This window comes from Nocardiopsis gilva YIM 90087, from assembly GCF_002263495.1.
Lineage (GTDB): Bacteria > Actinomycetota > Actinomycetes > Streptosporangiales > Streptosporangiaceae > Nocardiopsis_C > Nocardiopsis_C gilva.
Map to the genome: position 1 here is coordinate 1,185,032 of NZ_CP022753.1, position 230,686 is coordinate 1,415,717.

Annotated in this window: 199 protein-coding genes, 4 tRNA genes and 3 pseudogenes (2 of these 206 cut by a window edge); 124 read left to right on the forward strand and 82 right to left on the reverse strand. The window is 70.0% G+C overall.

Annotated elements, in window-relative coordinates:
• Window positions 1-41 carry the 5' end (the start) of a hypothetical protein gene (locus CDO52_RS05675; RefSeq protein ID WP_026126328.1) on the reverse strand. The gene continues 604 nt to the left of window position 1, outside the view, so only the first 41 of its 645 coding nucleotides appear in the window; it begins with the start codon at window positions 39-41; the stop codon falls past the left edge of the window.
• A gap of 101 nt (window positions 42-142) precedes the next feature.
• Window positions 143-406 (reverse strand): WhiB family transcriptional regulator, encoded by a 264-nt coding sequence (locus CDO52_RS05680; RefSeq protein WP_094932233.1) that lies wholly within the window; start codon window positions 404-406, stop codon window positions 143-145.
• Window positions 407-1,547: 1,141 nt separating this feature from the next.
• Here CDO52_RS05680 and ectB point away from each other — a divergent pair.
• The 10 genes from ectB to CDO52_RS05730 all read left to right on the forward strand — a co-directional run bounded on the left by ectB (window position 1,548) and on the right by CDO52_RS05730 (window position 10,671).
• Window positions 1,548-2,813 carry a diaminobutyrate--2-oxoglutarate transaminase gene (gene ectB / locus CDO52_RS05685; protein ID WP_017621329.1) on the forward strand — a complete coding sequence of 422 codons (1,266 nt, stop codon included), beginning with the start codon at window positions 1,548-1,550 and terminating at the stop codon, window positions 2,811-2,813.
• Between the two features lie 127 nt (window positions 2,814-2,940).
• Window positions 2,941-3,366: an ectoine synthase gene (locus tag CDO52_RS05690; protein ID WP_017621330.1), complete on the forward strand. Its 426-nt coding sequence runs from the start codon at window positions 2,941-2,943 to the stop codon at window positions 3,364-3,366.
• 192 nt (window positions 3,367-3,558) lie between these two features.
• Complete coding sequence (gene thpD, locus CDO52_RS05695; protein ID WP_033302056.1) at window positions 3,559-4,467, forward strand: ectoine hydroxylase; 909 nt, start codon at window positions 3,559-3,561, stop codon at window positions 4,465-4,467.
• A 294-nt stretch (window positions 4,468-4,761) separates the two neighbouring features.
• A complete protein-coding gene (gene ehuB / locus CDO52_RS05700; RefSeq protein ID WP_232524391.1) occupies window positions 4,762-5,664 on the forward strand; it encodes an ectoine/hydroxyectoine ABC transporter substrate-binding protein EhuB in 903 nt (300 codons plus the stop codon).
• 16 nt (window positions 5,665-5,680) lie between these two features.
• Entirely contained in the window at window positions 5,681-6,409 is a 729-nt protein-coding gene (gene ehuC, locus CDO52_RS05705) for an ectoine/hydroxyectoine ABC transporter permease subunit EhuC (RefSeq protein ID WP_017621333.1), read from the forward strand.
• Window positions 6,409-7,059, forward strand: a complete 651-nt coding sequence (gene ehuD, locus CDO52_RS05710) for an ectoine/hydroxyectoine ABC transporter permease subunit EhuD (protein WP_017621334.1) — start codon at window positions 6,409-6,411, stop codon at window positions 7,057-7,059. Before ehuC ends, ehuD begins: the two co-directional genes overlap by 1 nt.
• Window positions 7,046-7,933 (forward strand): ectoine/hydroxyectoine ABC transporter ATP-binding protein EhuA, encoded by an 888-nt coding sequence (gene ehuA, locus CDO52_RS05715; protein ID WP_017621335.1) that lies wholly within the window; start codon window positions 7,046-7,048, stop codon window positions 7,931-7,933. The genes ehuD and ehuA overlap by 14 nt, the downstream gene beginning before the upstream one ends.
• Before the next feature lie 87 nt (window positions 7,934-8,020).
• Window positions 8,021-8,488, forward strand: a complete 468-nt coding sequence (locus CDO52_RS05720; RefSeq protein WP_017621336.1) for a flavodoxin family protein — start codon at window positions 8,021-8,023, stop codon at window positions 8,486-8,488.
• A 235-nt stretch (window positions 8,489-8,723) separates the two neighbouring features.
• Window positions 8,724-9,539: a CPBP family intramembrane glutamic endopeptidase gene (locus CDO52_RS05725; protein ID WP_094932234.1), complete on the forward strand. Its 816-nt coding sequence runs from the start codon at window positions 8,724-8,726 to the stop codon at window positions 9,537-9,539.
• 238 nt (window positions 9,540-9,777) lie between these two features.
• A complete protein-coding gene (locus tag CDO52_RS05730; protein WP_017621338.1) occupies window positions 9,778-10,671 on the forward strand; it encodes a CPBP family intramembrane glutamic endopeptidase in 894 nt (297 codons plus the stop codon).
• An 86-nt stretch (window positions 10,672-10,757) separates the two neighbouring features.
• Here the strand turns inward: CDO52_RS05730 and CDO52_RS05735 are convergent, their stop codons facing one another.
• A complete protein-coding gene (locus CDO52_RS05735; RefSeq protein WP_017621339.1) occupies window positions 10,758-11,024 on the reverse strand; it encodes a hypothetical protein in 267 nt (88 codons plus the stop codon).
• 107 nt (window positions 11,025-11,131) lie between these two features.
• Here CDO52_RS05735 and CDO52_RS05740 point away from each other — a divergent pair, with 107 nt between their 5' ends.
• The 4 genes from CDO52_RS05740 (at window position 11,132) to CDO52_RS05755 (ending at window position 15,823) form a co-directional block, all read left to right on the forward strand.
• The gene (locus CDO52_RS05740) at window positions 11,132-11,815 is read left to right on the forward strand and encodes a GOLPH3/VPS74 family protein (protein ID WP_017621340.1); all 684 of its coding nucleotides are present in this window, start codon (window positions 11,132-11,134) and stop codon (window positions 11,813-11,815) included.
• Between the two features lie 370 nt (window positions 11,816-12,185).
• The gene (locus tag CDO52_RS05745; RefSeq protein WP_094932803.1) at window positions 12,186-14,252 is read left to right on the forward strand and encodes an RNA degradosome polyphosphate kinase; all 2,067 of its coding nucleotides are present in this window, start codon (window positions 12,186-12,188) and stop codon (window positions 14,250-14,252) included.
• A complete protein-coding gene (locus CDO52_RS05750) occupies window positions 14,245-15,303 on the forward strand; it encodes an NUDIX hydrolase (protein ID WP_026126332.1) in 1,059 nt (352 codons plus the stop codon). The genes CDO52_RS05745 and CDO52_RS05750 overlap by 8 nt, the downstream gene beginning before the upstream one ends.
• Window positions 15,304-15,385: 82 nt before the next feature.
• Window positions 15,386-15,823: an SRPBCC family protein gene (locus tag CDO52_RS05755; RefSeq protein ID WP_017621341.1), complete on the forward strand. Its 438-nt coding sequence runs from the start codon at window positions 15,386-15,388 to the stop codon at window positions 15,821-15,823.
• Window positions 15,824-16,156: 333 nt separating this feature from the next.
• On the opposite strand, the gene CDO52_RS05760 is transcribed toward CDO52_RS05755, so the two are convergent.
• The 6 genes from CDO52_RS05760 to CDO52_RS05785 form a co-directional block, all read right to left on the reverse strand.
• Window positions 16,157-16,705 carry a hypothetical protein gene (locus CDO52_RS05760; RefSeq protein ID WP_157745442.1) on the reverse strand — a complete coding sequence of 183 codons (549 nt, stop codon included), beginning with the start codon at window positions 16,703-16,705 and terminating at the stop codon, window positions 16,157-16,159.
• Between the two features lie 170 nt (window positions 16,706-16,875).
• Window positions 16,876-18,309 carry a S1 family peptidase gene (locus tag CDO52_RS05765; RefSeq protein WP_152471867.1) on the reverse strand — a complete coding sequence of 478 codons (1,434 nt, stop codon included), beginning with the start codon at window positions 18,307-18,309 and terminating at the stop codon, window positions 16,876-16,878.
• Window positions 18,310-18,531: 222 nt separating this feature from the next.
• Entirely contained in the window at window positions 18,532-19,665 is a 1,134-nt protein-coding gene (locus CDO52_RS05770) for an ABC transporter ATP-binding protein (RefSeq protein WP_094932237.1), read from the reverse strand.
• Complete coding sequence (locus CDO52_RS05775; RefSeq protein WP_094932238.1) at window positions 19,662-20,564, reverse strand: ABC transporter permease; 903 nt, start codon at window positions 20,562-20,564, stop codon at window positions 19,662-19,664. Before CDO52_RS05775 ends, CDO52_RS05770 begins: the two co-directional genes overlap by 4 nt.
• Window positions 20,542-21,357 (reverse strand): molybdate ABC transporter substrate-binding protein, encoded by an 816-nt coding sequence (gene modA / locus CDO52_RS05780; protein WP_017621347.1) that lies wholly within the window; start codon window positions 21,355-21,357, stop codon window positions 20,542-20,544. The genes CDO52_RS05775 and modA overlap by 23 nt, the downstream gene beginning before the upstream one ends.
• A complete protein-coding gene (locus tag CDO52_RS05785) occupies window positions 21,350-21,778 on the reverse strand; it encodes a TOBE domain-containing protein (RefSeq protein WP_017621348.1) in 429 nt (142 codons plus the stop codon). The genes modA and CDO52_RS05785 overlap by 8 nt, the downstream gene beginning before the upstream one ends.
• 256 nt (window positions 21,779-22,034) lie before the next feature.
• On the opposite strand from CDO52_RS05785, the gene CDO52_RS05790 reads away from it, so the two are divergent.
• The 4 genes from CDO52_RS05790 (at window position 22,035) to CDO52_RS05805 (ending at window position 26,068) form a co-directional block, all read left to right on the forward strand.
• Window positions 22,035-23,429: a sensor histidine kinase gene (locus CDO52_RS05790; protein WP_094932239.1), complete on the forward strand. Its 1,395-nt coding sequence runs from the start codon at window positions 22,035-22,037 to the stop codon at window positions 23,427-23,429.
• Window positions 23,430-23,435: 6 nt separating this feature from the next.
• Window positions 23,436-24,089 carry a response regulator transcription factor gene (locus tag CDO52_RS05795; protein ID WP_017621351.1) on the forward strand — a complete coding sequence of 218 codons (654 nt, stop codon included), beginning with the start codon at window positions 23,436-23,438 and terminating at the stop codon, window positions 24,087-24,089.
• A gap of 79 nt (window positions 24,090-24,168) precedes the next feature.
• On the forward strand, window positions 24,169-25,155 hold the full coding sequence (locus CDO52_RS05800) for a DUF4097 family beta strand repeat-containing protein (protein WP_017621352.1): 987 nt from the start codon (window positions 24,169-24,171) through the stop codon (window positions 25,153-25,155).
• A 202-nt stretch (window positions 25,156-25,357) separates the two neighbouring features.
• Entirely contained in the window at window positions 25,358-26,068 is a 711-nt protein-coding gene (locus CDO52_RS05805) for a M50 family metallopeptidase (RefSeq protein ID WP_017621353.1), read from the forward strand.
• Between the two features lie 27 nt (window positions 26,069-26,095).
• Here CDO52_RS05805 and CDO52_RS05810 read toward each other — a convergent pair whose 3' ends face one another.
• Window positions 26,096-26,458, reverse strand: a complete 363-nt coding sequence (locus tag CDO52_RS05810; protein WP_026126335.1) for an STAS domain-containing protein — start codon at window positions 26,456-26,458, stop codon at window positions 26,096-26,098.
• A gap of 520 nt (window positions 26,459-26,978) precedes the next feature.
• Between CDO52_RS05810 and CDO52_RS05815 the strand changes: the two genes are divergently transcribed.
• The gene (locus tag CDO52_RS05815) at window positions 26,979-27,818 is read left to right on the forward strand and encodes a TauD/TfdA dioxygenase family protein (RefSeq protein WP_017621355.1); all 840 of its coding nucleotides are present in this window, start codon (window positions 26,979-26,981) and stop codon (window positions 27,816-27,818) included.
• A 126-nt stretch (window positions 27,819-27,944) separates the two neighbouring features.
• Here the strand turns inward: CDO52_RS05815 and CDO52_RS05820 are convergent, their stop codons facing one another.
• The 3 genes from CDO52_RS05820 to paaK all read right to left on the reverse strand — a co-directional run bounded on the left by CDO52_RS05820 (window position 27,945) and on the right by paaK (window position 32,574).
• Entirely contained in the window at window positions 27,945-30,251 is a 2,307-nt protein-coding gene (locus tag CDO52_RS05820) for a hypothetical protein (protein ID WP_017621356.1), read from the reverse strand.
• A 219-nt stretch (window positions 30,252-30,470) separates the two neighbouring features.
• A complete protein-coding gene (locus CDO52_RS05825) occupies window positions 30,471-31,013 on the reverse strand; it encodes a TetR/AcrR family transcriptional regulator (protein WP_017621357.1) in 543 nt (180 codons plus the stop codon).
• A 199-nt stretch (window positions 31,014-31,212) separates the two neighbouring features.
• A complete protein-coding gene (gene paaK / locus CDO52_RS05830; protein WP_094932804.1) occupies window positions 31,213-32,574 on the reverse strand; it encodes a phenylacetate--CoA ligase PaaK in 1,362 nt (453 codons plus the stop codon).
• A 208-nt stretch (window positions 32,575-32,782) separates the two neighbouring features.
• Here paaK and paaN point away from each other — a divergent pair, with 208 nt between their 5' ends.
• The 10 genes from paaN to CDO52_RS05880 all read left to right on the forward strand — a co-directional run bounded on the left by paaN (window position 32,783) and on the right by CDO52_RS05880 (window position 41,537).
• A complete protein-coding gene (gene paaN, locus CDO52_RS05835) occupies window positions 32,783-34,465 on the forward strand; it encodes a phenylacetic acid degradation protein PaaN (RefSeq protein WP_017621359.1) in 1,683 nt (560 codons plus the stop codon).
• Window positions 34,466-34,638: 173 nt separating this feature from the next.
• Window positions 34,639-35,613, forward strand: a complete 975-nt coding sequence (gene paaA, locus CDO52_RS05840; RefSeq protein ID WP_094932240.1) for a 1,2-phenylacetyl-CoA epoxidase subunit PaaA — start codon at window positions 34,639-34,641, stop codon at window positions 35,611-35,613.
• Between the two features lie 47 nt (window positions 35,614-35,660).
• Window positions 35,661-35,942 (forward strand): 1,2-phenylacetyl-CoA epoxidase subunit PaaB, encoded by a 282-nt coding sequence (gene paaB / locus CDO52_RS05845; protein ID WP_026126337.1) that lies wholly within the window; start codon window positions 35,661-35,663, stop codon window positions 35,940-35,942.
• A complete protein-coding gene (paaC, locus tag CDO52_RS05850) occupies window positions 35,939-36,751 on the forward strand; it encodes a 1,2-phenylacetyl-CoA epoxidase subunit PaaC (protein WP_017621362.1) in 813 nt (270 codons plus the stop codon). The genes paaB and paaC overlap by 4 nt, the downstream gene beginning before the upstream one ends.
• Window positions 36,752-36,855: 104 nt before the next feature.
• Window positions 36,856-37,332 (forward strand): 1,2-phenylacetyl-CoA epoxidase subunit PaaD, encoded by a 477-nt coding sequence (gene paaD, locus CDO52_RS05855; protein ID WP_026126338.1) that lies wholly within the window; start codon window positions 36,856-36,858, stop codon window positions 37,330-37,332.
• Between the two features lie 57 nt (window positions 37,333-37,389).
• On the forward strand, window positions 37,390-38,508 hold the full coding sequence (gene paaE, locus CDO52_RS05860; RefSeq protein ID WP_017621364.1) for a 1,2-phenylacetyl-CoA epoxidase subunit PaaE: 1,119 nt from the start codon (window positions 37,390-37,392) through the stop codon (window positions 38,506-38,508).
• A 201-nt stretch (window positions 38,509-38,709) separates the two neighbouring features.
• Window positions 38,710-38,907 (forward strand): hypothetical protein, encoded by a 198-nt coding sequence (locus CDO52_RS05865; RefSeq protein ID WP_017621365.1) that lies wholly within the window; start codon window positions 38,710-38,712, stop codon window positions 38,905-38,907.
• A 67-nt stretch (window positions 38,908-38,974) separates the two neighbouring features.
• A complete protein-coding gene (locus CDO52_RS05870) occupies window positions 38,975-39,154 on the forward strand; it encodes a hypothetical protein (protein WP_017621366.1) in 180 nt (59 codons plus the stop codon).
• A 223-nt stretch (window positions 39,155-39,377) separates the two neighbouring features.
• Window positions 39,378-39,626, forward strand: a complete 249-nt coding sequence (locus CDO52_RS05875; protein ID WP_017621367.1) for a hypothetical protein — start codon at window positions 39,378-39,380, stop codon at window positions 39,624-39,626.
• Between the two features lie 321 nt (window positions 39,627-39,947).
• On the forward strand, window positions 39,948-41,537 hold the full coding sequence (locus tag CDO52_RS05880; RefSeq protein WP_157745445.1) for an alpha/beta fold hydrolase: 1,590 nt from the start codon (window positions 39,948-39,950) through the stop codon (window positions 41,535-41,537).
• Between the two features lie 134 nt (window positions 41,538-41,671).
• Here CDO52_RS05880 and CDO52_RS05885 read toward each other — a convergent pair whose 3' ends face one another.
• From CDO52_RS05885 to CDO52_RS05895, 3 genes are all read right to left on the reverse strand, one after another.
• Window positions 41,672-42,133, reverse strand: coding sequence for a hypothetical protein (locus tag CDO52_RS05885; RefSeq protein ID WP_017621370.1), 462 nt, complete (start codon window positions 42,131-42,133; stop codon window positions 41,672-41,674).
• Between the two features lie 152 nt (window positions 42,134-42,285).
• On the reverse strand, window positions 42,286-42,876 hold the full coding sequence (locus tag CDO52_RS05890; protein ID WP_017621371.1) for a DUF6069 family protein: 591 nt from the start codon (window positions 42,874-42,876) through the stop codon (window positions 42,286-42,288).
• Window positions 42,877-43,048: 172 nt separating this feature from the next.
• Window positions 43,049-44,362: an aminotransferase class I/II-fold pyridoxal phosphate-dependent enzyme gene (locus tag CDO52_RS05895; RefSeq protein ID WP_094932242.1), complete on the reverse strand. Its 1,314-nt coding sequence runs from the start codon at window positions 44,360-44,362 to the stop codon at window positions 43,049-43,051.
• Window positions 44,363-44,796: 434 nt separating this feature from the next.
• Here CDO52_RS05895 and CDO52_RS05900 point away from each other — a divergent pair, with 434 nt between their 5' ends.
• Window positions 44,797-46,428, forward strand: a complete 1,632-nt coding sequence (locus CDO52_RS05900; RefSeq protein WP_017621373.1) for a glycine/sarcosine N-methyltransferase — start codon at window positions 44,797-44,799, stop codon at window positions 46,426-46,428.
• 184 nt (window positions 46,429-46,612) lie between these two features.
• Here CDO52_RS05900 and CDO52_RS05905 read toward each other — a convergent pair whose 3' ends face one another.
• A complete protein-coding gene (locus tag CDO52_RS05905) occupies window positions 46,613-47,563 on the reverse strand; it encodes a bifunctional helix-turn-helix transcriptional regulator/GNAT family N-acetyltransferase (RefSeq protein WP_017621374.1) in 951 nt (316 codons plus the stop codon).
• A 132-nt stretch (window positions 47,564-47,695) separates the two neighbouring features.
• Window positions 47,696-48,649 (reverse strand): HpcH/HpaI aldolase/citrate lyase family protein, encoded by a 954-nt coding sequence (locus CDO52_RS05910; RefSeq protein WP_017621375.1) that lies wholly within the window; start codon window positions 48,647-48,649, stop codon window positions 47,696-47,698.
• A 154-nt stretch (window positions 48,650-48,803) separates the two neighbouring features.
• Here CDO52_RS05910 and CDO52_RS05915 point away from each other — a divergent pair, with 154 nt between their 5' ends.
• From CDO52_RS05915 to CDO52_RS05930, 4 genes are all read left to right on the forward strand, one after another.
• Entirely contained in the window at window positions 48,804-51,140 is a 2,337-nt protein-coding gene (locus tag CDO52_RS05915) for a molybdopterin-dependent oxidoreductase (protein WP_017621376.1), read from the forward strand.
• Window positions 51,141-52,022: 882 nt separating this feature from the next.
• Window positions 52,023-53,009 (forward strand): FecCD family ABC transporter permease, encoded by a 987-nt coding sequence (locus CDO52_RS05920; RefSeq protein WP_051060932.1) that lies wholly within the window; start codon window positions 52,023-52,025, stop codon window positions 53,007-53,009.
• Window positions 53,006-54,103, forward strand: coding sequence for a FecCD family ABC transporter permease (locus CDO52_RS05925; RefSeq protein ID WP_094932243.1), 1,098 nt, complete (start codon window positions 53,006-53,008; stop codon window positions 54,101-54,103). The genes CDO52_RS05920 and CDO52_RS05925 overlap by 4 nt, the downstream gene beginning before the upstream one ends.
• A 46-nt stretch (window positions 54,104-54,149) precedes the next feature.
• Window positions 54,150-55,052 carry an ABC transporter ATP-binding protein gene (locus CDO52_RS05930; protein WP_033302125.1) on the forward strand — a complete coding sequence of 301 codons (903 nt, stop codon included), beginning with the start codon at window positions 54,150-54,152 and terminating at the stop codon, window positions 55,050-55,052.
• Window positions 55,053-55,115: 63 nt separating this feature from the next.
• On the opposite strand, the gene CDO52_RS05935 is transcribed toward CDO52_RS05930, so the two are convergent.
• The 3 genes from CDO52_RS05935 to CDO52_RS05945 form a co-directional block, all read right to left on the reverse strand.
• Window positions 55,116-56,651 (reverse strand): CYTH and CHAD domain-containing protein, encoded by a 1,536-nt coding sequence (locus CDO52_RS05935; RefSeq protein WP_094932244.1) that lies wholly within the window; start codon window positions 56,649-56,651, stop codon window positions 55,116-55,118.
• 147 nt (window positions 56,652-56,798) lie between these two features.
• The gene (locus tag CDO52_RS05940) at window positions 56,799-57,887 is read right to left on the reverse strand and encodes a hypothetical protein (RefSeq protein WP_017621380.1); all 1,089 of its coding nucleotides are present in this window, start codon (window positions 57,885-57,887) and stop codon (window positions 56,799-56,801) included.
• 75 nt (window positions 57,888-57,962) lie between these two features.
• The gene (locus tag CDO52_RS05945) at window positions 57,963-60,053 is read right to left on the reverse strand and encodes a HelD family protein (RefSeq protein ID WP_094932245.1); all 2,091 of its coding nucleotides are present in this window, start codon (window positions 60,051-60,053) and stop codon (window positions 57,963-57,965) included.
• A 403-nt stretch (window positions 60,054-60,456) separates the two neighbouring features.
• Between CDO52_RS05945 and CDO52_RS05950 the strand changes: the two genes are divergently transcribed.
• The 10 genes from CDO52_RS05950 to CDO52_RS05995 all read left to right on the forward strand — a co-directional run bounded on the left by CDO52_RS05950 (window position 60,457) and on the right by CDO52_RS05995 (window position 70,099).
• A complete protein-coding gene (locus CDO52_RS05950; RefSeq protein ID WP_017621382.1) occupies window positions 60,457-60,822 on the forward strand; it encodes a hypothetical protein in 366 nt (121 codons plus the stop codon).
• Window positions 60,815-61,237: a hypothetical protein gene (locus tag CDO52_RS05955; RefSeq protein WP_017621383.1), complete on the forward strand. Its 423-nt coding sequence runs from the start codon at window positions 60,815-60,817 to the stop codon at window positions 61,235-61,237. Before CDO52_RS05950 ends, CDO52_RS05955 begins: the two co-directional genes overlap by 8 nt.
• A gap of 72 nt (window positions 61,238-61,309) precedes the next feature.
• A complete protein-coding gene (locus CDO52_RS05960) occupies window positions 61,310-62,188 on the forward strand; it encodes a sulfurtransferase (RefSeq protein ID WP_017621384.1) in 879 nt (292 codons plus the stop codon).
• A gap of 175 nt (window positions 62,189-62,363) precedes the next feature.
• Window positions 62,364-62,975 (forward strand): DUF4178 domain-containing protein, encoded by a 612-nt coding sequence (locus CDO52_RS05965; protein WP_017621385.1) that lies wholly within the window; start codon window positions 62,364-62,366, stop codon window positions 62,973-62,975.
• A gap of 8 nt (window positions 62,976-62,983) precedes the next feature.
• On the forward strand, window positions 62,984-63,565 hold the full coding sequence (locus CDO52_RS05970) for a DUF2617 family protein (RefSeq protein WP_017621386.1): 582 nt from the start codon (window positions 62,984-62,986) through the stop codon (window positions 63,563-63,565).
• A gap of 9 nt (window positions 63,566-63,574) precedes the next feature.
• Window positions 63,575-63,817, forward strand: coding sequence for a hypothetical protein (locus CDO52_RS05975; protein WP_017621387.1), 243 nt, complete (start codon window positions 63,575-63,577; stop codon window positions 63,815-63,817).
• A 136-nt stretch (window positions 63,818-63,953) separates the two neighbouring features.
• A complete protein-coding gene (locus tag CDO52_RS05980; protein ID WP_017621388.1) occupies window positions 63,954-64,373 on the forward strand; it encodes a DUF350 domain-containing protein in 420 nt (139 codons plus the stop codon).
• Window positions 64,374-64,758: 385 nt separating this feature from the next.
• The gene (locus CDO52_RS05985; protein WP_152471870.1) at window positions 64,759-66,285 is read left to right on the forward strand and encodes a polyamine aminopropyltransferase; all 1,527 of its coding nucleotides are present in this window, start codon (window positions 64,759-64,761) and stop codon (window positions 66,283-66,285) included.
• Window positions 66,286-66,453: 168 nt separating this feature from the next.
• Window positions 66,454-68,223 carry a S1C family serine protease gene (locus CDO52_RS05990; protein WP_094932246.1) on the forward strand — a complete coding sequence of 590 codons (1,770 nt, stop codon included), beginning with the start codon at window positions 66,454-66,456 and terminating at the stop codon, window positions 68,221-68,223.
• A 565-nt stretch (window positions 68,224-68,788) separates the two neighbouring features.
• Complete coding sequence (locus tag CDO52_RS05995) at window positions 68,789-70,099, forward strand: glycosyltransferase (RefSeq protein WP_094932247.1); 1,311 nt, start codon at window positions 68,789-68,791, stop codon at window positions 70,097-70,099.
• A gap of 99 nt (window positions 70,100-70,198) precedes the next feature.
• On the opposite strand, the gene CDO52_RS06000 is transcribed toward CDO52_RS05995, so the two are convergent.
• The 6 genes from CDO52_RS06000 to lysX form a co-directional block, all read right to left on the reverse strand.
• Window positions 70,199-71,176: a DMT family transporter gene (locus tag CDO52_RS06000; protein ID WP_033302139.1), complete on the reverse strand. Its 978-nt coding sequence runs from the start codon at window positions 71,174-71,176 to the stop codon at window positions 70,199-70,201.
• A gap of 346 nt (window positions 71,177-71,522) precedes the next feature.
• The gene (locus CDO52_RS06005) at window positions 71,523-73,010 is read right to left on the reverse strand and encodes a sensor histidine kinase (RefSeq protein ID WP_017621393.1); all 1,488 of its coding nucleotides are present in this window, start codon (window positions 73,008-73,010) and stop codon (window positions 71,523-71,525) included.
• Window positions 73,010-73,714: a response regulator transcription factor gene (locus CDO52_RS06010; RefSeq protein WP_017621394.1), complete on the reverse strand. Its 705-nt coding sequence runs from the start codon at window positions 73,712-73,714 to the stop codon at window positions 73,010-73,012. Before CDO52_RS06010 ends, CDO52_RS06005 begins: the two co-directional genes overlap by 1 nt.
• Window positions 73,715-73,929: 215 nt before the next feature.
• A complete protein-coding gene (locus CDO52_RS06015) occupies window positions 73,930-74,142 on the reverse strand; it encodes a hypothetical protein (protein WP_152471872.1) in 213 nt (70 codons plus the stop codon).
• 100 nt (window positions 74,143-74,242) lie between these two features.
• The gene (locus tag CDO52_RS06020; protein WP_094932248.1) at window positions 74,243-74,974 is read right to left on the reverse strand and encodes a DUF998 domain-containing protein; all 732 of its coding nucleotides are present in this window, start codon (window positions 74,972-74,974) and stop codon (window positions 74,243-74,245) included.
• The gene (gene lysX, locus CDO52_RS06025) at window positions 74,971-78,399 is read right to left on the reverse strand and encodes a bifunctional lysylphosphatidylglycerol synthetase/lysine--tRNA ligase LysX (RefSeq protein ID WP_017621397.1); all 3,429 of its coding nucleotides are present in this window, start codon (window positions 78,397-78,399) and stop codon (window positions 74,971-74,973) included. Before lysX ends, CDO52_RS06020 begins: the two co-directional genes overlap by 4 nt.
• A 331-nt stretch (window positions 78,400-78,730) precedes the next feature.
• On the opposite strand from lysX, the gene CDO52_RS06030 reads away from it, so the two are divergent.
• The 3 genes from CDO52_RS06030 to CDO52_RS06040 all read left to right on the forward strand — a co-directional run bounded on the left by CDO52_RS06030 (window position 78,731) and on the right by CDO52_RS06040 (window position 81,551).
• Window positions 78,731-79,639 (forward strand): universal stress protein, encoded by a 909-nt coding sequence (locus CDO52_RS06030; protein ID WP_094932249.1) that lies wholly within the window; start codon window positions 78,731-78,733, stop codon window positions 79,637-79,639.
• A gap of 63 nt (window positions 79,640-79,702) precedes the next feature.
• On the forward strand, window positions 79,703-80,851 hold the full coding sequence (locus CDO52_RS06035) for an anhydro-N-acetylmuramic acid kinase (protein ID WP_094932250.1): 1,149 nt from the start codon (window positions 79,703-79,705) through the stop codon (window positions 80,849-80,851).
• Between the two features lie 115 nt (window positions 80,852-80,966).
• Window positions 80,967-81,551, forward strand: coding sequence for a sigma-70 family RNA polymerase sigma factor (locus CDO52_RS06040; protein ID WP_269769176.1), 585 nt, complete (start codon window positions 80,967-80,969; stop codon window positions 81,549-81,551).
• Window positions 81,552-81,588: 37 nt separating this feature from the next.
• Here CDO52_RS06040 and CDO52_RS06045 read toward each other — a convergent pair whose 3' ends face one another.
• From CDO52_RS06045 to CDO52_RS06055, 3 genes are all read right to left on the reverse strand, one after another.
• On the reverse strand, window positions 81,589-83,028 hold the full coding sequence (locus CDO52_RS06045) for an NADH-quinone oxidoreductase subunit NuoF family protein (protein WP_232524392.1): 1,440 nt from the start codon (window positions 83,026-83,028) through the stop codon (window positions 81,589-81,591).
• A 41-nt stretch (window positions 83,029-83,069) separates the two neighbouring features.
• Entirely contained in the window at window positions 83,070-84,524 is a 1,455-nt protein-coding gene (gene iscB / locus CDO52_RS06050; protein ID WP_017621403.1) for an RNA-guided endonuclease IscB, read from the reverse strand.
• A 237-nt stretch (window positions 84,525-84,761) separates the two neighbouring features.
• Window positions 84,762-85,610, reverse strand: a complete 849-nt coding sequence (locus CDO52_RS06055; RefSeq protein ID WP_017621404.1) for a hypothetical protein — start codon at window positions 85,608-85,610, stop codon at window positions 84,762-84,764.
• Window positions 85,611-86,116: 506 nt separating this feature from the next.
• On the opposite strand from CDO52_RS06055, the gene CDO52_RS06060 reads away from it, so the two are divergent.
• The 4 genes from CDO52_RS06060 (at window position 86,117) to CDO52_RS06075 (ending at window position 90,841) form a co-directional block, all read left to right on the forward strand.
• Window positions 86,117-86,680, forward strand: a complete 564-nt coding sequence (locus tag CDO52_RS06060; RefSeq protein WP_017621405.1) for a hypothetical protein — start codon at window positions 86,117-86,119, stop codon at window positions 86,678-86,680.
• 38 nt (window positions 86,681-86,718) lie between these two features.
• Window positions 86,719-87,369: a DUF4142 domain-containing protein gene (locus CDO52_RS06065; RefSeq protein WP_017621406.1), complete on the forward strand. Its 651-nt coding sequence runs from the start codon at window positions 86,719-86,721 to the stop codon at window positions 87,367-87,369.
• Window positions 87,370-87,494: 125 nt separating this feature from the next.
• Window positions 87,495-88,655 (forward strand): DUF1996 domain-containing protein, encoded by a 1,161-nt coding sequence (locus tag CDO52_RS06070; protein ID WP_017621407.1) that lies wholly within the window; start codon window positions 87,495-87,497, stop codon window positions 88,653-88,655.
• A gap of 371 nt (window positions 88,656-89,026) precedes the next feature.
• Window positions 89,027-90,841 (forward strand): phosphoenolpyruvate carboxykinase (GTP), encoded by a 1,815-nt coding sequence (locus tag CDO52_RS06075; protein WP_017621408.1) that lies wholly within the window; start codon window positions 89,027-89,029, stop codon window positions 90,839-90,841.
• Between the two features lie 85 nt (window positions 90,842-90,926).
• Here the strand turns inward: CDO52_RS06075 and CDO52_RS06080 are convergent, their stop codons facing one another.
• The gene (locus CDO52_RS06080; protein WP_017621409.1) at window positions 90,927-91,388 is read right to left on the reverse strand and encodes a MarR family winged helix-turn-helix transcriptional regulator; all 462 of its coding nucleotides are present in this window, start codon (window positions 91,386-91,388) and stop codon (window positions 90,927-90,929) included.
• 324 nt (window positions 91,389-91,712) lie between these two features.
• Window positions 91,713-92,366 carry a DJ-1/PfpI family protein gene (locus CDO52_RS06085; RefSeq protein WP_033302143.1) on the reverse strand — a complete coding sequence of 218 codons (654 nt, stop codon included), beginning with the start codon at window positions 92,364-92,366 and terminating at the stop codon, window positions 91,713-91,715.
• 215 nt (window positions 92,367-92,581) lie between these two features.
• Between CDO52_RS06085 and CDO52_RS06090 the strand changes: the two genes are divergently transcribed.
• On the forward strand, window positions 92,582-93,397 hold the full coding sequence (locus CDO52_RS06090) for a putative protein N(5)-glutamine methyltransferase (RefSeq protein WP_017621411.1): 816 nt from the start codon (window positions 92,582-92,584) through the stop codon (window positions 93,395-93,397).
• Window positions 93,398-93,428: 31 nt separating this feature from the next.
• On the opposite strand, the gene CDO52_RS06095 is transcribed toward CDO52_RS06090, so the two are convergent.
• Window positions 93,429-94,250, reverse strand: coding sequence for an oxygenase MpaB family protein (locus CDO52_RS06095; protein ID WP_017621412.1), 822 nt, complete (start codon window positions 94,248-94,250; stop codon window positions 93,429-93,431).
• Between the two features lie 316 nt (window positions 94,251-94,566).
• Between CDO52_RS06095 and CDO52_RS06100 the strand changes: the two genes are divergently transcribed.
• From CDO52_RS06100 to CDO52_RS06130, 7 genes are all read left to right on the forward strand, one after another.
• Window positions 94,567-96,339 carry an ABC transporter family substrate-binding protein gene (locus tag CDO52_RS06100; protein ID WP_017621413.1) on the forward strand — a complete coding sequence of 591 codons (1,773 nt, stop codon included), beginning with the start codon at window positions 94,567-94,569 and terminating at the stop codon, window positions 96,337-96,339.
• Window positions 96,340-96,451: 112 nt separating this feature from the next.
• Window positions 96,452-97,462 (forward strand): ABC transporter permease, encoded by a 1,011-nt coding sequence (locus tag CDO52_RS06105; protein WP_017621414.1) that lies wholly within the window; start codon window positions 96,452-96,454, stop codon window positions 97,460-97,462.
• Window positions 97,455-98,450, forward strand: a complete 996-nt coding sequence (locus tag CDO52_RS06110; RefSeq protein ID WP_083920119.1) for an ABC transporter permease — start codon at window positions 97,455-97,457, stop codon at window positions 98,448-98,450. Before CDO52_RS06105 ends, CDO52_RS06110 begins: the two co-directional genes overlap by 8 nt.
• Before the next feature lie 14 nt (window positions 98,451-98,464).
• Window positions 98,465-100,699 (forward strand): ABC transporter ATP-binding protein, encoded by a 2,235-nt coding sequence (locus CDO52_RS06115; protein ID WP_232524478.1) that lies wholly within the window; start codon window positions 98,465-98,467, stop codon window positions 100,697-100,699.
• A gap of 95 nt (window positions 100,700-100,794) precedes the next feature.
• Window positions 100,795-101,619: a MerR family transcriptional regulator gene (locus CDO52_RS06120; protein ID WP_017621417.1), complete on the forward strand. Its 825-nt coding sequence runs from the start codon at window positions 100,795-100,797 to the stop codon at window positions 101,617-101,619.
• Between the two features lie 173 nt (window positions 101,620-101,792).
• Window positions 101,793-102,647: an SAM-dependent methyltransferase gene (locus tag CDO52_RS06125; protein ID WP_094932251.1), complete on the forward strand. Its 855-nt coding sequence runs from the start codon at window positions 101,793-101,795 to the stop codon at window positions 102,645-102,647.
• A gap of 193 nt (window positions 102,648-102,840) precedes the next feature.
• Window positions 102,841-103,704 carry an SAM-dependent methyltransferase gene (locus tag CDO52_RS06130; RefSeq protein ID WP_094932805.1) on the forward strand — a complete coding sequence of 288 codons (864 nt, stop codon included), beginning with the start codon at window positions 102,841-102,843 and terminating at the stop codon, window positions 103,702-103,704.
• Window positions 103,705-103,822: 118 nt separating this feature from the next.
• On the opposite strand, the gene CDO52_RS06135 is transcribed toward CDO52_RS06130, so the two are convergent.
• Window positions 103,823-104,539 (reverse strand): peptidoglycan recognition protein family protein, encoded by a 717-nt coding sequence (locus CDO52_RS06135; protein ID WP_017620000.1) that lies wholly within the window; start codon window positions 104,537-104,539, stop codon window positions 103,823-103,825.
• Between the two features lie 162 nt (window positions 104,540-104,701).
• A complete protein-coding gene (locus tag CDO52_RS06140) occupies window positions 104,702-105,469 on the reverse strand; it encodes an enoyl-CoA hydratase/isomerase family protein (RefSeq protein WP_094932806.1) in 768 nt (255 codons plus the stop codon).
• Window positions 105,470-105,903: 434 nt separating this feature from the next.
• Here CDO52_RS06140 and CDO52_RS27215 point away from each other — a divergent pair, with 434 nt between their 5' ends.
• Window positions 105,904-106,596: a hypothetical protein gene (locus CDO52_RS27215; protein ID WP_157745448.1), complete on the forward strand. Its 693-nt coding sequence runs from the start codon at window positions 105,904-105,906 to the stop codon at window positions 106,594-106,596.
• 28 nt (window positions 106,597-106,624) lie between these two features.
• Here the strand turns inward: CDO52_RS27215 and CDO52_RS06150 are convergent, their stop codons facing one another.
• Complete coding sequence (locus tag CDO52_RS06150; protein ID WP_017619997.1) at window positions 106,625-107,398, reverse strand: bestrophin-like domain; 774 nt, start codon at window positions 107,396-107,398, stop codon at window positions 106,625-106,627.
• Between the two features lie 613 nt (window positions 107,399-108,011).
• Here CDO52_RS06150 and CDO52_RS06155 point away from each other — a divergent pair.
• Window positions 108,012-108,803: a hypothetical protein gene (locus CDO52_RS06155; protein WP_152471738.1), complete on the forward strand. Its 792-nt coding sequence runs from the start codon at window positions 108,012-108,014 to the stop codon at window positions 108,801-108,803.
• A gap of 88 nt (window positions 108,804-108,891) precedes the next feature.
• Here CDO52_RS06155 and CDO52_RS06160 read toward each other — a convergent pair whose 3' ends face one another.
• Entirely contained in the window at window positions 108,892-109,317 is a 426-nt protein-coding gene (locus CDO52_RS06160) for an Hsp20/alpha crystallin family protein (RefSeq protein ID WP_026126039.1), read from the reverse strand.
• A gap of 590 nt (window positions 109,318-109,907) precedes the next feature.
• Complete coding sequence (locus tag CDO52_RS06165) at window positions 109,908-111,611, reverse strand: formate--tetrahydrofolate ligase (protein ID WP_094932252.1); 1,704 nt, start codon at window positions 111,609-111,611, stop codon at window positions 109,908-109,910.
• A gap of 217 nt (window positions 111,612-111,828) precedes the next feature.
• Between CDO52_RS06165 and CDO52_RS06170 the strand changes: the two genes are divergently transcribed.
• Window positions 111,829-112,257 carry an AAA family ATPase gene (locus CDO52_RS06170; RefSeq protein WP_017619992.1) on the forward strand — a complete coding sequence of 143 codons (429 nt, stop codon included), beginning with the start codon at window positions 111,829-111,831 and terminating at the stop codon, window positions 112,255-112,257.
• Window positions 112,258-112,302: 45 nt separating this feature from the next.
• Here the strand turns inward: CDO52_RS06170 and CDO52_RS06175 are convergent, their stop codons facing one another.
• A complete protein-coding gene (locus CDO52_RS06175; protein ID WP_017619991.1) occupies window positions 112,303-113,418 on the reverse strand; it encodes a helix-turn-helix transcriptional regulator in 1,116 nt (371 codons plus the stop codon).
• 177 nt (window positions 113,419-113,595) lie between these two features.
• Here CDO52_RS06175 and CDO52_RS06180 point away from each other — a divergent pair, with 177 nt between their 5' ends.
• Window positions 113,596-113,949: a RidA family protein gene (locus tag CDO52_RS06180; RefSeq protein WP_017619990.1), complete on the forward strand. Its 354-nt coding sequence runs from the start codon at window positions 113,596-113,598 to the stop codon at window positions 113,947-113,949.
• 150 nt (window positions 113,950-114,099) lie between these two features.
• Here the strand turns inward: CDO52_RS06180 and CDO52_RS06185 are convergent, their stop codons facing one another.
• The gene (locus tag CDO52_RS06185) at window positions 114,100-115,149 is read right to left on the reverse strand and encodes a transposase (protein WP_157745451.1); all 1,050 of its coding nucleotides are present in this window, start codon (window positions 115,147-115,149) and stop codon (window positions 114,100-114,102) included.
• Between the two features lie 86 nt (window positions 115,150-115,235).
• A pseudogene (locus CDO52_RS29400) lies at window positions 115,236-115,493 on the reverse strand (transposase family protein); the annotation flags it as partial.
• Between the two features lie 276 nt (window positions 115,494-115,769).
• Between CDO52_RS29400 and CDO52_RS06195 the strand changes: the two are divergent.
• From CDO52_RS06195 to CDO52_RS27225, 3 genes and pseudogenes are all read left to right on the forward strand, one after another.
• Window positions 115,770-116,324 carry a dihydrofolate reductase family protein gene (locus tag CDO52_RS06195; protein WP_017619988.1) on the forward strand — a complete coding sequence of 185 codons (555 nt, stop codon included), beginning with the start codon at window positions 115,770-115,772 and terminating at the stop codon, window positions 116,322-116,324.
• A gap of 56 nt (window positions 116,325-116,380) precedes the next feature.
• Window positions 116,381-117,077: pseudogene (locus tag CDO52_RS28570) on the forward strand (IS3 family transposase); the annotation flags it as partial.
• A gap of 58 nt (window positions 117,078-117,135) precedes the next feature.
• Window positions 117,136-117,951, forward strand: coding sequence for a tyrosine-type recombinase/integrase (locus CDO52_RS27225; protein WP_232524393.1), 816 nt, complete (start codon window positions 117,136-117,138; stop codon window positions 117,949-117,951).
• 101 nt (window positions 117,952-118,052) lie between these two features.
• On the opposite strand, the gene CDO52_RS06215 is transcribed toward CDO52_RS27225, so the two are convergent.
• Window positions 118,053-118,128 (reverse strand) — tRNA-Arg (locus CDO52_RS06215).
• 304 nt (window positions 118,129-118,432) lie between these two features.
• On the opposite strand from CDO52_RS06215, the gene CDO52_RS06220 reads away from it, so the two are divergent.
• Entirely contained in the window at window positions 118,433-119,593 is a 1,161-nt protein-coding gene (locus CDO52_RS06220; RefSeq protein ID WP_394296727.1) for a D-alanyl-D-alanine carboxypeptidase family protein, read from the forward strand.
• Window positions 119,594-119,612: 19 nt separating this feature from the next.
• Here the strand turns inward: CDO52_RS06220 and CDO52_RS06225 are convergent, their stop codons facing one another.
• The 4 genes from CDO52_RS06225 to CDO52_RS06240 all read right to left on the reverse strand — a co-directional run bounded on the left by CDO52_RS06225 (window position 119,613) and on the right by CDO52_RS06240 (window position 122,255).
• A complete protein-coding gene (locus CDO52_RS06225) occupies window positions 119,613-120,017 on the reverse strand; it encodes an MscL family protein (RefSeq protein ID WP_017619986.1) in 405 nt (134 codons plus the stop codon).
• A gap of 210 nt (window positions 120,018-120,227) precedes the next feature.
• Window positions 120,228-120,869 carry an SAF domain-containing protein gene (locus CDO52_RS06230; protein ID WP_017619985.1) on the reverse strand — a complete coding sequence of 214 codons (642 nt, stop codon included), beginning with the start codon at window positions 120,867-120,869 and terminating at the stop codon, window positions 120,228-120,230.
• Between the two features lie 294 nt (window positions 120,870-121,163).
• Window positions 121,164-121,535: an FmdB family zinc ribbon protein gene (locus CDO52_RS06235; RefSeq protein ID WP_083919973.1), complete on the reverse strand. Its 372-nt coding sequence runs from the start codon at window positions 121,533-121,535 to the stop codon at window positions 121,164-121,166.
• 168 nt (window positions 121,536-121,703) lie between these two features.
• Entirely contained in the window at window positions 121,704-122,255 is a 552-nt protein-coding gene (locus CDO52_RS06240) for a 5-formyltetrahydrofolate cyclo-ligase (protein ID WP_017619982.1), read from the reverse strand.
• Between the two features lie 189 nt (window positions 122,256-122,444).
• On the opposite strand from CDO52_RS06240, the gene galU reads away from it, so the two are divergent.
• From galU to CDO52_RS06295, 11 genes are all read left to right on the forward strand, one after another.
• On the forward strand, window positions 122,445-123,362 hold the full coding sequence (gene galU, locus CDO52_RS06245) for a UTP--glucose-1-phosphate uridylyltransferase GalU (protein WP_026126035.1): 918 nt from the start codon (window positions 122,445-122,447) through the stop codon (window positions 123,360-123,362).
• A 63-nt stretch (window positions 123,363-123,425) separates the two neighbouring features.
• Window positions 123,426-124,664, forward strand: a complete 1,239-nt coding sequence (gene glp / locus CDO52_RS06250) for a molybdotransferase-like divisome protein Glp (RefSeq protein WP_017619980.1) — start codon at window positions 123,426-123,428, stop codon at window positions 124,662-124,664.
• Between the two features lie 139 nt (window positions 124,665-124,803).
• A complete protein-coding gene (moaC, locus tag CDO52_RS06255; RefSeq protein WP_026126034.1) occupies window positions 124,804-125,307 on the forward strand; it encodes a cyclic pyranopterin monophosphate synthase MoaC in 504 nt (167 codons plus the stop codon).
• A complete protein-coding gene (locus tag CDO52_RS06260; protein ID WP_094932255.1) occupies window positions 125,304-125,963 on the forward strand; it encodes a molybdopterin-binding protein in 660 nt (219 codons plus the stop codon). The genes moaC and CDO52_RS06260 overlap by 4 nt, the downstream gene beginning before the upstream one ends.
• Before the next feature lie 66 nt (window positions 125,964-126,029).
• The gene (locus CDO52_RS06265; RefSeq protein ID WP_017619977.1) at window positions 126,030-126,671 is read left to right on the forward strand and encodes a GNAT family N-acetyltransferase; all 642 of its coding nucleotides are present in this window, start codon (window positions 126,030-126,032) and stop codon (window positions 126,669-126,671) included.
• 410 nt (window positions 126,672-127,081) lie between these two features.
• Complete coding sequence (sepX, locus tag CDO52_RS06270) at window positions 127,082-127,741, forward strand: divisome protein SepX/GlpR (protein ID WP_026126033.1); 660 nt, start codon at window positions 127,082-127,084, stop codon at window positions 127,739-127,741.
• Between the two features lie 64 nt (window positions 127,742-127,805).
• Window positions 127,806-127,879, forward strand: a tRNA-Ala gene (locus CDO52_RS06275).
• A 247-nt stretch (window positions 127,880-128,126) separates the two neighbouring features.
• The gene (locus CDO52_RS06280) at window positions 128,127-131,513 is read left to right on the forward strand and encodes a UvrD-helicase domain-containing protein (protein WP_017619976.1); all 3,387 of its coding nucleotides are present in this window, start codon (window positions 128,127-128,129) and stop codon (window positions 131,511-131,513) included.
• A 662-nt stretch (window positions 131,514-132,175) separates the two neighbouring features.
• A complete protein-coding gene (locus tag CDO52_RS06285; protein ID WP_017619975.1) occupies window positions 132,176-132,415 on the forward strand; it encodes a hypothetical protein in 240 nt (79 codons plus the stop codon).
• 174 nt (window positions 132,416-132,589) lie between these two features.
• Window positions 132,590-134,515, forward strand: a complete 1,926-nt coding sequence (locus CDO52_RS06290) for an endonuclease/exonuclease/phosphatase family protein (RefSeq protein ID WP_198345832.1) — start codon at window positions 132,590-132,592, stop codon at window positions 134,513-134,515.
• 540 nt (window positions 134,516-135,055) lie between these two features.
• A complete protein-coding gene (locus tag CDO52_RS06295) occupies window positions 135,056-135,613 on the forward strand; it encodes a hypothetical protein (protein ID WP_094932256.1) in 558 nt (185 codons plus the stop codon).
• Window positions 135,614-135,685: 72 nt separating this feature from the next.
• Here the strand turns inward: CDO52_RS06295 and CDO52_RS06300 are convergent, their stop codons facing one another.
• Window positions 135,686-136,003, reverse strand: coding sequence for a sec-independent translocase (locus CDO52_RS06300; RefSeq protein WP_017619971.1), 318 nt, complete (start codon window positions 136,001-136,003; stop codon window positions 135,686-135,688).
• A 48-nt stretch (window positions 136,004-136,051) separates the two neighbouring features.
• The gene (locus CDO52_RS06305) at window positions 136,052-136,837 is read right to left on the reverse strand and encodes a phosphatase PAP2 family protein (RefSeq protein WP_086003453.1); all 786 of its coding nucleotides are present in this window, start codon (window positions 136,835-136,837) and stop codon (window positions 136,052-136,054) included.
• Window positions 136,838-136,989: 152 nt separating this feature from the next.
• On the opposite strand from CDO52_RS06305, the gene CDO52_RS06310 reads away from it, so the two are divergent.
• Window positions 136,990-137,832 carry an ion transporter gene (locus tag CDO52_RS06310; protein WP_017619969.1) on the forward strand — a complete coding sequence of 281 codons (843 nt, stop codon included), beginning with the start codon at window positions 136,990-136,992 and terminating at the stop codon, window positions 137,830-137,832.
• Between the two features lie 117 nt (window positions 137,833-137,949).
• On the opposite strand, the gene CDO52_RS06315 is transcribed toward CDO52_RS06310, so the two are convergent.
• Both CDO52_RS06315 and CDO52_RS06320 read right to left on the reverse strand, forming a co-directional pair.
• Window positions 137,950-138,153: a cold-shock protein gene (locus CDO52_RS06315; protein WP_017619968.1), complete on the reverse strand. Its 204-nt coding sequence runs from the start codon at window positions 138,151-138,153 to the stop codon at window positions 137,950-137,952.
• Between the two features lie 313 nt (window positions 138,154-138,466).
• Complete coding sequence (locus CDO52_RS06320; protein WP_026126032.1) at window positions 138,467-140,101, reverse strand: dolichyl-phosphate-mannose--protein mannosyltransferase; 1,635 nt, start codon at window positions 140,099-140,101, stop codon at window positions 138,467-138,469.
• Window positions 140,102-140,198: 97 nt separating this feature from the next.
• On the opposite strand from CDO52_RS06320, the gene rsmI reads away from it, so the two are divergent.
• Window positions 140,199-141,071 (forward strand): 16S rRNA (cytidine(1402)-2'-O)-methyltransferase, encoded by an 873-nt coding sequence (rsmI, locus tag CDO52_RS06325; RefSeq protein WP_017619966.1) that lies wholly within the window; start codon window positions 140,199-140,201, stop codon window positions 141,069-141,071.
• 157 nt (window positions 141,072-141,228) lie between these two features.
• Here the strand turns inward: rsmI and secD are convergent, their stop codons facing one another.
• Together secD and CDO52_RS06335 are read right to left on the reverse strand one after the other, a co-directional pair.
• Window positions 141,229-143,898 (reverse strand): protein translocase subunit SecD, encoded by a 2,670-nt coding sequence (gene secD / locus CDO52_RS06330; RefSeq protein WP_017619965.1) that lies wholly within the window; start codon window positions 143,896-143,898, stop codon window positions 141,229-141,231.
• A gap of 78 nt (window positions 143,899-143,976) precedes the next feature.
• The gene (locus CDO52_RS06335) at window positions 143,977-144,477 is read right to left on the reverse strand and encodes a hypothetical protein (protein WP_017619964.1); all 501 of its coding nucleotides are present in this window, start codon (window positions 144,475-144,477) and stop codon (window positions 143,977-143,979) included.
• Between the two features lie 249 nt (window positions 144,478-144,726).
• Between CDO52_RS06335 and metG the strand changes: the two genes are divergently transcribed.
• Both metG and CDO52_RS06345 read left to right on the forward strand, forming a co-directional pair.
• On the forward strand, window positions 144,727-146,544 hold the full coding sequence (gene metG / locus CDO52_RS06340; protein WP_017619963.1) for a methionine--tRNA ligase: 1,818 nt from the start codon (window positions 144,727-144,729) through the stop codon (window positions 146,542-146,544).
• Between the two features lie 126 nt (window positions 146,545-146,670).
• Window positions 146,671-147,594: a TatD family hydrolase gene (locus tag CDO52_RS06345; RefSeq protein WP_017619962.1), complete on the forward strand. Its 924-nt coding sequence runs from the start codon at window positions 146,671-146,673 to the stop codon at window positions 147,592-147,594.
• A 100-nt stretch (window positions 147,595-147,694) separates the two neighbouring features.
• Here CDO52_RS06345 and CDO52_RS06350 read toward each other — a convergent pair.
• Window positions 147,695-148,796: pseudogene (locus tag CDO52_RS06350) on the reverse strand (CaiB/BaiF CoA transferase family protein).
• A 178-nt stretch (window positions 148,797-148,974) separates the two neighbouring features.
• Here CDO52_RS06350 and rsmA point away from each other — a divergent pair.
• On the forward strand, window positions 148,975-149,805 hold the full coding sequence (gene rsmA / locus CDO52_RS06355) for a 16S rRNA (adenine(1518)-N(6)/adenine(1519)-N(6))-dimethyltransferase RsmA (protein ID WP_232524395.1): 831 nt from the start codon (window positions 148,975-148,977) through the stop codon (window positions 149,803-149,805).
• An 88-nt stretch (window positions 149,806-149,893) separates the two neighbouring features.
• Here rsmA and CDO52_RS06360 read toward each other — a convergent pair whose 3' ends face one another.
• Window positions 149,894-151,876 (reverse strand): serine/threonine-protein kinase, encoded by a 1,983-nt coding sequence (locus CDO52_RS06360; protein ID WP_033300979.1) that lies wholly within the window; start codon window positions 151,874-151,876, stop codon window positions 149,894-149,896.
• Window positions 151,877-152,149: 273 nt separating this feature from the next.
• On the opposite strand from CDO52_RS06360, the gene CDO52_RS06365 reads away from it, so the two are divergent.
• Window positions 152,150-153,073: a 4-(cytidine 5'-diphospho)-2-C-methyl-D-erythritol kinase gene (locus tag CDO52_RS06365; RefSeq protein WP_017619959.1), complete on the forward strand. Its 924-nt coding sequence runs from the start codon at window positions 152,150-152,152 to the stop codon at window positions 153,071-153,073.
• Window positions 153,074-153,129: 56 nt separating this feature from the next.
• On the opposite strand, the gene soxR is transcribed toward CDO52_RS06365, so the two are convergent.
• Entirely contained in the window at window positions 153,130-153,591 is a 462-nt protein-coding gene (gene soxR / locus CDO52_RS06370) for a redox-sensitive transcriptional activator SoxR (RefSeq protein ID WP_094932259.1), read from the reverse strand.
• A gap of 75 nt (window positions 153,592-153,666) precedes the next feature.
• Between soxR and CDO52_RS06375 the strand changes: the two genes are divergently transcribed.
• From CDO52_RS06375 to CDO52_RS06385, 3 genes are all read left to right on the forward strand, one after another.
• Window positions 153,667-154,368 (forward strand): thiamine pyrophosphate-dependent enzyme, encoded by a 702-nt coding sequence (locus CDO52_RS06375; protein ID WP_017619957.1) that lies wholly within the window; start codon window positions 153,667-153,669, stop codon window positions 154,366-154,368.
• Window positions 154,369-154,442: 74 nt separating this feature from the next.
• Complete coding sequence (locus CDO52_RS06380) at window positions 154,443-155,342, forward strand: transketolase family protein (RefSeq protein ID WP_026126028.1); 900 nt, start codon at window positions 154,443-154,445, stop codon at window positions 155,340-155,342.
• A gap of 340 nt (window positions 155,343-155,682) precedes the next feature.
• Complete coding sequence (locus CDO52_RS06385; RefSeq protein ID WP_094932260.1) at window positions 155,683-157,467, forward strand: ABC-F family ATP-binding cassette domain-containing protein; 1,785 nt, start codon at window positions 155,683-155,685, stop codon at window positions 157,465-157,467.
• Window positions 157,468-157,568: 101 nt separating this feature from the next.
• On the opposite strand, the gene CDO52_RS06390 is transcribed toward CDO52_RS06385, so the two are convergent.
• From CDO52_RS06390 to CDO52_RS06400, 3 genes are all read right to left on the reverse strand, one after another.
• Window positions 157,569-158,537 carry a GDSL-type esterase/lipase family protein gene (locus CDO52_RS06390; protein WP_017619954.1) on the reverse strand — a complete coding sequence of 323 codons (969 nt, stop codon included), beginning with the start codon at window positions 158,535-158,537 and terminating at the stop codon, window positions 157,569-157,571.
• 89 nt (window positions 158,538-158,626) lie between these two features.
• Window positions 158,627-159,136, reverse strand: a complete 510-nt coding sequence (locus tag CDO52_RS06395) for a MarR family winged helix-turn-helix transcriptional regulator (protein ID WP_017619953.1) — start codon at window positions 159,134-159,136, stop codon at window positions 158,627-158,629.
• Between the two features lie 69 nt (window positions 159,137-159,205).
• Window positions 159,206-159,820, reverse strand: coding sequence for a TetR/AcrR family transcriptional regulator (locus tag CDO52_RS06400; protein ID WP_033300971.1), 615 nt, complete (start codon window positions 159,818-159,820; stop codon window positions 159,206-159,208).
• A 453-nt stretch (window positions 159,821-160,273) separates the two neighbouring features.
• On the opposite strand from CDO52_RS06400, the gene CDO52_RS06405 reads away from it, so the two are divergent.
• The 11 genes from CDO52_RS06405 to CDO52_RS06460 all read left to right on the forward strand — a co-directional run bounded on the left by CDO52_RS06405 (window position 160,274) and on the right by CDO52_RS06460 (window position 172,324).
• Window positions 160,274-160,345, forward strand: a tRNA-Gln gene (locus tag CDO52_RS06405).
• Between the two features lie 341 nt (window positions 160,346-160,686).
• A complete protein-coding gene (gene glmU, locus CDO52_RS06410; protein ID WP_017619951.1) occupies window positions 160,687-162,138 on the forward strand; it encodes a bifunctional UDP-N-acetylglucosamine diphosphorylase/glucosamine-1-phosphate N-acetyltransferase GlmU in 1,452 nt (483 codons plus the stop codon).
• A gap of 31 nt (window positions 162,139-162,169) precedes the next feature.
• Window positions 162,170-163,141 carry a ribose-phosphate diphosphokinase gene (locus tag CDO52_RS06415; RefSeq protein ID WP_017619950.1) on the forward strand — a complete coding sequence of 324 codons (972 nt, stop codon included), beginning with the start codon at window positions 162,170-162,172 and terminating at the stop codon, window positions 163,139-163,141.
• A 244-nt stretch (window positions 163,142-163,385) separates the two neighbouring features.
• Window positions 163,386-164,027, forward strand: a complete 642-nt coding sequence (locus tag CDO52_RS06420) for a 50S ribosomal protein L25/general stress protein Ctc (RefSeq protein WP_017619949.1) — start codon at window positions 163,386-163,388, stop codon at window positions 164,025-164,027.
• A 77-nt stretch (window positions 164,028-164,104) separates the two neighbouring features.
• A complete protein-coding gene (gene pth, locus CDO52_RS06425; RefSeq protein ID WP_017619948.1) occupies window positions 164,105-164,734 on the forward strand; it encodes an aminoacyl-tRNA hydrolase in 630 nt (209 codons plus the stop codon).
• Between the two features lie 322 nt (window positions 164,735-165,056).
• The gene (locus CDO52_RS06430; RefSeq protein ID WP_033300965.1) at window positions 165,057-166,523 is read left to right on the forward strand and encodes a sugar transferase; all 1,467 of its coding nucleotides are present in this window, start codon (window positions 165,057-165,059) and stop codon (window positions 166,521-166,523) included.
• A gap of 5 nt (window positions 166,524-166,528) precedes the next feature.
• Window positions 166,529-167,320 carry a 3'(2'),5'-bisphosphate nucleotidase CysQ gene (locus CDO52_RS06435; protein WP_094932261.1) on the forward strand — a complete coding sequence of 264 codons (792 nt, stop codon included), beginning with the start codon at window positions 166,529-166,531 and terminating at the stop codon, window positions 167,318-167,320.
• Window positions 167,321-167,369: 49 nt separating this feature from the next.
• Window positions 167,370-168,302: a sulfate adenylyltransferase subunit CysD gene (gene cysD / locus CDO52_RS06440; protein WP_017619945.1), complete on the forward strand. Its 933-nt coding sequence runs from the start codon at window positions 167,370-167,372 to the stop codon at window positions 168,300-168,302.
• 174 nt (window positions 168,303-168,476) lie between these two features.
• Window positions 168,477-169,745, forward strand: coding sequence for a sulfate adenylyltransferase subunit CysN (gene cysN, locus CDO52_RS06445; RefSeq protein ID WP_017619944.1), 1,269 nt, complete (start codon window positions 168,477-168,479; stop codon window positions 169,743-169,745).
• Between the two features lie 124 nt (window positions 169,746-169,869).
• A complete protein-coding gene (locus tag CDO52_RS06450; protein ID WP_033300969.1) occupies window positions 169,870-170,760 on the forward strand; it encodes a sulfotransferase in 891 nt (296 codons plus the stop codon).
• Window positions 170,761-171,088: 328 nt separating this feature from the next.
• Window positions 171,089-172,324 carry a glycoside hydrolase family 26 protein gene (locus CDO52_RS06460; protein WP_232524396.1) on the forward strand — a complete coding sequence of 412 codons (1,236 nt, stop codon included), beginning with the start codon at window positions 171,089-171,091 and terminating at the stop codon, window positions 172,322-172,324.
• A 70-nt stretch (window positions 172,325-172,394) separates the two neighbouring features.
• Here the strand turns inward: CDO52_RS06460 and CDO52_RS06465 are convergent, their stop codons facing one another.
• The 8 genes from CDO52_RS06465 to mfd all read right to left on the reverse strand — a co-directional run bounded on the left by CDO52_RS06465 (window position 172,395) and on the right by mfd (window position 185,169).
• Window positions 172,395-173,885, reverse strand: a complete 1,491-nt coding sequence (locus CDO52_RS06465) for a glycosyltransferase (RefSeq protein ID WP_017619941.1) — start codon at window positions 173,883-173,885, stop codon at window positions 172,395-172,397.
• Window positions 173,882-174,343 carry a glycosyltransferase family 28 protein gene (locus CDO52_RS06470; RefSeq protein WP_017619940.1) on the reverse strand — a complete coding sequence of 154 codons (462 nt, stop codon included), beginning with the start codon at window positions 174,341-174,343 and terminating at the stop codon, window positions 173,882-173,884. Before CDO52_RS06470 ends, CDO52_RS06465 begins: the two co-directional genes overlap by 4 nt.
• A gap of 46 nt (window positions 174,344-174,389) precedes the next feature.
• On the reverse strand, window positions 174,390-175,988 hold the full coding sequence (locus CDO52_RS06475) for a lipopolysaccharide biosynthesis protein (protein ID WP_232524397.1): 1,599 nt from the start codon (window positions 175,986-175,988) through the stop codon (window positions 174,390-174,392).
• On the reverse strand, window positions 175,985-176,860 hold the full coding sequence (locus CDO52_RS06480; protein ID WP_017619938.1) for a sulfotransferase domain-containing protein: 876 nt from the start codon (window positions 176,858-176,860) through the stop codon (window positions 175,985-175,987). Before CDO52_RS06480 ends, CDO52_RS06475 begins: the two co-directional genes overlap by 4 nt.
• 202 nt (window positions 176,861-177,062) lie before the next feature.
• Window positions 177,063-178,313, reverse strand: coding sequence for a phosphotransferase (locus CDO52_RS06485; RefSeq protein WP_026126024.1), 1,251 nt, complete (start codon window positions 178,311-178,313; stop codon window positions 177,063-177,065).
• Window positions 178,310-179,638 carry an O-antigen ligase family protein gene (locus tag CDO52_RS06490; protein WP_332459806.1) on the reverse strand — a complete coding sequence of 443 codons (1,329 nt, stop codon included), beginning with the start codon at window positions 179,636-179,638 and terminating at the stop codon, window positions 178,310-178,312. Before CDO52_RS06490 ends, CDO52_RS06485 begins: the two co-directional genes overlap by 4 nt.
• Before the next feature lie 71 nt (window positions 179,639-179,709).
• Entirely contained in the window at window positions 179,710-181,335 is a 1,626-nt protein-coding gene (locus CDO52_RS06495; protein ID WP_017619935.1) for a Wzz/FepE/Etk N-terminal domain-containing protein, read from the reverse strand.
• A gap of 231 nt (window positions 181,336-181,566) precedes the next feature.
• Window positions 181,567-185,169: a transcription-repair coupling factor gene (gene mfd / locus CDO52_RS06500; protein WP_094932263.1), complete on the reverse strand. Its 3,603-nt coding sequence runs from the start codon at window positions 185,167-185,169 to the stop codon at window positions 181,567-181,569.
• A gap of 337 nt (window positions 185,170-185,506) precedes the next feature.
• Between mfd and cysC the strand changes: the two genes are divergently transcribed.
• Both cysC and mazG read left to right on the forward strand, forming a co-directional pair.
• Window positions 185,507-187,078 (forward strand): adenylyl-sulfate kinase, encoded by a 1,572-nt coding sequence (gene cysC / locus CDO52_RS06505; protein ID WP_017619933.1) that lies wholly within the window; start codon window positions 185,507-185,509, stop codon window positions 187,076-187,078.
• 25 nt (window positions 187,079-187,103) lie between these two features.
• The gene (mazG, locus tag CDO52_RS06510) at window positions 187,104-187,868 is read left to right on the forward strand and encodes a nucleoside triphosphate pyrophosphohydrolase (protein WP_017619932.1); all 765 of its coding nucleotides are present in this window, start codon (window positions 187,104-187,106) and stop codon (window positions 187,866-187,868) included.
• On the opposite strand, the gene CDO52_RS06515 is transcribed toward mazG, so the two are convergent.
• On the reverse strand, window positions 187,816-189,360 hold the full coding sequence (locus tag CDO52_RS06515; RefSeq protein WP_017619931.1) for an FtsW/RodA/SpoVE family cell cycle protein: 1,545 nt from the start codon (window positions 189,358-189,360) through the stop codon (window positions 187,816-187,818). The two genes, mazG and CDO52_RS06515, sit on opposite strands and share 53 nt — an antisense overlap.
• Window positions 189,361-189,617: 257 nt before the next feature.
• On the opposite strand from CDO52_RS06515, the gene CDO52_RS06520 reads away from it, so the two are divergent.
• Window positions 189,618-189,818 (forward strand): hypothetical protein, encoded by a 201-nt coding sequence (locus CDO52_RS06520; RefSeq protein ID WP_017619930.1) that lies wholly within the window; start codon window positions 189,618-189,620, stop codon window positions 189,816-189,818.
• Window positions 189,819-189,955: 137 nt separating this feature from the next.
• On the opposite strand, the gene CDO52_RS06530 is transcribed toward CDO52_RS06520, so the two are convergent.
• Window positions 189,956-191,239: an FAD-dependent monooxygenase gene (locus tag CDO52_RS06530; protein ID WP_017619928.1), complete on the reverse strand. Its 1,284-nt coding sequence runs from the start codon at window positions 191,237-191,239 to the stop codon at window positions 189,956-189,958.
• Between the two features lie 167 nt (window positions 191,240-191,406).
• On the opposite strand from CDO52_RS06530, the gene CDO52_RS06535 reads away from it, so the two are divergent.
• Window positions 191,407-191,943 (forward strand): TetR/AcrR family transcriptional regulator, encoded by a 537-nt coding sequence (locus CDO52_RS06535; RefSeq protein WP_017619927.1) that lies wholly within the window; start codon window positions 191,407-191,409, stop codon window positions 191,941-191,943.
• Window positions 191,944-192,166: 223 nt separating this feature from the next.
• Window positions 192,167-193,450 (forward strand): phosphopyruvate hydratase, encoded by a 1,284-nt coding sequence (eno, locus tag CDO52_RS06540; protein WP_017619926.1) that lies wholly within the window; start codon window positions 192,167-192,169, stop codon window positions 193,448-193,450.
• A 178-nt stretch (window positions 193,451-193,628) separates the two neighbouring features.
• On the opposite strand, the gene CDO52_RS28575 is transcribed toward eno, so the two are convergent.
• Window positions 193,629-193,985 carry a hypothetical protein gene (locus tag CDO52_RS28575; protein ID WP_094932264.1) on the reverse strand — a complete coding sequence of 119 codons (357 nt, stop codon included), beginning with the start codon at window positions 193,983-193,985 and terminating at the stop codon, window positions 193,629-193,631.
• On the opposite strand from CDO52_RS28575, the gene CDO52_RS28580 reads away from it, so the two are divergent.
• The 5 genes from CDO52_RS28580 to CDO52_RS06570 all read left to right on the forward strand — a co-directional run bounded on the left by CDO52_RS28580 (window position 193,984) and on the right by CDO52_RS06570 (window position 198,028).
• The gene (locus CDO52_RS28580; protein ID WP_017619924.1) at window positions 193,984-194,418 is read left to right on the forward strand and encodes an FtsB family cell division protein; all 435 of its coding nucleotides are present in this window, start codon (window positions 193,984-193,986) and stop codon (window positions 194,416-194,418) included. The genes CDO52_RS28575 and CDO52_RS28580 overlap by 2 nt on opposite strands.
• A gap of 88 nt (window positions 194,419-194,506) precedes the next feature.
• Complete coding sequence (locus CDO52_RS06555) at window positions 194,507-195,070, forward strand: DUF501 domain-containing protein (protein ID WP_017619923.1); 564 nt, start codon at window positions 194,507-194,509, stop codon at window positions 195,068-195,070.
• The gene (locus CDO52_RS06560) at window positions 195,067-196,059 is read left to right on the forward strand and encodes a Ppx/GppA phosphatase family protein (protein WP_017619922.1); all 993 of its coding nucleotides are present in this window, start codon (window positions 195,067-195,069) and stop codon (window positions 196,057-196,059) included. Before CDO52_RS06555 ends, CDO52_RS06560 begins: the two co-directional genes overlap by 4 nt.
• 358 nt (window positions 196,060-196,417) lie before the next feature.
• Entirely contained in the window at window positions 196,418-197,797 is a 1,380-nt protein-coding gene (locus CDO52_RS06565; protein ID WP_017619921.1) for an NAD(P)/FAD-dependent oxidoreductase, read from the forward strand.
• A gap of 157 nt (window positions 197,798-197,954) precedes the next feature.
• Window positions 197,955-198,028 (forward strand) — tRNA-Leu (locus CDO52_RS06570).
• A gap of 106 nt (window positions 198,029-198,134) precedes the next feature.
• On the opposite strand, the gene CDO52_RS06575 is transcribed toward CDO52_RS06570, so the two are convergent.
• Entirely contained in the window at window positions 198,135-199,910 is a 1,776-nt protein-coding gene (locus tag CDO52_RS06575; RefSeq protein WP_193373686.1) for a PucR family transcriptional regulator, read from the reverse strand.
• 141 nt (window positions 199,911-200,051) lie between these two features.
• On the opposite strand from CDO52_RS06575, the gene pruA reads away from it, so the two are divergent.
• The 3 genes from pruA (at window position 200,052) to CDO52_RS06590 (ending at window position 203,856) form a co-directional block, all read left to right on the forward strand.
• Window positions 200,052-201,677 carry an L-glutamate gamma-semialdehyde dehydrogenase gene (pruA, locus tag CDO52_RS06580; protein ID WP_017619919.1) on the forward strand — a complete coding sequence of 542 codons (1,626 nt, stop codon included), beginning with the start codon at window positions 200,052-200,054 and terminating at the stop codon, window positions 201,675-201,677.
• A gap of 113 nt (window positions 201,678-201,790) precedes the next feature.
• Entirely contained in the window at window positions 201,791-202,717 is a 927-nt protein-coding gene (locus CDO52_RS06585) for a proline dehydrogenase family protein (protein WP_026126022.1), read from the forward strand.
• Window positions 202,718-202,968: 251 nt separating this feature from the next.
• Window positions 202,969-203,856, forward strand: coding sequence for a Bax inhibitor-1/YccA family protein (locus CDO52_RS06590; RefSeq protein WP_017619917.1), 888 nt, complete (start codon window positions 202,969-202,971; stop codon window positions 203,854-203,856).
• Between the two features lie 108 nt (window positions 203,857-203,964).
• Here the strand turns inward: CDO52_RS06590 and CDO52_RS06595 are convergent, their stop codons facing one another.
• The 3 genes from CDO52_RS06595 to CDO52_RS06605 all read right to left on the reverse strand — a co-directional run bounded on the left by CDO52_RS06595 (window position 203,965) and on the right by CDO52_RS06605 (window position 206,892).
• Window positions 203,965-204,210 (reverse strand): DUF4287 domain-containing protein, encoded by a 246-nt coding sequence (locus CDO52_RS06595; protein ID WP_017619916.1) that lies wholly within the window; start codon window positions 204,208-204,210, stop codon window positions 203,965-203,967.
• A gap of 253 nt (window positions 204,211-204,463) precedes the next feature.
• A complete protein-coding gene (locus CDO52_RS06600) occupies window positions 204,464-205,687 on the reverse strand; it encodes an acetyl-CoA C-acetyltransferase (protein WP_017619915.1) in 1,224 nt (407 codons plus the stop codon).
• 140 nt (window positions 205,688-205,827) lie between these two features.
• Window positions 205,828-206,892 carry an SGNH/GDSL hydrolase family protein gene (locus CDO52_RS06605; RefSeq protein WP_017619914.1) on the reverse strand — a complete coding sequence of 355 codons (1,065 nt, stop codon included), beginning with the start codon at window positions 206,890-206,892 and terminating at the stop codon, window positions 205,828-205,830.
• Window positions 206,893-207,355: 463 nt separating this feature from the next.
• Here CDO52_RS06605 and CDO52_RS06610 point away from each other — a divergent pair, with 463 nt between their 5' ends.
• The 3 genes from CDO52_RS06610 to CDO52_RS06620 all read left to right on the forward strand — a co-directional run bounded on the left by CDO52_RS06610 (window position 207,356) and on the right by CDO52_RS06620 (window position 210,830).
• The gene (locus CDO52_RS06610; protein ID WP_017619913.1) at window positions 207,356-208,723 is read left to right on the forward strand and encodes a cystathionine beta-synthase; all 1,368 of its coding nucleotides are present in this window, start codon (window positions 207,356-207,358) and stop codon (window positions 208,721-208,723) included.
• A gap of 183 nt (window positions 208,724-208,906) precedes the next feature.
• Window positions 208,907-209,542, forward strand: coding sequence for an acyltransferase (locus CDO52_RS06615; RefSeq protein ID WP_232524398.1), 636 nt, complete (start codon window positions 208,907-208,909; stop codon window positions 209,540-209,542).
• Window positions 209,543-209,684: 142 nt separating this feature from the next.
• Window positions 209,685-210,830 carry a cystathionine gamma-synthase gene (locus CDO52_RS06620; protein WP_017619911.1) on the forward strand — a complete coding sequence of 382 codons (1,146 nt, stop codon included), beginning with the start codon at window positions 209,685-209,687 and terminating at the stop codon, window positions 210,828-210,830.
• 96 nt (window positions 210,831-210,926) lie between these two features.
• Here CDO52_RS06620 and CDO52_RS06625 read toward each other — a convergent pair whose 3' ends face one another.
• Window positions 210,927-211,379 (reverse strand): DUF6292 family protein, encoded by a 453-nt coding sequence (locus CDO52_RS06625; RefSeq protein WP_017619910.1) that lies wholly within the window; start codon window positions 211,377-211,379, stop codon window positions 210,927-210,929.
• A gap of 47 nt (window positions 211,380-211,426) precedes the next feature.
• Window positions 211,427-211,735 carry a hypothetical protein gene (locus CDO52_RS06630; RefSeq protein ID WP_232524399.1) on the reverse strand — a complete coding sequence of 103 codons (309 nt, stop codon included), beginning with the start codon at window positions 211,733-211,735 and terminating at the stop codon, window positions 211,427-211,429.
• 258 nt (window positions 211,736-211,993) lie between these two features.
• Between CDO52_RS06630 and CDO52_RS06635 the strand changes: the two genes are divergently transcribed.
• A complete protein-coding gene (locus CDO52_RS06635) occupies window positions 211,994-212,800 on the forward strand; it encodes a GntR family transcriptional regulator (RefSeq protein ID WP_017619908.1) in 807 nt (268 codons plus the stop codon).
• Window positions 212,801-213,024: 224 nt separating this feature from the next.
• Complete coding sequence (locus CDO52_RS06640; protein WP_017619907.1) at window positions 213,025-213,579, forward strand: UTRA domain-containing protein; 555 nt, start codon at window positions 213,025-213,027, stop codon at window positions 213,577-213,579.
• A 925-nt stretch (window positions 213,580-214,504) separates the two neighbouring features.
• Here CDO52_RS06640 and CDO52_RS06645 read toward each other — a convergent pair.
• Window positions 214,505-216,322 (reverse strand): vWA domain-containing protein, encoded by a 1,818-nt coding sequence (locus CDO52_RS06645; protein WP_094932808.1) that lies wholly within the window; start codon window positions 216,320-216,322, stop codon window positions 214,505-214,507.
• A gap of 27 nt (window positions 216,323-216,349) precedes the next feature.
• Window positions 216,350-217,786, reverse strand: coding sequence for a sigma 54-interacting transcriptional regulator (locus CDO52_RS06650; protein WP_094932267.1), 1,437 nt, complete (start codon window positions 217,784-217,786; stop codon window positions 216,350-216,352).
• A 252-nt stretch (window positions 217,787-218,038) separates the two neighbouring features.
• Between CDO52_RS06650 and CDO52_RS06655 the strand changes: the two genes are divergently transcribed.
• Window positions 218,039-219,199: an FIST signal transduction protein gene (locus CDO52_RS06655; protein WP_017619903.1), complete on the forward strand. Its 1,161-nt coding sequence runs from the start codon at window positions 218,039-218,041 to the stop codon at window positions 219,197-219,199.
• A gap of 148 nt (window positions 219,200-219,347) precedes the next feature.
• Window positions 219,348-220,811, forward strand: coding sequence for a hypothetical protein (locus CDO52_RS06660; RefSeq protein ID WP_033300933.1), 1,464 nt, complete (start codon window positions 219,348-219,350; stop codon window positions 220,809-220,811).
• A 38-nt stretch (window positions 220,812-220,849) separates the two neighbouring features.
• On the opposite strand, the gene CDO52_RS06665 is transcribed toward CDO52_RS06660, so the two are convergent.
• The 4 genes from CDO52_RS06665 to CDO52_RS06680 form a co-directional block, all read right to left on the reverse strand.
• Window positions 220,850-221,431 carry an RDD family protein gene (locus CDO52_RS06665; protein WP_026126021.1) on the reverse strand — a complete coding sequence of 194 codons (582 nt, stop codon included), beginning with the start codon at window positions 221,429-221,431 and terminating at the stop codon, window positions 220,850-220,852.
• A gap of 1 nt (window position 221,432) precedes the next feature.
• The gene (locus tag CDO52_RS06670) at window positions 221,433-222,110 is read right to left on the reverse strand and encodes an RDD family protein (protein ID WP_157745458.1); all 678 of its coding nucleotides are present in this window, start codon (window positions 222,108-222,110) and stop codon (window positions 221,433-221,435) included.
• Window positions 222,111-222,234: 124 nt separating this feature from the next.
• Entirely contained in the window at window positions 222,235-222,735 is a 501-nt protein-coding gene (greA, locus tag CDO52_RS06675; protein ID WP_017619899.1) for a transcription elongation factor GreA, read from the reverse strand.
• Between the two features lie 254 nt (window positions 222,736-222,989).
• Window positions 222,990-223,406, reverse strand: coding sequence for a DUF4307 domain-containing protein (locus CDO52_RS06680; protein WP_017619898.1), 417 nt, complete (start codon window positions 223,404-223,406; stop codon window positions 222,990-222,992).
• Between the two features lie 164 nt (window positions 223,407-223,570).
• On the opposite strand from CDO52_RS06680, the gene mca reads away from it, so the two are divergent.
• The 4 genes from mca (at window position 223,571) to CDO52_RS06700 (ending at window position 227,574) form a co-directional block, all read left to right on the forward strand.
• Entirely contained in the window at window positions 223,571-224,449 is an 879-nt protein-coding gene (mca, locus tag CDO52_RS06685) for a mycothiol conjugate amidase Mca (RefSeq protein WP_026126020.1), read from the forward strand.
• 4 nt (window positions 224,450-224,453) lie between these two features.
• Window positions 224,454-224,687: a hypothetical protein gene (locus CDO52_RS06690; protein WP_017619896.1), complete on the forward strand. Its 234-nt coding sequence runs from the start codon at window positions 224,454-224,456 to the stop codon at window positions 224,685-224,687.
• Window positions 224,688-224,788: 101 nt separating this feature from the next.
• Window positions 224,789-226,771, forward strand: coding sequence for a thioredoxin domain-containing protein (locus CDO52_RS06695; protein ID WP_017619895.1), 1,983 nt, complete (start codon window positions 224,789-224,791; stop codon window positions 226,769-226,771).
• A gap of 143 nt (window positions 226,772-226,914) precedes the next feature.
• Entirely contained in the window at window positions 226,915-227,574 is a 660-nt protein-coding gene (locus CDO52_RS06700) for a hypothetical protein (RefSeq protein ID WP_026126019.1), read from the forward strand.
• An 80-nt stretch (window positions 227,575-227,654) separates the two neighbouring features.
• Here CDO52_RS06700 and CDO52_RS06705 read toward each other — a convergent pair whose 3' ends face one another.
• Complete coding sequence (locus CDO52_RS06705; protein WP_017619893.1) at window positions 227,655-229,028, reverse strand: serine/threonine-protein kinase; 1,374 nt, start codon at window positions 229,026-229,028, stop codon at window positions 227,655-227,657.
• A gap of 180 nt (window positions 229,029-229,208) precedes the next feature.
• Between CDO52_RS06705 and CDO52_RS06710 the strand changes: the two genes are divergently transcribed.
• Together CDO52_RS06710 and CDO52_RS06715 are read left to right on the forward strand one after the other, a co-directional pair.
• Window positions 229,209-229,802: an RNA polymerase sigma factor gene (locus tag CDO52_RS06710; protein ID WP_017619892.1), complete on the forward strand. Its 594-nt coding sequence runs from the start codon at window positions 229,209-229,211 to the stop codon at window positions 229,800-229,802.
• Between the two features lie 133 nt (window positions 229,803-229,935).
• Window positions 229,936-230,686, forward strand: the 5' portion of a protein-coding gene (locus CDO52_RS06715; protein WP_017619891.1) for an isoprenyl transferase. It continues 11 nt past the right edge of the window; 751 of the gene's 762 nt are visible here — the first part of the coding sequence; the start codon lies at window positions 229,936-229,938; the stop codon falls past the right edge of the window.

Here is a 230,686-nt window from a genome sequence, read left to right on the forward strand (position 1 = left end):
GTGCGTATGACCCGGAGGGGGCCGCCACCTGGGGACCGCACGACTCCCGAACCTAACCGAGAACATCGGTGGCGTGAAGCCGCCGGCGGGTCGTCCACGACCCCGCCGGCGGCTTCACGCCACCTACCGCCGGAACCGCGGATCAGCTGGCGGGTGCCAGCTCGCGGCGCATGTAGCGGCGCTCCTCGGGGCTGGTCCCGCCCCACACGCCGTGCGCCTCTCCGGCGGCCAGCGCCCACCGCAGGCACTCTTGGCGAACAGTACAGCTGCGGCAGACGGCCTTGGCGAGCTCCGCGTCGTGCTGCCCCGGCCCGGTCGTGCTCACCGGGAAGAACAGCTCCGGGTCGTACTGTCGGCAGGCTCCCTGCGCGACCCAGTCTTCGCTTTCGTGGTAGAGGCGGTTCACCAGGCGCCCTCCGTTCCCTGGCTCGATGTCCGGTGGGGCGAGACGGAGCTCCACCGGCCTGTTGAGACCTCGCATGTCGAGACCCGTGCGCGTTGAGACTCCCGCGCGACGACATGCGCGAGACCGCGTAGACGAGCTTCAGCGCGCCGCGACCGATTGTAGTACTACGAAGAGTCGTACTACGCAAAGTCTGCTAAAAATTCGGCTCCCTTTCAAGGTGCCGAAGAGCTCCTTGGTCACAGTCGCATAACGTGCGCGTCACGAAAAAGACTTCGTCCCGTCGGATAATGTTTCGCGATATTCGGTCCGGCCCCCGTTGGGGTCTGATCCGCGCGCTGGTGGGTCCTTCCGCACGTCGGGTGGAGCGATCAATGCCTGTCTCGGCTCTGTCGCGACCATTCACCCGAATTTGTGTGAGGTAGCCCACCCTTAAGATTTGCTGCGCTTGCTCTATGTTTGAACGGCGATAGGCGGGATACTCGTCATGTCCCTCCCGCTCGCGGGGTCCGGAACCGGCCCGGATCGCGTTCCGAAACCGCTGGTGAGTACGGCGTCTGCGGGGGGTGAGCGGGTGCGGACTGAAGCCCCCGCGATGGCGACGGATTGTGACGGTAGGCGCTAAATAAACAAGCCCTACCCGAGGAAACGGGCTCGAAACATAGTTTCCGCAGCCACGAAAAACGCTGCTCAGGAACGTTCGCTATGTTCCTTCGACGTGCCTCATACACAGATCGACGCCGGAACCCGCGGCCGACCGGACACCGGGGATCACCCCGCAGTAGTCAGTCTCACCGTGGGTCCCGTTCGCATGCGCTCGATCTGTCGTGTCGGCGCCGATAGTGCCGCACGCGTCCCCGCGACGACAGAGGGCACTCCCGCACCGGGCGACTTCGGCTCCCGCGCCCCTTCCGCTCTTTTGGCGCGGGAGCGCGGAGCGGCCCATGCCGCACCGGTGCGGACCCTGAACTTCGACACCCAGCAGTGGCCGCAGGAGGTCCCCAAGGGACGCGTCCCCGGGGAACCCGTGCGGCTCGGCCCGCTATCCGCTACGCGACGGGCCACGACCAACCATCCGTCCTGACCACCCCGTCGTCACCGCCCCGAGCCCACGAACCTGGGGAAAGGAACCAAGGAACACACGATGGAGATCTTCGACCGCCTCGAATCCGAAGTCCGGAGCTACTGCCGTAGTTGGCCGGTCGTCTTCAACGAGGCGCGAGGCAGCTACATCTACGACGAGTCGGGGCGGCCTTACCTCGACTTCTTCGCGGGTGCCGGTTCCCTGAACTACGGGCATAACAACCCGGTCCTGAAATCCAAACTCATCGACTACCTCGCGAGCGACGGCGTCGTGCACAGCCTCGACGCCTACACCACGGCGAAGCAGGAGTTCCTGCAGACGTTCGGTGACGTCATCCTGGGCCCGCGCGGGCTCGACTACAAGGTGCAGTTCCCCGGCCCGGCCGGGAACAACGCCGTCGAGGCCGCCCTCAAGCTGGCCCGGAAGATCACCGGCCGCGAGGTCATCGTCAACTTCACCAACAGCTTCCACGGCATGACGCTGGGCGCGCTCGCCGTGACCGGCAACTCGATGAAGCGTGGCGGCGCGGGGGTGCCGCTGACGCACGTCAACACCATGCCGTACGACAACTACATGGACGGCGAGACGCCGGACTTCCTGTGGCTGCGCAGCGTCCTTGAGGACAGCGGCAGTGGCCTGGACAAGCCGGCCGCCGTCATCGTCGAGACGGTGCAGGGCGAGGGCGGCATCAACGCCGCCAGCGCCGAGTGGCTGCGCGGGCTCGCCGCCCTGTGCGAGGAGCACGGCATCCTGCTCATCGTCGACGACATCCAGATGGGCTGCGGGCGCACCGGCGGCTTCTTCAGCTTCGAAGAGGCCGGCATCAAGCCGGACATCGTCACGCTGTCCAAGTCGATCAGCGGCTACGGCATCCCGCTCGCCCTCACGCTGTTCAAGCGTGAGCTGGACGTGTGGGGCCCGGGCGAGCACAACGGGACCTTCCGTGGCCCCAACCCCGCCTTCGTCACCGGCACCGCCGCGCTCGACACGTTCTGGCGCGACGACGAGCTGCAGAAGGCCACCCTCGCCAAGGGTGAGCTCATCCGCACGCGCCTCACCGCCATCGCCGAGGAGTTCGCCGAGGCCGGGGCGCACGTGCGTGGCCGCGGCATGGCGGCCGGCCTGGCCTTCGAGCGTGAGGGCGCCGCCTCGGCGCTCAGCCGCGAGGCCTTCCAGCGCGGCCTGCTCGTCGAGACCTCCGGTCCCGAGGACGAGGTCGCCAAGCTCCTCCCCGCGCTCACCACGACCGAGGAGGAGCTGGAGCAGGGCCTGGACATCATGGCCGAGGCCGCGCGCGCCGCGGTGAAAATCTCGCAGCCCGCATAAAGCCACTGCGCAGGCGCGGCCCGAGCCGCACAATTGCAGTGGATGAACACCCGAGGGTCCCGGCGTGTCGCCGGGACCCCGCGTTCGGTCGCTCGCGGCCGAAACGAGTCATGAGGAGTACAAGAGCGTGATCGTTCGCAGCCTGAAGGACGTCGACGGCACCGACGCCGATGTCCAGACCGAGAACTGGCGCAGCCGCCGGATCATCCTTGCCAAGGAGGGCGTGGGCTTCTCGTTCCACGAGACCGTCCTGTACGCGGGGACGGAGACGAGCATGTGGTACGCGAACCACGTCGAGCTCGTGCACTGCATCGAGGGCGAGGCCGAGCTCACCAACGACGAGACCGGGGAGAAGTTCACCATCACCCCGGGCACGCTCTACCTGCTCAACGGGCACGAGAAGCACACCATTCGGCCCAAGACCGACTTCCGGGTGCTGTGCGTCTTCAACCCGCCGGTGACCGGTCGCGAGGTGCACGACGAGAACGGTGTCTACCCCCTGCTGACCGAAGAGGACGACAGCGCCAAGGAGAGCCTGGCCACGGCCGAGTAGCGCGTGGTGCGGGTGCGGGCGCGCCGACCCGCGCGCCCGCACCCGCCCTCACCCCCTCCTCCTGGTGGGAGCGAGTGTGCGGACCACCGGAATAGGGCACCCTCGTTGAGCAGGGAAGAAAAGAAAAGAGCCTGACCCGCAAGAAGCACACGATCGAGAGCGCGAAGGAGAGAGACCCCGAGGGGTATAGCCATGACTGCGTTGACGACCGACTTCGAGCAGCCGACCATGGACGACTACCCGACCCGCAAGGACGGTTTCCCGTCCCTGCTCTACCGGCGGGACGCCGTGGTCTTGGGCGAGGGAGACGGCCCAATCGACCGCGCCACGCTGGACTCCTACGACGACAAGGGCTACCTGCAGGTCGAGCAGCTGCTCACGCCCGAGGAACTGGAGAAGTACCGCGCCGAGCTGCGCCGCCTCAGTGAGGACCCGGAGCTGAGGAAGGACGAGCGCGTCATCGTCGAGCGGCAGTCCGACGAAGTCCGGTCCATCTTCGAGGTCCACAAGATCAGCGACGTCATCGCCGAACTGGTCCGTGACCCGCGCGTCGTCGGCCGCGCCCGGCAGATTCTGGGCAGCGACGTCTACGTGCACCAGAGCCGCGTCAACTCCAAGCCCGGGTTCAGCGGCAGCGACTTCTTCTGGCACTCCGACTTCGAGACCTGGCACGCCGAGGACGGGATGCCCCGGATGCGCGCGGTGAGCATCTCCATCGCGCTCACCGACAACTACGAGCACAACGGCTCGCTGATGATCATGCCGGGCTCGCACAAGACGTTCGTCTCCTGTGTCGGCGAGACCCCGGAGAACCACTACAAGGCGTCCCTGAAGCAGCAGGAGGTCGGCACGCCCGACCAGGACAGCCTGTCGATCCTCGCCGCCAAGCACGGCATCGACGTGCTCACCGGTCCCGCCGGCGGCGCCATCATGTTCGACTCCAACTGCATGCACGGTTCCAGCGGCAACATCACGCCGTTCCCGCGGTCGAACATCTTCATCGTGTTCAACAGCGTGGAGAACACCTGCGGGGAGCCCTTCGCGGCGCCCACGCCCCGCCCGCCGTTCCTCGGCGCGCGCGACTTCACTCCCGTGGTCTGATTCGGGACGGCGGCCCCGGCCGCGTTTTTGATCGTTATTGGCCGGACCCGGCCGTAACTAGTGCATAACGCGGGATTTCGCTTGTGCTGAAAGCGGCAAAGAATAAGCCGCACATTTACGCAGACAAGCGCCATGCGCGGGCCCACGGCCTGCCGACGTGACATCGGAGGTGCCCTGAGGCGACCCTGAGCACGGGCGGACCTCCGGCGTTCACGCACGTACATCCCGCACGACAGCACGGCGCTCCCTCCGGTGCAGGAGGGGGCGCCGTGCTCGTTCCTGAGGAGACACGAGATGACGACGATCAGAGGAAGCGGCATGGACCGGCGCCGCTTCCTGGCGAGAACGGGCGGGGCCGCGGTGGCCGCGCTGATGGGGCCGACGTTACTCAGCGGCTGCTCCCGCGTCGGGACCGGAAACACCTTCGACCGCGTCCGGGAGCAGGGCTACATCAACGTCGGCTTCGCCAACGAGGCCCCCTACGGCTACACCGACCTGGCCACCGGCAAGCTCACGGGGGAGTCGCCCGAGCTGGCCCGCGCGATCTTCGCCGAGCTGGGCGTCGACGACCTCCGCGGCGTCCCCGTCAGCTTCGACGGCCTGATCCCCGGGCTCATCGGCGGCCAGTTCGACATGGTCGCCGCGGGGATGGCCATCGTCCCCGACCGCTGCCGGCAGGTGGCGTTCACCAACCCCGACTACCTCAGCCGCACCGCCTTCCTGGTCCCCGAGGGTAACCCCGCCGGTATCGAGAACTTCTCGTCGATCGCCGAGAACCCCGACATCACCCTCGCGGTCATGAACGCGACCGTCGAACAGCAGATGGCCGCCCAGGCCGGAGTCCCCACCGCCCAGGTGCAGACCGCCCCCGACACCCCCAGCGCCTACGAGCTGCTGGAGACCGGACGCATCGACGCGGTCGCGCTGACCGCGATCTCGCTGCGCTGGATCCTCAAGACCCGCGGCGGACCCTTCGAGGTGACCGAGGCGTTCTTCCCGGTCGTCGACGGTCAGGAGGTCATCGGCGGCGGCGGATACGCGCTGCGCCAGGAGGACACCGACATGCTCGCGGCCTTCAACGAGAAGCTGGAGGAGTTCAAGGAGAGCGGGCGGCTGCTGGAGATCATCGAGCCGTTCGGGTTCTCCGAGGACGAGCTTCCCGGCGACCTCACGGCCCAGCAGCTGTGTTCGGCATGAACCCCGGGGAGCCGCAATGACTTTCTTCACCGACTCACTTCCGCTCTACCTCAACGGCGCCTGGTACACGCTGCTCATCACGCTCGGCGGGTGCGCGCTCGCGTTCGTGATCTCGATGGTCGTCGGCATCGTCGGCGCGATGCGCAACCCCTGGGCCCTCGCCGCCGCCACGGTCTACGTCGAGGTGTTCCGCGGCGTCGCCGCGCTCGTGCTGATGTTCTGGCTCTTCTACGCCATGCCGCTGGTCACCGGGTACCGGCTGGAACCGGTGTTCGCCGCGATCCTGGCGCTGGGCCTCAACGTGGGCGCCTACGGCGCGGAGAACGTGCGCGGCGCCATCAACGCCGTGCCCAAGGCGCAGTACGAGGCGACCATCGCGCTCAACTTCAGCGCGTTCCAGCGCATGCGCCGGTGCATCCTCCCGCAGGCGTGGGCGCAGATGCTGCCCACGTTCGGCAACCTCGCCATCGAACTGATGAAGGGCAGCGCCGTGGTCTCGCTGATCGCGGTCTCCGACATCACCTTCGTCGCCCAGCAGCTGCGCACGTTCTCCGGTGAGACGTTGCTGGCGTTCGCCAGCGCGCTGGTCATGTACTTCGTGATCGCCCAGCTGATCGTGTTCTTCGTGCGCATGGCCGAACGGCGGGCCAACCGGCGCCTCGGCCGCCTGCCCGCACCGGCCAAACCGTCGTGGGTGGCGCGGGCGCTGATAAGCGCGGGGCGTGAGAAGGAAGGGGCGGCCTGATGTTCGACTGGGGATTCGTCGGCGAGGCACTGCCCGACCTGCTCACGGGACTCCGCTACACCCTGCTGGCCACGGCGTTCGGTTACGTGCTGGCGCTGGTGCTCGGCCTGGTGGTCGCGATGACCCGCCGGGCCGCGCCGCGGCCGATCGCCGCGGTGGTCTTCTGGGTCATGGAGTTCATCCGCTCCACGCCCCTGCTGGTGCAGCTCTTCTTCATCTTCTACGTGCTGCCGGGCATCGGGATCTCGCTGAGCCCGCTGACCGCCGGTGTCATCGGGCTGGGCGTGCACTACGCGGCCTACACCGCCGAGGTCTACCGCTCCGGGATGGAGGGCGTCCCCAAGGGCCAGTGGGAGGCCGCCCGGGCGCTCAGCCTGCCGGTGCGGCGCACCTGGTCGGCGGTGGTCCTGCCGCAGGCGATCCGCAGGGTGATCCCGGCCCTGGGCAACTACCTGATCGCGATGTTCAAGGACACGCCCCTGCTGTTCGCCATCACCGTGCCCGAGATGATGTTCGAGGCCAACCGCCTCGGCGGCACGCACTTCAAGTACCTGGAGACGATCTCCGCCGTCGGCGTGCTGTTCATCATCGTCAGCGCGCTGTCCGCCGTCCTGATCCGAACCCTGGAGCGACGCTATGCCGCGGTCTGACGACAACCACACCAACCGTCCCGATGCCGAAAGCGACGCGGGTGCGGTCCCCCATGCGCGCGCCGAGAACGGGCAGAGCGGGGGAGGCGACGACCAGCCGCTGATCCGCTTCGAGAAGGTCGTCAAGCGGTATGGCGACAACGTGGTGCTCCGCGAGCTCGACTTCGCGGTCGACGCCGGGCAGCGGGTGACCCTCATCGGCCCCAGCGGGTCGGGCAAGACCACCATCCTGCGGCTGCTGATGACGCTGGAGCGCATCAACGGCGGCGTCATCTGGGTGAACGGCGATCCCCTCAGCCACATGTACAAGTCGGGGGACGGCGGCGAGCTGGTCCCGGCCACCGAGAAGTACCAGCGCGAGGTCCGCAAGAAGATCGGGATGGTCTTCCAGCAGTTCAACCTGTTCCCGAACATGAGCGTGCGGCGCAACATCACCGAGGCGCCCGTCTACAGCCTGGGGATATCCCGGGACGAGGCGGACCAGCGGGCCGAGGAGCTGCTGGAGATGGTCGGGCTGAGCGACAAGATCGACGCCCACCCCACGCGGCTGTCCGGTGGCCAGCAGCAGCGGGTGGCGATCGCGCGGGCGCTGGCGATGCGCCCGGAGATCCTGCTGCTCGACGAGGTCACCTCGGCGCTGGACCCGGAGCTGGTGGCCGGCGTGCTGGACGTGCTGCGCGAGATCGCGCGCACCACGGACATCACGATGCTCTCGGTGACCCATGAGATGGGGTTCGCCCGCGACGTCTCGCACCGGGTGCTGATGTTCGACCAGGGCCAGATCCTGGAGGAGGGGCCGCCCGAGCAGATCTTCGGCGACCCGCAGGAGGAGCGCACCAAGTCCTTCCTGCACGCGGTGCTGGAGAGCAGCTGAGCCCGGGAGGGCGGCGGACGCGGCGTGCCCGCCGCCGACGCCGCCCTCCACGCTCGGACGCCGGATGTGCCATGCCACCCTGGATGCATGGCACGCCTGCTCATCGTTCACCACACGCCGTCTCCGTCCATGCAGACCCTGCTCGAATCGGTGCTGGAGGGCGCGCGCAACGACGAGATCGAGGGCGTCGAGGTGGTGACGCGCCCGGCGCTCGGAGCCACCGTGCCCGACGTGCTCGCGGCGGACGCCGTCATCGTCGGCACCACCGCGAACATCGGCTACATGGCCGGCGCCGTCAAACATTTCTTCGACACCGTGTACTACCCCTGCCTGACCGACACGACCGGGCTGCCCTACGCCCTTTACGTACACGGCAACAACGACACCACCGGGGCCGTGCGCGCGGTGGAGGCCATCGCCAAGGGGATGTCGTGGGAGCGACACCGACCGCCGGTCTCCGTCATCGGGGAGGTGGGCCGCGACGACCGTGAGGCGTGCTGGGAGCTGGGCGCGGTCTGCGCGCTGGCGGCCCTGGAGCGGTCCGGCGAGGAATGATCGGACGAGGGGGTCACCCCCAAGGAATTGCGACATACGGTAGTCATTGCATTACTTTTAGCTTCTCTCGGGGCAGACTGATGCTCTGACCAGGGGGAGAAGCGCGTGGCAATGGCATACAGGTGGGCACTGGCGGCCGGTCTGCTGTGCGGTGCGGCGGCGCTGGCGATCGCTCTGTCCGTGCGTGACGTGCACTTCTATGACCTGACGTGGTTGGACGCCCCCGTCCCGGGCGGTGTGGCTCCCCGCGCTCACAGGCGTCGTGCTGGCCTGGGTGCTCACTGACCGCGACTACCTGCGCGACCTCGATGAGCGCACGTGGCGCGCGCTGCGCGGCCACCCGGTCGGGGCCGAGCTGACCTGGCTGATGATCTTCCTCGCCTGCTTCGTCGGCGGGGCTGCCTTCCTCGCGGTCGTGTTCGGGCGGGTGCTCGCGGGGGTGCCCTTCACCCCGGTGGTGCGCGTCATCTTCTTGTTCCTGCTGCCGATCCTGTTCGTCGACCGCGCCGGGTTCACGCTCACCGGATACGGCGCCGCCATGCCCGCGCACGTCCTGCGCGTCACCGAGCGCAAGCGCTGGCTGGGGGTGATCCCGCTGCTCGCCTGTTGCGGCGTGGCGGCCGTATCGGTGTACCCGGCGTCCCCGCCGACGCCGAAGCTGGTGGTCCTCGCGGCCGCGGTCGGGTTCATCACGGTCGCCATCCCCGAGGAGATCTTCTTCCGCAGCATGGTGCAGTCCCGGCTGGAGCGGCTGACCGGGCGCTGGCCCGGAATTCTGCTCACCTCACTGCTCTATGCCCTGACCTACGCGTTGCTGGGCACTTACAACGAGTTCAGCCCCCTGCCCGAAGGCGACATGCGCTCCGATCTCGTGCACGCGCTGCTGATCTACGGGTTCTCGGTGTGTTCTACGGATACGTCTGGGTCTGCTACCGCAACCTGTGGCTCACCGTCGTGCTGCACGGAGCACTCACCCTCGTCGTCGCGTCCCCGCACTACTCATTCTTTGACCAATGCCGCGAATGGTCACGTAACAGTGCCATTCAGGTAAAGTGCTGGTGAGGGGCCTGTACCCCGTTTTCCGATGCGCGGACGTCCCCGCTGCTCCGCGCGGCCCCAAGAGCCAGATGCCGGTGTGTCCGGCTATTCGTGTGTCACCGAAGCGGTCCGGTCGTGGCGTGCGCCCCGGGCGTGAGAGGGGAGAGATCAAACCGAGCACGGCCTCTGCGGCCCCGACGACGCCGACGAACACGAGCCGTCGAGCGCGGATCACCGAGCGCGCCATTGTCTTGGCCGGGTTTGCGATCTTCCTCACAGCCGGGATGGGCCTGCTGGTCACCGGCCACACCACCATCCCCGGCTCCGAGGACTATCGGCCGGGACCGCTGTGGACGCTGTGGGTCCCCGTCGCCGCGGTGCTCCTCCTCATCCGGGTGCTGCCGTGGCGCATCCCCGACAGTGACATGAACCAGCGGGTCCGCGAGCGGCTGGCAGGGCGCTCGTCCCGGCGCGAAATCGCCCTGCTGCTCGGCTGCATGGTCGGCTTCTACCTCGGCGACGTGGTTCTCTACCCGGTGTTCTGCCTGGTCGACGCGTCGCTGTGCGCGCTGTCCTACTACACCTCCAAGGTGTTCTTCCTGTTCATCCTGCCGATCGTGTTCATCGGCAGCTACGGCATCATGCGCCACGTCAGCGGACCCGACCTGGGCGGCCTGGCGGTGCGAGCGCGCGAACCGTGGCGCTGGGCGGGGCTGGGGGCCGTCATCGCCTACCTGGCGATGGTCTTCGCGCCATGGGCGTCGCACCCGCCCGACCTGGGAAGAGTGCCGGCGAGCTACGCGCTGCTGGTGGTGCTCGCTCTGAGCGTTGTGGGGACCTCGCTGCTGGAGGAGGTCTTCTTCCGCGCGATGCTGCAGACCCGGCTGGAGATGCGGTTCGGCCGCTGGCCCGGCATCGTTCTCGCGGCCCTGTGCTACGGGGTGACCGGCATCGTCGCCAAGAGCTACCCCGAGAACCTGTGGGTCGCACTCGGCCTGGCGATCAGCGTGCAGGGCGTGGCCGGGCTGATGTACGGCTACCTCTGGTCGCGCTATCGCAACATCTGGCTCAACTTCCTGCTGCACACCTGCGCGACCACGCTCGCCTTGATCCCACTGACGGAGAGCCTCGCCGGGCGCCCGTGATCGCGTCGGTGTCGGCGCGGACTCCGCCGCGCCGACACCGACCCCCGACATACGCCGAGGAATCGATTGGTCCACACCCTGGCGGACTACTGGTACTTACCGCAGGTGCGGCACTTTCCCGAGGAATTGCTGCTGTTGGGCGCTCCGCAGTGTCGGCACACCCAGGTATCGGTCGCACCGGGGCCGCGGCAATAAGCGCGCACAGCGATCATTCGGGAATCGGCCACCCTGTCGATATGGACCAGGTGCCGCACGTGGTGGGGGATGGATTCGGCCTCGGAACCCGGCAGCAGGACGGTCTTGGGGGTGCCATCGAGGCAGTCGGCGATCCGGGCCCACGCGCGTGGCGTCATCTGGACCTCCTTCAGCGAGAGCCCATCGTATAAAGGACGCTTCCGTCGTCGCTTAATGTCGGGGGAATAGCGCTGTTCGACCGCACCGGATCGCACACGGGGGAGCCATGACCGCATCGAATGGCACGATTCTGGCCGAGGAATTGCTGCTGATCTGCCACGATCCGGCCACCGGACGCCCACTGGCCGATTCCACCCGGGTGCAGGTGGCGCTCGCCGGGGCACTGCTCGCCGACCTCGCGCTCGCCGACCGGATCCGGATCGACGGGCGCGGCTACGTCTACGCCCAGCACCCGGCCCCGAGCGGCGACCCCGATCTGGACGCGCTGGCCCAGCGCATCGCGATGGAGCAGCGCCACCGCAAGCTCAAGTGGTGGGTGCAGAAGACCATGTCGAACAAGCTCAGAACGGGGCTGCTCTATCGGGTGGCGTACCGCGGCCTGATGCGCCACGAGCAGGACCACGTGCTGGGCATGTTCCCGTGGAACCGCTACCGCCCGGCGGACCCGGCCGCCCACGCGTGGCGGCGGGAGTCGATGCGTGCGGTGCTGGTCGGGGAGCGCGCGCCTGACCCCGCCACGGTGGTCCTGCTGGCGCTCGCGGGTGCCATGCGCGTCGACGGCAAGCTCTTCCCTGAGCTACGGGGAAACGAACGCAGGCGGTTGATGAAGACGGTCGTCGCGAACGACGGGATCGGCCAGGTCGTCCGCAATGTGATCCAGTCGATCGAGGCGTCGACGGCCGTGGTCATCGGCGCGGCCGCCACGGGCGGTGCCGCGGGAGGCAGCTGACAGCTGACGGTTGACGGTTGACGGTTGACACTGCCGCTCCGCAGCGGCCGGTGCCGCGCCTTGCTGCAGGCGCCCGGAATCACCGGCTCCCACCAGCGTTCACCAGCTCCGTCGCGCTCCCGTACCGCACGTCTCCCGCTGCTCCCCGGCCCTACTCTGAGCCCCGGTGGCCCCCGGTGCGGACGCGGGCGATTTGTACCGATCAGGGCCATATGCGAGAAGATCGGGGTGGACGTTGCAAGTGAGGTGCGCGTAACCCCGAAGAACGGGTATGGACTACGCGAAGTCGTTAGGACACGGACATAACACTGTCCGTGCGCGTTCATGCCAACAGGGGAGTTTGCGGACCGTGAGCGTGGAACCGGTGTACATGGGGCAGAGTGGCGACAACCTTCCAGCGGAACGCTACCTGGATCGTGAGGAGGGCTGGCTGCGCTTCAACCAGCGTGTGCTCGAGCTCGCCGAGGACACCGAGATCCCCCTCCTAGAGCGCGCCCGCTACCTCGCCATCTTCTCCAGCAACCTCGACGAGTTCTTCATGGTGCGGGTCGCCGGGCTCAAACGCCGCCTGGCCACCGGCATCGCCGTGGCGTCGCCCAGCGGCCACCACCCCCGCGACCTGCTAGAGCGCATCTCCGAGGTCACGCACGATCTGATGGTGCGCCACGCCCGCTGCTTCCACGGCTCGGTCCGCCCCGCCCTCGCCGAGGCGGGCATCCGCATCCTGCGCTGGGACGACCTGGAGGAGACCGACCGCCAGCGCATGCACCGGTTCTTCCGGCGGTCCATCTACCCCGTGGTGACCCCGTTCGCGGTCGACCCCGCCCATCCGTTCCCCTACGTCTCCGGGCGCTCCCTCAACCTCGCGGTCACCGTCTCCGATCCGCAGACCGGGCGCGACACCTTCGCCCGCATCAAGGTCCCCTCGGTGCTGCCGCGCTTCATCGAGGTCTACAGCGAGCACTTCGTGCCGGTCGAGGACGTCATCTCCGCGCACCTGCCGCAGCTGTTCGAGGGCATGGAAGTCAAGGAGCACCACGCCTTCCGCGTCACCCGCAACGTCGACCTCGAAGTCGACGAGGACGAGACCGACGACCTCGTCCAGTCGCTGGAGAACGAGCTGCTGCGGCGCCGCTTCGGCCCCCTGGTGCGGCTGGAGGTCGAGGAGACGATCTCCGACGACGTGCTCGACATCCTGTGCAAGGAACTCGGCGCCGAAGAGGAGGAGGTCTACCGGGTGCCCGGGCCGCTCAACCTGGCCGGGCTGGACCAGATCGCCGACCTCGACCGCCCCGAGCTCACCTTCTCGCCGATGGTGCCCGTCGAACCCCGCCGCCTGATGAACGACGACGTCCTCGCGGCGATCCGCGAGCGCGAGCTGCTGGTCCAGCACCCCTATGAGTCGTTCACGGCCACCACCGAGCGGTTCATCGCGACGGCCGCCACCGATCCCAACGTCGTGGCGATCAAGCAGACCCTCTACCGCACCAGCGGTGACTCCCCGATCGTCACCGCGCTGATCGAGGCGGCGCGCGCGGGCAAGGAGGTCACGGTGCTCGTCGAGATCAAGGCGCGGTTCGACGAGCAGAACAACATCCAGTGGGCGCGCAAGCTCGAAGACGCCGGGTGCCACGTGGTCTTCGGTGTCGTCGGCCTCAAGACGCACTGCAAGCTCTCCCTGGTCGTGCGCCGGGAGGACGACGGCTCCTTGCGCCGCTACTGCCATGTCGGTACCGGCAACTACAACCCGAAGACCGCCCGCATCTACGAGGACTTCGGGCTGTTCAGCACCGACCCCGAGGTGGGCGAGGACCTGAGCGACCTGTTCAACCAGCTGACCGGCTTCTCCCGGAAAAAGGAGTACCGGCGGCTGCTCGTCGCGCCCGGCGGGCTGCGCGAGTCGCTCATGTGGCAAATCCAGAACGAGATGAACAAGCACGCCCAGGGCGATCCCGCGCGCATCCGGATGAAGGTCAACTCGCTGGTCGACGAGGAGATCGTCGACGCCCTGTACGAGGCGTCCCGGGTGGGTGTCCCCATCGACCTGTGGGTCCGGGGCAGCTGCGTGCTGCGTCCGGGGATCCCCGGGCTGTCCGAGACGATCCGCGTCCGCAGTATCCTCGGACGGTTCCTGGAACACTCACGCGTCTTCATCTTTGAGAATGGGGGGGAACCGCAGGTCTGGATCGGAAGCGCCGACCTCATGCCGCGCAACCTCGACCGGAGGGTCGAGGCGCTCATCCGGGTGACGGATCCCGAGCACCGGATGCGCCTGGTGGGAATGTTGGATCTGGCGATGGCGGAGAGCACCTCCTCCTGGCGGATGGAGTCCGACGGCGGGTGGACGCGCGTCACCCGCGACGCCTCGGGCGAGCCGCTGCTGGATCTGCAGAACACCCTGCGCGGCGACCGTCACCTGCGGGCCGTCGATGGCTGAAAAGACCGACACCCACACCGAGACCGCCGCCGACGCGGTCGACCCGGCCGCCTATATCCCGGAGGACGCCAGTATCACCAGCGCGTTCCCGGCCCGGGACACCGCCCCGGCCGGGTACATGGAGCCCATCCGCGCCGCGGGTGCGGTCCTCTGGCGCGACGTTGACACTGGCACCCCCGACGGTCCGGGCCGCGGCAAGGAACGCCAGGTCGCCCTCATCCACCGGCCCGACCGTTTGGACTGGACCCTGCCCAAGGGCAAGGTGAAGAACGGCGAGCACCTGGTCACCGCCGCCGTCCGCGAGGTGACCGAGGAGACTGGGCTGCGCCCGGTGCTGGGCCGCCGCATCCCGCCGCAGCGCTACCTCAAGAGCGGCTGGCCCAAGCAGGTGGAATGGTGGGCCGCCACGGCGTCGGGGCCGTCGTCGTTCGCCCCGAACGAAGAGGTCGACGCGCTGGAGTGGGTGTCGATCCCCGAGGCGCGGGAGCGGCTCAGCTACGACCACGACGTGCAGGTGCTCGACAACATCGTGTCCGGTCCGCTGGAGACGTTCCCGGTGATCCTGATGCGGCACGCGTCGGCAGGAGAGAAGAAGAGCTGGGACGACAACGACCTGCTGCGCCCGCTGGACGAGGTCGGCCGCGCCGACGCGTTGGAGCTGTCCGAGGTGCTGTCCTCCTTCGGTACCCCGCGCGTGGTGAGCTCGGCTGCGGCCCGCTGTACCGAGACGCTGCTGCCCTACGCGGTGGCCCACAACGCGCCGATGCGGACCGAGCGGGCGTTCACCGTGCAGACGGTGGACAAGTCCGCCCCCGCCTACGACCGGCAGGCCGCGCACGACGCCTTCGCCGATCTCCTCAACGAGGGCGAGCCGACGGTCGTGTGCACCCACGGCGAGCTCGTCACCGAGATGATGCGCGACGCGCTGGGCCGGCTGGGCGCCCCGGTGTCCCAGCAGCTGTCGCTGCGCAAGGGCACGTTCTGGGTCGTGCACGTGTCGGCGGCGGACCGCACCCTGGCCGCGATCGAACGCCACACCGTGCGCGGCTGAGGGAACGGCGTCGCGTCCGCCGCCCGGAAGCCGATGCCGGGGTCGGGGCGGCGGCGCCGGAACGGGCTGCGAGGATGCCGTCATGGCCACAAAGAAGGTTGCACGCAGCGTCGTGATCGCCGCTCCGGCGGAGGAGATCTTCGACGTCCTCGCCTCCCCGTACCGCCACCCCGACTTCGACGGGTCCAGCACCGTCAAGGGACAGATCCACGGCCCCGACCGGCTGGAGCTGGGCGCCGAGTTCGGCATGGACATGCGTCTGGGCGTGGGGTACCGCATGACGAACCGGGTCGTGGAGTTCGTGCCCGACCGGCTGATCGCCTGGCGGCACTTGGGTGCGCACCGGTGGCGCTGGGAGCTGGAGCCGCTGGCGGACGGCACCACGCGCGTGACCGAGACCTTCGACTACTCCTACGCGATGTCCTTCGCCTACCAGTTGGCCGGGTGGCCGTCCCGCAACGCCCGCGCGATCGAGCAGACCCTGCCGCGCCTCAAGCTCCTCGTCGAGGACGCTGCCTAGATCGGTTATGGGAGTCGGGTGGAGCGGCCCTGCCCGTGCCCGGGCAGGTTTCTTCCTGCCTCCCCGGCGTTGATCTCGGCGATGTGCACCTCATACCCGCGGGTATGAGGTGCACATCGCCGAGATCAACGCCGGGAATGGTGGTGTGGCGCCGTGCCCGCACCGCCGGAGGCCTGCGGGCGCGCCGTCCCGCTCATGCGTCCGCTGCTCGCCTGCCGCCACCGGCCAGGCCGAAGATCTCCCATCAACCATCTGGAGCGGACCGAGCAGACCGGCCGCCCCGGCCGACGACGGCACCGGAACGGCCCCCGGCAGAGGGGGCCGTGTGCCGCGTCAGCCGTCGGGGGTGAACGGGCCGAACGAGTCCTCGTTGAAGACGATGAATCCGCCGGAGGCGCGGCACTCCTCGGGCAGGTCGAGGCCGGCGACGCGCGGGTCGTCGGCATCCCAGAACTCCCCGCCCGCCTCGATGGTGTCGCCCTCGACGATCGAGCCGAACGAGGGCACCTCCACCCCCCGCTTGCCGCCCTTGCGCACCGGCTCGACACCCGTGGGCCAGATGGGTATGGCCGTGGGGATCTCCTCGTCGCCGACCTCCACGAGGAGGCACCGGCCATCGGGTCGGTAGACGAGTCGTCCGCCGACGGCCATGTCCGGTCCCTCGTCCCGGTTGTGGAGCACAATGCGCGGGTCGGTTCCGGCCATGGAGATCGCGGCGCGGCCCGCGTCATCCGTCGGTTCGGAGGTGGGGGTCGGGTCGTTCGCGGAGGAGGTGCCGGAGGCCGTCGTAGCGTCGGAGGCGCCCGAGCCGCCGCAGGCCGTCACGAGCGCGACGGTCGCCATGGCGAGAAGAGCGGTGACCGCAATCCTCGGTTTCGTCATCGCCTGCATCCATCCTTTTCGGTCTTTTTGTGACGACGCGACAAGCCCCGGTCCTCCGCGTCCCGTGCGCTTTGGACGTCAATGCGCTCCCCGCGGTTCCAGGAAAACAGAAAGGGCGAGGGCGGCGGGTGTCCCACCCGCCGCCCTCAGCATTTTCGATACGGATCGGATCAGCGCTTCCACACCCGATAATTCCGGTGCTCGAACTGGCGGATGGGCGTAAAGGACGCGCGCATTGCGGTATCGCCCTGGGTTTTGATCTTTCCGAAATGGACGCCGTAGGCCGTGCCGCCGTAGTACCAGGGGCCGCCGCTGTCCCCAGGGGCGGACCCGGCGGTGTCGGTGATGACCATGTTCCTCACCGTGCTGCCGTTGGCTCTCCGGTAGCGCACGGTGGCGCAGCTCTTCCCGGAGGCCATGCCGAACTTGCAGACCTTGGTGCCTTTCGGCGGTCGTCCGCCGCGCCGGTCGACATACCGCTTGGAGTTCCAGTCGTGGTAGAAGGTGCGGGTCGCCGTCTTGCCGCCGCGCGAGTAGTAGGCGATGTCGCCCCACGTGCCCTTGTGCCACCACACCCGGGTGACGGTCGTGGAGCCCCCGTCCCTACTGTGGTTGTCGTAGTTGCGCTTCGCCTTGGACCGTCCGCAGTGCCCGGCGGTCGCGATGCGCTTGGTTCCGGTCCTCGTGTGCCGGAGGTTGAACCCGGCCGTGCAGGTCTGCAGTAGTCCGCCGCCTCGGATGTAGCGGTCCTCCGGCTCCGCGGTCGCGTCGCCGACGATCCGCATGTCGACCGGAAACCGGCCGCTCAGTGTCCGCGGGGGCGTGATCTCGGCGATGGCGGCGTCCTGGGCGGCCTGCGTGGTCGCCTGCTCGTCCAGCTCCGCCTCGACGACGATCTCGCCGGTCTCGATCTCGTAGGCCGTAATGGCGTCGGTGACGTCGGGGTGGCGGTAGACGGCGTCATGGGTGCGGTTCTGGGCCGCCGCGAGTTCGGCCTCGGAGAATCCGCGGCCGCCGACCAGCTCGACCTCGACGGGGAGGCGTTCGGCCAGCTTCACCGCCTGCTCCGGGACTTCGTCCTTGAAGCCGAACCAGGCACGGGAGCCGTCCTCGGCGCGCACCGCGCCGGAGAACTCCGCGGGGAACGACGCCTCCAGTTCCTCGGCCGCCGCGGTGAAGTCGGACTGCCAGCCGTGGCGCTCGATGGCCTCCGCGAAGCCGATCCCCTCGTCCTCGGCGAGGGACGTCAGGTCCTCAAGTTCGGCGGCGGGCAGGTCGTCGATCATGACATCGGGGGTGTCGACTGGTCCGTCGGGCCGGTCCGCCATGGCGGACGCCGCTTCTTCGGCCTGTTCGGTGAGGTAGCCGTCGACCGCTTCCTCCAGGGTGATGTCCCGCCTCGCGGCGGACCGCTTGAGGCGGTCGAGGGTCGGCCGCTCGGTCTCCGGCTGCTCGGACGCGGAGAGGACGATGGTGCCCTCCGCCGGTGCCGCGAGCGCGGGGGAGGGGGCAGCGACCAGAATCGGGGTGACCATGGCGGCCGAAACAAGGGCGGCCGCCGTTCGGTGTCTACGTGGCTGAGGCGTGGGGGATATGTTCGACACGGGTCATCCTTCGTGTGGGGGCGCCCCATGTTAAATCAAAATCCGCCTATTTATCATCGCCGGTTTGTGTGGCGATAAAATGGAAGAACCGAGTCCTCCGATTCGACCTTCCAGGTGAATCGGTATTTTCGCGGTCGCCAGATCAGGAATTGGCCGTCGACACCTGGATTCACTGGCCGGGTGCGGCCATTGTTCGGCCGCATTTCGCTGCTCCCGCGCCTATTACGCCGGGTAACACTGCACTTCGGAGGCCTTCAGGCCGACCCACAGCCGGCTCCCGACTTCCAGCCGCAATTCGGCCACGGCGGACGGCGTGATGTCCGCGCTCATCTCCAGCTCGCCGTCGAGGTGCACGCGGACCTGGTCGCCGAAGCGCTCGATGCCGTGGATGGCCAACCGCCACACGTTGCGCGGCGTGCCGACGGGACGTTCCCGGTAGAGCGCGACGGTGCGGGGTGGGAACGCGACGAACACGTCGCCCTGATGGGCGTGGCCGACCTCGATCGACGGCGGTGCGGCGGAGCCATCGGCGTGGGGCGTCGAGCGCGGCACCTCGACCCGCGTCCCTTCGGCCCGGCCCCGGTAGAGGTTGAGGCCGACCAGCCGGGCCACATACGCGGTGCGCGGGCGCTGGGCGATGTCGACGGGCGGCCCGTCCTGCACGACCGCACCGTCCTCGATCACCGTCACCCGGTCGGCGAGCACCATCGCGTCCAGCGGGTCATGCGTGACCAGCACCGCCGCACCACCGAAGTCGGCGAGGTGGGCGCGCAACCGCGACCGGACCTCCACCCGGGTGTGCGCGTCGAGCGCGGCCAGCGGCTCGTCGAGCAGCAGCAGCCGCGGCTCGGCGGCCAGCGCCCGGGCCAGGGCGACCCGCTGCGCCTGCCCCCCGGAGAGCAGCCGCGGCCGGGTGCGGGCGTAGGCGGCCAGTCCCATCCGGTCCAGCCATTCCATGGCGCGGGCACGGGCGGCGGCCCGCCCCAGGCCGCGGCAGCGCGGCCCGAACGCCACGTTGTCCACCGCACTGAGGTGCTCGAACAGCAGGTAATCCTGGAACACCATGCCGATGGGACGGCGCTCGACCGGCACCCGCGCCAGGTCCGCGCCGTCCACCCGGACCCGGCCGCCCGTCATCGGGGCCAGTCCGGCCAGCGCCCGCAGCGCCGTCGACTTCCCGGCGCCGTTGGGGCCGAGAACGGCCAGTACCTCGCCGGAGGCGGCCGTCAGTCCGACATCGAGCCGGAAGGAACCCCGCTCGACCTGAAGGTGGGCGTCCAAGGCGGGGGCTGCGGCCGCCGCCGGGGCCGCGTCCTCTGCTCGCCGCGCGGCGGTTCCCTCGCGTCCTCCGCTCACAGCGCCCTCACCCACCGGTCGCGCAGGCCGACCAGAATGGCGATGCTGACCAGCAGGAGCACGAGGCTCACCACGATGGCGGTCTCCGGGTTCCGCTGCATCTCCAGGTACACGGCGATCGGCATCGTCTGCGTGCGGCCGGGGAAGTTCCCGGCGAAGGTGATGGTCGCGCCGAACTCACCGAGGGCACGCGCCCAGCACAGCACCGCCCCCGCCAGTACGCCCGGCAGCACCATCGGCAGCGTCACCCGGCGGAAGACCGTCGCCCGCGTGGCCCCGAGCGTCGCCGCCGCCTCCTCGTAGCGCCGATCCGCGCCGCGCAGCGCCCCCTCGACGCTGATCACCAGGAACGGCATGGCCACGAACACCTGGGCCACGACCACCGCCGGAGTGGTGAACGGCATCGAGTAGCCGAACCCGTCGTAGACGAACTGGCCCACGACCCCGCGCCGCCCGAGCGCCAGGAGCAGCGCCACACCGCCGACGACGGGCGGCATCACCATCGGCACGGTCACCAGCGCCCGGACGAACCGGCGCCCCGGAAACGCGGTCCGCGCCAGCAGCCACGCCAGCGGAACACCCAGCACGAGCGCGACGCAGGTCGCGATGGTCGCCGTCGTCAGCGACAGCCCCAGCGCGGCGCGGATCTCGGGTTCGAGCAGGCGGGCGCCCAGCGTCGACCACGGCGCGCGCAGCAGCAGCCCGGCCAACGGCAGCGCCAGGAACACGAGCCCGCCCAGCGCTGGAACCACGAGGAGCCAGGGAAACCTCCCCGAACGCGCCCGCACATGGCCGCCGGGTCGGCCGTCGCCCGCGCGCCGGTCGCCGCGGTCCGCTCCCCGCCGCCGCGCGCGCCCGATGGCGGGGGCGGCTCCCTCAGGCGGTGCGGAAGCCCGCATCACTCAGCACCTTCTCACCCTCGGGGGACCGGACCAGGTCGATCCAGGAGCGTGCCAGCTCTGGTTCGGACGCATCGGACAGCGGAGCGATCGGGTAGTCGTTGACCGCCTCCTCGGCGACCGCGACGTCGACGCCTTCGACCGCGTCGCCGGCGGCGATGATGTCGGTCGCGTACACCAGGGCGGCGTCCACCTCGCCGAGCGTGACCTTGGTCAGCGCCGCCCGGACGTCCTCCTCCTCGGACGACGGGACGACCTCGACCCCGGCCGCGTCCAGTGCCGTTCGCGCCGCGGCACCGCAGGGCACCTGCTCGGCGCAGAGCGCGACCGTGACGTCGGGATCCGCGAGGTCGTCGAGGCCCTCGACACCGGCGGGGTTGCCGGGCGGCACCGCGATGCGCAGGGTGTTGCGGGCGAACACGGCGGGCGGGTCGGCGGTGCGGCCGCCGTCGACGACCTGGTCCATGGTGGCGGGGTTCGCGGAGGCGAACACGTCGGCGGGCGCGCCCGCGTCGATCTGCTGGGCGAGGGTGGAGCTGCCCGCGAAGTTGAAGTCCACTGTGGTGCCCGGGTGCGTGTCCTCGAAGCGCTGGCCCAGTTCCGTGAAGGTGTCGGTGAGGGAGGCCGCGGCGAAGACGGTGAGGGTCGCACCGCCGTCGTCCGCCGAGCCGTCGGCGCCCCCGCACGCCGCAGCGCTCGCCAGCAGCGCTCCGGCCAGCAGCGGTGCGGCGATCACCCGGTTCGCGGCGATGGCGTGGCGCGCGGCGCTCCCGATCGGGGCGGCACTAGGCATGGTGCGCCCCCTTCGAGGTGTCGCTCTCCACGACGACGTTGGTCGACTTCACGATCGCGGTGGCCACGGACCCCACCTCCAGGCCGAGATCCTCCGCGGCCTCCCGGCTCATCAGCGACACCACGCGGTGCGGCCCGGCCTGGATCTCCACCTGTGCCATCACATCGCCGAGCACGACATCGGTGACCAGTCCGTGGAACCGGTTGCGCGCGGAGGACAGCCGTCGCGCGGAGTCCTCGCCGGAGTCGGTGTCGGCGTGGGCTTCCTCTCGCATGAACGCGGCCAGCGCGGTGCCGTCGACGATGCGCTGCCCGTTCCTGTCGCGCACGGCCGCGAGGCGGCCGGAATCCACCCAGCGCCGCACGGTGTCGCCACTGACCCCGACGAGCGCGGCGACCTCGCTGATCCGAAAATTCGGCATACGCCCGATCATATGCCTTGCATCTGCGAGGGGAAATGGTGGCTTCTGCCGGACATTGCTAACTGTGAGCTTCGGTGCCTTGGCAGGAGCGACGAGGTCGGTCACCCGTCCGCCCCGGTGGGGGACGGGTGGGCCGACGGCTTCACCCGTAGTGACAGCACTACCGCTCACTGGCCTGGTGTCGTCATCGCCGTGTCGGCGCGATGACTCTAGATTGAGCAGGAAACATCCAGATCATCGCGGGAGTAGGACGAAGATGGCGGGCACGCTTGCGGCCGGTGGGCGAAAGCGCGCGGTGCGGGCCGCTGCCGAGCTCGTCTTCGCGCGGTCATGGGGTGAGCGGCTGATCGGGGTGCTGCACCTCATGGCGTCGCTCGTGCTCTCCGCGCTCTACCTGCTCCCGGCCGCCATGTTGGCGGTCGCGGCGGCCTGGATCGTGCTGCGCGCCGCCGGGCTGGTCCGCAAGATCAGCGAGCGCGTCGCCCAGGACCTGGCCGTCACACTCCCCCTCGGCGACCTGGTGATCGAGGGGCTGATCTTCCTGGTCCTCTTCCCACCGTTGGCGACGCTGATCGCCCGGCTCTCGTGCGCCATCCAGCGCCACCGGTTGGAGAGCGTCTTCGGCGTCACCGGGCCCGGTGCCCCTGTTCTCGAAATGCTGTCCACGTCCACGGGCCGGTTCCGCGTGCTGGGCTTCCTGTTCGGCCGGGACGCCTGGACGGCGGTCGTCTACAGCACCGCCGCCGGGCTCCAGGGGCTCTTCTCCGGTGGGATCACCATCGGCCTCGTCGTCTACGGCATCGCCGTGTCGATCGGCTCGTTCCTGGGGCTCGGCTACCTCGTCATCGACGGCGCCGCGGCCGACATCGCGCGGCTGGTCACCGTCATCGTCGGCGGGCTGCTGGCCGCGTTCGTCGGGTTCCTGCTGGTCCCGCTGCTCGTCGGCCTGGAGGTCGAGGTGGCGCGCCGGCTGCTGCTCGACGGCGCGGACGTGCGCGTCCGGCGGCGGCTGCTGGAGGTCCAGGACAGCCGGCTGCGGATGGTCGACGCCGCCGAGGCCGAGCGCCGCCGGATCGAGCGCGACCTGCACGACGGCGCCCAGCAGCAGCTCCTCGCCGTCACCATGACCCTGGCCCGCGCCCGCGCCCGGTTCGACCGCGATCCGGAGCAGGCCCGCTCTCTGCTGGACCAGGCGCAGGCCGAGGCCAAGGAGGTCATGGCCGAGCTGCGCGAGGTCGCCCGCGGCCTGCACCCGCGCGTGCTCACCGACCACGGGCTGGAGGCGGCGCTGCCCGTCGCCGCGGGCCGCTGCCCGGTGCCGGTCCGGGTCGACGTCGACCTGCCCGATCGGCCCTCCCGCCGGGCGGAGGGGATCGGCTACTACGTCGTCTGCGAGGCGCTGACCAACGTGGCCAAGCACGCGGCCGCGGATAACGTCGCGGTGCGCGCGGAGCGGGTCCGCGGCAACCGCCGCGACGACCTGCTTCGACTCACCGTCACCGACGACGGTGCGGGCGGCGCCGAACCCGACGCCGGAACCGGGCTGTACGGCCTGTGGGACCGGGTCAACGCCGTGGACGGCGCGCTGCGCGTGCACAGCCCCGTGGGTGAGGGCACCGTCCTCACCGCGGACATCCCATGGGAGGCATAGACAGCGATGCGGATCATCATCGCCGAGGACTCGGTGCTGCTGCGCAGCGGCATGGCCAAGCTCCTGGAGGACGAGGGTGTGGAGATCCTCGCGCAGGTGGGCGACGCCAAGGAGCTGCTCGCGGCAGTCGCGGAGCACGACGACGTGGACCTGTGCCTCGTGGACATCCGGATGCCGCCCGGCTACTCCGAGGAGGGCATCCAGGCCGCGATCGAGATCCGCGCCACCCACCCGGACGTCGCCGTCCTGCTGCTCTCCCAGCACGTGGTCAGCCGGTACGCCGCCGAGCTGCTCGGCGGGGGCGCCACCAAGGTCGGCTACCTGCTCAAGGACCGCGTCGCCGACATCGACGAGTTCCTCGACACGCTGCGCCGAGTTGCGGAGGGCGGTGCCGCGATCGACCCCGAGGTGGTCGCGCAGCTGCTCAGCCGCCGACGCGACAGCGCACTGGACCGGCTCAGCCCGCGCGAGGGCGAGGTCCTGGAGGTGATGGCGCAGGGGCTGAACAACGCGGGCATCGCCGAGCGGCTGTTCATCACCGAGCGCGCCGTCGAGAAGCACATCCGATCCATCTTCACCAAGCTCGACCTGGGCCAGGACGACCACGACCACCGGCGTGTGCTGGCGGTCCTGCGCTACCTGCGCGGGAGCGAGGCCTAGGCCTCCGGCGCACCGGCCGGCCGACCGGACTCAGGAAAGGCGACGAGAGAGGGGAGAACCTCCCCGGAGAGGTAGGGACATGACGTTCACCAGCAGGGGGCTGTACGCCTCATCCAGCAAGGTGCCGCGTCGGCGGCGCAGGCCGCGTGTCGGCTGGCTCGTCCTGGGGGCGATCGTCGCGATCGTGGCACTGGTGCTCGGCGCGCTGATCGCCTTGGCGGACGTCTCCCTCGACCGGCGCGAGAAGACTGAGTCGTTCAGCGGGGTCAGCGAACTCATCCTGCGGAACGACACCTCCGGGAACGTCGAGCTGACCAGGACCGATGGGGACGCGATCACGGTCGCGCGGACGCTGCGCGGTTCGCCGCTGGCCGAGCCCGTCGACTCCCTCACCCAGAAGGGCGACGAGCTGTGGGCCGAGGGCCGGTGCGACGGGCCTCCGTTCTTCTTCGGATACTGCGGGGTGGACTACGTCATCGGCGTTCCCGAGGGGACGACGGTCAGCGTCGAGAGCATGTCCGGCGAGATCGACGCGATGTCGGTGGCCGGTGACCTGAAGCTGAAGACCACCTCCGGCGGCATCGAGGCGGAGGGAGTGCGCGGGGATGTCACCGCCGCCTCCGCCTCGGGTGACATCGAGGCTGAGGGCGTCGAGGGCAACATCGACCTGCAGACCTCCTCCGGGGGCATCGAGGCGTCCGGATCCGGCGACAGCGCCCGCGCGGAGTCGACGTCCGGCACCGTTGAGCTGAGCGACTTCTCCGCGAAGAGCGTCGAGGCGAGGTCCACCTCGGGCGGCGTGGAGGTCGGCGGCGGATTCGAGACGGCCGACGTCAGCTCCACCTCCGGCCTGGTGGAGATCGACACCGCGACCCCCTTCAAGCGGATCACCGCCGAGAGCACATCGGGCGGGGTCGACATCTCGGTTCCGGCCGGAACGTATGACATCAGCGCCGAGACCGGCAGCGGCGGACGCGACATCGGCGTCGGCACGTCCCCGGACGCCGCGGCGAAGATCAACGCGACAACCACGAGCGGGTCGGTGAGCGTCCAGCCGGAGGACTGACGCCGCTGACCCAGGGGTCGGCTGACCCGCGCGGCCCGGTGCCGGACCGATGGTCCGACGCCGGGCCGAGCACTGTCCCGGATGTCCTACAGTGCGCCTAGCGCGTGCTGATCACTCGGTATCGGGAGAGAGCGGGAGCCGAATGGCAGGAACATCGTTCGCAGGCTCGGGAACGGATCTCCTCGCGGTCGGGGCGCTCCCGATGGAGACGACAAGGCTCGGCGACGTCATGCGCGAGATCTTCCTCGTGCAGTCGGCGCCGGAGCAGTGGATCATCATCGCGGCGGGCGTCCTCGCTCTCCTCGTGGTGCTGGCGCGCGGTCCCTGGCGCGTCGCGCGCAATGTGGTGACGATCGTGCACGAGGGCGGACACGCGCTCGTCGCGCTGTTCTGCGGCCGCCAGCTCTCCGGTATCCGGCTGCACTCCGACACCTCCGGCGTCACGGTGACCCGCGGCAGGCCGGACGGCGTCGGCATGGTCCTGACCGTCCTGGCCGGATACGTCGCCCCGTCGATCGTCGGCCTGCTGGGCATCCTGATGCTCGCCGGCGACCGGATCACCGCGCTGCTGTGGATCAGCATCCTGCTGCTGCTCGCCATGCTGCTGCTGATCCGCAATATCTACGGCGTGCTGTCGGTGGTCGGCACGGGACTGGTGATCTTCGGCGTCTCGTGGTTCACCCCGGCCGACGTGCAGGCGGCGTTCGCCTACTTCTTCACCTGGTTCCTGCTGGTCGCGGGGGTCCGGCCGGTGTTCGAGCTGCAGGCGCAGCGCAGGTCGATGCCCACGCCGCAGTCCGACGCCGACCAGCTGGACCGGCTCACCGGCGTTCCGGGGACCGCCTGGGTGCTCCTGTTCGGCCTCATCAACGTGGCGGCGTTGGGGACGGGAGTCTGGCTGCTGATGTTCTGACCGGCCGGTCCGAGCGGCCGACGTCCGTCAGAGCGTGGGGCTCTCCAGCGGTGCGGCGAGCGCGGCGTCGACGGTCGGGAACACGGGGATGCGCGTGTTGATGCGGGTGACGTGCAGCAGGCGCGCCACGCGGTCAGTGGGTGCGGCGATGAACAGGCTGGTGTCGTGCTCCTTGGCGGTCTTGTGCGACTGGATCAGCACGCGAAGTCCGCTGGAGTCGATGAATCCGAGCCGGGAGCAGTCCAGGACCACGCGGCCGGGGGCCTCGGTGCCCACGGAGTCCAGGACGGCCTGGTGGAACTGGTCCTCGGTGGCCATGTCGATCTCGCCGTCGAGGGCAATGACGAGGCCGTCGTCGTGGTTGCGGGCGGTGATCGTGAGCGCGGGCATGGCGTTGGCTCCGGGGTGAAGCGCCGGCACCGTCGGCAGATCGGACATCGCCGCGGTCCGGATGGCTTCCGTCCTCGGGCGTGCGGCGAAGACGCGGGTCGTCGCGTACGCGGGCACGCTGCTGCGGCTGAACTGCTGTTTCATCGGTGTGCTACCCCTCATGCCGACAGTGCGGACTGTCAGGCATTCGTGTGGTGGTCCGCCGTCCGGTGATGACTGTGACGACGTGGCGATTCCGACGTCGGCTCGGGGCGCCCGGCGGGATCTGCGGGTGGCTGCGGCCTGGGCGGCCGTGCGTGCGATCCGCAGTGTGCGGATGTCGCGTCGGCTCGGTCCTAAGACGCTTAGAACAAGCATCCGTTCCGGACCATACCACATGGTCGTGGCCGTTTCGTGATGTGAGTGAAGCGGGAGTGTGTTCCAGGGGATGGCCTTGGTCACCACGGAGCGGAGGGTCCGCCGCGGAGCGTGGTGCTAGGCTCACGGTGACCAAGCAATTGCTTGTTTTATGGAGGCGTCCATGGCCATCCGGTTCGACAAAGCCACGGCGCGTGTCGGCGCGTATGTCACCGGCGTCGACCTCCGCAAGGAACTCTCCGACGCCGAGATCGCCACCATCTACCAGGGGCTCCTCGACCACGGCGTGGTGTTCTTCCGCGGCCAGCACATCACCGACGAGGAGCATCTCCGCTTCGCGCTGCGCTTCGGCACGCTCAGCGTCCCGCCGCTCAAGGCGCGCAAGGACACCGGCGACCCCGTCGCCGACTCCGTGCACGTGCTCAACCAGACCAGCCCCAAGGGCGAGGGCGGGGACAACTGGCACGCCGACAACACCTTCATGCCCCACCCGCCGATGGGCTCGATGCTGCGCGCCATCACCCTGCCCCCGGTCGGCGGCGACACCCTGTGGGCCAGCGCCTACGCCGCCTACGACGACCTGTCCCCGCAGCTGAAGGACCTGGCCGAGAACCTGGTCGGGATCCACGACATCACCCCGGGCGCGATGAAGGCGATCGCCAAGGGCCACGCCCTCGACCTGGAGAGGCTGCGCCGCGACTGGCCCCCCGTCGAGCACCCGGTGGTGCGGGTGCACGCGGAGACCGGACGCAAGCTGCTCTACGTCAACCGCAGCTCGGTCACCCGCCTCAAGGGGCTGTCCCCCTGGGAGAACGAGGCGCTGCTGCCCCTTCTCTGCGACCAGGTCCGGCATCCGGAGTTCCAGGTTCGGCTGACGTGGGAACCGGGCACCATGGCGTTCTGGGACAACCGGGCCGTGCAGCACTACGCGGTGCCCGACTACACCGAACGCCGCGAGATGCACCGCGTCACGGTCGACTTCGCCCGGGGCTTCACCGACTGAGCTTCTGCATACGATGTCGGTTTCCGCCGCGCCCCTTTCGTTGATCTCGGAGATATTGGGGTCTCACGGGCGATTTTGACCCCAATATCTCCGAGATCAACGGAGGGCGGGCGGCCGCACCCACCCTCACAATGGGAGGCTGTTGGCCCGCTGCGGACGGGGTGCCTCGCGCGGCCCTTCCTGCTGGAGCACCCACGTGCACGCCGACAGGGTGAGCGGGACGGCCACGGTCAGCGCCAGCGCCGGGATGGCGATGCCGGAGTCGTTGACGGCGAATCCGACGAGCGCCGTCACCAGCGATCCGGTGAGCCCGGCCCGCAGGGTGGGCGCGTATTCATAGGCGCGCTGCAGCGCGCCCACCTTCCAGTCGGTGGGCTTGTTCAACACGGCGAACAGGAACAGCAGCGCGCACGCCGAGAGCAGGGTGAGCTGCCAGTTGCCCAGTGATCCGAGCATCGAGGCCAGCTTGCGGCTGATCACCATCACCGCCTCCCCGCCGGTGAGCTGGTCGAAGAAGAGCCCGAAGTGGCTGCGCTCGCCGGGCGGCTGCCGGAAGTCGAGATAGGCCAGCAGGCCGATGACGACGAGCGCCGTGGTGACGATGCCCAGCGCCCACCGCCAGGTGACGCGCCGCCCGGCGATCATCAGCACCGTCACCGCCAGGCCGGGGATGATCGCGATGACCCCGCCGAAGTCGGTGCCCAGACCCGGCCAGCCGATCACGAAGAGCGTGGCCGTGCCCACGACCAGCGCGGTCGCCACGGCCGCCGTCCTGTTCCCGAGGCGGATCAGGTAGTGGGCGACCCCGGCGACCGTCATCAGCATGCCGGTGGCGAAGGTCGCGAACGCGATGTTGCCCAGCCCGTAGAAGCGCCCGGCGACGATGGGCGTGTAGCCCGTGGGCGAGTTCAGCTGCAGGTTGGCGCCGGTGCACATGTCGATGAACAGGACGGCGGTGGTGATCCCCGCGACCGCCGTCATCGGGCCGAGGATGCCGCGCCGCCATGGACCGGCCATGGCGATCGCGACCACCACCAGGTCGGTGAGCAGCACGCATCCGATCAGGGCCAGCTGCGGCAGGTCCGCCGACCACCACGGGATGAGGTTGGACAGGTAGCTGGAGACGGGGAACGCCGCGCCACCGAGCGCCACCACGCGCGTGACCGACAGCACCAGGGTGCGCTTCTTCCGGTCCCGGTCGCCGTAGCGGTGCAGGGCGTAGGCGGCCGCGGCGTAGATGAGCAGCTGCAGGGCGACGAAGAAGGCGAAGAATCCGGCGGTCAGGGACCCCACCACGCGCGCGGCGGTGTTGAGGTCGGCGAGGTCGCCGATCGCCGCCGTGAACTCGGCGGGGCGCTCCTCCCGCTTCCACACCCGCCCGACCATGCCGTGGACGGGCAGGCCCATCGTGCTCGCGAGGGTGGTGGTGGCGTCGGTGAGGGTCACCAGGCCGTCGCGCCGGGTGGAGTCGGAGGTCAGGAATCCGCCGTCGAAGCGCCGGCCCTGCGGTCCCGGACCGTGCAGGAGCGCCGCGTTGAGGTTGGACGCGCCTGCCTCCACCGACACCCCCGCCACCATCAGCGAGGTGTTCTTCGGAAGGAGGTCGAGCACCTGGCCGAGCTTGTCGTCGATCGCTGCCAGGGCCTCCAGCCGGTCCTCGTGCTGGATCGGGTCGGGCTCCGGCTCCTCCTCGGCGTCGGGGCCGTCCTCGTCGACCTCGGCGTCGGGGTCCACCGGCGGGTTGAGGTAGAGGTCGGCGAGGCCGTCGAGGTCGATGATCGCCAGCGTCGCCGCGTCCAGGTCCGAGCGCCGCAGCCCGCCGACCTCGCCGATGTAGCGGTCGATCCGCCCGTCGCGGTCGGCCGCGGCCAGCGCCGCCCCGGCCCCCACCGCCAGGGTGGCGCCCCCGGCCTCTCGTACAGCCCCGCCGAGCGCGCCCACGCGCGCGCCGTAGGGGGAGGTCGCGTTCTCCTCGATGAAGTCGTCGTAGTCGGGGAAGACCGCGCCGCGTCCGTCGCGCTCGGGGGCGACCGGAAGTTCGCAGATGAAGTACTGCTGGCGTTCGCTGAAGGCGCGCTGCCCCGCGGAGAGGGTCAGCCAGCCGTCGACGGGGCAGGTGCGGGAGGTGGCGGTGCGGATCGACATGTCGCCGATGGCGCTGTTCTGGGCGAGGTTCCACAGCACCGGCATCGTCGTGCGGTCGATCTCCTCCCACATCAGCCCGGGGATCCCGACGACCACCACGGGGCTGTGCCCCCGTTGCGCGGTCGGGACGGAGGAGGCGGGAGGGGCGCCCGCGTGCGCGGCGGGGACGGGGGCGAGGACGACGACCAGGGCCAGAGCGGCGAGCACGGCGTGCAGGCGGGCGAGCGGGCGGAGGTGTCGGCGGAGGCCGCCGTCCATCGCGCGTGTCAGCGGCCCGCTTTGTGCCATGGCGCCACTCCCTCATTCCGCCGTCGGCCGAGCACGCCAATCACAGTATCCGCACGGTTACCGCGATCGTGGGATATGCCACCGGCGCCGCGTCGTCCCCCGCCCCCCACCGTTGATCTCGGGGATATCGACCGAATACTCGCCGGTAGAAGGTCGATATCCCCGAGATCAACGGTGGTAACGACGGTACGGCGGCCAGGGGTGCGGGGGAATGGGCGGTCAGGCGCGCAGGCCGTTGAAGGCGACCGTCGCCAGGGCGTCGGCGAGTTCCGGGGCGTCCAGCCCCTTGCCGGGCCGGTACCACTCGACGATCGAGTTGACCATGCCGAAGAGCAGACGCCCGGCCAGTGCCGGCTCGATGTCCGGGCGGATGTCGCCCGCCTCCACGCCCTCGCGCACGAGGTCGCCGACGAAGTGGTCGAACTCGCGGCGCCGTTCCAGCGCGTGCCGCTCCACCGCGGTGTTGCCGCGTACCCGCAGCAGCAGGGTCACGTGCGGCAGCTCCTCGACGAGCACCCGGACGCTGCCGCGCACCACGTACTCGAGTCGGTCGATCGCCGGGCCGGTGGTCGCCCCCGGCTCGTCGGTGACCGCGAACAGGGCGTCCAGCGCGTGGTCCAGCGACCTGCGCAGCAGCTCGGACTTGCCGCTGAAGTGGTGGTAGATCGCGGACTTGGTCACGCCCAGCGCGCGGGCGAGGTCCTCCATGCTGGTGCCGTCGTACCCGCGCTCGTTGAACACCCGTACCGCGACACGCAGCACGGACTCGGCGTCGTGGCCGGGGCGGCCGGCACGGCGCCGGGAGGTCGGCTGTGCGGGTGATGATGCGCGTGGTCCGGATGCGGGCGATGGGGACACAGTCGGAGAATCTACCGTCGGGCGTGTGCCGGGACCGCGTGCATCGCGGGCGTCGGGATCAAAGGTGCGCAAGGCCACAGTCCTCGTTCGTCGGCGGTACCGGTTACCTGGGGCGCTCGTCGACGATGCGCCGGATCTTGCCGACGGAGCGCTCCAGTGTGTCGGGCGCGACCACCTCGACCGCGGCTCCCACGCCGATGTGTCTCCGCAGCGCCGCGGTCAGCCGGTGGCGGGCCTCCTCCCGGTCGTCGGGTGGCGCGTCGGGCCGGTGCTCCACCCGGACCGTCAGCTCGTCGAGCCGGTGCGGGCGGCGCAGCACCAGCTGGAAGTGCGGGGCGAGCGCGCCGATGCGCAGCACCTGCTCCTCGACCTGGCTGGGGAACAGGTTCACGCCGCGCAGGATGATCATGTCGTCGCTGCGCCCGGTCACCTTGGCCATGCGCCGGAACGCCGGACGCGCCGTCCCGGGCAGCAGCCGCGACAGGTCGCGGGTGCGGTAGCGGACGATCGGCAGGGCCTCCTTGGTCAGCGAGGTGAACACGAGCTCGCCCGCGGCGCCGTCCGGGAGCCGGGTGCCGTCGATGGGATCGACGATCTCGGGGAGGAAGTGGTCCTCGAAGACGTGCAGGCCGTCCTTGGTCTCCACGCACTCGTTGGCCACGCCCGGGCCCATGACCTCCGAGAGCCCGTAGATGTCGACGGCGTCGAGGTCGAAGGTCTCCTCGATCTCCGCGCGCATGTCCTCGGTCCACGGCTCGGCGCCGAGGATCGCGGTGCGCAGGGAGGTCGCCCGGGGGTCGAGGCCCTGGGCGCGGAACTCGTCGGCGATGGTGAGCAGGTAGGAGGGCGTGACCATGATGGTCTCGGGGCCGAAGTCGCGGATCAGCTGGACCTGCCGCGCGGTCTGCCCGCCGGAGACCGGGATGACCGCGCAGCCCAGCCGCTCGGCGCCGTAGTGGGCGCCGAGTCCGCCGGTGAACAGTCCGTACCCGTAGGCCACGTGCACTTTCTCGCCGGGCCGTCCGCCGGAGGCGCGGATGCAGCGGGCGACCAGGTCCGACCAGATGTCGAGGTCGCCCTGCGTGTAGCCGACGACGGTGGCGCGTCCCGTGGTTCCGCTGGAGGCGTGCACGCGCACCACCCGGTCCATGGGAACGGCGAACGCGCCGAACGGGTAGGCGTCGCGCAGGTCCTGCTTGGTGGTGAACGGGAACCGCTCCAGGTCGGCGAGGCCGCGCAGGTCCTCGGGGGCGACCCCGGCCGCGTCGCACTTGCGCCTGTAGAAGGGCTGGTGGTCGTAGGCGTGCCGGAGCGTCCGCTTGAGCTGGCGCAGCTGGTGCTCCTCCAGCATGTCCCGGGACACCCGCTCCATCGGGTCGAGAAGGGCGGGGTCGGGGGCGGATCCGAGCCGCCGCGCGCGGGTGGACGGGCTCGGCTGCGTGTCGTGCTCGGTCAACTCACGCATTCCTTCCATGCTGTCACTCATCGCATCTGACCTGCGACGGTCCGACGTTTGGCGAGGTGGGGAGGGTGGGGAGGCGGACCCACGGGCGCGGCTGCGGCCCTTGCGGACTGAATGAACGGTCGGTTAGTAATACCTCATAGACAAGCACCACCGGCAGGGGAGCTGTCAAGAGCGGTTCCCCCATGGCACGCGTTGGGAGTACGGATCAGTGGCCGCACACGGCGCATCCCCCGCAGAGCTCTTCGAACGGCACCAATCGACCCTCCAGGAGGCGGTCAAGGCCATTCACGGCCGGTACTTCTGGACACCCCACCCGGAGTCGCCGAGCCCGAAGGTGTACGGCGAGGAGGCCGCGCCCCAGGGACAGGCGGCGTTCGACGCCTATCTCGGCAAGGATTTCCCGATCGACCAGCCCGGGGGAGACGACCGCATCATCACCGAGCGCTCCCCGTACGGGATCGCGCTGGGCGTGGGCTACCCGCACGCCGACGCCGACACCCTCATCGACGCGGCCCAGGCGGCGCGGCCGTCCTGGCGCGACGCCGGGCCCGAGGGCAGGGCGGGGGTGTGCATGGAGATCCTGCACCGGATCAACCAGCGCAGCTTCGAGATGGCGCACGCCGTCCAGCACACCAGCGGGCAGGCCTTCGTCATGGCCTTCCAGGCCGGCGGCCCGCACGCCCAGGACCGCGGGCTGGAGGCACTCGCCTACGGCTACGACACGACGGCCCGCTACGCCAGCACCGCGCGGTGGGAGAAGCCGCAGCGCAAGGGCGGTCCGCTGGTCATGGACAAGCGCTTCCACGTGGTGCCGCGCGGGATCGCCCTGCTGATCGGCTGCAACACCTTCCCGACGTGGAACTCCTACCCCGGTCTGTTCGCCAGCCTGGTCACCGGCAACCCGATCATCGTCAAGCCGCACCCGCGCGCGGTGCTGCCGCTGGCGATCACCGTGGCCGTCGCCCGCGAGGTGCTGTCCGAGGCCGGGCTCGACCCGAACACGGTGCTGCTGGCCGCCGAGCGCGCCGACGAGAAGCTGGCCGCGACCCTGGCGGTGCGCCCCGAGGTGAAGATCGTGGACTTCACCGGCTCCACCGAGTTCGGCGAGTGGCTGGAGGAGCACGCCCGCCAGGCCTTCGTGTGCACGGAGAAGGCCGGGGTCAACGCCATCGTCATCGACTCCACCGACGCCTACAAGCAGATGCTGGGCAACATCGCGTTCTCGCTGTCGCTGTACAGCGGACAGATGTGCACGACGCCGCAGAACATCTTCATGCCCCGCGGCGGCATCGAGACCGACGAGGGGCACAAGAGCGTCGAGGAGGTGGGCGCCGACCTCGCGGCGTCGGTGTCCCGGCTGCTGGGGGACGAGGCGCGGGCCACCGGCGTTCTGGGCGCCATCGCCAACGACGGGGTGCTGGGCCGCATCGAGGAGGCGGGCAAGCTCGGTGACACCGTGCTGGAGTCCCGGGACATCGCCCACCCCGACTTCGCCGACGCGACCGTGCGCACGCCCGTCATCGTCAAGCTCGACGGCGACCGCCGCGACGTGTACGGGCGCGAGCACTTCGGGCCGATCTCGTTCGTGGTGACCGCGCAGGACACGGATGACGCGCTCCGGCTGATGCGCGAGACCATCACCGAGCGCGGCGCCCTCACAGCGGCGGTGTACGCCACCGGTGAGGACGTGCTGGACGCGGCGGAGAAGGCCGCGCTGGAGGCCGGCGTCAACATGTCGGCCAACCTGACGGGCCAGGTCTTCGTGAACCAGTCCGCGGCCTTCAGCGACTACCACGGCAGCGGTGCCAACCCCGCCGCCACGTCGTCGCTGACCGACCCGGCCTACGTGTCCGGGCGGTTCAGCTTCGTGCAGTCGCGGCGCCACGCGTAGGCGACGCGCGGCCGTTTCCGGTCACGGCGGCGATTCGGGCAGATGACGCCCGCGGCGCCGGACCGGCGAGGAAGGCGGGGCCATTGACCCCGCCTTCTTTCTCGCAGTATTTTCTAACTGAACGTTCGGTAGGTAATGGCGGCCGCCCGGGAGGGCGAGCGGGAGGACACCACATGACCGCGACCGACAGCGCACCGGAAACGGCGGCCGACGGCGGGCGCGAGCGCTTCGACGCGATGATCGCCGCCGACGAGCGGATCGAGCCGCGTGACCACATGCCCGACGACTACCGCAAGACCCTGGTCCGGCAGATCGCGCAGCACGCGCACTCCGAGATCATCGGCATGCAGCCGGAAGGCAACTGGATCACCCGCGCCCCCAGCCTCAAGCGCAAGGCGGTCCTCATCGCCAAGGTCCAGGACGAAGCCGGGCACGGCCTCTACCTCTACAGCGCCGCCGAATCCCTGGGCGTCGACCGCGCCGAACTCCTCGACCTGCTGCACCAGGGCCGCCAGCGCTACTCGTCGATCTTCAACTACCCCACGCTGACCTGGGCCGACGTCGGTGCCATCGGCTGGCTCGTGGACGGCGCGGCCATTACCAACCAGGTGCCGCTGTGCCGCTGCTCCTATGGCCCCTACGCCCGCGCCATGGTGCGCATCTGCAAGGAGGAGAGCTTCCACCAGCGCCAGGGCTTCGAGAGCCTCTACGTTCTGGCGCGCGGCACCGACGGCCAACGGGCCATGGCGCAGGACGCCGTGAACCGCTGGTACTGGCCGTCGCTGATGATGTTCGGCCCGCCCGACGCCGAGTCGCCGCACAGCGCGCAGTCCATGGCCTGGAAGATCAAGCGGTTCTCCAACGACGAGCTGCGGCAGAAGTTCGTCGACATCATCGCGCCGCAAGCCGACGCGCTCGGACTCACCCTGCCCGACCCCGACCTGCGGTGGAACCCCGAGCGCGGGCACTACGACTACGGCCCCATCGACTGGGAGGAGTTCACGCAGGTCCTCAAGGGCAACGGGCCGTGCAACCGGCAGCGCCTGGCCCAGCGGCGCGCCGCACACGAGAGCGGCGCCTGGGTCCGCGAGGCGGCCCGTGCACACGCGGCCAAGCGCGCCGCGCGGACGCAGCGGGAGGCCGCATGAAGGAGCGAAACGGCGTGAGCCAGAACGACAACGGACACTGGGGCCGGATGGGCGAGTGGCCGCTGTGGGAGGTGTTCGTCCGGGCCCGGCGCGGCATGTCCCACGTGCACGTCGGCAGTTTGCACGCCGCCGACGCCGAGCACGCTCTGTACAACGCCCGGGACCTCTACACGCGCCGCCAGGAGGGGGTGAGCGTGTGGGTGGTCCCGGCCGCCGCGATCACCGCCTCGGCACCGGAGGACAAGGGTGCCTTCTTCGACCCGGCCGAGGACAAGGTCTACCGGCACCCCACGTTCTACGAGGTCCCCGAGGGGGTGGAGCACCTGTGAGCAATCCCGACGGCACCGTCAACGCGCCCGCGGCCGACGCCGCGCTGGTCGCCTACGTGCTGCGGCTGGGCGACGACGCGCTCATCGCCAGCCATCGGCTCGCCGAGCTCGTGTCCAACGCGCCGCAGCTGGAGGAGGACGTCGCCCTCGCCAACATCTCGCTCGACCTGCTCGGCCAGGCCCGCGCACTGCTGACCTACGCCGGGCGCGCCGAGGAGCAGCTGACCGGGGTGCTGCGGACCGAGGACGACCTCGCCTACCTCCGCGACGAGAACCAGTTCGTGAACTGCCGCCTGGTCGAGCTGCCCAACACCGACTTCGCGCACACCATCGCCCGGCAGCTGCTGTTCTCCGCCTACGCCTACGAGCTCTACGGGACGCTGGTCGGGTCCGCGGACGAGACCATCGCGGGCGTCGCCGCCAAGGCGGTCAAGGAGCTCGACTACCACCGTGAGCACGCCGCGCTGTGGACCGTGCGGCTGGGCGACGGCACCGACGAGAGCAACGGGCGCATGGTCACGGCGCTGGAGGCGATCTGGCCCTACGTCGACGAGGTGTTCGCCTCCGACGACGTCACGCGGACCGTCGCGGAGGCCGGAACCGGAACCGACCCGGCGTCGCTGCGGCCGGCCTGGGACACCTACATCGACGGCGTTCTCGCCGAGGCCGGACTGGACCGCCCGGAGACACCGCCCCTCACCGGCCTCGCCGGGCTGGGCGGCCGCCAGGGCGTGCACACCGAGGCGTTCGGCTACCTGATCGCCGAAATGCAGCACCTGCACCGCTCACACCCGGGGGCGACGTGGTGACGGCCCGGGACACGGAGCGGACCCGGCGGGCGGCACCGTCCGCCCCCGCCGGGAGGAACGAGGATGCCGAGCGCGCCGACCACGTCGGCCGTGCCGACCGCGACATCGCGGGCATCACCCGCCTGGTCGGATCCGTCCCCGACCCGGAGATGCCCATGGTCGACCTGGCGGACCTCGGCATCCTCCGCGACGTCCGCGTCGACGACTCCGGGGCGATCACGGTGACCATCACGCCGACCTACTCGGGCTGCCCGGCCATGGACGCGATCCGCGCCGACATCCGCGCCCGCCTGGCCGAGCACGGCCACACCGACGTCACCGTGCACACCGTGTTCACCCCGCCCTGGTCCACCGACTGGATCACCGCGGAGGGGCGGCGCAAGCTCGCCGAGCACGGCATCGCACCGCCGCCGGGGCGGGCCCAGCGGCCGGGCGCTACCTTCGTCGCGCTGTCCGTCCGCTGCCCGCGCTGCGGCGCGACCGACACCCGCGAGCTGAGCAGGTTCGGCGCCACGGCGTGCAAGGCGCTCTACGTCTGCGACGCGTGCAAGGAGCCCTTCGACCGCGTCAAACCGCTCTGAGCGGTCCGCTGGGTCGTCGACCCGAACGCCTTCGGTACATCGAGCACCAGAGGAGCCATGAACACAGAAGTCAGTGAGCGCCCGGCGGCGACGCGCCACCGCGGTGTGTTCCACCCGCTGACCGTGGCGGCGGTCGACCGGCTCACCGACGACGCGGTGGCCATCGCCTTCGACGTCCCCGACGACCTCGCCGAGGAGTTCCGCTTCGTCCAGGGCCAGCACCTCACCATCCGGTGCGAGCTCGACGGCCGCGAGCTGCGCCGCAACTACTCCATCTGCTCTCCGGCCCCCGACGGCCCGCTGCGGATCGCCGTCAAGCGCCTGGAGGACGGTTCCTTCTCCGCCTTCGCCAACGAACGGCTGCGCCCCGGCGACGTCCTCGACGTCATGCACCCGCTGGGCGGCTTCCACATCCCGCTCACCCCCGACCAGGCCCGCGCCCACGTGGCCGTCGCCGCGGGCAGCGGGATCACGCCGGTGCTCTCGCTCATCACCACGACCCTGGCCGCCGAGCCGTCGAGCACCTTCACCCTCGTCTACGGCAACCGCACCGCGCGCGACGTGATGTTCCTGGAGGAGCTGCAGGACGTCAAAGACCGCTATCCGCAGCGGTTCCAGCTGATCAACGTGCTCAGCCGAGAGGTGGGCGAGTCGCCGGTCAGCAGCGGGCGCATCGACGCCGACAAACTCGACCTGCTGTTCACCCACCTCATCGCGCCCGACGAGGTCGACCACTTCTACCTGTGCGGCCCGAGCGGACTCGTCCGCCTCGTCCGCGACGACCTGCGCGCACGCGGCGTCCGCGGCGACCACGTGCACTACGAGCTCTTCCACGCCGAGGACGAGGAACCACCCCCGCGCCGCCGCCACACCGAGGCCGGCGGCGCTGCCGCCGCCACCAGCCACGTCCGCTTCACCCTCGACGGCCGCACCACCACCGTCGACGTCGACCCCGACACCGAAACCGTCCTGGGCGCGGCCCTACGCGTCCGCGACGACGCCCCCTACGCCTGCCGCGGCGGCGTCTGCGGCACCTGCCGCGCCAAACTCTGCGAGGGCGAGGTCGACATGGCCCGCAACTACGCCCTCGAACCCGACGAGCTCGCAGCGGGCTACGTCCTCACCTGCCAGTCCCGCCCCCTCACCGAGAACGTGGTCGTCGACTACGACGCCTGAGAGCGAGGAGCCGAGCCCACGTTCCCGCGCACCCCGATCCGGCGGCCGGATCCAATTCCTCGAATCTCCCAGTGGCCGCAGACCGATCGGCCCTACTCTGGGCGCAGCGATCCTTGTTCGGATAGGGGGCGTTCGGTGGCCGACGAAGAGGTGACGCTAGGCGTCCCTCCCGATGTCCGCAGAGCCGCTGAGGAAGCGGGAATGGACCCGGCTGAGTGGATGCGGCGTGCCGTCCAGCGCGAGGTCGCCCGTGCCATCGTCACCCGCGAGCGGGCAGTGGTGGAGGACGCTGAACCCCTCGGGTACCTCATCGCCGCAGACAGCCCGGAACGGATGCGCGAGCAGGCGGCGCGGTTCCTCGCAGAGCTGGATCAGGCCGGAGGGCCGATCACTGCGTGACCTCCGACTTGGCCCCGAATTCTAAATACAGCTGCTCCACATCCCGAAGGGTGTGCGGATGCGCGTAATGGACCACTTGATCAACCTTGCGGCCACCGAAGACCCGGCCGCGTGCGCGCAGCCCCATCCCGATTACCCGGGTGACCCCTTCATGTGGCGGATCGACGCGCCTGATGCCCTCATCACCTGCGGTGTCTATGACAAGCCGCCGCTTGTGTACGCCTTCTCGGTTCACTCCAACAGCTAGTGCCACAGAGTCATAAGGGCACCGCCGTCCACAGGCCGGCACATTGACCGGCGGAATTGGCGGTGCCCTGTTCCATGTGTTGCTGTGTACTCTTCTGCGGGCGGCCTTGGCCGGAAGCGGCTGGAACCTGGATAGCTTGCGGCCCAACGTCGGGCTGACGAAGACCTCTGCCACGAAGTGCGCTCCCTGAGCGGCGATCACCGACGAGCAACCTGGAGATGGCGTGAACGGCACCCCATCGGCAAACGCCCCCAAAGCGCTGCTGAGCGCCGCTCTGGGGCTCATCGGCGTGGGGCTCTTCGCAGGCGTCCTGGTGTACGCCTACTCCGCGGGCGTCGTGGCGGACGAGAGCGACGGCGACAACACCATCACCGTCCTGGAAGCTGTCGGCTTCCTCGGCGGAACCGGCGTCGGCCTGGTCCTCGTCTGCGCCTCCATCGTCTTCCTGCTGCGCGCACGCTCGAAGCGGTAGCTCACTCGGCACTCACCCCGGCTCGGGACTCCCGGACTCGATGGTCGATCACCGACATCGAGCCCCCGTGTCCCGAGCCGTCTTCTGCTGTCCTCCCAGGCCGTCTCGCCTTCAGCTCTCTCACGGCCCGCTCTGGCCGTAAGAAGTACGACTTTCGACGGTTCCGTGCGTCACATCCTGCTCTCTAGGCTCCTACGCCGTCATGTCCGAAATTGCCGACCTTGCGCACCGTGCGTGATGCCGGGATCGGCAATCCCCTCCGGAAGGCAGGCTGTGGACGACAGCAGAAGAACCGGCAGGCGTGCGGGTGTCGCTGGGAGTGTGCTCGGACTGGTCGCGATGGGCGGTGTCCTGGCGTGGGCACCCCCGGCCGCGGCCGGGGCGGGCGATGGGGTCGCTCCCGAGTTGCGGAGCTTCTATGCGCAGGAGCCCTCCTGGAACCCCTGTGACGGCGAGGGGCCGGGCGGCCTGGAGTGCGCCGAGATCACCGTCCCGATGGACTACTCCAAGCCCGAGGCCGAGAAGATCAGGATCGCCATCTCGCGGCGCAAAGCGAGCGACCGGGACCATCGGCGCGGGATCCTGCTCCTCAACCCCGGTGGGCCGGGCGGCTCGGGGCTGGGGATGCCCGGCTTCCTGGGGGACCAGCGGGTCGGTGAGGTCTACGACCTCATCGGCTTCGACCCGCGCGGAGTCGGCCGGTCCACGAATCTCAACTGCTCGGCGCCGGATGCCGAGGAGTATGAGCTGCCCTCCCGGCCGACCGACGCCCAGCTGCACAACTTCACCGAGGCGGCACGCACCCAGGAGGAGGGCTGCGACCGGACGGCGGGATCGCTGCGGCCCCACATCACCACCGCCAACACCGCACGCGACATGGACGTCATCCGCGGCGCGCTCGGCGAGGACAAGACCAACTACCTCGGCTACTCCTACGGCACCTACCTCGGCGCCGTCTACGGCAGCCTCTTCCCCGACCGCCTGGACCGCAGCGTCCTCGACTCCTCCGTGCACCCCGACCGCATCTGGCGAGACGACTGGAAGGCGGTGGGGCCCGCCACCACCGAGAACGTGGATCGGTTCGCCGAGTGGGCCGCGGACCACGACGACAAGCTCGGCTTGGGCAAGGACGCCAAGGCCGTGCGCGGTCTCATCGAGGACCTGGCGCAGCGACTGCACGAGCAGCCGTTCGGCGGCCTCACGCGGACCGACTTCGACCTCTTCGTCGGTGATCTCGCCCGCTGGCAGGGCGAGTGGGACCTCTTCGCCGACACCCTGACCAAGCTGCGCGACGGCGCCCCGGAGGAGGGCAGCGACGATGAACCCGACGCCGACGCCCAGGACGCTGCCGAGGCGGTCGACCAGGTCGCGGCCGCCTCCCGGGACCGGCTGATGAACGGCACCTACAACGCGATCCTGTGCGAGGCCGACTGGCCCACCGACCTCGACGTCTACTACGACGACATGCGGAACTACCGGGAGAACCACCCCTACGGGTGGGGTGTCGCCGTGGTCGCTCCCAACCCGTGCACCTTCCGCTCCTACACCCCGCCGGAGAAGCCGGTGACGCTGGAGCGGGCTGGCTACCCCACGGGCGTGGTCATCCAGGGCGAGTACGACCCGCAGACGCCGTATGAGGGAGGTCCGGCCATGGCCAAGCGGCTGCACGACAACCTCATCATCGTCAAGGACGACGGCAACCACGGCTACTACGGCGGCCCGGACTACGACTGCGTCACCGAGCAGATCGACGACTACCTCATCGACGGCATCCTGCCCGGCAGCGCCACCACCTGCCCGGGCGTCCCCCGGGCCGACCTCGATGCCGACACCGCCGATGAGGACGAGCCGCTGGCCGAGCAGACGCGGACCCTGCTCGATGAGCGTGAGGAGGATTTCCCGGTCGACTAGCCGGGACGGCGCGTCCGATTCCGCTCGACGCCGGGGTCGTGTCCCGTCCCCCATGACATCGGACACGGCCCCGGTTTACTCAAGATTTCAACCGGTCAGCGGCTCGTGGGATCTCAGTGTCCAGTGCTCAGACCTCAGGCCTGGTCGCCCATGTACTTCTTGTAGGCCTTGCCGTTCTCGTAGCCGGTGTCCATCCAGCCCTGTTCCTTCATCCCCTTCTCGCTCCAGCTGCCGTCCTTGTCGATGTATCCCTTGTCCAGCCAGTACTTGAACTGGAGCAGGCTGACGACCGGGTCGTCGGCGTACTCGATCTTGTTGGGGTTCATCCAGCCCGTCTCCCTCAGTCGGACAATCTCCTGGGAGGCCTTGGCCGGGTCGATGGTGACGAACACTGTGGGCTTCCCGTTCGATACGGCGTTCTGCGCGGTGACCGGCTGCCCGTCCCCGACCGCTGCGGTGGCGGGGGAGACCGCGACACGTGCGTTCTGTGCGGCCTTGGCAGCCTCGGGCCCGATGTCCGGGCGTTCCATAATCATGGCGACAGCCGGGGCCCCGACCATGGCTGTCAGGGCAACGGCGGCCAGTATCTTCCGCATCTTCACTCTCCTCGGGTACGCGCCTTTGAATTCGGCTCACACAGGGGACGCGTATAAGCGTCCCCTGGTTTTCACGCGGATCCGTTGCGGCCACGTCACCGTGGCGCGTGGAGTGTGCTGCGGTTGTGTATCAGTCCTGATGCGGTGTCGGGTCAGTCGCGTTCGATGCGGGTATCGGCATCCGGATCGTAGTTGCGGTGCCGCCCGTCGTAGGGCCGGGTCGGCCGTTCGGTCGCGTCACGGTAGCCGCTGCTGTAGCCGGTCCCGGGCACGGTGCCGTCCTCGCGGTGGGTGCGCCGCGCCCCGCGGTTGAGACGGACGGAGCTCCACCCCACGCTGCTGAGCAGCGAGACGATCGCGATTCCGGTGACCGCGTTGATGACGCCCGTGGCGATCTGGCTCGCCAGCGGCGCGCTCTGGGTGAACGGGCTGACCGCGGCGACGATGGTCGCCAGCCCGACGATCCAGCCGAAGAACGTCATCGGCCGAGGGGCGCTCAGCAGAAGCAGGTGCAGCAGGGCGGTGGCGATCAGCGCTGCCGCGGCCGCCATGGCCGCGTAGACGCCGGTACCGGCGTCTCCGAAGTATCCGGCTTCCTCAGGGGCGAGCACCGGGATCTGCAGCACCCCGCGTGCGACGAGCGCCCCCACCAGTATGACCAGTCCGGCGACCACCGCCGTGGCCAGTCCACCGGACCACAGCCGGGTGACGTTGATACGCCGATCGTTCCCATATTCGCTCATGCCGGTCCCCCCTGATACGGCGCCGAATACGGTCATGGCCCCCATACCCGGACACCCTTGGCCATAATCGCGCGTCCGAAGCGGCGGCGGAGCCGGAGGCCGGACCAGCGGATCGGACGTTTGCGCACGCCGGAGGGCACGTAACCGACCGCAGGTCAGGGGCGGTTGCGGCTCAGACGGCGGGCCCTCCGGGGCGGGCAGCCGCGGCGATGTCGGCCGCCAATGTCGCCATATCCTGCGCGTCCAAGGCCGATATGGTCACCCGGATGCCCGGGGACGAGTCGAGCCGAAAACGGCGCCCCGGGGTGCAGGACCACCGGCGTGCCAGCAGCCCGGCGACCGTTCGGGCTTCGTCGGGAACCTCCACCCACACGTTGACCCCCGATCTCCCGCGCCCACTCAGGCCGTGACGCTCCAACTCCCTGATGAGCGCCGCACGCCGCTCGCCATAGGCCCGTCCGGCCCGCTCCGCCGACACCGCCGCGCGCCGCCGCAGCTCGACAAAGGCCTCCTGGAGGATCTGACTCACCCAGCCGTGCCCGGACTGCTGCCGGGCGCGTACCCGGTCGACCGTGACCGGGTCGCCGGTGACCATGGCCAGCCGCAGGTCCGGGCCGTACCCCTTGGCGACCGACCGGACCAGGGTCCAGCGCTCGGTAGCGCCGCCGACCCGCTGGAACGGCAGCTCGACGAACCCGAACCCGTGATCGTCCTCGACCGTCAGCACATGGGGATGCTCAGCGAGGATGGCACGCAGGTGGGCGGCGCGCTCCGCGCTGATCGCCGCGCCGGTGGGGTTCTGCGCCCGGTTGGTCACGATGACGGCCCGCGCCCCGCCGCGCAGGGCTGCGTCCAGGTCGTCGGGCAGCGGCCCCTCATCGTCCATCCGCATCGGCACCCGCTTCAGCCCGAGGGCCGCGGTCAGGTCGTACTCGCTGGGCCAGCCCGGATCCTCCAGGGCGATGGCGTCACCTGGCCGCAGCGAGGAACACAGCACCCGGTCGATGCCGTCGAGCGCGCCCGAGGTCAGGGTCAGGGCGGAGCACGGAACGCCATCGGCTTCGAAGAGACCCCGCGCCTCCTCGCGCATCTCCGGGAGGATCGGCGGATCGCCGTAGAGCGGATGGCGGCCGACCCGCCGGGCCGCCACGGCGGCGAGGGCGGCGGCGAGGTCGGGGAGCAGCCGGGGATCGGGGTTGCCGCTCCCGGCGTCGCGCACGTCCGGGGGGACGGCGGCGACCTCGGTGTCGCGCGGAATGTCGGCGGGGCGGGCGCGGACGCGGGTGCCCCGCCGACCGCCGGTCTCGACCAGCCCGCGGTCGCGCAGCAGTCGGTAGGCGGACGCGACGGTGTTGGGGTTGACCCCCAGCTCACCGGCGAGGTCGCGGATCGAAGGAAGAGCCGTTCCAGCCGGCAACTCCCCTCCAATGATCGCCTCCTCGACGCTGCCGGCGATCTCGTGCGATCCGCGTCCGGTGATGGCCATGTTCCGCATTATCCAGCAGGGCGGCGGGCCGCCGTACGGCACCGTTGGACACACTACGCCATGGCGCTCGTCCCCGCCGTCCACCCCCCGGCCGCCGTTGGCGAGGGCCGGGCGGGACGCGCGTTCCAGTGAATTTCCTGTCACCCGCTGATTAATTCTCGATTGGTTATCGGCAATCTGTTGCGTCTTCCGATTCGTGTTGTCCTATAGCGAAACATTGTTTTGCTGGGCGAACGTACGTACGCCTGCGACGGGCTGTGTGCGCAGGGTGAATTCATGGCCTCTGACCTGCGAAGTTATTAAGAGTTTGGATGGGGTACTTGAATTCTCGCGTGGGTCGTGTTTTTCAATGGAAGAACGCGGAGTCTCGCCCTTGACGCCGTATGGCGTCGTGCGGGATGGTGTTTCGAGTGTGAGGAGTCGACATCAAAGGCATGGATCAGCAGCGTTTTGGGGATGACCCGCTCGCTGTACGCGACACCGACCACTACAAAGCGGAATACGTTACCGGCTTCGTCGAAAAGTGGGACGAGCTCATCGACTGGAAGCGCCGGTACGCCAGCGAGGGGCGCTTCTTCGTCGACCAGCTCAAGGAGCGTGGCGTCCGCAACGTGCTCGATGTCGCCACCGGCACCGGATTCCACTCGGTGCGCCTGGTGGAGGAGGGTTTCGACACCGTCAGTGCGGACGGAAGCCCAGAGATGCTGGCCAAGGCGTTCGCCAACGGACTGGACTTCGGCGGCCACATCCTGCGCGTCGTGCAGGCCGACTGGCGCTGGCTCAACCGGAGCGTCCACGGTACCTATGACGCCATCATTTGCCTGGGGAACTCCTTCACCCACCTGTTCTCCGAACGCGACCGGCGAAAGGCGCTGGCCGAGTTCTACGCCATGCTGAAGCACGACGGTGTGCTCATCATCGACCAGCGCAATTACGACGCACTGCTCGACGGCAAGTACGGCAACAAGCACACCTACTACTACTGCGGTGAAGAGGTCTCCGCCGAACCGGAGTACGTCGACGAGGGCCTGGCCCGATTCGTCTACCGGTTCCCCGACAAGTCCGAGTACCACCTCAACATGTTCCCGCTGCGCAAGAACTACACGCGGCGGATCATGCGCGAGGTGGGCTTCCAGCGTATCGACACCTATGGGGACTTCCAGGAGACCCACCAGGGCGAGGACCCGGACTTCTTCATCCACATCGCCGAGAAGGCCTACTACGAAGACGACCGCCGTGCCGACGGCTACTCCGCCGCCGTCCAGACCGCGCGCGACTACTACAACTCCAGCGACGCGGACACCTTCTACCACACCATCTGGGGCGGCACCGATATCCACGTCGGGCTGTATGACTCCCCGGAGCAGGACATCGCCGAGGCGAGCCGCCTCACGGTGGAGCGCATGGCCGGGAAGATGGACATCACGCCCACTACGCGGGTGATCGACGTCGGCGCCGGATACGGCGGCTCCGCCCGCTACCTGGCCCGGACGTTCGGCTGCAAGGTCACCTGTCTCAACCTCAGCGAGGTCGAGAACGAGCGCAACCGGGTCATGAACCGTGAGGCCGGGCTCGACCACCTGATCGAGGTCGTCGACGGGTCGTTCGAGGAGATCCCCTTCCAGGACAACTCCTTCGATGTCGTCTGGTCGCAGGACGCGTTCCTGCACAGCGGCGACCGGACGCTCGTGCTGGAAGAGGTGGCGCGGGTGCTGCACGGCGGCGGCGACTTGGTCTTCACCGACCCCATGGCCACCGACGACGCCTCCGCCAAGGTGCTGCAGCCCATCCTGGAGCGACTGCACCTGGACACCATGGGCACGCCGGGCTTCTACGACCGTGAGGCGAGCCGACTCGGTCTCAGCAAGGTGGAGTTCGATGACCTCGCCAGTCACCTGCCCGTCCACTACGCGCGGGTGCTCGCGGAGACTGAGCTGCGTGAACCCGAGCTGAACGGCAAGATCAGCGACGAGTACCTGGACCGGATGAAGACCGGTCTGCGCAACTGGGTCGAGGGCGGCAAGTCCGGCTCGCTGACCTGGGGAATCCTCCACTACCGCAGCTAACGGCGGCTGAGGCGGACGGTACGCCCTCGCGACCTCGCCCTCGTCGCGCCCACCAGCGACCCCCGCCATCATCCCCATCCCCGGTCCGGCCCCGCGACACAGCGGGGCCGGATCCGTCTCTGCGGCGGTCGACGCGGCGGCAGTCGACAAGCCCGCCTGCGGCCTCTCGGGCCCCGCCACGAGATCACACGAGGTCCAGCTCCCAGGTCTGACCGACCAGGTCGTGGCCGAACATGCGTCCCGGCTCGGACTTCACCAGTCGGAACCCGGCGCGCTGGTAGATGCGGCGAGCGGGGGCGAGGACGGACACCGTCCACAGGACCATCCGCTTGTAGCCCGCTGGGCGGGCGAACGCGACGCACGTGTCGACGAGGTGACCGCCGACTCCGTGCCCGCGTGCCGACGGCTCCACGAAGAGCAGCCGCAGCCGCGCGGTCGTGTCGTCCTCGCGGACACAGAAGATGGCGCCCACGCGCTCCCCGTCGATCTCCGCGACCCACGCGTTCTCCGTGCGCGGGTCGTGCGCCTGGCCGTAGTCCGCGGCGACCTTGGCGACGAGCGCCTCATAGGTCTGGTCCCAGCCGTGCTCCTCCGCGTACAGCGCGCCGTTGCGCTCGATCACCCACCCCAGGTCGCCGGGGCGCAGCGGGCGCATGACCACCGTCGACGGACGGTCATCGGTGGCGGGCTCGCCGAACAGGTGGCTGACGGTGGTCATCGCGGAGAGCAGTCGGCGCCGGTCGGCCGGGCTCAGATGCCCGATGAGCTCGCGGATCTGGTCGTTGGAGCGGTCGTCGAGCATCGCGGCGGCGTCGGCGCCCTCGCCGCTCAGCTCGATCACTTGGCGGCGGCCGTCCTCCGGGGACGGGGAACGGGTGATCAGGCCGTTGTTCTCCATCCGCGTGAGCACGCGACTGAGCTGCCCAGCGTCCATGTCGAGGGAGCGTCGCAGGTCGACGGCCTCGGTGCAGTCGTGGTTGCGGAGCTCGTAGAGGATCCTCGCCTCGGTCAGCGACCAGGGCGAGTCGAGCAGTCCCGGGCGGAGCAGCCCGAGTCGGCGGGTGACGAGGCGATTGAACGCCCGGATCTGCGTGATGTCGTCCAATGGAATGTCGGTGGAGAGCTGAGTATCCATGACTTCCTCAACGGATTGATTGACTCTGACAACCAATCTACGCCGGGGCGGCGGAATAAAAAAGGGGGGTGGCGACGCCATCCCCCAAGGTCAGCACCCCTACAGCCGGCAACCACAGGCCCTATGGCCGGTTCAGGATTCCGGCTCGAAGCGCTTCGTCCGCGTGAGCCCCGCGGCCCGCCCCTTCGCCGCCACGACCAGGGCCATCTTCTGCGACGCCTCATCCAGCATCTCGTCGCCGAGCATCACCGCGCCGCGCCGCTCCACCGTGGTGGCGTGCTCGTAGGCGTCCAGGATCAACTCGGCGTGGTCGTAGTCCTCCTGGCTCGGGGCGTAGACCTCGTTAGCGGCCGCGACCTGCGACGGATGCAGCACCCACTTGCCGTCGAACCCGAGGGCGGCCGTGCGTCCCGCGGAGCGGCGGAACGCCTCCACATCGCGGATCTGCAGGTAGGGGCCGTCGATCGCCTGCAGACCGTGGGCGCGTGCCGCCGTCAGAATGCGCATGAGCACGTAATGGTAGGCGTCGCCGACGTCGTAGCCCGGCGGCTGCTCGCCGACCACCAGCGTCTTCATGTTCATCGACGCCATGAAGTCGGCCGGACCGTAGACCAGTGTCTCCAGGCGGGGCGAGGCGGCCGCGATCGCGTCGATCGACTGCAGCCCGCGGGCGTCCTCGATCTGCGCCTCGATGCCGATCCGCCCGACGGGCAGGCCCACCGCGCGCTCGATCTGCGTGAGCAGCAGGTCCAGCCAGTACACCTGGTCGGCTCCGGTGACCTTGGGCAGCACCAGGCAGTCGAGTTCGGCCCCGGCCCCCTCCACGACCGCGATCACGTCACGATAGGTCCAGGGGCTCCCGAGGTCGTTGACCCGGACCGTGCGGATCTTGCCGTCCCAGCCGCCTTCGCGCAGCGCCGCGACGACGTTCTCCCGCGCCCGTTCCTTCTCCAGTGGGGCGACGGCGTCCTCCAGGTCGAGGAAGAAAGCGTCCACTTCCAGCCCGCGCGCCTTCTCGATGAACCGCGGATTGGACCCCGGGACCGCGAGAACCGACCGGCGTGACCGCGACGCCACCGCATCCATGTACCACTCCTGAGATCGACGGGCTCTGCGCGGACCATCCTCGCAAATCGCCGGGTAGTCCCGGCCGCACGACCGTGCGCGTGGCGGAGAACGGCGCATAGAGTGCGTTTCGGTGCAAAAGCATGCCGTGGGCAGGGTCAAAAGGAGGGTCGACGTGGACCGTGATCTGAAGGTCTATCCGGCCAGCGCGCACTGGGGGACCTACCAGGTGCTGGTGGACGGCGACCGCGTCGTGGGGGTCCGTCCGGACCCGGGCGACCCCGCTCCGTCCCCGATCATCGAGAACACCCCGGAAGCACAGCACCACCCGAGCCGCGTCGAGCGCCCCGCGGTGCGTCGGAGCTGGTTGCGCAGTGGGCCTGGGCCGGACGACCGGCGCGGCGCTCCCGACGACGAGTACGTGGCGGTGGATTGGGAGACCGTGCTCGACTTGCTCGCGGGTGAGTTCGACCGGGTGCGCACGGCGTTCGGCAACGCCGCGATCTACGGCGGGTCGTATGGGTGGGCCAGTGCTGGTCGGCTGCACCACTCGCAGAGCCAGCTGCACCGCTTCCTGAAGCTGATCGGCGGATACACGCGCTCCAAGAACACGTACAGCCACGCCGCCGTGGAGGTGCTGGTTCCCCACGTGGTGGGCCTGCAGGGCGCCCACGACCTGCTGGAGCGACCGGCGACGTGGGAGGCCATCGCCGAGCACACCGACCTCATCGTCACGTTCGGTGGACTCCGGATCTCCAACACCTGGACCTCGTCAGGCGGTCGCGCCGTCAACACGGCCGAGCCGGGCATGCGCGCCGCGCGTGAGGCCGGGGTGCGCACGGTGTCGATCAGCCCGTTGCGCGATGACACCCTCGCCGACATCGGTGCCCAGTGGCTGTCGGCCGCTCCGGGCACCGACACCGCGATCATGCTGGCGCTGATGTACGTGCTGTTCGACGAGGGCCTGGCGGACATGGCCTTCCTGAACCGCTACACGGTGGGTGCGCAGGTGCTGCGCCGGTATGTGGTCGGGGAGACCGACGGCGTCGCGAAGAGCCCGGAATGGGCGGCGGACCTGTGTGAGCTGTCGGCGGAGACGCTGTGCGACCTGGCCCGGCGGATGGCGTCGGGCCGGACCCTGATCAACGTGGGGTGGTCGGTACAGCGGGCCCGGTACGGTGAGCAGCCGCTGTGGGCCGGAATCGCGCTGGCGGCCTGCCTCGGCCAGATCGGCCTGCCCGGCGGGGGCTTCGCCACGGGATACGGCTCGACCGGCCGTCATGGCGGCGGGGCCACGCCGGGTGGTCTGCCCCGGATGCCCCAGGGTGCCAACCCGATCGACTCGTTCATCCCGGTCGCGCGCGTCGCCGACATGCTGCTGCACCCGGGGGAGAGCTGCGAGTACGACGGCGAGCACCTCACCTACCCCGACATCCGCATGGTGGTGTGGTCCGGTGGCAACCCCTTCCATCACCATCAGGACCTCGCCCGCCTGACGCGGGCGTTCGGGCGTCCCGACACCGTCGTCGTGGTCGAGACCCACTGGACCGCGACGGCCAGGCACGCCGACATCGTGCTGCCGTCGACGACCACCCTCGAACGCGACGACCTCACCGCCGGACGCGGCGACCTGCGCCTGCGCGCCATGCCGCAGGCGGTGCCGCCGCACGGCGAAGCACGCGACGAGTACGACATCTACGCGGCACTCGCGCGGCGCCTGGGTGCCGAACAGGAATTCACGGAGGGGCGCACCTCGGGGGAGTGGCTGCGGCACATCTACGAGCAGTGGCGCGAACGGCAGTCGGAGGACGTGCCGGACTTCGACGCTTTCTGGGCGGCCGGAAACATCGACATCCCTGGGCGGGTCTGCGACGAGACCACCTTCGGCGACTTCCGCACCGACCCCGACGCCCACGCGCTGCAAACCCCGAGCGGGCGCATCGAGCTCTTCTCGGAGGTGATCGAGTCCTTCGAGTACGCGGACTGCCCTGGCCACCCGGTATGGCTTCCCTCGGAAGAACGCTTCGGCACCCAGAGGGCCCAGCGCTGGCCGCTCCTACTGATCGCCAACCAGCCGAGCGGACGCCTGCACAGCCAGCAGGACATGGGAGCCCACAGCAAGTCCCAAAAGATCGCCGACCGCGCCCCGCTACGGGTTCACCCGGACGATGCCGCCGAACGCGGCCTACGGGATGGGGATGTGGTGAAGGTATTCAACGACATCGGCAGCTGCCTCGCAGGAGTCGAGGTGAGTGAGGAGCTGCGCCGCGGCGTTGTGCAGCTCTCGACGGGCGCCTGGTACGACCCATCGGCCCCCAACGTGGCGACGTGCGTCCACGGCAACCCGAATGCTCTGGCCAGAGACATCGGCACGTCCACACTGAGCCAGGGGACGACGGCCCAGCACATCCTGGTCGAGGTGAAGAAGTACAACGGCATCCCACCAGCGGTACGCGCTTTCGTCCCGCCCGCGCTCACGGACCTTGAGCCGGAGGGCCTGGCAAGGGAGTGATCCGCGCACTGGGACGGTGGCGGAATCCCCGCACCTGCGGGGCACATCCGTGGCGGCCCGTGTGCAGCAACACGGAGCGGGATCCATCCCCGCGCCCGCGGGGCTGACACCAGGGTCGCTAGTCGTGATCTCCCGCAGTCCGCCCCCGCCCACTACGCCACGCATTACAGGTGGAGTCAAAGTCGGCCAGCACGTCCTTGTCCTTGGCCACGAGGGACTGGGATTCGGCCGACATCAGGTACGTGCAGGCCGCACGCTCGAAACCATGCGATTGGCTACCGGTCAGGCGCTCTATCGCATCCGCGACGTTTTCATCCACTCGGATCGACACCCACCGTGTAGCCATACGAGGGAACGTATCGCGAGCCGGAGCACATGTGGCGGGTTCCCACGGTCGAACCACGCCACGGCCCTGACAAGTGATCCATCCGCGCACACGCGGGGCGCATGCGGCCTGTCTGGGCACGCCGCTCAACCTCTGGGATCCATCCGCGCACACGCGGGGCGCATGCTCATTGAGCTGCAGGTTTTCCGCTTGTTCGGCTGTTTTCTGCAGCTTCGGCCATCGACCCTCGCGTGCGATTATCCCAGGCTTCCGTAGAACAGGGGAGGCCGTGCGGGAGACGCTTCCCACCTGCTGTCCGGGTTCCGTTGGATATGAACATAGGTTAGCCTCTACTAAGTTTTGATCAGTTTGCGTGTTCGGAGGGGTGCGGTGTCCCAGCGGGCGTGGTGGCCTGTGTCTGGCCTCCTGGATGGGGTGCGATGAGTCTGGATCGCCACTCGACCGCTGTCGCTGGCGACTCCGGGCATGCCGACGACTCCTCAGTCGCCGCGAGCGCGCTGGATCTCCGGACGCGGGTGCACGGTCGGACGCATGCCATGCGGGCGCTCGGGCTGCTGCTCGCGCTCGCTGTCCTGGCCTTGTGCGTCATGCTGAGCATCGCCGTCGGCGCCAAGTCGATTCCGCTCCCGACCGTCTGGGGTGCCCTCTGGGGCTCCGAGGGATCCTACGAGCACAGCGTCATCTACGAACTACGCGTCCCCAGGGCCGTCCTTGGCGTGTTCGTCGGCGCTGCGCTCGGACTGGCTGGCGCGCTCATGCAGGCGTTGACACGCAACCCCCTGGCCGAGCCCGGGATCCTGGGCGTCAACCAGGGGGCCGCCGCTGCGGTCGTGATCGCGATCATCGGGCTCGGGATGACTTCCCCCGACGAGTACGTGTGGTTCGCGTTCGCCGGTGCCGGGATCACCGCCCTCCTCGTCTACGCCCTCGGCTCGCGTGGGCGCAGTGGCGCGACTCCCGTCCGGCTGGCACTTGCCGGGACGGCTGTGGCCGCCCTGCTGCAAGGGCTGATCTACAGCGTGATCGCACTGGACTCCTTCACCTTCGACCGCATCCGGTTCTGGCAGGTCGGCGCACTGGCCGGCCGTGACCTCGACGTCTTCGTGAAGGTCTGGCCGTTCCTTGTCGTCGGACTGATCACCGCCCTCCTGCTCGCCCCGGCGCTGAACGCGGTCGCGCTCGGCGATGACCTCGCCGCGGCCCTCGGTGCGCGGATCAGCGTCATCCGCGCCCTCTCCGCCCTCAGCATCATGCTGCTGTGCGGCGCCGCGACCGCCACCGCCGGGCCGATCTGGTTCGTCGGGCTCATCGTCCCGCACGTCGCCCGCGCCATCGTCGGTCCTGACCAACGCTGGGTTCTCCCGTATTCGGCCGTGTTCGCGGCGATCCTGCTGACCTGCGCGGACACCCTGGGGCGAGTCGTGCTGCCCAGCGGTGAGCTGGAGGTCGGCATCGTCACCGCCTTCATCGGTGCTCCCGTGTTCATCGCCCTGGTGCGGGCTCGGAGGATGGCGCAGGTATGACGACGACCCACACCGCCTCGCCGACGCCCCCGCCACCCCCCGAAGCTCCCTCCTCGTCTTCGAACCAGTTCCGACTGGTTCGCCTCGGGGACATGGCGTTCGTCTGGCGTCCGCGCATCGCCGCCACGTACGGGGCGCTGCTCGCCGTGATCACCACCGTCTTCGCCATCTCCCTCTCGGTCGGCGAATACGAGATCCCGCTGTCCCACGTGCTGCCCGCGATTCTCGGCAGCGGCGAACGGCTCGACGCCTACTTCGTCCAGGGCGTGCGGCTGCCTCGGGCTCTGACAGCGGTCTGCGCCGGGGGCGCCCTCGGAATCGCCGGGGCCGTGTTCCAGAGCCTGTCGCGCAACCCCCTGGGCAGCCCCGACATCATCGGTTTCACCGGGGGCGCGGCGACCGGCGCCGTCGGCGCGATCCTCGTCCTCGGCGGCGGCATGCTGCAGGTCTCCCTGGGTGCGATGCTCGGCGGGATCGCGACGGCCGCCCTCGTCTACCTCCTCGCTCTGAAGAAGGGGGTGCAGGGGTACCGGCTGATCCTGGTCGGCATCGGCGCGAACGCGATGCTGCTGGCCATCCGCGACTACCTCATCACCCGCGCCGAGCTCACCGACGCGATGACCGCGCAGGTGTGGATGATCGGCAGCCTCAACGGGCGCGCGTGGGGCGAGGCCGCCGCCGTCGGCATCGCCGTCGCCGTGCTGGCCCCCGTCATCCTCGCCGTCGGCCCCCGACTGCGACTGATGGAGATGGGAGACCAGACCGCCTACGCGCTCGGCGTTCCGGTGCAGGCTACCCAGGTCATCGCGCTCCTCGCGGCGAGCGCCCTCACCGGGGCGGCCATCGCCGTCTGCGGCCCGATCGGGTTCATCGCCCTGGCCGCGCCACAGCTGGCCCGCCGGCTGGCCCGCGCGAACGGCACCACGCTCGTCGGTGGTGCCCTCATGGGCGCGGCGCTGCTCCTCACCGCCGACCTGGTGGCGCAACGGGCACTGGCCCCCTCCCAGCTGCCCGTCGGAGCGGTGACCGCCGTGATCGGCGGCGGCTACCTCGTCTGGTTGCTCTACCGTGAGTGGCGGACCGGACGTGCCTGACATCCGCGACATCCCCGACCCGAAACGACCTCACCAAGGAGAGACGATGTCCCAACCGTCCCGGTTGTGGGGAGAGAACCTGACGCTCGCCTATGACCAGAGCGTCATCTCCCGGGATCTGGGGATCACCATCCCGGACTCCTCCTTCACCGTGATCGTCGGGCCCAACGCCTGCGGCAAGTCGACGCTGCTGCGCGCGCTGTCGCGGATGCTGAAACCGGCGTCAGGCGCCGTCCACCTCGACGGTCAGCTGATCAGCTCCTACCCCTCCAAGGAAGTCGCGCGCCGCCTCGGCCTGCTGCCGCAGTCGTCGATCGCGCCGGACGGCATCACCGTCGCCGACCTGGTGGCGCGCGGGCGCTACCCGCACCAGAAGTTCCTCAAGCAGTGGTCGCGTGCCGACGAGCGGATCATCGGCGAGGCGATGGAGTCGACGGGCGTCGCCGATCTGGCCGACCGCATGGTCGACGAGCTGTCCGGCGGCCAGCGCCAGCGCGTCTGGCTGGCCATGGTGCTGGCCCAGCAGACACCGCTCCTGCTGCTCGACGAGCCCACCACCTACCTGGACATCGCGCACCAGATGGACGTGCTCGACCTGTGCGCGGGGCTGCACCACGAGCGCGACTACACGCTGGTCGCGGTGTTGCACGACCTCAACCACGCCTGCCGGTACGCCACCCACCTCATCGCCATGAAGGACGGCCGGGTGGTAGCCGAAGGCGACCCCGCCGAGATCATCACGGCCGACCTGGTCGAAGAGGTGTTCGGGCTGCCGGTCCGCGTCATTCCGGACCCCGAGACACACACCCCGCTCGTGGTTCCCGCCGATCGGCGGGGCACGATCGCCCATCGGACCGTCCGCCGTCAGGACTCCGACGCCCTGGACGCGTCGGACGACAGCGACGCCGATGCCGAGGTCGCCGGGGTGGGCGAGTCCGGCGCTGCCTGACCAGGCGCCGGGCCGGCCACCCACACCACGCGTCCGTGGCGCCTCCGCCCGCGCCGTGGCCGCCTAGCCGCCGCCCAGCAGCTGCTTCGGGTCGGGCCCGGTCTCCCACGTGCGCTCGGCTTGGTCGATGAGCGCGCGCCCGGCCGTGACCTCGGATCCGACCAGGGCGCCGAGGGTCACCAGAGTGGCGTCGCGGCCGGTCGCACGTGCGGGCGCCAGACTCTGCGCGTTCTCGTTCAAGTAGGTCTTCAGCGCAACACCGTCCTGGTGGTCACCCAGGATCTCCTGCAGCTCGGTCGCCCACGCGCGGATGCGGTGCGCCGGTTTGCCCAGCACAGGTTGGGCGAGGGTGGCCGCGTAGCGGGCGCGCTTGGCGGCCTTGCGGACGTCGTGCCAGGCCGTGACGCGCGTCTCGGCGTCGGAGGCGGCGATGGCGCGCTCATGGGCCGCGTTCATGCGGCGGCAGGCCCGCTTGACGTCGGACCGCAGGATGGCGGGTGCCTCCCGCAGCGCTTTCTCGGTCAGCGGCGGGTCGCCGCGCAGCCGGTCGAGGTCGTCGAGCAGGGAGAAGTAGCGCGTGCGCGACAGCTCGCGGACGATGCGCGAGTGCGCGCCGCGCCGCTGGTCGTCGAGCACACTCAGCCAGGCGTCGGTGACCTCCTGCCCAGCGGCCCGCTCCGGCAGCTCCGCGAGCCGAGCCGCGCACCGCGCGCGCAGCACCTCCAGGTCGCGTGCGGTGCCGAGTACTCCGGCCAGCCACCGCAGCTCATCGGCGATCGGCCGGGTGGCCTCCCGATCGATGATCGACGGGAACACCTGCAGCACCGTGCGGATACGGCGGGTGGACACCCGCATCTGGTGGATGGCGTCCTCCTCGTCCAGGCGGACCCGCGGGTCGTAGTCGAGCAGCCGCTGCACCTGATCCCACAGGTAGCGGAGCACGACGTCGCCCGCGCTGCCGCCGTCGGGGCGGGGAATGGGCGGCGGGACGCGGTCGCCCAACACGAACAGCAGTTTGGACCCGCTCTCCGAGGGCGTCGCCCCGGCGTCCACGAGCTGCTTGCCGATGCGCCGCTGCAGCTTCCTGGTGCCGGAGGAGGCCAGTTCGATCTCGACCTCCCGCCACGCGCAGGAGCGCGTCGTCGCCTCATCCTCAGCCCCCACGAGGACTTCTCCGCTGACCGCGTCGTCGGCGAGCAAGGCGAGCGGCTCGTCGGGCGAGCCGATCAGCGCGTACTCGGTCCTGTCGGTGCTGATCCGAGCGGTCGGCACCAGCGGGGCGCCCCGGGCGGCCGAGTCCACGAGGCGGGCCAGCCGCGCCGGAACCCGCCGACTGTGTTTTCCCAACGGGGCGTGAAACTCCCTCTTCGCGTCCGGCCCCCAGGGGATCTTGAGGTGCCAACCGGCGTCCGGGCCTCCAGTGCGGCGGCGCAGTGTGATGCGGCGTGCGGCCAGGCGCATCTCCTCGGTGTCGAAGTAGGTGGCGACCAGTTGGTGCTTGGCCGAATCGATGCCGCCGGGTGCCAGATCGGTGAGGTCTGGCAGCTCGAAGTCCGGGCTGACCTCGTACTTCGTCTCGATTTCGATGTGTTCCTGCACCGAGTGTCCACCTCCGGCGCCCGCGTGCCCGAGGGGTGCGGTAGGGCCTGCGAGGCGCAAGGGACGAGATATGGATGTTGTATACGTCCGAATTACCCACCTCCCACGCGTCTCAGTCAGGACCGCGGACATGGTTAGGTGCGACCGTCAGCCGGTGCGGAGGAGGTCCACGCGTTCCTGCATCTCCGGCCAGTCGAGCGAGCAGCTGGCGACGTCCTCGGTGCCGCGTACCTGGATGTCGGCTCTGGTCCGGATGCCGCACGTCCAGCCGCCGATCTCGGCCAGATAGCCGGTGCCTTCCTTCTTCTCGTCGGGCATAGCGAGGTACTTCTCGACGACGGCAACGGCGTCGTCGCAGGAGATCTCTCCGTTCGTTGGGGCGACCCGCGCCGTGTCGACGTAGGGGGCGCCCTCGACGGTGCCGCAGTAGCGCGTCGTCAGTGACGTGTCGAAGGACTGGTAGGTCCAGCTGCGTGGCCCAGTGACGAGTTCGTAGTCGAAGCGGGTGGGGCGGCCGTGCTCGTCGACCCACAGCTCGAAGGGGACGTTCTCCTGCACCGACGGCTTGTCGCCCTGCCGAGCAGGGGCGGTGAGATCGAAGGTGCCGCTGTAGCGGGCCGCCGCCCCGCCGCTGTCCTTCCCCTCCGGGTTCGTGTTCTCCTCGGTGACGGAGATGGTGTCGGCTAGGTCGCTGAACGGGGCACGGACGGCATCGCGGGACAGCGTGTAGTCGGGGCCTTGGGAAAGGTGGGAGAAGTCCCCTTGCTGGGACTTGAAGTAGCGATCCTCACGAGGCGCCAGGTCGTCGTCGGTGCGATACAGGATCCGGCCGTCTTCACCGACCCGCAGCCATGCGGTCTCGTAGGCGTCGTTGCCCTGGGACTCCGGGAACTTCTCGAAGAACTGGAAGACGGGCTCCGAGTCGGTGCTCAGTGCGTAGGTTTCGTGCTGCTCGTAGGTACCTTCGCCGACCGTGACTTCGGCGTCCAGGTCCACCAGGTAGCTCTCCGTTGAGTCGATGAGGTCAACGATGCCCGTGACGACCTCCTCCGGCGTCCCGAGGCGCGGGGATGCGGACGCGCTTGGTGTGGCGCCGTCCTCCGCCGCGTCTCTGTCGAGGCATCCGCTGAGGGAGGCCATAAGGACGACCGCGGACGCGGCGACCGCCCACCGTGTCCTCGCGCCGCCGGGGGCACCGTTGGCGTTGGTCGAAACGCGTCGGGGGATGGAGGCCATGGAGACTCGATTGTCCTTTCACACCGCTGTTGCGCCCGGAGGAGCATAGCGGGTGATCCCGACGTAGGATCCCCTCTACCGCAGGGGTTCCGGCAGCGGATCGGTGTGGACGACGTGCAGGGCGCTGACCGCGCGGGTGAGGACGACGTAGAGCCGGTGCAGGCCGCGCGGCTCGGCGGCGACGATGCGGGACGGTTCGGCGGTGATGACGGCGTCGAACTCCAGGCCCTTTGCCAGGGAGGCAGGGACGCAGACCAGCCGATTGGCCACCAGCGCGTCGTCGGTCTCGCCGAGAACGTCGGCGTCGAGTCCGGTCGCGGCCAGCATCCGGTGGAGGTCGGTGATGTCGGCGTCGGCGGCGATCAGTCCGACGGACCCCTCGCCCTTGAGTGCGGTGCGGCAGGCATCGACGACGGTGTTGGCGTAGGACGCGGCCGCGGCCGGTGACACGCGCAGCGACCCGGGGGAGCGGCGGACCGCCACGGGGGCGCCGAGGCCGGGGGCGATGGCCGGGAGGAGGCGCGCCGCGAAGTCGATGATCTGGGCGGGGACGCGGTATCCGCGGTCGAGGATGGCCAGCCGCGCGTCCGGCTTGCCGAGGTGGTGGAGGAGCGCGGGCCAGTCGCCGGTGGCCGAGGGGCTGGTGCCCTGGGCGATGTCGCCGAGTACGGTCGCCGACCCGCCGGCGGCGCGGCGACCGAGCGCGCGGCACTGCATGGGGCTCAGGTCGTGGGCCTCGTCGACGACGAGGTGGCCGATGGTCTCGGGGCGCTGGATGAGCGCCGCCGCCTCGTCGATCAGCGCGAGGTCGGCCTCGGACCACTTCGCCGACTTCGGTCCGCGCGGGCGGCCGGGCAGCATTACGGCGGCCTGCTCGTCGGGCGAGAGGATGCCCTCGGCGGCGCTGGCCAGCCGGTCGACGTCGGTCAGCAGGCCGAGGATGAGTTTGACCGGGTCGGCCTTGGGCCAGACGGCGGTCACCGCCGCTCTCACCTCGCGGTTGCGCCGAACCTGGTCGTGGGTGCGGTCGTCGCACGCCTCACCGGCGGACTCCATCTGCGACAGGATCGCGTGCGCGATGCGGTGCGCCAGCAGGTCCCGCCCGGAGCCGTAGCTGATCCCGCGTTCGCGCAGCTCGTCAAGGAGGTCGGTCAGCTCGTCGGGGTAGAGCCGCCAGCGGCGGGATCCGCGCTGGACCACGAGGGTCTCGGCGGGCTTTCGTAGCCGTGACCACAGGTCGCGCCGGATCACCTCGGCCATACGGGCGTCGCCCTTGAGCCGGGCCGTGTCCGCGTCGTCGGTGCGGCGTACGGGCACCGTCTCCAGCAGCTCGCGCACGGTGGTCTGCGTGACGTCGACCTCGCCCAGCGCGGGCAGCACGTTGCGGATGTAGGAGAGGAAGGAGCGGTTCGGCCCGACGATGGCGACGCCGGAGCGGCCCAGCCGCTTGCGCTCGGTATAGAGGAGATAGGCGATGCGGTGCAGGCCGACGGCGGTCTTGCCGGTGCCGGGCGCGCCCTGGACGCACAGGGTGGTGGCGAGCTCGGCTCGCACCAGGTCGTCCTGCTCGGGCTGGATGGTGGCGACGATGTCGCGCATGGGGCCGGTGCGCGGCCGCTCGATCTCGGCTGTGAGCAGCTCCCCGCCGAGTTGGGAGACCTCGGGGAACCCATCGGTCAGCGACTCGTCCTCGAACGCGGTGAGCTGCGCGTTGCCGTCGAACCCGTAGCGCCGCCGGGATCGGAGGTTCATCGGATTCTGCGGGGTGGCGCGGTAGAACGCGACGGAGATCGGCGCCCGCCAGTCGAGCACCATGGCCCGGCCGTGCTCGTCGTGGACGTGTCGGCGCCCGATGTGCAGCCGGTCGACGCCGTCAGAGCCCGGTGCCTCCGCCTCCTCCTCGTCGTCCTCGAACACGGTGCCGGGCTCGAAGTCGAGGCGACCGAAGAACAGCGGGGTGTCGGGGATGTCCTCCAACGCCTCGGCGCGCAGCGCGCGGGACTGTTGGAGGACCTGGGTGGAGACCCAGTCGCCGAACACGGCGGGGGTCTCGGTGCCGAGAACGTCGTCGCGCATCCGGCGCAGCGCGGTGCGGGAGGCGGCGAGGTGTTCGCGTTCGGCGCGTATCTCGGGGTCGACGGCAGGGGAGGGCTCGGAAGCGCTCATGGATGGCAGACCTCGGGTCTCGGAGCGGACGGGACATACGGCGGCAAGGGGTGCGTGGGTCCCGCCCCGGGGCCGATGCCATCCGGTTCGTTCCGATCCTCAGCGCGTAGCAGTGGACGCCGCCGACAAGGAAGAGCCGATGCTAGTTGAGATTGGTCACTAACGGCAAAACATTTTCGGGCGGACGGTGGCCGATCCGGTCATCGCGTCGTGCCAGGCGCGGATGTGGAACAGATGCCCTGATCAACCGCGGAGCCCGTCACATCGCCGGTGCAACGTCAGTGGCCGATTCCCGGTGTCCCGACCTCAGGTACTACAGTGCGTCGTAGACGTGTTGGCAGTGCCGACCCGACCTGCGGGAACGGGGCGGGCGTGCGGGGACCGGGAGGAGGCGGAGGCAGCCGTGATCGGCGGGCTGACCACCACCATCGAGATCGCCTCACTGGCCATGGCCGTGTGGGCCCTGATCTCCACCTTCCGGAACCGGTCGATGGACACCTGGCACCTCATCGGCATTGGCCTACTGTGGTTGCTCCTCCTCGGCCAGGGCGTGGTCTCCGTGGTCATGATGGCGGGCGGCGAGCGCCCGGCCGAGATGGTCACCTTCATCGCCTACCTGGCCACGGTCGTGCTCATTCCTCCGGCGTGCGCGTTGTGGGGGCTCATGGAGCGAACGCGCTGGGGGCCAGCCGTCATCGCGTTCGCCTGCCTGATCCTGCCGGTCATGATGGTCCGCCTCGAACAGATCTGGGACCCCTCTCTTGTCTGACATCGCCGTGAGCCGGTCCGGTCCCGGGCGGGTGCTGGTCGCGGTCTACGCCGTCTTCGCGCTGGCCGCCACCGCCCGCGCCGCCGTGCAGATCCTCACCCGGTTCGAGGAGGCGCCGCTGGCCTACCTCCTGTCCGCGCTGGCCGGGGTCATCTACATCGTCGCCACGGTCGGCATCGCCCGCAGCGACCGGACATCGCACCGGGTCGCGGTCGCCTCCTGCAGCATCGAGCTGCTCGGGGTGGTGACCGTCGGCGCGTTCAGCCTGCTCGACCCGGCGGCCTTCCCCGACGACACCGTCTGGTCGAACTTCGGCAGCGGCTACCTCTTCATCCCACTGGTCCTTCCGGTGCTCGGGCTGCTGTGGCTGCGGCACGTCCGCGTGAGCGAACGGGCGACGGCCGGCACCCCGTAACCCGGCCCGAACCTCGTCCCCGCCGCCGATGCGCTACGGCGAGGGCACACGGGCGGGTATATCTTGTGCGCCATGGCACAGCAGCAGCACGATCCGGCGCACCTGCCCGTCGTCGTCACGTCCTCGTGGCTGGCGCACAACATCGATGCCGTCCGGGTCGCCGACGTCCGCTTCTACCTCGACGGCCGCTCCGGCCGCGACGCCTACCTCGGTGGCCATCTGCCCGGCGCGGTGTTCGCCGACGTGGACACCGACCTCGCCGCGCCGCCCACCACCGAGGGCGGACGCCACCCGCTGCCCGCCCCCGAGGACTTCGCCGCCGCCCTGAGCCGCCTCGGTATCGGTGACGCCACCCCCGTGGTGGCCTACGACGACGCCGGGGGCTCGGCGGCCGCGCGCCTGGTGTGGATGCTCCGCGTTCTCGGCGGCTCCGCCGCGCTCCTCGACGGCGGCATCCAGTCCTGGACGGGTCCGCTGGAGAGCGGCCCTGTCACCCCGGAGCCCGCCTCCCGTACTCCACGCCCCTGGCCCGCCGACCGCATCGTCGACACCGCGACCGTGCGGTCCGCGACCCCCGACGCCTCCCAGCTCCTGCTCGACGCCCGCGTCTACGGCCGCTACACCGGCGCCGAACCGGCTCCCGTCGACGCGCGCCCCGGCCATATCCCCGGCGCGCGCAGCGCCGCCTGGCCGGACAACCTCGCCGAGGACGGACGGTTCGCGACGCCCGAACGCCTGCGCGAGCGGTTCGCCGCGCTCGGCGCCGACGCGGCCGACACCATCACCGCCTACTGCGGATCCGGCGTGACCGCCTGCCACGACCTGCTGGCCCTGGAACACGCCGGGTTCACCGGCGCGCGCCTGTACCCGGGCTCGTGGAGTGCCTGGGGCGCCGACGAGGAGCTTCCGGTCGAGACGGGGGACGGGACACCGGGAACCAGCGCCGGTTGACCGGAACCTGACCGGATCCGGACACGGCGACGCACAGCGGCCCCGCGCGGTTCCCCCACACCCTGTCCGGGACCGGCCAGGTCACGGGGACAGAGGCCACCGGATCGTGACCTCTGGTCTGTACGCTCTACTGGCCGACGGGCTGGCCAAATGTAGGGAAAGCGGGGCGTAGACGGTGATTTTTCTGCTACTGCTGATCATCGCGGGGCTGATCGCCCTGGTGATCTACCTGTGGTGGCCGAGGCGGTCCTCGGCCCCCGGCTGGAGCTCGTCGCAGCCCCCTTCTTCCCAGGCGGGCGTGCCGCGCGACCCGTTCGCGGACGTCACCGACACCCAGGGCGACCCGCGCACCCTGAAGGCGGGCGACATGGTGGACTTCGGCGGCGACCGGACCTGGATCCGCGGCTCGCTGCGGCTGTCCGAGGGCGGCTTCACCTGGAGCGAGCACTTCCTGGAGGTGCAGGAGGGCAAGCGCTGGCTGACGGTGCAGGAGGACCCCGGCCTCGAACTGGCGCTGTGGACCGGACGTCCCGAACTCGACCTCATCCCCAACGCGAACACGATCGAGGTCGACGGCATCAGCTACCGGCTGTCCGAGCGCGGATCGGCGTCCTACCGCTCCGAGGGCACCACCGGGCTGTCGGCCCACGGCGCCATGGACTACGCCGACTATGAGGGTCCCCACGGTCACCTCCTCGCCTTCGAGCGCTTCGACCACGGACACTGGGAGGTCAGCACCGGTGTCACGGTGGCACCCGGGAGCTTCACCATCTACCCGGGCGGGTGAGGGCGGCCGTGCACACACTCGTGAGCGCGCCGTTCGTCGACACCCGCGCCGCCGATCTCGCCTGGTCGCTGCGGCACCCGCTGATCGAACCGCTGGCCGTCCGCACCGTGCCGACCCCGCAGGGGAGCGTGGAGCTCCGGGTGCTCGGCGCCTCACACCAGGTCCGGGTCACGGCTTGGGACGGTGACGACGGAACGATCGTCGGCGACGACGCTGGCGGCGAGCTGCTGGAGACCGTGGCATGCCTGCCCGACCAGGAGGGGGCGCTTCCGGAGCGCACCACTGCCGCCGGGCCTGGTGCGGCGCGGTACACGTTCGACTCCGTGGTCGAGTCCTTCCCGGGCGACGACCAGGAGTTCGCGGCGCGGGTGACCCACCTGCGCGACGAGGCCAGGGCGCGCCCGGACGCGCTGATCGGTACGTTCCCGGGCAGCCCGCTCGCCGTCACGGCCCTGGCCCTGCTCGACCCCGGCACACCCGGCGGGTCGGCCCTGACCTGGCGCACCTGGCACGCCTACCCGCAGAGCGCCGAGCTGGTGACGACCACGACGTCGGTGGTCTTCCCCTCGGCCGACATCCCCCGAATCTAGGACGAGGCGATGAATGAGCACATGAGCGAGGAACAGCGGAAAGTCATCACGATCATGGCGGTCATCGCCATCCTCGTGCTGTTCCTTGTCGTGGTCTCCAGCTGCGACGACGATGACGACGACTACTACGGCGGCAGCAGCGGAAGCAGTAGTAGCAGTGGCGGAGGCTTCTGGTTCTTCGGTGGCAGCAGCGGGAGCAAATACGGCTCCGGCAGCGACCACCGGGGCGGCGGTCCCGGATGGGGCAAGTAGCCTCCGCCACGGCCCCGCCCCGACCGCGCGGACCGCACGGACCAGCGCGGTCACACAGGTCCCGGCCCTGACACCGCACGACGCAACCCTGTAACCCTGCACGCACACCCCCCAACAGAAGGAAGACAAGGTAACGATGGAGATCCTGTACAACGCGGGCGCGGCCCTCGCCTACGGTGTCGTCGGCATGCTGGTCATGGTCGTCGGCTACCTCATCGTGGACCTGCTGACCCCGGGTAAGCTGCACAAGCTGATCTGGGAGGACGGCAACCGCAACGCGACACTCATGGTGTCGGCCAACACCCTGGGCGTGGCGATCGTCGTGCTCACGGCGATCCTCTCCAGCGAAGACGGCCTCGCCGCGGGCCTCATCACCACTGCCGTCTACGGCGGCATCGGCCTCATCCTCATGTCGGCCGCGTTCCTCCTGATCGACCTGCTCACTCCCGCCAAGATCGGCGACATCCTGCAGCAGCCCGACCTGCACCCCGCCACCTGGGTGAACGCCTCCGCGCACATCGGTGTCGCCCTGGTCGTCGCCGGGGCCATCTCCTGACCCACATGGACTGATAGGCGGGCCCTGACGAGCGGCGTGCCTTACCTGGCGAGCCCGCTCGCTCGCCCCACCCGACAGCCGTGCGCGCGAACCAACGCCCCGGGCCGAACCACGGTCCGGGGCCGCGTGCGCTCTCCGCAGCACCCCGAAAACCAGGAAAGAGGAACTTCACGTCGATGACTCTTCCCCATCGGACAGCGCCGTGAGCGGGTCGGACGCCCGCGACGACGCTCGGTCCCCGCAGCCCGGTCCCGGTGAGCCGAAGGCCGGATCCGTCGCCACCGACGCGGCACCCGGTGACGGGGCGGGCGCGGTGCCCGAAGCGGCCGAGGTACCCGAGGCCGCCGACGGTCCCGCAGCGGGCCCAGCGCGCGCCAAACTCCCGGTGCCGCCCCGCCTGGCGCGGTTCCTGGTGCTGTTCGCGGTGTTCGTCTGCGCCGCCTGCGGGCTCGTCTACGAGCTGGCACTGGTCGCCCTCGGCAGCTACCTGCTCGGCAACACCATCACCCAGGCCTCGATCGTGCTCTCGGTGATGGTGTTCGCGATGGGTGTCGGCTCCCTGGCCTCCAAGCGGCTGCAGGCCCGCTCAGCGCTCTCGTTCGCGATGATCGAAGGGCTGCTGTCCCTGATCGGCGGCCTGTCGGTGCTGCTGCTCTACGCGTCCTTCGCCTGGTTCAGCCTGTACGGACCCGCACTGATCCTCATCGCGTTCGTCATCGGCGCGCTCATCGGCGCGGAGATCCCGCTGCTGATGACGCTGATCCAGAAGATCCGCGAGGAGGACGCCGCGACGGCGGTCGCCGACCTCTTCGCCGCCGACTACGTGGGTGGGCTGATCGGCGGGCTCGCCTTCCCGTTCCTCCTGCTGCCGCTCCTCGGCCTGCCCAAGGGCGCGCTGACGGTCGGCGCGCTCAACGCCGTCGTGGGCGTCGCCGTCGTGCTGTGGCTGTTCCGCTCGGAGCTGACCCGCGGCGGGCGGCTGCTCCTGGCCGTCGGGCTGGCTCTGGTCGTGGCGGTACTGGCGGTGGCGTTCGTCGGCTCGGACCGCTTCGAGATGAGCGCGCGCGGGGCGCTCTACCGCGACCCGATCGTCCACGCCGAGCGCACCGATTACCAGGAGATCGTCGTCACCGAGGCGTTCGACGGCACGGACACCCGTCTCTTCCTCAACGGTGACCTGCAGTTCTCCTCGCTCGACGAGTACCGGTACCACGAGTCGCTGGTCCACCCCGCGATGACCGGCGAGCGCGGCGACGTGCTGCTGCTGGGCGGCGGAGACGGCCTGGCGCTGCGCGAGGTCCTGCGCTACGACGACGTCCGCCACGTCACCCTGGTCGACCTGGACCCGGCCGTCGTGGACCTGGCCCGCAACGACCCCACCATCCGCGACCTCAACGACGACGCGTTCGCCGACCCCCGCGTCGAGGTGGTGCACGAGGACGCCTTCAACTGGCTGCGCGACAACGGGCACGAGTACGACGCCGTCATCGTCGACATGCCCGACGGCGAGGACGTCGCCACCTCCAAGCTGTACACCGTGGAGTTCTACACGCTCATGCGGCACGCGATGGCCGACGGCGCGCTGGCCAGCGTGCAGGCCGGATCCCCCTTCTTCGCCGCCGACGCCTACTGGAGCGTGGGATCGGCCCTCAACGAGGCCGGACTGGCCACCACGCCCTACAACGTGGACGTGCCGAGCTTCGGGAACTGGGGCTTCTACCTCGCCGCCGACGGTGCGGCGCCCGATCTGGAGCTCTCCGAGGACCATCCCGACCTGCGCTTCCTGGACGACGCGGTGCTGGACGCCGCCCAGGTCTTCCCCAAGGACCGCCGCCCGGACGGCGCGAAGGCCTCCAGCCTGCTCCACCCGTACATCATCGGGTACCACGAGCGGGGCTGGGAAGGCTACTGATGGGCTCCGGGCGGTGCGCGGGGAGCGCGATCGGCACCGGACCGCGCACTCGAAACCCCACCTAGCCACGGTCTCACCCGGTTCTAACCTCCGGAGTCGATCCTTGAGAGTGATGGAGCTGAGCGGGGCGGCAGCCCCCGCTCCCGAGCCACTCGTCCGGAGGACCACATGAGCGCAAACGACCCCCACGGCGGTGTCCCGACCGGCGAGGGCCGCGACGACCGTGACCACCGCGATGTCCGCGACGAAAGCGCCGACGGCACCGAGACGACACCGGCGCCCAGTGCCGAGAACGACCCGAGCGCGCAGGACGCGCCGCGCGCCGACGACGCCCCCAGTGCGGCGAGTGCCGTCGAGGCCGCCGACGGGGAGCCCCGGAGCGCAGACGCCACCACCGACACCGCCGCCGACTCCTGGCGGTCGGCCGTGCCCAACCACCCGCCGCGCACGCAGGGCGTGCCCGAGGAGGGGTACGCCACGGGCACCGGAACCTTCTGGCACTTCGGCCAGCGACCCCCGCAGCAGCCGGAGTCCGCGCCGGGCGCACACGGTCCGGCAGGACAGCACAACCCGCAGACGCCGCCGTCGGCGGCGTGGATGCCCGGGGCCTCGACGACGCAGACGTTCGGCGCCGTTCCCGGTGGTCCGGGCGGTCCTGGCGGTCCCGGTGGTCCGGGCGGACCCAGCGGGCCGCACCCCGCCCCCGGCGGGTACGGCGGCGCCGGCCACGGTGCCCCGCCCGAGGCCGCGTTCGGGATGCCTTCCCCCGAACCCGGTCCGCAGAAGCAGGAGCGGCCGTGGGGGAAGAAGAAGCTGCTCGGAGCGGTCGCCGCGACCGCGGTGGTGACCAGCCTGATCGTGGGTCCCGCCGCCGCGGTCGCCACCACCTACTTCCTGGACCGCGGCGACGGCCCGGCCACGAGCTCGCTGACCAGCGGGCAGGCGAGCTCGGTGTCCACTGGCAGCGTCAGCAAGGTCGCGGAGAAGGTGCTGCCGAGCGTGGTGTCCATTCAGGCCGGAAACTTCGGTGGCAGCGGCGTGGTCATCAGCTCCGACGGGGAGATCCTGACCAACAACCACGTGGTGGCCGAGGCCCGCGGCGACACGGTCCTGGTGCAGTTCAACGACGGCAGCGAGGCCGAGGCGAAGATCCTCGGCACCGACTCGGTGTCCGACCTCGCGGTCATCAAGGCCAAGGGCAAGTCCGGTCTCACCCCGGCGACCCTCGGCGACTCCAGCAAGGTCGAGGTGGGCGCGGACGTCGTCGCCATCGGCTCCCCGCTGGGGCTGTCCGGAACGGTGACCTCCGGCGTGGTCAGCGCGCTCGACCGGCCGGTGAACACCGGCCGCGTCGGGCCGGACCAGCAGGAGCCGCAGGACCCGCTGTCCCCGTTCGGGTTCGGTGAACCGAACCGCGACCAAGCGCAGCCCCAGACCTCCACCGTCATCAACGCGATCCAGACCGACGCCCCGATCAACCCGGGGAACTCCGGTGGGCCGCTGATGAACATGAACGGCGAGGTCATCGGGATCAACACGGCCATCGCGAGCACCAACCAGTCCGGTGAGGCGGGTTCGGTCGGCCTCGGGTTCGCCATCCCGATCAACCAGGCCAAGCCCATCGCCGAGCAGCTGATCAAGCAGGGAAACGCCAGCTACGCCGCCATCGACGCCACGATCACCCGCACCCGCGACGGCAGGGGCGCGGCCATCGTCGAGACCGCCGAGAACGGCGCCGCCGCCGACGCCGGCCTGAAGCGGGGCGACATCATCACGTCGGTGAACGACAAGCAGGTCGACAGCCCCGATGCGCTGATCGCCGCGATCCGCTCCCTGCAGCCCGGCGACAAGGTCAAGATCGGCTACGAGCGCGACGGGAAGGCCGCCGACGTGGAGCTGACCCTGTCGGCCCAGAGCACGAACGGAACCGGTAGCTAGGCCTGCGGGCCGCCAAGCGGCCTCCGGTGCATGCCGTGGGGGACATGCGCCGGAGGCTGATCTTTTGTGCGCGTGGGAGGTGCCCGCGTCCTGACGACCCCGCCAGCGTGGCGGATCGGTGAACCGGACCGCGCCGAGGCACGTTAGGTAGGGCGGAAGCACCGCTCCTGCGGCCGCCCGGTGCCCCTCCGGCCACTCCCGCCGGGCGGTGGCCGATTGCGGTCGCGGCGGCCGCCTGCGCGTTCCTTCCTCATGCGCGGGCGGCCGCCCGCGCATGCGCGCATTGACGCCCCATTCGCCCAGGTCACGGGGTTCGCATCGAGGTCGGTCGCGCCGCGCGGCGCGACCTTCAACACCCTGTGCCGACCCGCCACCGGGATCTCCACCCGCAACACACCGATCGGGCAGTCCATAGAGTGGCCCATGCTCGCGTATCGTTCGCGGAACCAGGTGGTACTGAGCCGACTTCTCCGCGTCATCGCACGGATGACAGCGGGCCACCGGAGACGATCAGAATCGTGGCGCGCGCCCAATCCCCCACGTGCACACACCAGGAGATCCGATCATGGCCGTCACCGACTCCTCTCCCGGACACCGCGCAAGGACAGGGAGCGTTCCCCGGCAGCGCACCGGAACCGGCTCCGCACGTCTGCGCGTTCTGATCGGGACCGACACATACCCGCCCGACGTCAACGGCGCCGCCTTCTTCACCGCTCGGCTCGCCCACGGCCTGGCCGAACGCGGTGTCAACGTGCACGTCCTGTGCCCGTCGCCGGACGGCCCGCCGCGGGTGACCGAGCGGGACGGCGTGGTGGAGCACCGGCTGCGCTCCATGTCGTCGCTGGTGCACGAGTCCGTCCGGCTCTCGCTTCCGCTCGGCGTCCCGGGCCATATCGACCGGCTGCTCCAGCGGCTGCGGCCCGATGTCATCCACATCCAGAACCACTTCATTCTGGGCCGCCTGCTGATCAGCGCCGGGCGTCGGCACGGCATCCCGGTCGTGGCCACTAACCACTTCATGCCGGAGAACCTGTTCAACTACATGTACATCCCGCCCGCCCTGCGCAACGCGATCGGCACCTTCGCCTGGCGCGACTTCGCGCGTGTGCTGGCCGACGTCGAGCACGTCACCACGCCGACCCGGACCGCCGCCCAGCTCCTGCTCGACCAGGGCTACCGGCGCCCCGTCGAGGCGGTCTCCTGCGGCATCGACCTGTCGCGCTTCCACCCGTTCGGGGACAAGCCGAGCGGATCGCGGGACCGGCGCCGCTGGACGTCCAAGCGCGACCTCCGCGCCCACCTGGGCGTCCCCGACCAGCCCACCTACCTGTTCGTCGGGCGGCTGGACGAGGAGAAGCACATCGAGGACCTCATCAGCGCGCTCCCGCAGGTCACCGTCGAGGGCGCACAACTGGTCCTGGTGGGCACCGGGGCGCAGCGACCGCGGCTGGAGAAGCTCGCCGAGACCGAGGGCGTCGCCGACCGGGTGCACTTCCTCGGCTTCGTCGATGACGCGGACCTGCCGCTGGCCTACCGCGCCGCGGACGTCTTCGCCATCGCGAGCGTGGCGGAGCTGCAGAGCATCGCGACGCTGGAGGCGATGTCGAGCGGGCTGCCGGTCGTCGCCGCCGACGCCATGGCCCTGCCGCAGCTGGTCGACATCGGCCACAACGGTTATCTCTACGAGCCGGGGAGCAGCTCCGACCTGGCCAAGTATCTGAGTGAGATCCTGGCCTCCGACGATGAGCGCGTCCGCATGGGGCACGCGAGCCGGGAGATGGCGGCCCGCCACGACCACCAGCGGTCGCTGGACCGGTTCGAGGCGATCTACGCCGAGGCCGCGCGCGGCGGTTCCCGAACGCGGGCACGCCGCTAGGTTTTCGTCCCGCTCCCTTTCGTTGATCTCGGAGATAGTGGGGCAAAAATCGCCCGTGAGACCCCGATATCTCCGAGATCAACGAACAGGGACCGGCGGCTACCGCGAGACGGGTTCCTCGGCGTCCTCGTCCGCCATCGGCGGCTCCGATCCGAGGATCGGTGGCGGCGTGGCCGCGGCCTCCGCCCGGACCTCGGCGGTGGGAGGGCCGGTGTTCACGGCCGCCGCTCCGGTCGCGCGGCCCCGGGCGTGGGTGGCGCGGGCGAGCGTGATGACGCCGACCGCGCAGACCAGGGCCCCGGCCACCGCGACGGTCGCGGCCAGGGGGTCGTCGGGCAGCCGCTCGCCGAAGAAGACCACGCCGAGGATGGCGGCGGACATCGGGTCGCTGATCATCAGGGTGGCGTAGGCGAGCGTGAAGTGGCCGGTGCGGTAGGAGTTCTGCACGATCATGCCGCCGCTCAGTCCGATGACCAGGGCGAGGACGGTCAGCGGGCGCAATGCCGAGGCCGGGTCGTCGAGCATGCCAACGCCGACGAAGCGCGCGAGCGCGGAGGTGACGGCGAACCCGACGCCCCCGGCCAGGGCGAACGCCCAGGCCCGCGTGCTGGCGCCGCCAAAGCGGGCCACGAGTACGCACATCAGCATCGCGCCGACGCACACCAGCGGCATCAGCACGGTCTCGCGGCCGGTGAGGACGGGGTCCCCTGCGTGCATGGGGAGTGCGGTGAGCAGCGCGATCAGTCCGGCGGTCACGGCAAGGCAGCCGAGGACCTGGGCCACGGACAGCCGCCGCTTGCCGAAGAAGGCCGCGAGTACGACGGCGAACAGCAGGCCGGTGGTCTGGATCGGCTGGATGAGAATGAGCGGGGCGTGGACCAGGGCCAGCATGTGGCCGCCAATGCCGACACCGGTAAGAACCAGGCCGAGGAGCCAGCGGCGGCTGCGCATGAGATGGCGGACCAGGTGGACCTGGCTGATGCCGAAGGGAGCGCTCACCGCGGCCCGTTCCTGCAGTGCCGCACCCGCCGCGACAGCCAGCGCTCCCACGACGGCGATGATCACTGCCCACGTCATGTACGGACCTGCCCCTTCCCCTCACGACCGGCCCGCGTCGGCATGAGCTGCCACGCCTGTGCCCAGTTCCCATCTGCCTTAACGGCGCACTCTGGCGATCCGGTTCTCCCCAGCACCGGGATTCGGCCACTGTAGAAAGCAGGGGGTGGGGGAGGCCATGGACCGGAGACACCTCCGCGAAGGGGTGCAGGCACTACTTGCCCCTGACGGCCTGTTCCCTTCGGCCCCTGGTATGGTCGGCGACCATCCGCCGCGCACCTGCCCGGACCCGGCCGGAGGCGGAGGAGAGCGACGATACGGGGCAGATCGAGACTACCCGGTCGCGAGCACGGGCCGGGGCCGTCGCTTACGCACTCGGCCCCTCCGTAGGCCGCAATGGCGGAATGGTGAAACCGATCACAGCACCGCCGCCCTCCCGGTTATAGGCGATGACCTGGCCTCCGTGCGCGGTGGCGATGTCCTGGGTCATGGACAGGCCGAGGCCGGATCCGGACATCCCTCGTGCCGAGGTTGCGCGGTAGAAGCGTTCGAAGATATGGCCCAGCTCCTCCGGATCGATCCCCGGACCCCGGTCGCGGACTTCGACCCGGCCGTCCCGGATCACGATCTCGATCGGCCCGGTGCTGTCGGTGTCGAACTTGGCGGCGTTCTCCACCGGGTTGGACAGGGCGCGCTCCAACGCGTGGGGGCGGCCCGAGACCACGGTGTCGTCGGAGTCCACGACGATCTCCCGACCCGTGCGGCGCTGGGACCGCGCGGCCACGTTCTCGGCGATCTCGCGCAGCTCCACCTCGCGCGGTCGTTCGTCCTCCCGTGTGTCCGTGGCCAGCTCGACCAGCTCGTTCACCAGGTCGGTGAGCTCGCGCGTCTCGCCCTGGAGGTCGTCGATCAGCCGCTGCTGAGCGTCGGGGGAGAGGCGGTCGAAGCGCCGCATGACGGCCACGTTGGTGCGCAGGCTGGTCAGAGGGGTGCGCAGCTCGTGCGAGGCGTTCTGCACCAGGCGGTGCTGCTCCTCCTTGGCTCCGGCGAGGCGCGAGACCATCCCGTCGAACGCCCGGCTGAGCCGCCCGACCTCGTCCTTGCCGGTGGCCTCCCCATCCCGCGCGTCCAGGTCGAGGCGGCCGGTGGAGCTGATGTACTCGGCCGCTTCGGTCAGCCGCACCAGGCGCCCGGTGACGCGCTCGGCCACGTACCACCCGGCCAGCCCGGCGCCGATGAGCACGATGAGGCCGACCCCGGCGATCTGCGCGGCCAGGGTCCCCAGCAGCCGCTCGGTGGGGGAGAGCCGCTGGCCGATCTGGATCGCGCCGTTCCCGCCCCCGAGCGAGACCGTGGCGATCCGGTACTCCTCGCCGTTGTTGGCGTCCTGGCGCGTCCGCGCCACGCCGGGCTCCTCCATCACGGCCACCTCCCGGTCGGAGGCCCGGACGGGCAGGACCTCGACCTCGTCGCGGTTCCGCACCGGCCCGTAGATGGCGCCGCCGGGCGTGACCACCTGGAAGGTGAAGGAGTCGGAGTGCAGGAAGTTCAGCGAGCCGCCCCGGTCGGGAAGCGGTCCCACCGACGGACTCCGCAGGTCCTCGGTGAGGCTTTCGACGGTGGCCTGGAACTCGTCCTGGGCGTCGGCGCGGATCATGGCCGCCGCCGTGCTGTAGGCCAGCGACCCGATGAGCGCGATGACGACCGCGGCGACCAGCGCGAACGACACGGCGAACCGGGTGCCCAGCCGCCACTCGGTCAGGGGAGGAAGACGCCAGGGGAGCCTCCACCGGCCCCCATCGCGCTTGTCGGCGGCGGTTTCCGCTGTCGGGTGTCTCTCGGTGTCCATCACCATCACGGTGTCCGCGGACGCAGGGTGTACCCGACGCCGCGCACGGTCTGGATCAGCTGGGGAGCGCCCTCAGGTTCCAGCTTGCGGCGCAGGTAGCTGATGTAGACCGCGAGGTTCTTCGACTCCGGCCCGAAGTCGTAGCCCCAGATGCGGTCGTAGATCGTCGAGTGGTCGAGCACGATGCCCGCGTTGCGGGCCAGCAGCTCCAGCAGGTCGAACTCGGTCTTGGACAGCTCCACCTCCCGGCCGCCGCGCCAGACCCGCCGGGCGCCGGGGTCCAGCCGCAGGTCCCCCACCTGAAGGGGCGGCTCGGGCCCTTCGCTGTCGGACGCGGGAGTGACGCGGCGCAGCAGTGCGCGCAGCCGGGCCAGCAGCTCGTCGAGATCGAACGGCTTGGGCAGGTAGTCGTCGGCCCCGGCGTCCAACCCCGCCACCCGGTCGGGCGTCTCGACCCGCGCGGTGAGCATCAGAATGGGCGTGCGGTCGCCCTCGGCCCGCAGCACCCGGCAGACCCCCAGCCCGTCGACCCCCGGCATCATCACGTCCAGCACGAGCAGATCCACCGGCTCGGCATGGACGGACGCGAGGGCCTCCACCCCGTCGCTCGCCGTCCGCACCTGGTACCCCTCGAGTTCCAGGGCACGTTCCAGGGACTCGCGAATGGCGCGGTCGTCATCGGCGATGAGCACGGTGCTGGAGGGCGTCATGCCTCTATGCTTCCGCATCTGAGTGAGACAACGGTAAGAGGACACGACGAATCACGTATGACCCGCGCCTGCCCGACGCTCGGTCTGTCTGGTCCCGCTCACAGGTCCGGCGCAGCACTCCGTGGCGATCCCTGCCAGGAGGCCGGAAGGTCCGCTTCCGTGGACGCGAAGCCCCCGGCGGAGTCCTCCGCCGGGGACGGACGTGGGCAGTGTGATCACCCGAAGAAGTGGACCCAGAAGCCGTCGAACTCGCCACCGGAGCATTCGTAGCCCGTGGGACTGCCTGCCAGGTCGGGAAGGACCACTCCGCCGCCGGCGAGGCACTCGGCGGCGGAGATGAACTGTTGGGCGGAAGCAGGGACGGCGACCGACAAGGAGAGGGCTGCGACGCCCGCGGCGATCAGCACGGCGATAGGACGCGACAACACGCTTCTCCGATCCCACAGGGGGATTTCGACACTACGGTGAGTGTCCTCAAGCGCGTGACGGGAAACCTCGCGTGCCGACCTGGTCACTAGCTTTATCGGTTCATGCCCTGTGCAGTGCCTCCGGATCACGACGCCACGGGCGCGGCAGCGCGCCGACGGCCACCAGCCACGCCGCCACGGCGCCGATCTGGACGCGCTGGGCGATGCCCAGGCCGTCGACCGGTTGGCCGCTGCCGAGCGCGAGGAGGGCCAGGACGGCGACCATCGCCGCCAGTTGTACGGCGAAGAGCGCCCACATGAGCACGGCGGCGCGACTGCCCCGCTCGTGCAGCGCCAGCGCCCCGGCCCCCACGAGGGCGGCGGCGCCCGCGATCGCGCTGGAGTAGGCGTGGGCGGTATGGGCGGCCGACAGGTCCCCGGCGCGTTCCTTGGCCGCGCACACCGCGTCAGCCGACACCATGCAGTCCAAGGTCAGAAAGCTGTCGGCGAAGGTCGCGGCGCCGAAGAGGAGCACGCCGAACCAGAGCACCGAGGACCAGCGTCCCCGGCTTCCCCCCGAAAGTCCGGCCAGGGCGCAGACCATCGCCAGCACCCCCGACACCCGGTCCGCGCCGCGGAACAGCGCACCGAAGGGGGCGTCCGCCGCGGACAGCTCGCTGAGGAAGCTCACCACCGGGTCGATGCCGGTGGGCAGGACGAACTCCGCCAGCCACACGCTGTAGCAGACGGCGGCGGCGATAGCGGCCACCCGGCCCACCAGCGCCGTCGCCCTGCCGTCCGGGACAGGCGAACGCGTCCCCGCCGGGCCGCCGGACGTCCCGGCGGAGCTCACCGTGCTCCGGGCCGCACCAGCGGGAACGGCAGGGTCTCGCGGATGGTCAGGCCGGTGATCATCATGATCAGCCGGTCGACGCCGATGCCCAGGCCACCCGTGGGCGGCATGGCGTACTCCAGCGCCCGCAGGAAGTCCTCGTCCAGCTCCATCGCCTCGGGGTCGCCCGCGGCGGCGGCCAGCGACTGGGCGGTCAGCCGCTTGCGCTGCTCCACCGGGTCGATCAGCTCGGAGTAGGCGGTGCCCAGCTCGGTGCCGAACGCCACCAGGTCCCACTTCTCGGCCAGCCGCGGGTCGTCCCGGTGCTGGCGGGTCAGCGGGGACACCTCGGTGGGGAAGTCCATGTAGAACGTGGGCCGTTCCGTCTTCTCCTCCACCAGGTGTTCGTACATCTCCAGCACGATCTCGCCCCGGTTCCACCCCTCCTGCAGCGGAACGCCGTGCCGCCCGGCCAGCGCGATCAGCTCCTCGACCGGGGTGTCGGCGGTGACCTCGGTGCCGGTGGCCTCCGAGATCGCGGTGTTGATCGGGATCGCCGGCCACTCGCCGCTGATGTCGACCTCGCTCATCGACCCGTCGCCGTTGCGGCGGCGCAGCACCGGCGCGCCGTTGGCCGCGATCGCCGCCTTCTGGATCATGTCCTGCGTGAGCAGGCGCATGTCGTTGTAGTCGGCGTAGGCCTGGTAGGCCTCCAGCATGGTGAATTCCGGGTTGTGCTTGAAGGACACGCCCTCGTTGCGGAACGTCCGGCCCAGCTCGAAGACCTTCTCCACGCCGCCCACGCACAGCCGCTTGAGGAACAGCTCCGGCGCGATGCGCAGGTAGAGGTCCATGTCGTAGGCGTTGATGTGGGTGGTGAACGGACGGGCGTTCGCGCCGCCGTGGACCGGCTGCAGGATCGGGGTCTCGACCTCCATGAACCCGCGTCCGACCAGCGACTCGCGCAGGCTGTAGATCGCGGCGGTACGCGCGCGCAGGGTCGCGCGCGCGTCGGCGTTGACGGTGAGGTCGAGGTAGCGCTGGCGGACCCGCGCCTCGGGGTCGGCCAGGCCTCGGCGCTTGTCCGGCAGGGGGCGCAGGCACTTGGCGGTGAGCCGCCATTCGGTGACGGCGACCGACGGCTCGCCGCGGCGGCTGGTCGCCACCGTGCCCCGCACTCCCACGTGGTCGCCGAGGTCGGTGTCGTGGCGCCAGCGCTCCATGCCGTCCGTGCCGGTGGCAGTCGCGGTCAGCATGAGCTGGACCTCGCCGCTCCAGTCGGAGACCGTGGCGAAGCAGACGCCGCCGTGGTCGCGGATGAGCGTCACCCGGCCGGTGATCGACACCTCCGTGCCGCTGTCGGTGTCCGGGGCCAGGCCCTCGGCGAGGGAGCGGGCCGCGGCGCAGGTGTGCGTGCGGCCGAAGCCCACCGGGTAGGGGTCGCGGCCGTCGCGGCGGATGGCGTCGATCTTGTCCAGCCGGACCCGCATCTGCTCGGGCAGGTCGGCGCGCTCGGCGGCCACGGGATCGCGGTCGTCGAACTCCGTGGCGGTCTTGTCGCCCGCCACCAGGCCCGCGACGCCCTCGCGCTGCTCCGCTGGCACCGAACGGGGGGCGGCGATGGACGGCCGCTGCGCCGACCGGCGGAAGAGGGTCGGCAGCCGCGGCGCGGTGACGAAGCCCTCGGCGATGGCGGAGGCCAGGCCCACCTTGGCCAGGTCGCGCGCCTCGCCGAAGCAGAGGAACCGCGGGTTCCACACCGGGCGGTACTTGACGTTGGAGCGGTACAGCGCCTCCAGCTGCCACCAGCGGGAGAAGAAGAGCAGCAGCCCGCGCCAGGCGCGCAGCACCGGCCCGGCGCCGATACGCGCCCCTTCCTCGAAGGCCGCGCGGAACACCGCGAAGTTGAGCGAGACCCGCTGCACGCCTAGACGCGGGGCCTGCTTCATCAGCCCGGAGACCATGAACTCCATGAGCCCGTTGTCGGCCTCGCGGTCGCGGCGCATCACGTCCAGGCTCAGCCCGGTGCAGCCCCACGGGACGAAGGACAGCACGGCGGCCAGACGTCCGTCCGGGGCGAGCGTCTCGACCAGCACGCAGCGCCCGTCGTCGGGGTCGCCGAGACGGCCCAGCGCCATCGAGAAACCGCGTTCGGTCTCGGTGTCGCGCCAGGCGTCGACCCGCTCGATGATCTTCTCCATCTCATCGGCGGGGATCTCGGAGTGCCGACGGACGCGCAGGGTGTACCCGGCGCGCTCCACGCGGTGGGCGGCCTGGCGGACCACGCGCATGGCGCGGCCCTCCAGGGTGAAGTCGCCGACGTTGAGGATGGCCTCGTCACCGAGCTGCAGGACGCTCAGCCCGGCGCGGGCATAGGCCTTGGCGCCCTCCTCGCCCGCGCCCATGACAGCGGGCGTCCAGGCGTGCTCCTCGGCCTCGTCGAGCCACGCGCGGACGGCCCCGCCCCACGCTTCGGGATCGCCGATGGGGTCGCCGCTGGCCAGACTGACCCCGGCCACGACGCGGTAGGTGACGGCGGCCTTGCCGCTGGGGGAGAAGCGGACCGTCTTGTCGTGCCGGGTGGCGAAGTAGCCGAGGGAGTCGCGCTCGCCGTGCGCGTCGAGAAGCGCGCGGATGCGCGCCTCGTCGGGCAGGGTCAGTTCGGCCTTGGCGCGCTGCGACTTGAACAGCACCAGCACCGCGAGCAGCAGGGCGATGGCGCCGAACAGGCCGAGGGTGAGGTTGACCCAGCCGGGCGCGTTGCCCTCGCGGCCGACCGTGAACTGCAGGGCGCCGCCCAGCACCTTCTCCACCGTCCACAGGAAGCGGTTGGTGCCCGGGGCGATCGATCCGGGGAACATCTCGACCAGGCCCCAGCCGAGCAGAACGCCCACGCCCAGACCGGCGCTGAGCACGCCGAGCGCCTTGAACAAGGACCCCGGCTGCACCTTCGCCCGGAACGCGTCGCGGGCCGCGACCAGCAGGGCGAGCAGCAGCGTCATGATGACGGTGTTGGGGACGATGAACCAGTAGATCCAGTCGACCTCGCTGTCGGTCATGCCGATGAGCAGCAGGCTGGCCAGCACGAGGTAGTCGAGGACCACGATCAGCGCCAGGTAGATGAGCGCGATGCGGTACGCGACCTTCTTGCGGGAGGCCAGGGCGCCGGCCAGCAGGCCGAGGAACACCGCGTAGGCGAGGTTCGGTGGCGCGGGGACGAGGATGACCTCGATGAACTCGGCGATCCCCTCGGTGCGCGTGCGCAGCGGAAGTGACAGCGCTCGCAGTGCGCACAGCACCGCGATCAGGGTCAGCACCGTCGCCAGAATGCCCGGGATCGCCGCTTTGACGCGGTGCCAGGCGGTGGCGCGCGCTGCTGTGGCCGCGTCGGCACCCCCGTCAGGCTGCTTGCGACCGGGCTCCGCCGGGCGGGAAATGACGGTCAACGATTACCCCCAGTTATCGTTGAACTGCTTTTCGTAATGAGACTCCACTGGGTCCACTGCGGACCGGTACTGCGTTGGTCGAACCAAGCACCAGGATTACGCACGTGAGGCGGGGACGGCCTCATCCGTGCGGCGGAATCCGGTGGCCGAAAGTATGCACATCCAAAATCGCCATCATGGCGGGCGTGTGGTCGAGAACGAACAACAGGGCAACCATGTAGGGGTAAAAGGTGATCGCCGGAATCGGCGCTGCGCCGGTCCGGCAATGATAGTCAGGGCCCAGCCCGACCTAGGCTGAAGGTGAGGGCCGAAGGAGAGCGAGGCGGGTGAGATGAGCAATACGCCCGAGCTCCGGCGGATAGTCGTCGGGGTGGACGGTTCCGACTCCAGCCGGTACGCGCTGGAGTGGTCGGCGAACCAAGCGGTGCAGCGCGGGCTCGGCGTGCGGATCGTCACCGCCGTGTGGCCGCTCGCGGCCGAGGGCCCGTTCAGCGATGTCGTCCACGCGGGTGAGTCGGTGTCCTCCTCCGCGCGCGAGCAGGACGCCCGCGCGCTGCTCGACTACGCGCGCGACTGGGTGCTGAGGATCTTCCCCGAACTCGACGTGGAGGAGCGCCTGGCCGCCGCACGTCCGGCCGACGCCCTGCTGGAGGAGGCGGCGCACCCCGAGACGGCCGCGGTGGTCATCGGCTCGCGCGGACTGGGCGGGCTGGCCACGGCGTTCGTCGGGTCGGTCGGCGTGGAGCTGGCGGCGCGCTGCCCGGTACCGCTGGTGGTGTTGCCGAAGAAGCACGAGTCGGCGCACGGGGCCAAGGGCCGCATCATCGTCGGCGTCGACGGCTCCGAACCGAGCCGCCGAGCCCTGGAGTTCGGGTTCCGGCAGGCCCACGCCCTCGGTGCCGAGCTCGTCGCGGTGTGCGCGTGGCAGCCGATGGCCGCCTTCGCCTCGGCGATGGGACCGGTCCCGCCGGAGGCGTTCGACGACGGCGCGGTGGAGGCCGCGGCGCAGCGCACCGCCGAGGACGAGCTCCGCGAACCCCGCGCCCGGCACCCCGACGTGATCGTCGACGTCCGCGCGGTCCGCGCCCACCCCGTCGTCGCCCTGCTGGAGGAGGCGACTCCGGCCGACCTCATCGTCGTGGGATCGCGCGGCCGAGGAGGGTTCACCGGTCTCCTCCTGGGCTCCGTCAGCCAGTCCGTCCTCCACGGCGCCCACGGCCCCGTGGCCATCGTGCACTGAGGGGCCGGAGCCCACGGCGGATCGACGGGTGGGGTCGCCCCCCGTGGCGGGAGAGGAGCGCCGGTGATCGTCCTCGGCCTGTCGTCCGGGACATCCGTCGACGGTATCGATGTCGCCGTCGCCGACCTGCGCCTGGAGGCGGGGGAGGTGCTGCTCGCCCCCGTCGCCTACCGGGAGGCCGCCTATCCCGGGCGGCTGCGGGCCGACATACTGGCCGCGCTTCCGCCCGCACCGACCACCCTGGACGCCGTCTGCCGCCTCGACACCCGGATCGGGCAGGCCTTCGGCGATGCCGCCGCCGCGGCGATCGGCGAGCTGTGCCCGCAGGGCGGTGCCGACCTCATCGCGGCGCACGGGCAGACTGTCTACCACTGGGTGGAGGACGGCCGGGCGTGCGGCACGCTGCAGCTGGGACAGCCGGCCTGGATCGCCGAGGCCACCGGGGTGCCCGTCGTCTCCGACCTGCGTACCCGCGATATCGCCGCGGGAGGGCAGGGCGCGCCGCTGGCGAGCACGCTGGATGTGCTGTGGCTGTCGGGCCGGGACGCACCGGCCGCCGCGCTCAACATCGGCGGGATCGCCAACCTGACCGTCGTCGCTCCGGAGCGCCCGCCGGTCGCCTTCGACACCGGACCGGGCAATGCCCTGCTCGACGCGGCCGTGCGGCGGGCCACCCACGGGCGCGAGGGCATGGACGCCGACGGGCGCCGGGCGCGGCGCGGGCGCGTCCACCCCGGGCTGCTGGCGCGGCTGCGCGCGGACCCCTACTACGCGCGGCCCGCGCCCAAGTCGACCGGCAAGGAACTCTTCCATCCCGGCTACCTGGACGCCGCGCTGGACGGGATCGACGTGAACGAGGACGACCTGTGCGCCACGCTCGTCGCTCTGACAGCGGAGACGGTCGCCGACGCCTGCCGCGCCCACGGTGTCACCGAGGTGATCGCCTCCGGCGGCGGGCTGCGCAACCCCGCGCTCGCCGAGGCACTGCGTTCCGCACTCGCCCCGGCCACCGTGCACTCCTCGGCCGCGTTCGGTATCGACCCCGACGCCAAGGAGGCCTACCTCTTCGCCCTGCTCGCCTTCCTCACGTGGCACGGTATCCCCGCCACGGTCCCCTCCTGCACCGGGGCGCGCCGTTCTACCCCGGCCGGGCGGATCACCCCGAACGACGGCAATCGTCCGTTACCGCGACGCCTGCGCGTCGTGGGGTGATGGTGAACTCGGTGCCAGAAACCCGGTTGACCTGGGCATAGGTCCGTGATCTGACGATTCGTGGAATTTCTGAGATTTCCGAGTGCCTCCGGCTGGTATCGGCGATTATGTGGATGTGCGGCGTCCAACTTCCCCCACAATTCGTCAGACGACCGCGGACGACGACCTGGCAGAACGCCAAGAGCAGCTGGTGCGTACGCTCTACCGGGAGTTCAAGGTCCCCCTCCTGCGCAACGTCCGTCAGCTGACCGGCGGTGACCAGCAATGGGCCGAGGATGTGGTCCAGGAAACCGTCGTGCGCGCCTGGCGCAACGCCTCCCGCCTGCAACGCGAACCCCACAGCCTGTGGGCCTGGCTGATGACCGTGGCCCGGCGTATCGTCATCGACGACCGCCGCCAGCGCGGCCACCGTCCCCAGGAGGTCGTGGCCGACGGGTTCGACGCCGAACCGCCGCCGGTGCCCGACGGCTCCGAACCCACGCTTTCGGCGATGGTCGTCCTGGAAGCGCTGCGCGGGATGGCCGCGCACCACCGCGAGGTCCTCGCCCACGTCTACCTGTGTGACCGCTCCGCCAACGAGACCGCGGCAACGCTGGGGATCCCCGCTGGAACGGTCAAGTCGAGGATGCACTACGGCCTGCGCCAACTGCGCGCGGCCCTGGAGGAGCGCGACGAGGACAGGGAGGGCGGACCTGGCTGAGGGACGGTGACGCCGCTGGCTCCTGCGCCCGGCTCGATCACCCGCTCGGCGCCGAGTCGAGGCGCAGGGCGAGGGTCGGGCACATCTGGACCGCCTTCGCCGCCGCCTCCTCCAGCTTCTCGGGGACGTCCATGGTCGGACTCTCGGGGAAGCCGTTCCGGTCGAGCTGGATGAGTTCGGGGACGAGCTGGGCGCACAGGCCGTGGCCGTCGCAGCGGGACCAGTCCAGGACGAGGCGGAGGCCCGAGTCGTCCTTGGGCAGTGGCAGCACACCGGGCTTCGAGGTTCCGCAGCCGCCGTCATACCGGTGGGCGGCCACATCGTCGGGGAACGCCTCCAGCGCGGACAGCGCCATGCGCGCGGTGCCGTCCGGGTGCGCGCAGGCGCCCCGGCGGTTGCCGACGGCCGCCGCCCGCTGCACCTCCTCGGGGTCGCCCTCGCCCTCCACCAGCGCGTCGAACGCCCGGGCGAGCTCGGGCAGGCCGCGGAAGCACGGGCCGCACTGCATCGCGCTCTCCTTGGCCATGTAGCGCAGCACCAGTGCGGTCTCCTCCAGCGGGCAGGCGTCACCGCCGAGCGGAACGACGACGCCCGCGCCCAGCACCGCGCCGACCGCCTCCATCCCCGCCCGCGACACCACGGCCCGCTCGACGGCGTCGGGCCGCAGCCACGTGCCGTGGTACCCGCCCACGAGAACGCCCCGGCCCACCGGGGCGTGGCAGGCGACCAGCACGTCGGAGAGCGGGGTTCCGCTGGGGCACTCGACGACGGCCGGAGACTTGGCCGAACCGCTGACGCTCAACAGCACCGTTCCGGGCTCGCTCGGCACACCTATGGTGGAGTACTGGTCCGCGCCCAGCGCCGCGATGAGGCTGAGCTGCGCGAAGGTCTCGGCGTTGGAGAGCATGGTCGGCAGCCCGTCGACCCCGCGGTCGCTGGCCCGGATCTTTCGGCCGGGCGGGATGGGGGTCTGCCCGTTGATCCCCCGGACCAGCGCGCCGCCCTCGCCGGAGATGAACCGGTCGGGCATCCGCACGACCTGGACGGCGATGTCGGACGCGCGCTCGTCGATGGCGGCGAGCAGGGACTTCTCACCGGCGTCGCCGCAGGCGATGCCGATGGTGATCTCCGGAGCGTTCAGCGCCCGCGCGGTCAGCTCGGCGCCGTCGAGGATGAGGTGGGGGGCTCGGGTGAGCAGCATCAGGTCTTTCGCGGCGGCGGGCTCGCCCTCGGTCGCGTTCACGACCACCCGTACCGGTGACCTGCGGCGCTGTGCCGACCGCACGACCGCCTGCAGCTTGCGGGCGAAAGGGAACCCCGCGCCGCCCTTTCCGCGCAGGTCGGCGAGGCCGGCCATGGTCATCAGGTCGTCGACGCTCAGCCGCGGCATGTCCCCGTGCAGCGCCTGGTGGGTCAGGAAGTCGAGGCGGGAGCCGCGCCCGCTGTCGAGTCCGAGGGTGAGGCGTGGCGTGCCCATGGTGCGGACCGGAGGGACCTGTCCCAGGGGGGAGGTCGATGTCATCTAATGTCTGGGGCGGAAACCCTGGCCTTCAGGCCAGGGAGGAAGCCCCCTCCCTCCTTCTGCGTGGTGTAGGCGTATCCGTCGGCTCGCTGCAGCAGACGGAAGTGCTTGTGGTTGATGCCTTGGGCGAGTCCGTGCGCGGTCGTGACGTTGAAACTTCCGCTGGCGCGTACGGCGATACGCCCGCTATGGGTTCCGGCCTTCTTCCCGGCCGGAACGGTCGCTCGGCCAAGGTCTCCGGTCTGGAAACCGAAGAAGGTCTTGTGTCTCGGCAGGCGCAGACGGGGAAAGCCGTACTTGTCGGTGCGAGTGCGCGTGTAGCTGCCGCGTCCGGTCGCCTGGACGGCAAGAACGGTGCGCGGGTGCCGGTCGACGGCTTCCATGTGGCCGATGCACAGCGCATCCAAGGTGTGGGTCTTGGGTAGACCGCAGCGGGCGCGGTTCCACTTCGTGCGCCCGCCGGAGGCTGTCCGTACAGCGGGGAATACGGCCTCCAGCGCCCGCCACAGAGCCCACTTGGTGGTGTTCACAGCGGCGGCGTCCCGCAGCGGGGCCTTGGCGTGGGCGAGGATCCCGGCAAGCCGCTGGGGCTTTTGCTCCAGGAACTCCTCAACCGGACGGTTGGACTTGCGCTTGTTGCATGGGATGCACGCCAGCGTCAGATTGGAGATGCGGTCGGATCCGCCCCTCGATCGGGGCTGGATGTGGTCGATGTTCAGCACCACCCCGGTGATGCCGCGGTAAGCGCAGGCCCGGCCCCACTTGGTCAGCAGGTATTCGCGGGCCTCGATGCCCGCAAGGGTGCCGTGCTGGTACTCGGCGCCCTCCAGCGGCCGACCCGCGCTGATGGCGTGGGTATCGAACGCGACCCGTTCCACATGAACCGTGCGGACGGGAGCCCACCGGGCGAGGCGTGCAGCCCATGCCGTGGTGGTGTCGACTCGGTGCCGCAGGCTCGGAGCGATCCAGCCGTCCGGGCGGGTGCGGTTGAGGAACCTGGGTGCGCGGTAGCGCAGGTTGCGGGTACGGCGGCTCCGCCGGTACGCGGCACGTTGCGTCAGCTTGTCCCGTATCCGGCGGCTGCGGTGCTCCAGGTCGATGCTGTACAGGCCACGACGCTTGCTTCTCTTCTGTTCGGTGAACACGGCGATGCCGGTGTGCTTGGACCCGGGATCGATGCCCAGCTCGACGCCGTCTATCCCGGACTCGGCTGCCTCCCGGTCTTTGAGCCGGATGACGAACGGAGTGTGGCGGGGAACGACTGCCCGGCGTTTCTTGAGTAGCTTGCGGGCCCTGGCGGGCGAGGTCGGCTGCAACGGTCGGCCGTGCTTGTCGAGCGCGAACACGACCGGGTGGATGGTGCGGGCCTCACGGCCCGCGCTCTCCCGAACCTGCTGGTTCGGGGTGACGCGCCCGGCGGCAGGTGCACTGCCGGGCGTCTCCCCTCGCACATGTTCCGCGCCGGGTGCCCTACGGCGTTCAAGCCCCGTTTCGCCCCCGATCCGAGGGTTGTCTGCTGACTCGAATTCCAGATCAAGCTGCTGAGGAAGCACAGCTTGGTGGGTCTTCTGTCCTGCGCGGAACGTAGCCAACTTCGGTCACCTCCTTGTTGGTGTTGGCTGGTGCTGGTAACACACGGCTCTCAGTCAGTTCGACTGAAAGCCCCCGCCCTCAGACGGGGGATCCGGTTACGGCTCCTCTCTCTCGCTTCTCGGGCTGCGCAGGGAGGACCAGAATTCGGCATCCTCGACGAGGGACCCTGGGCGTTCGGTCGGCATGTCGCCGCTTCGCGTGCCCGATGCGTCGAACGCACCCGTGACGCTCGTTGTCGGTACGGCCTCGTCATCGCCGCTGAGCCCGCGGCGGATCACGGTCGCCTTGCTCCTGGGGCGGCCCCCGTCACGGACCACGTTCGCCCGCCGCTCGGGGTCGCGGCGGCCGGTGTCGGGACGCATGAGCATGCGGACCACCAGCGCGGCACCCACCGCCGCCAGGCACAGCGCATAGCCCAACGTGACGTATCCGGCCTCCGGGCGACCGGCGGTCAGCCCGTGCACGATCGCCATCGGCCAGCACAGGTAGGCCGTGGTGTGCACGCCGCGCCATACCCATTGCCAGCGTGTTCCGGCGAAGCGCTTGCGCAGCATGCTCGTGGCGATGATCAGGATCATCAGGTTCGACGCGAAGACGCCGAAAACGATCGTGATGTCGGTCCCGATGGGCACGATCGCGCTGAAGAGTCCGACACCGCTGAACGCGACCTGCAGCGTGATATGGGCGAACAGAAAGCCCACGGACGCAAGCGCGATCGCGCGGTGGACGGCCTGGTACACCAGCCGAAGTGTCGGGGACGTCAGGATGCGGTCGGCGGCCATCAGTCCGCTGACCACCAGTGCGGTCATGCCCACAAGGGCGATGACCCCGGAGTAGGTCCACAGGAAATCCTGCAGAGTACGGATGAATGCCACCTGCAGTGGGGCGGCGACTGCAACAATGGTGTTGACCAGGACTATTCCGACCAGCAGAGAAACCTTCACCCATGGCCGTCGCGTCGGCTGGGTGACGGCGTCCCGAGGCCGTGTTCTCCCTGGTCGGTGCCGTTTCTTGGATGCTGTCCGGGTGACGTCATTGTCGTCCGGCTTAAGCGTTGGGATCTGCTCGAACATGGCTGTCCTCCACCATCCAGGCGGATTGGATCTCCGCGAGGGCCTCAGCGGCCGAACGAGATCGGTGAACGAGAGATGCGCGCTTTGTCGACGGTAGCAGCAGATCTGCCGTTCGGGGGACCGGTTGGGGCGGATTCGGTAGTTGATCATCGTTGAGCGGGGATTGTCCGTTGATCACTCCGAGTTGTACACGATCTTTCCAGTCCAAAAGAATCGCCTGATCACCGCCGTATTTAAGAACTTCCGTCACTTGAGTTGAACCGTTCACCGTCGGGACCCGTATCTCTAGGCAATAACGGCGTCGTTGCCCAGCGACATCGAGAATGGATCGGAAGAGGACTGTGCGAGCTGGAAACAAGACCTTGATCTCCGTCGGTATGGCCGCCATACTCCTGACCGCCGCCGGATGTACCGGTGACGGAGATTCGGGCTATGGCGGCTACGGCGGAGCGGACAAGGATTCCGCCACCTCCGACGAGGGCCAGAACGGCGCCGCGGCAACGCTGCAAGTGGCGGCGGACACCAGCGTGGGTGAGGTGGTGACCGACGCCGACGGCTACACCCTCTACATGTTCACCCAGGACTCCACTGAGCCGCCCACATCCAACTGTGACGCGGACTGCGCCAAGCAGTGGCCCCCCGCCCTGACCGAGGGCGAACCCACTGCCGAGGGCGTCGAGTCCGAACTCATCGGAACCATCGAAAGGGAGGACGGCGGCACCCAGCTCACCCTCGCCGGGTGGCCGATCTATCGCTACGCCGGCGACGTGTCCCCAGGTGACGTGAACGGCCAGGGCATGGGTGGCACCTGGTACGCGGTCACCCCGGAAGGAAAGCAGGCGGAGGGCACCGGCGCCGTCGGTGACTCCGAAGACGGCGCGTCGCCCGGCACACAAGGCACGCAAGGTACGGACGAGGGCGGCGGCTCTGGCGGCTACTGACGCCTGCACGCAATCGGCTCTCGCAGGAGGACGGGGTAGTGAAGCGGTTCCAGGGGCTCCAGGTCGGTTCGCTGAAATACGTCGAATACAGCGGGGTGGTGGTGTTCCTCATCGTCTCCCTGCTCACCATCGTCATGGTGGTCCCGAACGGGTCCACCTCTGTCGCGGGTGTGTTCTGGCAGGACTGGAAGATGACTCCGTACGGTCCGCTCGGACCCTCCGACCGTGCGGTCCTCATCAAGGTCCGCCAGGCCAACCTGTGGGAGATGCCCACGGGGCAGCAGGCGCAGGAGCGGGGGCGCAGCGCGCGGGTGCGCGAGGTCGGCGGCATCCTCGCCGAGGACCACAAACTGCTGGACGAGCGGGTGCGCGGCGTCGCCGAGCAGCTCGACGTCGTGTTGCCCAGCATGCCCACCCCCACGCAACAGGACTGGATGGCGGAGCTCTCCAAACTGTCCGGCGCGGAGTACGACAAACTCGCCGTCTACCGCCTGCGCTACGCCCACGGACAGGTGATCCAGCTGCTCGCCGAAGTACGGGCGGGAACCCGCAACGAACTCGTCCGATCCTTCGTACAGCACACGATGCTGGTCGTGCTGCGGCACATCACCCTGCTGGAGAGCACCGGCCTGGTCGACTACGAACAACTTCCCGAGCCTCTGCCGCCGGAGCGGCGGCCCCGCGTCTGACCTCGACGAGTTAGTCCCCCGACGATCGATAAAGGAGAGGTGCAGTGCGTAAACACCGACAATCCACCCGGAAAAATAGACATAACGACCATGGGCGCTCCCAGCCGCGCCGCCGGCTCCGTCCCGTGGTCCTGGCCTCCGCGACCGGCGCGCTGGTGCTGGCGGCCGCGATGACCGCCATCGCGTTCGGCGATCCGCGGAAGGTGCAGGTCGACGTCGTCGGCTTCGGGTCCGCGGCCGACGGCTTCGGCGGGACGGGGTTCTTCTGGGGCGGTGGCGACGGCCAGAACGGCGACTACGGCCTCGGCGGCGGTGTCGAGATCGGCGGCGGGAACGGCGGGGACCAGAACGGCGACATCGGCAACCAGCGGGTCACCGGGCCGGTCGACGACGACTTCGCGCGGATCGAGCTGGCCCCGCCCGTCGAAAACGACCCTCAGGCACGCCGTTCCGGATCGACCGGCACCTTCGTCTCGGACTGCGGAACCAATGGGAACCGCCTCTTCAACAGCGAGAACGTGATCGTCGCTCCCGGCGTGGAGAACGGCGCGCAGCACACCCACGACTACGTGGGCAACCAGAACATCCAGAACTACACCGAAGACGTCGACACCAACAACGTGCTCCTCGCGCAGGGCCAGACCAGCTGCGAGGACAAGCGCGACCAGTCCACCTATTACTGGCCGGTCCTCCGGGACATCAACGGGGTGGACTTCGACGCGAACGCTCCCGGCGGCGGTGCCGACGGCAACGTCGGCCGGATCCTCCAGCCCAAGCGCGCCGTGCTGGAGTTCCGGGGGAACCCGCAGTCCGAGGTGCAGCCGATGGCTCCCTTCCTGCAGATCATCACCGGCAACGCCCGCGCCTTCACGACGGACGGGGAGAACGCCAACGCCCAGTGGACCTGCACGGGGTTCGAGGGGCAGGCGTTCAGCGACAAGTACCCGCTGTGCCCCGAGGGGTCCGATGTGGTCCGGATCGCCGACTTCCCCAGCTGCTGGGACGGGGAGAACATCGAGAGCGAGGACAACAGGTCGCACATCGTGTTCCCGGAGCGTGATGGCGAGTGCCCGCGGGGCACGGTGGCGGTGCCGCAGCTGCGCCAGACGCTCGTCTATGACGTGCCGCCGGGGACGTCCTTCGCCGTCGACGGTTTCCCGGAGGAACGGCGAAACCCGATCACCGACCACTCCGACTTCATCAACGTCATGTCCCCGGACCTGATGCGCGAGGTCGTCGACTGCATCAACGACGGTCGGGACTGCCGCACCGGTCAGGACCGGTGACGGCGCGGACCCGACGCGTATCCACCGCCGACAAGGCGGACGACGGACGACGGACGACGGACACTCCCCGGCACGACACGCTCGTCGCTACCGAACGGCACGGCCGTTCACTTGGACGCGCCCGGCGGCCACCGCGGGACCGTGGGTCAGGACTACCTACCCGTTCTTACCCGGACCTCGGTGCCTCCTCTGCCCGGCCGCCGGGCGCCTACATTGGATTGTGACGAACACCTCCTTGCGATAGTGATGGGATGAATCCCCGCAGGCAGGGGATTACTGAACCTATGGTCTAGACCAGCTGTCCAGACCAACTGGCCTGGAAGGCTGCGCTTCAACGATGATGCGGACCTGTCCATCCCAAAGGAGTCGTTGTGACCGACAGTGTTGCCGAAATCGGACTTCCACCCACTGACCACCGGGAACTCATCGACTGGGTCCGCGAGGTCGCAGCCCTGGCCAAGCCGAAGAACGTCGTCTGGTGCGACGGTTCCGACGAGGAGTGGGAGCGGCTGACCGGTCTACTCGTCGAGAGTGGGACGTTCGTCAGGCTCAACCCTGAGCTCCGACCCAACAGTTTCTACTGCCGGTCCGACCCGAGCGACGTGGCCCGGGTCGAGGACCGCACCTTCATCTGCTCAGAGCGGGAGAAGGACGCGGGACCGACCAACAACTGGATCGCGCCGGACGAGATGCGCGCCACGTTCTCCGAGATCTTCGACGGCTGCATGCGCGGCCGCACCATGTACGTGGTCCCGTTCTGCATGGGCCCGCTCGGCGGCGAGATCTCCCAGCTCGGCGTGGAGATCACCGACTCCGCCTACGTCGCGGTCTCGATGCGGATCATGGCCCGCATGGGTACCCCGGCCCTGCGCCTGATCGAGGAGCGCGGCTCCTTCGTCAAGGCCGTGCACTCGGTGGGCGCCCCGCTGGAGCCGGGCCAGGACGATGTGCCGTGGCCGTGCAACGACACCAAGTACATCTCGCACTTTCCGGAGACCCGGGAGATCTGGTCCTACGGTTCCGGCTACGGCGGCAACGCCCTGCTCGGCAAGAAGTGCTACGCCCTGCGCATCGCCTCGGTGATGGCGCGCGACGAGGGCTGGATGGCCGAGCACATGCTCATCCTCAAGGTCACCCCGCCCGAGGGGGAGGCCCGCTACATCGCCGCCGCGTTCCCGAGCGCGTGCGGCAAGACCAACCTCGCCATGCTGCAGCCGACCATCCCCGGATGGAAGGTCGAGACGGTCGGCGACGACATCGCTTGGATGCGCTTCGGCGCCGACGGCCGCCTCCGCGCGATCAACCCCGAGGCCGGGTTCTTCGGCGTCGCGCCCGGCACCGGTGAGTCGACCAACGCCAACGCGGTCGCCACCCTGTGGGGCAACAGCATCTTCACCAACGTCGCGCTCATCGACGACGGCGACGTCTGGTGGGAGGGCCTCACCGAGGAGCCGCCCGCCCACCTGATCGACTGGAAGGGCCGCGACTGGACGCCCGACTCCGACGAACCCGCCGCCCACCCCAACGCCCGGTTCACCACTCCAGCGGGGCAGGCCCCGACCATCGCGGGTGAGTGGGAGGACCCGGCCGGAGTACCGATCTCGGCCATCCTCTTCGGCGGCCGCCGCGCCACCGCGGTCCCGCTCGTCACCGAGTCGTTCAACTGGCAGCACGGCGTCTTCATGGGCGCCAACGTCGCCTCGGAGAAGACCGCGGCCGCCGAAGGCAAGGTCGGTGAACTGCGCCGCGACCCGTTCGCCATGCTGCCCTTCTGCGGCTACAACATGGGCGACTACTTCGGCCACTGGCTGGACATCGGCCGCATGACCGACACCGAGAAGCTGCCCCGCATCTTCTACGTCAACTGGTTCCGCAAGGGCGACGACGGCCGCTTCGTGTGGCCGGGCTTCGGCGAGAACTGCCGCGTCCTGAAGTGGATCGTCGAACGCCTCAACGGAACGGCCGACGCCTCCGAAACACCGATCGGCCTGGTCCCCAGTGAGGACGGCATCGACACCGACGGCCTGGACCTCAGCGCCGAGGACCTGAAATTCGTGCTCTCCGTCGACCGCGAAACCTGGCGCGAGGAAACCGAGCTCATGCCCGAGTTCTTCAAATCCTTCGGCGACCAGCTCCCGTCGGAACTGTGGGACGAGTACAACGCCCTGCACAACCGCCTCGGCTAGGCCACCGGCCGACCACGAGGTCCAATTCACGGGGAGGCGCCCTCCAGGGGTGGGGGCCTCCCCGCACGTTCGAACGATGAGCGGTTCACCGCCGGGGCGACGTCCCGGCGGAAACGCGGTCCATCGCCGACGACAGCCGCTCCAGTGCCTCCAGCACCCGGGCGAACTCCTCGTCGCCGAGTTCGTCGGCCAGGCGTTCGGCCAGATCGCGGTGGGCCGGGCCGATGCGGCGGATCGCCTCGCGGCCCTGGTCGGTGGGGTGTAGCAGTTTGGCTCGGCTGTGGGCCGGGTTCGGCGCGTACTCTGCGAGTCCTTGGTCGACGAGCAGGTCGGCGATGCGCTGGACGCTCTGGCGGGTGATGCCCATGGCCCGTGCGATCCCCGACACCGGCAGCGGCTCGTGCAGGACCGCGCCGAGGACCTGCCAGCGTGCGGCGGTCAGGCCCGCGGGGCGGGCCATCCGTTCCGACACGTCGAGGAACTGGCCGTTGAGGCGGAACACGGAGAGTGCGGTGCCGCTCAGCAGGCGGGCGGCGTCGTCCGTCACCGGGTCTCCTTCGAGGATGCCCCCGGCTTCAGCCGGGGAGGAATCGAACCCCTGCGGAGTAGGGCAAGAACGGGGTTTCACTTCCAAGGGCGAAATACCGCCCACGTGATCGGGTAAGCGGCTAAGGTATACCGCGTGCGTTGCGAGAACCAAGCGCGTACACCGTGCCGGTCGAGAACCAAGAGGGCACAGGACTACCAAGCTTTGCCGTATCAAACCGGGCAGGTTCCGTCCCGGCTGGTGTTGAGGGATTACGACCTTTCCGGTTGCTGACCTGTGGGGCTTCCTGAGCCAGGAATCCCCCTGCTTTAGCTGGGGGAGGGTTCAATGCCCCTGCTCCCCGTCCCGGGCGCTGTGCCCGGCCGCCGCGAACTCCGCGTAGGCGCTCGCGTCTCCAGTGGCGAAGAGGCGGTACCAGGCGTCGAGCACCTCGGGCTCGTGGGTGTCCAGCCTGTCGAGGATCTCGCGGGCGAACGCGACCGGGGCGGTCGGCCCGGCGGTGGTCAGGTTTCCGTCGGTCACCGCGTCCTCCTCCCGATAGTGCTCGGCGCCCGCGTACCCGGTGGCCGCGAGGTAGCCGTCGGCGGCGCTCGTGTGGTCGCGGTCGTCGAGCAGGCCCTCACGGGCGAGCCCTGCTGTCGCGCCGCAGATGGCGGCGACGGGCGCACCCGCCGCGAGAAAGGCGCGGGCCTTCCGCGCGAACGGGGCCAGGCGGGCCGGGTCGGCGTCCCAGGTCGCGGCGCCGGGAAGGATCAGCATCCGGCTGTCGGCGGGGCCGAGGTCCGCCACGGGGATGTCCGGCACGAGGCGGACTCCGCCCATGGTCACCACGGGCTCGCGGGTCAGGCCCACCGTCACGACGTCGAACCCGCCGGGCTCGCGGTGCGACGCCCCGTTGCGCAGGTGCGCGATGGCGTGCCCGGCCTCCCAGTCGGCGAGGGTGTCGTAGACGGCCATGTGGACGGTTCCTTTACTCATGACAGTATTCTGTCGTCTCGACAGTATGTTGTCAATCGATCGAGTTGCGGAGGGGCGTGGAGATCACGTAGCGTCGCGATCTCCAGTGCTGGACCGACCGAGGAGGTGAGACCCGTTAACGCTTGTCAGGCCGGGTGCTCCCACCTCACGGCCGTGCGGTCGGATCCGACATAGGCGACCGACGGGAGTGCCCACAGGCATCCTGAAAGGTATCCATGTCGGCTTTTCCTGCTTTCCCCTCGTCCTGCGTCCGATCCGACATCGTCGGCCGCCTCCGGGCCGCCGGCTGTGTCTTCGCCGAAGACGAGGCGGAACTGATCACCTCCACGGCACCGACGTCGGCCGACGTCGAGGCCATGGTCGAACGGCGCGTCGCCGGATTCCCCCTCGAACACGTCCTTGGCTGGGCGGAATTCTGTGACCTGCGGTTCGCGGTCGATCCCCGGGTGTTCGTCCCCCGTCGCCGTACCGAGTTCCTTGTCGGGCAGGCCGCGGCCCTTGCTCCGTCGCGTGCCGTGGTCCTCGACCTGTGCTGCGGCTCGGGCGCCGTAGGCGCGGCCGTGGGCCGCGACCCGTCGGTGGCGTCGATCGAGTTGCACGCCACCGATATCGACCCCGCTGCCGTGCGGTGTGCCCGCCGCAACGTCGACGCTGTCGGTGGCCAGGTGTACGAGGGCGACCTCTATGCGCCGCTGCCCGCGACGCTGCGGGACCGTGTCGACATCCTGGTGGCCATCGTCCCCTACGTGCCCAGCGGTGAGGTCGGCCTGCTGCCCAGAGAGGCCCGCATCCACGAGTCCCGCGTGGCGCTCGACGGCGGCGGCGACGGGTTGGACATCCTGCGGCGGGTGGCCGAGGCGGCGCCGCTGTGGTTGGCGCCCGGGGGCCACCTGTTGGTCGAGACGAGTGAGCGCCAGGCTCCATCGGCCGCCGACATCGTCGACCAGAGCGGACTGGTCCCGCGCGTGGCCAGGTCCGAGGAGCTGGAGGCCACCGTTGTCCTGGGAACTCGGCCCGGGCCGATGCGGTAGCCGTGGCGCGCCCCTCGCGTTCCGGTGTTCCCTACCGTGCGCGCGTCGTCCGCTTGGGCCGCCGGTAGAGCCGGTTGCGCCTGGCCTGGCGGCGCATATCCCACAGGTAGCCGCGCATCGGGAGGGTTCGGACCATCACGGGAAGGCGGGGGTAGACCGCGCGCAGGACGGCGAAGAGCCGGTCGAACCTGCGCTGCTGCCGCGCGCTCCAGGCCAGGCCGAGCTGCTCGCGGATGCGCGGCGGCAGGAGCCCCGCCGCCAGGAAGCACTGCAGCCGGACGAGCGGCCGGAGGAGCGGGTTGGCCGGTGCGAACAGGGAGCGGGTGATCGCCCGGGCGGAGTCGTCGACCTCGATCGACGCGATCATTCGCGCCCAGTAGGCGTCGAACTCGGCGCGGGTCGACGGCCAGGTCTCCCGCGGGCACCCGAGCGAGGTGGCGAAGATCGACGCCTGCCGGTACGCCTCGTCCTTCTCCTCCGCGGCGAGCGGGCCGAACGCCAGCTCGTAGAGCCGCGTGCCCGAGTCATAGAGGGTGGCGGCGACCCACAGCTGGAGATCCGGGTCGAGGGCGTCGTAGCCGGGGCCGTTGACCTTCGTGTGCATGGCCCGGACGATCCGGGCGACGCGTTCGGCCTCCTCCCGGGTGCCGAAGACCTGCCCGTAGACGAAGGTCAGCGTGCCCCGCAGCCGGTTGACCGGGCGGGACGCGAAGTCGCTGTGCTCGTGTACGCCCCGGCCCACGGCGGGGTGGGCGACCTGCATGAGGATCGCGTACCCGGCTCCGCCGAGGACGACGGCCTCGCGGTTGATCCGCCGGATCGGCGCGTCCTCCCGGAACAGACCTGTAGCCATGGGTCAAGCTTAGAACTCCGCCTCCGTGGTGAGCCTCATGAGGTGTGAGGTATCGAGTGTCGTCCAACCGCACTTCACTGGCGATTTTCTGTTGTTTGTCGCATTCGGCGAATTCAAGACCGTTTTTCGTCGAGGCCATTGAGAAAAAGGTGGAGCCAGGGGGTGGTGGGATGATGGGTAATATATGCGGTTTCAGGTTTGTCACAAATCGCCTTTATGTCTTATCTGTGTCGCCGGTGCGATGTTCTGCTGTCCGGTATTACGACCGGTCGGAGTAGGCGCGATCCGCTCATCTCTGGAATCGGCTATGCGAAGGATGGGAACCGTGCTCAAGCGAAAATCGGTGACCGGACTTGCCGCGGTGCTGACCGCCGCGGCGATGGTGGCCACCGCATGTACCGGCGGCAATGGCGGCGACGGTGCGGTCCGCGGGTGGGAGGACTGCTCGGAGAAACCGAACACGTGTAACAGTGGTGAGCGCGCCGAGGGAGGCGAGATCACCTGGATGGTGAATTCGGTTCCCGGTGCTTGGAGCGCGATATCACCCGAGGGCGGCAGCGTCTACACCGTGCAGATGCTCTCCGGTGTGCTGCCCTATGTCGGGCAGTGGGCGCCCGACGGCGAGACGTACGAATACAACATGGACCTGCTCGCCGAGGAACCGGAACTCTTGAGCGAGGACCCCTTCAGCTTCCAGTTCAAGCTCCGCCCCGAAGCGGTGTGGGACGACGGCACCCCCATCACCGCCGACGACTTCGAGGTCACCTGGAAGATGGCGACCAGTCCCGGTGAGGGCCACTGCGACGGCTGCACCTCGCGCTCGCCCGAGAAGTACGACAACGTCGAGAAGGTCGAGGGCACCGACGACGGCAAGACGGTCACGGTCACCCTGAAGGAGGGCAAGGCCGACGCCGAGTGGTTCGGTTTCCTCGACGTCCACGGCATCTCCGGCGGCCTGCACCCCGCGCACCTCGCCGAGGAGCAGGGTCTCGACGTCGACGACCCCAAGGACCTCGGGGAGTACTTCGAGTGGCTGCACGGTACGCGGCCCGACTACTCCGGCGGCCCCTACAAGATCGTCGAGGGCGACCTGGAGAACCAGGTCATCAAGGAGCCCAACGAGAACTACTACGGCGAGACCAAGCCGACACTCGACAAGGTCATCGTCCGCTTCATCCAGGACGAGAGCACCTGGGTCCCCGCCCTGACCAACGGGGAGATCGACGGCGGCAACCCGGCCCAGTACAACGCCGACATCATCGAGCAGATCAAGGGCATGGGCACGACCTACTTCGACATCGGCCCGGGGCCGAGCTGGGAGCACATCGACCTCAACACCGAGAACAAGTGGCTGAAGGACGTCGAGCTGCGCCGCGCCATCTTCACGGCCATCGACGTCAACGAGATCGCCGAGCGGAACTTCGGCGCCGGTTTCCCCGACTTCAAGGTCAAGACCAACCACATCTTCAGCGCGGACAGCCCGTATCACAAGGACGTCATCTCCGAGACCGGGCAGGGCAGCGGCGACGTCGAGGCGGCCGAGAAGATCCTCACCGACGCCGGGTACGAGCTCGACGGCGACACACTCACCAAGGACGGCGAGAAGGTCGGGCCGTTCCGACTGCGCGCGACCGACACGGTCACCCGCAGCACCTCCATGCAGATCATCCAGTCCCAGCTGTCCGACATCGGCGTCACGACCAACATCGAGGTGACCGACGACCTCGGCGCCATGCTCGGCGGCCAGGACTACGACATCGCGCAGTTCGGGTGGAGCGGTGACCCCTTCTTCACCTCCAGCCCGGCGCAGTACTGGCACAGTGAGAGCGGCAGCAACTTCGGCAACTACTCCAACGAGAAGGTCGACGAGCTCGCGGAGAAGGTGCAGACCGCGACCACCCTGGACGAGGCCGCCGAGTACGCCAACCAGGCCGCCGCGCTCGTCGTCCAGGACGCCTACGTGCTGCCCATCCTGCACGAGCCGAACTACGCCTTCGTCAACGAGGGATTCACCAACATCCGCGACAACCGGCAGTCCAGCAACCGCGCCCTGTACAACATCGGGGCCTGGGGGCAGGTGGCCGAGTAGCGGTCCGTCGCCGTCCGTCGGCGCTGTACCCGCCTGCGACACGGCCGGGCCCGGTCACCCCGACACCCCGGGCCCGGCCGCCCTCCCGGCGACCCCGTGAAGGGACCACCCCATGCTCGTCTACACCGTGCGGCGGCTCCTGGGCACGATCCCCGTCCTCCTCGCGGCCTCCCTTCTGTCCTTCCTGCTCATCGACGTATCCGGAGATCCCCTGGCCGACCTGCTCATCCAGCAGCCCCCGCCCGCGCCCGAGGTGATCGAGATGGAGCGGGAACGCCTCTACCTCGACCGCAGCATGCCCGAGCGCTACGTTCTGTGGCTGACCGGCATCGGCGGCAACGGCGACATCGGCCTGCTGCAGGGCAAGTTCGGACCGTCCGTGCAGGGCCCGCACTACGACATCGGCGAGCACATCGCGGAGCGGCTCGCCACCACGGCGCGCCTGGTCACCGTGGCGGTGCTGCTGGCCCTCGGGCTGGCCGTCCTCTCGGGCGTCATCAGCGCGATGCGCCAGTACTCCAAGATCGACTACACCCTCACCTTCATCGGCTTCCTCGCGCTCGCCATGCCGACCTTCTGGCTGGCCGCACTGGTCAAGGAGGCCGGGGTGTGGGCCAACCAGCAGGCCGGCGTACGGCTCTTCGCCACCATCGGCGCCTCGTCGCCCGACACCCGCGACTTCACGCCCCTCGAACACCTGAGTGACGCCGCCGCGCACCTCGTGCTGCCGACCCTCGCCCTGATGCTGACGGGCTACGCGGCCTGGAGCCGCTACCAGCGCACCTCCATGCTGGAGGTGCTCAACAGCGACTACGTGCGACTCGCGCGCGCCAAGGGCCTGACCAACCGGGTGGTGATGCGCCGCCACGCGCTGCGCACCGCGCTCATTCCGCTGACCACCGTGGCGGCGGTGACCATCGCCGGGATCATCGACGGGGTCGTCCTCACCGAGACCGTCTTCCAATGGCGCGGCCTGGGCGACTTCTTCGTCCAGGCGATCAAGCACAGCGACTCCTATGCCCTGATGGGGTGGCTGATGCTGAGCGGCGTCATCGTCATCACCGCCAACCTCGTCGCCGACCTCCTCTACGCCGTTCTCGACCCGAGGATCCGCTATGAGTGACACCGAAGGCCGCGGGGCGGGCCGCTCGACCGGCCCCGACGCGAGGGGTCCGGCGCCGGGGCCGGACGTAGAAACGGGAACGCCGGCCGGGGGACGGGACGCCGAGGCGGATCCGGTGGCCACGCCGCACCAGCGCAGCCAGACGCGGGTCATCGTGGCGCGCTTCCGGCGCCACCGCCCGGCCGTGATCAGCCTCGTTCTCCTCATCGCCACCGCCGCGTTCGCGTTCCTCGGCCCCTATGTGTGGGAGTGGGACCACCTGGTGCACCGGGAGGTCCCGGGCAACCAGCCGCCCAGCCTGGCCCACCCCTTCGGGACGACCAACGCCGGGCACGACGTCCTCGGCCAGCTGATGCGCGGGACCCAGCAGACCCTGAAGGTGGCGCTGACCGTGTCGCTGCTCGCGACCGCCGTCGGATCGGTGTGGGGCGCAGTGGCCGGCTACCTGCGCGGCTGGCCCGACGCCATCATGATGCGCGTCGTCGACGTGATGCTGGTGGTGCCCCTGCTGGTCGTCGTCTCCGCGATCGGCGGCAACTTCCGGGGCGGCACGACCTGGTACGCGGTCGCGCTGATCATCGCCGCGTTCTCCTGGACCACGATCTCGCGGGTGGTCCGCGGGGTGGTGCTGTCCCTGCGCGAGCAGGAGTTCGTGGAGGCGGCACGGGCGGCGGGCGCCTCGGGTGCGCGGATCGTGTTCCGGCACCTGCTGCCGAACGCCGCGGGCCCGATCATCGTGGCGGCGACGCTGCTCATCGCGGTGGCGATCCTGTTGGAGGCGTCGATGTCGTTCCTAGGGTTCGGCATCCAGTCCCCGGACATCTCGCTCGGACTGATGGTCGACAACGCACGGACCGCCGCGTTCACGCGGCCGTGGCTCTTCTATCCGCCAGGCCTGATCATCGTGCTGATCTGCCTGACGATCAACTTCATCGGCGACGGACTCCGGGACGCTCTCGACCCCCGGCAGACGATGGTGCGGAGATGACGGTGGTGCGCGAGATGACGACGATGGACACGCACGTCCTGGGCGGGGGCGCGACGGCGGAGCGCGAGACCGTGCTGGAGGTTGAGGACCTGACCGTCGGTTTTCCCACCGACGACGGCCTGGTGCGGGCCGTGCGCGGGGTCTCCTACCGGCTGCGGCGGGGGGAGGCGCTGGGCATCGTGGGCGAGTCCGGCTCGGGCAAGTCGGTGACGTCCCTGGCGATCATGGGCCTGCTGCCCAAGACGGCCCAGGTGGCCGGATCCGCGCGGGTACTGGGCCGGGAGATGGTCGGGCTCGACGACGAGCGGATCAGCAGGGTGCGCGGGAACAACATCGCGATGATCTTCCAGGACCCGCTCACCTCGCTCAACCCGGTGTACACGGTGGGTCGGCAGATCGCCGAGGCGGTCCGGGCGCACCACGGTGTCACCGAGCGGCAGGCCCGTTCGCGGGCGGTGGAGCTGCTGGACATCGTCGGCATCCCGTTCCCCGAACAGCGGGTGCGAGCGTACCCGCACGAGCTGTCGGGCGGCATGCGGCAGCGGGTGGTGATCGCGATCGCGATGGCCAATGACCCGGATGTGATCATCGCCGACGAGCCGACCACCGCGCTCGATGTGACCGTGCAGGCCCAGGTGCTGGAGGCGCTGGAGACCGCGCGAAAGCGGACCGGCGCGGCGCTGGTGCTCATCACCCACGACCTCGGCGTGATCGCCGGGCACGTCGACCGGGTCGCGGTGATGTACGCGGGGCGGATGGTGGAGACCGGCGGCGTGGACGATGTCTTCCACGCCCCGCGCATGCCCTACACACTGGGGCTGCTCGGCGCCGTGCCGAGGATGGACGAGTCCCGGCACGAGCGGCTCGCCTCCATCCTGGGCACGCCCCCGTCGATGCTGGACCTGCCTTCGGGGTGCACGTTCGCTCCCCGCTGTCCGATGGCCGAGGAGGTGTGCCGGCGCGAGGAGCCGCTGTTGGCGGTGCCGGAGTCCACCAGGGGCGCCGGAAGTCCGGACCGCGGCACGGACGTCGGCGGGGACCCGGGGGTGCACGCAGCGGCGTGCCACTTCCGCGACCGGTTGGGGGAGACGCGGCCGGAGGAGCTGTTCCAGCCGACGGCACTCGACGCCGAGAGCGCGGAGGCGGTCCGGGCGGTGGAGGCGGCAGCGGCGAAGGACGCGGCCGCAGCAGAGGCCGCCCCGCGGACCCCCGCCGGTCGCGGCACCGCGACCGGCCCGGGAGAACCCCTGCTCGTCGCCGACGAGCTCGTCAAGCACTTCCCGGTCCGCTCGAAGGGCATCCTCCGGCGCGGCATCGGGGAGATCCACGCCGTCTGCGGCGTCTCCCTCGAACTGCGGGCGGAGGAGACCCTGGCGCTGGTGGGGGAGTCCGGCTGCGGAAAGTCGACCACCGCCCGCCTGCTGCTGCGGCTGCTCTCGGCGACAGGCGGCGACGTGCGCTACCGGGACCGGCGGCTGACCGGCCTCACGGGTGCGGCGATGCGCCCGCTGCGGCGGGACCTGCAGATCGTGTTCCAGGACCCCTTCGCGTCGCTCGACCCGCGCATGACCGTCTTCGAGATCATCGCCGAGCCGCTGCGCATCCACCGCCTGTTCGGCGACGACGGCGGCGACCGGGTGCGCGACCTGCTCCGCACGGTCGGCCTCAACCCGGAGCACGGGTCGCGCTACCCGCACGAGTTCTCCGGCGGACAGCGGCAGCGGATCGGCGTCGCGCGGGCGCTGGCGCTGCGCCCGAAGGTGCTCATCCTCGATGAGCCGGTCTCGGCGCTCGACGTGTCGATCCAGGCCGGGGTGATCAACCTGCTGGAGGACCTGCAGGCGGAGTTCGGGCTGTCGTACCTGTTCGTCTCGCACGACCTGTCGGTGGTGCGGCACATCGCCGACCGGGTGGCGGTGATGTACCTGGGCAAGATCGTCGAAACGGGGACCACCGACCAGCTCTTCAGGGGCGCGGCACACCCCTACACCCAGGCGCTGATCTCCGCGATCCCACTGCCCGACCCGCGCAAGGAGCGAACGCGCCGACGCATCCTGGTGACGGGCGACGTCCCGAGCCCGTCGGCGCCGCCGTCCGGCTGCCGGTTCCGGACGCGCTGCCCCAAGTTCGCCGCGGAGCTGTCGGAGACGGAGCGGATCCGCTGTGTCGAGGAGGTCCCCGAGCTCGTCGACCATGGCCAGGGGCACGCCTCCGCCTGCCACTACGCCCAGGCGCGCACCCTGGTCTGACCGGAGGTCCGCGGGAGTGCCGGCGGGATCGGAATCGGCTCGGTCGGCGACGGGTTGACCCTGACATCGTGTCAGGCCGTACACCGGGAACCGCCATGTTCAGTATCGGAGACTTCGCCCGGCACGGCCGCGTCTCGGTCCGCATGCTGCGTCATTACGACGCGATGGGGCTGCTGCGGCCGGCGCGGACCGACCGAGCCACCGGCTACCGCTACTACGACGCCGCGCAGCTCGCCCGGCTCAACCGCCTGATCGCGCTCAAGGATCTGGGATTCACGCTTGATCAGGTGCGCACCGTCCTCGACGGGCGGGTGAGCGCGGAGGAGCTGCGCGGGATGTTGAAGCTGCGGCGGGCCGAGTTGCAGGCGCGCATCGACGCGGACGCCGCCCGGCTGGCCGGTGTCGAGGCGCGGCTCCACACGATCGAAGAGGAGGGGCATATGCCCACCGACGACGTTGTTCTGAAGCGGATCCCGACGGTTCGCGTCGCCGAGTTGACCGGCACCGCGGCCGGCTTCGAGCCCGCGGCGATCGGGCCGGTCATCGGCCCGCTCTACGATGACCTCTGCGAGCGCCTGACCCGCGCCGGACTGACACCCACGGGGCCCGCCATCGCCTACTACGAGGACGCGGCGGAGGGCGACGGCGCGGTCGTCGTACACGCCTGCATTCCGGTCAACGTCGAACCCGCTGAAGGCCACGACTTCAACGTCGTGGACCTGCCCGAAATCGTGCAGGCGGCGACGATCGTGCATCGCGGTTCCATGGATAACGTCGTGTCCACAACTCAGTCCCTGGCCCGCTGGATCGAGGCCAACGGGTACCACTCGAACGGCTACCACCGCGAGTACTACCTGGAGACCCCGGGTGACCAGGAGAAATGGGTGAGCGAGCTGCAGGAGCCGGTGGCCCGCGACTGAGCCGTACCGCGGCCGGGGGCGGGGGCGCCGCGCGTGTGCTCTGGCCCCCGGTGCTCCAATCGCGCCTTTTTCGGCCCCGATCGGACATCCGGGTGTCGCGAAGACGAAGACAACGGAAAACCTCGAGGCGTACGATGCAGACACCCCTCGACGTACACGAAAAGGCTTGGTCCATGAGCACTACCGATGGGATGGCTTCCGGAAAAGACCGGAAGTATCTTCCCGACTTCGGGCTGTCCTCTGCCTCAACGTCTCGTGTCTATGACGCGCTTCTCGGGGGCAAAGACAACTTCGAGGTCGATCGGAACGCCGCCGACGTCTTCGAGGCCTATCTCCCGAAATCCCGCGAGACCGCGTGGCTGAACAGGAATGCGCTGATTCGCGGTGTGCAGTACATGGCGCGCGTGGCCGGCGTCGACCAGTTCCTGGATATCGGCTGCGGCCTGCCCACGATGAAGAACACGCACGACGCCGCCCAGGAGATCATCCCGGACGCCCATGTGGTGTACGTCGACAATGACCCGATGGTGCTGTCGCATGGCCGCGCCCTTCTCGCGGACAACAAGACGACCACGGTCATCACCGCCGACCTGCGCGATCCCAAGTACATCCTGGGACACCCCGGCGTCAGTGCGTTCCTCGACTTCGACCGGCCCATCGGACTGATCGTGGTCGGGATGATGATGCAGCTACACGATTCGGACGGGCCGAACGAGATCCTGGCCGAGTTGATGAGCCCGACGTGCCCGGGCAGCCATCTGTTCATCACCACCTGGCCGGACACCGGGCACCCCGCCCAGCACGCGCTGTCGCGCGCCTGCCTGGAGACGCTCGGCAACGGGTGGATCCGCCCGCTGGACGAGGTGTACGACCACTTCCTCGGGATGGAACTGGTCCCGCCGGGCCTGGAGTACCTCTCGCGGTGGTACCCCGAGGATCCCGACGGCCCCGACGTCATGCCGTTCGAGGAGTTCGAGCCCTACCACTGGACGATGATGGCGGGCATCGCGCGCAAGTCACCCGACTGACCGCTCCCCCGGACACCGGTGCCCCGGGAGACCGTCGCGACCGCCACGCGGCGCGGCCGGAGGGCGGCGTACACAGCACCCCGGACGCCTCCGACCTCCCGGTGCGTGGCGGTCGTACGGAGTGATCCGCGCCTCCCAGCTCGCGCGTCAGGCTTGGCGGCCGATGATTCGACCTACACGAAAAGGCGTGGCCATGAGCACTACCGATGGGGCGGCATCCGGTAAAGACCGGAAGTATCTTCCCGACTTCGGGCTGTCCTCTGCCTCAGCGGCTCGTGTCTACGACGCGCTTCTCGGGGGCAAAGACAACTTCGAGGCCGATCGGAACGCCGCCGAGGTTATTGAAGCCCATCTGCCGCATTCCCGCGAGGCCGCGGCGCTGAATCGGGCAGCGCTGATTCGCGGTGTGCAGTACATGGCGCGCGTCGCGGGAGTCGACCAGTTCCTGGACATCGGCTGCGGCCTGCCCACGATGAAGAACACGCACGACGCGGCCCAGGAGATCATTCCTGGTGCCCGGGTCATGTACGTCGACAATGACCCCATGGTGCTGTCGCATGGCCGCGCCCTTCTCGCGGACAACAGGACGACCACTGTCATCACGGCTGACCTGCGCGATCCCAAGTACATCCTGGGACACCCCCGCGTCAGTGCGTTCCTCGACTTCGACCGCCCGATCGGGCTCCTCGTCGTCGGAATGATGATGCACCTGCACGACTCGGAAAAGCCGAACGAGATCCTGGCCGAGTTGATGCGCCCGATGTGCCCGGGCAGCCATCTGTTCATCACCACCTGGCCGGACACCGGGCACCCCGCCCAGCACGCGCTGTCGCGCGCCTGCCTGGAGACGCTCGGCACCGGGTGGCTGCGCTCGCTGGACGAGGTGTACGACCACTTCTTCGGTATGGAGCTGGTCCCGCCGGGGCTGGAGTACCTGTCGCGGTGGTACCCGGAGGACCCCGATGGTCCCGACGTCATGCCGTTCGAGGAGTTCGAGCCCTACCACTGGCCTCTGATGGCGGGCATCGCGCGCAAGTCGTCCGGCGCGTTCGACTGAGCGTTCCCCCGGGCGGGCGCTGCTCCGGGGGAACGACGCGACCGTCGTGTCACGGCAGCGGAAAGCGAGACGCGGACCAGCGCTCCCGCCCTGCCCAACCTCCCGATACTCCTCGGTGCTACGGGGTGATCGGGGCCTCCCAGGTAGCGCGCCAGGTTTGCGGGCCGACGATTCCGTCGACAAGGAGCCTCTTCTCGCGCTGGAACTGGACGCAGACGTTCTTGGACTTCGGTCCGTAGGCTCCGTCTACTGTGATGCGCCAGCCGCGGTAGCGCATTCTCGACTGCCAGGTCGTCACCGAGGAATGGCGGGTGATCGGCGGGTAGCGCAGGTACACCCCGGGCCAGGGCGGTGTGTCCGGGGGCGGTTCGCCGTCGACGGGCATCCCGGACTTGACCCACGCGTACAGGTCGTCGCCCGGGCACGACGTGGGATTGATATCGCGGTGGCCCTTCTGGGCCAGGGTGCGCCCGGCACGGTGGTTGGCGTCGTCGTACAGAGCGCGGATGGTGCGCTTGGCGGCGCTGGTGGCGTCGCCGTCCCGGCCGATGAAGCACACGCCGATGCCCTCGGTGTTGCGCGGGGCGGCGTGGGCGCCGATCACCAGCCAGCCGCGCCCCTCATAGGCGTTGCCCTGATTGTCGACGAGGAAGTTGTAGCCGATGTCGGCCCAGCCGTTGGAATCCATGTGGTAGTCCTGGATCTGCCTGGGCGTCTGCGTGGTGGGGCCCTGGCTGTAGTGCACCGTCACTTCGACGCGGCGGCTCCAGGTGGTGGTGCTCCGGCTGCGTGGGGGGCGCGCTCCCCAGGCGGAGCGGCTGATAATGCTGACCATGCCGGGGATCTCCGTTCACGAGCGGGGGACGATCCATACGGGGTCGGCCGGGCCGCTGACGGAGGACTGCGTGGTGCCCAGCCGTTATCGTACGAATACCCTGTGCGCCCACCTTGAATCGTCCAATTCTCAACGGGTTCCTCGCCGTATTGATCGTGAAGATCAACCATTCCATCGGAAATCGGGGGCACGTCGTTCCAGGAATGCGGCCACACCCTCGTCGAGATCCCCCGAAGTGCGCATCTCGGTGAACCAGCCGTGGATGACGTCGTCGGTCAGGGTGCCCGCGCTGATCCGGTCGATGATGTCCTTGGTGGCGCGCACCGTGAACTGCGATCGCCCCGCGATGGTGCGGGCGAGCTCGTCGACGCGGTCGTGGAGCCGCTCGACCGGCACCACCTCGTCGCACAGCCCGGTGCGCAGGGCGTGGTCCGCGTCGACCGGGTCGGCAGAGTAGACCAGCTGCTTGATCGTGGCCGGTCCGGCGAGGTGGACCAGCCGGGCCAGGGCGCTGACCGGATAGATGATCCCGAGTTTGGCCGGGGTGATGGCGAACCGCGCGTCGTCGGCGGCGATGCGGAGGTCGCAGGCCGCGGCCAGCTGGCAGGCGCCGCCGTAGCAGTGGCCGCGGATCGCCGCGATGACCGGCTTGGGAAAGGCCGCCACCGCCTCTTCGGCGGCCGTGGGAAGGTCGTTCTCGCCGGTGATGTCGTCGAGCGCGGAGATGTCGGCGCCGGAGCAGAAGGTGTCGCCGGTGCCGGTGAGGACGGCCACCCGCACGGCGGCATCATCGCGCAGCTCGGCGAGCAGCGGCGGGAGGTCGGTGTACATCCGGGCGGTCATCGCGTTGCGCTTCGCCGGGTGGTCGATGGTGATCGTCGCGACGGCGTCCTTGATGTCGAGGCGGAGGCCCGGCTCTGCGTCGGTCATGCGGATGTCCCTGTCGGTGGTCGTCGGCGGGGCGGGTGCCGCGCCCGCCACGGGTGCATGCCGACCTTACGGTGCGCGGTCCCGTCGGCCCATCGACACCCCCGTGGTTGGGGCGGGTGGACTGGGTGGTGGACCGGTGGCCGTGCCTGCGAGGCGTGCAATGGCCGGGTCCGCCCCCGATAAAACGGTCCGCTCAGGCGGGACGGAAAAGAACGCCCCATTTCCCGTTCTTGTGGGTGCGGCGGCCAGATATCTGGATTTCGACTGACAGGCCAATCGGCATCGCACATCATGGCCGTTGTGGAATTGGTTGGTTACTCCTCGTAAGGAGGTCTCCTTTTCCTTCGCAGTACGCGCAGAATATCGCCAACGAGGGGATCTGGGTGGAAATGGTGGAAAGCTGTGCGTCCGGCTCCGCCGCTCGTGGAGCGGTGGTGGCCATCGCACTCGTCACAGTCGTGGGGGGTGCGGCCGACACGGCCCATGCCGACGCTGTGGAGGGTGTGAGCGTCGACGCGGAGGCCGATGTGTCCGCGGGAACGACCCCCGGCGGCGCTGTGGGTGTCGGGGTGGATGTCAACGTCTGCGTCGCCGCAGTTGGGGTCGCGTTGTCCGTCGGCCGACCGGGGTGCGCGCCCCCGCCTCCAGCGGACCCCCCCGAGCCCGAGCCTCCCGCGCCACCAGAGCCCTCGGAACCGCCGAAGGATCCGGAACCGCCCGAACCGCCGGCGGATCCACTGCCCCCTGCCGACCCGGAGCCCGCGGAACCGCCGCCACCCCCGCCGCCCGATCCAGCACCCGAGCCGGTGCCCGCCGCCCCCGCACCCCGCGCCCGGCGGCCCGGCGCAGCCCCGCCGCGCCCACCCCGGCTGGCCGCGGCCCCGATCGCGGAGCCGGTGGCCGTTCCCCAGGACGAGCCCGCACCGGACCGGGAAGAGCCGGAGCCGCCGGAGAAACCGGCGAAGCCGGACGACGACGAGAACGAGGTGGTCCATCTGCAGGTCGGTCCCCTGCCGCACGGAGGGTCGGAGGCGCCGGCCAGTCACTTCCCTCCGGTGCGGATGATGGTGATCGCCGCGATCATCGCCATCACCGTCTCCGTGGGTGCCTCCCGGATGCGTCTCTAGCCCGAGCGGAGGAGACGTCCGCGGCGCCTCACAATCGCCCGGTGACCTGGTCGATCCGGTCGAATCCGACAAGGGCCTGCTCGAGCGGTTCCGATTCGACCGGGATGAGTCCGGCATACGGGTTGTCCAGGAACAACAGTGCCGCCACCGTCGACACGACGATCACCAGGTTGGTCACGGACCAGAAGAGGCCCGCCCGGGTGCGCGTTCCGCCCATTCCGAACGGCAGGGCGGCGATGGCGAGCGCGGTGATGGCGGTGATGAGGACGAGGGTGCGGGGGATGTGGGCCTGGGCTGAGTCGGCCCGCTCGATGCGCTTGTCGACCAGCCCGGACACCTCCTGCCGGGCGACCATGCGGTCGAGGGCGGCGGCCTGATCCGATGTCGGGACTTCGGCCACGCTCGCCCTGAGACGGCCGAGGGCGGAGTCGCCCGCGGGGCTGAGCTCACCGTGCCGCATCTCCGGCCAGTCGTTGCGGATCACGGTTTCGACGTAGGTGCGCAGCTCCCGGCGTACCTGTTCCCCGCTGCCGGAGGGGAACGTCGTGGTGCTCCAGTAGAGGTCGGTCGCCGTTGTCGCCTCGGCGACCACGTCGTCCGCGGCCTGGCGGTTGTTCTCCCAACCGATGACAATTCCCATGGCGACGGCGATCAGATAGATGGACAGCAGGCACGGAATGATCAGGCTGCCGATCGCGCCGCCGTCCTCCTGAGGCTTGAATCCGAACCGGCGCACGATTACAACGCCGGCCACCGTCAGCACGGCGACCGCGATGAGGAGGGACAAGGGGCTGAGTGTCATAACGCTCCAGAAGAATTCTCAAGAATCGACAGGGGTGACATCGGGATCGGGTCCGTTGTGGGGTGGCCGTCCGGATCTGCGCGGAGAATCTTAAGGAGCGGAGAAGCGATGAATATGACACGCGCCCGGCAGACCAACCTCATCCCTACCACGCCGATCAATGGTCGGTGGTGTTTTCGGGGAAAATGTGGGAATGCCGTGAAGGGTGCGCTGTCTGCGGTGGTGCAGGCGGGCGGGTCGCGCTCCCAGGGCTGCGGTGGATCTGGCGCTCATTCCGCCGCATTTTCCACGAATCGGCGCGAAAGCGGCGTTATCGGGATGGTTTGATCGGCTGCGGGTTCGATGCCTCTGAAATGGTTCGCGCGATGAACAGTTGAAGGTCGATTCGCTGGTGGTCCGGCGAAAATACACGAATGCGGAGTCGTCGCTCCTTCTAATGTCAAACTCTTGACTTGATTTATTCTGATCTTTGTTGTCGCATGTCAGGCGAAGCGCATGCCGATTAATTCTGATCTTGGCCGGATCCGGCCATCTATATCTCCTTGACGGTTTATTCGCTGAATCGAAGTATGCGCATAGATCGGCCCATCATTATTGCTTGAAAGGAGTATAAATGATGAGGATCGCTTTTCTTTTGGCGGCGGCCGCGGCGATGACGCTGTCGATGGCCGCGCCGGCGACCGCGAATACCTCCGCGGAGTCGCCGGTGAAGCGTGCCTATACGCAGACCGACATCACGACGGTAGGCGCGGAGCAGTGCGACCTTCCGGTCGAGGAGCGGAGCGGCAACTGGCTCTGCCTGAGCGACAAGCAGAAGCAGGCCGAGGCGCACGACGCCGCGGTCAAGGCCGCCGATGAGGCCACCGGGCAGCAGAAGCAGACCTACTGCACCTCGCAGGCGTGCTGGTCCCGCTACTCCTCGGTGAGCAGCAACTTCTCCAGCGTCGGATACTTCGGCTTCGGCCCCTACCTGCTCGGCAAGGTCAACGTCTACTTCCGGACCGACCTCAGGCGGTTCCACTCGGTGTCCCAGCCGGTGCTGTTCCGCGCGAGCACCAACCTCTCCAACCTGACGATGTCCGGTGAGCGGTTCACCTACCCGCGGTTCCGGCCCGAGGGCATGCCGGTGAGTGCCGGAACGACCTTCAAGTCCTACTCGCAGCTGAGCACGGCGGCCAACCAGCTCGTGCAGTGGAAGCCGAGCGGGTACCGGATCACCGACACGACCGCGCGCGTCGGTGGCGTCGTCCACCAGTGGAGCTGGCAGAAGCAGGGCTACCCCGGTACCTGGTACGTCTACGGCAAGAGCGTCAAGTTCAACAAGTACCGCTACGGCTACCGCTATGGCTCGGTGCACTACCTGCCCAAGGACCCGGTGAGGTACGGATGGCGCCCCCTGCGGTGACCACTCGCTGAGTGACCCGAATGCCGACACAAGCAGGCCCACTCATGCTCCACGGCGGGAGCATGAGTGGGCCGTCGCCGTGTGTCGCTCAGGCCTGGATCTCAGCCACCGGACCAGAGCTTTCCGTCACGCTGATCTTGCGCGGCTTGGCCTGCTCGGCCACGGGGATGTGCAGCGTGAGCACACCTTCCGCGTAGGAGGCGGTGACGTTGTCGGTGTCCAGGGCGTCACCGAGGAACAGCTGACGGGAGAAGACGCCCGACGGACGCTCCGCGACGAGGGGGTCCTTACCCTGAACGGCGCTGTCGCGCGTGGCGCTGACAGTCAGCACGTCGCGCTCCACCTCCAGGTCGATGGAGTCCGCGCGCACGCCGGGCAGGTCGAAGTGGACCACGAACGTGTCGTCCTCGCGGTACGCGTCCATCGGCATGGCCGCCGGTCGGGCGGTGTCACCCAGCAGGCGCTGTGCCATGCGGTCGAACTCGCGGAAGGGGTCGGTGCGCATCAGCATCATGGTCACCTCCCAGGACGAATAGACTTGATGCTTCCTCGCTCAACTTTGATACCACGCCTGCTGTCAACTAAACATGCGGCGAGGCGCGCGACCCGCGCTCGCGGAAAACACTGACGCACCCCCGTGAAGCGGGAGACGAGAGCTTTTACAGAAGACCTTGACCTGGAAGGTTCTCACCAGCGATCGAAAAGCATGGCGCCTCCTGCCGAACCCCGAGGACCCTTGGGTGTATGGGCCGCAATCGGCCTCGCGTCAGAAGGGGGATATCTGATGGGGCGCAAACTCGATGTGTCGGTGAAGGCCGCAGGAGCTGCCGTGGCGAGGACCGCCCTCGGACTGGCCCTGGTGTAAGGCGTCAGAGTCTGCAAGTGACAGCCGTCGGATGCCGTTCGAAGGACGAGGGCTCGTGCCAGGGGCCCTCGTCCGCCATGGAACCGGTGAGAGCGGGCCCCGTGTCGGCGGGTGCGACCCTCGTGCGGCCGTATGGGCCCGCGAAGAAAGAGGGCGTCGTGTCCGCGACCGCGGACGGGCGGCCTCCAGCGAAGGGCGGCGAAGGCCGCCGACCGGAAACCGCCCGCCCCGCTAACCCCTCAGGACAGGCCGGTGATCTCCCCGTCGTCGTCGAGGTCGATGCTGTAGGCCGCGGGCGAGCTGCCCAGCCCCGGCATAGTCTGCATCGTCCCGCAGATCAGGTAGACGTACCCGGCGCCCGCCGCTGGGCGGGCCTCCCGGACGGGCAGCGTCCAGCCGGTGGGCGCGCCGCGCAGGGACGGATCGGCGGACAGCGACAGGTGCGTCTTGGCGATGCACACCGGCAGTCGCCCCAGTCCGTTGCGCTCGCAGGCCCGCACCTGGCGCTCGGCCGCCTCGGAGAACTCGGCGCCGTCGGCCCCGTAGACGCTGCGCGCCACCGTCTCCACCTTGTCCCGGATCGAGGCGTCCTCGGGGTAGAGGGGAGCGTACGCGGACGGCTCTCCGGCCGCCTCGGCCACGGCCCGCGCGAGGTCCTCCGCTCCCCGGCCGCCGTCGGCGACGTTGGTGCACACCGCGCTGCGCGCCCCGGCCTCGGCCGCGATCCGACGCACCTCCTCCAGCTCCGAGGCGTGGTCGGTGGGGAAGGCGTTGACCGCGACGACCGGGGACACCCCGTGCAGGCGGCAGTTCTCGATCTGCTTGACGAGGTTGGCCGCGCCGGCGCGGACGTCCTCTGGGGACTCCTGCAGCATCCCGTCGGGGAGCGGGCGTCCGGCGGCCACCGCGTGGCGGCCCGAGTGCGCCTTGAGCGCGCGCACGGTCGCCACCACCACGGCGGCGTCGGGAGCCTCGCCCGACACGCGGCACTTGATGTTGAAGAAGCGCTCCGCCCCCATGTCGGCGCCGAACCCGGCCTCGGTGACCAGGAAATCGCCGCAGCGCAGCCCGATCAGGTCGGCGATCACCGAGGAGTTGCCGGTGGCGATGTTGCCGAACGGGCCGGTGTGCACCAGGACCGGGGTGTGCTCCAGCGTCTGCAGCAGGTTGGGCTTGATCGCCTCGCGCAGGATCGCCGCCATGGCCCCCGCGCCGCCGATCTGCTCGGCGGTCACCGGCTTGCCCGCGCGGCTGCCCGCCACGATGATGCGGCCCAGCCGCGCGCGCATGTCGCGCGCGGAGGAGGACAGCGAGAGCAGCGCCATCACCTCGGACGCCGCCGTGATGTCGAAGCCGGTCTGGCGGGGGACGCCGTCGGCCCGGCGGCCCAGCCCGGTGATGACGGAGCGCAGGGAGCGGTCGTTGACGTCGAGCACCCGCCGCCAGGAGATGTCGTGCGGGTCGATCTCCAGGGCGTTGTCCCGGTAGAGATGGTTGTCCAGGAGCGCGGCCAGCAGGTTGTGGGCCGCGCCGACCGCGTGGATGTCGCCGGTCAGGTGCAGGTTGAGCCGCTCCATCGGCACGACCTGGCTGTAGCCGCCGCCGGCCGCACCGCCCTTGATTCCGAAGACGGGTCCCATGGAGGGCTGGCGCAGCGCGATGGAGGTGCGGTGGCCGATGCGGTTGAGCCCGTCGCCGAGTCCGACCGTGATGGTGGTCTTGCCCTCGCCCAGCGGGGTGGGGGTCACCGCGGTCACGACGACGTACCGGGCGCGGGGGCGCTCGGCGAGGTCAGTGAGGGCTGACAGGCGAATCTTGGCCACGTGGTCGCCGTAGGGCTCGAGCAGCTCAGGCGGTAGGCCCATGCGTTCGGCGACGCTCGTGAGCGGCTCGAGGGCCGCGTCGCGGACGATCTCCAGGTCGGTCGGGAAACGCAACGACATCACCCCTAGCGGTCCCTCGTCCCGCCGGGGCGCGGCTGTCCCGGACGGACGCGTGGGGCGAGGAACCCGACGTTGGACTGTTGGGGAACCTGCACCCACATTCTCGATGAGAGTTGGGTATAGCGCAATCAGTTTCATATTACGCAATTGATGGCTTGGTCTGACCGCGGCACGGGTGTTCTGCGGGGGGGGGAGGACCGGGGCCTTCGTCGCGGAGATGGACTTCGGCACAAGCGAGCCGATGCTGCAGGCCCTGCGGGCCTCCGTCGCCGCGGCACAGACGGTCCAGCTGACGGGGATGCCCGAGGCCCGCCTCTCGTTGGCACAGTCCACCGTGCACCTGGCCATGGCGCCGAAGTCGAACGCGGTGATCACCGGGATCGACGAGGCCATGGCCGACGTTCGAGCGGGCGCCGTCGGTGAGGTGCCCGCCTACCTGCGATACGGTCGCTACGCAGGCGCCGAGAAGCTGGGCAACGCTGTTGGCGATCGCTACCCCCACGCCGCCCCCGATGGAGTCCTGGAGCAGCAGTACCCGCCGGACGCACTGGTGGGGAAGGACTACTATCGCCCCACGCAGCGCGTTGGGGAACGCGCCCTGCGTGAGCTCCTCGCGAAGCTCCGCCGCACCCTCCGCAGCGGGTAGGCCACCGATGCGATCCCGCCGACACGTTCGACGTGTTCCACTCGATCAATGCTGCCGACGGACGAATGGACTCCGACCGTTGTCCACAAGGCAGCGCCGCGTGTTGCGCGCGGTTCGGCGCTCCCGGCACGTACCGGCAGAGAGCGGTCCGAATCGCGTCGGCGGCGGCTCGCAGAAGGCCGACGGTCGGGATGACGCTCCGTAGCGGGCGGCGACCTTGGCGGCGCGGTTGCGCAGGGAGGTGCGCAACCACTGCGGGTCCAGGGCCTCGGCGTCCGTGGCGAGCTGCCACAACGCCCATTCGGCGTGTCTCGAGTCCTGAAAGGTCACCTCCAGCCGCAGCCGGCCGTCCGCGTCGGCTTCTTCGGCGCGGACGGCCAGGGTGGTGCTCACGAGGTCATCGCGCCGCGCCGGGTTCACCCGTACCAGCACGGTGACCTGGTCGCCGCTGGTCCGAAACCGGGTACTTCGTTCCTGCCAGACCCGGTCCAGATCCACACGGTCCGGTCGTTGTGCGGGTTCGTCGAGTTCCTCGGCGGCCAAGACCCGGGACAGCCGGTAAGTGCGGTCCGTGCCGGACCTCGTGGCCAGCAAGTAGCCCTGATCGCGGACGTTGACCAGGCCGATCGGTTCCACCGTGCGCCACTTCGGGGCCTGATCCGCAGCCGCGTAGTGGATGCGCAGCTTGTGTCCGGCGAACACTGCGCGCCGGACCTCGGTCACGACGGTGTCGGGCATCTCCTCGTCGATCAGCCGACGCGCGAGGAGGTCGGTCTCCGGGGCGATGAGCACTCGTTGGGCGGAGCTGGCCGCGGTGGCCCGATGGTGTTCCGGGAGCGCGTCGACCACCTTGCGCATGGCCGATGCGAGCGCCGAGCCGAGGCCGAATACCGACGCGCCGCAGCGTGATCCGGCGACCAGTAGGGCGAGGGCCTCGTCGTGGTTCAGTCCGGTGAGCTCGGTCTGCAGACCGGGCAGCAGTGCGAAACCGCCGTGCCGACCGCGTTCGGCGTAGACCGGGACGCCGGCCGCGGACAGCGCCTCGATGTCACGCAGCACGGTGCGGGTGGATACCTCCAGCTCGCGGGCGAGCTCGGCTGCGGACAGCCGACCGTGCTGGCGCAGCAGCAGAACCAGCGATACCAATCGGTCGGCGCGCATATGGAAACTTTACAGGAATACACGACACAGGATGTCGTGATTTCCTGGCAGGCTCGTCACCGCGACGTCAAGATGGCGGCTACCACGCCGATGGATGTACGTACTCGCGATGACTCGAATGGAGCTGATGTGACAGTAGAGCGCACGGCGGTCAATCCAGTGACGTGGTCGGCGGAAATGGGATTCAACCAGGGGGAGATCGTCTCCGGGAACACCCGAACCCTGTACTGCTCCGGGCAGACCGCGATGAGCGCCGAAGGCAAACCCCAGCACGACGGTGACATGGCGGCGCAGTTGGCGCTGAGCCTCGACAATCTGGAGGCCGTTCTCGGCAAGGCCGACATGTCCTTCGCGAACCTCGTTCGGCTCAACGTCTACACCACCGACGTCGATCTGCTTTTCCAGCACTACGGTGTGCTGGCGTCACGGTTGGGCGCCGCGGGGGTGGCGCCGCCGACCACGATGCTCGGGGTGACACGGCTGGCGATCCCGACCCTGATGGTCGAAGTTGAGGGGACCGCCGTCGCGTGATGCGAACTCGCCGCCTCCGGCAGGGCTGCCGGAGGCGGCACGAGAAGTAGGCAGGGGGGTGATTTCCGGTTCTCGGAATAGCGGCGTCTATGGATTCTACGGCGATTCCTTCCTGGAAGGCGCACTCAAGGGGCAACGCAGCACAGCTCTTCAGAAGTTGAGCGTAAACCTCTGACGGATGTCGGCGACACGCCAATACTGGATCTGGCCCATATTTCGTGATGGAAACGGCCCCGCTCCGGTGGTTAACCGGAAGCTGTGAGCAGTACGCGTTTCCGGAGGAAACGGCGCCCGGCCCGCCCATACATCTGTCGTTTGACTGTCTTGAGGTGGTTCACCCGCCCCTCCGCTACAGGGCTCCGGCGCGTTCCGTGAATGTTCGTTTCTGTCCCAGCCGAGGCCGTGGAGGTGGAGGGCTTCGGTGGGGGTGGTGTGGTCGCGGCGGCCTTCAGGGATGTGCAGGTAGCCGGCGTCTTTGATGGCTGCGGTGATGGCGGCGCGGATGGTGGCCAGGTTGACGGGCCCGTTGCCGGTCCGGCCGGTGGAATTGTCTTCACCTAATGTCACGTCCCGGATGTGGTGGTGTTCCTCGATGGGCCAGTGCTCGCGGGTCAGTCGGGCCAGGTCAGTTGCGGTGGCTTCGGCGCTGGTCAGGGTGGTGACGGCGTAGACCGTCTCGCGGGAAGTGCTGCTGGTTGCAGTGTCCTGCCGACGGCGGGTGATCTTGATGGCCTGGCGGGCGTGGGGGGAAGTCCAACCAGCTGACGCGGGCGCACTTGAGGGTGTAGGTCTCGGTGCGGCCGTGCCCGGCCCGCGGGCCGGGCTGCCGGCCGGGACCTGCCGCCAGGGCAGGGCCCTGACGCGGGCGTGCAGCAGTGGCTGGTTGCGCTTCACGACGGAGATGTCGTGGGCTTTCTTCTCCCTGGCCAGCCAGTCCAGGTTCCCCCGCACGGTGTGGTGGGCGTCGAAGATCACCACGGCGCCGTCCGGGTCCAGGGGTTCCAGGAGTTCAGTGAAGTGGCTGGTCTCGTTGTGCTTGATGTCGACCTCGATGTGGTCCAGTAGGTGCCCGCCGTGCTCGGCGGCGCCAAGGAGATGGACCCGCGTGCCGTCAGCGCGGCGGGCCCCGCGGGATGTCGTGCCATACACGGCCATCGCCCGTAACCCGTCGCGGGCCAGCGTCTTGGCCTGCTCGCGCACGCGCTGGGCCCGCTAGCCACGCACGCTGGGCGAAGGCGGGCACCCGGGGGCCGGAGGCCACGCGAGCGCGGTCCGAGCAGTGCCCGGCTCAGGGCTCGCGGGTCAAGCCGGTTCAGGACCACCCGGACCGTCTTCTCATCCGGTGCCCGGTATCGGCCCGTGAGCGGATCCCACAGGCAGCGCAGCCGGGCCAGGTCTTCCCGGCTGGCGCGCCTGCCCCACTGCCCGACCGCGGTGAACCGGTCGTTCCCGGCGGCGGTGAACGCGCAGACCGCGATCGCGACCAGGCAGGCCAGCGGGTAGACCCGCACTCGCGGTGAGCGCGGGTCTGGCAGCGCCTCCAGCCGCTGTCAGGCATCAGCAGCGAGGTCCCCGCCATCCGGGCCGGTCTCGACCACGCGCGCACCCACGCGCGACAATGCCACTGCGGGCAGTCCACACCCCGTTCATGCAGACCTCAGAGACCTACATGGTCACGTGGCGTATCCGCGTCCACAAACCGCGCGAAGCCGCCCCATCAACCACAGACCGGGTAAGGCGGACGGAGCACGTCAGGAGCACGCTGGCACCCTGAGGCTGGCCGCGGTCCGGAACGGGTCGAAGTAGGACGGATGAACACAATGAGCGATACGAGTACCGGAAACGGCAAGGTGGTCGTGAACAGGTCGATGTCGCTTGACGGCTTCATCGCCGGTCCCGGCCACGCGATGGACTGGATCTTCGACTTCGTGGCGCCGGACGAGTTCCCGGAGATCGCGGCGGCCACGGGTGCCATGCTCATCGGGCGACGGACCTACGAGGTGGCCAACAGGATGGAGGCCGACAAGCCGGGCAGTACGGACTACCCCTTTTCCGGACCCGTGTTCGTCCTCACCCATAGGCCGCCGGAGCTGCCGGACCCGGCGGTCACGTTCCTCACCGGTGACATCGGGGAAGCGGTCGCCGCGGCGCGCAGCGCCGCGGGCGGCAAGGACCTGGAGATCCTCGGCGCTGACGTGGCCGGCCAGTGTCTGCGGCGGGGGCTCGTCGACGAGATTCTGGTGTACGTACTGCCGGTGCTGCTCGGCGACGGCATCCGCTTCTCGTCCCCGGACCTCGCCAGGACAGATCTGGAACCGGTCAGCAGCACGCGGTCGGGCGTCGTCACCATCCTCCGGTTCCGCGTCCGCAAGTAGTCCTCGCTAACCCCGCCGCAGCTGGAACGATGCCGGCCGGGACGCCATCAGCCTGCGGGGCGCCGCGGATCACCGCCGAGCTGCGCGAGAAGGGCCGCAGGGTCAATCGCAAGCGGGTGGAACTGCTCATGCGCGCCGCCGGAATCCAGGGGGTTCACCTGCGCAGGAAGGTCCGCGCCACCGTGCCCGAGCCATCGGACGGCCCGGTGGAGGACCTGGTCGGGCGTGACTTCACCGCCGCCGCGCCCAACACCCGCTACGTCGGCGATATCACCTATCTGCCCGTCGAAAGGGGCCGGTTTCTGTACTTGGCGAGTGCGATCGACCTGCTCTCACGCCGCCTGGTGGGCTGGTCGATCGCCGACCACATGCGCACCGAACTGGTAGCCGATGCGCTTCAGGCCGCCCGGCGCGAGCACGGGAGCCTTCGCGGGGACGGTGCTCCACTCCGACCACGGCGCCCAGTACACCTCCGAGGAGTTCGAGGATTTGTGTGATCGCCTCGGGGCGGTGTGGTCGATGGGCGCGGTGGGGTTAAGTGCCGACAACCCGGCGGCCGAGGCGTCCAACGCCACGTTGAAGCGCGAGACCCTGTATGGCCGAGCGCTGAGGCTGTGGGCAAGCCCGAGAGTGGCCAGGTTGGCGGTGTTCTCGTGGATCGGTCGCTGCAACACTCGACGGAGGCATACGGCGAACGGGCAGCTCAGCCCGCGCGTCTATGAGCAGTGGGCGGTTAGCCTGAGGCTCGCTGCCTCATCAGACGGTGTCCACACTTCGGGGGGAATGCCTGTCAGGAGCGCTCGCACTGGGCTTGCGGCAGGCAGAAGCGCGCGGAATGCGCTGGTCAAAAATCAAAGGGATCTGCGATGACTGCGGATACTTCTACGACGCGGCGGATCTCTTCGCATCCGATCGGAACACCTGCGCGAAGTGCAGCCAGACCCTACGCTCCGAACTCCGCGCCGGTTGGCAGCTCAAGCACAAGCCCTACCGGCACGGTTGCGACGATATCGCCGCGTGCACGCGCGACAGGCATCGCCGCCCGTGCCCCAAGGACTGCCCAGGGCATCACACCGACCGGTGCGGCCCCGAGTGCACCGTCAAGTCCCACCGCTGCCCTGAGGTGAAGCGCCCCTGCCCGCCGGACTGCCAGGGGCATGGGCGGGAGTGCCCGAAGCGGAGGGGCGGCGAATTCTACTTCGCGCCCCGGAAGGGCGTGAGCGAAGGTCGGGGGCAGGAGAAGGTTGTCCTTCCGCTCCCTGAGCCGCTGGTGCGTGAACTCCGCGAGCATTGGCGATGGCAGCAGCACGAACGCGACATCGCTGGTGACAAGTGGGATGACACGTGGAACCTCGTGTTCTGCAAGCCGGACGGCCGACCGATCGGTAAGCGGGCGGACTGGGGCGACTGGAAAGACGTGCTTCGCATTGCCGAGGTGCGAGACGCCCGTGTGCACGATGGCCGTCACACGGCGGCGACCCTGCTGTCAGAACTAGAGGTGGATCCGCGCACGATCCAAGTGATCCTCGGACACTCGCAGATCTCCCAGACAGAGCAGCACATCCATGCCAGCAGTGAGCTGACGCGTGGCGCGACTCAGAAAATCGGTGCCGCGCTGTGGGGCTGAACGACGCGTAGAGCGTCATGGAGTCCAGTGGACTGCAACCCCAACTGCAACCCATCGCCCCCGAAGCTCAACTACTCTCCGGATTAACGCCTGGTCAAGCTTGGCGGCCCCAGCAGGATTCGAACCTGCGACACCCACTTTAGGAGAGTGGTGCTCTGTCCCCTGAGCTATGAGGCCCTGTCGGGGTTCAAGGGTAGCGGAGGATGCGCGTTCTTGCGGCGGGTGGGCGGGATCGGGAGGTGGGGAAGTGGGGGTGGGTGTCGCAGGGGCGGTGTCGAGGCGAGGAAGGATTGAGTACTCTTCTCTCATCAGGGTTGTCATTACCCTCTCGTGACTGATGTCACATCTGCGTGGCTTGGCCTGAGTTCCCTTGCCGCAGGCACGACTGCCTGCGTTCTGCTCAGCGCGTCCGGTTGTGGACATGTAGTAGCTTGCGATGCGGCCACGCGTACGACCGAAACAGGCAGCCGGAGGATCACTCGTGCCGTTCATTCTCGATCCGACGCGACGGAAGAAGCGCGTGACGAGAATCGAGACCCCGACTGTGGTCGAGACGCCGTCCGTACTGAGGACGCCCCGCTGGATGCGGGCGCGGGCGGCGCAGGCCGTGATGGTCACGGTCGCCATGGCGCTTTTCGTCGTGCCGGGTGCGGATGTGGCGATGGCGCCGGTCAGTGCGCCCGCCCACGCTGATGAGGATCTCGACACGCTCAAGGAGCAGGCGGACAAGGCCAAGAAAGAGCTGGAGAAGGCCACAGACAAGTACACCAAGCGCGAGAAGGCTCTGGAGAAGTCGCAGGACAAGCTCGTCGCCACCCTGCACGACCTGCAGCAGACCGAGCTGAAGCTCTCGAATCTGCGTGAACCCCTGGCCGACCTTGCCAGCTCCCTGTACAAGCGCCCCGATGGCGGAACGCTGGCGCTGATGGCATCCGGCTCGCTCGACGAGGACCTGGAGACCGAGGCCTACGTCGTGAAGCTCTCGGACAACAACGAGGCGCTGATGAAGGAGGCCAACAAGCTGCGGTCCAAGCAGGCCTCCCTCACCAGCGACGCGCAGGAGCTGCAGACGTCGAACCAGCTGGAGAAGATCGAGCTCAAGGACGAGCTGGAGAAGCTGAAGAAGAAGTCCAAGGAGAGCACCGACAAGCTCATGAAGGAGCTTGAGGACCGCGGGCTGTCCGTCGACGCCTACATGGCCGGCGTGGAGTGCGACCCCTCCAAGGGCGAAGCCGCCTCCGGGTATCCCAACGGGCTGCTGCCCAAGGACGCGCTGTGCGCGCTCTACGAGGACGGGCACTACCTGCGCGCCGATGCCGCCGTCGACTTCCTCAAGATGAACGAGGCCTACCAGGAGCGCTTCGGAAAGTCGATGTGCCTCACCAGCTCCTACCGCGACCTGGCCAACCAGCACCGCGTTTACGCCGAGCAGCCGCCCGGGAACGCGGCCGTCCCCGGCACCAGTAACCACGGCTGGGGCCTGGCCGTCGACCTGTGCGGCGGGGTGCAGAACCAGGGCTCGGCCCCGTTCAACTGGCTGGAGCAGAACTCACAGCGGTTCGGCTGGTACCACCCGCAGTGGGCCTACTCGAGCCCGTTCGAGCCCTGGCACTGGGAGTACAAGGCCGCCAAGGGCAATTAGCGAGGCGCTCTGGAGGGTCTCACGCTGTCTCGGGCACGACCTCGCTGGTGCAGTGGGCGCACCGGGAGGCCTCGCGGTCGATGTTGCTGCGGCACTGCGGGCAGCTGCGCTGGGTGGCTTCCTCCTCCTTGTCGAAGCGGTCGATGAGCTTGGCGACCGGCAGGACCACGAAGAAGTACAGGATCGCGGCGGTGATCAGGAACGCGATGAGGGCGTCGATGAACGCCCCGTAGAGGAAGCGGCTGCCGTTGATCTCGAAGTACAGGTCACCGAACGTGGGGATCCCGCCGAAGATGCCGATGAGGGGAGTGATGAACCCTTCGGTGAAGGCGGTGATCAGGTCCGCGACGACGGCGCCGATGACCACGGCCACCGCCAGCTGTACGAGGTTGCCCTGCAGAAGGAACTTCTTGAATCCGTCCATGGGGGATGCTCCAGAACTGATCGCTGATTGACGGGTGCGGGCACCGGCCGCGACGGCGCCCGGACCGAAGGGGAATTCGGGGGACGCGCTCGCCGCGGGTGCCCACTGGGGGTTGTGTCGTGCGCCCGGTGGAGTCACACGGTCCACATGGGCCATGCTGCGCCACACTGGTAAAACGCCTGGCCAGGATCTACCGCCGAAGATTACGGGTCAACCTCGGATTGTTATGGACAGCCGCTCGGCAGCCGCCCGACCTGCCAGAACCCGTGCCTCCTCGTCGGTGACCGCCACCAGGATCAGGGCTCCCGCCTCTCCGGAACCCGAATCGGGTTCCTCTGGGACCGCGATGACCGGGCGGTCCATTACCACGCGTTCGGCGCTGCGGGCGGGGGCGACGTCGAGGTCGGCCACGGCCGCGGACGCCGCGGACAGGATGTCGACCCTGCTGCCCGGGCGCAGCAGCGCCACCGCGCCCGGATCGGCGACCCGGACCGGAGCGGCCACCATGTCCGCGCCGTACTCGCTGGCGGGAGGATCGGCGACCCGGGCGGCGGTGAGCACCTCGCCGCGCCGCATGGGGCCGGTGAGGCCGACCCCCACCGGCTCGGACCCCGGGCGCAGCGCATCGTCGGGCACCGCACGCGACGGCAGGGAGCGGACCGCGAGGTCGGCGGCGGCGAGGGGCGACTCCGCCGTGAGGTCACGGGCGGCGACGAGCACCTCGGTGGTCGGCGTCGGTGGCGGGCGGATGAGCAGCACCGCCCCGGCGAGCGCGACCACGGCGCACAGGGCACCAAGGGGCCGCCGTATACGGGCCAGCCGGACGATGAGGCGCGGCGTTCCGGTGAGCATGCCTGGGACGGTAGGCGACCGGCGGGGGAGGAGGTCGGCGGTGTCCACAGGGCGGGGACACGTGGCGGAGAGTGGGGTGGAGTGCTGTTCCCGATCGTCGGCTCCGGCGCCTTTCGGTCGCCTGACGAACCGCTGGCGTGACATGGCCATGGCGGCCGCCCGGCCGGGTGCGGTTGCGTCGAGATGGTTCGTCGATCAGCCGGATTTCGAGCGTGTGTGCCGGTGGCCGGGAAACACGAAAGACCGGGGTGATTCCCCGATGGGGAGCCCCGGTCCTTTGGGTGGCGTGCGTGCTTAGCTCGCGGCGGCAGCGGGCGCGCTGGACGTGCTCTCCGAGCCGCCCGAGGAGGACGAGGCGGAGGAGGACGATGAAGATGAAGAGGAGGATGTGGACGCGGCCCCGTCCGAGGACGAGGAGGACGATGCCGACTCGCTCGACGCGCCCTGGCCGTTGCCGGACTTGCCCGCCATCACCGAGCTGTCGGAGCTGGTCGCGCTGTCCGTGCGGTAGAAGCCGGAGCCCTTGAAGACGATGCCCACGGCCGAGTACACCTTGCGGAGCCGTCCCTCGCACTGCGGGCAGACGGTCAGCGAGTCGTCGCTGAACTTCTGCACGACCTCCATCCCGTGGTCGCACTCGGTGCATGCGTACTGGTACGTAGGCACTGTGGTCCTCCTTGTTGGCACTCTCGCCCACCGACTGCCAAATATTACGCTCTTGCACGGCAAAGCCGCGACATTGGTGGTGGAGTGCCGCTCCTGGTAGTAGGCCGATCCCTGTAACACGCCTCCGCCCCGCCCTGTTCCGCGTCGGCCCGCACCTGGCCGCCGGTCTCAGCAGTGCACCACCCCACGCTGCGGCGTCACGACCGCCCGCACCGGCCGATCGTGTGCCTCAGCGGGCACCGACTCCACGAACTCTGTGTCGTAAATCACCGCGAGAGTGAGCGTGTTCGGCCCGACGCGCGCCAGCGCCCTGTCGTAGCATCCGGCGCCCTTCCCGAGACGCCGCCCCGCGTGGTCCACCGCCAGCGCCGGGCAGACCACCGCCGCCGCCCTGCGCACCGCGTCCGGCCCGTAACGGTGCCCCGTCGGTTCGAGCAGCCCGTAACCGGCCGGGGCCAGGCTGTCCGGCCCGTCGTATGCGGCCCAGTCGAGGTCCCCACCGGGCAGGTAGATCGGCAGCAGGACATAGGTGCCCTGCTTCCACAGGGTCGTGATGAGCTTGCGCGTGTCGGGCTCGGTCCCCACGGAGTAGTAGAGCGCCACCGTTCCGCCCATGCTCAGCTCGGGCAGGGCGCTGACGGCGTCGCGGATCGCCGATCCCGCCTCGGCCCGCTGCGCCTCCGGCATCGCTCGCCGCGCCGCGGTGATCGTGCGCCGCATTTCCCGTTTCGTCTCGATGTCCATGGCACAGAAGTGTCGCAGCCCTGTGTCGGGAGGTGAGGGAGAGTCGAAAGTCAGGTGAACGTCTCCCCGCGCACCGACCGGACATAGCGCTCCTACCGGCGCCAATCACCTGGACGGGCAGGTCAGAGCACGCCCAGGAGGTCCCAGGCGTCGTACAGTGCCGACATGACTGATTCGCAAGCCGTCCGTCCCCCGGTGACGAAGGCCGTGGTGCCGGCCGCGGGTCTGGGGACCCGCTTCCTCCCCGCGACCAAAGCCACCCCCAAGGAGATGCTGCCGATCGTCGACAAACCGGCGATCCAATACGTCGTCGAGGAGGCCGTCGCCGCCGGTCTCCACGACGTCCTGATGATCACCGGCCGCAGCAAGCGCTCCATCGAGGACCACTTCGACCGCGCGTACGAGCTGGAGGAGGCGCTGCGTGCCAAGAACGACACCCAGCGGCTGAACTCCGTCCGCGAGTCGAGCGAGCTGGCCCAGATCCACTACGTCCGCCAGGGCGAACCGCGCGGCCTCGGGCACGCCGTGCTGTGCGCGGCGGCGCACGCCGGAGACGAGGCGTTCGCCGTGCTGCTGGGCGACGACATCATCGCGGGCCGCGAGGCGCTGCTCAAGCGGATGATCGAGGTGCACCAGACCCACGGCGGCAGCGTCATCGCGCTCATGGAGGTCGAACCGGAGCAGGTGTCGCTGTACGGCTGTGCCGCGATCGAGGCCACCGGCGAGGACGATGTCGTCGTCATCACCGACCTCGTCGAAAAGCCCCCGGCGGACCAGGCGCCGAGCCGCTGGGCGATCATCGGCCGCTACATCTGCGACCCGATGGTGTTCGACGTGCTGCGCGACACGCCCCCCGGCCGCGGCGGCGAGATCCAGCTGACCGACGCCCTGCGCGAGCTGGCCAAGCGCAAGCCCGAGGACGGCGGCCCCGTTCACGGCGTACTGTTCCGCGGACACCGCTACGACACCGGCAACAAGGTCGATTACCTTCGCACTGTGGTGGAATTCGCATGTGCCCGCCCCGACCTCGCCGCGGAGCTCCTGCCGTGGCTGCGCGAGTTCGTGGCGAAGCAGCGGAGCTGAGAGACAGCGGCCACCGCGGCATCAGCCGCGCGGCCGACCACGGCAACGGGTGAGGGAACGCCGATGAAGACCGTCGAAGAGCACATCTCCGATGTCCTGGACCTGGTTGAGCCGCTCGACCCCATCGAGCTGGACCTCCTGCGGGCACACGGCGGCGTGCTGGCCGAACCGGTGGCCTCACCGGTCTCGCTGCCGAGATTCGACAACTCCTCGATGGACGGCTACGCGGTGGTGGCGACCGACCTCGCTAGCGCATCGGAGCAGGACCCCGTCCAGCTCCCGGTGGTCGCGGACATCCCGGCCGGGGACCCCTCCGCCAACGCGATCCGCTCCGGGTACTGCGCGCGCATCATGACCGGGGCCCCAGTGCCCTCGGGGGCCACGGCGGTGGTGCCGGTGGAGTGGACCGACGGCGGTCAGGCCACCGTCGCCATCACCCGCTCCGTGCGTGAGGGCAACGCCATCCGCAGAGCGGGCGAGGACGTCGAGACGGGCACGACGGTGCTGCGCGGCGGGGTTCGCCTGGGCGCGGCCGAACTGGGGGTGCTCGCCGCCGTCGGCCGCAAGTCCGTGCGGGTCCACCCGCGCCCGCGCGTCGTCGTCCTGTCGACAGGGGAGGAGCTGGTGGAACCCGGGCGGCCGGTCGGACCGGGCCAGATCTGGGAGTCGAACAGCTTCATGCTGACCGCGGCCGCGCAGGACGCCGGCTGCACCGCCTACCGGCACGGCTTCATCGGCGACGACCCCGCCACCGTCCTGGACACCCTCGACGACGTCCTGCTCCAGGCCGACATCATCCTCACCACCGGCGGTGTCAGCATGGGCGCCTACGACGTGGTCAAGGAGGTGCTGTCGCGCTCGGGCACGGTCACGTTCGACAAGGTGGCCATGCAGCCCGGCATGCCGCAGGGGGTCGGGACCATCGGCGTATCCAAGACGCCGATCGTGACCCTCCCCGGCAACCCCGTCAGCGCCTTCGTGTCCTTCCAGCTCTTCGTCCTGCCCGCGCTGCGCCGGATGCGCGGCCTGCCGCCGGCGCCGCTGCCCACGGTGCGCGCCCGGCTCGCCCGGCAGGTAGCCTCCTCGCCCCGCGGACGCCGCTCCTACCTGCGCGCGATCCTGGAGTACGACCACGGAGGCGACGACAGCGTCGCCTTCACCGCCTTCCCGGCCGCGCGCCAGGGCTCCCACCAGCTGTCCGCCCTGGCGGAGACCAACGCCCTGGTCATCGTCCCGGAGCAGGTCACCGAACTTGCCGAGGGCAGTGTGGTCGAGGTCGTGAAGCTGCCCGAACTGGGCTGAGCCACCGCCCGCGCGAGCCCGTACGCGCCGAGCCGCCCGGCTCCTGCGGTGGCGGAGCGAGTGGGGGACCCGGTGCCCCGAGCCCGAAATGCGCAGGGCGGCGCTCCCTTCCACCGGTCCGCCGTCGTAGGGTCGTGCCATGTCCGAATCCCACGCTTCCGGCGCCCATGCGTCCGGAATGACCCATCTCGATGACTCCGGCGCGGCCCGCATGGTCGACGTCACGGCCAAGGAGGTCACCACGCGGACCGCCACGGCGACCGGCCGGGTACTGCTCTCGCCCGGGGCGGTCACCGCGCTGCGCAGCGGTGATGTGCCCAAAGGCGACGCGCTGGCCGTGGCCCGGCTGGCCGGGATCCAGGGGGCCAAGCGCACCCCGGACCTCGTTCCGCTGTGCCACCCGATCGCCGTGCACGGTGTCGACGTCGCCCTGGAAGTGTGCGACGACGGGGTGGAGATCAGCGCGACCGTCCGGACCGCCGACCGGACCGGTGTCGAGATGGAGGCGCTCACCAGCGTGATGACGGCCGCCTTGGGCCTGGTGGACATGGTCAAGGCACTGGACCCCGAAGCCGTCGTCACCGATGTGCGGGTGGAGGAGAAGACCGGCGGCAAGAGCGGGCACTGGCGGAGGTCGCGATGAGCGGACACGCCGCCCGGGAGGGTGCGGACAGGGCAGAGGGGGCGGATGCGGCCGCTCCGGTTCGCCGCGTGGCCGTCATCACCGCCTCCAACCGGGCCGCGGCCGGGGTCTACCCGGACCGATCCGGCCCGATCCTGGTGGAGGAGCTGGAGCGCGCCGGGTTCGCGGCCGAGGGGCCGTGGGTGGTGCCCGATGGCGCACCGGTCGCCGAGGCACTGCGGCGCGCCCTGGCCGAGGGCTACGACGCCGCGATCACCACCGGCGGCACCGGGCTGACCCCGGGGACGACACCCCGGAGGCCACCCGCCCGCTGCTGGTCCGCGAAATCCCGGGCATCCCGAGGCGCTGCGCTCGGCCGGGCGGGACAAGGGCGTTCCCACGGCACTGCTCTCCCGCGGCCTGGCGGGATCGCCGAGCGCGGCGGTCACCGCATGCTCGTGGTCAACCTTCCGGGCTCCGGCGGGGCGTGCGCGACGGCATGGAGGTGCTCCGGCCGGTCCTTGGACACGCCATCGACCAGATGCGCGGCGGCGACCACCCCGGACCTCCTAAGGCCGACACCAGCCCTCGCGCCTGTCCACGGCCCGGTATCACCCTTGGTGGTCAGACCACTATTCCGGTTTCCTACGGGTCCCTTTTGTCATCACATTGCTTGATCGCCGCCCACCTGCGGGGCGTGGTGGAATACTGGGCCTTGTCACCCCGGGATCGGAGGGACGGAAGTGAATCGGATCCGTGGCTGGCCGATCACCCTGGCCGAGGGGCCGGTCGGTCTGCGCCCTCTGCGGCTCCGCGATGCCGCGGCGCTGCGTGAGACGCGCGTGCGCAACGCCGAATGGCTTCGACCCTGGGAACCCACCCATCCCGAGATGCCGCTGCAGACCACCGGCATCACGCCGTACATCGCCATGCTCCAGGCCATCCGCAGGGAGGCCCGGAACGGCATCTCGATGCCGTGGGCCGTCACCTACGACGGGGTCTTCGTCGGCCAGCTGACGATCAGCGCGATCGTCTGGGGGTCGGCGCGCTCCGCTCAGGTGGGCTACTGGATCGACAGCGCCTACGCTGGGCGGGGAATCACCCCCACGGCGGTGGCGCTCGCGGTCGACCACGCGTTCTTCACGGTCGGCCTGCACCGGATCGAGGCCAACATCCGTCCGGAGAACCAGGCGAGCCGGCGCGTCGCCGAGAAGCTCGGTTTCCACGAGGAGGGCATCCGCAGGCGCCAGCTGCACATCGACGGTGCCTGGCGAGACCACATCTGCTACGCCTTGACGTGCGAAGACGTTCCCGGTGGACTGCTCGCCCGGTGGCGGCGCCGACGCCATGTCAGCGAAACCGGGCCGCCGCAGGAAGGGCGCTGAACCACCACTGACCGAAAACCAGGAGGAGGCCGTTTCCTCAGCTCATACCGCGTAACTCACGGTGGGGTCGCAACAACGGATGGTGTGATTGTCGGATTCCTACCGTCGATTCGCCCGCTGAGGAGACATCTGGGTACAAGGAAAGACTGTAATCTCACGACACTCCGGCCCGAATATTGCGCATTTACGGACACCGGGTCGTACGGTGCGGAACGTAGAGGCATCGACGATGCGGGCATACGTGCATAAGGCGCATGGGAGACGGCGGTTGGTGAGCGGTACTGCGAAAGCCGCAGACGGCGGATCGTGACCTCGGGTTGCCCCGTCGGTTCCCGTGAGGGTTTACGCACGGGCCGCCGCGTCGCCGGGTGTCAGAGAGTGTCCGGTGACCTGCGGTACGAGGAGGAGTGATGAGCAGCTCTCCCTTGTACCTCGCCATTGTCGTGGTCTGGCTCATCGTCCTCGTTCCGATGCTGATGCGCCGCGACGCCGCCGAGCCCACTTTCGGCACCGGCCGCCGGGCCGACGACGACACAGCCGAGGACGGTGCCGAGGACCCCGCCGACGAGAGCGTCGACGAGGACGGCGCTGGTGACCCCCTCGACGACCCCGACTCCCAGCGCACTCAGGTGCTCCGCTACGACGGAGGCGAGGCCGGCGACACGGCCGATCCGCGGCGGCCCGGTCCGCGCCCCCGTCCGCTGCCTGCCGTCCCCGGACGGGCCCGCGTCATCGCCCGCCGCAGGCGCCGCACCACCGGCCTGACCACCCTGTTCATCGCCACGGCCATCGCCGTGGCATCTGGCCTGGGGGCGTGGTGGGTTCTGGCCCCACCGGCCCTGTTGCTGGCGGGGCACGTGGCGCTTCTCCGGGAAGCCGCGAAGGCCGACGCCGAACGCCGCGTCGCCGAACTCCGCGAACACCGCCGCCGTGCCGCCCTCCGCGCCCGCCGGGCCCGCGAACAGGCCGCACGCGAGGCCGAGGTCGTCGACCTCTCCGACGTCGCCTCCCGCCGGGACCAGGTCTACGACCAGTACGCCGACGCCCACCTGCGCGCTGCGGGCGACTGACCCCACCGGCGGGTGACGCGTTCGAACCACCCCGAGGAAGCTGCTAAAGTCGTACACGTCTTGAGGGGCTGTAGCGCAGTCCGGTAGCGCACCTCGTTCGCATCGAGGGGGTCAGGGGTTCAAATCCCCTCAGCTCCACCTCAGAAAAAGGCCGATTCCCGAAACGGGAGTCGGCCTTTTTTCGCTGGGTACAGCAGTGCGGTACTGCGATGGGGTGACGTGGGTGCCGTCGGCGCCGCTGAGGCGCCTCTCGGCTCTCCGGGTGGCCATCCCCGGGGCGTTGGGTCATCGTCGTCACACAAGGCCGGGCATACCACCGCCATTCGCGGTCAATGAAGTCCATTCACATCTCATCGGGCATTCGGGGTGTGGGAAGATTCCACGCGTGCGCTTCCATGCCGATCTGCATATCCACTCGAAGTACTCCAGGGCCTGCAGCAAGGACGCCGACCTGGAACATCTGACCTGGTGGGCGCGGCGTAAGGGCATCGCGGTCGTCGGGACCGGGGACTTCACCCACCCGGCGTGGTTCGCCCATCTGCGGGAGAGCCTCGTGCCCGCCGAGCCGGGGTTGTTCCGCTTGCGGGACGACCTGGACCGGGACATCGTTCGCAAGCTGCCGCCGAACATGGCCGCGGCGCCGGTGCGGTTCATGCTGTCCGTGGAGATCTCCACCATCTACAAGCGCGGCGAGCGCACGCGCAAGATCCACCACCTCATCTACATGCCCGACTTCGAGGCGGCCGCGGAGTTCAACCGCAGGCTCGGGCGGATCGGGAATCTCGGCTCCGATGGCCGCCCGATCATCGGGTTGGACTCCCGCGACCTGCTGGAGATCACCCTGGAGAGCGGCGCCGGCTCGTACCTGGTGCCCGCGCACGTCTGGACGCCGTGGTTCGCCGTCCTCGGGTCGAAGGCCGGGTTCGACGCGATCGAGGACTGCTACCTCGACCTCTCCGACCACATCTTCGCGCTGGAGACCGGGCTGTCCAGCGACCCCGCCATGAACTGGCGGATCTCCGGGCTGGACCGCTACCGGCTGGTGAGCAACTCCGACGCGCACTCGCCGCCCATGCTCGGCCGCGAGACCACGGTGCTCGACACCGAGCTCGACTACTTCGCCATCCGGCGCGCCCTGGAGACCGGTGCCGGGCACGAGGGAAGCGTCGAGTTCTTCCCCGAGGAGGGCAAGTACCACGTCGACGGGCACCGCAAGTGCGAGGTCCGCATGGAACCGCGCGAGACGCGCGAGCGCGGCACGGCCTGCCCCGTGTGCGGAAAGCCCGTCACGGTGGGCGTGCTGAGCCGGGTGGAGGAGCTGGCCGACCGGCCGGCGGGCGCCCGGCCCGAGGGGGCGGCCGATTTTCGCAGCCTCGTCCCGCTGCCCGAGGTCATGGGCGAGATCCTCAGCGTGGGACCCAAGAGCAAGAAGGTCCGCGGCGAGATCGACACGCTCACCGCCGCGCTCGGTCCCGAGCTGGCGATCCTCGAAACCGTGCCGACCGACGACATCGAGCGCCACTCGCCGCTCCTCGCCGAGGCCGTGGGCCGCCTGCGGCGCGGAGAGGTGATCCGCGAGGCCGGATACGACGGCGAATACGGGGTGATCCGGCTCTTCGAGCCCGACGAGCTCAAGCGAGCGAGCACCGCCGCGGTCCCCTCCCTCTTCGACGACCTCCCCTTCGACACGGGCGGCGCGGCGCCCGAGCCGCAGTCCACACGGCGCGAACCGGCGGCCGAGCCACCGTCCGATGCGGCCAGCGAAGGCAAGGCACGCTCCGGGCCGACGGCGCCGTCGGATGAGGGGAAGGCGGGGGACGCGGCTCCTGAGGCCCCCGCGACCGAACGCGGGTCCGCCTCCTCCGGCGCTGCGGAGTCCCCGGCACCCGGTCCCGAGCGGAGCGACGGCGCGACGCCGCCCGACGCCGGCGCGGCCAACGGAGACCAGCCGCCGAGGGAGGCCCCGGAGCCGCCCGATCACCCCGGCGCGTCCCTGCTCGACGGGCTCGACCCCGACCAGCGGGCCGCCGCCGAGGTCACGGACGGACCGGTGCTCATCATCGCCGGTCCCGGGACCGGGAAAACCCGCACCGTCACGCACCGCCTCGCCCACCTCGTGGCCGAGCGCGGCGTGGACCCGGAGCACTGCCTGGCGATCACGTTCACCCGCCGCGCCGCCGAGGAGATGGCGGAGCGGCTCACCGCGCTCGCACCCGAGCACGCGCCGCGCCTGACCATCGCCACCTTCCACTCCCTCGGCCTGCGCATGCTGCGCGAGCTGCACGACCGTGCGGGGCTCACCTCGTCCTTCGGCATCGCCGACCAGGCCCGTCAGCTGGAGCTGGCCACGGAGGCGGCCGGTGACGAGAAGACGGCGCGGCGCCTGCTCGGCGCGCGCTCCCGGCGACGCGGAGCCGATGAGGGGATGCCTCCGGAGCTCGCCGATGCCACGGACCGCTATACCAAGGCGCTCCGCCAGCGCGACCTCGTGGACTTCGACGACCTCATCGCGCTCCCCGTCGAGCTGCTGGAGTCCGACGCCGAGTTGGCCGCCGCCTACCGCGACCGCTTCCGGTGGATCTCGGTCGACGAGTACCAGGACGTCGACGACCGGCAGTACCGGCTGCTGCGCCTGCTCGCGCCCGCCGACGGCAACCTCACCGCGATCGGCGACCCCGACCAGGCCATCTACCGGTTCCGCGGCGCGGACGTCGGCTTCTTCCTCCGCTTCCGGGAGGACTTCCCGAGCGCCCGCGCGGTGCAGCTCACGCGCAACTACCGGTCCAGCGCGAACATCCTGACCGCCTCCCTCCAGGCGATCAGCCCGACGACCCTGGTACCCGAGCGCGAGCTGCGGCCGATGGGCGATCACGGAGACGCGGACACAGACGCAGCCCGGGTCGGGGTGCACTCCGCCGCCAACGAGCGGGCCGAGGCGTCGTCCGTCGCGCGCACGATCGAGCTGCTGCTGGGCGGCGCGTCGTTCCACTCGTTCGACAGCGGACGGATCACCACCGACGAGACCCACGGGCTGGGCTTCTCCGACTTCGCCGTCCTGTACCGGACCGACCGCCAGGCCAACGCCGTGATGGAGGGGCTGACCCGTGCCGGGCTGCCCTTCCAGAAGCGGTCGCATGACCGGATCACCGATCGGCCGGGGGTGCGGCCGATCCTCGCCGAGCTGGCGTTCGCCCCGACGGCGGGCGCGGCATCGGTGGTGGCCTCCGTCACGGAGCGCCTGCTGCGCGCCGCCGACACCGTCATCGAGCGGATCCCGCACGCGGAGCGGGAGGAGGCGGCCGTGGACATCCACACCGCCGTCGACCTGCTCAAGCCGCGGGCCGAGGAGTGCGGTGCCGACATGGCGCGGTTCCGCGACGAGCTGGCGCTCGGCGTCGAGGTGGACACCTGGGATCCGCGCGCCGACCGCGTCTCGCTCCTGACGCTGCACGCCGCCAAGGGCCTGGAGTTCCCCGTGGTGTTCGTCGTGGGGTGCGAGGACGGCCTGCTCCCGCTGCGCTGGCCGGGGGCCGCGCCCGGCGAGGACGACGAGGAGGAGGTGCGCGAGGAGCGTCGGCTGCTGTTCGTCGGCATGACCCGCGCCCAGCGCCACCTGTTCCTGAGTCACGCCGCCGAACGCGCGCGCCAGGGGAGTACCCGGCCAAGCGCCCGGTCCCCGTTCCTCGCCGACGTCGACACCAGTGTCTGCGAGAGCGTCGGCGAGGCCGCCGCGCGCCGCAAGCAGCGCGACACCCAGCTGCGCCTGCTGTAGGCATAGGGCTGGCCGTGGCCGTCGCCCCGCGGAGGTGCGGTCGCCGACCTGGCGCGAACTCCGGCATTACCGACTTTTGGCCATAATTTACCTAGTTGGCGCCTGCGCAATCCGGGCCGAAGCGCGCCGTAAGAATCAATACCGCCGCATGAGGGTCTAAGGACCCTTAATATGGTGAGTGCTTGACCGTAACCTGGGGTGCGCGAGGCGTCGGGGCCGCGTGTGCTCCGAGTGGCTCGCCGCGCAGCCCGGCGTCTGAGGTAGTGACTTTTCCGGATATTTGGCGCTCTTTAGCCGCTGTCATGGGCTAGGTTTCCTGAGTCCGGGGAATTTCGCTGGTGGAGGCGTGAAATTCGACCGCGGCCGAGTCGGCTCCGGAGGCGGGGAGGCGCGGGTCAACCGCGCTTTTCGCTCTCCGGAATGGATGCCGCCCCCATCTCCGTACATCGAATGCCGTGTCCTCGCAGGTTCATGCGGTGTCAATGGTGCCTGGATGTGTCATCGGCACGGTCCGCCACCTGCGGCGTTCAGGTTGAATTTCACACTATGACAGAGAATGTCAAAGAACGCCGTTAATATTTGCATCCGGGGCTTGTGTCTGGTGTGCCCGATAGGTCATCTTATTGGACGGGGATGGACGAAGTTCGAGCGAAAGGTGCGCTGTGCTCAAGAAGATCTGTGCGGTGGCGGCGATCTCGGCCGCTGCCGTTATGGGGACGTCTTTCCCTGCTGCTGCGGACGACACGGCCGTAACGCAGAACCCCGGATGGGGTGCGCTCGCCGGGTGGAGCTGGTGGGCCGCGACGGCCGAAACCACGACCGAAACCGCGAAGTCCATCGTGGACTGGATGGAGATCGACGAACTGTTCGATGGCTCCGGAGGATGGAGCTGGTGGGCCTAGTCGGCGCCACCGCGGCGCCGATGGCCGACAGGGGCCGGTCCCGGAATCGTCCGGGGCCGGCCCCGTCGCATGTGCGGCCCTAGGTGCGCAGAATCCCCGCGATTGCGACAATCGAGGCATCCGTTGCACCACCTTCACGCTGCATCCCCCGAGTAGTTACCCGGTAGTACGACGATGAGGGCACCCCCACACGATTTGGAGGAGAGGGTGGCTCTCTCACACACGCGCCCGCTCATCTCGGCGGCCGCGGCCACGGCGCTCACCTTCGGCGCCGTACTCATCCCCGCGTCCCCGGCCGCCGCGGAGACCCCGCGCGTCCACGCGGTCCAGGGCCTGACACGCCTGTCCCCCTACGCCGGGCAGGACGTCGCCGACGTTCCCGGCGTCGTCACCGCGGTCAACCGGTTCGGTTCGGCCCGCGGCTTCTGGTTCCAGGACCCGGACGGTGACGGCGACCCGCGCACCAGCGAGGCCCTGTTCGTGTTCACCGGCTCCACAACGCCCGACGTCGACCCCGGCGACGACGTCCGGGTCAGCGGCACCGTCACGGAGTACAGCCCCGGCGACGGACTGCAGACCATCACCCAGCTCACCGACGCCGACTGGACCGTGGTCGACACCGACGCCGAGGTCCCGGCGGCCGTCGTTCTCGACTCCGACACGATCCCCGACACCTACGCCCCCGACCACGAGGGGGACATCAGCCATCTGGAGCTGCGTCCCGACGAATCCGCTCTGGACTTCTGGGAAGCCCACGAGCACATGGTGGTGCGGGTCGACGACGCGCCCGTGGTTGGACCCACCGACCGCTACAACGCGCTGTGGGTGACCACCAAGGAGAACCAGAACCGCAGTCCCCGCGGCGGCACCGTCTACGGCGGCTACGACGACCCCAACAGCGGGCGGCTCAAGATCGAGTCGCTGATCCCGTTCGCCGAGCGGCCCTTCCCGAAGGCCGACGTCGGTGACGAGCTGGCCGGCATCACCGAGGGCCCGCTCTACTACAGGCGGTTCGGCGGCTACCTGCTGAAGGCCACCACGCTGGGGCGGCACGTGGACAACGAGCTGCCGCGCGGCGTCGCCGACGACCACCGGGACTGGGAGCTGTCGGCCGCCACCTACAACGTGGAGAACCTCTCCGCGACCGACGCACAGGAGAAGTTCGACGGGCTGGCCCAGGGCGTCGCCGTGAACCTGGGTTCTCCCGACATCGTGGCGCTGGAGGAGATCCAGGACAACAACGGCACCGTCAACGACGGCACGGTGGCGGCCGACCGGACGCTCGACCGCTTCGTCGCCGCTATCAAGGACGCCGGCGGACCCGCCTACGAGTGGCGGCAGGTCAGCCCCGAGGACGGCGCCGACGGCGGGCAGCCCGGCGGCAACATCCGCAACGCCTTCCTGGTCAACCCGGCACGGGTCGCCTTCGTCGACCGCGACGGAGGCGACGCGACCACCCCCGTCGAGGTCGTCGAAGGCCCTGACGGCCGCGCCCGGCTCAGCGCCTCGCCCGGCCGGATCTCCCCGGGGGACGACGCCTGGCAGCGCAGCCGCAAGCCCCTCGTCGGCGAGTTCGTGTTCGAAGGGCGGCCCGTCTTCATCGTCACGAACCACTTCGCGTCCAAGCGCGGCGATCAGGCGCTGCACGGCATCCACCAGCCGCCCGAGCGCACCTCCGAGATCCAGCGGCACGACCAGGCAGAGCTGGTGCGGGCGTTCACCGACGACCTCACCGCGGCGGACCCCGCCGCCAACGTCATGGTGGTCGGCGACCTCAACGACTTCCAGTTCTCCCGGACCCTGGAGATCCTGACCGCCGACGGCGGGCTAAACAACCCCCTGCTCGGCCTGCCCGAGGAGGAGCGGTACAACTACGTCTACGACGGCAACTCCCAGGCACTGGACCACATGCTGCTCGACCCGGCGGCCGGCGAGCGCGCCCGCTACGAGGTCGTGCGGACCAACGCGGAGTTCCACGAACAGGTCAGCGACCACGACCCGCAGGTGGTCCGGTTCCGCCCGCTGACCGGCGACGCCAGGATCGACCACCGCGAGGACCGCAGGTACTACTCGGGGGCCGGGCGGCCGAACCGCGGCTGACCCGCCCCGGACCGGCGGACGCGGTGCGACGCGGGAGAGGGCGCCGCGCCCGCCGGGCGGCCCCGGGCCGCGGGGCGAGGGGAGAAAAGGCGGAGCGTCGGGATGCCCGCCAACAGGCGCGAGTGAGACGCCGCCCAACGGTTCCGGGACGGCGCCTTCGGGTAGTCACTTCGTTTGAACCCTCCCCCAGCTGAAGCAGGGGGATTCCTGGCTCAGGAAGCCCCACGGGCCAGCGACCTGAGAGGTCGTAATCCCTCAACACCAGCCGGGACGGAACCTGCCCGGTTTGGTACGGCAAAGCTAGGTCGTTCTGTGCCGTCTTGGTTCTCGACCGACACGGTGTACGCGCTTGGTTCTCGCAACGCACGGGTACACGATACCCGAATACCCGATCATGCGGGCGGTCTTTCGCCCTGATGGCGAACCCCGTTCGTGCCCTGCTCCGCAGGGGCTCGATTCCTCCCCCCGGCTCAAGCCGGGGCATCCTCGAAAGAGACCCGGTGACCCCCACCCCGGGCGAGATTGAGAGGAGCGCCGACCGTGCCCGGATTCCCGGACGACCCCACCCCTGATCACCCCCCGCGAACACCCGGCCCTCGCGGCCGCGAGTACCCCCAGGGCGAAGCGGCGGGCGGCTACCACCTCCCCGAGGAGCCGGCCGAGCCGACGCAGCCGTTGGACCGCGTCGAGGCGGAGGAGGACGAGCCGCCGGTCGCCGCCGAGCGCTTCCGGCGCGAGACCCCGGCCCGGCGCAAGGCCATCCCCGTCGAGCCGACCCGCCACCACTGGCGGCTGGTCACCGCCACCGTGCTGTTCGTCATGTTCCTCGGGAGCTGGGCCGACTACATCGAGGAGGTCACCCGGGCCTACTGGCACCTGACCTTCTGGGGGCTGATCGGCGTGGCCGCGGTGGTGACCGCCTACCGCGAGCGGCGCAACGACTGGGAGCCGACCCCGCGCTGGCCGTGGGTCGCCGCCGCACTCGGTGGATCGCTGGCGGCCGAGCTGCTCATCGCGACCGTGGGATCTCCGATGGTGATGATCGGCTCGGTGATCGTGCTGGGGCTGGGCCTGTTCCTCGTGCTGATGTTCGGCTGAGGTGGGTGACGGCCACGGACGCGGCCGGTTCGCCGGACGAGGCCAGGCCGGATCGGCCCGAAGGTTTCCCGGTCAGGTCGCCTCGGTGTCGAACGGCGGCCGCTTGCCGTTCAGCTGCGAGGCCGGACGGCGCGCCTCGCCCCCCTCGTCATCGGCCTCCCAGAAGTGCTTCTGCACGAAGCGTTTGGGGTTGAGGTCCTGCACGTCGAAGTCCTTGAACTCCGGTCCCAGGCCCTCGCGGAGGTCGTCCTTGGCGCTGTCGGCCATGGTGCGCAGCTGCCGCAGCACCCGCCCCACCTGCGCCGCGGCCTTCGGGAGCTGGTCGGGGCCGAAGATCAGCAGCGCAAGGGCACCGAGCACGAGGAATTCACCCGCACCGATGTTGAACATGCCTCCCCCTTCACTGACCGATCGTGGCCGCCTCGACCTCTAAGCAGGTTAACCGCTCTCCCGTGGCACACGGACCGCGGCCCGGGCCACGGGCCGACGCTTCTCGGGCGCAGCGGTGGACCGGCCGGGCCCCAGCACGAGTCGGCTGATCAGGGCCACGATGGCGCCCAGCGCCATCCCGCCCAGCACCTCGCTGACCCAGTGGTAGTCGAGGACCACCATCAACGTCCCCACCAGTACCACGGGCAGAAGCGAGCCCAGCAGCGCGCGGCGCAGGGCCAGCGGGGCGGGACGCACGCCGCTCGCCCCGAACAGCAGCCAGGCGAGCAGGGGAAAGGTGAGCGCGGCGTTGGCGGTGTGGCCGGACGGGTAGGAGACGAAGCCCTCGAAGGGGGTCGCGCCGAGGGTCACCGTCGTCGTCAGCCAGGCGGTGATGTTGCCGATTCCGGCGTTGACGATGTCCACGTCCAGAACCGGCGGAGTGCGCCCCACGTAGACCTTGAGTGCCGTGCCCAGCAGTGCGAGCGCCGCCAGGCCGGTGACAGTCGCCACAACCGGACGTGGATCGCGCCACCGGAGACTCGCCCAGAACGCGGCGATCGCCAGGAGGGGGATGGTCACGCCGCGCTGGCCGAGGCGGGCGGCCGTGACGGCCAGGACATGGGCGACGCCCTGCGGCTGGCGGGGGTCGAAGTAGGCGTGCGCCGGAGCGTCGAACGAGGTGACCGGCCCATAGCCGATGACCTGCACCGTGATCACGAACAGCAGGACCGCGGCAACGGCGGTCCCCACTGCGTGCGGCCGCCACCAGGCCGCGCCCAGCCAAGCCCGCACCTGGCGCTCACCTCCCCGCGAAACCGCTCCAGTCTAAGCGCCCCCTGCGCAGCCGCTCGCGGCCCGCCGACGGGCGGCAGAGCGGGCATTAGGGTTGGCGGGGATCTTTGCCCGTGGAAGATCCGCCGTGTCCGGGGTGAATGGGGGAATGGATGTCCGTGGGTGCGTTCCGGGACGGGGCTCGCCGGATCGTCGACGCCGGGTGGTTCCAGAACGCGGTCATCACGATGATCATGCTCAACGGCGCGGTCCTCGGGATGCAGACCTACGATGCGCACGCGGATCAGTTCACCACGCTCTTCGCGATGGCCGAACACGTCTTCGTGGGTTTCTTCGTCGTCGAACTGCTGCTCAAATTCTCCGCCCGCGGCGGGGCGTTCTTTCGCGAACCCTGGAACTGGTTCGACGTCATCGTGGTGGGCGTCTCCCTCATTCCCGCCACTTCGGGGTTCTCCGTTGTGCGGACGCTGCGCCTGCTCCGGCTGATCAGCGTAATCCCGCAGATGCGCACCATTGTCAACGCGCTGTTTCGCGCGGTGCCCGGCCTCGGCACGGTCATCGCGCTGCTCTTCGTGATCATCTACACGTCGGCGGTGATGGGCGCGAACCTCTTCAAGGAGATCGCCCCGGAGTTCTTCGGCAATGTCGGTGTCGCCCTGTACACCGTGTTCCGACTGCTCACCACCGAGGACTGGCCCGAGGTCTCCGACGCGGTGATCGACCAGGCGCCCTACGCCTGGCTCTACTTCGTCGTGGTCATCGTGATCAGCGCGTTCGTCGTGCTCAACCTGATCATCGGTGTCATCGTCACGTCGCTGCAGGACGAGGTCGACAGCGGGCGCTGGGAGGAGGACCAGGAGATCGAACAGCACCTGCACGACCAGCTCATGGCCAAGATCGAGGCGCTCTGCGACCAGGTGGCCATCCTCGACGAGCGGGTGCGTGAACTCGGTGGCGACTCCGATCCGGACCCCGACCGCGAGACCGCCCGGTGACCAGGCGGCCCGCCGCCCTGCGAGCGCCGGTCCCGCTGCTCCGCGCATCTACCCGGACCGACGAAACAGCCCTTCGCCCGAAAAACGGGCGAAGGGCCGAGGAACGAATCAGGCGAACTACAGCGTGTGGACGTCGGACGCCTGCGGGCCCTTCGGGCCCTGCGTAATCTCGAACTCGACCTTCTGGTCTTCTTCCAGGTTCCGGAAGCCGGTACCCGCGATCGCCGAGTAGTGAACGAACACGTCCGGGCCGCCGCCCTCAACGGCGATGAACCCGAAACCCTTCTCAGAGTTGAACCACTTCACGGTGCCCTGAGCCATCTGCTCTCCCTTTGGGGACTACAACGGAGCCGCACCCTGCTGGCCCCGGGTTGCTGGACGCCGCCGCCGGGAGTTTCCGCCCAAAAGACCAGCGCCCATGTGTAAGTTCCGCGAGGCGCCTTAGGCATCCATGGAAACCACAACCGCAACCGGTGCATGACACTACCAGCCGTATACGGCGGTTGCCGAGACTTTCCCGGCAGGAAATCCAAGTCGTCAAACTCTGGCCAATTTGGGGTGCGCTCGTTGTTGATTTATCTGTCGCAACGCACTAATGGGTATTCGGTCCCGCCGTAGCGAGCGGTGCCGCTGTTCACGACGGCCCGCCGTTTCCGTAGATCCAGGTGGGGAACCACATGCGCTCCGCCCACTCGTCGTAGGGGATCGTCTCCGCGCTCAGCACCGGGTACATGAAGGCGAAGTCGGCGATGATGACCAGCAGGACCACGCCGAACACCACGCCGCCGACCACCCGGATCCACGGCGAATACCGCGGGCTGTTCTCTCCCGCCCCCATGATCAGCCCCAGCGTCAGCACGATCGCCAGCGCCAGGAACGGCAGGACCGGAAGCGCGTAGAACACGAACATGGTCCGGTCCGGGTAGGCGAACCACGGCAGCCACCCGGCCGCCACCCCCAGCAGCACCGCCCCCGCGCGCCAGTCGCGGTAGATCACCCACCAGCCGACCATCACCGCCAGGGCGGCGATGCTCAGCCACCATACGGCCGGGGTGCCGATCCCCAGGATCGCCGACGAGCACTTGGCCGCGCCGCAGCCGCCGCCCTCGCCGTCGTAGTAGAAGGCGACGGGGGTGCGCATGATGAGCCACTCCCACGGCTTGGACGCATAGTCGTGCGGCTGCGACAGGTGCGTGTGGAAGTTCATGATCTCGGAGTGGTAGTGCGCCAGGCTGATGAGCGCGTCGATCGGCCCCCGCACCCAGGCGGGCAGAGCGCTCAGAACGCCGTTGGCGGTGTGCTCGGCGCCCCAACCGCGGTCATAGCCGCCGGAGGTCACCAGCCACCCCGTCCAGGTGGCGAGGTAGGTCACCGCGGCCACCCCCACCATCTGGAAGAACGCCGGAACCGCATCGAAGGCGAACCAGCGCCACCCCGCGCCCCGCTGTGCGGCACCGCGCCGCGCCCCGTAGTCCCACGCCACCGTGAGCAGGCCGAACGCCGCCAGGTAGAAGAGCGCCGACCACTTGGTTCCGATGGCCAGACCGAGGCACACCCCCGCTCCCAGCCGCCACCAGCGCATCCCCAGGAAGCCGACGGCCTTGTTCCCGGCGTCGGCCAGATCGCCCAACCGCTCCCGCGCCCGATCGCGGTCGATCACCAGACAGGTGAACCCGGCGAGGACCCAGAACGTCAGGAAGATGTCCACCATGGCGATGCGGCTCATGGTGAAGTGCAGCCCGTCCAGCGCCATGATCAGCCCCGCCGTGCAGCCCAGCAGCCACGACCGGGTCATCCGCAGGGCGAGCCGCACCAGCAGCAGCACCGACAGCGCCCCGAACACCGCCACCGCCACGCGCCAGCCGGTCGGGGTCATGGACTCACCGAACGGAAGCAGGCCCCACAGATGGTCGCCCAGCGCGATCATCCACTTGCCCAGTGGCGGATGCACGACGAAGTCGCCGCCGCCCGTCCAGATCTCCTTGCCGCCCTGCGCCAGCACCTGGTCGGCGTTCTTCAGCGTCTCGTGCTCGTAGCCGAACTTCCACAGCGAGAACGCGTCCTTGGCGTAGTACGTCTCGTCGAAGTAGATCTGCCCGGGGTCGCCCAGCCGGATGAAGCGCAGCGCCCCGGCGAACAGCGCCACCAGGACAGCACCCAGCCACCCCGCCCAGACAGGCTGCGGCATCGGTGGCACGAGCCGCGCGCGGGCGGAGTTCTGCGAGGTCGAGGCCGATTCGGAAGCGACTGCAGGTGCTGTTGTGGTCATCTCGCTCATAGAGTTGTCTCGGAGATGGTTGGGAACGCCGATCCGTCGGCCGACGGACGGGGCAAGCCAACCGTAGCGCTTATGGATCGGGTGAAAAGTGACCGCAGGGGCAACCACGGGGGACGCGGATGCCACAGAGTCCGGAACGCTGACGCTGGCGGGTATCCCCATCGGGCACAGCGGCGACGCGCAACCGCGACTGCTGGAGGCGCTTCGCGACGCCGACATCATTGCGGCGGAGGATACCCGCCGACTGCGCCAGTTCGCCGCGCGCCTGGGCATTCGTTTGGGAGGCGAGACCGGAGCGCGGATCGTCTCCTACTACGACGCCAATGAGACCCGCCGCGCCGCCGAGCTCCTCGACGACCTGCGCGCCGGACGCGACGTGCTGGTGGTGACCGACGCCGGCATGCCCGGCGTCTCCGACCCCGGCTACCGGCTGGTGACCGCCTGCGTGGAAGCGGGAGTGCGCGTCACCGCCATCCCCGGGCCCTCCGCCGTCACCACGGCGCTGGTGCTGTCCGGGCTGCCCACCGACCGCTTCTGCTTCGAGGGCTTCCCGCCGCGCAAGGGCCTGGCGGGACGGCTCGCCGACCTGGCCACCGAGCGCCGCACCATGGTCTTCTTCGAAAGCCCGCACCGGCTCGCCGCGACACTGCGGGCGATGGCCGAGGCGTTCGGGCCCGACCGCCCGGCCGCGGTGTGCCGGGAGCTCACCAAAACCTACGAGGAGGTGCGCCGCGGCCCCCTGGCCGAGCTGGCCGAATGGGCGAGCGGGACGGTGCGGGGGGAGATCACCCTGGTCGTGGGCGGTGCCGTGCCGCAGGCGGTGCCCCGCGAACCAGAGGACCTGGCCGCCGCCGTCGCCGAGCGCGAGACCGAGGGCGTGCCGCGCAAGCGGGCCATCCAGGAGGTGGCCAAGGAGCTCGGGCTGCCCAAGCGCGAGGTCTACGACGCCGTGCACCGCTGACGCGCCCGTCCTTCCCCCGTTGATCTCGGAGATATCGACCGAATAATGACGGAAGTTAGGTCGATATCTCCGAGATCAACGGGGGAAGGGGGGTGGCCTCCGGCCACCCCCCTTCGTTGGTCACACGCCGCTCGGGCATGCGCCGCGAGCGACCCGGTCAGACGACCGCGCCGTCGCTCTGCTCCCGAGCACTGCGCATCTCCCTGCGCTGCTTGGTCTTCTTCTCCTTGAGCACGTGCGGCGGTTCGGTCGTGTCGAACTTCTGCAGCCAGATCGCCAGCGGCGCCGCCACCGTGATCGTGGACAGCACACCGGTGATCAGACCCACCAGCATCGCGATCGAGAAGTCGCGCAGCGAAGAACCACCGAAGATGGCCAGCGTCGCCAGGATGAACACACCACCGATGGTGGTGTTCACCGTTCGCGGCAGGGTGTGCAGGATGGCCGTGTTGGTGATCGAGACGAAGCTGGACTTGGCGTCGCGCGCCCATTCGTCCCGGATACGGTCCATCACGACCACCGCGTCGTTCACCGTGAAGCCGATGACGCTCAGCAGGGCGGCGAGGAACACGCCGTCGATCGGCTTGCCCAACCACAGGAACAGGCCGATCACCACGGAGAGGTTGAACGCCAGCGAGAGCATCGTGGCCAAACCGAACGACCAGCGGAACCGCCAGGCCAGGTAGAGCAGCTGCAGGGCGAGCGCGGCGATCAGCGCGATCACCGCCTTGTTCCGCAGCTCGTTGCCCATGCTCGGGCCGATCTTCTCGTCGCTGACGCGGTCGGCCGAGCCCGCCTCGTCGCCGATGGCGTTCTGGATCTTCTCGGCGTCGGCGTCGCTGATCGGGCCGGTGCGCACCGCGATGTCGCCGTCGCCGGACTTCTGGACCACCGCGCTGGGGAACCCGGCGTCGGAGACCACCTGGCGGGCGTCGGTGACGCTGACGCTCTGCTCGGTGGTGAAGTCCATGACCCGGCCGCCGGTGAACTCCACACCGAAGTTCGCCGGGCGCACCACCGCGCCGGCGACCGCGATCACCACGACCAGGCCGGCGATGCCGAGGAACACCTTGCGCATCCCCATGATGTTGGGGTTGTGGTTGGTCAGCCAGGCGCGGACCCCACTGATCTTGGAGATACCGCTGATGCCGGGGTGCTTGCGGACCACCTTGCGGCGGACCGCCCACTCCACGAACACCCGGGCGATGACCAGCGCCGAGACCATCGACGCCAGCGTGCCCAGGCCCAGCGTCACACCGAAGCCCTGGACGTTGCCGGAGGCCAGGAAGAACAGCAGCGCCGCCGCGATGAGCGTCGTGATGTTCGTGTCGAGGACGGCGCTCCACGCCTTCTGCGTACCGTTGACGAACGCCTTCTGCAGGTTCGGCGGGATCGCACGGCGCCGCCGCCGGGACAGCACCCCGGCCTCGGCCTGCTCGGTCTCGGCCTCGGTGGCGTCCAGCATGCCCGCGGACTTGTTGGACTCGTAGACCTTCTTCTGCTGTTGATGCTCTTCCCGCGCTCGCTCGAAGATCAGCACGTTGGCGTCGATCGCCATACCGATCGCGAGCACGAACCCGGCCAGACCGGGCAGGGTGAGCGTCGCCCCGAGCGCGACCAGCGCCGCGTAGGCGATCAGCGTGTAGCAGGCCAGCGCGATGGAGGCGAGGAAGCCGACGAAGCGGTAGGCCAGGCAGATGTAGACCGCGGTGAGCAGGATGCCGATACCGCCGGCGATGAAGCTGGCCTTGATCGCGTCGGCGCCGAGGGTCGGGCCGACGGTCTGGCGCTGGATCTCCTGGACCGGCAGCGGCAGCGAACCGCCCTCGATCAGGACGGCCAGCTCGCCGGCGGACTCCTTGGTGAAGGTGGTGCTGCTGATGGTGGTCGACCCGCCGGACATGCCGGTGTCGCAGGCCACCTCCTGGTTGACCTCGGGCGCCGAGATGATCTTGTCGTCCAGGACGATGGCGACGCGGCGCTTCGCGTCGCCCATCGGGTTACAGGCCGCCTGGCCGGTCAGCTTGCGCCACTGCTCCTTGCCGTCACCGCGGAAGGAGACATCGACCTGCCACTGCGTCTGCGTCGCGCTGTCGAGGACGGCGTTGGCGCTGGAGACCTTGTCACCCTTGATGGCGGTCGCCCCGAGCTGCAGCTGCTGGCCCTGGTCGTCCGGCAGCGTCAGCTTGACGTCCTCGGGGTTCTCGGCGGGCTGCCCGCCGCCGCCCGGCTGCTGGCCCTGGCCCTGCAGCATCTGCTGGAGCTGCTCCTGGGACATGCCGCTGTCGCCGGAGCCCTTGTCGTCCTTGGACTCCTTGGCGTCCTTGTCGCCGGAGTCGCCGCCCTTCTTGTCCTCCTTGGAGGCGTCGGCCGGCGCCTTGGCGTTGTCGGCTTCGCCGCTCGGAGCCTTGGCGTTGTCGCCCGTGGGCGGCGCGACCCCGGCGCCACCCGACGGAGCGACACCGAGGACCGGGTGGAACGTCAGCTGGGCGGTCTGGCCGAGGATGTCGGCGGCCTCGGTCGGGTCCTGCACTCCGGGAAGCTCGACGATGATCCGGTTCGAGCCCGAGCGCGACATGGTCGCCTCGCTCACGCCGAGGCTGTCGATGCGCTGCCGGAGCACCTCGATGACCTTGTCGGTGTTGTCGGCGTCGGCGGGGGTGCCGTCGGGGCCGTCCTCGGTCTGCAGGACGATCTGCGTGCCTCCGCTGAGGTCGAGCCCCAGCTTCGGCGGTATGAACCATGCGGCGCCGAAGGCGCCGAGCACGATGACCAGGGAGATGATGCCGCGCAGCCAGCGCGCACCGGCTCCCGCTTGTGTGGACAAGACGGATACCTCTCAGGGATGCGGGTGAAGAACGACGGATAGGCCCGGCCTCGGCAGCCGGGACGGGGGATGATGGGTTCACACGCGGGTGGTGAGAGGCGGCGCGCGTCCCAGCGGGAGGGAGTACGCGTCGGCGTGGACCGGCATCCGCGCCGATCCCGGGAGCGGGGCTCGCGCCCAGGCGTTGCCGATGTCGGGCAGCCGTGGGATGCCCGGAATGTAGGCCTCGGGGATGTCGCGGAGCGCGGGGCGGTGGTCGCCCTTCCACGCCGGGATCGCGGGTGCGACCGTCGTCGCGTGGTGATCCGGATGCCGGGCGGTCTGAGCGGTCGACGCCGCGGTCGTCGCTCCATGGCCGGGGCGGCAGAGGCGGGGCTGCGTCTCCTCGACATCGGGACCGGGCATGGCGATGGCCCGGCCCGCGGGAAGCACGGACAGCGGGAGCGAGGCGGCGGCGGAAGCGGGCTGCAAGGGCGCGCCGAGCAGCAGCGCGGCGGCCACGAGCAGCATGGCCAGGGCACGGGATACCGTGATGACCACCGCCTTCGACGAATACCGGCTGTGCCGGTCACCTCGCATGTCGCACAAGAGTTTCCGGGACACACACTATCGAGGCGGGGAAATGAATCGCGTCCGCGACGCCGACGGGTTCCCCGGGGCCCTGCGGCTGGGGTCTCCGGGCCCGCCGCACGCCGCCCATTCCGCCCCGTGACCTCGCCGCCCAGCACCGCCCCTCCCCAACCTCGGCTCCCGTTCCACCCGCGGTGGGCACGACGCCGCACCGAAATACGGTGCGAACCCGGGCCCCTGGCCCTTTAGGCTTGAGGCATGTCGTCGAAACGCCACATCCTGACCGCGGTGGCCTGGCCCTACACCAACGGGCCCCGCCACATTGGGCACGTCTCCGGGTTCGGAGTCCCCTCCGACGTCTTCGCTCGCTTCCAGCGAATGTCCGGCCACGACGTGCTGATGGTCAGTGGCACCGACGAGCACGGCACGCCGATCCAGGTGCTGGCCGACCGCGAGGGTGTCTCGGCCCGCGAGCTGGCCGACCGGTACAACAAGATCATCGTCGAGGACCTCGTCGCGCTCGGGCTCTCCTACGACCTGTTCACTCGGACCACGACCGGCAACCACTACGCCGTCGCCCAGGAGCTGTTCACCGGGCTCTACGAGAACGACTACATCTTCACCCACACCACCAAGGGCGCCGTCTCTCCGACGACCAAGCGCACGCTGCCCGACCGCTACATCGAGGGCACCTGCCCCATCTGCGGTTACGACGGCGCGCGCGGCGACCAGTGCGACAACTGCGGCAACCAGCTCGACCCGATCGACCTGATCGACCCGCGCTCCAAGGTCGACGGTGAGGTGCCGGAGTTCGTCGACACCGAGCACTTCATGCTCGACCTTCCGGCGTTCACCGACGTGCTCGGCGAGTGGCTGCAGTCCAAGTCCGGCCAGTGGCGCCCCAACGTCCTGAAGTTCTCCCTGAACCTGCTGGACGACCTGCAGCCCCGGGCGGTCACGCGCGACCTCAACTGGGGCGTGCCGATCCCGATCGAGGGCTGGAGCGAGAACGAGAACAAGCGCCTCTACGTCTGGTTCGACGCGGTCATCGGCTACCTGTCGGCGGCCATCGAGTGGGCCAAGCGCACCGGCGACCCCGACGCGTGGCGCCACTGGTGGCAGAGCGAGGACGCCGAGTCCTACTACTTCATGGGCAAGGACAACATCGTCTTCCACTCCGAGATCTGGCCGGCCATCCTGCTCGGCTACAACGGAGCGGGCGACCGCGGCGGCACGTCCGGCTCGCTCGGCGCGATGAACCTGCCCACCGAGGTGGTGGCCAGCGAGTTCCTCACGATGGAGGGCCGCAAGTTCTCCTCGTCGCGGCGCGTGGTCATCTACGTCCGCGACTTCCTGGAGCGCTACTCCGCCGACGCGCTGCGCTACTACATCATCGCCGCCGGGCCGGAGACCCAGGACACCGACTTCACCTGGGCCGAGTTCGTCCGCCGCAACAACGACGAACTCGTCGCCGCGTGGGGCAACCTGGTCAACCGGTCCATCTCGATGGCGGCGAAGAACCTCGGCGAGATCCCCGAGGCGGGGGAGCTCACCGACGAGGACCGCCGCGTCCTGGACCACTCCAAGGCGGCGTTCGCGACGGTCGGCGAGCACCTGGACCGGTCCCGGTTCAAGGCGGCCCTGCAGGAGGCCATGCGCACCGTCGCCGAGGCCAACAAGTACATCTCCGAGCAGGCCCCGTGGGCGCTGAAGAAGACCGACCCGGAGCGGATGAAGACGGTGCTGCACGTCGCGCTGCAGCTCGTCAGCGACGCGAAGACGCTGCTCACGCCGTTCCTTCCGGAGTCGTCCAACAAGGTGTACGCGATGCTCGGCGGCACCGGTGTGTGGTCGGGCATGCCGCGGATCGACGAGGGCCTCGACACCATCGGCGGTGGGGGGGAGCTGACCTCCTACCCGGTCATCACCGGTGACTACGCGGACAACGAGGCGAAGTGGGAGTCGGTCCCGATCCGCCCCGGAACGCCGCTGTCGCCGCCCAAGCCGCTGTTCACCAAGCTCGATCCGAGCGTGGTCGACGAGGAGCTGGCCCGGCTGGAAGAGGCCGCGGGCTAGCGTGCCGCCGGCGCGGAGCACCGGCAGCACGGGAAACGGGAATAGACCGACCACCGGCGGATCGTTGTACTCAGCGGTCCGCCGCATCGATGTGCACAGGCTGAGGAAAGAAGGAGACGGACGACGATGGGCAAACGCAGTGGCCAGGCCGTTCGAGAACGGAACGCCGCGACCCCGCCGCCCTCCCCAGAGCCGCTGCGCGTCGCCGTGGCCGACAGCCACACCCACATGGACATGCAGGACCCGGCCGTCCCGGAGATCATCGCCGCCGCCGAGGCCGTGGGCGTCACCCCGCTGATCCAGGTCGGCGTGGACGTCCCCTCCTCCCAGTGGGCGGCCCAGATCGCCGCCGAGCACCCCACGGTGTGGGCCGCGGTGGCCTTGCACCCCAACGAGGCCCCGCGCCTCGTGCACGGGGACGGCGCCCAGGGCGTCGAGGTGGATGACACCGACTGGGCGGGCAAGGTGCGCTCCGCCGCGGGCCTGGCCGGGCTGGACGAGGCCGTCGCCGAGATCGACCGCCTGGCGGCACTCCCGCAGGTGCGGGCCGTGGGCGAGACCGGCCTGGACTACTTCCGCACCGGCGAGGAGGGCGTGGAGGCGCAGCAGGAGTCCTTCCGCCGCCACATCGGCATCGCCAAGCGCCACGGCCTGGCCGTGATGATCCACGACCGCGACGCCCACGACGACGTCCTGCGCGTCCTCAAGGAGGAGGGCGCCCCGGAGAAGGTCGTCTTCCACTGCTTCTCCGGCGACGCCGACATGGCCAGAGTGTGCGCGGACAACGGCTACTTCATGAGCTTCGCGGGCAACGTCACCTTCGCCAGCGCCCAGCAGCTCCGCGACGCGGCCGAGGTGGCCCCGGCCGACCTGATCCTGGTCGAGACCGACGCCCCCTTCCTCACCCCCAAGCCCTACCGCGGCCGCCCCAACGCCCCGTACCTCATCCCCCACACCCTGCGCGCCATCGCCGAGGTCAAGGCCATGGACGAGGGTGACCTGGCGGCCACGATCGCGTCGAACGCCAAGCGCGCCTTCGGCCTGGACTAGACGCTCTTCCCCTTATCCGTTGATCTCGGCGGAGTGCACCTCATACCCGCGAGTAGAAGGTGCACTCCGCCGAGATCAACGGGGCGTGGGTGTGGCCGCGCTACTCCAGCTCCACGCCCCAGGCCTTGAGGGCGTCCTCCAGGGCGGGCTCGGGGTAGTCCGGGTCGCGGGTGGCGGCTCCGGGGGTGCGGCTGAAGCGGGGCGCCGGTCCCGGGTAGAGGTGGTCGCCCTTGCGGACGACGGAGCCGCGGGCTTGGACATGGGGGTGGTCGGCGGCCTCGGGCATGGACAGGATCGGCTGGACGCACGCCTCGGTGTCGCCAAGGAGGTCGGCCCACTCCTCGCGGGTGCGGGTGCGCAGGACCTCGGCGAAGCGCTCGCGCAGTTCGGGCCAGCGGTCGCGGTCCCACTGGTCGGGGAGGTCGGCGTCGGCGAGGCCGATGCCCCGCAGGAAGGCCGCGTAGAACTGCGGTTCGATGCAGCCGACGGAGACGTGCTTCCCGTCGGCGCACTCGTAGACGTCGTACCAGGGTGCCCCGGTGTCGAGGTAGTTGGTGCCGCGCTCGTCGGTCCACGAGCCGCGCCGGCGGTCCTCGTAGATCATCGACGCGAGGAACGCGCTGCCGTCGACCATCGCGGCGTCCACCACCTGCCCCCGGCCGGAGGACTGCCGCTCGACGAGGGCGCTGAGGATGCCGGTGACGACGAACATCGTGCCGCCGCCGAAGTCGCCGAGCAGGTTGACCGGGGGCAGCGGCGCCTCGCCTTGGCGGCCGATGGAGTGCAGGGTCCCGTTCAGCGAGATGTAGTTCATGTCGTGCCCGGCGCGGTGGGCGAGCGGCCCGTCCTGGCCCCAGCCGGTCATGCGCGCGTACACCAGCCGCGGGTTGAGGTCGAGGCAGTCGTCCGGGCCGAGTCCGCGCCGCTCCATGGCGCCGGGGCGGAACCCCTCCAGCAGCACGTCGGCGGCGGCGATCAGGCGGCGGGCGGTGGCGACGCCCTCCTCGGTCTTGAGGTCGACGCCGAGGACCGGGCGTCCGGAGGCCATGTGCGGGCGCGGGCACCCGCGCGGACCGCGTCGGCGGTGGCGGGCGGTCCAGCCGGATGACGTCGGCGCCGAGGTCGGCGAGGAGCATCGCGGCCATCGGCCCCGGACCGATACCGGCGAACTCCACGACCCGGATGCCGTTGAGGGGACCCATCGGTAAGCCTCCTGGGAGCACGATTCGAATCTCGTTCGGTTTCTTATTGTGCGGGTCCAGGAGCCAATGCGCCATGCCCCAGCCGCTGGACCGGCCGTCCTGCCCCGGCGGCCTGGCAAAATATGTGGGTGACCCACGCTGAGATACCCGATTCCTCCGCCTGCTCACCCCGGCCGATGTGCGGCGGCTCGCCGACCGTCTGGGCGTTCGGCCGACCAAGACGCTCGGTCAGAACTTCGTCATCGACCACGGGACCGTGCGCCGGATCGTGCGTGTCGCCGAGGTCGGCGCCGACGACGTCGTCCTGGAGGTGGGTCCCGGTCTCGGGTCGCTCACGCTGGCGCTGCTTCCGCACGTCCGCCATGTCACCGCGATCGAGATCGATCCCACACTGGCCGAGGCGCTGCCCACCACGGTGAGCGAGCACGCCCCGGATCTCGCCGACCGGCTGCGCGTCGTCACCGCCGACGCCATGCGCGTCGCGGAGATCCCCGGTCCCGAGCCGACGGCGCTGGTGGCCAACCTCCCCTACAACGTCGCCGTTCCCGTGGTCCTGCACCTGCTGGAACTGCTGCCGTCGTTGCGGCGCGGCCTGGTCATGGTGCAGGCGGAGGTGGCCGACCGGCTCGCCGCGCGGCCCGGGAGCCGCACCTACGGGGTGCCGTCGGCCAAGGCCGCCTGGTACGCGGAGGTCCGGCGCGCGGGCGCCGTCGGCCGCAACGTCTTCTGGCCGGCGCCCAAAGTCGACTCCGGGCTCGTGGAGCTGCGCCGCCGCCCGGCACCCAGCGCGAGCGCGTCCCGAGAGCAGGTGTTCGCGGTCATCGACGCCGCCTTCGCCCAGCGCCGCAAGACGCTGCGGGTGGCCCTGTCTTCCTGGGCCGGCTCCGCACCGGCCGCCGAGGCCGCCCTGCGCGCCGCCGGGGTCGATCCGTCGGCGCGGGGCGAGTCCCTGGACGTAGCGGCGTTCGCCCGCATCGCCGAGCAGGCGCCCCCGCGGCCGGAGAGCTGACCGCCGCCAGCCTGCGGGCGATACCGGAGCCGGCACTGGCCGCTCTGCTCCCGGGGCCGGGCCCGGCGCGCCCGGGTCTCCCGGGCGCTCAGGCGCTCCGCGGGATGTCGTTGACCGGGATCTCCGCCGGTTCGCTCTGCGGCTGACTGCGCAGCACGAGCTGGGCGGAGTCGAGGACGGACTCGTCCTCCACGAAGAAGACCAGCGTTCCCTCGGCAGCGTTGTTGGACTCCACCGGATGCCACAGAGGGGTGTTGGCCTCCGACCCCAGCGGCTTCTCCGCCGCCAGGACCTTGCCGTCGCCGCCCTTCAACTCCTGCCATTCGTGGTTCAGGCTGAGCGTGCGGTTCGACGTGTTCTCCACGAACAGGGTGAACACGCAGTACGTCCCCTTGTCCGGGATGGACCGTTCGCCGGGGTCCGGGGTGCAGGTGTACTCCTGCGCCTTGAACACCATCCTGGCGTCGGCGTCGGCGCCCCGGCTCGGCTGGGTGCGGTCGTCGACGTCGGGATCGCTTCCGGCGGCGTCCTGCTGGGCGCCGGTCTTCTGCTGGTCGCTCGACCCGTCGCCCTGCCCGAACCAGGGCAGTCCGCTGAGCCCATTGAAGCCGAGCATGGTCAGCGCGGTGAACAGCACGAGCACCAGGGCGACCGCGATGACCGCCGTGATCGCGACCCACTTCATCCGCCGCTTCGTCGGCTGCAGTGGGCGATGCGGGGGTGGCGGGACCGGCGGCACGTACGGCTGCGCCTGCGGCCGTACCGGACCCGTCTGGCCGCTGCGCTGCCGGTCCGGCTGCGCCTGCGGGCCGACCGGGGGGATCGGTCCCGTCTGGTTCGGGGCGACCGCGGGAAACTGCCCCGTCTGGTGCACGGGGAACTGCCCGGTCTGGTGGACCGGGGGCTGCTGGGCCACACCCGCCGCCGGGCGCTGCATCTGCTGGCTCTGGTTGGCCGGCGGCATCGGCGCCTGCTGGGGCTGTTGGGCCTGCGGCGCGTGCTGCGCCGGTTGGGGCTGCTGCGCCTGCTGGGGCTGTTGGTGATGCTGGGGGTAGGGGGGTGGGCCATGCCCCGGCGGAGCGGCGGGAGCCGGACCCGGCGGGCGCACACCGGTCATGTTCGGGTGCGGTCCGGGGTGGTGCCCCTGCGGCGGCATGGGCGGCATCGGGGGCAGGTTCGGCCGCCAGGACTGGTGGAGCGCGTGGCTCACCAGTTCGGTGGCGCCGCCGGGGTCGTCCTCTCCGCCGGCGAGCTCCAGCATCAGGTCCTGGGCCTTGGGCCGGCGCTCGGGCTCCTTGGCCAGCGCCTGGCGCACCAGGCGGTCGAGCGGGCTGTCCAGGCTGCCCAGCTGCGGCTCGGCGAACAGCACCCGCTTACCGAGCGTCATGGCGTCGCCGTTCCCGAACGGATGCGTGCCGTTCCCGGCGAACGCCACCAGGCACCCCCAGGCGAAAATGTCCGCCGAGGTGGTGACCTGCTCCTCCAGCAGCTGCTCGGGCGCCATCCACCCCGGACTGCCCATGACGATGCCGGTCTGGGTGTGGTTGGACCGCGTGTCCATCGCCCGCGCGATGCCGAAGTCGATCACCCGCGGGCCGGAGAGGGACAGCAGCACGTTGGCCGGCTTGAGGTCCCGGTGCACCAGCCCCGCCCGGTGGATGGCGGCGAGGGCCGCCGCCACACCCAGCGCGAAGCCGTGCAGGGTGCTGGAGTCGAGCGCCCCGTGCTCGGCGATGTGCTCGGCCAGAGCGGTCCCCGCGATGTACTCGGTGACCATGTACGGCCGGTTCTCGAACGTCCCGTGGTCGACGACCTTGGCGGTGCAGAAGGAGGCGACCCGCCGGGCGTTCTCCATCTCGTCATGGAAACGGGCACGGGTGGCCTCGTCGAAGGCGAGCTCCGGCCGGATCACCTTGATCGCGACCTGGGCACCCTTCTCAGGGGTACGGCCGAGGTAGACCGTCCCCATTCCTCCGCTGCCCAGTCGCCCGGCCAGCACGTATGGACCGATGGTGGCCGGATCCCCGGCGGCCAACGGTTCCAGGTTCTTCGGGAGCCCATCCGACGGCAAGCGATCCTCCCCGACGGTGTCCACACTCCGTCTGGCCCCAAGGTAGCGGGGATTGTGCCCAGATACCCACCCGCGCAGGCCACTGCGCCCGAATCGGGCCGATCGGAACGACCCGACCGGAGGTGGAACCGTGACCGGGACACCCACCTGAAGCGCGTGCGGCACCTGTGGTGACACAACGCCCCGGCCGCACAAGTATCCCTTCGGGGGTTCGTGGGCTCACAGGGGTGGGGGTTCCTTTACGATCTAGGACTCGTGACCGCTAATACCGCCGTGACCGTACGGGTACCCGCGAAGGTGAACCTCCAGCTGGCGGTGGGGCCGGCGCGCGAAGATGGATACCACGATCTGGTCAATGTCTTTCACGCCGTTTCGCTGTTCGACGAGGTTACCGTCAGCGAGGCGCAGCCGCGCGCGGAGCGTGAGTTCGTTCGGCTGAGTGTCGCCGGGGATCTGGGCTCCCACACCGATCTGGTCCCCCTCGACGACACCAATCTGGCCGCGCGTGCCGCGCGCCTCGTCGCACGGCGGGCCACCCATGCCGGCCCGATCGACATGCACCTCAACAAGCGGATCCCGGTGGCCGGGGGCATGGCGGGCGGCAGCGCCGACGCCGCCGCGGCCCTGGTGGCGTGCGACGCGCTCTGGGGCACGGGCCTGTCGGCGGACGCTCTGCTCGCGATGGCCGCCCAACTGGGAAGCGATGTCGCCTTCCCGCTCGTCGGCGCGACGGCGGTGGGAACCGGACGCGGCGAGATGCTCACGCCGGTGGAGAGTGCGGGCCGCTACCAGTGGGTGTTCGCGCTGTCCGACGAGGGCTTGTCGACGGCCGCCGTCTTCGCCGAATACGACCGGTTGCGTCCGGACGCGCCCGAACCGCACGGCGACGAGCGGTTGATGGCCGCGCTCGCCGCGGGCGACGCCCGGCGGCTCGGTGCGGCGCTCAGCAACGACCTGGAGCGCGCGGCCCTGTCCCTGCGCCCGGACCTGGCCGCGACCCTCGACGTCGGACGCGCGGCCGGAGCGGTCGGCGCGATCGTCTCCGGGTCCGGGCCGACCTGCGCCTTCCTGGCCGAGGACGAGGACGGTGCCGAGGCCGTCGCCACGGCCCTGGAGAAGTCCGGCACGTGTGAGCGGACCGTGCGGGCCTACGGCGACGTCGCGGGCGCGACCGTCGTCCGCCACGAGAGCGCCTGAGGCCGCCTCGTAGTGAGGAAGCCGAGGATCTACCCCGGCGGCGTCCACTCCAGCGCTCAGAGCCCTCCCTCGCTGGCGGGCTTGAGGCGCGGCGCCCCCGGACCCTTGGCGGCCAGGGCGTCGTCCTGGTTGTACAGGCCGCACGCCTTGAGGGAGAGGCAGCCGCAGCCGACGCACCCGGAGAGCCGGTCGCGGAGCCGCTGCAGGGCGTCGATCCGGGCGTCGAGTTCTTCCTGCCACTGCTCGGAGAGCCGCGCCCAGTCCCGCACCGTCGGCGTCCGGTTGTCGGGCAGTGTCGCCAGCGCGTCCTGAATCTCGCTCAGGGTCAACCCCACCCGTTGTGCGGCGGAGATGAACGCGAGGCGGCGCAGTGTGCCGCGGTGGTACCGGCGCTGGTTGCCGGACGTCCGCTCGCTGGTGATCAACCCCCGATCCTCGTAGTAGCGGAGAGTGGTGTGCGGGACCCCGCTGCGCTCGGCGAGCTGGCCGATGGTGAGCCGTACCGGTAGGTGGGGCATGTCACATCCTGGTGCGTGGTCGCTTCCCGGTTTCGGGCTTGACCTCTAGTTAGCTTGAAGTCTGAAACTTACGGCATGTCCACGACGACACTCTCCCGGTACGCCGACCTTCCCGCCCTCATCGGGTTGATGACCGGCGACGAAAAGCACCAGGCAGCGTCCGCCTCGACGCTGGACGCCCTGTGGGTCCTCTACGACCGCGTCCTCAACCTCACTCCCGAGACGGTGGACGACCCCGACCGCGACCGCTTCCTGCTCTCCAAGGGCCACGGCCCCTCCGCCTACTACGCCGTCCTGGCGACCAAGGGCTTCATCGACGTCCGCACCCTGCGCAACTGGACCGAGTTCGACTCGCCGCTCGGCTACCACCCCGACCGGGTGCTCGTCCCCGGTGTCGAGGTCGGCAGCGGCTCGCTCGGCCACGGCCTCGGCCTGGCCGTGGGCACCGCCCTCGGCCTGCGTGCCCAGGGCCGCACCAAGCCCCGCGTCTTCGTTCTGGTCGGCGACGGCGAACTCGACGAAGGCAGCAACCACGAGGCCATCGCCGCGGCCGGACGGCTCGGACTGGACGCCATCACCGTCATCGCCATCGACAACCGCTCCGCCACCCACGGGTGGCCCGGCGGCATCGCCGAGCGCTTCAAGGTCGAGGGCTGGGCCGCCCGCACGGTCAGCGGGCGCGACCACGACGCCCTCTACTCCGCCTTCACCACCCCCCACTCCGGCCGCCCGCTCGTGGTGGTCGCCCACGTGAACAAGAAGGGATCGGTTCGGTGACCACCGCCATCGCAGCGCGAAGCGCAACCGCGACCAAACCCAGCACAGAGGAGCAGCTCATCGGCCACCAGCCGATGCGGGACACCTTCGTCGAGGCGGCAAGCGCCGCGCTCGACGCCGATCCCCGACTCGCCGTCGTGCTGGCCGACATCTCCGCCGACCGATTCGCCGACGCCGCCGCCCGCCACCCCGACCGGGTCGTCAACCTCGGGATCCGCGAGCAGCTGATGATCGGCGTGGCCGGGGGGCTGGCGCTCACCGGCATGCGCCCGGTCGTGCACACCTTCGCGCCGTTCCTCATCGAACGCGCCTTCGAGCAGATCAAGCTCGATCTGGGGCATCAGGACGTGGGTGCGGTGCTGGTCAGCAACGGCGGCTCCTACGACGTCCCCTCGGCGGGGCGCACCCACATGGCGCCCGGTGATGTCGCCGTCCTGGATTCCCTCCCCGGCTGGACGGTCCACGTGCCCGGACACGCGACCGAGGCGGCGCGGCTGCTGGAAGACGCGTTCAGGACCGACGAGCGTGTCTACGTCCGGCTGAGCGAACGCGGCAACGCGGCGGCCCGACCGGTCGGGACCGGCCTGGTCACGGTCCGCGCCGGATCGCCCCGCTCCCTGGGCGTCGTCGTCGCGGTCGGCCCGATGCTCGACCGCGTCCTGGCGGCGACGGAGGGCCTCGACGTCACCGTTGCCTATACCGCGACCGTCCGCCCCTTCGACCAGGAGGGACTCAACCGCCTCGTCGCGGCGGCGGGCCAGGCCGACGTGCTGATAGTCGAGCCGTACCTGGAGGGAACCTCCAGCCACGAGATCGCCGCGGCGCTGTCCGACCGGCGGCACCGCCAGCTGTCCCTCGGCGTCAGCCGAGCCGCCGAAGTGCGCGCCTATGGCAATGCCGCCGACCACGACCGCGTGCATGGGCTGGATGTCGAAGGGATCGCGAACGCCGCGCGGGAGTTCTTCCTCGTATGACGCGGAGTGGGGCTGGCGCGTGGTCTGTTGGCCGTCGCCCGGTCCTCACCGTGGGTCCATGAACTGTGCTTGCCCAGGGGGACGACCCCCTTCGACCCCCGGTGGGGCTGGCGTGGTCTGTTGGCCGTCGCCCAGCCTCCACGATGGGTACACGATCCGTACCTGCCCAGGGGGACGACCCCCTTCGACCCCCGGTGGGGCTGGCGTGGTCTGTCCACCATCGCCCAGCCTCCACAATGGGTACACGATCCGTACCTGCCCAGGGGGACGACCCCCTTCGACCCCCGGAGTGGCTGGCGTGGTCTGTCCACCATCGCCCAGCCTCCACAATGGGTACACGATGAATCTCGTCAATCTTCAGGATGTCCGCCTGGCCTACGGGCCGCTCGTCCTCCTCGACAACGTTTCGCTTGGTGTGGAAGAGGGCGACCGGATCGGTGTGGTCGGTCGCAACGGTGGCGGCAAGTCCACACTGGTCTCGGTGATCGCCGCTCTCACCAAGCCCGATTCCGGGCGGGTGATCCACGGGCGCGGTCTGCGCGTCGGATACCTGCACCAACGCGACAGCTACCCCGACTGCACGGTCGGTGAGTTCGTGCTCGGCGAGCTCGCCGAGCACGAATGGGCCGGTGACGCGCGCGTCCGCGATATCTTGCGCGGGCTGCTCAGCGGCTGGGACCTCAGCGGGGCGATGGCCAACCTCTCCGGTGGCGAGCGCCGCCGGGCCACGCTGGCGCGGCTGCTCATCGAGACGCATGACCTGATCATCCTCGACGAGCCCACCAACCACCTCGACATCGAGGCCATCGCCTGGCTGGCCGGGCACATGCGGCAGCGTCGCGAGGCGCTCGTGGTCGTCACCCACGACCGCTGGTTCCTCGACGCGGTCACCACTTCCACGTGGGAGGTCGTCGACGGCCGGGTCGAGCAGTACGAGGGCGGGTACGCCGCCTACGTGCTCACCAAGGCGGAGCGCGAGCGCCGCGCCGCCGTGGCCGAGGAGCGCCGGCAGAACCTCATGCGCAAGGAGCTGGCCTGGCTCAGCCGCGGCGCGAAGGCCCGCACGACCAAGGCGAAGTTCCGGGTGGACGCGGCCAACGAGCTCATCGCCAACGAGCCGCCGCCGCGCGACACCGTGGAACTCGTCCGCTTCGCCAGCTCCCGCCTGGGCAAGACGGTCATCGACACCAAGGACATGACCGTCACTGCCGGGGACACGACGCTGATCGACCGCCTGACGTGGCAGCTCGGCCCGGGAGACCGGATCGGACTCGTCGGTGTGAACGGTTCCGGCAAGACGTCTCTGCTGCGCGCGCTCGCCGGTGAGCGCGGGCTCGACGGGGGCTCCATCCGGCACGGAAAGACAGTGAAGCTCGCGCACCTGTCGCAGGCCCTCAGCGAGCTGGAGCCCGGGCGACGCCCGCTTGAGGCGGTCGAGGAGGTCCGCAAGTACGTCACGATCGGCAAGAAGGAGTTCTCCGCGAGCCAGATGCTGGAGCGCTTCGGCTTCCGGGGCGATCGCCAGTGGACCCCGATCGGGGATCTCTCCGGTGGCGAGCGGCGGCGGCTGCAGCTGCTGCGGCTGTTGATGGACGAGCCGAACGTCGTCCTGCTCGACGAGCCGACCAACGACCTCGACATCGAGACGCTGACCGAGCTGGAGGACCTGCTCGACGGCTGGCCCGGGTCGCTGGTGCTGGTCAGCCACGACCGGTACTTCCTTGAGCGCATCACCGACCGCGTGATGGCGCTGATGGGCGACGGGAAGTTGGTCTTCCTGCCCGGCGGAGTCGACGAGTACCTGGCGCGGCGGGAGGCCACCGCTGACGGAGGAGAGGTGCCCGGCCTCGCGGCCGCGGGGGAGAAGCAGGACGCCGCGGCGTCCGCACCCGCCCCGGGGCTCTCGGCCGCCGAGCGGCGTGCCTCGCAGAAGGAGTTGCAGCGGATCGAGCGGCGGATCAACCGCATCGAGACCCGCGAGGCCGAGCTGCACGACCTCATGGCCCAGGCTGCTGACGACTACACGCGCTTGGCCGAGCTCGACGCCGAACTCAAGAAGCTCGGCGCGGAAAAGGGCGAGCTGGAGGAGTCCTGGCTCCTCGAAGCGGAGAAGCTGGGCGAATAGCCGATGAGTCGAGCGGTCGGGGTGGGGCGACGCCGCACCCCGACCGCTGCCGTGTGTGGAGCGGCCGCCGCCCGGTGGCGGCACGCTCTCCGACGGTCGGGCTAGCGGGCCAGCACGACCTGGTTGAAGACCTCGGCGATCCTTTTGGCCCCGGCCTGGTTGGTGTGGATGTCCGGGCCGCGCTCGGTGTTGCACATCCAGGTGTAGTCGCAGATGTTGCGCACGTTGGACGGCATGCCGGTGTCGCTGTCCGCAGGGACGTCGAAGTTCCCCGAATCGAAGGCCTCGGCCACGTCCGCGACGTCGATGTCCGCCTCGGCGTAGGACGAGCGCAGGACGTCGTTCATCTCCACGAGGACGTCGTTGGCGTACTCGGCGATCTCTCGATGGGACGACTCCTCGGTGTCACCGCTGCCGCTGCTGTCTCCGTCGCTGTCCCCGCTGGTGGTGTCCTCGTCGGTGGCGTCGGCCTCCTCGTCGTCCGCCAGCAGCGCCGCCAGGTACGGGTTGTAGTAGGTCATGCCGACGATCTGCACGTCCGGTCCGGCGGCCGTGCGCAGGCGGACGGCGATCTCCGGGGCCTCCTCCTTCAGCCGGGACAGGCCGTCCTCGACGCACTCCTTGTCGACGCTGGGCACCTCCTCACCGCCGCCCTCGTCGACACAGCCCGTGAAGTTGTTGCCGCCGATGTCGACGGTCACCAGCGCGATCTGCCCCTGGTTGCGTTCCAGGAAGCGTTCGGCGGCGGCCAGCTGGGACTTCTCTGCGTAGCGCTCATCGCACCGCTCGATGCCGCCCTCGGTGAACGTGGTGGTGTCCTCGCCACCGCAGCCCATCTTCCGGTGCTCCAGCGTGGAATCGCTGTCGTAGAGCGTTCGGAAGAGAGCGTCGGTGTAGCTTTCCGAGGTCACGGTCGGTTCGCCGTTGGTATCGGGTTGGACGCCTTCGGCGAGCGAGTCGCCGAGGGAGACGTAGTAGCGCTTGCCGGGCGCTTCGTCGTCGGCTGCCGTGCAGCCCGTCACCAGCAGGGCGGACGCCGCCACGATGGCGGCACTCCAACGGATCTCCACGTGTTCGTTCTCCGCTCACCAGTCAAGATGGGATCGCGCGCCAAGAAAACGCGGCGTCCCGGTGAGAGGACGGACACCGCTTTCGGTGATCAGGATCGCTGATGAGCCGGGGTTTCGTCGAGAGGCACGAGAAGGGATCGCAGGAGTGCGGCGAGGCGTTCACGGTCCGCGTGCAGGATCTCGCCGAGGATCGACTCCTCGTAGCGGAGCAGGTCGGTCAGCGCGGCGTCGACGCGCTCCCGGCCCTCGTCGGAGAGGCGGACCAGCACGCCGCGCTTGTCGTCGGGGTCGGGGCGGCGCGCCACCAGGCCGGCGGCGGCCAGCCGGTCGATGCGATTCGTCATGGTCCCCGAGGTCACGAGCGTGGCGCGGAGCAGCCGACCGGGGCTGAGTTCGTAGGGTGGGCCCGAGCGGCGCAGTTCGGCCAGGACGTCGAACTCCCACGGCTCCAGGTTGTGTTCGGTGAACACGGAGCGCCGGGCGCGATCCAGGTGGCGTGCCAGCCGGGAGACCCGGCTGAGCACCTGCAATGGCTCGACATTGAGGTCCGGGCGCTCGGAGCGCCAAGCCTCGACCAGTCCGTCTACCTCGTCGCGCATACGGACAGCCTATCTCTTGATATCAAGATAGTGCCTGGACTGCAGCGGAAATTCCAGCGGACGGTGCTGTTAGCCGTCCTTGCGCCTGCGCTGCATGACGTCCAGCCGGGGCTTGGTGTCGAGGTTGGACAGGCCGTTCCAGGCCAGGTTCACCAGGTGCGCGGCCACGACCTCGCGTTTGGGCTTGCGGACCTCCAGCCACCACTGGCCGGTCAGCGCCACCATGCCCACGAGGGACTGCGCGTACATCGGCGCGAGCTTGGGGTCGTAGCCGCGCTCGCGGAACTCCTCGGCCAGGATGTGCTCGACCTGCGTGGCGATGTCGCTGATCAGGCTGGCGAAGCTGCCCGTGCCCGAGGCGGCGTGGGAGTCGCGGGCGAGGATGCGGAAGCCCTCGCTGCTCTCCTCGACGTACTGCAGCAGCGCGAGTGCGGCGTTCTCGATCTTGCCGCGCGCGTGCTCGGCCGTCAGGGAGTCGCCCACCATGCCCAGCAGCTTGCGCATCTCACGGTCGACGACGACGGCGTAGATGCCTTCCTTGCCACCGAAGTGCTCGTAGACGACGGGTTTGGAGACGCCCGCCCGCGCGGCGATCTCCTCGATGGAGGTGCCGTCGAAACCGCGTTCGGCGAACAGTTCCCGTCCGATGTCGAGAAGCTGCTCCCGGCGCTCCCTGCCGGTCATGCGCTTCTTCGGCGACCGGGTCTTCTGCTGGCTCACGTCGCGGCTCCCATGATGGCCTCTCACTCTAGCCTCTCCATGCTGGCGCGTTCGGAAGCGAGACGCTCAGGATCGGACCAGCGGACCTGCCTCTGCTCGCCCACCGCCAAGTTTCTCAAAGTTCCGGATCACTCGGCGAGTGATCTGCGTCGGGTACCGACGCAACCGTAACCTACGGGTGCGTAGGGTTGACAAGAGGCGTCGCGCCGTGACCGTGGGCACCGGGAAATGCGCGGGTACCGAGTCCGGGGCTACCGGGGCGGTGCCGCCGCGGCGGCGTCGTGCGCCTCCAGTCGAGCGCTTCCGCGGATATGAGTGTGCTCGGGGTGAGGGGAGCCGCTAAGCTAGGTCCCCGGCGAGCGGGTCCCAGCCGATACATCGGCCGCGTGATGGTGCCGCGGTTCGCCGTTTTCTTCATCCCGGGTGGTCTAATGGCAGGACACAGGCTTTTGGTGCCTTGAGGTGAGGGTTCGAATCCTTCCCCGGGAGCACCCGATCCCGACCCCGCGCCCCAGCGTCGGTCGGAAGCGAATCTCACATGACCGACCTGAGAGGGCGGCCCGTCGGCCCGACCCCCGGTCATCCCCGCATCCTTCTGCCGACCGTGGGTCTTCCCACGTCAGCGCGTCCGTGACCGGCACCTTCGTCGGTATCTGGACGCATGTATCCTTCCCATGTCGGCCGTGGGTCGCGTCTGTTCGCGTGCGCGTCGGGAGTTGTCAGCCCGCCTGACACTGCACGTCGACCTTGCGGGGTAACCGCGTCGAACGCCGATTGCAGATCATTTGCAAGACCAGTTCATCCGCCAGCGACATGAGGAGTCTCCGCCAGTGAGCGTGAGCCGCCCGGCTGCCGTCATCGTCCTCGCGGCGGGCGAGGGCACCCGAATGAAGTCCAGGCTTCCCAAGGTCCTCCACGAGATCTGCGGACGCAGCATGCTGGGACACGTCCTTGCCGCTGCGGACGGGCTCGGTCCGGAGCGCACCATGGTCGTCGTCGGACACGGACGCGAGCAGGTGACGCAGCACCTTAAGGACACCGCCCCCCAGGTGGGCACCGCGCTGCAGGAGCAGCAGAACGGCACCGGCCACGCCGTGCGCATGGCCGTCGAGGAGCTCAAGACGCAGGGCGTCGCCCCGACCGGCACCGTCGTGCTGGCCTACGGCGACACCCCGCTGCTTCGTGCCGAGACCCTGTCCGACCTCGTCGCCGCGCACGAGGCCGCGGGCAACGCCGTCACCGTCCTGTCGGCCAAGGTCCCCGACCCCACCGGCTACGGCAGGGTCGTCCGCGACGCCGAGGGCGCCTTCACCGAGATCGTCGAGCACGCCGACGCCACCGAGGAGCAGCGCGCGGTCGACGAGATCAACTCCGGGATGTACGCGTTCGACGGCGCCCTGCTGGCCGACGTCGTCAACCGCCTCTCCACGGACAACGCCAAGGGCGAGGAGTACATCACCGACGCCGTGGCGATCCTGCGCGGCGACGGCCACCGGGTCGACGCCGCCATCGCCCGCGACTGGGTGGAGATCCAGGGCGTCAACGACCGCGTCCAGCTCGCCGAGGCCCGGCGGCTGCTCAACGACCGCCTCCTCACCGCGCTCATGCGCGAGGGCGTCACCGTCGTGGACCCCGCCACCACCTGGGTGGACGCGGAGGTCCGCGTCGGGCGCGACACCGTCATCGAACCGCAGACCCAGCTCAAGGGCCGTACAACGATCGGCGAGGGCGCGCACGTCGGCCCCGGCGCTCTGCTGACCGACACCACCCTCGGCGACGACGCCGTCGTGTGCCACGCGGTCGCCAACGAGGCCCAGATCGGTGCCGGCGCCAGCGTCGGCCCCTACGCCTACCTGCGCCCCGGCGCCGTACTGGAGGCCACCACCAAGGTCGGAACGTTCGTCGAGGTGAAGAACTCCACCGTCGGCGAGGGCTCCAAGGTGCCGCATCTGACCTACGTCGGCGACGCCGACATCGGCACGGGCGTCAACATCGGCGCGTCCTCCGTGTTCGTCAACTACGACGGGGTCAACAAGCACCGAACCATCATCGGAGACCATGCCCGAACCGGCAGCGACAACATGTTCGTCGCTCCGGTGAAGGTCGGCGACGGCGCCTACACCGGCGCCGGAACCGTGGTCCGCGAAGACGTCCCGCCCGGCGCGCTGGCGGTCTCGGCCGGTTCCCAGCGCAACATCGAAGGATGGGTGCGGCGGAAGCGTCCGGGCACGTCGGCGGCTGAGGCCGCGCGGCGGGCGGACGAGGACGATCAGCGCCGCTAACGGCGAAGACCAGTGTGGGGGATGTAGAAAAGTGACCGGCATCAAGGCCGCGGGTCAGAAAGAGCTGAAGCTGTTCTCCGGGCGTACCCACCCGGAGCTGGCCGAAGAGGTCGCCGAGCAGCTCGGCATCGGTGTCGTCCCGACGAAGTTCCAGGACTTCGCCAACGGTGAGACCTACGTGCGGTACCTGGAGTCGGTGCGCGGCAGTGACGCGTTCGTCCTGCAGTGCCACGCCGATCCGATCAACGAGTCCATCATGGAGCAGCTCATCATGGTGGACGCGCTCAAGCGGGCGTCGGCCAAGCGCATCACCGTGGTGACGCCCTTCCTGGGCTACGCCCGCCAGGACAAGAAGCACCTGGGCCGCGAGCCCATCTCGGCGCGGCTGATGACCGACCTGTTCCGCACCGCCGGTGCGGACCGGCTTATGGCCATCGACCTGCACACCGACCAGATCCAGGGCTTCTTCGACGGCCCGGTGGACCACCTGTTCGCGCTGCCGATCCTGGCCGACTACGTCAAGTCCCGGGTCAGCGGCGTCGAGGCCACGGTGGTCTCGCCGGACGCCGGACGGGTGCGCACCGCCGACCGGTGGGCCGACCGTTTGGGGGCGCCGCTGGCCATCATCCACAAGCGGCGCGACCCGAACGTGGCCAACGAGGTCAAGGTGCACGAGGTCGTCGGCCAGGTGGAGGGCCGCACCTGCATTCTGGTCGACGACATGATCGACACCGCCGGGACGATCGTGAAGGCCGCCGACGCGCTGTTCGAGAACGGCGCGCGGGAGGTCATCGCGGCGGCGACGCACGGTGTGCTGTCCGGCCCGGCCGCGGAGCGCCTGCAGAACTCGCGGATCTCCGAGGTCGTCATCACCAACTCGCTGCCGGTCCCCAAGGAGCGGCAGTTCGAGAAGCTCACGCACCTGTCGATCGCCCCGATGCTGGCCCGTGCCGTCAGCGAGGTCTTCAGCGACGGCTCGGTGGCGAGCCTCTTCGAGAGCTGATCACCGGCTCTGCCGGCTGATTCCTTCACGGCGGGGAGGGGTAGGACTCTCCCCGCCGGGGGCGGACATGTTCGGAGCCGTCGGTACAGCCAGTAGACTTGGCTGAGTTTCCCCGTGCCCGCGGACCCGCTCCGCCGGTGCGGCAGCCCCTTCCTGGGCGGCTGAGGATGTCTACGCACTGCGCGTTTGTCGTAACTAGAAGTCGTTCCCCGTCTCTGCGGGGATGATCCCGAGGAGTTTTGTCGTGTCCGAGGTACGCATCGCTGCCGAGCCGCGCACGGAATTCGGCAAGGGCGCCGCACGTCGCGTCCGCCGCGCGGGTAAGGTGCCGGCCGTCCTCTACGGCCACGGCACCGACCCTCGTCACATCACCCTGCCGGGCCATGACCTGATGCTCGCCCTCAAGACCCCGAACGTGCTGCTGCGCGTCGACGGCATCGAGGGCAAGGACAACCTGGCGCTTCCGAAGAGCGTGCAGCGCGACGCCATCAAGGGCTTCCTTGAGCACGTCGACCTGCTCGTGGTGAAGAAGGGCGAGAAGGTCGCGGTCGAGATCGCGGTCAACCTGACCGGTGACATCGCCCCGGGTGGCGTGCTCACCCAGGAGCTCGTCAACGTCGAGGTCCAGGCCGAGGCCACGCACATCCCGGAGGGCGTGGAGTTCTCCGTCGAGGGCCTTGAGGTGGGCGCCCACGTCACCGCCGGCGACCTGAAGCTTCCGGCCGGTATCGAGCTGCTGACCGACCCCGAGACCCTGATCGTGTCGATCTCCGCCGAGCGCGCCGCCGAGGAGGTCGAGGAGACCGCCGAGGCTGAGCGCGCCGAGGGCGAGGCCACTGGCGAGGTTCCGGCCGAGTCCGGTGAGGCCACCGAGTCCGCCGAGTAGTCGTCCGGCGCGACATCACCTTATTCATGCGTGCGATGCGCGGTCTCCTGCAGCGATGGCGGGGAGACCGCGCGTCTGTGTGCGAACGCGGGTCCGTCGAGCGGGGAGAAGAAGACGACGTGGGCGAGGGCGGCGCCGAGCGCTGGCTGGTGGCAGGCCTGGGCAATCCCGGCCCGAAGTACGCGGGCAACCGGCACAACATCGGCTTCATGGTGGTCGACGCCCTGGCGGAGCGCCGCGGTGAGCGGTGGAAGGCCCACAAGACCCACGCCGAGGTCGCCGAGACCCGTATCGACGGCGTACCCGTGGTGCTGGCCAAGCCCCGGTCCTACATGAACCTGTCCGGGGGACCGGTCGCCGGGCTGAGCGCCTTCTACAAGATCCCCAAGGAGCGGATCGTCGTCGTCCACGACGAACTGGACATCGCCTACGGCGCGCTGAAGCTGAAGCGCGGCGGGGGAGCGGGCGGGCACAACGGTCTGCGGTCGATCACCTCGTCGCTGTCGAGTCCCGACTTCATCCGCGTACGTGCGGGCATCGGCCGCCCGCCGGGCCGCATGGACGCCGCGGCCTACGTCCTCAAGGACTTCTCCTCGGTGGAGCGCAAGGAGCTCGACCTCACCATCGAGCGCGCCGCCGACGCGGTGGAGTGCGTCCTGACCGAGGGCCTGGAGAAGGCCCAGAACGTCTACCACACCGCGTCCTGAATGCACCGTCCCGAGTGTCGGGAATGACGGGATTGTTCACGTAGCGTCACCAGGTCCGGTGCGCGGTGCTCTGCGGCGCGGTACGGCATACGGAGTTACGTACCGTCCACTACCCGGTCTTTGACCGGGTTTTTTCTTGGACCAGTGCAGTCACGTCGCGCGACTTCGCGACTTCGTTTGGCTACTGTTTGGGTGACAGAGCGTATTCCGCTCCTCTGGCTCCGTTCGCCATGGCTTGTCGTGCCATGTCGCTACTCCACAGGGATCCGACTCCTCCGGGGCCAGGGACCGTGTGTAGAGGTCGAGTACAGGGTGGGGGGTCATGACCGTCGTCGACAGGGCAGCGGTCGCCATGGGACGGCGACGTTCCGGACGCGCGTCGTCGACATGGATGCGGTCCTATATCCGGGGCCTGGTCGGAATCGACCTCCTGGCCGCCTCGGTCGCCGGGATGACGGCGCTGCATCTGCGCTTCCACGGGGAGTTCACCGCCCCGACGACCCTGCCCTACCTGCTCTCCTCGGTGCTGCTCCCGCCGCTGTGGGTCCTGGTCGCCGCGGTGGCCGGCGGATACGCGCGCCGGTTCATCGGTGTGGGGACCGAGGAGTTCCGCCGGGTGCTGAGCGGCGGCGTGCTGCTCGTGGCGGCCGTGACGATCACCGCCTACGCCGCCAACATCGATGTGGCGCGCGGCTACGTGCTGGTGGCCCTGCCCGCCATGGTCCTACTCTGCCTGGTGCTGCGCTACGCCTGGCGCAAGCGGCTGCACCGGCGGCGCGGCGGCGGGAAGTGCATGCGCGGCGTTGTGGTGGTCGGCCATCGCGACAGCGTCCGCGACCTCATCGGGCAGTTCCGCCGCGAGCCCTACCACGGCATGGAGGTCGTCGGCGTCTGCCTGCCCGAACACGAATGCGGTTCCCGGGTCGACAGCGTCGACGGCCATCCCGTGCTGGGCGACTTCACCGCGGCGGCCGACGCGGCCGAGGCGGTCGGCGCGGACACCGTCGCCGTGCTGAGCTGCCCGGAGATGGATGGCGCGGAGCTGCGCCGCCTGGCCTGGCGACTGGAGAAGAGCGACACCGACCTCACCGTGGCCCCCGCGCTGATGGAGGTGGCCGGGCCGCGCACCTCGATCCGCGCGGTCGCGGGCCTGCCGCTGCTGCACGTCGAGCACCCCGAGCTGGGCGGGGCGCGCCGGGTGGTCAAGGGCCTGTTCGACCGGGTGGCGGCGGCGTGCGCGCTGGTGCTGCTGGGCCCGCTGTTCGCGGCACTGGTCGTGCTCATCCGCTCGGGCGATCAGGGGCCCGCGCTGTTCCGGCAGACCCGCGTCGGCAAGGACGGGGCCGAGTTCACCCTGTTCAAGTTCCGTACCATGGTTCCCGAGGCGGAGGCGCTCAAGGATGTGCTGCGCCACGCCAACGAGCACGACGGTGTGCTGTTCAAGATGCGCGGTGATCCCCGTGTCACCCCGGTGGGCGGGTGGTTGCGCCGCTACTCCCTCGATGAGCTCCCGCAGTTGATCAACGTGCTGCGCGGGGACATGTCGCTGGTCGGTCCGCGGCCTCCGCTGCCGGAGGAGGTGGCCGAGTACGGCCATGATGTTCGTCGGCGGCTGGTGGTGAAACCGGGTATGACGGGGCTGTGGCAAGTCAGCGGTCGGGCCGACCTCTCGTGGGAGGAATCCGTCCGTCTGGACCTGCGTTACGTGGAAAACTGGTCGCTGACCCTTGATGTGCAGATTCTGTGGAAGACGTGGTCAGCCGTGATCCGTGGGGCGGGAGCATACTGAGTCCGGTGAGCAGCATCCGAAACGATCATGAAGTCGCCCGCGACCTCGCGACCGAGGCGGGACAGCAACTACTACGCCTGCGGGCCCGGCACGGATTCGACGAGCCGGAGGTACTGCGGACGCTCGGCGACCGGACCGCACACGAGTTTCTCTTCTCCTCGCTGGGGCGGTTGCGGCCCAGCGACGCCGTGTTGTCGGAGGAGGGTGTCGACGACCCCGCGCGCCTGCACTCCCGCCGCGTGTGGATCATCGATCCGCTCGACGGCACGCGGGAGTTCGCCGAGGAGAACCGGACCGACTGGGCCGTGCACGTCGCCCTGTGGGAGAACGGCAGGCTGGCGGCCGGTGCCGTGGCGCTCCCCGCCCAGGGCAGCACGCTGTCGACGGTCGACCCGCCGTGGCTGCCGGACCAGCGCCCGGCCGGGCAGCGGCTGCGCATCACCACCAGCCGCACCCGCCCGCCGGAGTTCGTGGAGCGGATGGCCACCTCGCTGGGGGCCGAAGTGGTGCCGATGGGCTCGGCGGGGGCCAAGATCTGCGCGGTCCTGCTGGGCATCGCCGATATCTATGTGCACGCGGGCGGGCAGTTCGAGTGGGACAGTGCCGCGCCCGTGGCGGTCGCGCACGCCGCTGGCCTGCACGCATCCCGGATCGACGGCGCGAAGCTGACCTACAATCAGGTCGACCCGTCCCTACCCGATATCCTTGTATGTCGACCGGAATTGTCGAGTATGTTGTTGGCAAACATCCGCGACGTGGCGGAACGGGATGACGCGGGCCCACACGCGGGAGGCTGATCCACAGCCCCCCGCGTTCGTGAGTCACGCAGAAGCGTGAGGCGGGTTCATGACTCAGGCCGATACGGCGGGGCTCCGGCGGTACCAGCTCTCTCAGCTGGACTACCTGGAGGCCGAAGCGATCTTCATCATGCGCGAGGTGGCCGCGGAGTTCGAGCGGCCGGTTCTGCTCTTCTCAGGCGGCAAGGACTCCATCGTGATGCTCCGCCTCGCCGAGAAGGCGTTCTGGCCCGGACCCGTCCCGTTCCCCGTGATGCACGTGGACACCGGGCACAACTTCCCCGAGGTGATGGAGTTCCGCGACCGCCGTATCGCCCAGGCGGGGGTCCGGCTGGTCGTCGCCTCGGTCCAGGAGCAGATCGACGCCGGGAAGGTCAGTGAGCCCACCGGCCGCTGGGCGAGTCGCAACCGGCTGCAGACCGCCGCGCTCCTGGAGGCCATCGAGGAGAACCGGTTCGACGCCGCGTTCGGCGGGGCCCGACGCGACGAGGAGAAGGCGCGCGCCAAGGAGCGCGTCTTCTCCTTCCGGGACGAGTTCGGTCAGTGGGACCCCAAGGCCCAGCGCCCCGAGCTGTGGAACATCTTCAACACCCGGACGAACATGGGCGAGCACATCCGGGTCTTCCCCATCTCCAACTGGACCGAGCTGGACGTGTGGGGCTACATCGCCCGGGAGGGCCTGGAGCTTCCCCCCATCTACTACGCCCACGAGCGGACCGTCTTCGAGCGTGACGGCGTCCTGCTCGCCGACAGCCCCTTCGTCGCGCGTGACGAGGATGAGGAGCTGTTCCAGGCGACGGTCCGCTACCGCACGGTCGGCGACATGACCTGCACCGGCGCGGTCCGCTCGACCGCCACCGAGGTGGACGAGATCATCATGGAGATCGCCGCGACCCGTATCACGGAGCGCGGCCAGACCCGGGCTGATGACCGTACCAGCGAGGCGGCCATGGAGGACCGCAAGCGCGAGGGCTACTTCTGATCGAGCGCCCGCCCGACGCCCGCCCGCCCGTCGCCCACCGCCACCCACGCAGCGGGCGCTTCGCGCAAGAGGAGTTCACGAGCGGGCGCTTCGCGCAAGTGAAGATTCGCGCGCGGGCGTCGGGCGCGCACCGGAACGCGACCGCGAATCCCCTGAGACCCTTTGGACACGTGCATGAGTACTGACATCCTGCGGTTCGCCACGGCCGGCTCCGTCGACGACGGCAAGAGCACCCTGATCGGCCGGCTGCTCTACGACTCCAAGTCCATCTTCGAAGACCAGCTCGACGCGGTGGAGCGCACCAGCCGCGGCCGCGGCGAGGAGCAGACCAACCTCGCGCTGCTCACCGACGGCCTGCGGGCCGAGCGCGAGCAGGGCATCACCATCGACGTGGCCTACCGCTACTTCGCGACGCCGCGCCGGACGTTCATCATCGCCGACACCCCCGGGCACATCCAGTACACCCGCAACATGGTCACCGGCGCTTCCACGTCGGACCTGGCGATCATCCTGGTCGACGCCCGCAAGGGGCTGCAGGAGCAGAGCCGCAGACACGCGTTCCTCGCCACACTGCTGCAGGTGCCGCACCTGGTGCTGGCGGTCAACAAGATGGACCTCGTCGACTACTCCCAGGAGCGGTTCGAGGAGATCAAGGAGGAGTTCTCGGCGTTCGCGGCCAAGCTGGACGTCGCCGACCTCGCCTTCATCCCCATCTCGGCGCTCAACGGCGACAACGTGGTGGACCGCTCGCCCAACATGGCCTGGTACGACGGCCCCTCGCTGCTGCACCACCTGGAGAACGTGCACATCGCCTCCGACCGCAACCTCATCGACGTGCGGTTCCCGGTGCAGTACGTGGTCCGCCCGCACCGGGCCGACGACGCCGACCTGCACGACTACCGCGGGTACGCGGGCCAGGTGGCCGGTGGCGTGCTCAAGCCGGGCGACGAGGTCATGCACCTTCCCTCCGGGCTGAACAGCCGCATCTCCAGGATCGTCACCGCCGACGGCGACGTCCCCGAGGCGTACCCCCCGATGTCGGTCACGCTCCTGCTCGAGGACGACATCGACATCTCGCGCGGCGACATGATCTGCCGCCCGAACAACCAGCCGTGCGTGTCCCAGGACATCGACGCGATGGTGTGCTGGATGTCGGAGTCCCGGAAGCTGACGCCGCGCTCCAAGCTCGTCCTTAAGCACACCACACGCACGGTAAAGGTCATGGTCCGCGACCTGCTCTACCGGCTGGACATCAACTCGCTCCACCGCGACGAGGACGCCGACGGCCTCAGCCTCAACGAGATCGGCCGGCTGAGCATGCGGTCCACGCAGCCGCTGTTCGCCGACGAGTACAAGCGCAACCGCCTGACCGGCGGCTTCATCCTGATCGACGAGACCACCAACGCCACGGTCGGGGCGGGGATGATCGTCGCCGCCGACTGAGGACAGATGTTCGTGTGCACCCAGTGACGAAAAGGGAAAATTTAGTCGTTTAGTGAGCGAGTGGCTACGCGAAGTAATAGTGTGGGCGATTGTGAAGGGATTTCGCCTGCTCTACGTCGGTGGCATCGGTCGATCCGGGTCCACGCTCATTGAGCGCCTTCTGGGGGAGCTGCCCGAAGTGTGCTCTGTGGGAGAGGTTGTGCACATGTGGCGGCGCAGCCTGGTGGACGACGAGAAGTGCGGCTGCGGCCGCCCCTTCGGGTCGTGCGACTTCTGGCATGAGGTGGGCGTCGAGGCCTTCGGTGGCTGGGACCGGGTCGACGCCCACGAACTGCTCGCGCTGCAGCGCGGGGTGGACCGCACCCGCTACATCCCCTGGTTGATCTGCGGGCGCGCCCCGGCCGCGCTCGCCGCGCGCGTAGAGCGCTACACCGACTTCTATGACCGCCTCTACACGGCGGTCGCCCGCGTCAGTGGCTGCTCCGTGATCGTGGACTCCAGCAAGCACGCCTCCCTCGCGGTGTGCCTGCGCCAACGCTACGCGGACCGGCTGCGGCTGCTGCACGTGGTGCGCGACCCGCGCGCCGTCGCCTACTCCTGGGGCAAGCACATGGTGCGCCCCGACGCCACACCGACCAGCCCCGAGCAGGAGATGGCGCGCTACTCGCCGAGTCGCGCCGCCGTGCAGTGGATGACGCAGAACAGCGTGCTCGCCGAGCTGGCCCGCCGCGGGACGCCGACGATGCGGGTGCGCTACGAGGACTTCGTCGCCGATCCCGCCCGCGAGTTCCGCGCGATCGCCGAGTTCGCCGGCGGCACTGGCGCGACGCCGATCGGCCCCGACGGTGCCGCCCTGCTGTCCCCCGGCCACACGGTCTCGGGCAACCCCCTGCGCTTCAGCACGGGTGCGGTGGCGGTCCGTCCCGACGTGTCCTGGCGCGGCGAGCTCCGGCCGCGCAACCGGATCATGGTGTCGGCGCTGACCTTCCCCGCGCGGCGACGCTTCGGCTACTGAGGAGGCGGCCCCTCCGCGGGCCCGGCGTGGCCGGGACTCCGCCATGTTCGCGGATCGCAGCCGCCACGTTCGCCAATGGCGGCCCTTCCCAAGGTCATGCCCGCGCAACGGCGGGCTAAGGTGCCACGCCCGGATTTCATTACCTTGCGTAATTACACGCGTTCGTCTGGTAGTCAAGTGATGCATGCGCGGAACGTGTGCTTCCGCGTCGATGGAAGGGACGAGAGGTCGGGGCCAGACGAACGACGGCGCGTGAGCGCCCGGTGCGGGGATGGTGGTCGTGAGAGGTCACTTCACACAGCGCCTGTCTCGTGGGTGGAGGTGGAGGGTGAGCGGGGGGAGCGCGCTCGCCGTCCTCGTGATCCTCGCCGCGGCCTGCGGCAACCATGGTGTCCGGGTGATGAGCAGCGCGCTGGTCGCGCCCCAGGCCTCGCCGTCACCGAGCCCGTCGCCGTCACCGGCCCGGTCACCCATGGTGCGGCCCGATGTCCCCTTCCTGCCCCGCCCGCCGCTCCCCTCCCACCCCGACGACCCGGTCCCCCCGTCGCCCGTCCCCAGGCCGCCCTGGGGGCCCGAATGCGAGGTGACCCGGATCCTGGAGACCTCCTGCGGCGTGTGGTGGGGGGCCAGTCCGTGGAAGCGCGACATCCGGCCGCTGGAGGCCGTCACCGGGCGGTCGATGGACATCGTCTACACCTGGCACGGCATCGACCAGTACGAGGTCCCCAGGGACGAGGACATTCGCCTCGTGAAGGAGGGCCGGTTCCTGCACGCCAACATCGAGGCCCGCCTCTTCGAGGAGGAGGGGCGCCCGCCGGTGGAGTACTGGCGGATCATCGAGGGCGAGTTCGACAAGGAGCTGCGGGCGCAGGCCCGCCGGATCTCCCAGTTGGAGGCGCCGTTCTTCCTCACCTTCGACCACGAGGCCGACGCGGGGAAGCGCTACGGCGTGCGGGGCAGCCCGCACGAGTTCGTGCAGGCCTGGCGGCACATCGTCGACCTGTACCGGGAGGCCGGCGCGGACAACGTGATCTACGTGTGGAACGTGACCGGCTGGCCGAAGAACCTCGACCGGCTGCCGGGACTCTGGCCGGGCAACGACTACGTGGACTGGATCAGCTGGGAGGGCTACAACATGACCGGCTGCGAGCTGCATCCGGGCTGGGACCACGTCGTCAGCTTCGAGGAGGCGATCGCCCCCGCCTACAAGTGGGTGCAGAAGGAAGGTCCCAAGCACGGGATCGACCCGGAGAAGCCGGTGATGATCGGGGAGATGGGCACCGTCCCGATCCCGGGCAATCCGCGGGCGACCTATGACTGGTACGCCGAGATCCCGGAGGTGCTGCCGAAGTACGAGCGCGTCCGCGCGGTCAAGCTGTGGGACGGGGTCACCGCACCCACCTGCGACTTCCGGGTGCTGAGCGACCCCCATGCCGCCCGCGGCTTCGCCGTCGCGAGCGGCAGTGACTACGTCAACATCCCCGAAGCGGCGCGCCAGGCGATCGAGGCGGCCTTCGACCTCGTTCTGGACGCCCAGCAGGGCCTCGCGCTGCTGGGGGACTGAGGGCACTGGCGCGCGTTCCAAGGGTCGGGGGAGCGGTGCGGCGGGCGGCCAGGGCCCCGGCGGGCCCGGCCTACACCCCCTTGCCGCGGCGGTGCAGAGTGCGCAGGACCAGCCCGGCCGGAAGCCCGCCCGCGACCGCGAGGGCCAGATAGGCGCGGGCCTCGGCGGGGTGGGCGCGCAGCGTGGTCAGCGCCCACTCCAGGGAGGCGCCGCGCCGCCCCGACGCCGCTTCGGCGAACGCGATCTGCCCGGCGACGCGCGCGAAACCGCGCCGCACCAGCCGGAACTCCGGGTACTGGGCCAGCAGCCAGCGCAGTGCGGTGGAGATGGTCTGCCACCGGCCGCTGAAGTGCGAGTTCCGGTGCCACAGCACCCGCACCCCCTCCTCGGGGATGTTGCGGATGGGGGCGCGCCGCGCCAGCCGCAGCAGCAGCTCATAGTCCTCCCCGTAGGAGCCGGGGATCGTCTCACTGACCGGGCCGCATCCCTTGACCAGCGCCTCGCGCCGGATCAGGAAGGTCGAGGGGTGCAGCTCGGTGAGGCGGGACCGCAGCAGGTCGGCGAAGGTGACGGCGGTGCGGTCGAGGACACGCCGCGCCTCGGTGCGGTCGTAGACGACCCGGATCCCGCAGCAGACCACCTCCGTCTCGGGCTCGGCCAGCAGCACCGCGACCTGGGTGCGCAGCTTTCCGGGCAGCCAGGTGTCGTCGTCGTCGCAGAAGGCGACCAGGTCGGTCCGCGCCGCGAGGATGCCGGTGTTGCGGGCACCGGCCAGCCCCGGGGTGGACGCGTTGGTGAGGACGCGGACGGGCCGGTCGCCGCCGGCGGTGGCCAGCGAGACGTCGGGATCGTCGTGGTCGTAGACCACGACGCTGATGACGCGCCCCGGGTAGTCCTGCGCGGCGATCGAGCGCAGGGTGCGGCGGAGCAGCTCGGGGCGGTCGCGCGTGGGAACCACCACCGTCACGTCGGGCCATCCGCTGTCCCTCGGCGCCTCCTCGGCCGACGGGATCGGCGGCTGGTCGGGTACGGCGGCGGTGAGCAGGTCGATCATGCGTCCCGCCTGCAGGGCGGTGGAGGTGGCGCCGTCCGTGCCCTCCGTGTCGAGCCGGAAGTCCGCGGGCTGGTCGAGGGCCTTGTCCAGGGTGGCGGTGAGCTGCTGCTGGCTGCAGCAGGAGCGGACCAGCCGGGCGCGGTCCAGACGCGCGACGAAGCGCAGCTGGTGGTCGTCGACATGCTCGCCGAGCTCGGGGTCGCGGGCGACGGCGATGGGCAGCCGCCCGGCGCGCCGGGCCTGGGTGATCGTGGCCGGGCCGCCGTGCGTGACGACGGCGGCGGCCTCGCGCATGAGCGCGGCGAGCCGGGTCGGTTCGATGAAGTCGGTGCCCTCCGCGGTCGTGGGGGCGCGGGTGGCGCCGTGCTGCACCAGGACACGGATCTCGGGATGGTCGGCGGCATACGCGTCGAGCCACTCGATGAGTCGCGCGAACGAGTGGTGGTCGGTGCCGACGGTGGCCAGGATGAGCGGCCGGTGGTCGGCGGCGGTCTCGGGGAGTGTCACAGCAGCGGCCCCACGGTGATGGCGGTTGACGGCAGGAAGGTGCGCTGTTCGTCCCATTGGGCGAGGAAGAGCCGGGTGAAGGGACGGCACAGCCGGGTCGTCAGCGTGGGGCGGTCGATGCGGTCGTAGACCTCGATGTAGACGGTCGGGACGCGCAGCAGCCAGGCCAGGACGAAGAAGGGGAGGGCCACGCCCGCTCCCGTGCTGATGACCGTGGACGGGCGGCGGTGGCCGAACGTGCGCACCGCCAGCGCCGTGTTGCGCAGCAGGTTGCCGATGTTCCGCGTGGTGGGGTGGTACGCCCAGGTGACGTCCTCACCTTCGAGCAGGGGAACGGCGTCGGGCGTACGGAACGTGACCCAGGCGCGCTCTCGATCCTCCCACCAGGGACGCAGGGACCATAACTGGGCAAGGTGGCCCCCACTGGATGCGACGAAGAGGATCGGGGCGGTAGGCATGCGGCCATGATGGCACAACAGGGAGTAGTTTTATTATCACTTGGCGTCAGCGTTTTGGAATTCGCGGACGGGGAAACCCCGCGCCTGCCAGGGGCTGGGCGCCCCGCGTCGCCGGCTCCAGGACCCCGCGGAGCCGCCACAGTGTCGGGAGATAGCCCGCGCAGCCGATGCCCAGGGCGACCGTCAGCGAGACCCACCCCGTTCCGAGGGTGGCCGCGCAGGCCAGCGGGACGCCGCCGAACCACACCAGGCAGACGGCCACCGCCATGAGCCAGCGGCGGCTGAAGGGGTGCAAGCCCAGTGCGACCGCGAGCTGGAGGAGCGGCAGCACCTTGCGGACGGCGATCGCCGCCAGCCACCCCGCCGCCGCGCCCACCGCCCCCATGTGCGGGACCAGCACCAGGCAGAGCGCCACATTGGCCGCCAGCGCGAGCAGGTTGTCGACCAGGTTCCAGGCGGTCCGCCCGGCCATGGTCAGCACCAGGTCGCCCATGCCCAGGGCCGCCGCCGTCAGCTGCGCCGCGCAGATGACGGCCAGGACGTCGGCCCCGGCGACGTAGGCGTCGCCGAACAGCCCCATCACCAGCGGGGCGTAGACGATCACCGGCAGGAAGAGCGGCCAGGTCAGGCAGATCAGCCACACCGTGGCCGACTGGTAGAGGGCGGTGGCGCCGCGCCGGTCGTCCACGGCGAGCAGCTCGGCCAGCCGTGGCTGGGCCGCCAGCTGGATGGCCTGCGTGGTGAACTGGCCCACCGCGATGAAGCGCGTCGCCGCGGTGAACACCGCCGCCTCGACCGCGCCCTGCAGCGCGGCGACCAGCACGATGCCGAGCCGCTGATTGCCGAGCTGGGCGATGCTCGCGACCGACCGCGGCAGCGAGAAACCCCAGAACTCCCGGGCGGTCACGCCCTCCCCCCGCCCCGTTGATCTCGGAGATAGTGGGGTATCCGGGCCGGTTTTCTCCCCGATATCCCCGAGATCAACGGAGGAGGGGGCGCGGCTTATGATCGCGCGCAGCCAGACCGCGACCAGGACGGCGGCGGGCAGGTACGGCCCGGCCCACGCGATCGTCAGCAGTCCCACCGAGCCCGTCAGCGCCACACCGCCGACCAGCGCCAGCTGGGCCAGTGGGCGCCCCACCCGGTCCACCAGCGCGGTCGCCCGCATGTCGTGGAAGGCCCGGGTCGCCGCCAGCGCGGCGTCGGTGAACACGGCGAACGGCAGGAACACCGCGAGGATCCGCACGTAGGCCCGGGCGTCCGGGGAGCCGATCAGCGCCGCCACCTCGCCCGCGAACGCGAACATGGCGGCCCCGGCCACGGCCGACACCACCGTGACCGGCCCGAGCGCGAGCCGCAGCACGCGCTTCACCTGCCCGGCCGCGCCCATGGCGCGCAGCCGCGCCACGAAGTACACGATGCCGTTGGAGGTCCCCAGGTTCGCGACCGCCGCGGCGATCAGGAACACCGAGGTGGCGGCGAACAGGATCCCGGCCGTCCGCTGGTCGAAGCCGCGGGTGACGGCGATGACCAGCAGCGTGTTCAGGACGGCCCCAGCCACGGCTCCCACCAGGTTGACGGCCCCGCCCCGCGCTACTCGGCGCAGCAGCGGGTCGGCGGCCCCGCCGGTCTCCTCGCGGCTCACGCGCGCCACGAGGGGGTGCGGCCCCACCAGACGGCGAGCTGTTCGTCGGCCTTGGCGAAGTAGTCGGTCAGCCGTCGGCGCAGCGACTCGGGCATCTCGGCGCGGGGGCGGGCGTTGTGGCGGTCGAACCGGACCCCGTGGGCGTGCGGGATCCCCAGGAAGCGCTCGACCTCGGCGAACAGCGGCTCCGGGGTGGCGAAGAAGTCCTCACTCTCCATGACGTGCATGCGGTCGCGGCCCAACTGTTCCTCCAGTCGCAGCAGCTGCTGGGCGTAGCGTCCGCGGGCCAGATAGGCGTGGTGCTGGTGGGAGTGGGAGTAGGCGGTGGGATCGGCGCGGAGCCGGGCCTCCTCGCCGGCGAGGCGCTCCTCCTCCAGGGCCACCGCCCGCTCGAACGTCTCGGACTCGAACCCGCGGGCCCGCTCGTGGCTGTGCGCGGAGTAGGCGCGCTCCACCGGGTCGCGGAGCAGCACGATGACCTTGACGCCGGGCAGGTCGCGCGCGATGCGCTCGGCGGCCAGCGGGTGGAACAGGTAGTAGGGGCTGGACTCGCCCACCTCGACCCGCGGGCGGTCACCGCGCGCCCGGGTGGCTCCCCGGGTCGGGAAGTGCCCCCGGTACCAGTCCCCTCCACGCTCATAGGCGGTGTCGAAGTAGTGCACACCCTTGCGCAGTACCGGACCGACCACGTGCGGGTGCTGCGCCAACGCCTTGAACAGGGATGTGGTCCCGCAGCGCTGAGCACCGACGATGAGGAAGGTGGGCAGCACGCGGGTCCGCCGGGTGGCCTGGCCGAACATGCCCCAGGTGGAGCGGACGGTCCGCTTCAGTGTGTCGGGCACGTGGCGCGTGGCGGATGAGATCGTAACCAAGAAACCAATCCTTCACAGAAAGTAATCGATTGAGTGCGAGCGGCACCGCCGTCAGGGCGCGGTGCGGGCGCGTCAGGCGGCGCCATGCGCCCGCTGAGTGGGTGCCGGGATTCTCCTATGCGAAGCGCCCGCTGAGTGGGTGGTGGCGGGAACCTCCTGCGCGAAGCGCCCGCTGAGTGGGTGGTGGTGGGTGACGGGCGGGCTAGCTGACCCTCCGCGCCTCCAGTGCCTCCTGTACGGCGCGTTCCCCCAGCCCGGAGAGGACCGGGAGCAGCCAGTCGTCCACCGCGGCCAGCCGCCCGCCGGCTTCCAGTTGCCGATCGTGCAGGTAGCGGGTGGCCAGGTCGATGAGATAGAGGGCCATAACGGTGGAGACCGTCTCCGGGCGGAGCCCGGCACCGGCGATCAGGGGATCGCGCAGCAGCCGGGCGCCGCTGTCGAGCCAGCGCTGCACCCCCTGGTGGGTGCCGACTTGCACGCACTCGTTCAGCTCGTAGTGCAGCGCGTCGAAGCCCAGCGGGGCGTCGAACGCCAGCCGCTCCCAGTCCCACACGAACGCGCGGCGCGGAGTGCTGGCGACGTTCCACCGGGTCAGGTCGCCGTGCCAGGCGCCGAACGGGAGCGGTACGTCGGGCAGCCGGTCGAAGGCGTCACGCAGTGCGTGGGCCTCGGGGCGCTCGCCGAGGGTGGCGATCCGGTTGACCAGGGTCCGGTGGTACGGGCTGGCGAACAGCCGGATCTCGCGGACCGTCTCCAGGTCGCAGATCTGCAGCACGCAGCGAAGGAGTTGGCGCCGCGTGGGCCGGTCGGTCTGATCACCGACAGGCAGCGCCTCCTGCACCAGCATCGGGTGGCCGTTCCACTCCCCGGCGTGGATGAGCCGGGGGACGGTGATGTCCCGCAGGCGGGCCTCGGCGAGGCGCCGCAGTGCGTCGGTCTCGGCCCGGACCAGCCGCGAGGTCAGGTCGTTGACCCCGATTTTGGCGTAGCCGATGGTGCGCCCGGCCGGAGTGAGCAGGAGGAGGACGGGCTTGCGGTTGGCGCGCGGCGGACCGATGTGGATGGCGATGACGACATCGCGGTCCAGCGCGGTGGCGAGCGCGTGCTCGATGGTGCGGCCCGATCCCACGTGCAGCCGGTCGCGTAGCAGCAGAGGGGCCAGTCCGCTGGAGAACGCCGTCGTGAGCAGGGCGGTGCGCACGCGCGCGGTGAAGGAGTGGCGCTGGGCGAAGGCGGAGATCCCGCGGGCCGCCGCGTAGCGGTTGGTGACCGGGAGGATGACCCGGGGATTGTGCGCCGAGGGGACCGGGAGGTATTCGCGCACCTCGGCCTCACGGGGCCGAGGCACGGGTTCCCTGGATGGTGGGGTGGTATCCGTCCCGCGTCCGAGGAGCCCGCCGCACGGCCACAGAACCTCGGCCAGGTCGGTCAGATAGGTGGTTTCGCCGTTCATGCCGTCTCACCCCCCACCGTCGCGGCAGGCGCGGCACCCGCGTCCGTGGCCCGCCGCCACAGAAGAGCGGCGGCGATCATGCTGATGGCCAGGGGCGCCGCAAGCGCGACATAAAAGAACATGTACCAGAAAAGCAACAGAATCGTCAGTAGTGCACCCGACCCAATCAGGGAGTCGTCACGTCGGTACCGCCACGCCGTCCGCGCGAAGAACCCGAGAAACAGGGCGGTTCCGACCCATCCGGAGGTGATCAGCAGGAGCCAGAACTGGCCATTGTTTCCAATGGTGTGGTTGCCGCACGCCGGGCACTCGGGTGACTTGCCGATGGCGATGGACTGGGCGCTGCCGATCATGTCCCGGGTGGTGCCCCAGCCCAGGATCGGGGAGGCGTTGGCGGCCTCCCGCGCGGCGGCGCTCGTGGTCGCCCGGCCGCTGTTGCTATGCGGATTGTCGGCCCGCGCCAGCAGGGTGGACATCAGCGGCGACACCATGACCGCCGCCATCACCGCGGCGATCAGCAGCACGGAGGTGGCCACCACCGCCAGTCGGCCCCGGCGGGCCAGTTGCACCAGCGCGAACACCACCGACAGCAGCAGCCCGGCCCACATGGCGCGGTTGAGCGAGGTCACGACCGGTGCCACCGCGACCGCGACGGCCGCCGCACCGATCCACCGCCGTGCCCCCGCCCCGTGCCACACCCAGCCGATGATCAGCCAGATCAGCAGCAGGGAGAGCATGTAGCCCCAGGTGTTGGTGAACTCCCACGGCGCCTTCGGGCGCGCGGTCGCGTACCCCAGGACGTCCATGATCTGCGCCGCCTGCGGATGCACGAGCGCCTGCACGTAGGCGTCGGAGGCGATCGAGGCGGGCAGCGCCATCTCCAGCGGCGAGGTGAACTCGAAGGAGGGCGCGAACATGCCGAGCAGCCCGCCGGCGATGGTGGCCAGGCACAGCCACCCCAGCACGCGCGCCACCACGACGTCCGGAAGCTCCCGGCGGGACAGGTTGCCGACGTAGAGCAGGAGCACCGTGAGGGCCAGGTAGTTGAGGACCCGGGCGAGCGCACCGAGCGGCCCCCCGCTGTCGGCCAGTGTGCCCGGCGGGGTCAGCCCGATGAGCGCGAGCCCGGCGATCGCCCACAGCAGGAAGAGCGCCCAGAGCCCGAAGCCCGGCGGCAGCCGCAGCCCCGGGCCCTGGTGGCGTCGGACCAGCTCGGCGGCCATGGGCAGGGCGAAGAGCCAGAAGGCGAACGGCCCGATTCCCAGGGCCCACCACAGCGGGTATCCGGCGATCAGCCAGATGAACGGCCATCCCGTGGTCCGCACGATCGTTTTCCGCTCGCCCGGAGCCCGGGCGCCGTCCGCAGCGCGCGCCAACGGCGCGCCCCCGGCCGCCATCACTGCCGCAGGGAGGGCGCCGCGGAGGACAGGTCGTCGGCGGACGTGCCTTCTGGCGCGCCGCCCACCGAGGCGTCCGCCGATGGGTCGGGCTTGGTCGCCGCGGGGTTCGTGGCCGAGACGCTGTCCGGCCGCTGCGCGGGCACGGTGACCAGGCCGGGGACGTCGGCACCGGTGGCGTCGAAGCGGTCGAGCGCCGCCGCGAGTTCGGGGCCGGGGGTCCGTCCCAGCTCCAGCACCGGGAGCACCAGGTCGCAGACGCCGGCCATGGCCTGCGCGTCGGCCCGCTCCGACATCGGCGCGGAGGCGACCACGACGTACCGGGTGCCGCCGCGAACGCTCCGCAGCAGGTAGGCCATGGCCCCGCACTGGAGCAGCCCGGCGGCGTCGCACTCGCCGAAGCGCAGGACCCGCAGGCCGGGGATCCCGGCGGGGCGGTAGGCCAGGCGGGCCGGGTCGGCCCCGGTGGTCAACACCTCGGCGAGCCCGGGGCCCGGTGGGAGTTCGAGCAGTGCGCCGACGGCCGTGTCGTCGGGGTCGGCGCAGATCAGCAGCACGTCGGTGTCGATGCGGGCGAGCGCGGCGGCGAGGTTGACGGCGACGATCGCTCCGGAGGGTCCGGAGGAGACGCCGGGCACCAGCACCACGCGTCCGCCTTCGCCCGACCGGGCGCCGAGGGTGTGGGCGAGGCCGTTGACGCGCTGTCCGGCGGGCTCGGTGGCGGAGAGCAGTCCGGTGGGGCCGCTGCCGGCGCCGCCGGGCCCGTCCTCGGCGATGTCGAGCAGTACCGGGGTCGACGTGCACCGCCGCAGCTCGCGCGTGCTGTGCAGGCGGCGGTCGCGGCGCTCGCGGACGTAGGCCGCGGTCAGTCCGGCCATCAGACCCAGCATCAGCCCGCTGACCAGCCACAGCAGCGAGCTGGGGGCCGCGGCGGACTCGGGCTTGGCGGCGGGGCTGATGACCTGCCCGGGCGTCAACGACGCCCGCAGGGCACTGAGCGGGTTGATCTCGCTGTTCAGATCGGTGATCTCACGCTGCACCGACTGGCTTTCGGCGCGAGTACGGGAGTCGTCCTCCCCGTCGCTCGTGCTTTCCGCGAGCTTGTCCAACTTCTCGGCACGGTCCTTGACCTCGGCCCGCAGTGAGGCGAGGCGGCCGTCGATCCGGTCGATCGCCTCGTTTCGGCGGTAGGCGAGGTAGGCATCGGCGAACGCCGCGGACCCGGTACGCGCCGCCTCGGGCGAACCGGCGGCATATCCGATGTCCAGCACGCTGCTGTTCGGCGGCACGGTGACCTGGACACGCTGCCGGAGCCGCGCGGGGTCCTCATCGGTCCCCAGCACCTTGGCCGCCACGCCCGCCACCCGAACCGAGCGCACGATCTGCGCCTCGGTGTCGAGATTGACCTCCCCATCGGTGCGCCCGCCGCGCCGGTCCGTCAACTCGGCCAGCCCCGAGGGGCGGACCTGGACCGATGTGGTCGCCATATAGGTCTTCGGAGCGAGAACGACGGCGATAGCGGCCAGCACCACCCCCGCGAGGGCGGCCGCCACCACAACGCGCCATTGACGGCGCAGCATGGCCAGGTAATCGCTGAGCTCCGGTTCGGAAGCGGCGGTCTGCATGCGGGTACGAATCCTTTCAGCGGCTCCACGTTAGGTAAATAAATATGTACCAACAGTAGTCGCTGAGGGACTGCCAAACGGTGACCTGAACGGGAGATTTCCGCACCGCTGCAAAGCTTTACGTTCGACACGCCCGGTCGGGAGGCGCACCACCACCGGTGATCACGGGAACCCCTCGGACAAGCCGGGCGAACTCAGAGGATTCCCGTGATCACCTGCGCGATGGACGGATCACGGCGTGGTGGCCGGCTCCTTCTGCTTGTTCGGCTCGAACAGTGCCTCTACCAGCTCGGTGCACCACTGGAGCAGTTCCAGGTCGCGCAGTTGGCGGCCACCGATTCCGCCCGCCTTGGGGACCGGGACCAGGAGGGTCTTGGCGGGTTCCTTGTAGACGGCCTTGGGGTACAGCCGCCGCAGGCGCAGCTGCTGGGACTCGCGTAGCTCCACCGGGCTGAAGCGGATCTGGGTGCCCTGCAGGACGACGTCGCTCAGGCCCGCGCGCTTGGCCAGCACCCGGAAGCGGGCCACGCTGAGGAGGTTGTCCACCGGCTGCGGCGGTGCGCCGAAGCGGTCGGTGAGTTCCTCGCGGGCCGCGGCGATGTCGTCGTTGCCGGTGACGCCCGCGATCCGCTTGTAGGACTGCAGCCGCAGCCGCTCGCCCGGCACGTAGTCGTGGGGGATGTGCGCGTCGATGGGGAGCTCGACCTTGGTCTCCGCCTCAACCTCGGCCGCGCCTTCGCCGCCCTTCAGTTCGCGGACGGCCTCGCCGACCATGCGGACGTACAGGTCGAACCCGACCCCGGCGATGCTGCCGGACTGCTCGGCGCCGAGGATGTTGCCCGCGCCGCGGATCTCCAGGTCCTTCATGGCCACGTACATGCCCGCACCGGTCTCGGTGTGCTGGGCGACCGTGGTCAGCCGCTCGTGGGCGGTCTCGGTCAGCGGCTTCTCCGGCGGGTACAGGAAGTAGGCGTAGGCCCGCTCCCGGCCGCGGCCCACGCGGCCGCGCAGCTGGTGCAGCTGTGACAGGCCGTAGGTGTCGGCGCGGTCGACGATCAGCGTGTTGGCGTTGGGGACGTCGAGCCCGGACTCCACGATCGTGGTGGAGACCAGGACGTCGAAGTTCTTCTCCCAGAAGTCGACCATGACCTTTTCGAGCTGCTGCTCGTTCATCTGCCCATGCGCGTAGGCCACCCGCGCCTCGGGCACGAGTCTGCTCAGGGTCGCGGCGACCTTCTCGATCGAGGCCACCCGGTTGTGCACGAAGAACACCTGGCCGTCGCGCATCAGCTCGCGGCGGATGGCGGCGGCGATCTGCTTCTCCTCGTAGGGGCCGACGAACGTCAGCACCGGGTGCCGCTCCTCGGGCGGGGTGAGGATGGTGGTCATCTCCCGGATGCCGGTGAGCCCCATCTCCAGGGTCCGCGGGATCGGGGTCGCCGACATCGCGAGCACGTCGACCTGGGTGCGCAGCCGCTTCAGCGCCTCCTTGTGCTCCACACCGAAGCGCTGCTCCTCGTCGATGATGATCAGGCCCAGGCTCTTGAACTTCGTCTCGTTCGACAGCAGCCGGTGCGTGCCGATGACGACGTCGATCTCGCCCGTGCGCAGCCCCTCGCGGGTCGCCTCGACCTCGCCGTCGGTCTGGAACCGCGACAGCGGCTTCACGGTGATCGGGAAGGACGCGTAGCGCTCGGAGAACGTCGACATGTGCTGCTGCACCAGCAGGGTGGTCGGCACGAGCACCGCCACCTGCTTGCCGTCCTGCACCGCCTTGAACGCGGCGCGCACCGCGACCTCGGTCTTGCCGTAACCCACGTCGCCGCAGATCAGCCGGTCCATCGGGACCGGCTTGGCCATGTCGCGCTTGACCTCCTCGATGGCGGCCAGCTGGTCGGGCGTCTCCACATAGGGGAACGCGTCCTCCAGCTCCCGCTGCCACGGGGTGTCCGGGCCGAACGGGTGGCCGGGTGACGCCTGCCGGGCCGAGTACAGCCGGATCAGGTCGCCGGCGATCTCCCGGACGACCTTGCGCGCCCGGCTCTTCGTCTTCGACCAGTCGGCGCCGCCCATCTTGGACAGCGTCGGCGACTCGCCACCCACATACCGGGTGACCTCGTCGAGCTGGTCGGTGGGGACGAACAGGCGGTCGCCGGGCTGGCCGCGCTTGGTCGCCGCGTACTCGATGACGAGGTACTCGCGGGTGGCGCCCTGGATGTTGCGGCTGACCATCTCGATGTAGCGGCCCACGCCGTGCTGCTCGTGCACCACGTAGTCGCCCGGCTTGAGCTGGAGCGGGTCGACCGTGCCGCGGCGGCGGCTGGGCATGCGGCGCATGTCGCGGGTCGAGGACTTCTGCCCCACGAGGTCGGTCTCGGTCAGCACGACCAGGCGCACCGACCTCCACACGAAGCCGTGCTCGATCAGCCCGGTGGTGACCGTCGCGATCGCGGGGTCGGGCGCCGAGTCCACGCCCGGGCTCAGCCGCGCGCCGAGTCCGGCGTCCTTCAACATGTCGACCAGGCGCTCGGCCGGGCCGTGGCCCGGTGTGAGGAGGACGACGCGCCACTCGTCGTGCAGCCACGACTTCACATCGGCCAGCGCCCGCTCGGTGTCACCGCGGTAGGCGTCGGCCGCGGCGGCGCCGAGCGTCACGGACGCCTCGGCGCCCTCCTCCTCGGCGACGTCGCCGGAACCGAAGGGGCTCAGCGTCCACCACGGAAGTCCGCGCGCCTCGGCGTCGGAGCGCAGCTGGGCGATGGACTTGTAGGCGGAGGCGCCCAGGTCGATGGGGGCCTCGCCGCCGGAGGCGGCGTTGATCCACGAGGCGTCCAGGAACTCCTTGCTGGTCGCCTCCAGCTCGACGGACCGGGTGCGGATGCGCTCGGGGTCGCAGCCGACGATGTGGGTGCCCTCGGGCAGGTAGGCGAAGAGCGGTTCCATCCGGTCGGCGAGCACCGGCGCGAACGCCTCCATGCCCTCCACCGAGATGCCGTCGGCCAGCTTGTCCAGCACATCGGCGAGCGACGGGTGCTCCTCGGCGAGCGCCCTGGCACGCTCCCGCACCCGCGGGGTCAGCAGCAGCTCGCGGCAGGGCGGGGCGAACAGCCCCGACGCGGCGTCCACGCCGCTCTTGGCCTGCTCGCCGCCGATGGAGCGCTGGTCGGCGACCTGGAAGTAGCGGATCTCCTCGACCTCGTCGCCCCAGAACTCCAGCCGCAGCGGGTGCTCCTCAGTGGGCGGAAAGACGTCGAGGATGCCGCCGCGAACAGCGATGTCGCCGCGCTTCTCCACCAGGTCGACGCGGGCGTACCCGGCGTCGACGAGCGAGGCCACGACGTCCTCCAGGGCGACCTCGTCACCCGGGCGGATGCGCACCGGCGTGAGGTCGCCGAGCCCCGCCACCAGCGGCTGCAGGACACTGCGGATCGGCGCGACGACGACGCGCAGGGGAGCGGTCAGCGGGTCGGCCGGGTCGGGGTGGGCGAGGCGGCGCAGCACGGCGAGCCGCTGCCCGACCGTGTCGGAGCGCGGCGAGAGCCGTTCGTGCGGCAGTGTCTCCCAGGCCGGGAAGAGCGCGACGGTGTTCTCCGGCAGCAGCGACCCCAGCGCGTCGGTCAGGTCCGCGGCCTCCCGCTCGGTGGCGGTGATGGCGAGGATCGGACGGTCGGCGCCCACTGGGGCGTCGGCCGCCAGCGCGGACACCAGGAACGGGCGCAGAGCCGGGGGCGCGACGAGGTCGAGACGGGGGTCGTGACCGCTGCGCGCGGTCGCGATCGTTTGCTTGAGCGCCGGGTCGTCGGCGACGACGGCGAGAAGTCCAGAGAGGCTCATATCACCAAAAGGGGCGTGTGACAGTGGGACCGATCAGTGCGGTGGATCGCAACACGCACGGCTGCGCTCCCCATTCGCTCACGAGACAGGGTTCCCCGGTGCCAAGAGTACGCGTCGCGCCGCACCCGTGGCGCCCGGAAGGTACCGGACTGGATCGATCTGTCGGGTCGGCGCACGTGTAGCCGGACTCGTGCGGAAGAACATCGGAGATCACCTCGCGTAACACTCCAGGAGACCGGGGTGTTCCCGGGGGCGCGCCCGTGTCCGGAGCACCCCGCGGCATACGCTGGACCTCGACAGGACCGAGAGAACGCGAGCCGGACGAGCGGAGGTCGGGTTGGACGCCAACCAGTTGGACGCCGACCAGCAGGGGCAGGGCCAACAGGACACGGCGCCGGTGTTCACCCCGGACCCGGTGACGCTGGCCCACCTGGAGCTGATCCTCAACGGCGGTTATCCCCTGCCCGGCTTCATGACCTCGGAGGAAGCCGCGTCCACGATCAAGCACGGGCGACTGCCCGACGGGACACCCTGGCCGGTTCCGGTCACCCTTCCCGTGCCCGACACACTCGCCGACGCCGAGCGGCTGGTCCTCGCCGACCCCGAGGGTGCCCCGCTGGCCGAACTCGACGTCAGCGAGCGCTGGTGGTGTGACGACAGCGACCGCGACCACGAGCACGGCCACCGGCTGGCCGGTGAGGTGCGCTTCGCCCGGCCGCCGATGTACGGGGTCCTGCGCCACCTGCGGATGGCCCCGGCCGAGATCCGCGGCCAGCGTGCGATCGGAGGGTTCGCCGACCGCCCTCTGCTGGCCGTGCTGGCCGACCGGCCGCTGCACCACCGCTCCCTGCACCAGATCCGCGCCGCCGCCGAGGAGGCCGTCGAGGAGGGCCGCGCCGAGGTCCTGGTGATCATCAATACTCCGCTCGACGACGAGGGGCTGACCGCGGCGATCCTCGCCGCCGAGCCGCTGCTGCCGCCGCGGACCAGGTTCGTGGTGACCACCCTGCCCACGCGCGGCGGTGCCCATACGCTGCCGACCGGCCGCTATGACCTGCTCGCCGCGCACGTGGCGCGCGCGTATGACGCCACCCACCTGCTCATCGACCGCGCCCCGGGGACTCCGGCGCCCTCGGAAGAGGACCGGGGCCCCGCGCCGATCCCGATTCTCCCGGGCGCGGAGTGGCGCTACGACACGCGTGAGGAACTGTGGCGCCACGCCGACCAGGTGGCACCCGACCGCGCCGAAACCGAGCCCGGAGACGCCGAGGTTGAGGAGATGCTCGCGCGCGGCCGGGAGCTGCCCTCCTGGTTCACCCCGGCCCGGGTGGCCGCCGAGCTCCACCGGCTCCGCCCGGCGCGGACCCGGCGCGGCCTCACCCTGTTCTTCACCGGCCTGTCGGGGTCGGGCAAGTCCACGATCGCGCGCGGTGTGGCCGAGGGGGTGCGCCGCGCGGGACGGAGCGTGACCCTGCTCGACGGCGATGTCGTCCGGCGGATGCTCTCGGCCGGGCTCACCTTCTCCCGCGAGGACCGCGACCTCAACATCCGCCGCATCGGCTATGTCGCCGCCGAGATCACCCGGCACGGCGGCGTGGCGATCTGCGCCCCCATCGCTCCCTATGCCGCCACGCGCGCCCAGGTGCGCGCCATGGTGGAGGAGAACGGCGACTTCTTCCTCGTGCACGTCGCCACCCCGTTGGAGGTGTGCGAGGCGCGCGACCGCAAGGGGCTGTACGCGAAGGCCCGCGCGGGGGAGATTCCGGAGTTCACCGGCGTGTCCGACCCTTACGAGGAGCCGACCGACGCCGAGCTGGTGCTGGACACCCAGGACACCACCGAGGGGGAGTCCGTGGCCGAGGTGCTCGCGGCACTCCGCTCCGGCGGCTGGCTGCCCGACCACAACTGACCGCGCAGGAAAGAGCATCGACCGCATGAGCGACGCGTCCACCACAGACAACGCGGACAACAGTCCGACGGCCCCCGTCACCGGCCACCGTCTCCTCGCCCTCGTCGAGGTCATGGACACGCTGCGCCGCGAATGCCCGTGGGACTCCCGGCAGACCCACGAGTCGCTGGCCAAGTATCTGCTCCAGGAGGCCTACGAGACGCTGGAGACGATCGAGGAGGGCGACTACGGCACGCTCCGCGAGGAGCTCGGGGACGTGCTGCTTCAGGTGCTCTTCCACGCGCGGATCGCCCAGGAGCGCGGCGCGGACGGATGGACGGTCGACGACGTCGCCGACGCCATCATCGACAAGCTCACCCGGCGCCACCCGCACGTCTTCGGTGGAACCGAGGTCGAGGGTGTGGACGACGTCCGCGCCAACTGGGAGACGATCAAGGCCGCCGAGCGCGCCCGCAAGGGCGACCCCGAGGCCTCGATCCTGGAGGGCGTCCCCTTCGGCCAGCCGGCCGCGCTGCTCGCCTATGAGCTGCAGAAGCGGGCGGTGCGCAACGGGCTGCCCGAGGACCTCATCACCGACGACGGGGACGCGGGCGGCGGCCTGTTCGCCGGGGTCGACGCGGAACGCCGGCGGGAGGCCGACCCGGAGATCGACCTGCGCGCCGCGGGCCGCCGGTTCGATCAGCGGGTCCGCGCGGCGGAGGCCAAGGCCCGCGCCGACGGCCACGACCCCCGCGCGCTCACCCCTGAGCAGTGGCGCGCGTATTGGGGTGCGGAGCGGCCGGGGGAGTGACGTCCGCGCCATCCGCGCTCCCCGCGTCCCCTTGCTCCCCCTCTGCCTGATCTCCCTCTGCCTCGTCGTCGGATCGCGTCGCCGCGTGCACCGGGAGCTGGATGACCTCGGTGGCGTCCTCCAGCTGGGCGTGCGCCTTCCCCGTCGGGGGCGGACGGCGGGCGCTGTCACTCAGGCGCAACCACAGCCCGATCATGATCCAGCTCGACACCAGCGACGACCCGCCCGCCGCGAGGAAGGGCGTGGTCATCCCGGTCAGCGGGATGATCTGGGTGACCCCGCCCAGCACCACGAACACCTGGAAGGCGAGCAAGAACGCGAAACCGGTGGCCATCAGCTTCACGAAGATCTCGCGGGAGGCGAGCGCGATCCTGAAGCCGCGCTCGGCGAGCAGCAGAAGCAGGATCACCACGGCCATCAGCCCGGTGAGCCCGAGCTTTTCGCCGATGGAGACGAGGATGAAGTCGCTGTCGGCGGCGAAGATCTCCGCTGCCCGGCCGCCGGAGAAGCCGGTGCCGAACAGTCCGCCGTCGGCCAGCGCGAACATGCCCTGCACCAGCTGGTAGCTGCCGCCGTCGGCGTGGTAGACGTGCGGTTCGAACGGGTTCAGCCAGATGACGACGCGCTGGCGCACGTGGACGAACATTGCCCAGGCGACCGTCGCCCCGGCCGAGAACATCAGCAGCCCGATGCCGACCCAGGACTTGCGCCCGGTCGCCGTATAGAGGATGGCCAGGAAGACGCTGAACAGGAGCAGTGAGGCACCGAGGTCCTTGGTGCCCACCAGCAGCAGGATGGCGAACCCCCAGGCGACCGTCATCGGGCCCAGGTCGCGCATGCGCGGGAGGCTGAAGACCTTCACGCCGCGTACGCGCAGCTGGCGGGCGGCCGTCGACAGCACGTCGCGCTTCATGCCCAGGTAGGCGGCGAGGAAGACGACCAGCAGGAGCTTGGCGAACTCGGAGGGCTGGACGGTGAAGCCGCGCATCCCGATCCACCGGTGGGCGCCGTAGGCGTCGATGCCGATCACCGGTATCATCGGCAGTGCGAGCAGCACCAGCCCGGCGACCGCCATGAGGTAGGGATAGCGCTGCAGCCTGCGCGGCTCCCGGATCGCGAGGAGCACCACCAGGCACCCCACTATCCCGAGTACGGACCACATGAGCTGCTTGCCCGCCTCGGACTGGGTGGGTCCGCCGATGCGGTGCAGCCCCCAGATAACGGTCAGCCCGAGACCGTTGAGCGCGGCGGCCAGCGGCAGGATCAGCGGATCGGCCCAGGGCGCGAGGCGTCGCAGCGCGATGTGCAGCGCCAGCACCGCCCCGCCGAAGCCGCCGACGAACAGAGCCAGGTCATCGGGCACGCGTCCATCGATCTCCAGGCCGGCCAGGCACAGCCCGCCTGCCAGGATCACGACCGCGAGGAGCAGCAGCGCGAACTCGACGTTGCGCCGCCGCGGTCGTATCCCTGTATCGATGGGTTCGGGTGTCACGATTCCGCCTCGCCTCACCGTCCACGATCCGTGTCCCGGCCGACCACGGACGGGAGCGCTGTCATGCGAGGGGACTTTGACTGGTTACCGAACGTCGACCGAAGTGAACTAACAAAGCACTATAAGTGGCCGCCCACGGTGTTCCCGACAGCGAAGCCGGGAAACCCGCATCGCCCGGCCGGAGCGGTCCCTGTCCCTGCGCCGTCGGTCTGAGGGAATCGCTGGCACGGCTCATCGAGAACGTGCACACTGGTCATATGAGTACGCCGCGCGAGGAGCTCGCCCAGCTGGTTGAGGAGCTTCCAGAGGATATGGTTCCAGAGGTTCTGGCGAGTGCCCGAGCCAAGCTGGCTTTGGCCGGAGGCTGGCCGCCAGCGTGGTTCGGAGCAGCCGAGAGCGGAGAGACCGACCTCTCGCAACGGGTCGACGACATACTGGCCGAAGGGTTCGGCCAGTAGCAGTGCCCGCTCCCTAGCCGGTCGTTGTGGACACCGGCCCGCGGTGATCGCACCAGCCGAGCGGCTCGGCACGGATCAAGTCGCAACCGTTGACCACCAGCATTTCACCGTCGCGCGCCCCGCGCACGTCGAGGCTTTCACGCTCCTTCCCTGATCAGCCGGGGTCCGGGGTAGTCCGGCAGGTCGATGGCGTTGGCGGCCTTCTGGACGGGATCCCCCCGGCGGGCGAGGCCCGGCATGCGGGAGGCGAGGCCGAGGCCCTGGTCGCGCAGCCAGATACCGCTGCGGGTGGTCGGGGTGACGATGCCCAGGCCGCTGCTGGCGATCGCTTGGTTCTGCTCGGCGAACCCCCGCATCCGAGACTCGTATCGGGCGAACGCCGTGGTGTGGTCACCATCGGCCGCCGCGAGTTTACCGGCGAGGACGTAGGCGCCCACCAGCGCGAGGCTCGAACCCTGACCCGACATCGGTGACGGACCGTGCGCGGCGTCGCCGACGAGCGTGACGCGTCCGTGTGACCAGCGATCCATGTGGATCTGGCTGATCGTGTCGAAGTAAAAGTCGTCGGCGTTCCACATCTCCTGCAGCAGCCGGGGCGCCTCCCACCCTTCCCTGGCGAAGACTGCCGCGATGATCCGCTTCTGGGCCGCGACGTCGCGATGGTCGAAGGGCACCTCGCGGCGGGTGGCGAACGCGAACATCGCCTTGGCCTCGGGGTTCACCCCGGGGTCGTTCTCCTCACCCGGGAGTGGCGGCTCGATCCGGCCGGTGTGCGGGGCCGAGCTGTACATGGCGGTGAGCCGGTTCGGTGTGTTGTACAGCCGCACCTCCCGGTCCAGGCCGAGGTGGTTGGGGACGCTGAAGATCGAGATGTAGCGGCCGAGATAGCGCCGGAACGGCTCCTCCGGCCCGAAGACGAGGCGCCGCACATTGGAGTGCAGCCCGTCGGCGCCTACGACGAGCCCGAAAGTGCGCGGGGCGCCTTTCTCGAAGGTCACCCGCACGCCCTCGGCGCTCTCCTCCATCGCGGTGATCGAGTCGCCGAACACGTACTCCACGTCGTCCTTGGTCGCCTGGTAAAGCAGTCGGCTCAGGTGGCCGCGCATCAGCTCCACGTCCCGGGTGGACTCCTCCTGGCCGAACAAGGAAAGGCCGACCGCGACGCTGGCCCGCCCGTCGCCCTTGACGATCGACATCGTGCGCATCTGGGTGTACGCCCGGCGGACGTCGGCGAGCAGCCCCATCCGGTCCACGACGTCGACGGCGGTGCCGCGCACGTCGATCGCGTATCCACCGTCACGCAGGCGCGGCGCCCGTTCGAGGACCGTGGGCGTGAAGCCGTGTTCGCGCAGCCAGTAGGCCAATGCGGGCCCGGCGATGCTCGCACCGGAGATGAGGACGTTGCTGTCGGTGGTGGTCATGGACGTCGCCCCTTTTCGTGCGTGTGCCGTGGGATCGCCTGGTCTCAGGATAGGCGTGGAACTTGCCGGGCGGCAAGTAAGTTACTGGTCGGCCGGATGGTCACCGCGATAGACTCGGTCCGCGCGGCAGCTGGCCGCGGAGCGGCAACCAGGGAGGAGACGTCGGCGTGGCGCGGCGGCAGACTGACACCAGGGCGGAGATCCGCGATGTCGCCCTGGAGCTTTTCGCCCAGCGGGGCTTCGAGAAGACGAGCCTCCGCGAGATCGCCGAGCGCCTCGACATCACCAAGGCGGCGCTCTACTACCACTTCCCGTCCAAGACGGATCTGCTGCGAGAAGTCGTGAACCCGCTGCTCACCGAGGTCCCAGCGATGCTCGACGCGGCGGAGCAGGCGCCCGACGCGGGACCGCGCCGGATCCTGGAGGACTACTTCGACGTCATCGCGCGGCACCGCGTCGTGTTCATGGCCATGCTCAGCGACCTCGGATCGCTGGCACGGCTCGACGTCATGCCTGCCATCTTCGATTGGCGCGACCGGCTGCAGGTGCTCCTCGTCGGCCCGAACGCGGGCCCGGCCGACGCCGCCCGCGTCACGGTCGCCGTCGGGGGACTGCAGGACGCGGCGGTCATGATGGGGGATGGACCAGCGGACGAAATCCGCGCCGCCGCCGTTGCTGCCGCCTACCGAGCTTTGCACCCGTGAACAGGCATGATGTGCCGTGGCAAGCAGCCTGGCGCATCTCACGATCCGGACTAGACCAATTTCCCGGAGCGGGTGAGGCGATGCCCGGTCCGGGTCGCTAGGCTCGTAGTCGGCTCGCGTCATCATGTCGTCGCTGAAAGATGCCGGTATCTCTGGGGTGGGGCCCAGGCCCGGTCGGGCGCGTGCGTGAGCCGGGAACAGTCGCTATCGAAGGAGTGCAACGTTGTCGTCGATCGAGGCAGTGCAGGCGCGGGAGATCCTGGATTCCCGCGGTAATCCGACGGTGGAGGTCGAGGTCCTGCTCGACGACGGGACGATCGCCCGGGCGGCGGTCCCCAGTGGCGCGTCCACCGGGCAGTTCGAGGCGGTGGAACTGCGTGACGGCGGCGAGCGCTACGGCGGCAAGGGCGTCGAGAAGGCCGTGGTCGCCGTCAACGACGACATCGCCGAGGAGATCCTCGGGTTCGCCCCGGACGAGCAGCGGCTGATCGACCGCGCGCTCATCGACCTGGACGGCACCCCCGACAAGTCGAAGCTCGGGGCCAACGCCATCCTCGGCACCTCCCTCGCGGTGGCGCAGGCCGCCGCGGAGACCGCGGGCCTCCACCTCTTCCGGTACCTCGGCGGCCCGAACGCACACGTGCTGCCGGTGCCGATGATGAACATCCTCAACGGCGGCGCCCACGCCGACACCAACGTCGACATCCAGGAGTTCATGATCGCCCCGATCGGGGCGGCGAGCTTCCGCCAGGCGGTCCGCTGGGGCGCCGAGGTCTACCACGCGCTCAAGGCGGTGCTGAAGGCCCACGGCCTGGCCACCGGCGTCGGCGACGAGGGCGGCTTCGCCCCGAACCTGGAGAGCAACCGGGCCGCGCTCGACCTGATCATCGAGGCCATCCAGAAGGCCGGGTACACCCCGGGCCGCGACATCGCGCTCGCCCTCGACGTCGCCGCCAGCGAGTTCTACGCCGACGGTGCCTACAAGTTCGAGGGCAAGACCCGCACCGCCGAGGAGATGGCCACCTACTACGGCGAGCTCGTCGACGCCTACCCGCTCGTCTCGATCGAGGACCCGCTCAACGAGGAGGACTGGGAGGGCTGGCAGAAGCTGAACGCCTCCCTGGGCGACAAGGTCCAGCTGGTGGGCGACGACCTGTTCGTCACCAACCCCGAGCGCCTGCAGCGCGGCATCGACTCCAAGGCCGCCAACTCGCTGCTGGTCAAGGTCAACCAGATCGGTACGCTCACCGAGACCTTCGAGGCGGTCGCCCTGGCCCAGCGCAACGGCTACACCGCGATGATCTCGCACCGCTCCGGCGAGACCGAGGACACCACCATCGCCGACATCGCCGTCGCGACCAACGCCGGCCAGATCAAGACCGGTGCCCCGGCCCGCAGCGAGCGCGTCGCCAAGTACAACCAGCTGCTGCGCATCGAGGAGGAACTGGACGACGCCGCGATTTATGCCGGTGTGTCGGCCTTCCCGCGCTTCAAGCCGCAGGACTAGGCTGACACCTCATGCCCAAGGTGCCAGAGCAGCCGAAGGGGTCCCGCCCGGGGAAGGCGGGACCCCCGGCCTCTGGCGCCTCGGGCCGCAAGGGCGCGAAGCCGTCCGCCAAGGATGCCCGGGCCGCGCCGACCGGAAAGAAGACGGCGAAGCCCGGGAAGACGCCGAAGGCGACGGGTCAGCCCGCGGGATCGAAGCGTTCGACGGCCAAGCCCGGGAGCGCGAAACCGGCGCAGTCGAAACCCGCGGCGCCGGCGAAGCCTCCGGGGAAGGCCGCACAGCCCGGACGGGCGGTGAAGGGGACGTCCGCGGCTGGGTCGCGGCCGAAGGCCGCGAAACGCGCGACGTCCGCCGCGAGCGGGGCGGGCGGACGGTCGTCTCCCGCCCGGGGCAGGGCTACACCTACCGTGAAGGCGCCGAACGGCGCGGCGAAGAGGGTGGGCATGGGGGCGGCCACAGGATCGGGGACATCGGGCACATCGGGCACGGGGCCGGACAAGCCGACGGCGAAGCCCACCCGCGCGACGCGGAACATGGGAACCGTCGCGGCCGGGCGCATCCGCCCCGCCCTCACCAGCCGAGCGGCCATCCTGGGGTTGGTCATCTGTGTGATCGCGCTCAGCCTCGCCTACCCCCTGCGCGAGTACATCACCCAGCGCGCCGAGATCGCCCGGCTTCAGGAGCAGCGCAGCCGCGCCCAGGAGAGCGTGAGCGAGCTGAAGAAGCGCAAGGAGCAGCTGCAGGACCCCACCTACATCGAGCGCGAAGCCCGCACGCGACTCCACTACCAGTACCCCGGGGAGCGCGCCTACGTCGTCATCCCCGCGGACAGGGGCGAGCAGACGGACGATGGCGACCCGGCGCCTGCCGAGCCCTGGTTCACCAAGCTCTGGAAGTCGGTCAAGGGCGCCGACGAGGGCGGATCGACCGAGGAGCAGGTCCCTGACGCCGACGCGCCACCGGACTGACCCGACCCCGCGCGGCGCCACGCGGTGCCCCGCGCTCCTGGTGGGCGTGTCACCGACGCCGTACTCCCGCGGCTAACCTGAGTTCGAGATGACTTCCAACGATCACGACGCCGCGGACTCCTCCGTCTCCGCTGATGACGTCGCCGCCATCGAACTCCAGCTGGGCCGCGTCCCGCGCGGGCTGCGCGGTGTCGCGCACCGCTGCCCCTGCGGCCTGCCCGACGTCGTGCGCACCGCGCCGCGGCTGGAGGACGGCACGCCGTTCCCCACGCTCTACTACCTCACCTGCCCCCGCGCCGCCTCGGCCATCGGCACACTGGAGGCCGACGGCGTGATGCGCGAGATGCAGGCGCGCCTGGCCGACGACCCCGAGCTGCGGGCGGCCTACACCAAGGCGCACGATTCCTATATCGCCGAGCGCGACGAGCAGGCGCGGCGCGACGGCATGGAGCCGTTGCCCGAGGGGATGCAGAGCGCCGGAGGCATGCCGACCCGGGTCAAGTGCCTGCACGCCCTGGTCGGACACGAGCTCGCCGAGCCCGGTACCAACCCGTTCGGCCGGGAGGCCCTGGACGCCCTCCCCGAGTGGTGGGCCAAGGGCCAGTGCGTGTGCGTGCAGGACCGTGTGAACGACAGCGAGGACACCCAGTGAGCACCAGAAGCGTCGCGGCCATCGACTGCGGGACCAACTCCATCCGCCTGCTGATCTCCAGCGTGATCTCGCTGGACGAGGACGAGGTGCAGCTCCTCGACGTCGAGCGCCGCATGGAGATCGTCCGCCTCGGCCAGGGGGTCGACAAGACCGGGGCGTTCGCGCCCGAGGCGCTGGAGCGCACCTTCTCCGCGCTGCGCGGCTACGCGGAGCTGATGCGCCAGCACGGCGTCGAGTTCGGCCCCGAGTCCGTGCGGATGGTGGCCACCAGCGCCACCCGGGACGCCGCCAACCGTCAGGAGTTCGTCGACGGGGTCCGCTCGATCATCGGCGTCGAGCCCGAGGTGATCTCCGGCGACGAGGAGGCGGAGCTCTCCTTCATCGGCGCCACGGCCGAGCTGGAGGGCGAGGACGACGGATTCAAGCCCCCGTTCCTCGTCGTGGACATCGGCGGCGGCTCCACCGAGTTCGTCCTCGGCTACGCGGGGGACGAGGGGACCGGTGTGGTGCGCGCCGCGCGGTCGGTGAACATCGGCTGTGTCCGGATGACCGAGCGGCACCTGACCCAGGACCCGCCCACGGCTGAGCAGATCGCGGCGGCGACGGCGGACATCGACGCGGCCCTGGACGAGGCGGCGGGTGCCGTGCCGATCGACGAGGCGGCCACGGTCGTGTGCGTCGCGGGCACCGCCACCACGGTGGCGGGGATCGCCGAGGACCTGCCCGAGTACGACTCCGATCGCATTCACCACACGCAGGTGTCGGCGGAGCGCACCCACGCCATCGCCGAGGAGCTGCTCGCGATGTCGCACGACCGGCGCGCCGCCATCGGTGTCATGCACCCGGGACGGGTGGACGTGATCGGGGCGGGAGCCCTGATCCTGGACCGTGTGGTCTCGCGCACAGGCGTCGGCGGGTTCATCGCCAGCGAGCACGACATCCTCGACGGGATCGCCTGGAGCCTCTGCCTTTCCGAGGCCCCGGAATAACACGTGCGGCCGCCCCGGTTACACGGGGCGGCTGACCCCGGTTCCGGTGTTCCGCGTGAGGCGCGTCACTTGCGCGCGAGCCTGTGAAAGCATTCACAAGCCCTCTCACCTGCAAAAACGCCGTGTGCGTCGCGCGTAACGTGGTCTAAACCTTCGCGAAATGTATCTTTCCTGACGGGATGAGCTTGTGAAAGAATGCACAAGCGTCAGCCCGGAGATGGCGAGCTCCGGGGATCGCCGGACAGCACCGGTTCTCATGAGTCGGGTCCCGACGAGAACTGGCAGGTCAATGAAGACTTACCGATGTTCGCCGCCCCCGCGCGGGCGACGGAACGGGCACTCAAAGGGCGGATATGTGATGACCGAGAGCAGGAACTACCGGCTGGTGCACGGTGGTGGGGACGAGTCGGAGATCCCGCACATCCTCATCGTCGGCGGCGGGTACCTCGGGATGTACACCGCGAGGCGGCTGGAGAAGAAGCTGGGACCGGGCGAGGCCCGGATCACGGTGGTCGACCCGAACTCCTACATGACCTACCAGCCGTTCCTTCCGGAGACGGCGGCCGGCAACATCTCCCCGCGCAACGTGGTCGTCCCGCTGCGCAAGGTCTTCAACCGGGTGCGCGTCCTCAACGGCCGCGTCATCCAGATCCAGCACGCCGACCGCAAGGTCGTCTTCGAGCCGACCCACGGCACGACCACCGAGATCGCCTACGACTACATCGTCATGGCGGCCGGTGCCGTCTCCCGCACCCTGCCCATCCCGGGTCTGGCCGAGTGGGGCATCGGCATCAAGACGGTCGAGGAAGCCGCGTACCTCCGCAACCATGTGCTGGACCAGCTCAACATCGCCGACTCCACCGACGACCCCGAGGTGCGCCGCAAGGCCCTCAACTTCGTCTTCGTGGGCGGCGGGTTCGCCGGTGCCGAGGCCATCGCCGAGCTGGAGGACATGGCCCGCGACGCCACCCGGATCTACCGCTCGATCAGCGTTGACGACCTGCACTTCTACCTCATCGAGGCGGCCGACAAGATCCTCCCGGAGGTCGGTCCCGAGGTCGGCACCAAGGCCCTGAACCAGCTCAAGGCCCGCGGCATCGACGTGCGCCTGTCCACCTTCCTGGAGTCGGCGGTCGACCAGCGCGTCAAGCTGAGCGACGGCACCGAGTTCGAGGCCGGGACGCTGGTGTGGACCGCGGGCGTCAAGCCCAGCCCGGTCGTCCAGGCCAGCGACCTGCCGCTCGGCCCCAAGGGCCACGTCGACACCAGCGAGTACCTGATCGTCAACGGGGTGGACAACGCGTTCGCCGGTGGCGACAACGCGCAGGTCCCCGACGGCAACGGCGGCTTCTACCCGCCGAACGCGCAGAACGCCGTGCGCCAGGCCCCGGTCCTCGCCGACAACGTCATCGCGACGCTGCGCGGCAAGAAGCCCACCGCCTACGTGCACAAGAACCTCGGTGCGGTCGCCGGGCTCGGCCTGCACAAGGGGGCCGCCCAGCTGTTCGGCAAGGTCAAGCTGAACGGCCGCATGGCCTGGTACGCGCACCGCTGCTACCACCTCTTCGCCGTGCCGACCTTCAACCGCAAGATGCGGGTGCTGGCCGACTGGACGATGGCGCTGCTCTTCCGCCGCGACTTCGCGGCGCTCTCCGAGATGGACGACCCGCGCCAGGCGTTCGAGGAGGCCAGCCAGCCCCCGGCGGAGAAGGGCGAGCCGCTGCGCCGCGCCAGCTGACCCGGCACCGGTTCGGCGGCCGCCGCCGGACCATGTGGTCGGCATTCTTCCAACGACGGACGAATCGGCCGGCCCCGCACCTGCGGGGCCGGCCGATTCGGTTATTCCAGGCGCGGGGGCGCACCTTTAGGCCTGTGGTGGCCGGTATGATGGTCGCGCCCTCGTAGCCCAATGGAAGAGGCAGGCCCCCTAAAAGGGTCACAAGTGTCGGTTCGAGTCCGACCGGGGGCACTGTCGCTGGTCCTTCCGTTGATCTCGGAGATACTGGGGTCTGACGAGCGATTTTGACCCCAATATCTCCGAGATCAACGGAATGGGGGTCACGGTCGGCCGCGGCTCACCTCCCGCGCTCCATGAGCAGCTGGAGGTGGGCGAAGAGCCGCTGGTTGGGGTCGCCGAGGTCGATCCCGCTCACTTTCTCCGCCCGCCGCACCCGGTAGCGCAACGTGTTGGGGTGGATGTGCAGCCGCGCCGCGGCGGCGCGGACGTCCCCGAAGCCGTCCAGGTAGGCCACCAGCGACTCCACCAGCTCCGACCCGGCGGCGGCGTCGTGCTGGACCAGCCGGGTGACGCGCGGGTCGCGCAGGGCCGACGTGCCGCGCAGGTGGGCGAGCGTCTCGCTGACCAGCACCTGCGCCCGCACATCGGAGATCGTGGCCACATCCATCGCCAGGTCGCGGCCCATGGCGTCGAGGATCCGGTCGGCCTCGGCCCGCGAGTGCGGGACGTCCGACAGCGCGTGGACCCGCGAGCCGACCGCCGCCTGGACGGTGGCCCCCAGCACCTGGCGCGCCGCCTCGACGGTCTTGCGGGTCAGCGCGAGCACCGACGACTCCGCCGACGCGCCGGTCAGGTCGGGCAGCAGCACGTAGGCGCGCCCACCCAGCATCGTGGTCAGGGCGGTGCGCCGGTAGGCGGCCGTGTGCACCGAGATCAGGTCGATCATCCGGCGCCGCAGCAGCTCCCGACCCGAACGGCCCGGGCTCTCGGCGGCGCTCCGGCCCCCCGCCGAGGCCAGTGTGAACGCCACGACGAGCGCCGGGCGGTCGGGGGCCACCTCGATCGAGTCGTCCAGGGCCGCCGCCTCGATCCGCCCCTCCAACAGCCCGGCCAGCAGGTCCTCGCGCAGCCGCAGCCCCAGCGTCATCTCGGTGCGGTGCCGCAGCATGTGCAGGGCGGTCATCCGGGCGGCGCCCAGCATCGCCTCCTCGGCGTTTTCCGCCAGCGGCACGGCGCCCTCCTGCACCCAGATGGTGCCCAGCGGCTGCGAACCGGCGTGGATGCCCACCGCCAGGCGCCGCCGGATGCCCAGCTCCGGGCGTTCGTCGATGCGCACGACCTCCTCACCCGAGCGCAGCCGGGAGAAGACGCCCCACTCGCGCAGGAGCGCGAGGTACTGCTCGGGGCCCTGGCGCCCGAGGATCGACAGGCGGCGCAGCTCGTCGCCCTCCTCGCCGCTGGAGTAGGCGAGCACACGGCTGGCCGCGTCCTCGATGGAGACCAGGCCGCCGGTGAGCGTCGCGATCGTCTGCGCGATGGAGAACAGGTCGCCGGCGGACTCGCCCAGCTCCGCGGTATCGGTGGTCAGCCGCGCGTCGTCGAGTACGCTGCGGCACAGCGACTGCAACTGGTCCCAGCGGACCTCGGGGCGCACCGCGAGGAGCGCGATCCCGACCTCGCTGGCGGCGGTGCGCAGCTGCTGGAACTCGTCGCGGGCCGACCGCGCCGCCGGGGTCGGCGCCCCCCACCCCTGCGGCGGCGGGTAGCTGGGTTCCTCGGCGAGGGCGCGGGCCGCCGCGTTCACCTTGACGGCGACGGCGGCCGCCCCTTGGCGCGCGGCCGACCGCACCAGGTGCCGGGCGGCCCCGCCCCGGGCGCCGATCAGCAGTACCAGGTCGCCGGTCGCCGCCTCGGCGTCGTCCTCGGGGTCGACGATCACCACATTGTTCACTCGTACATCGAGGCCCGCAGGGGCGGCTAGGACGTCGACCAGGGGGTCACCCACGGCCAGCAGGAGGCGCCGCAGCGCCACACCTCCCGGTTCACCTGGGATATCGGTCTCCGGGGCGGGCTCGCTGGCGGCGGAGCGCGTGGGATCGGCAGCTGGATTCATGATTGGTCCATTTTGTCCTATCGGCCAAGCCAGCCTGGCAAAGAGTGGCCGACTCCACAAGGTGGTCATGCCCCGCCATCTCTTACGTTTGTCCGGTTCACGTGGTTTTTACTGCGACGACGAGGAGACAGGGAGGTGCCCATGGACGCCGTTACGAACGTCCCCACCCCGGCCAACGAGCCCGTACTCACGTACGCGCCGGGCAGCCCGGAGCGGGCGGAGCTGGAGTGCAAACTCGACGAGCTCGCCAAGGAGCCGGTCGAGCTGCCCATGAACATCGGCGGCGAGCGCCGGATGGGCGGCGGCGACCGCATCGACGTCGTCCAGCCGCACAACCACGCCCACGTCCTGGGCACGATGGCCAACGCTACCCACGACGACGCGCGCGCCGCCATCGCCGCCGCCAAGAAGGCCGCCCCCGCCTGGCGCGACATGCCCTTCGACGAGCGGGCCGCGATCATCCTGCGCGCCGCCGACCTGCTCGCCGGCCCGTGGCGCCAGACCCTCAACGCCGCCACCATGCTCGGCCAGTCCAAGACCGCGATCCAGGCCGAGATCGACTCCGCCTGCGAGCTCATCGACTTCTGGCGCTTCAACGTCGCCTACGCGCGCCGCCTCATGGCCGAGCAGCCGTTCAGCCCGGCCGGGCAGTGGAACCGCCTGGAGCAGCGGCCGCTGGAGGGCTTCGTCTACGCGATCACGCCCTTCAACTTCACCGCGATCGCCGGGAACCTGCCCACCGCCCCCGCCCTCATGGGCAACGTCGTGGTGTGGAAGCCGTCCCCCACCCAGCAGTTCGCCGCGGAGCTGACCATGCGGCTGCTCGAAGAGGCCGGAATGCCCCCGGGCGTCATCAACATGGTCACCGGCGACGGCCTCGCCGTCTCCGACGTGGCGATGAACGACCCGGACCTGGCCGGTGTCCACTTCACCGGCTCCACCCGCACCTTCCAGCACCTGTGGCGCACCGTCGGCGAGAACATCGAGACCTACCGCTCCTACCCGCGCGTCGTGGGGGAGACCGGCGGCAAGGACTTCATCGTCGCCCACTCCTCGGCCAACCCCGACGTCGTGCGCACCGCCATCGTCCGCGGCGCGTTCGAGTTCCAGGGGCAGAAGTGCTCCGCCGCCTCCCGCGCGTTCGTCGCCCGCTCGGTCTGGGAGCGCCTGCGCGACGACCTCATCGCCGAGGTCGAGGCGATCCCCATGGGCGACGTCACCGACTTCTCCAACTTCATGGGCGCGGTCATCGACCGCCGGGCCTTCGACAAGGTCTCCGGCGCGATCGAGCACGCCCGCAAGGACCCCACGCTGGAGATCGTGGCCGGCGGCACGGCCGACGACTCCGTGGGCTACTTCGTCCGCCCGACCGTCGTGGTCGGCACCGACCCGTCCAACGAGGTCTTCAGCACCGAGTACTTCGGCCCGTTCATCGCCGTCCACGTCTACGAGGACGGCGACTACGAGCGCATCCTGAAGATCGTCGACGAAGGGTCCGCCTACGCCCTGACCGGCGCCGTCATCGCCGACGACCGCGAGGCCGTCACCAAGGCGCACCACGCGCTGCGCTTCGCCGCCGGGAACTTCTACGTCAACGACAAGCCGACCGGCTCCGTCGTCGGCCAGCAGCCCTTCGGCGGCGCCCGCGCCTCGGGCACCAACGACAAGGCCGGCTCCGCGCAGAACCTGGCGCGCTGGGCCAGCCCGCGCTCCATCAAGGAGACGTTCGTCCCGCCGACGACCTCCTCCCACCCCCACCAGGGCTGACCGGACGGGGACATCACCGGGCCCCGGACCACCCGCGTCCGGGGCCTTTTTTCGAACCCGGGCGCGCCGCGCGAAGGGCGGCGGCGCGCCGGATGACACGACTGGGGTCGATCATGCTTCGTACGCCACTTCTGGTCGCGGCCCGCTCATCCGCCTGCCGCACCCTCGTTGAGCGCGCCCCCGTGACCCGGGGGCTGGTTTCGCGGTTCGTCGCCGGTTCCAGCCAGGAACAGGCGCTCCCGGCGGTCCAGGAACTCGCCCGGGACCGCTACGTGACCCTCGACCACCTGGGCGAGGACACCACCGACATCACCCAGGCGCAGGCCACCGTCACGGCCTACAGCCGGCTGCTGCGCGAGCTGGGCCGCCAGGGACTGGCCGACCGCGCCGAGGTCTCGGTGAAGCTCTCGGCGGTGGGGCAGTTCCTCTCCGCCGACGGCGAGAAGATCGCGCTGGACAACGCCCGGCGCATCTGCGAGGAGGCCGCCGCCGTCGGCACCACGGTCACCCTGGACATGGAGGACCACACCACCACCGACTCCACCCTGGGCATCCTGCGCGACCTGCGCGTGGACTTCCCCTGGGTGGGCGCGGTGCTGCAGGCCTACCTGCACCGCACCGAGGCCGACTGCCGCGACCTGCGCGACGCGGGCTCGCGGGTGCGGCTGTGCAAGGGCGCCTACGACGAGCCCGCCTCGGTGGCCTACCGGGACAAGGGCGAGGTCGACCGCTCCTACGTGCGCTGCCTGAAGATCCTGATGGCGGGCGAGGGCTACCCGATGATCGCCTCCCACGATCCGCGGCTCATCGCGATCGCCGGGAAACTGGCCGCGGACACCGGCCGCTCGCCGGACAGCTACGAGTACCAGATGCTCTACGGCATCCGCGACGCCGAGCAGGTCCGCCTCGCCGCCGAAGGCAACCGCATGCGCGTCTACGTCCCCTACGGCGACGAGTGGTACGGGTACTTCATGCGCCGCCTGGCCGAGCGCCCGGCCAACGTCGCGTTCTTCGCCCGCTCCCTGGTGAGCCGGGGCTGAGTCGCTTTTCCCTGCCCCTCCCCCCGCTGGGTCCCGGCCCGGTTCCGCTTTCCCCCGCGCGGTGACCGGGCCGGGAACCGGCACCCCCCGGCGGCCTTCGGCCGCGCGCGACCTCGACCGCCGCAGACCAGCGGCGGTGCGCCGCGGCCCGAGGCCGACACCCAAGCGTGACCCGCGCGGGGAACCGGCGCAGAGGCCGGTGCGTTAGGTTGGGGGAGATTCAGCGACGCCCTGGAAAGGCTTGCGAAGACATGCAGATGAGGAGTTCCAACCCCGTCCTGAAGCGGGCCATGCGCTCCGCTCAGCCGGGCTATGGCCAGCCCTATCAGGCTCCGTACGGCCAGGGCGGCCCCTACCAGCAGCAGGGATACGCGGGGTACCCGCAGCCCGGGCAGCAGCCCTACGGCCAGCCGGGCTACGGCCAGCCCCCCATGTCGGCCGAGGACGCCCGGCCGATGTCGATCGACGACGTCGTCATCCGCAGCGCGATGACGATCGGCATGGTCATCCTGACCGCCGCCATCACCTTCTTCCTGTTCCCGGCCAACCCCGGTCTCGGCATGGCGCTGACCTTCGGCGGCATGCTGGGCGGACTGGTCCTGGGGCTGATTATCGGCTTCAAGGGGTCCACCAACCCCGCCCTGATCCTCATCTACGCGGCGCTTGAGGGCCTGTTCGTCGGCGGTATCAGCCGCATCTTCGAGCTGTCGGCCGGCACCGCGCCCGGCCAGCTGGTCACCCAGGCCGTGGTCGGCACGATCGTCGCGTTCTCGGCGATGCTGGCGATGTACCGGATGCGGATCATCCGGGTGACCAACACCTTCGTCAAGGTCGTCTCGGTCGCCCTGGTCGCCGCGCTGGCGATGATCCTGCTCAACCTCGTGCTGAGCTTCTTCATCCCCGGTGGGCTCGGCCTGCGTGAGGCGGGGCCGCTGGGCATCGTCGTCTCGCTGGTGATGATCGTGATCGCCTGCGCCACCCTGGCCATCGAGTTCAAGGGCATCGAGGACGGCATCGCCGCCGGCGTCCCGAACAAGCTGGCCTGGCAGTTCGCCTTCGGCCTCACGGTCTCGCTGGTCTGGCTCTACATCGAGATGCTGCGCCTCTTCTGGATGATCTACGCGATCTTCAGCGAGTAGCCGCCCCCAGGGCGCCTACGGGCGCCACCGCACGCACAGAACCGCCCCGTCCGGGTGCCGCCCGGGCGAGGCGGTTCTTTTCTATTCACGGACGGGAGGGCTGGGGTGTCAGGGGCGCTGCCGCGGGATGGCTGTGCGGTTCCGGCGGCGCCGGTCGAATTCCTGGACGATGGCCTGCGCGTAGCCGTGGCTGAGCTGGTACTCGTCAGCGAGCCAGTTCGTGCGCTCGGAGCAGCGGGTGAGGCCCGGGCCCTTCTCTAGCTTGTCGAACCACTCGTGGAGTTGGCGGCCTGTTACGGACGGAATACGGGCGATGAGCAGCGCGTGGGTCTCCGGCGAGTGGGTTACCGACATAGGCACCTCCGAGGATGAGCGGCACTTACCTGCGACCTTGCATCAGGATCACGATTCGGACAAGCCCTCGAACCCAGCTTTTACGTTACTTTCCGGTACCTGTCCCTCCAGCTCGCCTTCACCGCCCGTTCGGAAACGGGACGGCGAGGGAGACCCAGGTCCGGACAGGCACGAAAAGCGGGGCACCCCTCGAAAAGGGGTGCCCCGCCGTAGGTGACCCGGGTGACCCGGTCGTCCGGGCCGGGGTGTCCGACTAGCTCAGCCGCTCGAAGACGGCCGCCATACCCTGGCCGCCGCCCACGCACATGGTCTCCAGGCCGAACGTCTTGTCGTGGAAGTCAAGCCCGTTGAGGAGCGTCGTGGTGATGCGCGCCCCGGTCATGCCGAACGGGTGGCCGACCGCGATCGCGCCGCCGTTCACGTTGAGCTGCGTGTCGATGTCGATCCCCAGGTCGTCGGCGGACGGCAGCACCTGCGCGGCGAACGCCTCGTTGATCTCCACCAGGTCGACGTCGTCGATGCTCATGTTGGCGCGGGCCAGCGCCTGGCGGGACGCCGCCACCGGGCCCAGCCCCATGATCTCCGGGGACAGCGCGCTGACGCCGGTGGACACGATCCGCGCCAGCGGGGTGATGCCCAGCTGGGCGGCCTTGGTGTCGCTCATGATGACCACCGCGGCGGCGCCGTCGTTCAGCGGGCAGCAGTTCCCGGCGGTCACCGTGCCATCGGGCCGGAACACCGGCTTGAGCTCGGAGACCTTCTCGTAGGTGGTGCCGCGCCGCGGGCCGTCGTCCGTGCTGGCCACGGTGCCGTCGGGCAGCGTGACCGGGATGATCTCGCGGTCCCAGAACCCGTTGTCCATCGACTTCTCGGCGAGGTTCTGCGAGCGGACGCCGAACTCGTCCTGGCGCTCGCGCGGCAGGCCGCGCATCTGCACCACGTTCTCGGCGGTCTGCCCCATCGCCATGTAGACGTCGGGCACCTCGCCGTCCTCGCGCGGGTCGGTCCACGACGGAGCCCCGCCCTCGGCGCGCCGGGCGGTGCGCTCCTCGGCGGTGGTGAACAGCGGGTTCTTGGTGTCGGGGAGCGAGTCGCTGTTGCCCTTGGTGAAGCGGCTCACCATCTCCACACCGGCGGAGATGAAGACGTCGCCCTCGCCCGCCTTGATCGCGTGGTAGGCCATCCGCGTCGTCTGCAGCGAGGACGAACAGTAGCGGGTGATGGTCGCGCCGGGGACCATGTCCAGGCCGAGCTGGACGGCGATCACCCGGGCGAGGTTGTTGCCCTGCTCGCCGCCGGGCAGGCCGCACCCGAGGAGCAGGTCGTCGATGGTCTTCGGGTCCAGCTCCGGCACCTTGGCCAGTGCAGCGGAGATGATCTGGGCGGTCAGGTCGTCTGCGCGCAGGTCCTTCAGGGACCCCTTGAACGCGCGCCCGATGGGCGAACGCGCGGTCGCGACGATGACGGCTTCAGGCATGCTCGCGGCCTTCCTCTTCGATGCCGGGCCGTCCGGGCAGGGCGGCCGATCGTGATGTTACTCGCACGTTAACCTGTTGGGTCGGCGCCGCTGACCTCGGGGGTCGCGTTGCCGGAGGGAGCCGGTGCCGCAACCTCCGCTCAGCCGCCGCCCTCGACGGGGGCGCCGCGCGCCTCGTCGGCTTCCCGCTCCACCTCGGCCCGCTCGGCCGTGGCCTCTCCCTCGATGTCCGGCACCGGCGTCTCGGTCCGGCGCCGCAGCAGGGTGGCCCAGCGGCCCCGCGGCCCGCGCTCGTGCCCGGCCACCTTGACGCCGCTGACCTCCATGCCGGGCTCCTCGGCCGCCTCGACGGCCGCCCGGGAGATCGGCAGCACGCCCTCGCCCTGGTCGGGGTCGGGGACCGTTTCCAGGTCCGGCAGCAGGCCGAGCGCGACGCACGCCGTGGGCAGCACCGCGATCGCCGCCTGGGCGTAGCCGCGCGCCGAGGGGTGAAACCGGTCCGGGCCGAAAAGCTCATCAGGGTAAGCCTGGAACTCGTCGGCCAGCATGTTGCTCAGAGAGACCGTGCGCCCTCCCTCCTCGACCACGGCGATGGTCTGCGCGGCGGCGAGCTGCCGGGACGAGCGCCGCGCGACGAGGCGCAGCGGCAGTCCGATGGGCCGCACCGACCCCAGGTCGGGGCAGGTCCCCACGACGACAGCGGTGCCCATCGAGGTCAGTTCGCGGACCACCGACTGCAGGTGGCGGACCGAGTCGGCCGGGCGCATGCGGTGGATGACGTCGTTGGCGCCGATGAAGACGATGGCCAGGTCCGGCCGCGTCGAGCGCACCTGTTCCAGCTGCTCGTACAGGCCCGCCGAGGTCGCGCCGACGGCGGCGACGTTGCGCATCCGCACCGGGCGTTCGGCGACCGCCGACAGCCCGCTGGCGATCAGGCTCCCCGGCGTCTGCAGGCCATCGGTGAGGGCGAACCCCGCCGCCGTGGAGTCGCCCATCATCACCAGTGAGATGGGCGTTCCGTCCCCGCTCCCGTAGACCCCGTTGACGCGCGGAGGCGTCCACTCGGTGAAGCCCACGGTGCGGTGGGCGAGCTTGGCTTGCAGGTACAGGAGTGCGATGGTCCCGGCTCCCAGTAGCGTCAGCCCACCCCCGCCGAAGGCGGTGGCGGTCGCGATCCTCCGAGCCCGTGCGGCGCGTAACGACATATCCCCGTCTCCCGTCCTGAACGGGTGACGACCCCTGGCGCGTCCGCTCCCGACGTCCCGCCCGCGGTGATCCGTACGCGTCGTCCGGGCCGCGAGAGCCCGGGGGTCCTCCCGTTCACTCCGTCTCCGGATTACTCAGCGGTAGCACTGATGTCAACGACCGTGGAGCGCGCCGGATTCCGCAGCGCCCGGGCGCGGCCGAAATCGGCCTTCCCGGTGATCTCCGGGCATGTCGCACGGGGCATGGTCACGTTAAGGTTCAGGTAACACGGACCTAACCGGTCCGTGCACGGCAATTGGCGGCCGTGACCACGACGGTTCGCGAGATCCGCGGCTGTCACAGGCATCGCGAGTGAGCCGGGCCGGGACCGTACCGCCGGTCCTCCAGGCGCGGAGCACGGCGGGCTGAGGCACCCGGAGGCGAACAAGCGATCTCATGCTTTGAAGGGGACGAAAAGATCTCATGCGGGTGCACAACTCACTGATTGAGCTGGTCGGCGACACTCCGCTGCTACGGATGAACAAGGTGACCAACGGTCTCGCCCCCACGATGCTGGCGAAGGTCGAGTACTTCAACCCCGGCGGTTCGGTGAAGGACCGCATCGCGTTGAAGATGGTCCTCGACGCCGAGGACAAGGGCCTGCTCAAGCCGGGCGGCACCATCGTCGAGCCGACGTCGGGCAACACCGGCGTGGGCCTGGCCATCGTGGCGGCCGAGCGCGGCTACCGCTGCGTGTTCGTCTGCCCGGACAAGGTCGGCAACGACAAGCTGGCGGTCCTGCGCGCCTACGGCGCCGAGGTCGTCGTCTGCCCGACCACCGTCGCCCCCGACCACCCGGACTCCTACTACTCGGTGTCGGACCGGCTCGCCTCCACCATCCCCGGTGCTTGGAAGCCGAACCAGTACACCAACCAGAACAACCCCCAGTCCCACTACGAGAGCACCGGCCCGGAGATCTGGGAGCAGACCGAGGGCCGCATCACGCACTTCGTGGCGGGGATCGGCACCGGCGGCACCATCAGCGGCACCGGCCGCTACCTCAAGGAGGTCTCCGGCGGCAAGGTCAAGATCATCGGCGCCGACCCCGAGGGGTCCGTCTACTCCGGCGGCAGCGGCCGCCCCTACCTGGTCGAGGGCGTCGGCGAGGACATCTGGCCCGAGACCTACGACACCAGCATCTGCGACGAGATCATCGCGGTCAGCGACAAGGACTCCTTCCTCATGACCCGCCGCCTCGCCAAGGACGAGTCGCTGCTGGTCGGCGGGTCGTGCGGAATGGCCGTGGTCGCGGCGCTGAAGGTGGCGGAGACCGCGTCGCCCGACGACGTGATCGTCGTCCTGCTGCCCGACGGCGGGCGCGGCTACCTGACCAAGATCTTCAACGACGAGTGGATGGCCGACTACGGCTTCCTGTCGACCGAGACCGAGGAGGTCACCGCCGGGCAGGTCCTCGGGTCCAAGGGGGCCGACCTGCCGGACTTCGTACACGTCCACCCGCACGAGACCGTGGGCGAGGCCGTGGCGATCATGCGGGAGTACGGCGTCTCCCAACTCCCGGTCCTGAAGGAGGAGCCGCCGGTCATGGCGCCCGAGGTCGTGGGCTCGGTGGCCGAGCGCGACATGCTCGACGCCCTGTTCAACGGCCGCGCGCAGCTCGGCGACCCGGTGGACAAGCACATGGGCGCGCCCCTGCCGCTGGTCGGCTCCGGCGAGCCGGTCAGCCGCTGCGTGCAGCTGCTGCAGAAGGCCGGCGCCGTCGTGGTGCTCGTGGACGGCAAGCCGGCGGGCGTCCTCACCCGCCAGGACCTGCTGGCCCACCTCTCGTCCTAGCCCGGCGTGCGCCGCGGGGGTGCCCGGCCGACCGGGCACCCCGAAAGCGCCGCACCGGTGGCGCCGACCGCGGTGCCACCGGGCCGTCCCTGCATCGCGCGCCGGATGCTATTACAGTTCACAGCATCATTACCGGCCGGTAGATACCTCCGGCGGGCGGAGACTTCAACGCAGGGGATTCGGGTGTCGCGACTGTTGTCCTGGATGGTCCGCGGGGTGTGGTCATGGGCCCGGCGGTGCGCCCAGATCCGCGCGGGATCCCGCGCGGCGCGCAAGTTCGCGGCGTTCGGAACCGGCACCTCGATCGCGTTCCCCCCGGCGACGATCTTCGGCGAGCCGTGGATCGAGATCGGCGAGCACACCCTGATCGGCGCGGACATCACCCTCACCGCCGGGATGGTGCCCGGCCTCGACCTGGGGCCCGAGCCGCTGGTCCGGATCGGCAGCGGGTGCACGGTCGGACGCGGCTCGCACGTCGTCGCCCACACCTCGATCGACATCGGCGACGACGTGTTCACCGGCCCCTACGTCTACATCACCGACCAGAACCACGTGTACACCGACACCGAGGTGCCCGTCGGCCGGCAGTGGCCGTCCGACGAACCGGTGGTCATCGGCCGGGGCACCTGGATCGGGACCAACGCGGTCATCCTCCCCGGCGTGCGGCTGGGCCGGAACTGCGTGGTGGCCGCCAGCACGGTGGTCCGCCCCGGCACCTACCCCGACCACAGCGTCATCGCCGGGATTCCCGGCAAGGTCGTGCGCCGCTACGACCCCGAAGCCGGGTGGGACCCGCCGATGCGCGACACCGCCGTGTGACCCGCGAACAACCACAGCGCCCCTACCTCCGTTGATCTCGGGGATATCGCCCTAATTTTCGCTGTTATTCGGTCGATATCCCCGAGATCAACGAGAACCGGCGCCCGCGACGCGGCCCCGCCAGCGCCGTTAGTCTGGGGCCATGACGTTCGATGGGTTCGAGACCCTGGCCATTCACGCCGGGCAAGAGGCAGATCCCGGGACCGGCGCGGTCGTGGTCCCCATTTTCCAGACGAGTACCTACACCCAGGACGGCGTCGGCGGCCTGCGCGGCGGATACGAGTATTCGCGCACCGGCAACCCGACGCGTGCCGCGCTGGAGGAGTGCATCGCCGCGCTGGAGTCGGGCACCCGCGGCCTGGCGTTCGCCTCCGGCATGGCCGCGGAGGACACCCTGCTGCGTACGATCGCCAACCCGCGCGACCACGTGATCATCCCCGGCGACGCCTACGGCGGCACCTTCCGGCTGTTCTCCAAGGTGCTGGACCGCTGGGGGGTGAAGTGGGAGGCCGTCGACCAGACCGATTCCGAGGCCGTGCGGGCGGCGATGCGGCCCGAGACCGTGGCGATCTGGACGGAGACCCCGACCAATCCGCTGCTGAACATCACCGACATCGAGGCCTTGGCCGCTATCGCGCACGAGGGCGACGCGCTCCTGGTCGTCGACAACACCTTCGCCTCGGCCTACCTGCAGCAGCCGCTGACCCTGGGTGCCGACGTGGTCGTGCACTCCATGACCAAGTACATGGGCGGCCACTCCGACGTGGTCGGCGGCGCGCTGGTGGTGGCCGACCCCGAGCTGGGCGACCGCGTCGCCTTCCACCAGAACACGATGGGCGCCGTGTGCGGCCCGTTCGACGCCTGGCTCACGCTGCGCGGCATCAAGACGCTGGCCGTACGCATGGACCGGCACTGCGCCAACGCCGAGCGCATCGCCGCCGAGCTGTCCGGGCATCCCGCGGTGGGCCAGGTGCTCTACCCGGGCCTGCCGGAGCACCCCGGGCACGACGTGGCCAAGCGGCAGATGCGCGCGTTCGGCGGCATGGTCTCCTTCCGGGTGCGCGCCGGTGAAGATGCCGCGCTGAAGGTGTGCGACCGCACGCGTGTGTTCACTCTGGCCGAGTCGCTGGGTGGGGTCGAGTCGCTGATCGAGCACCCGGGGCGCATGACGCACGCCTCGACGGCCGGGTCGCCGCTGGAGGTCCCCGCGGACCTGGTGCGCGTCTCGGTGGGCATCGAGTCGGCCGACGACCTGGTGGCCGACCTGCTGCAGGCGCTGGACTTCTGAGACGACCACGCGGTCCGCGGACGCGGATCCGAGTGACGGTGGCCGCGGTGCTCTAGGGCACCGCGGCCACCGCCGTCTACCGGCTCGGGGCCTGGCTCACCCGGCCGGTTCACGCCCCTGCGCGTACGCGGCGAGACGGCCGTCCAACGCGTCGCCGTAGTCGCGGAAGGAGCGGTATCGGGGCCGCTCGACGACCCCCTCGTGGCTTCCGTCGAGGACCTGTTCGACGAGGTCGGCCACCAGCGTGGGCGCGGGCAGCAGCCCGGCGCGGAGGTACCTCGTCAGGTGCAGCGGGACCCAGCCGTTCGCGTCCATGGGGCCCTGCCTCCAGCCGCTCTCCTCGTCCCAGACGAAGCGCAGGCGGCCGCCGGCATGGCCCCGCACGATGACGGTGGCGTCGCGGGGGTCCATGGGGTCGTTCCAGTGGTCGACCACCTCCACGCCCCGCGACGTCAGCTTGTGGGCGATGGCCTGAACGTAGGGTTCGGGGAGTCGAACCCACTCGGGTGAGTAGGGCACCGGGATCGGGGGAGGGCCGTAGTCGGTCACGGCGCGGTCCTTTGTCTAGGTGGGATCTCAGTGGGTCGCTGGGCCCTTCAGGCCACGGCCTTGCGGTGGTTCGAGGCACCGCCGTCACCGTCGTTGTCGCTATCGCTATCGCTATCGCTATCGCTATCGGTCGTACGGTCGGCGGTGTCGGAGTCGGGGGACTTCTCGGGGAAGCGGAGTCCAGAGAGGCTGCGGGCCGCTCCGGAGAACATGCGACGGTCCTGGCCGTCGCGAAGGGCGTGGTAACGCCCTCGGTCGGCGCGCTTGATCCCGATGGAGGCGGCGAGCAGCAGGCCGAAGATGGTGCTGAAGAAGGCGACCAGTAGCAACACGATCATCCCGAGTGCCAATGGCATCTTCCCCTCCTCTCATTTCGTGCGAACACCCGTCCTGCGTTCGAACGACCCTGGACTTCAGCGGGTCCACGGAGAGGAATGAGCCGACGAGCCGACTCCACCGGTATTACAGAGAGCGATGGGACCTATACGCTTCTATCTCCTGTTCGGCTTCATACGATTCATTCCTACAAGTCCCACCATGCTTTGGATTAAAGGGAGAGTCAAGTCCTTTGGGTAGAATCATGGGAACGAATCGGCGAACGGTTGGGAGAGACCATGGCCCGGCATTTGGAGATCGCCCATGACCTCATGGAGGGGATCGACGAAGGCCGTTACTCCCCCGGAACCGCACTTCCGACCGAAGATCAATTGATGAGCAACTACGGCACGTCGCGGAACACCGTCCGCCGCGCGCTGCGGGAGCTGTCGAGCCGGGGCCGCATCGACACCAGGCAGGGCAGCGGAAGCACGGTCCGCGAGTACCGGCCCACCGTCCACCTCGCCTCCTCGGCGAAAGGGGAGCCCGACGACGAGCGGTACACGCGCTACGTCGAACGCATCAAGGACGAGCAGGGCGTGGAGCCGACCCAGCGGCTCCGGGTGATCGTCGAGGCGGCCACCGGAAAACTGGCCCGGCTGCTGGACCTGGATCCTTCCGACACCGCCGGTTTCGTGGTGATCCGCCGCTGCGACCGCTACATCGGCCCGCGCCTCTGGCAGCGGCAGCTGTCCTACTATCCCGACTTCATCGCGAAGGGCGAGGGCAAGGGCGCGGCGCTGATGCAGCCGGAGGACATCCCCCGGGGCACCCGCGAGCTGCTCGCCGAGCTCGGCTATCCGCAGACCACATCATGGGACGTGGTCGGGGCGAAGATGCCGTCGCTGAAGGATTCGGCCCTGTTCGGTATCGGTCCCGGAACGCCGCTGCTCGTGCACGACCGCATGGCCTACTCGGGCGACACGCCGATCCGGTTCACCAAGACGCTGATGCCGGCCGACCGTCACCAGCTGCTCTATTTCGAGGGCGACATGACGCCCGAATCGCTCCGCAAGGCGACGGACGTCAACATCTACGACCACTGAGAAAAGGACGCGTGCCCAGCATGGATCCGAGGAAGGGGTGGCCGCCGGCTTAACCGCTAACCGAAGAGTTGAGGGTCCATCCCCACGACGTGGCATTCACGTGGCACGACGCGACCGGTCGCACAAGGTAAGGAAAAAGTGCGCTCGGTGAGTGGTCCTGCCGTCACAAAATCGGGTATAGCGCCACCGTTCACCCCCGAACGCCCGAGGAAAAGGTGGTCCGAGTGACCGAGGAATCCCCTGCCTTTCGGTATCCGGCTGCCCGCGAACGCGTCCGCGACGACACGGTGGATTGTGACGCGCTGGACCAATTCGTCAAAGACGCGGGGCGAAGTCCCGGCAAAAAACTGCAGGTCAGCCGGGAAGAATCCATTCCCTCGCAGATCGCCGAGCGGATGGGCGCCAAGGCCGCCGTGGTGCGCCGGGCGGTCCGTCTCATCGACGACCGTCCCGTCTCCGTCGAAACCTCCTACTACCCGGCCGATCTCGCCACCGGAACGGAGCTGGAGTCCGACGAGGACATCCCCCGCGGCACCATCAGAGTCCTGGCCGACCACGGGCACACCCAGGTCGGCTACCGGGACGAGGTGGTACCCCACACCCTCGACGAACACGAGGCCCGCGACCTCACCGCCGCGAAGGGCGCCGCTGCCCTGTGCATGGTGCGCACCGTGTGGTCACGCGAGCGCGTCCTCCGCGTGACCACCACGGTCACGCCCATGGGCGGCGACGTCGTCCTCTGCTACGACATCGGCGAACCGGCGCCAGCCGGAGCCTGATGCCGACCTAGCGGACACCGTCACCCGGACGGGAGAGCGGCGGGAGGGAGAGCGGCGCCGGTGCCGCCGATCCCGTCCGGGTGGGGTGGGGGCGGGTCTGCTGGGCGGCCCTGTTGGTTGTCATCCTCTCGGCGCCCTGTGGTGAAAAGCGGCACCGAAGGCAGAAGGGGACGGGGGCGCCGGTCCCCTGGCGGATGCGGCGGTGCGGGGCCAGCAGTGGTGGCCCGCGCGCCGGTCCCCTCCCCGGCGGAGCGGTGGGAGCGGCGGCGACGAGGGGGTGAGGGGCGGGCGCCCCTGATCGGTGTCCGGGCGGGCCATGCGGGCGGCCCGGAAGTCGGATTGCGGGCCGTCGGGTGCCGGGAATGCCCGGTTTGCCACAACTTTCCCGCGATGATCACGGGGATTCTTCCGATTTCCGGCCGGAAATCGGAAGAATCCCCGTGATCATCGGTGAGAGGGTGCCTCGGCTCCCGCATAGCGGAAGTGCCCTCACGCGAAGCGGAGCAGTGGTATTCCGGCTGGTCCTGGGGGCGCCAACCGGCTCGGCCGGATCCGCGCTCCCACGCCTCCACGGCGCAGAGAGCGCTTTCCCCGCCCCGGGACACCGTGCGCCCACCCGCCGGACGACCGGCGCGCCTAGGCCGTGTTTTTCGAATCATTTCTGGCTCGCGGCCACCGGAACGACGCTCGCTACGCCGCTCCACTCGCCAAGCCGACCTGGATTGACTTCGTGAAGCGGCTTGCGAGCGCCGCCCCGGACGGCCGCTCGCTGATCCGAAAGCATTCAAAAAACACGGCCTAGCCCCCACCGCCGTCGGTGCCGCTTTTCACCACCGAACACCGGATCAGCCGACCACCGACAAGGCCGCCCAGCGGGCCTCCTGCCCTCGTCCCGTGATCACCGCCGGATCGGCGGGTGGAGCGACTACTGGCCTCTGCGGATTCCGCGGCGTCGGGCGAGGAAGTCGTGGACGACCTGGGCGCCGAGCATGGTGCTGTCGGGCTGGACCACGTCGCCGCCGTTGCGGCGGGCGACGTCGTCGGCGAATGTGCGGAGGCGGGGGTCGTCCGCGAGGAGGACGATACGGAGGCGGGCGTCGCGGCGGGTCATGCGGTCGACCTCGGCGAGGGTCGCGGCCGTGGTCTGGGCCGATGGGGGCCACTGGAACGCCGGGGAGCCGTCCCCGGCCAGGTGGGCGGTGGGTTCGCCGTCGGTGACGATCAGGACGATCGGTGTGAAGTCCGGGTGGCGGTCGAGGTGGCGTCCGGCCAGGGCGAGGGCGTGCTGGAGGTTGGTGCCCTGAACCCGGTCCGGGGTGAGTTCGGCCAAGTCGGAGGCCGGGATCTCGCGCGCGTGGTCGTTGAACCCGATGATCCGGACGGCGTCCTGCGGGAAGCGGGTTGTCACCAGGGTGTGCAGGGCCATGGCGGTCTGCTTGGTGCTGGTCCACAGGCCGCGCCGGACCATCGAATAGGAGAGGTCGACCAGCAGGCACACAGCGGCGGCCGTCCGGTGCTCGGTCTCGGTGACCTCGATGTCCTCCATGCGGGGCCGGATGCCGCCGTCGGGGGTCGATCGGCCGCGCGCTATGGCGTTGCCCAGCGTTCGGACGACGTCGATCGCGCGCTCGTCCCCGGGCTCGGTGGGGCAGGAGGTGCCCGTGGGTTCCCCGCTCCAGCCGACGGGGGCCGCGCTGTGCCCGTTCCACGCGCTGTGGCCGCCGACCCGCCGGTCGCCCGGCCGATCGGCGGTGAGGATGTCGCGGAGCGCGGTCTCGCCGAGCCGCCGGAGCGCCTTGGGCGTGAGCTGTGGGCGGTTCCGGGTCCCGCGCAGGTAACCCTCCTCCCGCAGCCCGCGTTCGATCGCGCGGAGCCGGGCGACACTGTCGACGGCGGACTGGCCGAGGGCGCGGCGCACCGCGTCGTCGTCGATGTCCTCCAGGGCGGCTCCGGGATAATCCTGGCCCAGCGCCGTGTCCAGTTCGGTGAGGTCGACCAGCTCCTCCCAGGCGGACGCCGCCTCTCCCCGCCCCAGCACCTCGATGCCGTCCATCGACGTGGCGCCGGACCGGGCGAGGTCGGGGTTCCGGCGGGTGCGCAGGTGGCCGGCGAGCAGGTTGAGCCCGGTACCGAGGCCTGCGGAGCCGATGACGTGATCAGCGAGGGAGGTCAGCTCGGCGCGCTGTTCCGGGGTGAGGGAGTCCAGCGCCCGCTGCGCGGTGGCGGCCCGCCGGGCCAGCGTGTCGATGAGGTGATCGAGGTCGGGCGGCCGTTCCGGAAAGAAGTCGGCGAACTGGGCCATGAAGCGGTCGAACGCGGCCGGGCTGTGCTCGCCGCGCTCCTCGGCCGCGAGCATGTCGTTCAGGGCCGTGAGCATCGCGCGTAGGCGATGTGGATTGAGCGGCGGTGGCAGGTCCCCGTCCGCCCGCGTGGGGTGGGTGTCGTTGCCCCCCGCCGCTTGCCGCATGCCGGGCGGTGGTTCGTCCAGGACCTCGCGGAGCACGATGTCGAGCAGCCGCTCGATGCGCTCGCGGACCCGGCGCCGCAGTTCCTCCAAGCCAGCGGGAGACCCCTGGCCCCCGCTGTCGTGCGGGCCCGTCCGCAGCACCTCGCGCAGAGCATCGCCCGGCCGGGCACCGGCCATGACGCCGCGCCCCACCTCGTCCAGGGCGCCGCGGATGTCGAGGGGCGGTGCCAGGGGGTCGGGGCCGTCCTGGTACGCCCGGTACCGGACGCGGTCCATGCGCATCACTCCCGCTTCGCTCGGCCCTCAGGTCCGGTAGACCGCGTGGTCCTCCAGCTGCTCCTTCGAGAGCCGACGGTTCAGGTAGAGGCCTTCCATGGCGAACTCCAGCACCGCGGCGGCGTACCCCTCGTACCTCTTGGGATCGGCGGAGTCCTGGTCGGGCTCGACGCGGGTGACCAGGGCGTCCAGGCCGAGGAAGGCGCCGACGCCGCTCAGCAGCTCGGCGGCGCTGACGCGTTCACCCGCGTCGACCTTGGTGCCGTCGGCGAAGAGGTCGGCCAGCGGGGCGAGGGTCGCCTCGTCCACCGCGTGCCGGAACGTCTCGGCGGTGGCCCGGCGCAGCAGGTGGCTCAGGACCTCGGTCTCCCGCCCCTCCTCTCCGGCGTCGAACTCGACCTTGCCGACCAGCGTCTCCACGATCGGCGGCAGGTCGCAGACGCGGGCCACCGGCCGCTGCTCGCCGATGAGCGCGGCGCGGCGCTCGGCGGCGGCCGCGGCGGTCTCGATCCCGGCGATGGCGAACCGGGCGGACACCCCGGAGCGCGCGTCCACCGAGGACGATTCACGCACCAGCCGGGTGAAGCGGGCGACGACCTCCACCAGGTGCCGGGGCACGGTGACGTCGCCGCTCGGTGCCGCCTCCTGCAGGATCAGCGCGGCCTCGTCTTCCACTTCCCGCGGGTAGTGGGTGCGGATCTCCGCACCGAACCGGTCCTTGAGCGGTGTGATGATGCGCCCGCGGTTGGTGTAGTCCTCGGGGTTGGCGCTGGCGACCAGCAGCATGTCCAGCGGCAGCCGCAGCGCGAAGCCGCGGACCTGGACGTCGCGCTCCTCCAGCACGTTGAACAGGCCGACCTGGATCCGGGCGGGCAGGTCGGGCAGCTCGTTGAGGCAGAACACGCCGCGGTTGGCGCGCGGGACCAGGCCGTAGTGGACGCTCTCCGGATCGCCGAGGCTGCGCCCCTCGGCCAGCCGGATCGGGTCGATGTCGCCGATGAGGTCGCCGACGCCGGTGTCGGGCGTGCACAGCTTCTCGCCGTAGCGGTCCCAGCGGTGGACCCAGGCGACCGGCAGGTCGTCGCCGGTCTCCGCGGCTAGGCGCCGGCAGCGGGCGCAGACCGGCGCGTAGGGGTGGTCGTTGATCGGGCAGCCGTCGACGACGGGCGACCACGCGTCGAGGAGGCCGGTGAGCGTGCGGATCAGCCGCGACTTGCCCTGCCCGCGTTCACCGAGCAGGACGATGTCGTGCCCGGCCAGCAGCGCGCGCTCCAGCCGGGGCAGGACGGAGGCCGAGAAGCCGAGGATGCCGGGGAAGCGCTCGTCCCCGGAGCGGAGGCGGGCCAGCAGGTTCTCCCGCACCTCGGCCTTGACCGTGCGGTGCGTGTGGCCCGCGGCGCGCAGGGCGCCGAGCGTCGGGGGAGCGTTATCGGGAGCTGTGTGCGCGGATGTGACGGGGGACACGGCGTCGAGTCTACGCGCGCCGCGCGCGGTCGCACCGCCGAACCGTGTCCTCGGCGGTCGGGCACGGCGTGCGGCCTGCGACGACCGAATGGGGCACGGAGGGGATCGCGCTCGGGGATCTCAGGGGATAACAGGGGTGACGGCCGTATCAGATGACATGAGCGGGGTAGCGGGAAGAGTATGACGTCCTGGCAACCGCAGTAGGGTCCAGGAGAAGGCATTTTGACCATGACGATGTGAGGTGGCGGACGAGTGGCCAGGTTCGGTGATGCGCTGGCGACGGGCGCGGACCTCGTGAGCGCCGCGGAGCGGGCGGTGCTGGCCGCGATGCGCCCGCTGGAGGGACCGGCGGACCTCATCTGTTTCTGGATCAGCGGTGCCGACCCAGAAGAGGTGGTTCTGGCCGGGGAGCGTGTCATGGCGCTCGCGGACGGCGCGGTGACCATCGGCTGCACCTCCGGCGGCGTCATCGGCGGTGGCCGCGGCGTGGAGGACCAGGGCGCGGTGAGCGTGTGGGCGGCCCGGATGCCGTCTGTCACCATCACCCCGTTCCGCCTGGACACCGTGCCGGACGGCGACCACCTCGCCGTCGTGGGCATGCACGAGCCGTCCCCGGTCGACCAGGCCGCGTTGCTGCTGGTGGACCCCTACGAGTTTCCGACCCAGGCGTTCGTCGAGCGCTCCACCGAGGCCCTGGACGGCCTGCCGTTCGTCGGCGGGCTCGCCAGCGGCGCGCAGGGCCCGGAGTCGGTGCGGCTCTTCGCCGACGGCGAGGTCGCCGACTGCGGCGCGGTCGGGCTGCTGCTGGGCGGCTCCGGGATCGTCGGCACCATGGTCAGCCAGGGATGCCGCCCCGTGGGCCCGGCCATGGCGGTCACCAAGTCCGACGGCAACATGATCCTGGAGCTGGCCGGAGCCCCCGCCTACGAGCGGCTGGAGAACCTCATCAACGCGCTGCCGCCGGAGGAGCAGGAGCTGGCGGCGCAGGGCCTGCACATCGGCATCGCCATGGACGAGTACGCCGACCGCCACGAGCGCGGGGACTTCCTGGTGCGCTCGGTGGTGGCCGCCGACCCCGAGCTGGGCGCGATCACGATCGGCGACATGGTGGAGGTCGGCCAGACGGTGCGGTTCCAGGTGCGCGACCGCGACACGGCAGACGCCGACCTGCGCGAGCGGCTGCGCATGTTCGACGAGGACACCGGGGGCCGCAGTGCCGCCGCGCTGCTCTTCTCCTGCAACGGGCGCGGCTCCACCCTGTTCTCCAGCGCCGACCACGACGTCCGGATGGTCCGCCAGGCCCTCGGTATCGACGCGGTGAGCGGCTTCTTCGCCTCGGGCGAGATCGGCCCGGTGGCCGGCCGCAACCACCTGCACGGGTTCACCGCCTGTCTGCTCGCGTTCGAGTCATAGGCGCGGTGTCAACCCCCGTCTCCGCTGTTTTGACGTCGGCTTAGGTGGATCTTTACCGCACCGTCCGCCATGCCCGGCGCGCCAACTTTGTGACTCCATGTGGCTTCATGCTTACTGATGGTGGCGCAAAGGCGCTCTGGGGGTAAACATGACGCATGGCTTGTTGAAGACCGGCGCGGTCGCGGCGCTTGGAGCGCTGGCGCTCGCGTCACTGCCATCGGCGGAGCAGGCGGCGAGCGCGGCGGGCCGCGTGCCGCTGCACGGCTCGGACGGGAAGTGGATCGATGAGGATCTGACGGCCGCCGACCGCGTCGGGGCGGCCCTCGACGGCGACCGCATCCGCGTCGAGCGCCAGGGAGACCAGCCGCTCGGGGCGTCGCTGCGTTCGCAGCGGCCGGACCGCGTCTCCGGCGGCGCCGCGGACGAGCGTCCCGAACCCGGGGCCGCCCTGGAACGGGAGATCGGCGCGGCCCTGGCGACCTTCCCGGCCCACGAGCTGGACGACCCCGCCTCGGCCGTGGACGTCGCCGTGGACACTACGGGCGACGCCGAGGACTTCCAGGTCGAGGTGCGCGGACTCCGCCCGGACGGCATCTGGACCGAGTGGCGCGAGGCCCCCGGGGCGGAGGCATCGTCCCGGAGGAGCCGAGAGGACCCGCCAAAGGGCCACCGCGTCGCGCTCTCCACGCCGGTCGAGCAGGTGCAGGTCCGTGTCGGCATCACCCTGGACGCCGACGAGGACACCGCGCTGCGCGGCGTGCGCGTCCGCCCGTCGGGCGCGAAGCGGGGCGAACGGCACCCGCCGGGAGAACCGTTCTCCGCTCGGCTGTTCGCGACCCGGATCGGGCAGGTCGGCGGGCTCACCGCGAACGGCCACAGGATTCGGTCGAACGACCAGTTCGCCGCGCTTCCGTCGCGCCGCGGACTGGCCACCCGGGGCGGCAGCGAGTACACGGTGCGGGTCTGCACGACGGACGGCACGCGGCGGTGCGTGTACATGCCCGTCTGGGACGTGGGGCCGTGGAACACCAAGGACGACCACTGGAACGCCGAGCGTGAGAAGTGGCGTGATCTCTCGCGCGGAACGCCGCAGGCGCAGGCGGCGTACAGCGAGGGCTACAACGGGGGCCGCGACGGCTTCGGGCGCAAGGTCGCCAATCCGGCCGGCATCGATCTGGCCGACGGCGCCTTCCGTGAAGGGCTGGGGCTGCGGTCCAACGCGTGGGTCACGGTCGACTACCTGTGGACCGCGAAGTACACGCACCGTGCCGAGGTCGGCACCGCCTCTCAGGTCGACCCCGTGATCATCCGACCGGGGCCGGGGGCCTCGTTCCCGGCGAGCGGCCTGGCCGCGCACAAGGCCACCATCGACGTCCTCTGCCAGACCTCGGGGGACCGGGCCACGGGCCCCCAGGGCGAGACCGACGTCTGGTACCGCATCGGCGAGGAGAACTACGTCCCCGCGGCGTTCGTCAAGGGCGGCGAATCTGCCCCACCGTGCCCCGCGCGGGACGCCACGGCCGACGCGGGCCATCAGGAGGAGGCCGAGCCGGGGAAGTCCGGGAAGGACGACAAGGAAGACAAGGACGGCAAGGACGACCGGACCGGCTGACGGCCGACGAGCCGAGCGGCCCGCGATTCGGGTCGCGGCTAGAAGTAGGGCGCCGGGCGGGCGGGGGCAGGCCGAGTTCTGATGACCATGGTCCCGGCCGCCCGGTCGTGCAGGCTCTGCCCGAGGTGGCTGTCGGACCCGGCGAAGGCGCAGTCGACCAGGACCCAGACGTGGCCGACGCACAGCACGCTGTGCGGCAGGCCGAAGATCGCGGCCCGGCCGACGGCCTGGCCCTGACTGAGCCGTCCGCCGTCGGCGGCCCGCACCACCTTGAGCGACAGCGTCAACTGCCCGAGGGTGCGCCCCCAGGCGATGTGGAAGAGCCAGTCGTAGAAGAAGAGCAGGAGCCCCCAGCCGAAGACCCAGAGCAGGCCCCAGACGTCGTAGTAGTCCTGGGACAGGTCGGCCTCGAAGCCCGCGGGGTTGACGGCCGAGAAGACCAGCGTCACCAGGATGAAGAAGACGAAGGCGAACACGGACAGCGCCAGGTAGTCGATGATCCGCGCGCCCAACCGCACCCCGAACCCCGCGGGGGCCGGGTGCGGTCCGCTACCGGCGGCGGGCCCGGGAAGGGGCGGTGGTCCGTACGGCGGGCCGGAGTTCCATGGGGGAGTGTGCACGCTACTTCTCGATCACGATCGTGCTGACGGCCTTGTCGTGCAATGTCTGCCGCTTCGGTTCGTCCCACAGGGGCCACAGGAGGTCGAGGAGGGTGCCGACGAAGCTGCCGCCCATGCCGAGCGCCCTGAAGATCAGTTCGCGCCCGGCGGAGGCCATCTTCGTCGGCGGACGCAGGGTGTCCAGGGAGACGACCTGGATCCCCAGGGCGCGTTTGCCCAGCGTCTGCCCGGACTTGGCGTGGGACAGCCAGCGGTAGCAGAAGGTCGCCGCGAATACCGCGCCGAGCGTGAGCACCACCAGGGAGGCGACGACGTAGCCCTTCACCGGTCCGTCCGATGTCAGCACGTAGCCGACCCAGACGCCGGCTCCGACGATGACTGCCGCCATGAGGATGATGATCGCGGTGTCGAAGAGGTGGGCGGCGACGCGCTGCCCCCAGCTCGCGAGCGGCGCCGGGGGAGCGGCGGGAGCACCGGCGTAGCCGGGATAACCGGGATACCCGGGGGAGGGCGGCCCGTATCCGGGCTGGGGGTATCCGTGCGTCGGCGTGCTCGGGGGTATCGGGCTGTTAGGCCCCGCGTCCGGAGACGGACCGTATCCGCCGTCCTCATCCTGCGGTGCGGGGGCGCCCTGCGCCGGATATCCGGAATTCGGGGCATTCCATGATGGGGTGGTCACCGCGGCATTATGCCTGACACCGGGGACGCGCTGCGGCAGGGTTCGCGGGGACGCCCGCGGGACAAAGGCGCCCCAACGCGGAAGGGGTGGCTCGTGGCCACCCCCTCCGCAGTTGATATGGGGGCTACGCGCCGCCGTACGGGACGGCGTCGATGATGTCCACCTTCAGGCTCTTGCCGTTCGGCAGGGTGTACTTCGCCGAATCGCCGATCTTCTTACCCGTGATCGCGCTACCCAGCGGTGACTTGGGGGAGTAGACGTCGATCGGAGCTCCGCTCTCCTCACGGGAGGCGAGGAGGAACGTGATCTCCTCGTCGTCTCCTTCGAACTTGACGGTCACGGTCATACCGGGGCCGACTTCACCCGCCGTGCGCGGGGCCTCGCCCACACGCGCATTGCGCAGGATTCCCTGGAGCTGTGCGATGCGGGCCTCGATCTTGCCCTGCTCTTCCTTGGCGGCGTGGTAGCCGCCGTTCTCTCGCAGGTCACCCTCTTCGCGGGCGGCTTCGATCTTGTCGGCGATCTCGATGCGACCAGGCCCCGACAGGTGCTCCAGCTCCGCCTTGAGCCGGTCATACGCCTCCTGAGTCAGCCAGGTGACGTTGTCATCGCGGGTCTCGGTCACGGGAACTCCCTTTGGTGCGACTAGTAACTGCGAACCGCCATCCGGCCGCAGATGAACTTACGAGATTATCACCGCGCCCTGTCGGTGGCCGGGGCTTCGATTCCCTCACCAGGACGCATGCCCAATAGCGGACCGGGCGTGCGCTGCGAGGCGGGTGGAGCCGAAGGACGGCGTGGACCGTGGCGCGTCGGGGTGGACATCGGCTGACAGGGGTGGGATCGGCGTGGATCCCGGCTCATTTCGAAGGGACGGGACTACTCTTCCGAACCTTGTTCCCTGCAGGAGGTCACTTCTACCGCCGATGCCGTGCGAACCGTGTCAACGTTGGTAGTGACGTTGCGGTTTCCGGCCTTGACCTCCACGCGGTCCTGGCCGACCTCAACATGGTGCGCGTCGGTGGCGCTGATCACACAGACCGCGGGGCTGCCGCTGTTCACCTGGAAGGTGATGGTCGCCTCATCCTCGGACTCGGCGTTCCAGGCGATGGTTTGATACGACACGCTCCCGGTGTGGCCGCCGTAGCTCATCAGTGCCGATCCCCACCCGATGGTGAAGATCCCGGCGCCCAGCAGGCCCATCAGGAAGATGAACGGCTTGTTCCCGTAGAGACGCCGCATGCCCCGGGCCGGTGGAGCGGCGTCGGGGTTGGAAGCGGAAGGGCTGTCGGGCATACGGGAATCTCCGAACGTGCGGTCTACGTTGTCTAAGATAGCTCCGTCCTGAGTGACTCCCGCTCCACCCCCGCTCCTCGCGAGTTCGCAAGGCCAGGAGCATGGTGGCTTTCTGGCGGAGCGGTCGATCGCAGCTTCCGCGACTATCCAAGGGGATTCGTCCGTTGTCCGAGCGCTTGCGGCTGATGGCCGTTCATGCCCACCCTGATGATGAGTCCAGCAAAGGCGCCGCCACGATGGCACGCTACGTCAGCGAAGGCGCCGAAGTGCTGGTCGTCACACTGACCGGAGGAGAACGCGGCTCCATCCTCAACCCTGCCATGGACCGCCCGGAGATCGTCGCCAACATCGGCGAGGTCCGCCGCAAGGAGATGGCCGAGGCACGCCAGATCCTCGGCGTCCACCAGGAGTTCAGCGGCTTCGTCGACTCCGGCCTGCCCGAAGGCGACCCACTGCCCCCGCTCCCCGAGGGCTGCTTCGCGCTGCAGCCGCTCGACGTGGCCTCCGAACCGCTGGTCCGCTCCGTGCGCTCCTTCAAGCCGCACGTGATGATCACCTACGACGAGAACGGCGGCTACCCGCACCCCGACCACATCATGACCCACAAGGTCTCGGTCGAGGCCTTCGACGCCGCGGGCGACCCCGAACGCTACCCCGAGGCCGGCGACCCGTGGCAGCCCCTCAAGCTCTACTACCACGTCTCCTTCCCCCGGGTCCGGTTCGAGGCCCTCTCCCAGATGCTCGACGAGCGGGAGCTGGAGAACCCCTACAAGGAGTGGATGAAGCGCATCGACGAGCGCAAGTGGCCGGAGTGGGAGATCACCACGCAGGTCCGCTGCGACGAGCACTTCGAGACCCGCGACCGCGCCCTGATCGCGCACGCCACCCAGATCGACCCCAACGGGTTCTGGTTCGCCGTGCCGATGGACGTCCAGCGCGAGGCCTGGCCGTATGAGGACTACCACCTCGCACGGTCCCTCGTGGACACCGACATCCCAGAGAAGGACCTGTTCGCAGGGGTCCGCGAAGCAGTGAGAGCATAGAGGCATGAAGGCCGCTCTCGTCCTCGCACAGACCGATCTCGACGTCGACGCGATCACCCCCGGGGTGCTCGGGTTCATCATCGTCGCCCTGATCGGGTTCGCCCTCTACCTGCTGATGAAGTCCATGAGCAAGAAGCTCGTCGGCGTCCGGCAGGCGAACTTCGACGCCGACGCGTCGCAGGCCGAGAGCGGCACCGCCAATGAGGCCGGGGCCGAACCGGGGGAGCAGAAGTCCTAGCCGCGCGCCGCGCCGGCAGCGCGGCCGCCCGACGCCGCTGACCACCTCCGCGGCACGCTCCCCGGTGTGTCGGACCCGGCCCGCTCGGGCAGGGTGGGGACATGTCCAATCGTCTCGCCGACGCGACCAGTCCCTACCTCCTCCAGCACGCCGACAACCCCGTCGACTGGCAGCCCTGGGGTGAGGAGGCCTTCGCCGAGGCCCGCCGCCGACAGGTCCCCATCCTCGTCTCCGTGGGGTATGCGGCCTGTCACTGGTGCCACGTCATGGCGCACGAGTCCTTCGAGGACCAGTCCACCGCCGACCTGATGAACGCCGGCTTCGTCAACATCAAGGTCGACCGCGAGGAGCGCCCCGACGTCGACGCCGTCTACATGGAGGCCACCCAGGCCATGACCGGCCAGGGCGGCTGGCCCATGACCGTCTTCACCACCCCCGACGGCGCGCCGTTCTACTGCGGCACCTACTTCCCGCGCGAGCACTTCCAACGCCTCCTCCAGGGCGTCTCGCGCGCCTGGGAGCAGGAGCGCGAGGGCGTCGTGGAGCAGGGGCGCCGCGTCGTCGAGGCGCTCAGCGCCCCCCGGTCGCTGCCCAAGGCGGCGCCGCCCGGCCCCGAGGTGCTGGACACCGCCGTCGCCGCGCTGGCCCGCGACTACGACGACGTCAACGGCGGCTACGGCAGTGCGCCCAAGTTCCCGCCGTCCATGGTGCAGTCCTTCCTGCTGGCGCACCACGCCCGCACCGGCGAGCGGCGCAGCCTGGACGCCGCCGCCCACACGGCCGGGGCGATGGCCCGGGGCGGCATGTACGACCAGCTCGGCGGCGGGTTCTCCCGCTACTCGGTGGACGCGGCGTGGGTCGTGCCGCACTTCGAGAAGATGCTCTACGACAACGCCCTGCTCGCCCGCGCCTACACCCGGCTGTGGCGCGCCACCGGCGACGACCTCGCGCGGCGGGTCGCCCTGGAAACCCTCGACTGGATGGTCGCGGACCTGCGCACCGCCGAGGGCGGCTTCGCCTCCGCCCTGGACGCCGACAGCGAGGGCGAGGAGGGCCGCTACTACGTCTGGACGCCCGAGCAGCTGCGCGCGGTGCTGGGGGACGACGACGGCGCCTGGGCGGCCGACCTCTACGGCGTCACCGCCACCGGCACCTTCGAGCACGGCGCCTCGGTGCTGCAACTGCGCGCCGACCCCGACGACCCCGACCGCCACGCCCGCGTCCGCTCCGCTCTGCTGGCCGCGCGCGCCCAGCGCGTCCGGCCGGAGCGCGACGACAAGGCGGTGGCCGCCTGGAACGGCCTGGCGATCGCCGCGCTGGCCGAGGCCGGCGCCCTCCTCGACCGCCCCGACCTGGTGGATCACGCCCGCGCCGCCGCGCGCCTGCTCCGTGACGTCCACATGCACGACGGCCGGATCCTGCGTACCTCGCGCGATGGCGTCGCGGGCGGGAGCGCCGGTGTCCTGGAGGACTACGGCGATGTCGCCGAGGGGCTGCTGGCGCTGCACGCCGTCACCGGCGAACCGGAGTGGGTGACCCTGGCGGGCGGCCTGCTGGACACGGTCCTGGTGCACTTCGCCGACGGCGAGGGCGGGTTCTTCGACACCGCCGACGACAGCGAGGCGCTGTTCAACCGCCCCCGGGACCCCACGGACAACGTGACGCCCTCGGGCTGGTTCGCCGCCGCCGGAGCGCTGCTCACCTACGCCGGACTGACCGGCACGCCCCGGTACCGCCAGGCCGCCGAAGCGGCGCTGTCCCCGGTGACACTGCTCGCCGAGAAGGCCGCGCGCTTCGCCGGGTGGGGGCTGACCGTGGCCGAGACGCTGCTCAGCGGGCCGCTGGAGATCGCCGTGGTGGGCCCGTCGGACGACCCGCGTACCCGGGAACTGCACCGCACCGCCCTGCACCACGCCCCCTTCGGCACCGCCGTGACCCTGGGCGACGGCACCGCCGACGGCGGGGTCCCCCTGCTCACGGACCGGCCCCTGGTGGACGGTGCCCCAGCGGTCTACGTCTGCCAGGGCTTCACCTGCGATCTGCCCGTCACCACACCCGAGCGGCTGCGGGAACGCCTGCGCTGAGCGCCGCGTTGGCAGACAAGAACCCGTGCGGGGCGGCGGATCCCGCCGTCCGCGCGCGGGTCACACTGGGCCGTACGGGGAATGATCCGCATCGCGGAGCGCCTCCCTCGAGAAGGTGGCGGACGGGCTGATCCAGGAGTGCCATGACGGAGGATGCCGGGGGGCGCAGGCGGAGCGTGGCCGGGCTGGTCGTTCTGGGCACCCTGCTGGCCACGGGGTGCGCAACGCCGCACCTGGACACACTCCCCGGTCTGGCCCACCCCGTGGCCTCGGCGTCCGACGGCATCCGGGTGGACGAGGGCGACCAGGCCTACTCCTACCGCAACATCCACCTCGTGCTGCCGAAGGGCTGGACGACGGACTTCTCCGACGACTGCCTCATGCCCCCCGGCGCCGACGCCGGACGCACGGACACCTGCCCGCCCACCGCGCTGCACATCACGCCCCGGGCCGCCAAGTACGGCCAGATCGACCCCAAGGGCAAGGAACTCAGCCGCCGCGACGGGTGGAAGCGGCCGTGGTCGGTCTGTCCCGACGCGGCGACCAAGGGCGGAGACGAGCCCCGGGGGGAGCCCGAGACGGTGGCGGAGCTCGGCCGCAGGAGCTTCACCGCGGTCAGCGGAGAGCGGGTGGAGTCCGCGGCCTGGATCCTCCGCTGCGACGGGGTGCGGTTCGACAGCCGGATCTGGTACGTCCCCGAAGTGGACGTGGAGCTCAGCGTCGCGGCCATCACCGACATGGAACACAGCGACGGCTATGACGCCATAGCCCGCTCCCTGGACTTCTCCCGCTACCAGAATTGACAGTCCCTCCGTTGATCTCGGGGATATCGACCGAATACCGGCGAGTATTCGGTCGATATCCCCGAGATCAACGGAGGAGCTCATTCCAGCAGCCGGGTGCCGTCGATGACCTGGTCGACGATCCCCGGGCGCTGATCCGGCTGGCGCACCTCCAGGTAGATGGTCTCCGGACCGTGCCGGGCGTGCAGAACGGCGGCGCCGAACCGGGGCGCGCACTCGTCCCACTCCCGGATCTCCCCGGTCCACCGCGCGGTGTCGAGGGTGCGCCGCACGGGCTCGCCCGGGCAGGGGACCGAGTCGATGAGCTGGTCCAGTCCGGGCTGCTCCGCCGACCGTGGCAGCAGCCCGGCGAACACCCCGTAGGAGGGGGATTCGGCATCCCGCCACCGCCCGGTGTCTGTGGAGACCAGGACCCCGGGCTGCCGTCCGCCGAGCAGCCCCAGCTCGCGTGGCTCCCACCCGTCGGCGTGCGCCTCGTGCGCCCAGGCGTGCGGGACGGCGACGACGAACCGCCCGTTGAGGTCGCGCACATCGATGAACCGCAGCCCCGGCAGCGCGGCCGCACCGGTGGTGGTCATCAGCACCGCGGCGGTGAGCACGGCGGCGGCCGTGCGCACCCACTTGGGCCGGTGCCGCATCCACCACGGGACCGACGTGGGCAGCCCGGGCGTCATGCGGATCGCGCGCACCCGGTCGGTGAAAGCCTGGGCGTCCCGCGGGCGGTTGGCCCGGTCCGTCGACAGCGCGGCCATGATCAGCTCGTCCAGGGCCGGCGGCAGGCCGGGCCGGATCCGGCCCGGCGGGGTCCGCACCGGCGGCGACGGCGGGGGCCGCCCGGTGATGAGTTCGTAGGCGACCGCGCCCAGCGAGTAGACGTCGACGCGGACGTCGATGTCGCCGCCGGGCACGCTCTGCTCCGGCGACATGTACCCGGGCGTGCCCGCCGCCGCGGTGAAGCCGGACGCCTGGTCGATGCTCTTGGCGAAGCCGAGGTCGGCCACGAGCACCCGTTGGCCCACCGGACTGGACAGGAGTAACACGTTGGACGGTTTGATGTCCCTGTGAATGGTGCCGTGCCGGTGCAGCACCGTGACGCCTTGGCCGATTTCGGTCAGTAGTCGCAGCGCTTCGTCGAGCGGCAACGGTCCCTTGGCGACGAGATCGGCGACACTTCCCTGGTCGGCGTAGGTCATGACCATGTACGGGCGTTCGTCAGGCAGGACGTCCAGGTCGTGTACGCGTACCAACCAGTTGGAGTCGGTTTGCCGGAGTATGCGAGCCTCTTCCATGAACCGTTGATGTACGTCCATCCGCCGGGCCCAGTTCTCGGCCAAGACCTTGATGGCCACGGGGGTGTCGAGGCGGTCGTCGTGCGCGAGCCACACCGTCGCGAACGCACCGGAGCCCAGATGGCGTATGACGCGGTATCGGCCGAACATGTCCGGTTGTGCCACAGCTACTGCTTTACCGGTGCCGCCCGGACCAAACGTCCTTATTCGCGGGGTATCCAGGGCTGACCGGGTCCCCCGGGGACTTGTACACCTCCATCCCGGATGTGAACCTCATAGAGGGGGATGGGCGTGTAACAGCTGGATGGCATGGAATTCTTCTTCGGAGTCAGGGAGTGACCAACCGTGGGAAACGCTGAGAAGGGCTCGTCGCCGCGCCGTCCGGCCGCGAGGGTCGACGACTCCCTGGAAGAACTCGCGGTGCTCGCCCGCGACGGCGACCAGGCGGCGCTCGAGGAGCTGATCCGCCGCATCCAGCCCGAGGTACTGCGGCGGTGCGCGCGCTTCCTGCCCTACCGCCAGGACGCCGAGGAGGCCTGCAACGACGCGTTGCTGCGGGTGGCGCGCAACATCGGCGGGTTCAAGGGCGATTCCCTGTTCACCACCTGGCTCTACACCGTTGTCTCCAACTCGGCGCGGCAGACCTACCGGTCGATGAAGCGCCGCGCCGCCGAGATGCCCACCGAGGCCGAGCGCATCCCCAACCAGCGCGACCCGCGCACGACGAGCGTCATCGCCGGGTCGCGCATCGACCTGCTGGAGGCGCTCGACCAGTTGGAGAAGGACCGGCCCAACCTGGTGGCCCCGTTGGTACTCCGCGACCTCTGCCAGATGGACTACAACGAAATCGCCGAGGAACTCGACCTGGCTCTGGGCACGGTGAAATCGCGGATCCATCAGGGCCGGAAGCATGTGCGCAAGTCGCTTGCTGTGACATAAGAGGAGTAAACAGGCCTACCCTGGAGAAGTTCTCCAGTGCTCACGCACCGGTGGCCTGTTGAGCCGTGATCGGGCGCGAGCGCCCCGGCGGTAATCCGGCCTCCCCCCGAAGATCGGCGAAAGGTAGCGACCCATGGGGTTCCGCGATCCCCTCTACTGGCTCTACGAGCGTCGTCTGGAGCGCAAACTCGACAGCTACGAGATCCCCCGCCACGTCGGCGTGGTCCTCGACGGCAACCGCCGATGGGCGAAGACCAGCGGGCTGGCCAGGGTCGAACAGGGGCACCAGGCCGGGGCCGAGAAGATCTTCGAGCTGCTGGGGTGGTGCGACGAGGTCGGCGTGCAGGTGGTCACGATGTGGCTGCTGTCCACCGACAACCTCACCCGCCCGGCCGAAGAGCTCGACCCGCTGCTGGAGATCATCGAGAACACCGTGCGGCGGCTGCAGGCCGAGGGCTGGCGCGTGAACCCCATGGGCGCCCTCGACCTGCTGCCCGATTCGACCGCTCGTGTCATGAAAGAGGCGGGCGCGGCCACATCCGGCAACTCCGGGCTGATTGTCAATGTTGCCGTCGGGTATGGGGGAAGACGTGAGATCGCCGACGCGGTGCGGTCGCTCCTCCTCGCCGAGGCGGCCAAGGGCACCAGCATTGAGGAGCTCGCCGAGCGCCTCGACCTGGAGCACATCGCGGAGCATCTCTATACCCGCGGCCAGCCCGACCCGGATCTGCTCATCCGGACCTCGGGGGAGCAGCGCCTCTCCGGCTTCCTGCTCTGGCAGAGCGCGCACTCGGAGTTCTACTTCTGCGAGGTCTTCTGGCCTGCCTTCCGCAGAGTCGACTTCCTGCGCGCGGTCCGCTCATACGGCGCGCGGAGCCGACGCT

Excerpts from the sequence above, each read along its gene's own strand:
- metG (WP_017619963.1), top strand. The coding sequence starts at position 144,727 with ATGTCGTCGAAACGCCACATCCTGACCGCGGTGGCCTGGCCCTACACC.
- ehuD (WP_017621334.1), top strand. The coding sequence starts at position 6,409 with ATGTTCGACTGGGGATTCGTCGGCGAGGCACTGCCCGACCTGCTCACG.
- CDO52_RS06660 (WP_033300933.1), top strand. The coding sequence starts at position 219,348 with ATGACGCATGGCTTGTTGAAGACCGGCGCGGTCGCGGCGCTTGGAGCG.
- CDO52_RS06130 (WP_094932805.1), top strand. The coding sequence starts at position 102,841 with ATGAGCACTACCGATGGGGCGGCATCCGGTAAAGACCGGAAGTATCTT.
- CDO52_RS05945 (WP_094932245.1), bottom strand. The coding sequence starts at position 60,053 with ATGAGCGCTTCCGAGCCCTCCCCTGCCGTCGACCCCGAGATACGCGCC.
- CDO52_RS05785 (WP_017621348.1), bottom strand. The coding sequence starts at position 21,778 with ATGCCGAATTTTCGGATCAGCGAGGTCGCCGCGCTCGTCGGGGTCAGT.
- CDO52_RS06495 (WP_017619935.1), bottom strand. The coding sequence starts at position 181,335 with ATGCAGACCGCCGCTTCCGAACCGGAGCTCAGCGATTACCTGGCCATG.
- CDO52_RS06030 (WP_094932249.1), top strand. The coding sequence starts at position 78,731 with ATGAGCAATACGCCCGAGCTCCGGCGGATAGTCGTCGGGGTGGACGGT.
- CDO52_RS06620 (WP_017619911.1), top strand. The coding sequence starts at position 209,685 with ATGACGTTCGATGGGTTCGAGACCCTGGCCATTCACGCCGGGCAAGAG.
- CDO52_RS05800 (WP_017621352.1), top strand. The coding sequence starts at position 24,169 with ATGACGTTCACCAGCAGGGGGCTGTACGCCTCATCCAGCAAGGTGCCG.
- sepX (WP_026126033.1), top strand. The coding sequence starts at position 127,082 with ATGAGCAGCTCTCCCTTGTACCTCGCCATTGTCGTGGTCTGGCTCATC.
- modA (WP_017621347.1), bottom strand. The coding sequence starts at position 21,357 with ATGCCTAGTGCCGCCCCGATCGGGAGCGCCGCGCGCCACGCCATCGCC.
- CDO52_RS06345 (WP_017619962.1), top strand. The coding sequence starts at position 146,671 with ATGGGCAAACGCAGTGGCCAGGCCGTTCGAGAACGGAACGCCGCGACC.
- CDO52_RS28580 (WP_017619924.1), top strand. The coding sequence starts at position 193,984 with ATGGGAACCGTCGCGGCCGGGCGCATCCGCCCCGCCCTCACCAGCCGA.
- CDO52_RS28575 (WP_094932264.1), bottom strand. The coding sequence starts at position 193,985 with ATGTTCCGCGTCGCGCGGGTGGGCTTCGCCGTCGGCTTGTCCGGCCCC.
- CDO52_RS05910 (WP_017621375.1), bottom strand. The coding sequence starts at position 48,649 with ATGGATGCGGTGGCGTCGCGGTCACGCCGGTCGGTTCTCGCGGTCCCG.
- CDO52_RS06595 (WP_017619916.1), bottom strand. The coding sequence starts at position 204,210 with ATGTCGGTAACCCACTCGCCGGAGACCCACGCGCTGCTCATCGCCCGT.
- CDO52_RS06300 (WP_017619971.1), bottom strand. The coding sequence starts at position 136,003 with ATGTTCAACATCGGTGCGGGTGAATTCCTCGTGCTCGGTGCCCTTGCG.
- CDO52_RS06610 (WP_017619913.1), top strand. The coding sequence starts at position 207,356 with ATGCGGGTGCACAACTCACTGATTGAGCTGGTCGGCGACACTCCGCTG.
- CDO52_RS06380 (WP_026126028.1), top strand. The coding sequence starts at position 154,443 with ATGCGGGACACCTTCGTCGAGGCGGCAAGCGCCGCGCTCGACGCCGAT.
- CDO52_RS05960 (WP_017621384.1), top strand. The coding sequence starts at position 61,310 with ATGGCACAGCAGCAGCACGATCCGGCGCACCTGCCCGTCGTCGTCACG.
- soxR (WP_094932259.1), bottom strand. The coding sequence starts at position 153,591 with ATGCCCCACCTACCGGTACGGCTCACCATCGGCCAGCTCGCCGAGCGC.
- CDO52_RS05890 (WP_017621371.1), bottom strand. The coding sequence starts at position 42,876 with ATGAGCGAATATGGGAACGATCGGCGTATCAACGTCACCCGGCTGTGG.
- CDO52_RS05925 (WP_094932243.1), top strand. The coding sequence starts at position 53,006 with ATGACGACGACCCACACCGCCTCGCCGACGCCCCCGCCACCCCCCGAA.
- CDO52_RS05895 (WP_094932242.1), bottom strand. The coding sequence starts at position 44,362 with ATGGCCATCACCGGACGCGGATCGCACGAGATCGCCGGCAGCGTCGAG.
- CDO52_RS06590 (WP_017619917.1), top strand. The coding sequence starts at position 202,969 with ATGCAGATGAGGAGTTCCAACCCCGTCCTGAAGCGGGCCATGCGCTCC.
- paaB (WP_026126337.1), top strand. The coding sequence starts at position 35,661 with ATGGGCGAGTGGCCGCTGTGGGAGGTGTTCGTCCGGGCCCGGCGCGGC.
- CDO52_RS06005 (WP_017621393.1), bottom strand. The coding sequence starts at position 73,010 with ATGGTGATGGACACCGAGAGACACCCGACAGCGGAAACCGCCGCCGAC.
- CDO52_RS05805 (WP_017621353.1), top strand. The coding sequence starts at position 25,358 with ATGGAGACGACAAGGCTCGGCGACGTCATGCGCGAGATCTTCCTCGTG.
- CDO52_RS06000 (WP_033302139.1), bottom strand. The coding sequence starts at position 71,176 with ATGACGTGGGCAGTGATCATCGCCGTCGTGGGAGCGCTGGCTGTCGCG.
- CDO52_RS06060 (WP_017621405.1), top strand. The coding sequence starts at position 86,117 with ATGGCCGCCATACTCCTGACCGCCGCCGGATGTACCGGTGACGGAGAT.
- CDO52_RS06310 (WP_017619969.1), top strand. The coding sequence starts at position 136,990 with ATGTCCGTGGGTGCGTTCCGGGACGGGGCTCGCCGGATCGTCGACGCC.
- CDO52_RS06100 (WP_017621413.1), top strand. The coding sequence starts at position 94,567 with ATGGGAACCGTGCTCAAGCGAAAATCGGTGACCGGACTTGCCGCGGTG.
- CDO52_RS06085 (WP_033302143.1), bottom strand. The coding sequence starts at position 92,366 with ATGAGTAAAGGAACCGTCCACATGGCCGTCTACGACACCCTCGCCGAC.
- CDO52_RS05790 (WP_094932239.1), top strand. The coding sequence starts at position 22,035 with ATGGCGGGCACGCTTGCGGCCGGTGGGCGAAAGCGCGCGGTGCGGGCC.
- cysN (WP_017619944.1), top strand. The coding sequence starts at position 168,477 with ATGAGTACTGACATCCTGCGGTTCGCCACGGCCGGCTCCGTCGACGAC.
- CDO52_RS06690 (WP_017619896.1), top strand. The coding sequence starts at position 224,454 with ATGAAGGCCGCTCTCGTCCTCGCACAGACCGATCTCGACGTCGACGCG.
- CDO52_RS06585 (WP_026126022.1), top strand. The coding sequence starts at position 201,791 with ATGCTTCGTACGCCACTTCTGGTCGCGGCCCGCTCATCCGCCTGCCGC.
- CDO52_RS06385 (WP_094932260.1), top strand. The coding sequence starts at position 155,683 with ATGAATCTCGTCAATCTTCAGGATGTCCGCCTGGCCTACGGGCCGCTC.
- galU (WP_026126035.1), top strand. The coding sequence starts at position 122,445 with ATGACTGATTCGCAAGCCGTCCGTCCCCCGGTGACGAAGGCCGTGGTG.
- CDO52_RS06105 (WP_017621414.1), top strand. The coding sequence starts at position 96,452 with ATGCTCGTCTACACCGTGCGGCGGCTCCTGGGCACGATCCCCGTCCTC.
- CDO52_RS06395 (WP_017619953.1), bottom strand. The coding sequence starts at position 159,136 with ATGCGCGACGAGGTAGACGGACTGGTCGAGGCTTGGCGCTCCGAGCGC.
- CDO52_RS06045 (WP_232524392.1), bottom strand. The coding sequence starts at position 83,028 with ATGGGCACGCCACGCCTCACCCTCGGACTCGACAGCGGGCGCGGCTCC.
- mfd (WP_094932263.1), bottom strand. The coding sequence starts at position 185,169 with ATGAGCCTCTCTGGACTTCTCGCCGTCGTCGCCGACGACCCGGCGCTC.
- CDO52_RS06520 (WP_017619930.1), top strand. The coding sequence starts at position 189,618 with ATGAGTACGCCGCGCGAGGAGCTCGCCCAGCTGGTTGAGGAGCTTCCA.
- cysD (WP_017619945.1), top strand. The coding sequence starts at position 167,370 with ATGACTCAGGCCGATACGGCGGGGCTCCGGCGGTACCAGCTCTCTCAG.
- CDO52_RS05745 (WP_094932803.1), top strand. The coding sequence starts at position 12,186 with ATGGGGCAGAGTGGCGACAACCTTCCAGCGGAACGCTACCTGGATCGT.
- CDO52_RS05735 (WP_017621339.1), bottom strand. The coding sequence starts at position 11,024 with ATGACGCCACGCGCGTGGGCCCGGATCGCCGACTGCCTCGATGGCACC.
- CDO52_RS06605 (WP_017619914.1), bottom strand. The coding sequence starts at position 206,892 with ATGTCGTTACGCGCCGCACGGGCTCGGAGGATCGCGACCGCCACCGCC.
- CDO52_RS06335 (WP_017619964.1), bottom strand. The coding sequence starts at position 144,477 with ATGCGAGGTGACCGGCACAGCCGGTATTCGTCGAAGGCGGTGGTCATC.
- CDO52_RS06630 (WP_232524399.1), bottom strand. The coding sequence starts at position 211,735 with ATGCCATTGGCACTCGGGATGATCGTGTTGCTACTGGTCGCCTTCTTC.
- CDO52_RS05870 (WP_017621366.1), top strand. The coding sequence starts at position 38,975 with ATGGACCACTTGATCAACCTTGCGGCCACCGAAGACCCGGCCGCGTGC.
- CDO52_RS05795 (WP_017621351.1), top strand. The coding sequence starts at position 23,436 with ATGCGGATCATCATCGCCGAGGACTCGGTGCTGCTGCGCAGCGGCATG.
- CDO52_RS06225 (WP_017619986.1), bottom strand. The coding sequence starts at position 120,017 with ATGGACGGATTCAAGAAGTTCCTTCTGCAGGGCAACCTCGTACAGCTG.
- CDO52_RS05810 (WP_026126335.1), bottom strand. The coding sequence starts at position 26,458 with ATGCCCGCGCTCACGATCACCGCCCGCAACCACGACGACGGCCTCGTC.
- CDO52_RS06090 (WP_017621411.1), top strand. The coding sequence starts at position 92,582 with ATGTCGGCTTTTCCTGCTTTCCCCTCGTCCTGCGTCCGATCCGACATC.
- CDO52_RS06180 (WP_017619990.1), top strand. The coding sequence starts at position 113,596 with ATGGGATTCAACCAGGGGGAGATCGTCTCCGGGAACACCCGAACCCTG.
- CDO52_RS05940 (WP_017621380.1), bottom strand. The coding sequence starts at position 57,887 with ATGGCCTCCATCCCCCGACGCGTTTCGACCAACGCCAACGGTGCCCCC.
- paaK (WP_094932804.1), bottom strand. The coding sequence starts at position 32,574 with ATGCGTGAGTTGACCGAGCACGACACGCAGCCGAGCCCGTCCACCCGC.
- pruA (WP_017619919.1), top strand. The coding sequence starts at position 200,052 with ATGGACGCCGTTACGAACGTCCCCACCCCGGCCAACGAGCCCGTACTC.
- CDO52_RS06110 (WP_083920119.1), top strand. The coding sequence starts at position 97,455 with ATGAGTGACACCGAAGGCCGCGGGGCGGGCCGCTCGACCGGCCCCGAC.
- CDO52_RS06485 (WP_026126024.1), bottom strand. The coding sequence starts at position 178,313 with ATGAACGGCGAAACCACCTATCTGACCGACCTGGCCGAGGTTCTGTGG.
- CDO52_RS06260 (WP_094932255.1), top strand. The coding sequence starts at position 125,304 with ATGAGCGGACACGCCGCCCGGGAGGGTGCGGACAGGGCAGAGGGGGCG.
- CDO52_RS06565 (WP_017619921.1), top strand. The coding sequence starts at position 196,418 with ATGACCGAGAGCAGGAACTACCGGCTGGTGCACGGTGGTGGGGACGAG.
- CDO52_RS06695 (WP_017619895.1), top strand. The coding sequence starts at position 224,789 with ATGTCCAATCGTCTCGCCGACGCGACCAGTCCCTACCTCCTCCAGCAC.
- CDO52_RS06530 (WP_017619928.1), bottom strand. The coding sequence starts at position 191,239 with ATGACCACCACCGACAGCAACGTCCTCATCTCCGGTGCGAGCATCGCC.
- CDO52_RS06160 (WP_026126039.1), bottom strand. The coding sequence starts at position 109,317 with ATGATGCTGATGCGCACCGACCCCTTCCGCGAGTTCGACCGCATGGCA.
- ehuB (WP_232524391.1), top strand. The coding sequence starts at position 4,762 with ATGACGACGATCAGAGGAAGCGGCATGGACCGGCGCCGCTTCCTGGCG.
- CDO52_RS06315 (WP_017619968.1), bottom strand. The coding sequence starts at position 138,153 with ATGGCTCAGGGCACCGTGAAGTGGTTCAACTCTGAGAAGGGTTTCGGG.
- CDO52_RS06555 (WP_017619923.1), top strand. The coding sequence starts at position 194,507 with ATGACTTCCAACGATCACGACGCCGCGGACTCCTCCGTCTCCGCTGAT.
- CDO52_RS06120 (WP_017621417.1), top strand. The coding sequence starts at position 100,795 with ATGTTCAGTATCGGAGACTTCGCCCGGCACGGCCGCGTCTCGGTCCGC.
- CDO52_RS06635 (WP_017619908.1), top strand. The coding sequence starts at position 211,994 with ATGGCCCGGCATTTGGAGATCGCCCATGACCTCATGGAGGGGATCGAC.
- CDO52_RS06140 (WP_094932806.1), bottom strand. The coding sequence starts at position 105,469 with ATGACCGACGCAGAGCCGGGCCTCCGCCTCGACATCAAGGACGCCGTC.
- CDO52_RS05930 (WP_033302125.1), top strand. The coding sequence starts at position 54,150 with ATGTCCCAACCGTCCCGGTTGTGGGGAGAGAACCTGACGCTCGCCTAT.
- CDO52_RS06680 (WP_017619898.1), bottom strand. The coding sequence starts at position 223,406 with ATGCCCGACAGCCCTTCCGCTTCCAACCCCGACGCCGCTCCACCGGCC.
- CDO52_RS06375 (WP_017619957.1), top strand. The coding sequence starts at position 153,667 with ATGTCCACGACGACACTCTCCCGGTACGCCGACCTTCCCGCCCTCATC.
- CDO52_RS05920 (WP_051060932.1), top strand. The coding sequence starts at position 52,023 with ATGCGGGCGCTCGGGCTGCTGCTCGCGCTCGCTGTCCTGGCCTTGTGC.
- CDO52_RS06290 (WP_198345832.1), top strand. The coding sequence starts at position 132,590 with ATGAGGGCACCCCCACACGATTTGGAGGAGAGGGTGGCTCTCTCACAC.
- thpD (WP_033302056.1), top strand. The coding sequence starts at position 3,559 with ATGACTGCGTTGACGACCGACTTCGAGCAGCCGACCATGGACGACTAC.
- CDO52_RS06155 (WP_152471738.1), top strand. The coding sequence starts at position 108,012 with ATGATGAGGATCGCTTTTCTTTTGGCGGCGGCCGCGGCGATGACGCTG.
- mazG (WP_017619932.1), top strand. The coding sequence starts at position 187,104 with ATGAGCGACGCGTCCACCACAGACAACGCGGACAACAGTCCGACGGCC.
- CDO52_RS05885 (WP_017621370.1), bottom strand. The coding sequence starts at position 42,133 with ATGCGGAAGATACTGGCCGCCGTTGCCCTGACAGCCATGGTCGGGGCC.
- CDO52_RS05740 (WP_017621340.1), top strand. The coding sequence starts at position 11,132 with ATGACCGCATCGAATGGCACGATTCTGGCCGAGGAATTGCTGCTGATC.
- CDO52_RS05750 (WP_026126332.1), top strand. The coding sequence starts at position 14,245 with ATGGCTGAAAAGACCGACACCCACACCGAGACCGCCGCCGACGCGGTC.
- ehuA (WP_017621335.1), top strand. The coding sequence starts at position 7,046 with ATGCCGCGGTCTGACGACAACCACACCAACCGTCCCGATGCCGAAAGC.
- CDO52_RS06645 (WP_094932808.1), bottom strand. The coding sequence starts at position 216,322 with ATGGACCGCGTCCGGTACCGGGCGTACCAGGACGGCCCCGACCCCCTG.
- CDO52_RS05820 (WP_017621356.1), bottom strand. The coding sequence starts at position 30,251 with ATGGCACAAAGCGGGCCGCTGACACGCGCGATGGACGGCGGCCTCCGC.
- CDO52_RS06095 (WP_017621412.1), bottom strand. The coding sequence starts at position 94,250 with ATGGCTACAGGTCTGTTCCGGGAGGACGCGCCGATCCGGCGGATCAAC.
- CDO52_RS05980 (WP_017621388.1), top strand. The coding sequence starts at position 63,954 with ATGGAGATCCTGTACAACGCGGGCGCGGCCCTCGCCTACGGTGTCGTC.
- CDO52_RS06600 (WP_017619915.1), bottom strand. The coding sequence starts at position 205,687 with ATGCCTGAAGCCGTCATCGTCGCGACCGCGCGTTCGCCCATCGGGCGC.
- CDO52_RS06165 (WP_094932252.1), bottom strand. The coding sequence starts at position 111,611 with ATGTCGTTGCGTTTCCCGACCGACCTGGAGATCGTCCGCGACGCGGCC.
- CDO52_RS06195 (WP_017619988.1), top strand. The coding sequence starts at position 115,770 with ATGAGCGATACGAGTACCGGAAACGGCAAGGTGGTCGTGAACAGGTCG.
- CDO52_RS05990 (WP_094932246.1), top strand. The coding sequence starts at position 66,454 with ATGAGCGCAAACGACCCCCACGGCGGTGTCCCGACCGGCGAGGGCCGC.
- CDO52_RS05905 (WP_017621374.1), bottom strand. The coding sequence starts at position 47,563 with ATGGATACTCAGCTCTCCACCGACATTCCATTGGACGACATCACGCAG.
- ehuC (WP_017621333.1), top strand. The coding sequence starts at position 5,681 with ATGACTTTCTTCACCGACTCACTTCCGCTCTACCTCAACGGCGCCTGG.
- moaC (WP_026126034.1), top strand. The coding sequence starts at position 124,804 with ATGTCCGAATCCCACGCTTCCGGCGCCCATGCGTCCGGAATGACCCAT.
- CDO52_RS06010 (WP_017621394.1), bottom strand. The coding sequence starts at position 73,714 with ATGACGCCCTCCAGCACCGTGCTCATCGCCGATGACGACCGCGCCATT.
- CDO52_RS06135 (WP_017620000.1), bottom strand. The coding sequence starts at position 104,539 with ATGGTCAGCATTATCAGCCGCTCCGCCTGGGGAGCGCGCCCCCCACGC.
- CDO52_RS06150 (WP_017619997.1), bottom strand. The coding sequence starts at position 107,398 with ATGACACTCAGCCCCTTGTCCCTCCTCATCGCGGTCGCCGTGCTGACG.
- CDO52_RS06230 (WP_017619985.1), bottom strand. The coding sequence starts at position 120,869 with ATGCTCACCGGAACGCCGCGCCTCATCGTCCGGCTGGCCCGTATACGG.
- CDO52_RS06125 (WP_094932251.1), top strand. The coding sequence starts at position 101,793 with ATGAGCACTACCGATGGGATGGCTTCCGGAAAAGACCGGAAGTATCTT.
- CDO52_RS06170 (WP_017619992.1), top strand. The coding sequence starts at position 111,829 with ATGGACTTCGGCACAAGCGAGCCGATGCTGCAGGCCCTGCGGGCCTCC.
- CDO52_RS05975 (WP_017621387.1), top strand. The coding sequence starts at position 63,575 with ATGAATGAGCACATGAGCGAGGAACAGCGGAAAGTCATCACGATCATG.
- CDO52_RS06240 (WP_017619982.1), bottom strand. The coding sequence starts at position 122,255 with ATGCGGCGCACGATCACCGCGGCGCGGCGAGCGATGCCGGAGGCGCAG.
- CDO52_RS05720 (WP_017621336.1), top strand. The coding sequence starts at position 8,021 with ATGGCACGCCTGCTCATCGTTCACCACACGCCGTCTCCGTCCATGCAG.
- CDO52_RS05760 (WP_157745442.1), bottom strand. The coding sequence starts at position 16,705 with ATGACGAAACCGAGGATTGCGGTCACCGCTCTTCTCGCCATGGCGACC.
- CDO52_RS06175 (WP_017619991.1), bottom strand. The coding sequence starts at position 113,418 with ATGCGCGCCGACCGATTGGTATCGCTGGTTCTGCTGCTGCGCCAGCAC.
- CDO52_RS06430 (WP_033300965.1), top strand. The coding sequence starts at position 165,057 with ATGACCGTCGTCGACAGGGCAGCGGTCGCCATGGGACGGCGACGTTCC.
- CDO52_RS05775 (WP_094932238.1), bottom strand. The coding sequence starts at position 20,564 with ATGCGGGCTTCCGCACCGCCTGAGGGAGCCGCCCCCGCCATCGGGCGC.
- CDO52_RS05815 (WP_017621355.1), top strand. The coding sequence starts at position 26,979 with ATGGCCATCCGGTTCGACAAAGCCACGGCGCGTGTCGGCGCGTATGTC.
- paaA (WP_094932240.1), top strand. The coding sequence starts at position 34,639 with ATGACCGCGACCGACAGCGCACCGGAAACGGCGGCCGACGGCGGGCGC.
- CDO52_RS05995 (WP_094932247.1), top strand. The coding sequence starts at position 68,789 with ATGGCCGTCACCGACTCCTCTCCCGGACACCGCGCAAGGACAGGGAGC.
- CDO52_RS05900 (WP_017621373.1), top strand. The coding sequence starts at position 44,797 with ATGGATCAGCAGCGTTTTGGGGATGACCCGCTCGCTGTACGCGACACC.
- CDO52_RS06115 (WP_232524478.1), top strand. The coding sequence starts at position 98,465 with ATGACGACGATGGACACGCACGTCCTGGGCGGGGGCGCGACGGCGGAG.
- paaE (WP_017621364.1), top strand. The coding sequence starts at position 37,390 with ATGAACACAGAAGTCAGTGAGCGCCCGGCGGCGACGCGCCACCGCGGT.
- CDO52_RS06700 (WP_026126019.1), top strand. The coding sequence starts at position 226,915 with ATGACGGAGGATGCCGGGGGGCGCAGGCGGAGCGTGGCCGGGCTGGTC.
- CDO52_RS06400 (WP_033300971.1), bottom strand. The coding sequence starts at position 159,820 with ATGACCGGCAGGGAGCGCCGGGAGCAGCTTCTCGACATCGGACGGGAA.
- CDO52_RS05755 (WP_017621341.1), top strand. The coding sequence starts at position 15,386 with ATGGCCACAAAGAAGGTTGCACGCAGCGTCGTGATCGCCGCTCCGGCG.
- CDO52_RS06575 (WP_193373686.1), bottom strand. The coding sequence starts at position 199,910 with ATGAATCCAGCTGCCGATCCCACGCGCTCCGCCGCCAGCGAGCCCGCC.
- CDO52_RS06320 (WP_026126032.1), bottom strand. The coding sequence starts at position 140,101 with ATGACCACAACAGCACCTGCAGTCGCTTCCGAATCGGCCTCGACCTCG.
- glp (WP_017619980.1), top strand. The coding sequence starts at position 123,426 with ATGAAGACCGTCGAAGAGCACATCTCCGATGTCCTGGACCTGGTTGAG.
- CDO52_RS05865 (WP_017621365.1), top strand. The coding sequence starts at position 38,710 with ATGGACCCGGCTGAGTGGATGCGGCGTGCCGTCCAGCGCGAGGTCGCC.
- ectB (WP_017621329.1), top strand. The coding sequence starts at position 1,548 with ATGGAGATCTTCGACCGCCTCGAATCCGAAGTCCGGAGCTACTGCCGT.
- CDO52_RS06470 (WP_017619940.1), bottom strand. The coding sequence starts at position 174,343 with ATGCCTACCGCCCCGATCCTCTTCGTCGCATCCAGTGGGGGCCACCTT.